This window comes from Pseudomonas matsuisoli, assembly GCF_014647635.1.
GTDB classification, from domain to species: Bacteria; Pseudomonadota; Gammaproteobacteria; order Pseudomonadales; family Pseudomonadaceae; genus Pseudomonas_P; species Pseudomonas_P matsuisoli.
The window spans coordinates 284,071-512,112 of sequence record NZ_BMPO01000003.1 but is presented as its reverse complement, the minus strand read 5'-3'; the positions used below and the strand labels follow the sequence as shown (position 1 = coordinate 512,112).

The following is a 228,042-nucleotide window of genomic DNA, read 5'->3' as shown; positions in this document are numbered from 1 at the left end:
TGCGGATGAGCCCGTACCTGATGTTGCTGCTGCTGGCGATGGGGGCGGGTATCTTCAACATGCTGCCCTGGGCCGGGCCGCTGGGGCGTGCGTCCGCGGTGACCGGGATCGATCTCACCGAACTCTGGCGCGGGTTGATTCCCGTCCAGGTGGTAGGCGCAGCGCTGCTCATCCTTCTGGCAATCGTGCTCGGTCTGCGTGAGCGCCGCCGTATCGATAGCGGAACGAACACACCCACCGCCGAAGCGAGTCAATCAGTGAAGGCGGGCATCGAGGAGTTGAGCGAGGAGGCCCGCGCGCTACAGCGACCGGGCCTGATGTGGTTCAACGGCCTACTGTTTCTTGCCGTGCTGGTATCGCTGTTCAGCGGCGCACTGCCCGCCGGCTATATCTTCATGATCGCGCTGTGCATTGTGCTGATCGTGAACTATCCCGGTGGCAAGCAGCAGATGAGCCGCGTTACGGCGCACGCAGGCGCAGCGCTCAACATGGGCATGATTATCTTGGCCGCGGGCACGATGCTGGGCGTGCTCGCTGGCACGAAGATGCTCACGTCCATCGCCCAGGATCTGGTCACCGTCCTGCCGGAGGCGTCCATTCCGCTGCTGCATATTATCCTTGGCGTATTCGGTCTGCCGATGGAGTTGCTGCTCAGCACGGATGCGTATTACTTCGGGCTGATGCCCATCGTGCTCGAGGTCGCCGGTACCCATGGCGTCGATCCTGCGAGCGTCGTGTACGCGTTGATGGTAGGCAACATCATCGGCACATTCATCAGCCCGTTTTCGCCAGCATTGTGGCTGGCTCTGGGACTTGCCAACCTCGATCTCGGGCGCCATATCCGCTACTCGCTCTTCTGGATGTGGGGCTTCTCGCTCGTGCTCCTGGCGTTTTGCTGGTCGTGGGGCTTGCTCTAACGCAGCGTCGACCAAAGAGACCGCCACGAGTAACGCGCGCGAACGGTGCTGCGACGCAAGTGGCGGATCAAGCTACGAAACGGTTAATCCGCCCTTCAGCGGACCGGCCTGCGGTTTATGCCGCAGGCCGGTGACGGTGTCCCCTTCGTCGTTCGCCTATTTGCAACAATGACTATCGGCCTCGTCTATTCCGGCCATTTCAGTGAACTCACTTGTAACCAGACGTGTCCCCTTTAGGTTGGCTTCGAGTCCGCCCGGACTTATCCGTATGTCTAACCAATAACAATCAGGACATGTTATGGAGTCTGTATCTCGTTCCGCTACGACAGTTGCACCCACTCGTAAAAGCCTGGCTGCGTGGATCGCTCTAATCGCTGCGCTGGGCGGCCTGCTGTTCGGCTACGACACCGGCATCATGGGCGTCGCCCTGTTAGGGCTCGGCCGTCAGTTCGCGATGGACGACACGACCAAGCAGCTGGTGACCGGCGCCATCATCTTTGGTGCATTGTTCGGTTGCCTGCTGACAGGCCCGCTTTCCGACCATCTCGGGCGGCGGCGGACGATCATCGGGGTCGGTCTGGTGTTCGCAGTCGGCTCCATCCTGTGCGCGATGGCCCCGAGTGTTGGCTTCCTGATTGGCTCCCGCTTTTTGCTCGGCCTTTCCGCTGGCAGCGCCACGCAGATCATTCCGGTGTATATCGCTGAAGTCGCGCCGCCTCAGCACCGCGGCAAGCTGGTGGTGCTCTTTCAAGTCATGGTGATGACGGGAATCACCGTCGCGTATTTCACTGGATTCGTTCTCGGTGAGGAATGGCGCTGGATGTTCGGGCTTGGGGTGGTGCCGGCCATGGTGCTATTGATCGGGATGTTGATCCTGCCGGAAAGCCCCCGGTGGTTGCTCGTGCAAGAGCGGGAGGCCGATGCACTGGCTGTCTTGGAGCGGGTGCGGGGCGACACAGACTGGGCCCACAGGGAGCTTGCGGAAATCAAGACGGTCAGTCAGCAGCACGAGGGCTCCTGGCGCGATCTGGCTCAGTCTTGGGTACGCCCGGCAATAGTCGTCGGCGGGGCCATTTCCATGTTTTCGCAGATCACCGGTGTTAACGCGATGATCTACTACGCGCCGACCATTCTCGTGCAATCCGGCTTTACTGAGCAGGTCGCTGTACTGGCTACCGGCAGCAGCACGATACTTGTTGTCTTGATGACGCTTTACGGTAGCTACCTGGTGGACCGTATTGGCCGGCGACGCTATCTGCTGGCGATGATCCCCGGATCGGTCGTCGCACTGGCCGTCATGGGCTATCTCTTGCTGGGCGATGGACCCAGCGGGCCCACTGAACAATGGTTGGTTGTGCTTTGCCTGGCGGCCTACCTGGTATTGAACTGCGGCGGGTTTGGCGTGTGTATCTGGCTCATCAACTCCGAGGTCTATCCGCTATTCGTACGTGGCAAGGGGGCGAGCCTGGGAGCGTTCAGTCACTGGTTCTTCGATTTGCTCGTGACCTTGTGCACCTTGAGCCTAGTGGCGGCCTTGGGCGTTTCCCAGACGTTTTGGCTTTATGCCGCCATTTCAGCGCTCGCGGTGTTTTTCATCTGGCGCTACGTGCCGGAAACCCAGGGTAAGAGCCTGGAGCAAATCGAACACGAACTACGCGCGCAGCGCTTTTTTCCCTTCCAGAAAAAGGCTTGAGGTGCCGCCCACAGGCGAAAGGGCCGTCAGAGGAGAAGGGCTGCGTGCCCAATGAAAAACGCCCGGGCGATCACTCGCTCCGGGCGTTCCTGTTCTTGACGACTGTCAGGCCATCACTCGAAGCCGTACCAGGCGTCGAACAGCTCGCTGATTTCGACGTTGGTGACTTCTGAGCGCGCGTTCAACCAGCTCTCTAGCGCCTTGCGATCATCTTCGCTTGGAGACGCGTAGCGCTTGTTCGCCATGACCGTACCTTCGAGCCATTTGGGATCGAAGCCGCCGATGTAATCCAGTTCACGTGCTTCGACATAGTCGATGAAGGCATCGAGGAAAGTGTCCAGGGCGTCCTCGTCCAATGCTTCCTTGAAGGACACCTTCAATTCGAACGCGTGTTCCTGGAATTCACCGAGGTAGAGCTTCTTGCGCAGGCGACGCTTCATCTTGCGCAGGCGTTCTTCGTTGAGCGTTGGGTTGACCATGGTTCTGCCTTCATCTGGGGAATCAATGTGCCGGCGCGGTGCCGGACGGGGCACATTATTCCCGTCCAGCCCTGCGCTTGCTACCTCGACATCAGGATTTCAGGTCGGAAAGGCCTTTGAGCAACGCTTCATGGAACTCAGCCGGGGCCTGAATCTGCGGGGCGTGGCCTAGCTTCTCGAATTCGACGAGGGTGCTGTTTGGGATCGCTTTGGCGGTGCGCTTGCCCAATTCAGGATAGTTACCGAGTTTAGCCTGGATGTCCTTCGGCGCCTTGGCTTTGCCGATCGCCGTGTTGTCCTGCAAGCCGATCAGCAGCAGCGTCGGCGCCTTCAGCTGGCCGAACTCGTAGACGACGGGCTGGCTGTAGATCATGTCGTAGAGCAGTGCGGAGTTCCAAGCCACGAGGTTCTTGCCGGGGCCGTTGAAGAGGCCTGCGAGCATGTTCACCCAGCGGTCGTATTCCGGTTTCCAGTCGCCGGCGTAGTAGGTCTTACGCTCATACTCGCGGATGCCCTCGGCCGTGGTTTGCGCTTCGTTCGCATACCACTGATCCACGGTCTGATAGGGCACGCCCTCGACCTTCCAATCTTCCAGGCCGATAGGGTTCACCATCACGAGTTGCTCGACTTGGTCGGGGTAGAGCAGTGCGTAGCGGGTGGCGAGCATGCCGCCGGTGGAGTGGCCGAGAATGGTGGCCTTGTCGATCTTCAGGTGGTCGAGCAAGTCATGCGTGTTATGGGCCAGTTGATGAAAGCTGTACTGGTAGCGCAGCGGTTTGGTGGATTTGCAAAACCCGATCTGATCCGGTGCGATGACGCGATACCCAGCATCACTCAACGCCTTGATGCTGCCTTCCCAGGTGCCCGCGCAGAAGTTCTTGCCGTGCATGAGCACAACGGTACGACCATTGGCGTTTTCCGGCTTGACATCGATGTACGCCATTTGCAGCTTTTCGCCTTGGGACTGGAATTCGAAGCGCTCGACGGGACGGTCGTAGTCGAACTCTTCGAGCATGGCGCCGTAACTCGGGGTTTCGGCAGCCATGACGGGTGTGGCGGAGGCGAGGAAAAGGGCAGGCAACAAACGTCGCATCGGAACAGCTCCTTGTTGGCTATGGAAGAAGAGGCGCGTCATTAACGCAGAGCGTTTCCTCGGCGGCGACGAACCTTATGTAACCGGATCTTTGGTCACCTCGATGACGTCGGGGTTCGCGATGTTTTGCGGAACGTTGTTGAAGAACGCTGTGACGTTGTCGAAGGCGTCGCCGAAGTAGAGCTCATAGCCTTCTTTTTCGACATACCCCAGGTGTGGTGTACACAGGGCGCGCGGGTGCTTGAGCAGCGGGTTATCCGACTGTAGTACCGGTTCCTGCTCGTATACGTCGACGGCTGCCTGACCGGGGCGTCCGGCATCAAGCGCCTTGAGCAGGGCGCCGGGCGCGATCAGTTCGGCGCGGCTGATGTTCACCAGCAGGGAATCAGGCTTCATGCGCGCGAGATCGTCGGGCGTAACGAGGTGGCGGGTCCGTTCGCTCAGCCGCAGGTTCAGGCTGACGATATCGGCTTGCTCGAAGAAGGTTTCGCGGCTTTCCGTTGCCGTGTGCCCGTCGGTGATCGCCTGTTGCCGGGAGGTATCGCTACCACAGACGAGAACCGTCATGTCGAAGGCAGCGGCATAGCGCGCCAGGCGCTGCCCGATCTTGCCGTAACCCCAGATGCCGAGCGTCTGTCCGGCGAGTCGCTGGCCTACATTGATCTGCCAGGCGCCATCGCGGAAGGCACCTACTGCGGGCAGGAGCTGACGCCGAGCGGTCATGATCAACCACCAGGCGAGCTCGGCCGGCGCGATCGGAGAGCCACGGCCTTCTGCCACGGCCACGCCATGGCGTGTACAGGCCGCGAGATCGAGGTGTGCGGAAACCTTGCCAGTTTGGCTGATGAGCTTGAGGTTTGGCAGGCGGGCGAGGAGGGCGTCGTCGATACGTGTTCGTTCGCGGGTGAGGACGAGTGCATCGGCGTTGGCGAAGCGCTCGGCCAGTGTATCGATGTCATCGACACTGTCATGGAACACCTCGACGTCGTGACCATCGAGTTTGGAGAAGCAGTCCAGCGAGCGGATGGCGTGCTGGTAGTCGTCGGGGATGATGACTTTCATGATGGCTCCGAGGCGGTTTTTGTTGGTATCGGGTGATCGGAGAGTAGCAAAGGAAGGCGCGTCGTCATCAGACGGTAGTGGTGTCCCGAATTTTGTAGGGGCAGCGATAGGCACAAAGCGGCGACCGTCATGGCGTATTTGTTGAATTTGAAATCGCTTTCGCAACACCGTCTTCGAACCTGCGGCCACTATTACCAGCCGTTCACCCATCTCTTAGCCCAACTTGCAAATGCCCGCTTTCTACAGCCGGGCCTCCTGGGTATAATGCCGCGCTTCCTTTTTCCCGACTGGGAGCCCCCGCCATGCTGCGCATCAGCCAAGAAGCCCTGACTTTCGACGACGTTCTCCTCGTGCCCGGTTATTCCGAGGTGTTGCCGAAGGATGTCAGTTTGAAGACCAAACTGACCCGCGGAATCGAGCTGAATATCCCGCTGATTTCTGCCGCGATGGATACGGTGACTGAAGCCCGTCTGGCCATCACCATGGCGCAGGAAGGGGGCATCGGCATCATTCACAAGAACATGACCATCGATCAGCAAGCCGCCGAAGTGCGCAAGGTCAAGCGCTTCGAAGCCGGTGTCGTCAAGGACCCGATCACCATCGAGGCCGACGCCACCATCCGTGATCTGCTGGATCTGACCCGCCTGCACAACATTTCCGGCGTACCTGTCCTGTCCAATGGCGATCTGGTCGGGATCGTCACCTCGCGCGACATTCGCTTCGAAAACCGTCTGGAAGCCACCGTTCGCGAAGTCATGACGCCAAAAGAGCGTCTAGTGACCGTGAAAGAAGGCGCTGCCAAGGACACCGTTCGCGAACTGTTGCACAAGCATCGCATCGAGAAAGTCCTCATCGTCGACGATGCCTTCACGCTCAAGGGCATGATGACCGTCAAGGACATTGAGAAAGCCAAAGCCTACCCATTCGCCAGCAAGGACGAGCAAGGCAGCTTGCGCGTCGGTGCGGCGGTCGGAACGGGTGCGGAGACGGGCGACCGCATTGCGGCATTGGTCGCGGCGGGTGTGGACGTGATTATCGTTGACACGGCGCATGGTCATTCCAAAGGCGTGATCGACCGCGTGCGTTGGGCCAAGCAGAACTTCCCGCAAGTCCAGGTCATCGGCGGCAACATCGCCACCGCCGAGGCTGCGCTGGCGTTGGTTGAAGCCGGTGCGGATGGTGTGAAGGTCGGTATCGGCCCTGGCTCGATCTGCACCACGCGTATTGTCGCGGGTGTGGGCGTGCCGCAGATTTCCGCCGTGGCCAACGTCGCCGAAGCCTTGAAAGGCAGCGGCGTGCCATTGATCGCTGACGGTGGTATCCGTTTCTCTGGCGACCTGTCCAAAGCCATCGTTGCGGGTGCCTACTGCGTCATGATGGGGTCGATGTTCGCCGGTACCGAAGAAGCGCCAGGCGAAATCGAACTGTTCCAAGGCCGTTCCTACAAGGCATACCGCGGCATGGGCTCGCTGGGCGCGATGGCTCAGTCCCAGGGCTCTTCCGACCGTTACTTCCAAGATTCATCGGCGGGCGCTGAAAAGCTCGTCCCTGAAGGAATTGAAGGGCGTGTTCCGTACAAGGGCACCCTGTCAGCCATCATTCACCAGCTGATGGGCGGGCTGCGGTCCTCGATGGGCTATACCGGTTGCGCCGATATCGAACAGATGCGCACCAAGCCTGAGTTCGTGCGGATCACCGGTGCCGGCATGGCCGAATCTCACGTCCACGACGTGCAGATCACCAAGGAAGCCCCGAACTACCGCGTAAGCTGATTCGGGCAGGGTGGATAAGGCGTTACCGTCATCCGCCCTGCGGTCCCGATGGGCAGGGTGGAAACGCGCAAGGCGCTTTTCCACCGCTGCCAGGCCACCTGATACATGCTGGAGCTGGACACGGTGCAGGAAGACCCGGCAACCGTCTCCAGCTTCTGGCTCTTAGATTCAGTACTTTCCTAAGGAAAGCCCTATGTCCCTTCCTGACATTCACGCCCACCGCATCCTGATTCTCGATTTCGGCTCCCAGTACACCCAGCTCATCGCACGCCGCGTGCGAGAACTCGGTGTCTACTGCGAACTGCACCCGTTCGACATGACCGACGAAGACATCCGTGCCTTCGCCCCGCGCGGCATCATCCTGGCCGGCGGCCCGGAGTCCGTTCACGCCGCCGACAGCCCGCGGGCACCGCAAGCGGTCTTCGATCTGGGCGTGCCTTTGTTCGGTATCTGCTACGGCATGCAGACCATGGCCGAGCAGCTGGGCGGCAAGGTGCAGGGCTCGCAAATCCGCGAATTCGGTTACGCCAAGGTCGATGTTGTCGGCAAGAGCCGACTGCTCGACGGCATCGAGGATCACGTCGACGAAGACGGCGTGCTGGGGCTCGACGTCTGGATGAGCCATGGCGACAAGGTTTCGCAGTTGCCCGAAGGCTTCCATGTACTGGCCAGCACGCCGAGCTGCGCGCTGGCCGCGATGGCGGACGACACCCGTGGCTGGTATGGCGTGCAATTTCACCCGGAAGTGACCCACACCAAGCAAGGTGGTCGCATCCTGTCGCGTTTCCTGCTGGACATCTGTGGCTGTGAAGCGCTGTGGACGCCGTCCAACATCGTCGAAGATGCCGTTCGCCAAGTGCGCGAGCAGGTTGGCGACGCCAACGTACTGCTCGGTCTGTCCGGTGGTGTCGATTCGTCCGTGGTCGCGGCGCTCTTGCACAAAGCCATCGGCGAGCAGCTGACCTGCGTCTTCGTCGACAACGGTCTGCTGCGGCATAAGGAAGGCGATCAGGTCATGGCCATGTTCGCCGAGAACATGGGTGTGAAGGTCATCCGTGCCGACGCCGAAGCGCAGTTCCTCGGTAATCTCGAAGGCGAAGCCGACCCGGAGAAGAAGCGCAAGATCATCGGCCGTACCTTCATCGACGTGTTCGATGCCGAATCCAGCAAGCTGCACAACATCAAATTCCTCGCCCAGGGCACGATCTACCCCGACGTGATCGAGTCCGCCGGTGCCAAAACCGGCAAGGCGCACGTCATCAAGTCGCACCACAACGTGGGCGGTCTGCCGGAAGAGATGAACCTGGAACTGGTCGAGCCCCTGCGTGAACTGTTCAAGGATGAAGTCCGCAAGATCGGCCTCGAACTGGGCCTGCCGCATGACATGGTCTACCGCCACCCGTTCCCGGGCCCAGGCCTGGGCGTGCGTATCCTGGGTGAAGTGAAGAAGGAATACGCCGACCTGCTGCGTCTGGCCGACCACATCTTCATCACCGAACTGCGTAATGCCGGTTGGTACGACAAGGTCAGCCAAGCGTTCGTGGTGTTCCAGCCAGTCAAGTCAGTGGGCGTGGTCGGTGATGGTCGCCGCTACGCATGGGTCGTCGCACTCCGCGCGGTCGAGACCATCGACTTCATGACCGCACGCTGGGCGCACCTGCCGTACGAGCTGCTGGAAAAGGTCTCCAACCGCATCATCAACGAGATCGAAGGCATCTCCCGCGTCACCTATGACGTGTCCAGCAAGCCGCCAGCGACGATCGAGTGGGAATGATCCCGCGTAGGCTGCCGATCGGCAGTGACCGCTAGGGTCGACAAGAAGCCCGCGTGAATGCGGGCTTCTTGCTTTCTGAATGTCGCACCCTTCGGTCAATCCGGTTTTCTTCCGATCGCCATGAAGGCCCTGGTGGGCAGGTGGATGGTGCCATCCGCTGCGCTATAACCGTCGAACGCCGCTTCCAGCGATGCCCTGAGCGTCTCCGCCTCGCGCGTATCCAGCGCCGCGTAGCCAGGAAAACTTCGGAACAGCGGATCGCATTCACTCACCACGTCGGTGGACGACAAAGGGGTCCAATCGGCCTCCACCACCTCTACCTCGATGTCGACGCAGCCCGCGTCGGCCAAGCTCTGCCGCAATGTTTTCGCTGAGAAGCTCGGGAACAAGCCTGCGGGCCAAAGTTCTCGGGTCGGGTATAGCGCATTGAACACGCGCCGCAAGAGATGCGCAGGTGAGCAGTCGTCGTGGTGCGTCCACATTGTCAGGGCGATTCGGCCGCCCGCGCGAGTGACGCGCAGCATCTCGCTGAGCCCCGTTCGCCACGTGGCAAAAGCGAGAACGCCAAAATGGGAGACCGCGATGTCGTAGGTTTCATCGTCGATGGCCAAGTTGTGTAGATCCAGCACCTGGGCCGAGGACGAAGGGAATTCACGCAAGCGGTCCGTGGCGCGCGCCACCATCGCCGGATTGATATCCGCTGCCAATACAATGGCGCCGCGTTCCGCCGCGGCCCTGGCCAGGCCGCCGGTACCTGCAGCGATATCGATTAAGGTGCACTCATCGAGCGGCATCAATCGGTCCAGCAGCTGAAGCGCGAAGGGCTGGGTGGTGCGCTCGCCCATCCGCTCGTAAAGGCCAATGTAGTCGGCAATGGTCAACATCATACGTTTGTTCATTCCGCGTAGATCCTGTCTTGGCCCTCATCAGGTCAGGCCTCGATAGGCTCTTGTCGATGAACGACCAAACGGTTCCACGTGGGCGATTGCTCGTGCGCCCCCGCCTGCCGGTGTGTCCAGCGGAAAAGGGCAATCTTGTGCGGGCTTATTGGCGCCGACTTTCGAGGCGGAACGTGTTTAAATGGCGGTGTTTGTTGAACGACCTGCTGTTTTCCGCACGACCAGCCTATGCGTCCCCTCTTTTTTTGCCAGTAGCGAACCCGTCGTCCCGTCACCTGTTTCGGGAAAACTGTCCGGGTTCTCCATGGCTATTTCGCCTGCTGCCGCTTGAATCGGACGATCCGTCCCCCTCATATCGAAGTGATTTTGCAACATGACTCAAAGACACAGCCTTCCATTCGTGGTGTACCTGCTAGGACTCACCATCTTTACGTTGACCACCGCTGAATTCATGGTGGCGGGCATGATGCCCGCTCTTTCCGAGGCATTTGGTAAAAGCGTAGGGGAGATTGGCTATCTAATTTCCTGGTACGCGCTGGGCATGGCGATCGGTGGACCGATCCTGACCGCGACGCTGTTGGCGCTACGCATCCCTGATAAGCGCGCACTGGTCTGGTTGCTGGGCCTGTACGTGGTCGCGAGCCTGCTCGCTGCGCTGTCGACGGATTATGCGATGTTGGCCTTCACACGCATCCTGATGGGGGTCGCCAGCTCTGCGTGTATCGGTGTTTCGTTGACGATCTGTGCGGAACTGGTGCCGGCGAATGAGCGGGGCCGCGCAGCCTCGATCGTGCTGGGTGGTTTGATGCTCGCACCCGTGTTTGGGGTGCCTGGTACGGCGTTGATCGAGCAGTTTTTTGGCTGGCGCGTGAGCTTCGCCGCCATTACCGTGCTCGCCTGCTTTTGCACGGCCATCGTCATGGCTCGGGTACCCGCCTCCGCAGGGCCGGAAGAGGTCAGCCTGGCGGATGAATTCAGCTTGCTGTTCAACCGGCGGCTATGGGCCGCGTACGCCACGAGCGGGTTGATCATTGGTGCGGCAATTACCGCAGTCAGCTACTTCGCGCCCGTCTTTACGGAATTGGCGGGTGTCTCGCCGCGCATCGTGCCGATGCTCTTGATCGCGTACGGGATGGCGAATGTGGTCGGTAATCTGGTCGTCGGACGCTTCGCCGACCGCTACATAATGCCGATTCTTGCCTTCGGTCTGTTGGTATTGGCACTCGCGCTGGCGAGTTTTGCGCTGTTCGCCCACCACCTCGTTCCTAGCCTGATCGCGTTCTTTATCGTCGGGCTGACAGGTGTCTCGCTCAATCCTGCGATGGCGGCAAGGGTGATGGGAACCGCCTCGCCGCGCCCCTTGGTGAACACCATGCATACGTCGGTGATCACCAGTGGCATCGCGTTTGGTAGCTGGATCGGGGGCGCGGGTATCGACGCAGGATACGGCCTGACGTCGCCACTGTGGATCGGCTGCATCATGGCTTCGATCGGCTTACTAAGCGTATTGCCGTTCCTGTCTCGCCGTGAGCGGACCTGCACGGCGGCCCCCTGTTCTAACGTCACAGGCTGAGTGCCGACGGGGGGAGTTTATCGTTGCAGCGCGGACGCCGGGTTTGCGGCTACGCCGGTCTAGAGGTATACCTGCAAGCCGGGGTGCGTGCACCCTCGAACGGCAGTACCTCTCGTAAACCGGATTCTGCGTATTCGCGCGTGCAACCACGAGGAGAAACGGATGGCCCGCCTGACCGCCAAGGATTTCCACCCCGAACTGCTCGAACTCTACGACTTCTATGTGCATGGACGAATTTCCCGGCGTGATTTCCTCGACCGTGCCGCGAAGTATGCGGTTGGGGGGATGACCGCCTTAGCGCTGCTGTCTTCTCTGAGCCCGAATTACGCGATGGCTCGGCAGATCGAGTTCACCGATCCCGACATCGTCGCGGAATACATCCGCTACCCCTCACCGAATGGGCATGGCGAAGTCCGAGGTTACCTCGTTCGCCCGGCCAAAGCCGAGGGCAAGGTGCCTGGGATCGTGGTCGTACACGAGAACCGTGGGCTTAACCCCTATATCGAGGACGTCGCGCGTCGGGTTGCAAAAGAAGGATTTATCGCACTGGCGCCGGACGGTCTCAGTTCGGTGGGTGGCTATCCCGGTAACGACGACAAAGGCCGTGAGCTTCAGCAGAAAGTCGATCCGGAGAAGCTCATGAACGATTTCTTTGCCGCCATCGAATACCTCCAGCAAAGCGACCTGACGACCGACAAGATCGGCATCACCGGCTTCTGCTATGGCGGTGGGGTATCGCATGCGGCTGCCGTGGCGTACCCCGAGCTTGCGGCGGCGGTACCGTTCTACGGGCGTCAAGCGAAGCCGGAGGATGTGTCGAAGATCAAGGCGCCACTGCTGATTCATTTCGCTGAGACTGACCCGAACGTCAACGCGACGTGGCCGGCGTACGAAGCGGCGCTGAAAAGCGCAGGCACGACATATGAGGCGCATATCTATCCCGGCACCAACCATGGTTTCCACAACGACTCGACTCCGCGTTACGACGAAGCAGCAGCGAAACTGGCCTGGGAGCGAACCGTTGCCTGGTTCAAGCGCTATCTTGCGTAAATGAATCCGCGGGGTCCTGCGTCGGTTCTGCGCAGTAGACGAGATCCAGCGCACGCTCGGTGCCGCAGCCAATCTCGGCGCATAGCGCCGGGGACCGTAGTGGCACCGCTTTCCACGGTAGACTGCTGGCAGTCAGTGCACGCACGCCAAGCTGCGTGCACTGACTGCATCAGAGGATGGGCTTGCCGCCGGTGACCGCAATACGTGCGCCAGACGTGTAACTGGATTCATCCGACGCGAGCATGACATAGGTCGAGGCGAGCTCGACGGGTTGCCCAGGGCGACCCAGTGGCGTTTGCCCGCCGAAGTTTTCCACGGCGTCTTCGGGCATTGTCGAAGGAATCAGTGGGGTCCAGATGGGGCCCGGCGCGACACTGTTCGCGCGGATGCCCTTCTCACCAAGCAACTGCGCCAAGCCTGCGGTGAAATTGGCGATAGCACCCTTGGTGGTCGCGTACGGCAGCAGGGTAGGGCGGGGCATGTCCGAATTGACCGACGTGGTATTGATGATCGAGCCACCTCTGGGCATGTGCTTCACGGCGGCCTGCGTGATGCGAAACATCGCAGTGATGTTGATATCGAACGTGCGTACCCATTCCTCATCCGGAATGTCATCCAGCGTGAAGTGGGTCATCTGGAACGCGGCATTGTTCACTAACACATCGATACGGCCGTAGCGTGCGACGGTCTGTTCGACAATATCCAGGCATTTCTCGCGCGCTGCGATATCGCCGGGGAGTAACAGGCAACCACGACCGGCCTGTTCTACGTACTTAGCGGTGTCTTCGGCATCTTCGTGTTCATCGAGGTAGGAGATAGCGACGTCCGCGCCCTCACGCGCAAACGCAATTGCGACGGCGCGACCGATGCCACTGTCACCCCCGGTGATCAAGGCGACCTTGCCTTTGAGTTTCCCGGATCCTTTGTAGCTCTCTTCGCCACAGTCGGGCCGAGGATTCATTTTCATCTGGCTTCCCGGCACTTGCTGCTGCTGTCGGGGGAGCGGCGTGCTTGGGTAATCGGACATTTAATGTCTCCTTAATCGGGCGAGAAAATCAGTGCGTCACTTGGGTGTCGTGACGATGGGTATCTTCGTCGGCCAGTCGTTTGACGCTGATTTCGCGGATCCCCAGTCGATCGGCCTCATCGAGCGCTACGCGCTCATCCTCTAACAACTCCGAGTTCTGCAGGGCGGCTGCCTCGAACGAGGCGTCGCCTCCGTGTACATGCATCAGATGGCGCGCGGCGCTGCCTTCCTGAAAGCGTGCAGTCTGCGCCTCGACAACGACCATGCGGGGCGCATCGAGATAGCGATAATTGATTTCGTAGGTATAGCGTTGGGCGATCATGTGGCCTCCAGCAAGCCGACGTTACTTCTATCTCGACAGGCAGGCTTTTTGCGATGTTCCCGACGCGTTCACCAGCGGTCGCTGGGCGCAATGCAATCCGTCGCCCACGGTGTAGAGCGATGCTTTGGACGTTGTTATGAAGCCTGGCGGATTCTCATGTACGTGCCGGAGCGCGGGAGGCAGCTACTTTGCGAGGGAAGCGGCGAAGGAGACGGAAGGCGGCGGATTACGCCACCGCGCGGCTAATCCACCCTCCGTAGTAAATGGGCGTCTCAGTGCAAGGCAAGGTCGTGAATCGTAGGGTGGAATCCCGAGGGGCTTCCACCGCTCACCGCGGATCGTTGTTTCGTGGTTTACGCCACAGCATGCCAATCCACTGCGTTTCTTAACCGAGTAAACCTGCGCGCTCCCAGCCAGCGCCAATGCCGGAATCTGCGGCCAGTCGTTGACGAATTTCCAGGACCAATTGCGCGGTCGTCCGCAGGCTGTCCAGTTGCTGCATAGGGTGGCGAGCGTCGTACAGCAGGACTTCCCCTTGGCTATGGGGCTGGCTGATGCGGATCTGGTAATAGGTGCCGTCGGGTTGGCAGGAGCACTGCAGCGGTGCGAAGGCAGTTTCGACGATCGAGACTTTATCGATGAGGGCGGACATGGGGCGTACCTCTTGTAATTATCGAGGAATGACATTCATCGGCTGTCGAAAAAGTTGCCACCTTGCCCGGCTGTCCATGCGACCAGCGTGGGAGTTTGGTTCGTTTATTTACAGGCCGCGATAGTTGGGCAGCGACGCCGAACTACTGGTTCAGGAGCGTAAAGACAAAAATGGGTTGCCGCTTGGTTTGTCAGACGGAATGCATGTTCATTAGCGTGCTTATTTAGCGCGGGCTGAGGTCGACATTGCGCTGAAACGATTAAGACGGGGATAAGTTAAACGTGGCTGTAAGATGCGTTGAAATGTCCTGTAAATCGTTGTGCCGTAGCTTCTGTCGCCTGTAGAGGTGTCTCCGGCCAGGTAGTTTTATGCATGGCGGTCACCTCTATACCACTGAGCGCGTTTTTGCCGGTCAATGAGGTAAAAGAAGAGTTCGAAAGCAGGTCATACGCTCGTCGGCGTATTTAGCGCTTAAGCACGATGACGCTTCATATTTATCGTTGCATTGCTATCAATGCATATTAGTTACACAGCACAGTGCTATTAGAAAATGGCCAGAGGTTTTGTGGGAGTAGGTCGGGCGGCGATCCGCCCGACCTACTCCCACATTCGAACTGCGAGCGCGTTAGCGCGCGGCTTCGAAAGTTATTGAAAGGGTGGCGTAATTGGCAGCGATCGCTTGTGTGCAGTCGCCTGGTAGATACGCAAGATCGTTGTCCGCGCATCGTCGGGAATGGTTTTGCCTTCGAGGAAATCGTCGATGTCTTCGTAGCGCACGCCTAGTGCTGTCTCGTCGGCATGGCCCGGGCGGAGGCTTTCCAAGTCTGCCGTCGGTACTTTGTCCACCATCGTCTGTTCCGCACCCAGCCATCGGCCTACTGCGCGCACCCTGCGCTTGTTCAGGCCGTAGAGGGGAGCGACGTCGCACGCGCCGTCGCCATGTTTGGTGAAAAAGCCCATAAGCGCCTCGGCAGCGTGGTCGGTGCCGATGACCAATCCGTCCCGCGCACCGGCGATGGCGTATTGAACGATCATGCGTTGGCGCGCTTTGATGTTGCCGAGCACGAAATCCTGATGGGCGTCGTCGCGGAAGGCCAGTTTGGCCGCGGTTAACTGCTCCAGGGTCGCATCGGCCGCCTGTTTGATATTCACCGTCAGGGTCTCATCCGGTTTGATGAACGCCAGGGCTGCCTGTGCATCCGCCTCATCGTGCTGTTCGCCGTAGGGGAGGCGAACGGCAATGAAACGCGCATCACCACCTTGTTCGCGGAAGCGTTCGACCGCACGCTGCGCTAAGCGACCGGCAACCGTAGAGTCCACGCCACCACTTATGCCCAATACCAATGCATTACGGTTAGCGGCACGTAGTTGATTGCAGAGGAATGTGATGCGCTTTTCGGCCTCGCGCTCGGCATCGAATGCTTGAACCACCTCAAGGGCCTGGATGATCGCGTTTTGTTCGATATCGCTCATCGATTTTGCTCTCCTTCGATAATGTTCAGGTGAAGCGTGGGGATACGGCCGAGCGCGTAATGTGCCGCATCGTTGAGAACATCGTTACGCTCGCCGTCGAAATGACGGGTTTCGCTGTGCAGATGGACCGCGCCGTCGATGCGAAAGCCCCATGCGATACACACGGTACCGGGTGGGATGTCGTCCATGGGTTCCGGCCCGGCCACGCCCGTGGTTGCCACCGCGATATCCGCTGGGCTGTCCTTCAGCGCGCCTTCGGCCATGGCGCGCGAAACGGCTTCGCTGGTGAGGCCGTGTTGTTCGATCGTGTCGGGCGAGACACCGAGCAGTCGAGTTTTCGCAGCGGGGGAATACACGACATAGCCCGCGTCGAGGTAGCTGCCAATCCCTGGGTAGCACGCCAGCAGCTCGATCATCTTTCCCGCCGTGCAGGACTCGGCGGTGGTGAGTTGTACGTCGTGGTTCTGAAGGTGCTCGATGAGGTGTTCGACGTCGTTCATGGGAAGACCTTGCTCAAACCGGGGCAGCGGATCGAGTGGCCCGCTACCTAATGTCTTTCAAACGTTTTGTGTGAGTGCCCGCTTTACGGGCGTTGCCGCGTTCAGCACGGCGATATTTGATAGAACCGCACGGCAACCTCGGGGTTCAGTCCCGTAGCCGGGGTGCAGCTTGGGACAGGATTTGTCCTGCGATAGGGTTTGGTCGAGGTGGTTATTGCACGATCGCTCGCGACTAAAGCGGATGGCCGCCCCGTCGCCCCACGAGGTAGCGCCGACGGGTTGCCCTTAGTCGCTTATCATCCAGCGTTTGCGGATCCAGCGGCGCTGGCGTGGTGTGGTGAACTGTTTGGTTTGGTGATCTTCAGCATGAAGGCCGCAAATGCCCTCACAGCCAGTCAGTTCATAGCCGCGCATGACACCGATCGCGTCGGGCTCCGAGCTGTAGTAGGCGATGACGCGGATTTCAATGGAGTGAAAGGTTAGCCCGTCGCTGGGAAACAGGTGCTCGTCCACGTCCAGGGCATGCTTCTTCGCGGTGCGGCGAATCAGGGCGGCGAAGCTGCCGATATGGGTGAAATCGCCTTGGCGCAAAGGGCCCTGGTGCGTTGCCTGGCTGAGCACGATTTCGCGCGGGTTATCCTCGTCGCCTCCTTCACGCACATCCGTGACATCGCAGGCGTAAACGCCTTTAGAGGTATGCAGCAGAAAGAAGATCTGGTTGATGAAGACCGGCTCTGCGCTCATGTTCGAAATTAGGCAGAGCGAATTGAGGTCACGCCCGGCACCGCGATTGATGATGAGCTTGGGACGGCGCTGCCGCCGGTGGCTCAAGAGCAGCAGGTGTGCGTAGAAGATCCAGACGCAGAGGGTGGCAGTCGAGATGCCAAGGGTAAAAATGAATTGGTTTTCGCGTATCCAGTGGTAGAGAAACATGACGGCCTTGAAAGCAGGGAAGGGTACGCATCAACACTCGTAATGCGCGATACCCACAGAAGACCACTGCGCTAAAGCCGTCGTTTCCGCCTTTCGTCATCGAACGTTCGCCAATGAAGTCGAAGTACTTCAATCAACGCCCGATCAGTTCGCCGACCCGAGCGAGTAATATGTCGAAGGCGATGGGCTTGTCGACATGGCCATTGAAGCCTGCCTGCAGGGTCTCACTGATGTCCCGATCGCTGCCGTAACCCGTAAGCGCCAACGTCGGTGTTAGCGCATGGCGCGGTGTCTGCCGTAGGGCCCGCATGAACATCAGCCCGTCCATTTCAGGCATCCCGATGTCCGAAAGGATCACATCGAAATCATTGTCCTTGCAGCGTTCCAGAGCATCCACGCCATCACTGGCCAGGGTCACGTGGGCGCCTTCGATTTCCAGCAAGGCTTGCATGATGTCGCGGATATCGGGCGAGTCATCCACCACCAGGACTTGTATGTCAGCGAAGCGCCCTTGGGCCGTCGCCTCGGTAGCGGATGGCGCAGGGGTGGTTTCCTCGCTTGCAGGCAGCCAGATGCTGAAAGTCGCACCTTTGCCACTGCCCTCGGACTGTACTTCGACACGCCCGCCGTGCTCTTCCGACAATTGCTTGACCAGTGCCAACCCGATGCCAAGGCCGCCGCTCGCGTTCTTGGATTGGCGGCTCTGCACCTGCCCGAACATGTCGAAGACCTTGTTCAGGTCGCTATTGGCAATACCGTGGCCGGTATCCTGCACGTCGATACGGATATCGGCATTTTCGCGACCAAGGCGCAAGGTGATGGCGCCGCCATCGGGGGTGAATTTCAGCGCATTGTTGAGCAGGTTCCAGATGACCTGCTCGACTCGAATCGGGTCCGCGTTGACCACTAGGGGGTCGACCTCGACGCGGGGTGTTTCGAACGAGATCGCAATGTCACGGGCGGTGCTTTCGGCATAGAGCACGTCGACGATATCCGCGACCAGAACTTGCAATGTCACCGGTTCGAGGTTGAGCTTGAACTTGCCGGTGTTGATACGCGACAGGTCGAGCAAGTCGTCGATGATACGAGCCTGGCTCCGCACCGAGGTCAGGATGGTATCGACCGCGCGCTTGGCGATTGCCTGTGTCTTGACGATGGAAAGGCGCGAGACCAGTTCCGCGTTGAGCTGGATGAGGTTGAGCGGATGTTTCAGCTCATGGGACATGACCGCGAAGAATTCGTCCTTGAGCTTGGCCAAGTCCTGACTCTGAGCAAGCTCATCGTCCTGCGCGCTTACCGAATGCTTGTTGCTGGTGACATCGCGTCCGATCTTCGCGTAGCCCTGCCATCCGCGCTCATGCAAGGGCGTGGTGATGCCGCTGCAAAAGAAGGTGGAGCCGTCTTTGCGCAGGTGCCAGCGTTCATCTTCCGCCCGGCCCTCACGACGTGCCGTTTCCAATTCAGTGGCGGGCACGCCCGCGGCGCGATCTTCCGGGGTGAAGATCAGATCGAACGGCTGCCCCAGTACGTCCTTCTCGCTATACCCGAACACACGCTCGGCGCCGTGGTTCCAGCTACGAATGCGTGCCCCGTCATCCATGGTGATGATGATGTAGTCACGGGTGCTTTCCGCGACGAGGCGCATGCGCTCTTCGCCTTCGCGCAGCTTGTTTTCCGCTTCTCGGCGTTGGGTTACGTCGATGAACGTCAATACCGCGCCATCAATGCGGTTCTCCGTGGTGCGGTAGGGCAGTACTCGCGCGATGTACCAGCGTCCGTCCTTGCCGCGGACTTCACGCTCGATGGTTCTCAGTGCGTTGAACGCCGCATCAGCGTCGTTGGCCATTCCGGGATACATCAGGCGGTTGGTGATATCGAGCAGCGAGCGGCCTATATCGGTCGCGATGATGCTGAACACTGACGTAGCTTTCGGGGTGTACCACTTGATGCGCATGAGGCGATCGACGAATACCGTGGCGATGTCACTGGAGGCAATGAGGTTTTGCAGGTCATCGTTGACCTTGTCGGTTTCCTCGACCTTGGACCTCAGCTCCTGGTTAACGGTGATCAACTCTTCGTTGATCGACTGCAGTTCTTCCTTGCTCGTCTCCAACTCTTCGGTGGTCGAGCGCAGTTCTTCGTTGATCGCTTGCAGCTCTTCGTTCGATGCCTTGAGTTCTTCGTTTGAGGTTTCGGAGTGCTCGACCGTCGTCTGCAATTGCTCCTTGGTGCTCTGCAATTCCCGTTCGAGCTGGGCAAGCACTGAGTCTGGATCGACGTCCTGACGCGCGTTCGTCTCCCGGCTCAGCGCATCTTCGACCTGGTCGAAGATCACCAGAACGTAATCCTTGCCGGCGTCGCTGTAGGGCCGGGCGACCATGTTGACGTAGACGGTGCGGCTGCCTCGGTTGAGCTGAACCCGACGGGCTTCGACGCTCTTGCCGCGTTGGATCGCCTGGAACAGCGCGGTACGCAACTCCAGCCGCAGCTCGGGATGAACGAGCGTCAGTAGGTTGTGCGACGGCTCACCACCGGCATAGTGGAGAAACTGTCCGGCGCTGTCGGACATGTGCACGATCTCGGAACGTAGATTCACCAGCACGCTCGGCGGGGCGTAATGTTCTAGCGCTTGCTGATGTACTTGTGCGAACGGCACTTTCTGATTGCTTACCGAGCGTGTTGGATGGGGAGTGAGCGAAACACGCGACGACGCGATCGGAAGCTCTGAAACCGGGCGGCTGACGCTGGAAACCGCCTTGGCTCGGTAAATTCGGTTGCTCTTGTCCACCGGTGTGAAGAGTTCGCTGCACGCGTCCGCGGATTCCGAGCTACCCAGGAAAAGGTAACCACCGGGTACGAGGGCGAAGTGAAACATGCGCAGGATTTCAGCCTGCACGTTGCGGTCTAGGTAAATCAGCAGATTGCGGCAAATGACCAGATGCAGCCGGGAAAACGGTGGGTCACGCAACAAGTTGTGCGCGGCGAACAGCACGCGCTCACGGATTTCCTTGCGGATGCGATAGGCGGCGGGTTCCTTGACGAAGTGCTGGCGCAGCCGTTCCGCGGAAACGTCGGCCACGATGGCTTCGGGATATAAGCCCGCGCGCCCATGTTGAATCCCGTGTTCGTCAATATCGGTTGCAAACACCTGGTAAAGGTAGGGCTCCGTGCTCTGGTCCATTTTCTCGGCCAGCAGCATGGCAACCGAATAGGCTTCCTCACCCGATGCACTGCCCGCGGACCAGACGCGCACACTGTTTTCGCTCGCTGGCAGGAGATCGAACAGCTTGGGGAGCACCTCTTGTTCGAGTGCGTCGAACGCGTCGCGATCCCGGAAGAAATTGGTGACGCCAATGAGCATGTCATCCAGCAACAGGTGGGTTTCGTCTGGCGTGTTCTGTAGGTAGGTGAAGTACTCACCCAGTTCGCTGATGCGATTGACCTGCATGCGCCGCCCGATGCGTCGCATGACCGTGGCGCGCTTGTAGTGTTTGAAGTCGTGACCGGTACGGGTACGCAGCGTGATCAAGATGTCACGTAGGGCAGCCTCAGCCGTGTGCCCCATGTCGGCCGCCTCGGTCCCGAGCATCGGCGTATCGGTCGTCATGAGCTCGGGCTGGTCGATTCGTTTGACGTTTTCCCAGAGCTCCACGAGCTTTCGCGGCATGGCCGCTGCCGGCAGCACGAAATCCACGGCGCCGGTAGCAATGGCACTACGTGGCATGCTGTCGTATTCCGCGTCTTCGGGCTGCTGGGCGAAGGTCACTCCGCCCTGTTCCTTGACCCGGACGAGGCCGGTGCTGCCATCGCTGCCGGTGCCCGACAACACGATGCCGAACGCGTGTTCGCGGTGGGCGTCGCCCAAGGTCCGTAGAAAGATATCGACCGCGATATGCCGTGGACGACCTGCTTTCTGCGGGCTTAAGCGTAGATAGCCATCGTTCATCGACAACTGCATGCCGGGCGGGATGACGAAGACATGATTGGCCTCGATGGGCGTCGGCTCGTTGACTTGCACGACGCGCATCTGCGTGACTTTTTGCAGAATGTGGTGCGCATTGCTTTCGTAGTCCGGCGACAGGTGCATGACGACGACGAACGCCATCTCCGGTTTGGCGGGCGTGTTTTCGAAGAACTGCAAGAGCGCCGGCAGGCCACCTGCTGAAGCGCCAAGCCCCACCACTGGAAACCGCAGGTTGCTTCTTGCGACGCTATTGAGCTCGGTCGCAGGCGCCTCGGGTTTGGCCTTCGTCATCGTTGTCCTTTTTCATCACGTCCAGAATGCGGACCGCTGCTGTCCGCGCGAACGGTGCAATCTATAGGACGCATGCGGTGCATGTCATGCGCATTGCTACGCCGTTCGTTAATAGGATCGTCGTATCGAGCCTACGTTCTATTGATGCGCTCTAATTTTCCATGTGCCGCTTACCGAATACCGATTAGTAAAACCACAGCTTGTCGAGTATTCAAAATCGTGAAAAGTTATACGCCGAAGACATTTTGTATATGCATTGCATTAGTTTATTCCACCTTCTCAATAGCTATCTAATCAATACGCGAAGTTTCGATTCGGTTAAGTGGCAGCCGAGCTAGCCTTGTTTTCTCTGGTAGCTGTTTGTCAAATGCGCCTGTATTGATGAGGCAGTGTGATCCGGGTTCTTCTACAGCCCTCGTCGATCCACTTTATTTCCGAACGTACCGCTTGCTGTAGAAAAAACGCAGGCTCGCGATCTTTTTGTCGGATTGGCGGGAATCTCGTTACGTCGTAAGAGGCTGCCCCGTAGATTCAAAATAATTAGAAGAAATCGATTCAAGAGGAGGTGTGTAGTTCCGTCTCGACGACGGAATAATAGTGCGTAAACCCGCTCATCGGTAAGTTGGGTGTCTTGGCAGCGCCGTTGAACTCCATGCAATTCGAAACATTCAATCGCTATGCGTGACGGTATTTGAGTCCGCCGCAATGGGATGACGATTTCAAGTTCGAGGGAATGTTTTCATTAAACCGTGGAGACTATTCATGTTCGTACACAACAAGCGCCTGCAATATACCGTGCGTGTCGGGGCACCGAACCCTGGCCTGGCAAACTTGATGTTGGAGTAATTCGGCGGCGCGCAAGGCGAACTTGCCGCTGCGATGCGCTATTTCACCCAAGGACTGGCCGAGACCGATCCAGGCCGTAAAGACCTCTTGATGGACATCGCGACGGAGGAGCTCAGCCACCTTGAAGTGATCGGTACCATCATCGGGATGCTAAACCGGGGAGCGAAAGGGCAGGTGTCGGAAGGGGTCGAGGAAGAGGCCGCGCTCTACCGTTCGTTGACCGGCGCGGGTAATGATTCCCACATCACGTCGCTGCTCTATGGCGGTGGCCCCGCGCTCATCAACTCGGGGGGTGTGCCCTGGACTGCCGCCTATGTCGACAGTATCGGTGAGCCAACGGCCGACATGCGCTCAAACATCGCCGCCGAGGCGCGGGCAAAAATAGTTTATGAGCGCTTGATCAACGTGACCGACGACCCAGGTGTCAAGGATGCGCTGCAGTTCCTGATGACCCGTGAGCTTGCCCATCAGAAGTCGTTCGAGAAAGCGCTGCATTCGATGCAGCCAAACTTTCCGCAGGGCAAGCTGCCGGGCCTCCCCGAGTTCACGAACGTCTATTACAACCTGTCGCAGGGCGAAGGCGACGCACGTGGCCCTTGGAATCAGGGTGAGGAATGGACGTTCGTAGACAACCCGCAACCCGCAACCCGCAGTAGACGGTGGCGACGGGATGGCAAGCGTGGAGTTGCCAGAGAAAGATGCAAAGGTGCTGACGCAACTTGCCACGCGCACGAAGTCTGATCCCACGACCGATCCGCTGACTGGCGCCGATTTGGGGCAAGGCGCTGCGCTAAAGAACGTGAAGTAAGCCTCGTTGTTCCTGACGACTGCCTTCGGTGGTCGTCAGATGACCTCTCGATATTCGCTCAGGTCGATCTCGACCGAACTCCAACTCATGTTCTTGTAGACCGGATCGTCCCGTAGTTTCGCCTCAGGCGAGGGCTTGGGAATGGGCAGGCGTTCGCGTGCGCGTTCGGCCAGTTGCATATGCGCGGATTCAATTACCGCCTTATAGACTTCGTCGATTGCAGAGCCGGAGGCTTTGGCACCTGGAATGTCTGGGATGATGATGTCGATACTGCCGTCCCAGAGGATCGCAATCGGATATCGCATACCTGTGCCTGTCAGAGGTGCCTTCTGATAGGAGTGGCGCAACGCTACTTCGTTCGCCAGCACCTGAACGAGTGCTGTGACGATTGGTTTTTAGCTGAGACGAAGAGCCTATGCGTAGGTAGAAATGCGTTACCGATAACAACGAAGCAGCGCTAAGAACGGAAATTACGCTGTACAGGCGCATGGGGAGGCTATCTCCACACACGACACGCGTCATGTCAGGGATGGAGGAGGATGATTAGGGGGAAATAGGGTCGCTGGCGGGGAAGGTTTCTTCCAACGCTTCGTCTACCTGATGCTCATTGGCATCATCGGGCTGGCGCTCGGTGTCAGGCAGCTGATCGGCGAGGTCGTGATCGTTGTCAGTAACCTGTTCGATATTTTCGTTGTGCTTGGGCTCACTCATAAGAACTCCGTCTGTGCAGAAAAACGCCGCGGCCGAAGCTCGACCGCGGACCTTGTCACGAATGCAGGTTGGGTGACGCCGCAGCGCCGAGTGGGTCTGGGCGGGGATTATCTGGCTGCCGGGGCGGCGCGCCATGCGAACTCATGCGCTCGTTCAATTCATGCGCGGCATCGGTGCCTTTCTCCGCTACCCTCTCGTAACCCTCCTGGGCCTTGTGCTTGGCGCGGTCTTTCAACTGATCGCTCGCTTTACCCATCAACTGATCTTCTTGCCGGGTTCCAGGAACGCCTGCGCCGAGCATGGCACCGATGGCCATCCCTAACGCACCCAATACAAGGGGCTGCTCCTGAAGCAAATGTTGAAACCCGGCACGGGCACGATCGCTTTGCTGACGCAGCGCATCGCTCGCCTGGTGCCCGGCGTTCCCCATACGGTGTCGCGCGTCGCTGGCTTTGTGCTTGAGGTGATCCGACGCTTGCGCCACCTTGTCACGCGCGTCATGTGCGCTCGCACGCACGCCGTCGGCTTTTTCGTCGAGGTGCATGCCCTCACCGGGCGCCGGCTGACGCTGGCCCATCATCATCCACGCTAGGCCGACGGTGGTCAGCAAGGTCGGCACGGGGTTCGCCTTGACGGTCTGGCCCAGATTCGAGGCGAATTCGCCACCATGGCCCTTGGTATAACTCAGCGCCTGATCCAGTAACTGACCAGGCGATAGCTTGTTTTCCAAGGCGTTAACCAAGTTGGTGATCGAATCGCGCTGTTGATCGATTTCGCGCTCGAGGGTCGCGGGGTCCTTGTGGGACTCGGCTTCTATTCGGCTCTGCGTGCTCATAGCGTCTTACCTCGAATCGCGTTCTTGTCTTTGTTCAAGCTGTCCACGGTGCGTTCGGGCTTGAATGAACTTGCTTCGAATTTCTTCTTGCCCCCCTGCAGCATGATCAGGCCGACAACGACCACGACACCGCCCACGATCAGTGCGGATAGCCAGGGTTCGAGCACTGTGCTCAAGCCATAAACGGCGGCTTGCAGTAGGATCACGAGGCCCGCGAGCATGACCGCGCCACCGAGGCCCATGCTGACGGCGCCTGCCTTGGTTGCGCGTACGGATTCGGTAATTTCCGCTTTGGCCAGCGCCAGTTCCTTGATGAGGAGGTCAGGCACTTCACGGGTCAGTTGCTTGACCAGTCCGCCTACCGAGCTGTCGTTAGCACTCGATTGCGGATGTGGCGGCGTGCGCGTATCCGGCGTGTCCGGCATCGTGTAGCTCGGTTCCGATTTGCGGTTTGGATGGCTCATGAATGCATTCCTCCGTCGCGGTTCTTGTCGGCACCATAGGCGGTACTGGGCACACCCTTCGCGTCTCGCTCGGCCTGGCTTGCAGGGTTGAATTGAGGCAGTTCGGTCCGTTTTGAGGGACCGGAAAGCGGCCGGCTGGGGCTGTCCAGATCATCGAACGGCCGCTTCGGCGGAGCGAATGAAGCGTCGGTATCGACTTCCGGTTCTTCGTCGAAGCCTGCTTGCGGAGCATCGTTTTTCCCAAGAGACGAGCCTGTGGAGCCATGGGACGTCGATGCGCGCATGAAACGCGTGAGACCGAAACCAAGCGCCACGCTGCCGGTAATGAAGAGGGCCGGGTTTTCTCGCGCCAGGCGGTTGGCCTCGTGGAGCATGTCCTCGGCGCTCTTGCCGCGAAGGGATTCCGCGAATTGCCCAAGGTTGTTGGCAATATCTGCCACGTAATGCGACAGCCCAGCTGGGTCATCCTGGTCCTGCATCGCGTCTGCGGCGGCGTCCGCGCTACGCGCCACCTTGTCCACTTCGTCTGCAGCGCTGTCGCGATAATGTGCGAACTGTGCTTCGCCTTTGTGCGTAAGGTGTTCCTTGGCTTGTCGCGCTTCGTCTTGCAAGCGGCTGCCGGTTCCGCTGTGCGGGTTCGGGCTCGCTTGTGACCGGTCGCTGTCATAGGGGATAGCCATATCTGTCTCCGTCTCGAATCAGCATGTGGATGCAGGTGCATGCCTCTCGATGAAATGCACGATCACGTCGAGTTAATGCCTACATAAGAGCTGACTTATGCCTGATCGGCGGAGTTCTAGCGAAGCGGCGGACCGTTGGTCGGTCGTTCGCAGGTGCGATGGTGCGTACGGCTTGCACGTCCCAGACGCAGTTGTACATACATATACAGCCGTAGGCCGGCTGCGTAGACTTCCCCGCACCGCTTTATCAGGAACAGCTCATGCCGCGCGCGTCCCATCTTTCGTCTCCTTCCCACGCTTCCAGCGCTGCTGCGGGGCCCGCGCCGCTCTACGAGCGTGTCAAGCAGATGATCCTGCACCATGTGCGTTCTGGCGAATGGCCGACGCATCACCGTGTGCCGTCCGAGAGTGAATTGGTGGGCCAGCTGGGCTTTAGCCGCATGACCATCAACCGGGCCCTGCGAGAGCTGACGGCGGATGGTGTACTCGTACGAATGCAGGGCGTGGGTACCTTCGTAGCGGAACAGAAGGGTCAGGCGGCGTTGGTGGAGGTACACAACATTGCGGAGGAAATTGCCTCGCGCGGGCATGTGCATCGGTTGGACATCATCACCTTGGGCGAAGAAATCGCCAGCAGCGAAAGGGCTGCAGCGCTGGACGTCAAACCTGGCCAGCGGGTGTTTCATTCCTTGATCGTGCACTACGAGAATGACGTTGCCGTGCAGATCGAGGATCGCTTCGTTAATCCGCTGCTGGCGCCTGACTATCTCGCGCAGGATTTCCATGCGGAAACCCCGTTCGTGTACCTCAATCGCGTGGCGCCGCTGAGCGCCGGCGAGCATGGCGTCGAGGCCGTGTTGCCCAGCGTGGCGGAAGCGCGCTTATTGCAGATCAAACGACAAGAGCCGTGCTTGTTGATTCGCCGGCGGACGTGGTCCGGCCCGCGGCTAGTGACGAGTGCGCGGCTGTTATACCCCGGCAGCCGCTATCGACTGGAAGGGCGTTTCGGCGGCTAGCGAGGCGCCGCGGCGCATCCCTTTCTTTACGGATGCGCCTTCAAGGGTCCTATCAGCCGAGCTCGGCCAGGCTGTCTTTCAAGGCGGCGAGGAAGAGATCGTTGTCTTCCATGCTGCCGATGGAAACACGCAGATAGGTGGTGTAGCCCGGCTCGCGCCAGGGTTTGACGATCGCACCGCGCGACAGCAAGGCTTCATTCAACGCCTCGGCCTCGAACGGAGTGGCAAAGAACAGGAAATTGCCGAGCGAGGGAGCGGGCGCAAGGCCCATTTCACGCAAGGCCTGGTCGACGCGCGTACGTTCGGCAGCGACATGGTCGAGGCCGCTTTGCAGGTGCGCGTCATCGGCCAGCGCGGCAACGGCGGCGGCCTGGGCGCAGCGGTTGACGTTGAACGGAGTGCGCAAGCGGTCGATCAGGTCCGCCAGGAGCAGGTCGCTGACAATGCCGTAACCGACCCGTAGCCCCGCCAGCGAGTAGGCCTTGGACAGGGTCCGTAGCAGCACGTAAGGCTTGCCGCAGGCATCGAGCATTGCCATGCAGTCGGGATAATCCGGCGCATCCTTCGCGTACTCGTAGTACGCCTCGTCGAAGATCAACAACGTGTGGGCGGGAATGGCGTCGAGGATGCGTTGCAGTTCGGCCGCGGTCAGGGCGCTGCCCACCGGATTCGAAGGGCAGGCGAACATCAGCAGTCGTGTGCGTGGCGTAATGGCTGCGATCAGCCCGTCTACGTCGATACGTAGATCCGAGCCCATAGGCACGCCGACGACTTCGGCGCCAGCGGCCTGCGGATAGAGAATGTGCAGGCCGAAGGAGGGCAGAACGGTGACGACCTGATCGCCGTGATCGAGGAACACGCGGCTGATGATGCCCAGCAGGTCTTCCGAGCCGTTTCCGAAGACGAAGCGGCGCGGATCGACGGCAAACTTAGCGGCCAACGCTGCGCGTAGCTCGCCGCAGTTGGGGTCGGGATAAAGGCCAGCGTTCTTGGCTTCGCGCGTGATCGCATCGATAACGGCCGGCGAGGGTCCGAACGGGTTCTCATTACTGCCGAGCTTGGCGATGCGGTCCAGCGCATAGCGCTGGCGTACGGCTTCGCTGGATAGCCCAGCGTTGTAGCTCGACAGGCCGCGGACTTCGCGGCGCGCCAGGGTCAGCAGAATGTTTGCGTCAGTCATGCGGGGGTTTCCTTCAAGTCCTGCCAGAACGCATTGCGATCGAGGTAGTTCTGCAAAAATTGCTGCAGGCGCGGGTGTTCGGTGTCGTGAAAAATATCGCGTGGGGCGCCTTTGGCAACGATGTGGCCTCCGTCGAGGAAGGCGACGGTATCGGCGACCTGCGCAGCGAAGCCCATCTCATGGGTGACGACTACCATGGTCATGCCATCGGCCGCGAGTTGTTTCATAACCTGCAGCACTTCACCGACAAGTTCAGGGTCGAGCGCGGACGTGGGTTCGTCGAACAGCATGAGGCTTGGCTCCATGGCCAATGCACGCGCGATCGCCACGCGCTGCTGCTGGCCGCCGGAAAGCTGCGCGGGAAACGCATCGGCCTTTTCCGCGAGGCCGACCTTGTCGAGCATCGCTCGACCTTTACGCTCGGCATCGCTCCGCGTCAGACCCTTCACCCGAACGAGGGCTTCGCACACATTGCCCAGCGCGCTCATGTGCGGCCAGAGGTTGAACTGCTGGAACACCATGCCCAGGCTGCTACGCACCTGGTTCAGGCGGCTGCGGCTCGCCCTGCGGCGCGGCGATATCGACTGCCAGCCTAATAGCTGACCGTTGATATGGATCTCGCCTTCATCGTATTCCTCCAAAAACGCCATGCTGCGCAGCAGCGTGCTTTTTCCGGAACCCGAAGGGCCGATCAGGCAGACGACTTCGGAGCGTTGCACGTCGAGGTCGACGCCCTTGAGTACCTGATTGGTGCCAAAGCGTTTGCCAACGTTGCGCAAGGTGAGGATGGGGGTGGTCACGTCATTCATAGGAGTACTCCTCAGCTGCGAACCAGAAAGCGGCCGACGCGCCGTTCCAGCCAAAGGCCGAGACGCGAGCTGAGTTCGATCAGGATCAGGTAACCGATGCAGAGCACCAGCAACGTTTCGACGAAGGCGAAGGTTTCCGAGCCAATGCCGGTCAGCACCATCGTTAGTTCGGGAATGGTAATGATGGAGAGCACCGCCGTTTCCTTGCAGAGGATGGTGATCATATTCACCAGTGCCGGCAGGATGATCACCAGCATCTGCGGCAATTGCACTCGCCAGATGCACTGCCAACGCCCCATCCCGAGGCACTCGGCGGCTTCCACGTGCCCTTTCGGTACGGATTGGAACCCGCCGCGGAATATTTCCGCGAAGTAAACGCTGCCATACACCCCCATACCCAAAATGCCGGCGGTGATGGGCTCCAGCGACAATCCGAATTCCGGGCCGCCGTAGTAGAGCAGAAACAGCAATACGAGGAAGGGCGTGGCGCGGATGACTTCGATGAACATCCGCAGCGGGATGCGCAGCCAGCGGCCGCCGAACAGCTGCAGCACCGCGATACCGAGGCCGAGTACCAGGCCGATCAGCACGCCCGCGAACCAGGTTTGGAAGGTTACCAGCAGGCCATGGAGGATCGGCTCGACGCGGTCGGTAATGATCGATACATCGAACATCATGCAGACCTCCCGAGCCGGCGCTCCAAGAGGCTGCCGAGACCGGCTAGAGGGATGTTGATCAGGCAATAGAACAGGGCCAGTACCAGATACGTTTGCAGGAACAGGTAATTGCTCGCGGCCAGGTTCTGCGCCACCCGGGTCAGGTCAGCCAGGCCCACCACCGATACCAGTGAGGAGGCCTTGATCAGCAGAATCATCTCGTTCACGAGGGCCGGTAATGTCAGGCGAATGGCCTGCGGCACCTTGATGCGTGTCAGGGTCTGCCAGGGCGAAAGGCCTAGCAGGTTGGCCGCCTCGAGCTGGCCGTGGGGAATCGCCAGGAAGCCACCCCGAAAGATTTCCGCGATGTAGGCGCCGGACGCCAGCGCCAAACCGATGATGGCCGCGCCTATGGGGGGAATGTTCGGCAGCCCGATACGGGGCAACAGGTAGTAGATGAACAACAGCTGTACCAGAAGTGGTACGCCGCGAAACACGAAAATGTAAGCCCCGCCCAGGCGACGCAGCAGTGGCGTTGGCGAAAGTCGCATGCTTGCCACAGCGATCCCGATCACGAAGCCGAAGGCTAGCCCGACCAGCGAGGTCTGCAGCGTAACCACCAGCGCTTGCGCCATGAGTGGGAGGCTTTCCAGAAAGGTGGGCCAATCGAACATCAGGTGAATCAAACCTCGAATGGAAGTGGCTCGAGCAGGGGTGTGCACCACGGCCTACGCGCGTGGCGCGGCATTCTCCCATGACTGCGGGGGAATGTGCCGAAAGGACAGGGCTTTTTCCGCATCGGTACCCGTGGACGATGCAAGAAGCGCTCCGCGCCCGACGGTTGCACCCGTCTTTGGCGGGATGCAGGCGGAGGCGGTTAGCAGCGGGTGAACCACTGACAGAGTCGGGGCCACTCATCGAGTCGAAAGGGGTATTGCGTGCGCCCCGGTATGCTCCGGGAGAGTTCGCTGCCTGGCGCTCTCTCGTCACGTGCGCTGGAGAACATAGGAACCGGACGATGACCGAACCCACTCGAAGAGATCGCTCTGCCCATCCGCAGCCATGGCTTCCAGGGGCCTACGCGTGCGCGGAGCACTCCCACATGACACTTGCCTTTGCGCAAGCCTACGAGAAAGTGGCAACTCGTATCACTGCGCCAATTTCGGTTGCGGCGCTCGCGCGCGTCGGAACCGTCGATCGAAGCACTCGGCTGCTGGACATCGCGGCAGGCTCAGGCGCGTTCAGCGTGCCCGCCGCGCATGCCGGTGCGGCGGTGACCGCCATCGATATCGCGCCGGGGATGGTCGACCTCTTGACCGAACGGCTGGCGCCCTTCCCAAAGGCAGAGGTATGGCATATGGACGGCCAAAAACTGGCCTTCGAGGATCAGAGCTTCGATGCCGCGGTATCGATCCTCGGCACGCTCTTCTTCGACGACTGGCAGCGCGGGTTGTCGGAGCAAGCGCGCATCTTGAAATCCGGCGGCACGGCTGTGGTCGCCACATGGCGCACGCCGCCGGGTGGTGGACCGTTCGTCATCATGGCCGAAGCATTGCGCAGGGCATTCCCGGATCGTCCTTCGCCGATGCCGCCCGCGGGCTTCACCGCTTTGGCAGATCCCGAGCGACTGGCGGGTGCCATGCACGAAGCGGGATTGGTCAGCGTAGCCGTCGAAACCTTGGGGTTCGTGTGGGAAGGCCCTGCGGGCGACGCTTATTTGGATGAACTCAGCGAGCTCCATCCTTTCATGGGACCGTATGCCGCGGCGGACGTGGCAACCCGCGCGCGTCTGGACAGTGCGATCCTGGCCATTGTGGATGAGATTGCCGTCGACGGGCGGGTCGAGTTGACGGCTCCCGTCTTACTGGCCACAGGGGTGAAACCTTGAACGATTGGGTGTGACAGCTAAGACGTTCTTCCTGTGGGAGCGGGCCATGCCCGCGAATCGCGGGCATGGCCCGCTCCCACAAATTTAAAGCTTAAGCGCTCTGGCCGAACAGGCAGCCATAGGGCGGATCACCTGACGCGCAGCCCGCCGTTTTCCCCTTACCAGCTGGGCTCGAAGTCTCCAGTAGGAACATCCATTTCCGCACCCAGCCATTTCTTCTGGAGTTCGGCAAGACGGCCGCTGTCCTTGATCTTCTTCATGGCACCGTCAATTGCCTGGATCAGGCTGGCGGCATCGTCGTCCTTGCGGCCGAGGTAAGCGAAGTAAGCCTTCTTGCCAAAGGGCGGCTGCACCACCTTGAAGACCGCCGAACGCTGTGCGGCAACGTAGGAAATGTTCGGTAGCGAGTTAGCGACGGCCTGAACGCGGCCCGCGGCGAGGTCGGCATAAGCCTGGTTGTTATCCACGTATTCGCGGATTGTCACCTTCTCCGGAAGCGTTGCGGCGAACGCCTTGAGTTCCTCGAGCTGCGCCGAGCCCTTGCCCGCGCCAACGGTCTTGCCCGCGATGTCTTCGGGCTTGGCGACGTCGTCCTTGCGGGCGCTTGTCAGCAACGCGACGGTCGCTTCGGCGATGGGCGTGGTGAACTGGTAACGCGCCTTGCGCGCCTGGGTCACGATGATAGGGCCGGCGACCATATCGAAATTCTTCGCTTCCAGCCCAGGCAGCACGCTGGGCCAGGGCAGATCGATGAAGCGTACCTTTACCCCGAGTTCCTTGCCGATCTCGGCGAACAAGTCCTTGTTCAGGCCGGTCTGCTTACCCCCTTCGAGAAAATCGAACGGGGCGAATTGCAGTTCGGTGCCGACGACCAGTTCGCCTGCCTTCTTTACATCGGCGAGTTGGTCAGCATGCGCTGCCACGGATGAAAACGAGAGTAGGGTGGCGGCGCACAGGCCGCTAAGGGTCTTGGCCAGCAGGCTTCGGCGGATCATGGGTAGCTCCTTTTATTCGGTTATTTGCTGCCTGGCACGAAGCAGTTAGCGTGCCATGCCGGTTTATGGGCTCAGCCCAGCACTTTGCCAGGGTTGAGAATGCCTTTTGGATCGAAAGCGGCTTTGAGCGCGGCCATCGCGTCCAGCGCGTCTGCCGTCACAGAGTGGTGCAGGTAAGGCTTTTTCAATACGCCGATTCCGTGTTCAGCGGAGACTGAACCGGACAATTCGCCGACCACGGCGAACACCGTTTCCTCGATCTCGTGAGGATCGGCATCCGGTACGGAGTTTAAGTCCACGCTCAGGTGCAGGTTGCTGTCGCCGATATGCCCGAAGTAAACACTTCGGTTGCCGGGCCAGCGCGCGTCGATACGCGCACGGCAGCGCTCGACGCAGGTGCCGATGTCGGCAATAGGGACGCTGACGTCGAAGTTCAGGGGTTTGAGCCGTGTGGGAAACTCGCCCGTCGCCTCGCGGATTTTCCATAGCGCCCGCGCTTGGGCGTGCGAACTTGCCTGCACGGCATCCAGCGCTTCCCCGGCTTCGAATGCCTGCTCCATGACCGCTTCTAGCGCCTGCGCCGGTGCATCGAGGTCGCACAGCACGAAGAGCGGATGGCTGTCGTCCAATGGCGCAATCGGCTTCTCTAGCCAGGAAACACCCGTGCGATAGAAATCCTGCCACATCACTTCGTAGGCTTGAGGGGTGCCCAGCTCGCGCTGGATACGGCGCAACAAGGCGACCGCGCTGGCGTAGTCGGGCAGGGCGCAGAGCATCGTGGCGACCGGCCCTGGCGGTGGGACGAGCTTGAGGACCGCACGGGTAATCACCCCAAGGGTGCCCTCCGAGCCGATGAAGCACTGTTTCAGGTCATAGCCGGTGTTGTTCTTCTGCATTTTGTTCAGCAGGTTGAGCACGCGACCATCCGCGAGGACCACTTCCAATCCGAGTACCAGATCACGCGTCATGCCGTAGCGAATGACCGCGTTTCCCCCCGCATTCGTCGCGATGTTGCCACCGATTTGGCAGGAGCCGCGCGCACCCAGGTCGAGTGGAAACAGCAAACCTGCGTCCGCCGCCGCGAGCTGGATGTTTTCCAGCGTGGTGCCGGCGCGCACGGTCAGGGTCATGGCCGCTGGGTCGATGTCTTCGATCCCGGTCAGGCGCTGTAGCGAGAGTGCGATATCCGTTGCACGCGGCGTGCTCCCTCCGGCTAACCCTGTCATGCCGCCCTGGGGCACGACGCTCTGCCCACGCTCATTACAGATGCGTAGCGCCGCTGCGACCCCTGCGGTATCGCGCGGCAGCAATAATGCAGCGGGGCAGGCAGGCTGGTGATAAGTCCAATCACTGTGGTGGCGTGGATTGATCGTGTCCCCAGTTAAGACAGCGTCATCGCCCAAGGCAATGCGCAGCGCTCCGAGGGTCTCGTGCAGATCGGTCATGGTTCAGGGTCCATCGGATAGGGGGATTGGCCTTGGCGGTACAGCCAGGATGCATCCAGGGAAGCAAGGTCGGGGCAGCCAAGCAGGTTCATGGCCAGGCGTAGTTCCTGAATGAGCAGATCAAGTGCGTGACCGGCGCCGGCTTCACCGCCGACCGCGAGCCCGTAAAGTGTGGCGCGGCCCAGTAACACGGCATCGGCACCCAAGGCGCGTGCTTTGAGAATGTCGGTGCCGCGACGGATGCCACCGTCCAGTAGCACTGTCATCCGACCGCTCACGGCGGCGGCAATGGCCGGCAGGACATCGATACTGGCGGGTGCGCCGTCGAGCTGGCGTCCGCCGTGGTTGGTGACGACGATGCCGTCGAGGCCCAACGCGTTGGCGCGTTCGGCGTCCGCCGGGTGCAGGACGCCTTTGAGGAGCAGATTGCCGTTCCAGCGGTCGCGCAGCCGGGCGACGTTATCCCAGCTCAATGCGGTGTCCATTTGCGCACCGATAAAGTGCGCAGCGCCGGCGGCATTGCGGGCGTCGGGCGGCAAGTATGGGTTGAGGTTGCCCATGCTCGGCATACCCTGGGGCCATAGCGCCTGGCGTACCCAACGGGGGTGGCGAAGCACATCGAGCTTGTTGCGCAGGGTCAGCTTTTGGGGACGTTCGAAGTTGCGCTTATCCCATTCGCGGTTGCCGAGCAGGACGGCATCGGAGGTGAGCATCAGCGTGCGAACCCCGACCGCCTCGGCGCGGGCGAGCAGCGCTTCCTGGATCGTTGCATCCCGCAGGCAATACAGCTGAAACCAGAGGTCACCGTCCGGAGCGGCGCGCGAAACACTTTCCAGCGAGCCGGTCGCCACCGTACTGAGCCCGAAGGGCAGTCCGCGCGCGTGCGCTGCGCGCGCCAGATGCTCGTCCGCATCTCGCCAGAGCATGGCGTTGTAGCCCGTCGGGCCGATCATCAGCGGCGCCGACAGAGGCGTGCCGAAGAGCGTCGTTTGGGTATCCGGTGTCGTGCAGGGCACCAGTGTGCGCGGTTTCAAACCAATCTCGGCGAAGCCCTCCCGGTTACGGCGCAGGGTGATCTCTTCCTCCGCGCCACCGGCGACGTATTCCCAGGCGAAATGCGGCAAACGTCGACGTGCGAGTTCAGCCAGCTCTGGAATGCTGCGGGTGCGGCGGAAGTCGGTTCCGGTGTAGTAGCGGCGCATGGCGAATCCGTGCAGGTGCAGGGGTCGTTCGCATACCCGGCGTAGGCCCTCAACCGAAGGCGGCTGCCTTCTCGACCCCATTGCCCTGTATGCGCCGACCGAAAGGCGCGAAGCTTATCACTCGTACAGCGATTCGGCAGGCAGCCATTGGAGAAACGCGCCGTCCTCAACCCAGCGCCGTGCGGCCGCGATATCGGGTGCGAAATAACGATCCTGATCGTAGTGCGGCACTTCTGCTCGAATCATTGCGATGGCGGCCTTCAACGGTGGCGTGGTTTGCAGCGGTAGATGCAGGTCGACGCCTTGCGCAGCGCCCAGTAGTTCGATCGCGACCACGGCGGAGCTGTTGCCAGCCATGTCGAGCAGTCGGCGGGCGGCGAAGGTTGCCATCGATACGTGATCTTCCTGATTGGCCGACGTGGGCAGGCTGTCGATGGAGGCGGGGTGGGCGAGGGTCTTGTTCTCGGAGGCCAGGGCCGCGCTGGTGACCTGGGCAATCATGAAGCCGGAATTGAGCCCGCCCTCCTTGACCAGGAACGCGGGCAGTCCTGAGAGCGCCGGGTCGACCAGTTGCGCAATGCGCCGCTCCGATAACGCACCGATCTCGGCGATGGCCAGCGCCAGGACGTCGGACGCCATGGCGACGGGCTCTGCATGGAAGTTGCCGCCCGAGAGCACATCGCCGTCTGCGGAAAACACCAGGGGGTTGTCTGAAACGGCATTGGCTTCACGTAGGAAAACGCCCGCCGCGAAGCGCAGGTGATCCAGGCAGGCGCCCATGACTTGCGGCTGGCAACGCAGGGAGTAGGGGTCTTGCACCCGTTTGCAGTCAATGTGCGAGAGATGGATTTCACTCTCTTCCAGCAAGTCTCGATAGAACGCCGCAACGGCAATCTGGCCCGGCTGGCCACGAACGGCCTGGATGCGTGAATCGAACGGCGTATACGACCCTTTGAGTGCCTCTACCGTGAGGCTGCCCGCGACAACGGCGGCGCTGAACAGACGTTCGCTGGCGAACAGGCCGCGCAGCGCGAGGGCGGTGGAGACCTGGGTGCCATTGATCAGGGCAAGGCCTTCCTTCGGCCCCAGCGTGATGGGCGCAAGGCCCGCGATGGTCAGGCCATCCACGGCGCTGATCTCTCGACCGTCATGGCGAACGGTGCCCACGCCCAAGAGGACGGATGACATGTGCGCAAGGGGCGCGAGATCGCCGGATGCGCCCACGGAACCCTGCGAGGGGATGCAGGGAAACACCCGCGCATTGTAGAGGCGGGTGAGTGCCTCGATGATCTCGTATCGGACCCCGGAAAACCCCCGTGCAAGCGAGGTGACCTTCAGCGCCATGATCAAGCCGACCGATGCGTCATCCAGCAGCGGACCCGTGCCGGTGCAATGCGACAGGATCAGGTTGCGTTGCAGCGTGGCCAGCGATTCGTGGGGGATGGAGGTGCGCGCAAGCAGACCGAACCCGGTGTTGATGCCATAAACCGTGCGGTCGCCCTCCAGAATCCGGCTCACCGTCTGCGCACTGGCGTAGATGTCCGCATGACAAGCCGGATCGAGCGTGATCGACGGCTGTTCGTAAAAAACGCGGCGTAGTTGTGCCAGAGATAGGTGGCCCGGTTGCAGGATGAGTTCGGTCGTCATGGCGGAGTTCCCGGTTCGGATGTTTGTGCCTGTATATACAGGCTAGGCAAATAATGCGCCAAGAGAAAAGGCCCTGAAAAGCGCCGTGCATTACCCAGAAGGGTTACTGAAATGCGCAAATCAGCACCCGGCGCGACTACCGGCGTGCACCGAAAGAAACGCGGGCGGGTTACCTTGGTGCGCTTTACGCGTTGGTCCCATCGCGTCGCGGGCGCAGTACTTGGCGCCGTTTGCCGCTCTCCGGCTCGATGCCGGTCGTCATGCGTAAGGGCAGGCACCGGAAGTCTGCCGTTGCCTTGGATGAGCCCATACGGAATCATCTACGGCAGTTTCAGTGCGCGGCATAGAACGTGCTTACTTGTATATACCTGTTCATCTTTACTAGGGCTACGTTCGTCGATGCGATACGTCCGCCTGCTGAGGAGCTGACATGAGCCTTTCCATCCCACTCATCGATATGGCCGGTGTGCGCGAGCGCGACGAAGCGAGCGTGCGCCGGGCCGGCGCTGCCATTCGCGAGGCCTGCGAGACGATCGGTTTTTTCTACATCGTCAATCACGGGACACCGCAAACGGTCATTGATCGAGCGATGGAAGCAGCGCGCACCTTCTTTGCGTATCCCGTCGAGACCAAACGAGAAGTCGCGGTGAACAAACGGCACCGTGGGTTCCATATGCTTGGCGGTGCCTTGATGTACGAAGCGACCAAGCCCGACCACAAAGAATTCTTCAGCATTGGCCTCGAGTTGCCGGAAGACGATCCAGCGGTGCTCGCAGGCGAGGCGTTGCGTGGCCCCAACCAGTGGCCGGCGTTCATGCCCGAGTTGCAGGATGTGCTCTACCGTTACTACGAGGAAATGGGCCGTACCGGTGCGGATCTGCTGCGAGCGGTCGCTGTGGGTCTGGGCATCGACGAAGACTTCTTTGTCGATAAGTACACCAAACGCCTGCAGCGTACGCAGATGGTCTATTACCCCCCTCATCCGGCCCAGGCCGAAGCCGATCAGTTCGGCGTCGCGCCGCATACCGACTACGGTTGCATCACCTTGCTCCATCAGGATGACAGCGGTGGTTTGCAGGTGCGCGAGCTCGGCACGAATCAATGGATCGACGCGACGCCGGTACCGGGGAGCCTTGTGATCAATGTGGGCGACCTGCTGGGGCGCTGGTCGAATGATCGGTTCCGTTCGACCCTGCACCGCGTCGTCAATCGTTCTGGCCATGAGCGCTACTCCATTGCGACCTTCTTCGATCCCACCTATGGCGCGTTGGTCGACCCGCGCGATCTGGGCGTGGCCGAAGCCGACTGCATCTATCCGCCCGTTTCGGCCGGCGACTACATCCTCGGCCGGATCGATGCCTCGATGTCCTATCGCAAGCAGAACGCTTCATGACCCACAGGGCCGGCGGAATGAGTACACTTCGCCGCCCGAGATCGCGCGAAACTCGACATAGAGGGCACCTCTAAAAACGTAGCCGAGGCAATCAGCGCAAGGCAAAAACACGCGAAAAAGCGCAGTTTACGAGTGGTAAATGAGCATTTGAGTGGGTTTTTAACGCAGCGCTGATAACGCAGGTAGTTTTTAGAGGTGCCCTCGAACGAGCCGCACCTAATGGAACACCCCCTCCATCACGCTATGAGGAGCACCATGAGCCAGATGCTGAAGAACGGAATTCGCAACCTGATGGGCGCGTGCGCGCTGGTGGCCGCAGGCGCCGCAATGGCCGCTGCGCCGACGGCGGACAGCAAGCCCGAAGCCGGAACATTCAAGATGGGCATCGAGCCCTGGCTGGGTTATGGCCTGTGGCATGTCGCTGCGGAGAAGGGACTGTTCGAGAAACAGGGCTTGGAAAAGGTCGAGGTCATCAACTTCAACGAAGACAAGGACATCAATGCCGCGTTGGCTAGCGGCCAGATCGATGCCGCGAACATCGCCACGCACACGGCCATGGGCATGGTCGCGGCAGGCCTGCCGGTGAAGATTGTCCTGGTACTAGATCAGAGCAATACCGCCGATGCCATCATCGCCTCGCCCGACATCAAGTCGGTGAAGGATCTCAAAGGCAAGCAGGTCGCGTTCGAAGAAGGCACCACGAGTGACATCCTGCTGCACAGCGCACTGACCGCCAACGGCATGAGCATGAGCGATATCCAGCCCGTGCCGATGCCGGCGAGCAACGCTGGGGCGGCGCTGATCGCGGGCCAGGTGCCGGTCGCCATTACCTACGAGCCGTACCTGACCATGGCCAAGCAGCAGAATGCGGACGTCAACATGGTCTACACCGGCAAGGACGATCCGGGCATCGTCAGCGACGTGTTCGTTGTTCGCGACGAGGTATTGGAGCAGAAGCCCGGTCAAATCCTGGCGTTGATCAAGACCTGGCAGGCGTCCGTGGACCACTACAACGCGAATACGGCCGAATCCCGCGGGATCATCGCCAAGGCGGTGGGCGCGTCCCTGGAGGAACTCGAAGCCGCATTCGATGGCGTGCAGTACTACACGCTCGAGGACAACCAGCAGCACCTGAGTGGCAGCTTCTCCAAGGAAACGTTTGCGCACGTGCTCAAGGCCGGTACCGAAGCCGGACTCGTGCAACAAGCCGTGACCCCCGAACAAATGATCGATGCGCGCTTCGTCGAAGCCACCCGTTGATTTTCGATCCTCTTGCGTAAACGTTCCGGGGCCTCAGGGCTCCGGAATTGCCTCACCCGAACACTTCTGGAGTACCGATGAGTTCCGTGCAGAACGCGCCGGCTCGTAACACGCCTTCCGTCTCGCCGCCACGCAAGCGCGGCAACCTTTTCGTCATCGGCCGGCAGCCGGGGCGTCGCGGCTATCTCTGCATCGCTATCGGCGTTTTCGTCATATTGGCGCTGGTCTGGTGGGTTGCCACGGCCAGCGGTGCGATACCGAAGATTTTCATGCCAACACCTGATGCCGTTTGGGCGCGGCTGATGAAGCTGGCGGCCGATGGCACGCTCTGGGCCGATCTGCAAGTAAGCCTCTATCGCATCAGTGTGGCCTTCCTGGTGTCGTCGGCCATGTCCATCGTCATCGGTGTGCTGGCCGGCTGTTATGGCTTTTGGAAAGCGTCGGTCGAACCGCTTGTGGATTTCATCCGCTACATGCCGGTGGTGGCGTTCGTACCGCTGACCATTCTCTGGAGCGGTACCGGCGACTTCCAGAAATTCCTGATTATCTGGATCGGCACCTTTTTCCAGCAGGTGCTGATGGTGATGGACGCGGTCAAACGCGTGCCGGGCGACTTCATTGGCCTGGGGCGTACGCTCGGCATGCCAGACCGCAAGATTCTGGTGAAGATCGTTCTGCCCAGCGCATTCCCGGGTATCTGGGACGCCTTGCGCATCAGCCTCGGTTGGGCATGGACCTGGTTGGTGCTCGCCGAACTCGTCGCCGCGACCTCCGGCCTTGGCTATCGCATCACCGTGTCGCAGCGTTTCTTCCAGACCGACACGATCATCGCCTACATCCTGTTGCTCGGCGTGCTGGGGCTGGTGAGCGACCAAGCCATGCGGGCCGCTGAAAAAGTGCTGTTCCGCTATAACCGGAGACGCCCATGAGTACCTTGGAAATCACCGGTCTGGACAAGAGCTTCGCCACGGGTAAGCAACGCAAACAGGTACTTCGGAAGATCGACCTGACCTTGGCGGATAACGAATTCGTGTCCGTTGTCGGCACCTCGGGCTGCGGCAAGAGCACGCTGCTGTCCATCGCTGCGGGCCTCGAGGACTATGACGCCGGCCTTGTGGCCGTCGACGGCGAGCCGATTACCGGTGCCGGGCGTGACCGTGGTGTGGTGTTCCAGTCCTACACCTTGCTGCCCTGGCTCACCGCCCGACAGAACATCGAATTCGCGCTCAAAGCTGCGGGCAAAAGTGGCGCCGAGTGCCGCGCCATTGCCGACGAGCACCTTGCCCTAGTCAACCTCAGCGATGCGGCCGATGCCTATCCGAACGAATTGTCCGGCGGCATGAAGCAGCGCGTCGCCATTGCCCGGGCGCTGTCGTATCGACCGAAGATCCTGCTGATGGACGAGCCTTTCGGTGCGCTCGACGCCATGACTAGGCGGCAAATGCAGGAGCTGCTGACTCAGGTCTGGGAAGCCCACCGACTGACGGTGATGTTCGTGACCCATGACGTCGAGGAAGCTGTCTACCTGTCTGACCGCATCGTGGTGATGGGCATGGGCCATATCAAACGCACCTACGACGTGCCGCTGCCAAGGCCGCGCCACGAAGACATTACTGGCACCCCCGAATTCATCGACCTGCAGCGTCGCGTGCTGCGTTCGATTCGAGAGCAGACTCAGGAGACACCTGTATGAGCCAGCCTACCTTTCACGACCTGAGCAATGTTGATGCGCTGCCCGAAGCGCTGTTCCAGCGCACCGAGGCGGACCTGTCCTTTTTCGTCGAGAAGGTGAAGCCCATCATCGAGGCGGTGCGTACCGAAGGCGATGCGGCGCTGCAACGATTTGCCCGTGATTTCGACAGGGTCGATGCCGCGCATATGGCGATTCGTGCTGAAGAGAGCGAGTTCGAAGCGGCTTTCGCCCGGCTCGATCCGGACGTCATCGAGTCCATTCGCTTCGCCGCTGAGAACATCCGCGTATTCCACGAGGCGCAAAAGCCTGAGGAAATGTGGATGAAGGAAGTGCGCCCGGGCGCGTTCGCCGGGGACCGCCATGTGCCGATCGATTCCGTCGCCTGCTACGTGCCGCGTGGCAAGGGTTCGTTCCCCAGCGTGTTCCTGATGACCACCATTCCCGCGATCGTGGCCGGTGTGCCACGCCCGGTGGTGATCACGCCACCTGGCCCGGATGGAAAAGTAGACGACGCCACGCTGGTGGCCGCACGGATTGTCGGCATCAAGGAAATCTACAAATGTGGCGGCGCACAGGGCGTGGCAGCCGTGGCCTATGGCACCGAAACCGTGCCCAAGTGCCTGAAGATCGTCGGCCCCGGCAGCCCTTGGGTCGTCGCTGCGAAGCGCCAGCTCTCCGGTTTGATCGACCCCGGCGTACCGGCAGGTCCGAGCGAAGTCATCATTCTTGCGGACGAAACCGTCGACGGTGCATTGGCGGCGCTGGACTTGATCATCGAGTCCGAACATGGCCCCGATTCCTCGGCGTATCTCGTTACCAACAGCCGCAAGGTTGCGGAAGCGGCCATCGCGGCGCTGCCGGAGCATTGGAAGGGGCTGGAACCCAAGCGCATCGAGTTTTCCCAGGCGGTACTGTGCGGCAAGCACGGCGGCATCGTTTTGACGAAGGACTTCGACACCGCCATCGAGTTCGTCAACGAATACGCACCGGAGCACCTGGAGATTTTGGCCGAGGAGCCGATGGCGGTACTGCCGCGTATCCGTAACGCGGGTGAAATCCTGCTGGGCAACTACACGCCGGTCACGCTGGGCAACTTCGTCCTTGGCCCCAATGCCGTGCTGCCTACCGGGGGTGCTGCGAAAACCGCAGGCCCGCTGTCGGTCTTCGACTACATGAAGCGGATCTCTGTCGGTTACGTGACCCGTTCGGGCTACCAGGCGCTGGCGGACAAGGCACACGGCTTTGCCTTGTACGAAGGCTTCAGCGGCCATGCACAGGCGGTGTCGTCGAAACGGCATGAGATCCTGAACAAGAACAAACCCTGAGGGGAGGAGAGCCGCATGCGTGCCATCCGCTTCCATGGTGTCGGCGACCTGCGCTGCGAAAATATCGATGCGCCCGGCAATCCGCCGCCGGGCTTCGCGCTGCTCGGCGTCCGGGCGGCCGGTATTTGTGGGTCCGATCTGCACAATTTCCACACGGGCCAATGGATCGCCGAGTTGCCGGTGACACCAGGCCATGAATTCTGCGGCGAGATCATCGCGTTGGGCGAGGGCGTCAGCGGGTTCGCCGTGGGCGACCAGGTGGTTGTGGATTCGCGCGCTAATTGCGGCGAGTGTGATCATTGCCGGGGCGGCGAAGGCAATCTGTGCCGGCGCATGGGATTCGTTGGTGAAGTCTGCGATGGTGGCTTCGCTGAGCAATCGTTGCAGCCAATGCACCGGCTCCTCAAGGTGCCGGCATCGGTGCCGGCCGAAGTCGCTGCGCTTGCCGAGCCCTTGGGCGTGGCCTTGCGCGTCCTCAATCGCCTGGCTGCGGCGCCCGGCGAACCGGTATTGATCGCGGGCGGCGGCCCCATTGGCGGCCTGGCGGCGTTGTTGTTGCGAGAGCTGGATGGCCGCCCGGTGTTTCTCATTGAGCGCAACGAAACGCGAGCGGCGCTACTGCGTGATGTAGCGGGCGTCGAACCTGTAGCGCTCGACCGTGACGTGATCCGTGAAGCCTGTGGCGGTATCGAGCCACGTTTCTGCATCGAGGCGACCGGATCCGGTGCCGTGTTGGCGCAACTGATCGATGCGGTTGGGGCAGGTGGCCGGATTGCTCTGGTGGGGCTCTTCCATGGCAGCCCGACCGTGAATACCAATGCGTTGGTGGAGCGGGAGATCGATCTGGTGGGCTGCAGCGTATTCCGCGACGAACAGCGCCAGGCCGTCGAGCTGCTGCCGCGCTTGGCGGAGAAACTGGCACGGCTGATTTCTGATCCGATCACGCTGGAGGATGTTCCAGCGGCGTATCAGATTCTTTCCCGCGGTGAGGCCGGGACTCTGAAAACCATCATCAAGCCCTGAATGCCCGGAGGTGACATGAACGACGTACTGTCCACGTTTTCCCTACAGGGCCGCGTCGCGTTGGTGACGGGCGCCTCGCGGGGCATCGGTCGCGCATTGGCCGAAGCGCTCGCGGGCGCGGGTGCTCGGGTGTTGTTAGCAGGGCGAGATACCTCCGCCTTGACCGAGGTTCATGCAGCTATCGCCGGTGCGGGTGGCCATTGCGCGGTCATCCCTATGGACGTGGCCGATTCCGCGTCCCGCGCGGCAGCGTTCGCAGCCATCGAAGCGCAGGAAGGGCAGCTGGATATCCTGATCAACAATGCAGGCATCGAACAGGTGAAGCCGTCGGCCGAACTGGACGAAGCCACCTGGGACCGTATCGTCGATACCAATCTCAAGGGCGCGTTCTTTTGCGCTCAGGCAGCGATGAAGCTCATGCCGAACGGCGGCAGTATCGTCAATCTCTGTTCGCTCACCAGCGAAGTGGGCGTGCCTGGCGCGGTGCCGTACGGGGCGTCGAAATCCGGCCTGGCCGGTATGACCCGAGCGCTCGCGACGGAATGGGCGCCATTGGGTGTGCGCGTCAACGGCATCGGCCCAGGCTATTTCCACACGGACTTGACCGACGTCTTTTATCAGGACGCCGACTGGTGCGAGCGGATGCGCGGCAAGATTCCCCTGGGTCGCTTCGGTGACCTGCGCGATCTGGCTGGCAGCGTCGTTTTTCTCTGCTCGCCCGCGGCGGCTTACATCACTGGGCAGGTGCTCTACGTCGATGGTGGCTACCTCGCCAGCATCTGACCCTCGAACTTTTTTAGAGTGAATGTCATGACACGATCGTCCGAACCCTTGGCTGCCCAGGCGCGAACATTGGCCCGCGCGGGTGACTGGGACGGCGCCCGCGCAAAATTGATGCAACTGGTTGGCGAAGTGGTGGGAGGCGAGGCGACGGACCTTGCCATCAATCGCGACCAGTACAGCCTCAACTCCCTCAACGGCCGGGTCAGCCTGACTGATGGCCGTACGCTGTTCTTCAAGTATCACAACGAAGAAGGCGAGGATAAGACCATCGAGGAGTATTACAACGCCGAGCTGCTGCGCGAAGCGGGTTACCGCGTGGATGTGCCGCTGTTCGCCTGTGGCGAGCCAGGGCGGCAGATCCTCCTGTATGCCCTTCGCGCCGATAGCCGCCTGGCGGACGTGTGCCGCGATATCGAAGCGCGCGCAGCCTGGAGCGAAATGGCGCCCGTGGTCGAGGCGCAGCAGCATTTCGACGAAGAGGGCGTCGCCGGTGCCTTGCGTTCACTGGTGCCGGCGGAAGTTGAGAAGGTTTGCCGCGAGCCGGTCCACCAGCTGTTCCATCATCGATTGGTATCGGAAGGGGCAACCCCAGGTTTTGGCGGTCGTGTCGCTCGGTTCTATGTGGGGCAGCACTTCCGTTTTCCAGGTGTCGAGGTGGAATGGGAGCGGCTGGCATCGTTGCAGTGGGTCGTCAATGGCGTTCCCTACGCGTCCACGCTCGGCGAGCTGTTCGCTGAAGCCGGAATACGTCTGCTTCCGGCAGCGCTTGCGGATCACGGGGCGGTGACAGCCCACGGTGACGCCCACAACGCGAATGTCTGGTACGAGGCGGATGGCGAAACGCCGCAATTGGTCAGCTTCGACCCCGCGTTCGCGGGGCGGCAGATTCCCGCGCTTCTCGCGGAAATCAAAGCGACGTTCCACAACATCTTTGCGCACCCGCTGTGGCTGTACGAACCACATCGGGTAGAGACGCACTATCAAGTAAATGTCCGCCTCGATGAGGGCCGCATTCATGTGGATCACGACTGGGCGCTCACACCACTACGCGCCGCGTTTCTCGACGACAAGACCGAACACTACTGGCGACCACTGTTGACCGAATTGCGCGCCCGCGGCTGGTTGCCGACAGACTGGGAGCGCGTGATGCGCCTGGCGGTCTTCTGCTGCCCAACGCTGGTGCTCGACCTGCGGGCCGACGGCGGTAGTGGCCATACTCCGCATAGTTCGGCATTGGGATTGGCAATAGCCGTGATGGCAGGGTGTTGCCCGGTAGAAGGCGAAGACGCGTTCAGCCGCTTCTTCGCTCGGCTATGTGAAGCTTGAGCTCCCGCAGGGCGGGTGCAACCCGCGCGGGTGTCATCCGCAGCTGGTCAGGTGTCTCCGGTGGACAGCTAAAGCCGCGGGTTACACCCGCCCTACGGATCGGTGAGCGCCGGTACGTGAAGGACGATCTGCATAAAGCACTTGCTCTTGTAGGGCGGGTGCAACCCGCGCAGGCGTCCACAGCGGTCGGCTAGCCATACCGCCACAAGGCGCACGTTACACATGACTACACGCGTCACCCCCGCGACCGGCCCTATCCAGGCGGAGCTATCTCTGCTTAACTTGTACATACAAGTTCGTACAGGATCGCCTTCAGGAGATTGCTCATGTCATCACCGACTCGTTTCCGCGACATTGTCATCCGTGCACCGCGAGGTTCGGAGCTAACAGCCAAGAGCTGGCTGACTGAAGCACCGCTGCGAATGTTGATGAATAACCTCGATCCTGAGGTCGCAGAAAATCCCAACGAGTTGGTGGTGTATGGCGGCATTGGCCGAGCGGCACGCAACTGGGAATGCTTCGATGCCATTGTGGCGTCGCTCAAATCTCTGGAGGCGGACGAAACGCTGCTGGTGCAATCCGGCAAGCCCGTAGGAATATTCAAGACGCACGCCAACGCGCCTCGTGTCCTTATCGCCAACTCCAATCTCGTACCGCACTGGGCCACCTGGGAGCATTTCAACGAACTTGATGCCAAGGGCCTGATGATGTACGGCCAGATGACAGCGGGTTCGTGGATCTACATTGGCAGCCAAGGCATCGTGCAGGGCACTTACGAAACCTTCGTCGAAGCTGGCCGCCAGCACTATGGCGGTAACCTCAAAGGCCGTTGGGTGCTCACGGCCGGATTGGGTGGCATGGGCGGCGCGCAGCCACTGGCGGCGAGCTTGGCGGGGGCGAGTTCGTTGAACATCGAATGTCAGCAGAGTCGTATCGACTTCCGCTTGAAGACCGGCTACGTCGACGAACAGGCCGCAGACCTGGACGACGCGCTCGCCCGCCTTGCGCGCTATACCGCCGAAGGCAGGGCGGTTTCCATCGCACTGCACGGCAATGCCGCGGACCTCCTGCCGGAATTGGTCGAACGCGGCGTCCGCCCAGACATGGTGACCGACCAGACCAGTGCGCATGATCCGCTCAACGGCTATTTGCCGAGTGGCTGGACCTGGGACGACTACCGCGCCCGCAGCAAATCCGAACCCGCTGCAGTGGTCAAGGCAGCCAAACAATCCATGGCGCGCCATGTGGAAGCCATGCTTGCTTTCACACGCATGGGCGTGCCGACCTTCGACTACGGCAACAACATCCGGCAGATGGCGAAAGAAGAGGGCGTCACGGACGCGTTCGACTTTCCCGGCTTCGTACCTGCCTACATCCGCCCCCTGTTCTGCCGGGGAATCGGCCCGTTCCGCTGGGCGGCCCTGTCAGGTGATCCCGAAGACATCTACCGAACCGACGCCAAGGTCAAGGCACTCATCCCTGACGACGCCCATCTGCACAACTGGTTAGATATGGCTCGCGAACGTATTCGCTTCCAGGGGCTGCCCGCGCGCATCTGTTGGGTTGGCCTGGGTCAGCGGGCGAAGCTTGGGCTGGCCTTCAACGAGATGGTGCGCAGTGGCGAGCTGAAGGCACCGGTCGTGATTGGCCGCGATCATCTCGATTCCGGCTCGGTGGCCAGCCCCAACCGGGAAACCGAAGGCATGCGGGATGGTTCGGACGCCGTGTCTGACTGGGCATTGCTGAATGCGCTGCTCAATACCGCCAGTGGGGCGACCTGGGTGTCGCTGCACCATGGCGGCGGCGTCGGTATGGGCTTCTCGCAGCACGCCGGCATGGTGATCGTCTGCGATGGTACCGATGAGGCGGCCGAACGGATCGCGCGGGTGCTGCACAACGATCCCGGGACCGGCGTCATGCGGCACGCCGATGCGGGGTATGACATCGCGATCGACTGCGCCAAGGCGCAAGGTCTCAAGCTGCCGATGATCACGGATTAGGCTCACGCACGCGTCTGCCCGGTTCAGCGGGCAGGTGGCCGGTGACCGAGTCTGTTGCAAAAAGAGGATTCTGCATGAAACGTTTATGGCACCACTGCCATGCGGCCACCATGGTAGGCGGCCGCTACGCCATCATCGAAGACGCGGCAATCATCACCGAGGGCGCGCGCATCGCGTGGATCGGACCGCGCGCGGAGCGACCGGACCTTGCTATCGACGAAGCCCACGACCTTGCCGGCGCCTGGGTTACACCGGGCCTCATCGATTGCCACACCCACGCCGTGTTTGGCGGCGATCGCAGCAGAGAGTTCGAGCAACGCTTGCAAGGTGTCAGCTACAGCGACATTGCCAAAGCCGGTGGCGGCATCGCCAGCACCGTCCGCGCCACCCGCGACGCGAGTGAGGAATGCTTGTTCGAAGGTGCGCGAAAGCGCCTTATCAACCTCCTTCGTGAAGGCGTGACCACACTGGAAATCAAGTCGGGCTACGGTCTGGATACGCTAAGTGAAGCAAAGATGCTGCGCGTGGCGCGGCGCCTTGGCGACGCCTTGCCGGTCACGGTACGCACGACGTGCCTTGCCGCGCATGCGGTCCCACCAGAATACGCTGGCCGCCCGGATGACTACATCGACGTGGTGTGCCGAGACATCTTGCCTGCGCTCGCCGCTGAAGGGCTGGTGGATGCAGTCGATGCGTTTTGCGAGAACATCGCGTTTTCCACCGGGCAGGTCGCACGGGTGTTCGACTCCGCGAAAGCATTGGGGTTGCCGGTAAAACTGCATGCCGAGCAGTTGTCCGCCCAGGGTGGGGCGAGCTTGTCTGCTCGGTATGGCGCGCTTTCCGCCGACCACTTGGAATACCTCACCGAAGCGGACGTGGTCGCAATGGCGAGGGCAGGAACGGTGGCGGTGCTGCTGCCCGGCGCGTTCTACCTGCTGCGGGAAACGCAAGTGCCGCCCGTTGCGTTATTGCGGGTGCATGGCGTGCCGATGGCCGTGGCGAGCGATCTCAATCCCGGGACGTCGCCTGTGCTTTCCCTGCGCCTGATGCTCAACATGGCCTGCACCTTGTTTCGCTTGACGCCAGAGGAAGCCCTCGCAGGCGTTACCGTCAATGCAGCTCGCGCCCTCGGTCTGCAAGAGAGTCACGGGACCTTGGAGGCAGGGAAAGTGGCCGATTTCGTCGCGTGGGACATTGCCCGTCCAGCGGAGTTGGCGTACTGGCTGGGCGGCGACGTGCCCAAGCGTATCGTTCGTCACGGAGAGGAGATGACACATGAATAGGTCGATCGCTCGACACTTTTTTCAGGTCATCTGACTGGGCATGCGGGTTGTCACCCGCGCTACGGAGTCCTGCGTGGTTTGGGAATTGCCTGGTAGGGCGGGTGGAACCCGCGGCTTTTGTGCAGGAGTTACTGGCCGGGCATGCGGGTTGTCACCCGCGCTACGGAATCCTGCGTGGTTTGGGAATTGCTTGGTAGGGCGGGTGGAACCCGCGGCTATTGTGCAAGGTTTACAGGCCGGGCATGTGGGTTGTCACCCGCACTACGAGTCACGTGTCGTATGCAAGTTAACTGCCCTTACGGTAGACGCTCGCATGCCAGTAGTCCCGCAGGATCAACATACGCGGTCCTTTCCAGCCACGCTTGCGCAAATGCCAGGCGATCAAGATGTTCATGATGCCGTGGCCCATCAGCAGTACCGAGCCATTCGCCCGGGCCATTTCGATCAATTTGTCCGCCGCCGCCTTCGCTCGGACATTGGAGCGCGCGATGGATTCGGTGTTGGCAGAAAAACCAAGGAACCAGGCGCTGCGAAAAAGAATCCGCCATGCCTTTGGCGGTAGCTTGGGCCAACGCCATTCGACGTAGGGCAAATGCGCTTCGGCAAAAACCTTGTCGCTTCCGCACGCCTGTATGCCGGGCAAGCATTCCGCCGACTGAATACAGCGCGATAGCGAGCTGGTAATGACCACCGCGGCTCCGGCGCTAGCTTCAGCCAGCTCCTGACCGATCTCACAGGGCAAAACGTCTGCCTTGTTGTAGCGCTCGACGAAGGTTTTCATATCCAGGGGCGTGCACCAGGTCTTGGCGTCGTGCTCTGGTTTGCCGTGGCGGACAAGCGTGATTTGCATGGTTTAGGTCTTCTGGGGCGATGAGCATCAGAGCGGAGCGGAGTGAGTAAAGTGCCCGTAGGCGCTCGTTGAAGACCGGGGTAACCGTATAGGCGGATTCCGCGCGTGCAATCGAGCGTGCCCTGCTATGCGCAAGGCACGCAGTGCTCCCTACGCGCCCATATCCATGGTCGCAGGATCCGGACCGAGGCGGCCGCTGTTAGGAATTTCGGCGATGCCTTTCAGATCCAGCTTGTCGAGTTCAAAGCCGAACACGTCGATGTTGGTCGCGATGCGCTCTGGATTCTTCGAACGTGGAATCACGATGTGACCCTGCTGGAGATGCCAGCGGATGATGATCTGGGCTGGCGTCTTGTCGTATTTGGCTGCGATCTGCTTCAGCGTCGGATCGTCCAGCAGCTTGCCGCCTTGGCCTAGTGGACTCCAGGATTCGATGGCAATTTTCTTGTCATTGCAGAACGCGACCAGCTCGTTCTGCGGAAAGTCTGGATGCAGTTCGATCTGGTTCACCGACGGCGTTACACCGGTCTCGGCGATGATGCGTTCCAGGTGATCGGCGTTGAAGTTGGACACGCCTATGGAGCGAATGCGGCCTTCCTCCTTCAGCTGCACGAACGCCTTCCAGGTCTCTACGTACGCGTTTTTCTTTGGTAACGCCCAGTGGATGAGGTAAAGATCGAGGGTTTCAAGGCCCAGCTTTTTCATGCTTTCGTCGAAAGCGCGCAGGGTGGAATCGTAGCCTTGGTCGGCGTTCCACAATTTGGTCGTGATGAAAATTTCATCGCGCGACAAGCCGCTATCCGCGATCGCGCGGCCAACGCCTTTTTCGTTCTCGTAGATCATCGCCGTATCGATGTGCCGATAGCCGGCGTCGAACGCGGCTCTGACAGACGTGTAGGCTTGCTCGTCCGAGAGCTGCCAGACGCCAAGGCCGAGCTGAGGAATGCGGACGCCGTCGTTGAGCGTGAGAAGGGGTGCTTGCGGCATGGAAGACTCCACTGAGTGAACAAGTAGATCTTGACCATACCGTCAAGTGAATCGTTTCTTCTTACCTGTTGGGCGCGCTGCTCTTGCCCTGAGCAAGCCCGGAGAAGAGCGGCAGAACCCCGTGAGGGATTCCGCCGTTCACCGCGTCTACCTTCCGATAAAGGTTTAAGCGACGGCCGCGGTGGAATCCGTTGCGGGATTCCACCCTATGGATATCAAGGCATCATCGGCGGGATGTAGGCCAGCGTCGTGCCGAGTGCCCATAGCAGGAACAACACGATCGGCGCATGCACGATCAGCTGTACGAAGGTGAAGCCGATCAGGTCGCGTGCCTTCAAACCCAGCACGCCTAAGAGCGGCAGCATGTAGAAGGGGTTGATCAGGTTTGGCAATGCTTCAGCGGCGTTATAGATCTGCACCGACCAACCCAGGTGGTACTGCAAGTCATTGGCGACTTGCATGACGTACGGCGCCTCGATGATCCATTTGCCGCCGCCCGACGGGATGAAGAAGCCGAGTACCGCTGAATAGACGCCCATCAGGACGGCGTACGTGTCATGTGAGGCGAGGCTGGTGAAGAACTGCGAGATGACATGCGCGAGGGTTTCACCATTGCCGCCATTCACTTGTGTCATCAGCGCCGCGATCGAGCCATACAGGGGAAATTGTATGAGCACGCCAGTGGTGGTCGGTACCGCGCGCGCAACGGCATCGAGAAAGTAGCGTGGGCGCCAGTGGAGCAGGGCGCCGACCATGAGGAACAGGAAGTTGTAGGTATTCAGGCCGGAGATCGCGAGGATGGCCGGCTTGGTGCTGAACTCGTGGATGAGCCAGCCCGCAGCGAGGAGCGCCAACAGGATGATCAGGATAGGGCTGTATTCGAGCCATTCGCCGGGGCGGCTTTGCTTCGGGCGCTCAGGGGCGATGAAGCTGACGTCCACTTGGCAATCCTTCGCCGTGCGCGCACTGTCGGCGCTCGGTGCGGTGAGATAGGCCACGACCACGGAAATGACCAGCAGCACCAGCAGCATGACGCCGGACTGCCAAAGGAAGATCGTCTCGGTAAACGGGATGACGCCGGTAATTTCCAAGATCGATGACGGCAGGCTGCCTGGGTTGGCTTGCAGCTGCGCGGCAGACGAGGAGATACCCAGCGCCCAAACAGCGCCCAGGCCGAGATACGCGGCGGCGCCGGCCGCGCGATAGTCCATGGTGATGTCGGTACGGCGGGCGAGGGCGCGGACGAGTAAGCCGCCGAAGACCAGTGATAGGCCCCAATTGAGCAGGGACGCGAGCATCGAAATCGTGGCAACCCAGGCCACGGCGGAGCGGCCATTCTTCGGCACCTTGGCCAGCAGATCGATCAACCTGGCTGCGGGTCCGGAGCTCGCCACGACGTAGCCGCCAATGACCACGAACGCCATCTGCATGGTGAAGGGGATCAGGCTCCAGAAGCCATCACCGAAGGCCTTGGCGGCATCGGTGGGCGCGGCGCCCATGGAAAGGACCGCCAGCGTGACGATCATCACGGCGGCCACGGCGAAGACCCAGGAATCGGGGAACCATCGTTCTGCCCAATTCGAGCAGCGCAGAGCGAAGCGGGCGTACCCGGTTTCGGTGGATGAACTCATGGTGAAGCTCCTGATTTATTGTTGTTAGCGGCCTTGTGGGCCGAAGTGTCTTGATGTCGTTTAGGGCGGTGTAGGTGTTACGGTTTTTCGGGTTTCCAGTACGACGAATGCCCGGATGGAGTCCGGGCAGATCGATTCAATATGAATTCAAGTCCAGTGTCAGAGCCGTTTTTCTATATCGCCTTTTCCACCGCATCCGCTTACCCGCGAATGCGATATCGGTATCACCGGCGTATTTCTTGTCGACGGCACCTCATGCCATCGTCCTACGCCACCAGCAAACAGACCCCTCCGGGTCGTGGTCCTTCGGGGTCCGTTTGCCAATGAACACGGTTACCTGCGGATCAATCCCGCTCGATCGCCAGGGCGACGCCTTGGCCGCCGCCAATGCACAGGGTCGCCAGGCCCTTGTGCACATCGCGGCGGATCATCTCGTGCAACAGCGTCACCAGCACACGGCAACCGGAGGCGCCGATCGGGTGCCCGAGGGCGATGGCGCCGCCGTTGACGTTGACCTTCTCGGGATTCCAACCCAACTCCTTGCCGACCGAAAGCGCCTGGGCGGCAAAGGCCTCGTTGGCTTCGATCAGGTCCAGTTCATCCAGCGTCCACACCGCTTTTTCCAGGCATCGGCGGGTTGCGGAGACCGGACCAATACCCATGATGGCCGGGTCAACGCCCGCATTGGCGTACGCCTTGATGCGGGCAAGGGGTTTGATGCCCAGCGATTGCGCTTTATCGGCGCTCATGAGAATGACCGCTGCCGCACCGTCGTTGAGGCTGGAGGCATTGCCGGCGGTGACGCTGCCCTCTTTCTTGAAAGCAGGCTTGAGCTTCGCCAGGCCGTCGGCCGTGGTGCCGGGCCGCGGGCCTTCATCGGTGTCGAAGGTCAGGGGATCGCCCTTGCGCTGGGGAATTTGAATCGGCGTGATTTCAGCTTTGAAGCGGCCGCTTTCGGTTGCGGCAGCCGCTTTCTGCTGGGAGGCGGCGGCGAAGGCGTCCTGATCCTCGCGGCTGATGCCGTACTTCTCGACCAGGTTTTCGGCCGTCGAGCCCATGTGGTAATCGTTGAAAGCGTCCCATAGGCCGTCGGTGATCATGCTGTCCTGCAGCTCGGCGTGCCCCATGCGAAGGCCGGTGCGGGCCTTGGGCAGGACGTAAGGGGCCAGGCTCATGTTTTCCTGGCCGCCGGCAACGATGATGTCGGCGTCGCCGCAGCGAATGGCCTGGGTCGCAAGGTGCAGCGCCTTGAGGCCCGAGCCGCACACTTTGTTCAGGGTTAGCGCGGGGACGGTTGGAGGCAGTCCTGCCTTGATCGAAGTCTGGCGCGCAGGGTTTTGTCCGGAGCCGGCGGTGAGGACCTGGCCCAGAATGACTTCGTCGATGTGCTCCGGGGCAATGCCGGTTTGTTCGAGAAGGCGTTTGATAACGGCTGCACCAAGGTCGGGAGCCGGGACATTGGCCAAGGCACCCTGGAAGCTGCCGATGGCAGTGCGGGTGGCGGCTACGATGACGACGTCTTTCATTGTGGTTCTCCGTCTGACTACAGCTACGTCTGATGTGCGATTCAGCAGTGGTTAGGCACGGGCTGGTTTAGCGCCCGCTCCTACACGCCGATAGCGGATTGGCACTCATACCGCTTCTCTGTGGGAGCAGACCATGTCCGCGATCGCGCGCATGGCGCGCTCCCACAAAGGGGCGCGAGCCCACCGGCATCAGGCAAACACCATCTCCGGTACATGCTCGGGCACGATGAGTTTGCCCTCGGTCTTGGCGACGATCTCTTCCACGCTGACGCCGGGGGCACGTTCTTTCAGCACGAACGCGCCGTTTTCGATTTCGAGGTACGCAAGGTCAGTGAGCACGCGCTTGATGCAACCTGCGCCCGTCAGCGGCAGCGAGCATTTGGTCAGTAGCTTCGAGGCACCGTCTTTCGAGGCGTGGGTCATGATGACGATGATGTTTTCGGCGCCCGCCACGAGGTCCATGGCGCCGCCCATGCCTTTGACGAGTTTGCCGGGGATCATCCAGCTGGCGATGTTGCCGTCGATGTCCACCTCGAACGCGCCGAGTACCGTGAGATCGACATGACCGCCGCGGATCATCGCGAAAGAGTCCGCGGAGTTGAAGATCGACGCGCCTTTACGCGCGGTGACTGTCTGTTTGCCCGCGTTGATCATGTCCGCATCGAGTTCAGCTTCGGTTGGGAAGGCGCCCATGCCGAGCAGGCCATTCTCCGATTGCAGCATCACGTCCATGCCGTCCGGGACGTAGTTGGCGACCAGGGTTGGAATGCCGATGCCGAGATTTACGTAAAAACCGTCTTGCAGTTCGCGCGCCACGCGCTGAGCCATTTGTTCGCGGGTGAGTGCCATGCCTGTTGCCTCTTGTTATGGACCTCGATACATCGAGGTCGATTCGATCCGCGCGCGTGTCTTCACGCGCTGCCTAAGGGTCTTAGCAATGCGATCACTCGCGTAGCGTGCGTTTCTCGATGCGCTTCTCGAAAGTGCCCTTGATGATGCGGTCAACGTAGATGCCGGGCGTATGGATGTGTGCAGGGTCCAGCTCACCGGGTTCGACAATCTCTTCCACTTCAACGACGGTGATCTTTCCGGCCATGGCAGCCAGTGGATTGAAGTTCTGGGCGGTGTGGCGGTAGACGACGTTGCCGTAGCGGTCGGCCTTCCAGCCTTTCACGATGGCGAAGTCGCCAATGATCGAATGCTCGAGGATGTAGTCGCGACCGTCGAACTGGCGTGCTTCCTTTCCCTCAGCGACAGGCGTACCGAAACCGGTAGCGGTGTAGAAGGCGGGGATGCCCGCACCGCCCGCGCGCATCTTTTCGGCCAGCGTACCTTGAGGAGTGAGTTCGACCTCGAGCTCGCCGTCGAGCAACTGACGCTCGAACAGGGCGTTCTCACCGACGTAGGACGCGATCATCTTGCGGATCTGCCGGTCTTCCAACAGCACGCCAAGACCGAAACCATCGACGCCGCAGTTATTGGAAACGACCGTCAGGTCGCGGGTGCCTTTGCGTTTGATCTCGGCGATGAGGTTCTCGGGAATGCCGCACAGGCCAAAACCACCCGCCAAGACGGTCATGCCATCTTCCAGGCCAGCCATGGCTTCTTCATAGGAGTTCACGCGTTTGTCGAAACCTGACATGTCTCGTCCTCGTTATTGTTGTCTGGCAGTGATGACAGGGTTGCCCACTGCAAGCGAGTGTCTACTCCGCAAATTCATTTGTTAATTTTATTTTTGAAATGGATTAATTTGCTTGGCAAATCATTCGAAGGGGTCAGCATGACGCTCAAGCAAGTCCGCGCGTTTCTTGCCGTGGCGCAGAGCCTTAGTTTTGCGCAGGCTTGCGAACGTTTGCACCTTTCTCAACCCGCGTTGAGCTTGACGATCAAGACGCTGGAAGAGTCCCTGGGAGGCCGGCTGTTCAGTCGTAGCACGCGCGCGGTTGCGCTGACGCCTGAAGGCGAAGCATTGCTGCCGCTGGCAAGACGACTCGTGGCCGATTGGGAAAACACCGAGGATCAAATGCGCCAGCGGTTCACGCTGCAGCAGGGACGAGTCTCACTCGCTGCGATGCCATCCTTCGCGTGTAATCCGCTGCCCGACATCCTCACTGCGTTTCGCGAGCGCTACCCTCAGATCAACATCACCGTGCATGACGTGATCAACGAACAAGTGGGCGAAATGGTGCGCGATCGCCGTGTCGAACTGGGAGTAGGTTTTGAGCCCGAGCCCAGCTCCGGCCTCGCGTTCACCCCGCTGTATGTCGATCGGTTCGTTGCAGCCGTGCCGAGCGACTCCCCGCTTAGGGACGAAGCGGTGGTGACTTGGGATCAGTTGATGGCGTACCCCTTCATCACGCTACAGCGGCCATCTGCCGTACGTTTCCTGCTGGAAGAGTCCTATCGCATATCGGTTGCGTTCGAGTGCCATCAACTGGTCACGGTGGGGCGTATGGTTGCCAGCGGCCTGGGCGTGAGTGCGGTGCCATCGCTGTGCATCGGGCAAATGCAGTCGCTGGGGGCCCACTGTATTCCTCTTCGCCAGCCCGTTGTCGAGAAACCTATCGGGCTGCTGACGCAGCCACACCACGAGCTGTCGGTGGCGGCGCAGGCATTGTTCGATACGCTGATTTCCGTCGCCTGCGACCTGGATGAAGGTTCCTGAAAAGGCACTAGACTGAAGGCAGATCACTGCGCCGATCTGCTACGCGGATAAAACACCATAAGTAACGGGTCGACTTTTTATCCACGTTAGCCACATAACAAGCGGCAGCGCAGCGCAACTCAGGGAAGCGCGATGGGCTACGGCGTTCGCCGCATCGTTCCCCAACGCTCCTAGCCAGATTGATCGACACATGGATAGCCGATGCCTTTTCGCCACCGCCTGATACAGCAGTACGTCAGCACTCGAGTCGAACGGCTGGCCATCGTGTTCACCCTGTCGGTCATGCTCATCTTCGTTCTGGCTGTGGCTTGGCAGTTGGAACGTTCCTACCGGCAGGGGTACGACGACGCCCGCGTCAATACGGCAAACCTGGCATTGGCGGTCGATCAGCATGTCCAGGATGTCGTGAAACAGGCCGACCAGATCCTGTATGCGATGGTGGAGCGCGTGGAGTGGGATGGCGCCTCGCCGCAGCAGTTGGACCGCATGCACAAGATGCTTTTCCAGCAGGTTCAAGTGATGCCCCAGCTGCATGGTTTGTTCATCTATGGGCCGGATGGCCAGTGGTTGGCGAGCTCGCTTGGCGAACGTCAGACTCGTTCCAATGCAGACCGTGAGTATTTTCGCTATCACCGTGCCAGTCGCGACAAAGCGGTTCATGTGGGCCCCGTGATCAACAGTCGTACGACGGGTGATCTGATCATTCCTATTTCACGGCGTATCGAAGATGAAGATGGCCACTTCGCTGGCGTGGCGCTGGTGACGTTCAAGGTCCAGTATTTTCTCGACTTCTATGACGACTTCGACCTGGGTACCGACGGGCTGATCCTGCTCGCCTTGCGCGACGGTACGGTCCTTGTGCGGCGGCCGTTCGACGCCAGCGTGATCGGAACGAGCCTTGCGAATGGTCGGGTGTTTGCCGACTTGTTGCCGCGCGCGCCCATCGGCAGCGACGTCTTCTCATCGAAAGTCGATCATATCGAGCGGGTGTTTGCGTATCGCGCGTTGGGGCAGGACATTCCCCTCGTTGTCGAGGCGGCCATTGCCACGGACGACATTCATGCCCGTTGGTTACGCAGTGCCTGGGCGTCGGCAGTTGTCGTCGCCATCGTCATCGGAGGAATGGGACTATTCGGTTGGGCGCTGGTGCGGCAGATCCGCGGTACGCTGCGCTCGGAGGAAGAGCTGCGGCAGGCGCGTGATGTACTGGAGAAACTCGCCATGCAAGATGGCTTGACCGGCCTTGCGAATCGTCGGCATTTCGACCTGACCATCGCGTCGGAAATCAACCGTGCGCGGCGTGCCGAAACATGTGTGGCGTTGTTGCTCATCGATATAGACCACTTCAAGCGGTTCAATGACCTCTATGGCCATCCTGCAGGCGATGCGTGCATCCGTGCAGTCGCTGACGCGATCGCCGGCTCTGCCAGCCGCGCCGGAGAGCTGGCAGCACGCTATGGAGGTGAAGAGCTTGCTGTATTGCTGCCAGGCGCGAATCTGTCCACTGCACGAACCTTGGCCGAGCGGATGCGGATGGCGGTACGAAACCTGGGCGTCGCCCACGAGGGGAACGCCCTTGGCGTCGTGACGGTGAGCATTGGCGTTCATGCCATGATGCCAGGGGAGGCCGAGCACACGGCCGTCGAGACGCTGATCCAGGCAGCCGATCAAGCGCTTTATCGAGCCAAGGAGGAGGGCCGCGACTGCGTGAGGCCCCTCTAGCGTCTCGACAGAGGGGGCGTCGGCCCTCGCGGCGTACTGCGGGATATGGGCTTTGGCAGCGGTCCGAGTGAACAGTGGATTACGCCACGACGTGGCTAATCCACCCTATGTTTGGCGTCCGCGACCGTTGGCCGCTGACTTATGCGGAAGGTATCAACCGCCAACGAGCGTTTGCGTAAAGGTGATCAAACCGTCATCACGCTGCTCGACGGTCAGTGTACCGCCGTGTGCTACCGCGATGGCGTGGCAGATGTACAAGCCGATCCCAAGGCCGCCCCGGTTTTGCGCATTCGGTGGGGAGAACTGCTTGAACGGGACGAACATGTTTTGCAGCGTGCTTGCAGGCAGTAGCGGGGCGTAATTGCACACCCGCAAGGCTATTTCGCCCGCCGTCGCGTGCAAATGTAGATGCGTTGCGTGGCCGGCGAGCCCGTGTTGACGCGCATTGCTCAGGAGATTGGCGATCAGTTGCGCGTACCGATCCGGGTCGATGTTTGCGCGGACATCCGGTTGGATGGTGCATTCGAGGGGCGTGCCGCGAAAGGCCATGTCCGATTCGGCTGCAATGGCACTGACCAATTCGGAAAGATCCGTCGGCACCTTGTTGACGGTGATACCCAAGCCCGCCTGCAGGCGGCTCATGTCCAGGATCTGCATGATCAGCCGTTCCATACGGCCGCTGGAATGCGTGATGTGTTTGCGCAACTCCGTCGTTCTTGCGTCGTCGGCGGACAGCATCGATGCCGCCATCGAAATGGATTGCAGTGGGTTACGCAAATCATGGCCGAGCACCGCGATGAGCCTGCGGCGCATCTCATCGACCTCACTGGCACGATGCAGCGAGTACTCGATCAGCTCCCGGCGCAACGCGTTGGCGATTTGGATGTCGACCTCCGTCCACGGGCGCGAGCGCCCGCGAACCACTTCTTCCCAGGCTTCGAACGAACCGCGGGGCGTCAGGCGCGGCCCCAGCGGGCCGACCTTCATGTTCTTTTCCGGCTTGCCGCCCCAGCGAATGGTGCGGATATTTTCGCGGCGGAACCAGACGATCCAGCCGTTCTCGGGCTTGTGGAAACGAATGGCCATGACGCCGGGATAAATTTCGATCCCTTGCTCCGCATCGGCTGTCGGCCACGCATCGGTCTGGTACGCCTCAAGGTCGTCACGGTCCTTCAGGAAGTCGACAACGGCGTAGGCCTGTTCTGTACATTCCCCGCCAATGCTGACCAAGCGCCCACCGAGCATGGCCACCGCCGCATCGCAGTCGAGCAGCTTGGCCATGTTGGTCTCGCCCTGGCCAAGGGCCTGGAGCAGGTCATCCGACTCCAGTGCCGTCAGCATGAGCCCATTACGGCGTTCAGCGGCGGCATGCAGTTGTGCGTTGTGCTGAGTCGCTTCGAGGCGTTGCACGATCGCACTGCTGGCCTGGGAGATGATCTGGAAGAACATCCGGATCGGATGAGACAGATGTTTAGGCGTCATGTGATGGCAGGAGAAGAGTCCCCACAACTGCCCGTCGACCACCAGGGAAATGCTCATGGACGCATGCACGCCCATGTTCGTCAGGTATTCGCAATGGATTGGCGAGACGCTACGCAGCGCGCAGAGGCTCATGTCGAATTCCTGCTGTGTGTCCGGATGACATGAGGGCTCCATACGCGATGGCTCGTAGGCAACGTCCACGATCATGCGAATGGGGTTCTGGATGTACAGGCGGCGGGCTTGTGCGGGGATGTCAGACGCCGGGTACCGTTGGCCGAGGTAACTGACCAAATCGTCGCGACGGGCTTCAGCGACGACCTCGCCAGACAGGTCACTGTTGAAACGGTACGCCATGATGCGATCGAAACCGGTCATTCGCCGGACTTCGGTGACGACATTCGTCAGCAACGTGTGCAGGTCGTCGTGCAATTGCATCTGGCGAATGATGCGCTGGGCACTAAGGGCGAACTCAGTGAACGAAGCGGTACCGGACTCGCGTGGCTCAAATTCCAAATAAATTAAGCCCAGGTACTTGTGGCCCACGACATCGAAGAGCTGGTCACCTATCCAGACCTCCGCGCTGTTTTCCCAGCGCGTGGGCGCACGGATCGCCTCTTCAATCAATGCATGGATATCGGCGTCGAGCATGTTTTGGAGCAGCGTCGCGCCAGTCTGCAGCGACAAGGTCGTGACGTTTAGAAAGTTGGCACTTTTGGAGAGCAATCTACGCTGCTCATCCACGATCAGCAGCGCGCCATGGGGCTGGATCGACCTCGGTGTATGAATAGGTTCGTCCTCACAGTTGGTGAGGTTTACGGAAAGCTGATTCATCGAGGAGAGAAGTTACCCGTCAAATGAGCCCACGCGCAGCACGGCGTAGGCATGGCAAAAATTGAAATGCATCACTGCGGCCACGGATCGGGCGTTAGGCACAGGGCCATCATCTTGCCAGATATGGGCGGACGCCGGTCGCAGAATTACACCGCATGTAATAAAGGACTCGGAATGTCGTGATCTGTTCGCGTTCCTTCCACTTGTCCGTTCATGGGCACCTCCAAGTGCGCGGTGCTGCCGAACCTTATGAACACGTGAGAAAGGAGTGTGGACATGTCCGATAAAGACGAACGCGAACAGAACCGTAATGCCGAGCGCAAAGACGCCGATTTGGCGAAGAAGGGCGGCAATCCCGGCCCCAGTGGGTATGGCGGCATGGAAGACCAAGACCAGACCCGCCAGCAGCGCCCGGAGAAGCAAGACCGCAGTTGATCGGTTCGCGCTGGCTCCCTGGCGGGTCAGCGCGTTTTTATGGATGGACTTCGATGCGCCTGGATTTACACAGCGACCTACCCCCGACACTCGCTCCGGGCGCTGGCCACTCTCGCCTCAAGATAGGCGTGCTGACCCACATCAAACACCCGGTACGCCAGCCTTTTGCGGGTGGGCTCGAAGCGTTCGTATACGACGTGGTTAAAGGTCTGCAGCGCCGCGGCCACGACGTCACGCTGTTCGCCAGCGAGCTGAGCGATCCTGCGTTGAACCTTGTTTCGGTCTACGACGACGGCAACTATGATCTCGAGCGCGGCCAGCGTGCCTGGCCTGACGTCTCCACCGAATACATCACTGAACACAATGCCTACCTGAAGCTGATGCAAGGTCTGGACGCCTATGGGTTCGATGTCATCTTCAATAACAGCCTGCATTACGTGCCTGTCACCATGGCGTCTCTGTTGCGCACGCCGATGCTCACCGTGTTGCACACGCCGCCGTTCTTCGAGCTGATCAACGCCTACAGCGCTGCGCCTTGCCCGGCACACTGCTGTACGCCGTCCCACGCGAACGCGGCGAGTTGGTCGGCTTACGTGCCGGGGTGCGACGTCATTCCCAATGGCATCGATCTCGATTTCTGGTCGCCGGGTGGCACCCCCGGTGAGCACGCTATCTGGTTCGGTCGCCTGGTCCCTGAGAAGGGGGCACATTTTGCTATCGATGCGGCGCGCCAGGCAGGCGTCGAGTTGCACGTTGCGGGGCCGACCATCGACAAGGCGTATTTCGACGAGTACATCCAGCCACGACTCGGACCCGGTGTGAATTACCTGGGGCACCTGTCGCGAGCGCAACTCGTCACGCGGATCGCCGAGGCCTCGGCTGCGCTGATCACGCCCTGCTGGGACGAACCGTTCGGGCTGGTCGTCGCAGAAGCATTAGCGTGCGGAACACCGGTGGCCGCTTTCTCACGGGGCGCGCTCCCTGAACTCGTCACGCTGGAAACCGGCGCGCTTGCCAAGGCGAATGACGTCGATGCGCTGGCCGGCGCATTGCTGGCTGCCCGGCAGAAGTCGCGCGCTGCATGCCGTGCTCGAGCGGAATCGCTATGGGGCTACGAGAGCATGCTGGCGCAATACGACGCCTTGCTGCAGCAGGTAGCGGCGACGCGCCATGCGTGAGTGCCAGATCGGTTACTACGTCCATCACCAGGGTGCCGGGCACTTGACGCGCGCGCTGGCCATTGCGCCGCATCTCCAGCGCCAGGTGACCTTGATTGGTTCGTCCGTGCCTGACGTACTACCGCATTCGTCGGCCAGCTTTTTACGGTTGCCGATGGACGTTGCCCCCGACATGCACGTCGAAAGCTTCGAGACCTTGCACTACGCGCCCCTTGCTGTCGACGGGTTGCGCGAACGGATGGGCATGCTGGGCACGTGGTTTCAGCAGAACTGGCCGTGCGTCCTGGTGGTCGATGTGTCCGTCGAAGTTGCGACGTTCGCGCGATTGTTCGGTGTCCCCACGATATATATCCGGCAGCACGGTAGGCGCGACGACGGCCCGCACCGACAAGCCTATGCCATGGCTACCCGTTTGCTGGCGCCTTACCCACGAGCGATGGAAGGCGAGACGACGCCGGACGATGTGATCGCGAAGACCGATCATGTCGGATGGGTGTCGCGTTATTCGCCAGAGGTGGCGAACGCGAGCCAGCGGGGGCGAGTGCTCGTGATTAATGGTCGGGGCGGTACGGCATTCGATTACCAAGGCATAGCCGCATTGGCGGAAGCGTGCCCAGAGTGGACAATCCGCGTGGCTGGTGAATTGGGTGGTGTGTCAGCCCGCGATTTACCGCCCAACCTGCATTGCCTGGGGCGTCTGCATGAACCGCTCGAGGAAATGCGGAAGGCGGAAATCATCATCGGCAGCACGGGCGACAGTTTGGTGTCCGAGTGCGCGGCGTTGGGCAGGCGTTTCATTGGCGTGGCTGAGGATCGGCCCTACGAGGAACAACGCCTACAGGCTCGACGCTTGAACACCCTGGGTGTCGCCATTGGCCTGCAGTCCTGGCCTGCAGCGAACGAGTGGCCCGCATTGTTGGATAAAGCACGGGCGCTGCCCATCGAGCCTTGGCAGGCACTGGTCGATGTGGACGCCCCCAAGCGTGCCGCTGCCGCTATCGAGGCCGTGGCGGATTCGCTATTCGGCGCGCCGCCTCCGCTGCCGGTCTTCAAAAGCCTTTGAGGGCTTGATCGAAACAGTCCCTAACTTCGGTTTCCGTCGGTTGCCGAATGACCTCGAGGCGGTCCGCCTGCCAATGCACGAGCCCGCGATCCGCGAATTCCCGCAACCAGCCTTCCATCGGCCAGGTCTGCCAGCGAGTATGGAACGTTTGGGCATTGGCGATAATGGACGCGAAGTGATTCAACGGCGGGCGGTAGGTAGAGTGATACTGGTGATAAGCCAACGCGCTGGCGCATAGCAGCGGAACATTACGAGCACGGGCGCGAAACGCGAAGTCTGTGTCTTCGGCGCCGTAGCCCTCGTAAGCCTCATCGAACCCGCCTATGCAATCGAATACGTCGCTCGAACAGGCGAAATTCAACGACCAGAAGAGCTCGTGCGCCATCGATGCGCCGGGTGCGGGGCGCAAGTCGCTCAGTGGGTGACGGGCCGCGCATGCCGAGAAGGTTGCTTCTGTCCAGCCGTAATCAGCCGCGCCTTTTGGCAGATAGCGGACTTCGCCAAGGTGCAGCGCCTCTGGTCGCGCGGAAAGCGCGGTGGCGTAATCGCGCAGTAAGTGAACAGAGGGGATGCAATCGACGTCGAGGAATACCCACGCTGGCGCCGGAATCTGCCTCACGCAGTTGCGCGCGCGCGCAAGCGGCAGTTCCCCGGTTCCCATCACCGAAACGGCATCGATGGGAAATGCATCGCTGTAGAGCGAATCGGCAGCCTCGTCCATAAACACGATCAGCAGACGAGCAGGCGGATGGGACGATTGCTCCAAGCCGGTGATGAGGTTCGCCAACTGCGCGCGGCGTCCCTTTACCACGGTGATCACAGGTAACCCGCCAAGGGTTTGTGTCATGCCGTAACGCCGAGCGAGCGCAGGTAATCGCCAAACCCCTCCCGGGCGCGGCAATCCAGGCGCGAACTCGTTTGCACCCGAACGGCACGGCTCCAGGCAATACGCGCATCCAGTGCTTCGAGCCGGCGCACCAGGTGAACGTCTTCATGGGCCGTAAGGGCCGGGAATCCGCCAGCCCGTAAATAGGCGTGGCTAGCGATGCCCAAGTTTGCGCCGTGGATATGGCGATGACCGTCGCAATCGGTGTAGGCGGCTTCGTAGCGGCTGCGGACCTCGAGCGAATGCAGGCTCCAGTCATCCACTTCGACGACGCCGCACACTGCGTCGGCATCGCAGGACAGCTGTGCCGCGAGCCAATCGGCGGGCACTCGGGTGTCGGCATCGGTGCAGGCAATCCAGCGTGCGCCGCTCTCGATCAGCAGGTTCGCACCCGTGGCTCGGGCTGTGCCGACGTTGCGTGCACCAATCTCGATGCACTCGACAATTGGAAAGCGCTCCACGACCGCGCGCGAGCGGTCCGTGCAGGCGTCGAGCACGACCATGACCCTTACCGGCTCGGCCCGCAGCCCTGGGTGATCCGCAGCGGCCAGGACGGTTCGGAGGCAACTGTCGAGACAGGCTTCTTCGTTATGCGCAGGTATTACGACACCAATCATAGAAAACCCTCGCGTGACGCCACGGATGAGGCGTCCGATGACCAGACGCTGATGAGAAAATCCTGCTCTTCGTGCTGCGAAAGCTGAGACATGCCCAGCGCGCGTGACAGATGCTGATGCACTTCGTCGCCGTTCAGCGCACAGCCCTCGATCGGGTGGCGCCAGTGGCAGGCGATTAGCACGCCGCCCGGCAGTAGCGATTGCTGCATACGACTCGCAAGCACCGTGAGCGCATCGGGGGAGAAGTAGTACCCCAGCTCACTGAACACGATGAGATCGAATTGTTCGTCTGGCCATGCGTCGGGCAACAGGCGTTTTTCGATACGAACATGGGGCTCGCTGGCGAGCCGCGACCGAGCATGGGCGATGGCTGTGTCGTTGCCATCGCTGATCAGCAGGGCGTCGCAGCGAGTAGCGAGATTTGCGCTGAGTTCGCCGATCGAGCAACCGGGCTCGAATGCGCTCGAATAGCGCGGATGCGGCAGGGCGGCCAGCGTGAGATCGCGTTTACGGGATTCGTACCAGCGTTGGCGGTATTCCCATGGGTCGGCCGATTGTGCGTAGAGCTCTTCGAAATAGCGCATCGGCATATTCATACGAAGTAAATCTCCCATGGGCGAAAGAGGCGTTCGAGCGCATCCGGCGACAGTATCGGTTCCGCCCCGGTGGAGGGGTCTGGATGGATCTGGCTTTCGAACGCGGTCATGGCGTGACGCTTGCGCTCGAGGGCTTTGTCATCAAGATCGAGTCGGCGTGCGTGTTGCCATGGCACCCGCGGGTCGCCGGGGCGCGCCCAATGCCAGGTCCATACCGGAACCTGTACGCAGCGTGTCCCGGTCAATTCACAGGCGCGCCGGGCGGCGCGTCCGGTTGCTTCGTGATCAGGGTGGCCGTCGAACTCCCAGGTGGCGAAGACGGTGTCGCCGGGTTCGATGAGCGCTAGCAGCTTCTTTATGAGTTCGCTTTCGCCCTGGGCCACGCCACCATCGGGTATGCCCAGCCGGTGTACGGCCGGGAGATCGATGTCGAGCCGGCTCAAGGCGTCCAGCGTTTCCGTCGGCCGATTTTCCAATAGCTTTTCCTGCGGCCATTGCTTGGAGCCCGGATGGCTGCCGCCTCCGTCAGTAACCGCCACTAGTAGCGTTTGCCGCTTCAATGCTGCGAGTGCTTGCATCAAGCCGCCGCAGCCGAGCACTTCATCGTCGGGGTGAGGTGCCACGATGATGGCGCGCGACCCCGGCTCGATCAGGTTCGCAACGTCAAGTCGGAGCATCGTGTCGAAGCCGTTCCACGATGCCCAGTCCCGGTAAGACGTTCCTTCGCCGACGATTTGCCGGGACCCTACAGACGCCATGGTGCGCTCTCCTCGATGATGAGTTCGGCCAGCCCCGCGAGATCCCGTTCGGCATGGCTCTGCCGGACAAACACGGGAAGATCCGCGGCCAGGCGGGCGAAGTGGGCGTTCAGGCAGAAGGGGCTTGCGCCCAGGGCACGCCCGACGTGGTGTTGAACGGTTTCGACTGCGCTTTCAACGACGGCGCGGGTGCGTCCTGCGGCTAATTGAGCGTGCTCGCTTGGGTTCGCATCGATCCAGGCTGCGGTGGCGTGAAGATGGGTTCGCGCTGATCCGAGCGCGGCGTCGACGTGGCCGAGATGCGCGCGTGCGTGGGGTTCGTCCCGACGGCGGCAATGCGCATGTAGGTAATCCGCCAGCGCGACGGCCGCGCCGTACCAACATGCCGCGATACCAGCGCCGCCTTGCCAGAAGCCTGGGCGGGTCAAATACGCGCCGCTTTCCCCAACCAAATGGCCGCTCGCACCGGAAAATACGACTTCGACGCTGGCGGTCGCGGCCATGCCAACGGCCTGCCAGCCTTCGCCAGTCACATCGACCTCAGGCTGGTCGAGCATGACGGCCACCAGTTGCGGTCGCTCGTCTTGATCCCACGCCGTGACCAGCGCATGGCTCAAGCGTGCAGCGCCCGAGCACCACGCTTTGCGCCCTGTCAGCGATACATTGCCATTTGGCTCGAGGCGACAGCGCAGGCGTGCGTGAGGCGGTTCGGCGGCCCAAACGCCCCATCGTGTGCCCATCGCCGGCGGTTCGCCACCAAGCTCGGTGATGATGGCTAAGGCGTCAGTATGCCCTTCGTAAAGTTTCACCAGGCCCAGGTCATGCCCGGCAACCGCGGCTAATGCCTGCCACCGAAACAGCGTCGAGCCCTGGCCGGGCTTGGGAAGGTCTGCCAACCGCGCATCGACCAGCGTTTGGAATTTTTCCTGCAAATGGATGGGCGTAGCAGAGCGTTTCCAGGTTTCCAGTAATTGCTGCAGCTGGGATAGGTCTATCGGCATCTTTCGATTCTCGGCCAGGAGATGGTCGCGTGTAGCTAGATGGACAGGGGCCAATAGCGAAAGGTTTTAAGGGCAGGACGAGAGGATGCTCGCAGGCCGTACGCTGTGCTACTGAGTTGGGGCTCTGGCACGTGCAGTGCTTACATATTTTTCATTTAACCCTCGGTATGCTGCGCGCTCTTAAGGGTGCCCGCCTGCGCTTGCGCCAGGTTGGCAGTAGTCACTCAAGGTGAAACGACATGCGAATGGAAAGGGAAGAGCCGCTCGATGGCCAGGCTCTAAAAGGCAGGACTGGAATCAGCCGTTTGATCTATGCGGTCAGTCATTCGTTAGACGGCATCAAGGCCGCGCTGATGGGCGAGGCGGCGTTTCGGCAGCTTGTCTGCCTGAGCCTGGTGCTGATCCCCGCCGCATTCCTTGCGCCAGTCACCAAGGTGGAGCGCGCGGTCATGATTGCCGTCGTAATGGTCGCGCTGATCGTGGAGCTGCTGAATTCGGCGATCGAGGCGGCCATCGACCGTATCTCCTACGATATCCACCCTCTTTCCAAGCGGGCGAAGGACATGGGTAGCGCGGCGCAGTTCGTGGCATTGGCCATGGTGGCGCTGGTGTGGCTGATGATTCTGCTCTAGCACGAGGCTTGCGAAGCGATGGACAGTAGCCCCACGAATGCAGCGCGAGCGCTCAAACATCGTACAAAGCCTCGCAGCGACGGCGAACGAACTCTCTGACCCGCTGCACGACTGGCGTCAACGACGTCCGATGGGCACACACCAGATTCAACGGTGCGGGTTGTCCATAGTTTTCCGGGAACACTTCCACGAGCCGTCCGGCTTTCAGGTCGGGCAGTACGTCCAAGCGCGATTTGTAGACGATGCCGTGTCCCGCGACGGCCCATCGGCGTGCGAGGTCAGCGTCGTCGCAAAGCCGATCGCCGCTGACGGACACCGTGCGCTCGCCTTCCGGCGTGTGAAAGGTCCAGCGCTCGAACGTCTGTTCGCCCCATACGTAGCGCAAGCAATTGTGCTCGCGTAGATCGTCCGGCGTGCTCGGTCGCGGGTGGCGCGCTAGGTAACTTGGTGCAGCGCAGAGTACGCGGCGGTTCTTAGGCGCCACGGGCAAGGCGACCAGGCTCGAATCCATGGGCGTACCGTAGCGAAATGCGGCATCCAGGGGTTGACGTACGAGATCAGCCGGACGATCGCTGATACGCAGATGGAGGGTAAGCGCGGGGTGCTGCTCACGGAAGTCGTCCAGCCAGGGCAGCAGGAGATTCCGGCCAAAATCAGAAGGTACGGACAGCCGAAGACTTCCGCCAATTTGATCATGTGCATCGGCAATCGCGTGCTGGCCGCTGTTTAGTGCGGCGAGTGCCGCTTGCGCATGAGGCAGGTAGCGCTCGCCGTCGTCCGACAGTCGCAAACTGCGCGTGGTACGGATGAACAGGCGCACACCCAGCGCGCGTTCGAGTCTTTGCAACGCATGGCTGGCGTAGGCAGACGACTGGTCGAGTTGCCGGGCCGCTTCGGAAAGGCTTCCGGCATCGGCCGTTTGCACGAATACCTGAACGTCGTCGAATCGGATCATTTTCAAAGATTCACTGAAAGTGTTCCGCTATTTAGCCTGTTTTTTTGTGGGTCTGCATACGCCAGGATGCACGCACACTTATTGCTGGAGAGCTCATATGAAAGCGGTTGGATTCCACACTTCGTTGCCGATCACCGACACCAACGCGCTGGTCGACCTCGATCTTCCTGAGCCCGTACTTGGCGAGCATGACCTGCTGGTGGAGGTGAAGGCTGTTTCGGTGAACCCGGTCGATACCAAGGTGCGCCGCAACATGTCGCCTACCAACGGCGAGGCACGAGTACTGGGTTGGGATGCTGCGGGCATCGTGCGGCGTGTCGGCGCGAAGGCCACCTTATTCAAGGAAGGCGATGAAGTCTGGTATGCGGGCGACCTGACGCGGCCGGGCAGCAACGCGCAATTGCACGCGGTCGATGAGCGTATCGTCGGACCTAAGCCGAAGCAGCTCGACTTCGCCGAAGCTGCGGCGCTGCCGTTGACGGCCATTACCGCGTGGGAATTGTTGTTCGATCGACTCAAGGTTCAGCACGCCGATCCTACCCAGCGGAACGTGCTTCTGGTGGTCGGCGCTGCCGGTGGTGTGGGCTCGGTATTGCTCCAGCTGGCCCGCCGACTTACCGGCCTGACCGTGATCGGTACCGCGTCGCGCCCGGAAACGCAGCAATGGGCCTTGGAGAAGGGCGCCCATCATGTCATTGATCACAGCAAGCCCTGGGCGGCGCAGTTGAGTGAGCTTGGTTTCTCCGAGGTCAGTCATGTCATCAGCCTGACGCACACGGACAGTTATCTGGACCAGATCGTGGAGGTGCTACAGCCGGAAGGGCAGATGGCGTTGATCGACGATCCGAAAGCGCTCGATATCATGCCGTTCAAGCGCAAATCGCTGTCGGTTCATTGGGAGCTCATGTTCACCCGCCCAATCTTCAAGACGCCGACCCTAGCCCGCCAGCACGCGCTGCTGACGCGTGTATCCGAGCTGGTGGACGAGGGCATCGTCAGTACCACCCTCACGCAGCGCATCGCGGGGATCAATGCAGAAAACCTGCGAAAAGCCCACGCCCAGATCGAAAGCGCAACCACGCGCGGCAAGATTGTGCTGGAAGGGTTCTAACTCACGCGTTTGCCTAGCCCTGTAGGGGCGACGGGGCGGCCACCCGCTTCAGTCGCCAAGGCGAGCACCGCTCGCCCCACTGAACGGGCGATTGAAATCGCCCTACAGTCTTATCGCTGGCGCACTTAAACGTTTTGCCGCAGCGGGTATGGCGTGCTGTGCTGCAGGGGCTATCGAAGCCATGCCACTCGTCACTCGTCCGACCGTTGGCGAACTATTTCCCGCTTTTCTTCGCGAACTAGCGATACGTGAACCAGACTCTCCCTATACCACTCCTTGCATTGGGTAAGCCGTCATGGACATGTGCCGATTCGCGTTGCCTGGGTGTGTCTTGATCGTACTGGTGGCGGGCTGTTCGAGCATGCGCGATCAGCTGTCGGCAACGGGTTATCCGCCGGCGTACATCGATGGATTCGAAGCGGGCTGCAGCAGTGGGCGTCACTCAGCAGGTGCGGCAGGCGGATTTTCGAAAGATGTGCCGCGTTTCATGAACGACAAGCTCTATGCCAATGGCTGGACGGACGGACTTAGCCAGTGTCAGCGGCAAGCGGCGTCGGCCAACGATCGCGAAGATCGGTGGGATCTCATATGGCAGGAGCGAAACCAAGACCGCGAGCATCGGGTCGACCAGGAGCGTGGTAAGGCGTTTCGCTAGCACTCCGGCTCGTCGCGCTGTGGCGGCAACATGCGCTCCAGTGTTCCGTCGCGCCGGATGGCGACATGCCAGGTGGTGGCCGCGACATGCAGGATGATCAGCCCGTACAGAGCGAACTGCCCCCACACGTGAATCGTATTGGCGAGCGTGCCCAATGCGCCGTTTTGAGTGAAACCCGGTAGCGAAATCAGCCCGAAGAACGGTACCGCTTGGCCATTGCCTGCCATCATGTATCCGGTCACAGGCATCACCAGCAGTACTGCATACAACAGCCCATGGTTCAGACCCGCCATCCAGCGCATCGCACGAGTCGTATGCCCTGGGTACGGGGGTGTTCCATGGCGCCAGCGCCAGGTTAGGCGGATCAGCACCAACAGGAATACGGAGATTCCCATGGATTCGTGCAACATGTACCACAGCGTGCGCACTGGGCCCGGAGGGAAGTTTTCAGCAACCCATACGAACGGCAGCAAAAAGCACAGTGCAGCCACGGTGATCCAGTGCAGTGCCTGTGCTAGCGCTGTGTAACGGGCTCTCATCAGCAGATGTCCTCGGCGAACGTTCAGTGTGTGACCCGCTTCAGCTTGCAGGGTGCCGCACTAGATGCCTACGGCCTGTTACAAGAGGCAACCCTTATGACGGTCAACGATTGAGGGCACGGATTCGCCAGACACACGTGTTGCATAACCGAATATTCGATCGCATCCAGCGAAATCTCTGACTCGACCTGGTCGGCCAATCCGCTACCATGTTCGCGCCTCGGCTGTGTGCTACAGATGGCCGGGCGTCCCGTCATCGTTGGAGTCGTTAGATGTCGTCATCCGTATCCTCGCGTCCTACTTATACCCAGAGTGGCCTGCTGGTCATCCTTGGGTTGGTTTGCATTGCATTGGTAGTAGGCGCGGTCACTATCCAGGTGTTCGGTGGGCAGGACCCGTGCCCACTCTGCATCGTCCTTCGTTACCTCTTCCTGATGATTGCTGTCGCCGCTTTTTTGGGTGCGGCGTTTCGGCGTCAGTGCGCGCGCATTGGCGCCGCTGTGTTCATCCTGCTGGCCGGGGTTGCGGGTGCAGCGGTATCAGGGCGGTTGGTGTACTTGGAGTTCAATCCGTTCGCCAGCTGTGGGCGAGACGTCATGCAGTTGTGGACCGACGCGATTCCGCTGGTTCAATGGTGGCCTACCGTGTTTCAGGCGACCGGCATGTGCGGCGCGGCCTATCCGCCGATACTGGGATTGTCGCTGGCGGAGTGGTCGCTGCTGAGCTTCGTCTTGATCGTACTGGGCATCGCGTTCGGGCTTTGGAAGGCTCGGCGCTGAAAAAGATGGGTCGGAGCGAGCGTTGATCGCTCCGACCCATCGAAGCCTCTGTTGGAACACCGGGCTACTGGTCGTGGCCGCAGGCCATGCAGGATGCCTGGTGACCTCTATCCTTAAAGTACTTTGTCCCGAAGCTTTTCCGCCGCTTGCGTCAACGCTTCGATAACGCGTTGCTTGTCGTAGGTCTGGATGCTGTTGGTATCGAGGTACATCGAGAAACCCTGTACTTCGTGCTCGACATAGCTGGACGACGCACCCAGATCCCGACGGAAGTCCACTACCTGGTAGATCTGGACGGGCCTGCTAAAGCCCTTCACCGTGATCTGGCCCTTGTCGCGGCACATGATCACGTCTTTCACCAGTGAATAAGTTTCGTGAGAAATCAGGATCTCGCCTGCCTCGGCCGCATTTTCCAGGCGGCTGGCCAGATTCACTTCGCGACCGATAATGGTGTAGTCCATCCGGGTCGCGGCGCCGAAGTTACCAACGGTGCAATAGCCGGTGTTGATACCCATCCGAATTTCCAGCGGACGGTTAATCCCCTGGGCGCGCCACTGCTGCCACAGCACTTTCATGTGCTTGCGCATATCGATCGCCATCGCCACGGCAGCCTGCGCATCGTTTTTTGAACCCTGGGTCGCTGGGTCGCCGAAAAACACCATGACGCTGTCGCCCACGAACTTATCGATCGTGCCGCCATGCTTGAGCGCGATCTTCGACATTTCGTCGAGGTAGGTGTTGAGCAAATCGGTGAGCGCTTCGGCTTCCAGCTCTTCGGACAGTTCGGTAAAGCCTTTGATGTCGGAAAAGAACACCGTGAGCTTCTTGCGTTGGGTTTCGAGACGCACATTACGGCGCCCGTCGAAGATCAGTTTCCAGACCTGCGGCGACAGGTATTTGGCGAGATCCTGAGACAGCCTTCCCGCTTTTTCCTTTTCTTCTCGAACCTGATTGCGGAACGCCGTGACATGTTGCACGAGCAAGTGAATCGCATACGCCGTCAGCAGTAAGTTCAGCGCCGTGAAGAAAATGCTCACCACGGCAACGCCGGGCAGTGTTGTCAAATGTACGGGCGGCTTGAGCAGCGCACTGGTGAAAATACAGGTGCTCGCGGCCGTGAGCAGGGTCAGCCCCATGCAGCGCATGCCGCCGTTCACCAGGCTTGCGAACGCCAGCGTAAGCAACAGCATCGACGAAGGCACGAGGGTCAACCCGATCGACATGATGCCGATACCGACATTGACCCCATCCAGAAGCAGGAGGATCGAGCGCACGTCGGCAATCGGCCGAGCAGTGCGATAGGCAAGATGTTGGACGATATGCGGATACAGGAGCGCGTAAGGGATCGTCCACAACAACGCATAGGTGTATTGACCGAGATAGGCGCCCACTGCAACGTTCGCGGCAAAGGTCAGGTACGCCAAGATGCGGCTGTGATATTCACGACGCCCACTTGAAAGAAAGCCGCTTTCCAATACAGGAGGAAGGGTTTTCATGATGTGTAGGGTGCTTCCTTGCCAGCGGTCTGGCGAGTGTATTGTGTACGCCATGCCCTTTACGGCTGCGGCGCTGGGACAGTATTTACCGACTGCATCCCAGAATGCCTAGGGGGATGCGGACATAATGCGCAAACCGACAGATGAAAAGCCGGTCCGAATCGTCACTAACGAGGCGGTGGTCCGTCTAGGAAATGGCCGATCGCCATCATAAACAAATATGAAGACAAAATGCCATCACGCGGTAATTCGTCAATGCTATGCACATTGCCACTAGGGCCCCGGACTGCGCGTTGTGGATTGATTTCCAGACACAATGTTCCTGACCGAGACGCCTCAGTCGCGAATTTGTGAGCGCGATCACAGGTGGGTGGAGTGGCGGGCGCGGTGTGGCGCTAATGGCGCCAGAAGGTCGGCGTCAACAGCACGATGACGGTGATGATTTCCAGGCGACCCAGCAGCATGCCGGCGGCCAGCAGCCACTTTGCGGCGTCCGGTAGGCTGGAGAAGTTTCCTGCAGGACCAATCACCGTACCCAGTCCAGGCCCAACGTTACAGACCGCCGTGGCGGCGCCGGTGAGCGCGGTGATCGGATCCAGGCCCAGCATCGTCAGCGCGAGTGCAAGTACGCCGATGGTGATGGTGAAGAAGAATGAGAACGTCAGAATCGAGCGGACGATCTCTTCATCCAGATGGCGGCCGTTGTATTGCTGTTTGAACACCGCTCGTGGATGAACAAGTTGCTTGAGCCCGCCACGCAGCAGGGTGAAGGCGACTTGAAACCGGAAGACCTTGAGTCCGCCCGTCGTTGAGCCCGAGCAGCCGCCCATGAACGTCAGGTAGAAGAACAGCATGAAGGCGAACCCACCCCATTGGCTGTAGTCGCCCACGGCAAAGCCGGTGGTGGTGATGACCGAGACGATGTTCACGGTGGTCAGGCGCAGCGCGTCGAGAAACGCATAGTCGCTGTTCAGCCACAACCATATCGACGCGATCAGGCTGATGCCCAAGGTGGCGAACAGAAAACCACGGACCTGTTCATCTTTGAACATGGCGCGAACGTTACCGCGCAGAAAGGCGACATAGAGTACGAAGGGCAGTGCGCCAAGCAGCATGAAGACCGTCGCGACCCAATGGCTCGCATTGCTGAAGGCGCCAAGCGAGGCGTCGGCCGTCGAGAAGCCCGCTGTCGAGACCGTGCTCAGCGCGTGGTTCACCGCGTCGAACACGCTCATGCCAGCCAGCCAGTAGGCGAACGTGCACGCGCTGGTGAGGGACAGGTAAACGACGGTGATGTACTTGGCGGCAATATGCGAGCGAGGGATGACCTTTTCGCCCCAGTCCGATGACTCCGTTTGGAACAGGCGCATGCCCCCTACCCGGAGCATGGGCAATATCGCGACGCCCATGGCGACGAAACCGATACCGCCCATCCACTGCAGCAATGACCGCCACATGAGAATGCCCGCCGACGTGTTGCCCAGGTCCGTGAGCACCGTCGAGCCTGTCGTCGTGATGCCCGACATCGTCTCGAAGAACGCATCGGTATAGCTCAGGTGTTGCAGAAACATCATTGGTAGCGCGGCAAATACGCAAACAGCCAACCAGATAGAGGTGGTCAGCAGGTACATGTCACGCGGTCGCAGGTGGCTGTTGGCGGGGCGCCCAGGAGCGATCATCGCCACGCCTACCAGCGAGGTGATGACACTGCCCCAAACGAATGCGCTTAGATGCTCCTGTTCGTTCATCAGCACGAGTGTGATCATCGGCACCAGCATGCTGGCAGCCAGGATGAGCAGAAAGACACCGATAATGAAGCTGATGACGCGCAGGGTCGAAAAGGCCATATGAAACGGGTGCTCAAAAAGCCGACATTCTAGGCGTGGCGGCCGCAGTGGTCGATCTCGTAGTCGTCTGGCGCTACGTCAAGCTGGATCATCTCGGACAAAAGGCATTCGGCCCACTTCCCAAATGCAGGCCAATGCATAGAATAGCCGGCGCTGCACACGATGATCTTTCCGTGTGCAGGGGTCGGGCCGCTTGGCGGGTCGCATCTCTGGACGAGCCTGTTCTCGAGGGTAGTTCTACCTCAGGCCGTCATCGGGGCGAACACGAAAGGCGGCTCCTGCGCCGGAGCGTTCCGGGGTTTGCCGCCAATACAGCTTCCATCCATGTCCAGTTCGAATCCTTGTTTGACCTGTGGCGCCTGCTGCGCGCATTTTCGTGTGTCGTTTTTCTGGGGCGAATGCCAGTCCGCTGGCGGTACGGTGCCCGATGATTTGGTGGTGCAAATCACGCCTCAGCGTGTCGCTATGCGTGGAACGGAAACGAAGCCATCGCGCTGTGTCAGCCTATTAGGCGAAGTAGGCTGCGGGACGCGTTGCACAATCTACGAAGATCGTTCGACACCCTGTCGGGAGTTTTCCGCCGCGTGGGAAGATGGCGCGCCGAACGACCGTTGCGATGCGGCCCGCGCAGCCTATGGACTACCGCCATTGACGCCGCCTATCGAACCTGATGTCGCGCCGCGGGTGGCGTGATTCCCAGGAGTCGTCTTTCGAGCGAGGGGAAGGTTCTCGGCGTTCCCGTTGTCCAGGCGTATGTGTTTACGGTAGACCTTGAAGTGTCCGCGATCCACGGCGAGCCCTCGCGAGATTTGATCGAGCACTTATAGAATGACGATCGAATCCCAGCCTGGAGGTATCCATGGATGCTCTCGAACTTTTGACCCAACGTGTTTCTATCGCGAAGCTAACCGATCCGGCGCCGGATGCGGGGCAGCGCGAGACTTTCTTTCGTGCTGCGCTCAGGGCGCCCGATCACGGGCTGCTCCGGCCCTGGCGTTTCCTGACTGTGGAAGGGAGCGCGCGCGATGCGTTGGGCGATCTGTTCGCCAAGGCGCTGGAAGCCGGTGAAGAGCCTCCAAAACCTGAAGCGGTGGAAAAGGCAAGGCGCAATCCGTTGCGCGCCCCCTTGATCGTGGTCGTGATCGCCCGCGTGCTGAAGCATCCAAAGGTGCCGGCGCTCGAGCAGCGTCTGGCCGCGGGCTGTGCGGCCCACGGTATTCTGCAAGCCGCTTATGCGATGGGCATCGGGGCCATCTGGCGAAGTGGTCCGCTGGCCTACGACCCCATCGTTGCCGAAGGCTTGGGGTTGGCCGAATACGAGGAGTGCCTGGGCTTCCTATACATGGGCACGCCCGACAAGGAACCGCGCACTGCGCCACAGTTGAGCATCGCTGACTTTGTCAGCGGGTGGCGCGGGTAAGCGCAGGGGCCTGGCGCCGTGATACCGGTCGACGGGGTCAGCGCTCAGGCGTCCTAGGCAGTATCAGGTTCGCCACGAAACCGCCGTCCGGATGATTGCTGAAGTCCAGGCGCCCACCGTGACGCTGGGCGGCGCGACGGGCGATAGCGAGCCCGAGGCCATAGCCTGGCGCCGTTTGGTCCGGAGCGCGGAAGAACGGCTCGCCAAGCTGAGTCAGATGGTCTTCGGCAACGCCCGGGCCGTGGTCCCGTACGCTGATGTTGACCTGATCCTCGGACGTATCGACGGTTATCTCGATGGGTTTTTCCACGGGATTGAACCGCAGGGCGTTGCGTAGCAGGTTGTCCAGCGCGCGTTCCAGCATGTCCGGCCACGCTTCGATCGTCACGGTCGCATCGATGTTGATCTGCACCTGCTGCTCGGGCGCCGCAAGGCTGCTGTCCTCGCGTAATTTTTCGAGTAGCGCGTCGAGTTTCACCTGTTGCGTAGCGCCGGGCTCCGCATCGAGACGAGCGAGTACCAGAATTTCGCTGATCAACGATTCCAGGCGATCGCACTCGCGCGTCAGGCGTGGCCAGAGCTTCTCCCGTTCATCGCCGGACGCGCGTTCTGCCAGGGCGAGGGCGACTCGCAAGCGTGCCAGAGGCGAGCGCAACTCGTGCGAGACGTCGCGTAGCAATTGCCGCTGACTGCCGATGAGTCCTTGCAGCCGGGCACCCATGCGGTTGAAGTCGCGGGCTAGCACGCCAAGTTCGTCGCGGCGCCCCGCCAGGCGTGCAAGGCTGTTTTGCTGGTAGGCGGTTTGCCCGAGATCATGCACTGCGCCACGTAGCCGGTTGAGGGGGCGGGTGATCGACAGCGTCAGCCAGAGGCTGAGAAGCGTCAGTACGATCAGTGCGATAGCCAGAATACTGAGACCGAGGCTGCCGCCTTGATTCCAGGCAGCCAGTTCAGGGAACGGGATGCGGTAGATAAAGAGGTAGGTTTCGCCTGTCCGCGGGCTGACGTAGTCGTCCGTTAGGCGTCGCCAGGGTAGACGGCGATCGTCGTTCTGACGTGCTTCGAAGGCCGCTGCGCGCGGCGGGAACGTGCCGCGAATACGCGGCTGGCCGTTTTCCCCTAGCACTTGAACGTCGACATGAAACTTCTGTTTGTGAAACTCCAGCAGCATCTGCGCGGCGACCGGGCCCTGGTTCTCGTAGACCCGCACCCATCGCTCCGCAAGATTCTGAAAGGCGGGGTGGCGATTGATGATCCAGCTGTCTTGATTCAGCGCTCGGCCAGCCAGTACCGATAGCCCTGCGACGAGGGCAATTGCCAACCAGAAGCTGGCGAAGATGCGCCAGAACAATGACCGCACGGATCGACTCCTCGTCTGTCGTGATTATGCAACGGAGCCGCGGGCATGCGCCCGGCACCGTATGTTCTTAGGTCAATCTCGAGCCGAACGGCCGTCCTATGAACGGGGCAACGGCGGCATGAGCCCCAGCGTGTGGGGCTCGTGCATCCAAACGTTATTGCGTTTTGGTTTTATCGCGCTCGGCTTTCCAAGCTTTGAATTCGGCCATCTCAGCCTGGCGCGCCTGGCGCTTCTTCTTGGCTTCGTCGAACGTCTTCTGTTGCTCGGGCGTAAGCAATGCGCGCAGGGCGCCCTGGTTCTTCTCCCGAGCCGCGACCAGTTCTTTTTCCATGGCGTCTTTTTCTGCCGTCGGAAGTTTCTCTAAATAGCGTTTCGTGATGTCGCGGCGAGCTTGCATCTCGTCACGCATCAGCTTGCCAACTTCACGGCGTTGTTCCTTGCTCAGATCGAGGTCTTGGAAAATCGGTGGTTTATGGTGTTCGCGCGGGCCATCGGGCATGGCCATAGCGAATGTTGGAAGGGTGGCGGCCAACAGAGCGGCGATCATTGTCTTGCGCATGGAAGTCTCCTTGTTTTCGATCTCCGGTGGATACCGGTGAGCACAGTCTAGGGAGATCAAGGTCAAGCGCGGTCAGCCATGCGTAAGCGATGGGTAAAGGGTCGTGCTCACACGTTGTAGTAGTAGCCGCGGCTTCGCAACGCAACGATTCGGGGCCGCCCGTCGGCATGGGGCCCAAGCTTCTTGCGCAGATTGCTCACATGCATGTCCAGGCTGCGGTCATACAGCGTCAGCTTGCGGCCCAGGGCGAGTTGCGCCAGCGCCTGTTTGTCGAGTGGCTCGCCCGGCTGGCGTAGCAGCGCCTCCAGCAGGCGACCTTCGGAGACCGTTAGGCTGACATCTTGATCGCCAACGCTGGCGATTCCTCTCACGGCACTGTAGCGAATGTCGCCCAATTCCAGCCCGCTACCTGACGGGGCAGGCTGCGCACGACGTAGCACAGCGCGCAGCCTCGCGGTCAGTTCCCGTGGGTCGCAAGGTTTGGCCAGATAATCGTCGGCACCCAGTTCGAGCCCAAGGATGCGGTCGAACGGTTCGCCCCGTGCAGACAACATGACGACCGGCAGGTCCGGGTGATCGCCCCGCATTTGCTTGAGCAGTTCGAGGCCGCTACCGTCTGGCAGCATTACGTCGAGCACCACGGCGGCCGGATTCGTTTCGGCAAGTGCCCTACGGGCAGACCCTCCGTCGTGGCAGGCGGTTACACGAAAGCCCTCCTGGGCCAACCAGCTCGACAACAACTCACACAGTTCGCGGTCATCGTCGATCAGCAGCAGTTCACTCATCATGTGTGCTCGGCAAAGGCTCGGCGCGCAAGGTGGTTTAGGGCGCGCGCTTCTTGAAAGGGCTGACATGCAGCGTTCGACCAGGGAAGCACTCCGCGGCCCAGCGTTCTGCGGCGGGACGGTCGGGCCACTCCGCTACGATGAGTTCGCCATCGAGGCCGGCGCTGCCGGGATCGCTGCTATCGACGGCGGGCAATGCCCCTGCGAGTACCAAGCGGCCTTGCTCGCGCAAAGCGGCGATGGCGGATGCCGCCTGTTCGTCAATGGCGGCGACGCCCTGGAGCTCGATCCTGATGACGTAGAGCATGGTTCAGTCCTTCTCGTCCGGTTTTGGCTGCTGCATATGGCGCGCAAGGTAGATGCCTTGACCAATGAGGAACAGCAACGTCAGGCCGAGGCTGCCGAATACCTTGAAATCGACCCATATGGATTGGTAGGTAAAGGCGACGTACAGATTGGCGAAACCGCAGACCAGAAAAAACACGATCCAAGCCACGTTCAGCTTTACCCAGATGGGCTGTGGCAAGGACAACGCATGGCCCATCACTCGTTGAATGAGTGGCTTGTCGCCAATGAAGTGGCTACCTGCGAAGGCCAGCGCAAACAACCAGTTGACCACCGGCGCCTTCCATTTCAGGAAGGTTTCGCTATGAAACGCCAAGGTCATGCCACCGAAGACAAGGCAGGCGATGAGCGTCAGCCACTGGCCTTTTTCAAGCTTGCGTTGGCTGGCAAACAGTGCGCCGTAGACAACGATGGAACTGGCGATCAGCACTGCCGTCGCGCTGAAGATGCCGCCCAGTTCAAATGCATGGCCGGCGAATTCTACGGTGCGGGGGTCCATCTTGTAGACGATGAAGAACAGCAGGAGCGGGATGAAGTCGATGAATTGTTTCACAGCAGCAGCCAGGAGCGGGATGTGGCGGCATAATACCAAACCCGCTCTTTCCGGTGACGCCGGTCTCATCAAAGGTCGGTGACGGCTTGTTTCATCCCGCGTCGTTATGGTCCCTAAGCTACCGACGCCGGGCGCTCGACGGACGATCCCGCAGAAGCTGTTGGAGTCGTACCCATCCATCCTATCGTTGAAACGGTAACTTTCATGTACGTCGATCTGCATTGCCATAGCACCGCTTCGGACGGGGTCCTTTCCCCAACCGCCCTTGTGGAGCGAGCGCACGGTCGTGGCGTGCAGACACTCGCGCTCACCGACCACGACACGCTGGAGGGGATCGACGAGGCGAGACGCGCCGCGGACCGGTTGGGTATGACATTAGTCAATGGCGTCGAGTTGTCCTGCCTTTATGGCGGGGCGACGATTCATGTACTCGGTTACGGCTTCGATATGAACGCGCCGGCTTTGCGAGAGGCGCTAGATGGCTTGCATACGGCGCGTTGGCAGCGCGCAGAGGAGATCGGTCGGCGCCTGGAAAGCAAAGGCATGCCAGGTGCGTTCGAGGGGGCACGGCAGATCCAGCAGTCACGCGGCGACAGCGACAACGCGCCGGCACGTCCGCATTTTGCGGACTATCTGGTTGAAAAAGGTTACGTCAAGGATCGCGGTGAAGCGTTCCGTAAATGGCTTGGGGCCGGCAAGCTGGGTGACGTCAAGCAGCATTGGCCGACGCTCGAGGAAACCGTCGCGACGCTCAAAGCAGCGCAGGCCTGGATCAGTCTGGCCCATCCATGGCATTACGATTTTACGCGCAGCAAACGGCGACGGCTGGTAACGGCATTTTGCGCCGCTGGCGGGCATTCGCTGGAAGTGGTCAACGGTATGCAATCCGCCGATCAGGTGGGTTCGCTTGCAATTCTCACGCGTGAGTTCGGTCTATTGGCAAGCGCCGGAAGCGACTTTCACGGGCCGGGCGACTGGTCTGAGATTGGCATGTATCGTCCTTTGCCGGAAGATCTTCCTCCCTTGTGGGACCGCTTCGGCATAACGCCATCCGCCACAGTCTGAGGTCGTCGCCGTGAGCCAATTCTTTCAGGTCCACCCCGAGAATCCACAACCCCGCTTGATCAAGCAGGCGGTCGAAATCGTCAAGCGTGGCGGCGTTATCGTGTATCCGACCGACTCGTCCTATGCCATTGGCTGCCAGATCGGCGAGAAGAACGCGGTCGAACGTATCCGCCGGTTACGCCGCCTGGACGACAAACATAATTTCACGTTGGTCTGCAGCGACCTGTCCCAGCTCGGTGCCTTCGCGAAGGTCGACACGCATGCGTTTCGCTTACTCAAGGCGCATACGCCGGGCCCGTACACCTTCATTCTCAATGCCACCCGCGAAGTGCCGCGCATGCTTATGCATCCCAAACGTCGCACCATCGGCCTGCGCGTGCCAGGGCATCCAATCGCGCAGGCGCTGCTGGCCGAGCTGGGCGAACCGTTGATGAGCGCGTCGCTCATCATGCCCGGTGAGACGCTGCCGATGAGTGATCCTTACGACATGCGCGCGGTGCTCGAGCATGAGGTCGATCTGATCATCGATGGCGGTTTCGGCGGGCTCGAGGCATCCACTGTCATCAGCTTGGCGGATGGCGAGACGGAAGTGATCCGCGCGGGTTGTGGCGATCCTTCGTTGTTTGGCGAGGTCGCGCATTGAGCGAAACTGAAGAAGCGGTGCAAGAGCGTCCGCTGGAACAGCAGCTGCCGCTCGCGTTGGTGTACGGCGAAGCCGTCACCGAACTGCCGGTGGACCTCTATATTCCGCCGGATGCGCTGGAGATATTTCTCGAGGCCTTCGAAGGCCCGTTGGATCTGCTGCTTTATCTGATTCGCAAACAGAATATCGATGTGCTCGACATCCCTGTTGCGGAGATTACGCGTCAGTACATGGCCTATGTCGAGCTGATGAAATCGGTCCGGCTTGAGTTGGCGGCCGAGTATTTGGTCATGGCCGCCATGCTTGCCGAGATCAAGTCCCGGATGTTGCTACCACGCAGCAGCGAAGCCGATGATGAAGAGGAAGACCCGCGCGCCGAACTGATTCGGCGTTTGCAGGAGTACGAACGCTTCAAGACCGCAGCGGAGGATCTCGATACGCTGCCGCGCGTGGGTAGGGACACCTTGGTGCCTCGGGTGGATGCACCAGAGGCACGGGCGCGCAAGCTGTTGCCGGACGTCAATCTCGAAGAATTGATGGTCGCCATGGCCGAGGTGCTGCGTCGGGCCGACATGTTCGAAAGCCATCAGGTCGCAAGGGAAGTGCTGTCTACACGCGAGCGCATGAGCGAGGTGCTTGAACGCCTCAAGGGCGGTGGTTTTGTGGCATTTGGCGCACTCTTCACGATAGAGGAGGGCCGTTTGGGTGTCGTCGTCACGTTCATGGCGGTGCTCGAATTGATCAAGGAGTCGCTGGTTGAATTGGTCCAGAACGAGCCATTTGCCCCTATTCATGTGCGGGCGCGTGCTGAATGAATCTTGCTGATCCCAAGGAATTGGCGTCGCTCATCGAGGCGTTCTTGCTCGCTGCGGGCAAGCCTTTGTCGATAGAGCGCATTGGTGAGTTGTTCGAAGAGGCGGAGCGGCCCGAGCCTGCACAGATCAGAGATGCCCTCGCCATACTGGGTCGTTCGTGCAAGGGCCGCGCGTTCGAGTTGAAGGAGGTTGCGTCGGGGTATCGATTGCAGGTTCGCGAGCGTTTTGCTCCCTGGGTCGGACGGCTTTGGGAAGAACGCCCCCAGCGGTACTCGCGCGCGACCCTGGAGACGTTGGCGTTGATCGCGTACCGGCAGCCCATAACCCGGGGCGAGATCGAAGACGTCCGAGGTGTCGCCGTCAACAGCCAGATCGTGAAGACGCTGTTGGAGCGAGAGTGGATTCGCGTCGTGGGGCACCGAGATGTACCGGGTCGACCGGCCATGTTCGCGACCACACGAGCCTTTCTGGATCATTTCAACTTGAAGAGCTTGGCCGATTTGCCGCCCTTAGCTGTCCTGCGGGAAATGGAGCCGGAGCCTGTCGCGCCCGATGACGAAGACCCGCCACCGCCGGCCGGGTTGCAGGCTCGCGCCGACCTGGCGCTGGCAGAAGACGAGGAAGAGCGGCCGAAGGACGGAAAAGATCAGGCGAGCTTCCGATCGTTGCTCGTGGAACTCGACCGGATGGAGCAGGGCCTCAAGACAGACTTCGACGATATGTTGGAGCATGCTGATCTTCCGACCGACACGCAACACGACCAGGAGGATGCGGTGGATGAGTCGCCGCCCAAACCATGAAAAGCCCCTGCATTGGCATCTGTAAATTCGACGATGAGGTATGCCGCGGTTGTGGTCGCACGCGCAAGGAAATCCGCGGCTGGAAATCCATGAACGGTGACGAACAACGACTGGTCGCAGCCGAGTCCGCGATGCGGCTGATCGTCTTGCAGGCCAAGGGCCGCCGCAAGCGTAAACGCTGAACGGTCCAGGTATTGGAAGTCTGCCCGATATGAAAGCGGGCATATGAGTGTCATACAGTAAAAGCGTCATAACCGTGATTCCCGCCGTTCGGCGGGCCTATTCGCCGCCGTCCCAATCGGACGTGGCCGCTAGCAGGAGGCCGACATGCATCCCCGCGTGAAAGAAGTCACTCAACGCCTGATCGAGCGGAGTCATGCCACCCGTTCGCGATACTTGGCGCAAATGGGCGCCGCAGCCAGTGAGGGCCCCCACCGTAGCGCATTGCAGTGCGCGAACTTCGCCCACGGGGTCGCAGGTTGCGCGTCGGGCGATGACAAGCAGCGGCTGCGCCTGATGAACGAAGCCAACGTGGCGATCGTTTCGGCCTATAACGACATGTTGTCTGCGCATCAGCCTTATGAGCATTTCCCAGACATCATCAAGCAGGCGCTACGTGAAGTCGGATCGGTCGGCCAATTTGCTGGCGGCGTCCCTGCGATGTGCGATGGCGTGACCCAGGGTGAGCCGGGTATGGAAATGAGCTTGGCTAGCCGGGAAGTCATCGCGCTATCCACCGCCGTCGCGCTTTCGCACAACATGTTCGACGCTGCGCTCTGCCTGGGTATCTGCGACAAGATCGTGCCAGGCCTCATTCTCGGTGCGTTGCGCTTTGGCCATTTGCCGATGATTTTCGTACCTGGCGGACCGATGCCGTCCGGTATCTCCAACAAGGAGAAGGCGCACGTCCGGCAGCTCTTCGCCGAGGGCAAGGCGACACGCGATGAGCTGCTGCAGTCGGAAATGGCGTCTTACCACAGCCCGGGTACCTGCACGTTCTACGGCACGGCTAACACCAACCAGGTGGTAATGGAGATCATGGGCCTGCATCTGCCCGGTTCGTCATTCGTGAACCCTTACACGGCGCTGCGCGATGAGCTGACGCGCGAGGCTGCCCGGCAGGTGACGCGTTTGACGCGCCAAGGGGGCCATTACTTGCCCCTGTGCGAAATCGTGGACGAGAAGGCTATCGTGAACTCGGTTGTTGCCCTGCATGCCACCGGGGGCTCGACAAACCACACCTTGCACATCCCGGCTTTCGCCCAGGCTGCCGGCATTCAGCTGACCTGGCAGGACATGGCCGACCTATCGGCAGTCGTGCCGACGCTGGCCAAGGTGTACCCGAATGGGCAGGCCGACGTGAACCACTTCCACGCCAGCGGCGGCGTCGGTTACATGGTGCGTACCTTGCTCGACGCGGGCCTGCTGCACGAAGACGTGAACACCGTGATGGGGCACGGCTTGTCGCGCTACACGCGTGAACCGTTCATCGAAGAGGGTAAGTTGGTCTGGCGTGAGGGGCCCACGGAAAGTCTGGATTCTTCGATCCTGCGTTCGGCCTCCGACCCGTTTTCGAAAGAAGGCGGGCTCCGTGTACTGGAAGGCAACCTGGGCCGAGGCGTTATCAAAGTTTCTGCTGTCGCGCCCGAGCATCAGGTCGTCGAGGCACCCGCGGTCGTGTTCAATGATCAGGCTGAATTGGCCGCCGCATTCAAGAACGGCGAGCTGGAGCGCGATTTCATCGCTGTCGTGCGCTTCCAGGGGCCCAAGGCCAATGGCATGCCTGAGTTGCACAAGCTCACGCCGTTCCTCGGTGTCCTGCAGGATCGTGGCCACCATGTCGCGCTGGTGACGGACGGGCGCATGTCCGGTGCCTCGGGTAAGGTGCCGGCAGCGATTCATTTGAGTCCGGAAGCGGTAGACGGTGGTCCGCTGGCCAAGGTGCGCACGGGTGACGTGATTCGCCTCGATGCTGAAGCTGGAACATTGCAGATCATGGTGGACCTAGCCGAATGGGATGCGCGCAAGCTCGCCCGGCAGCCGGATGATTTAGGGATTGGCTGCGGTCGGGAGTTGTTCGCGTTCATGCGCAGTGCCTTCAGCCCGGCGGAAAAAGGCGCAAGTGTGTTCACCAAGGAATTGGAGTCGTTGCGATGACGTTGTCGCTGATCGCCGATATCGGCGGCACGAATGCGCGTTTCGCGCTGTGGGACGGTCATTCGCCGAGCTCGGTTCTGGTATTGGCGCCAGCAGATTTTCAGCAACCTGCCGATGCGGTTCGGGCCTATCTTGCGCGTGTTGGCAAGACCGTCGATGCGTTGCAGTCGGTCTGCCTGGCGTGCGCTGGCCCGGTTCAAGGCGATCATTTCCAGTTCACCAACAATGCGTGGTCGATGAGCCGCAGTGCGTTTTGTCAGGAGCTAGGTCTGAAAGAACTGGTCCTGATCAACGACTTTGCTGCACAAGCCATGGGCATGAGTCGGGTGGAAGCCCACGAACTGCTCGAGATACGGCCTGGGGTCGCCCAAAAGAGCGAGCCGCGGTTGATCATCGGCCCCGGTACGGGGCTTGGTGTGGGCACATTGCTTTGCCTTCCAGACGGTCGCTGGAAAGCGTTGCCCGGCGAAGGTGGCCATGTCGATCTGCCGGTCAACACGCTGCAGGAGTCACGCCTTTGGGCCACCATGCATGCGCGATTCGGCCATGTCAGCGCAGAGCATGTGCTCAGCGGAAGCGGCATGCTGAAGCTGTATCAGGCGTTCTGTGAAGTCGAAGGCTGGACGCCTGTATTCTCGGATCCTTCGCATATCACGGATGCGGCACTCGACGGTGACGAGCAGGCGTTGAGCGTCGTGGAACAGTTCTGCATTTGGCTCGGTCGTGTTGCCGGCAACAATGTGCTGACGTTGGGCGCCAGAGGTGGCGTGTATATCACGGGCGGGATCGCGCCGCGGATCGTCGAGTTGCTGCGCAAGAGCGGATTCACCAGGGCCTTTGCCGATAAAGGCCAGATGAGTGACTACTTCGACACCATTCCGGTGTGGCTCGTCACCGCAAAGCAGCCTGGGCTCGTCGGTGCAGGCGTCGCCCTGCAGCAGCGCCTGGATGAGGTGAACAGGTAAAGCGCTTGCAGGCGCAATGAGTAGACCGCGCGTTGCATCTGACCAAACGCGGTCTAGTCCTTAAAGAAGTGGGCTATTGCCGCTGGCCCCCGTAATAAGCGCAACCCCGCTGTACTTCGCCGTCGATGCGCAGTTCAGCGCTCAGGTGGTAGAGGTTGCCGCTCATGCTGTCGACGCATCGTTGGGGCGCTAGCCAGAGTTCGATGTGCTTGCCATTGGCTTCACTGGTCAGGCTCTGACCGCCGTCTGGTAAACGCTCTTCGAGAAACGGCAGCACCATCGACTGTTGCTTTCCGGGGCGATCGATGATCATTCCTTTTGGATTGACCTCCGCGCTCCAGAACGGCTCGTTGCCTGCGGCTCTGGCTTGCAAGCGTCGGAAAACCGGATCGCCGCAGGCATTACCTTCGTACTGCACGCGATAGGCGCGCGATACTTCATAGCGCCCCTCGCTACTGCGCGCACCACCCAGGTCGGCAAATAGCGGACCGCCGCCCGCCTGGAGCATTCGCGCATCCTGAAGGACGGAGAAGCCCTCGGCTTCGGTCACCTGCAGGCGCTCGCTTGCGCCGCACGGCGTAAGCCACCAAACGCCGGCTTCCTCCGTGAGTTCGCCTTGAAGGCGCTCAACCGGGCGGTGAGTCGTCTCATCCTGCGTGCTGAACATCTGGCAACCGGCGCTCAATGAGAGCGCGCCAGCAAGGGCTAGATAGCGGATGGGGGGCATGGCGTTCTCCTTGGAAGGCTGCCACGTTAACCACGCCTGACGCTGATCTCAAGCCGTGCTTCCGACGAACCGCGCACAACTGGCTGAACCCTACTGACTCGGCTATGGCCTCAATTAGGAACGCCTCGATTGGAGAATGAAACATGAGCATCTTCTGGACTATCGTCGGAATTTGCGTCGTCGCCCTCGATCTGTGGGCCATCGCCAGCATCTTCCAAAGCACCAAATCGGGAGGCACGAAAATCGGCTGGACGGTGCTGATCGTCTTGTTCCCAGTGCTGGGCTTGATCATATGGGGCGTCGCGGGCCCGCGTGGCATGGCGCATCCGCCAACCTCACGAGAAAGCGGGCAGGGGTAACGGGCACTTGCGCCGCGCGAAACCGTAGGAATAATGCCGGCGAATAGTCACTTTGCCGGAGTTCATTTGCCAGCCCCTGATGCGTCCACCGCCCTGCATGGTGCGAGTACTGTTTGCCTTCCCTCCGGTCCGTGGCAGACGGTACTCGATTGCCTAGCGGATCGCTTTCCGGCGATTCCACGCAACGTCTGGGCGGACCGCATGCGTCGCGGTCGCGTATTGGATGCGGACGGTCGGGCGCTCGCCGTAGATCATGCGTACCAGGCAGGATTGCGCGTGCGCTATTTCCGCGAAGTCGCAGAAGAAACGCCGATCCCTTTTGAGGCGTCCGTCATTTACCAGGACGACCAACTGATCGTTGCGGACAAACCGCATTTCCTGCCGGTAGTACCGTCTGGGCCCTACGTCGAGGAGACGCTCGTCGCGCGGCTCATTAAGCAGTTCGACAATCCGCACCTCGTCCCCCTGCATCGAATCGATCGATTGACTGCGGGATTGGTGATGTTTTCGGTCCGGCCTGAGTCACGTAACGCCTACCTGTCACTTTTTCGTGAGCGCCGTATCTATAAGGGCTACGAAGCAATCGCGCCTGCTCTGGCGCCATTGTCATTCCCCCTGACTCACCGCAGTCGTCTGGTGACGGGCGATCCCTTCATTCTTACGGCAGAAGCAGAGGGCGCCCCCAACAGTGAAACGCACATCGACGTGTTGGAGCGCCGTCGCGAAGAATGGCGGTACGCGCTAAAGCCGGTGACTGGGCGCAAACATCAGTTGCGGGTGCATATGTCCGCATTGGGAGCGCCCATCAAAGGCGATCCGTTCTACCCGACGTTAGCGCCACAGGGGGCGCCGGATGACTACGCGCAGCCGCTGCGTTTATTAGCGCGCACTTTACGTTTCGTCGATCCGGTGACCGGCGAAGACCGTCTATTCGAAAGCCGCCGTACGCTGGATTGGTAGGCGGGGGCGGTATCGGAGACCGCTTTGCGATCATTGCTTGCGGACGGTCTAGACGGGAGTCAAGGGACGTTTGGGTCGGTCTCTATCTGGTCCGGTTCGGCAATGATGTCATTTAGAGTTTCATCGTCTACCGTCTGACTTGGCGTCTCGGACTCGTGCTCTGCCTCATCCAAATCATTCAGCGGCGCTTGATCGCCACCGCTGGCCAATAGTCGTTCGTTTGCATGAATATCGGGCATATCGAGCACTCCTCCGTTGTGTTCATCCGATTCCTCGGTGGCTATTCACGTTCCCTTCACCTGTACCGGGGTGGCATGACAAACACCGATAGCGCCGGTAAGATGCCTGCCGTCGCCGTCCTGGCGAACGGTTCGTCCCCTTAGTTCAACGGATAGAACAAGCCCCTCCTAAGGGCTAGATGCTGGTTCGATTCCAGCAGGGGACGCCATCTCTTCGTTCATCCGAACGTCATGATTTCGTCACTCATTGATTGCATGGTCGGTGTATTCGAACCCGACGTGAGCGTGCACGATGGACGACTACCTCGAAGAATTGCTGGAAGCCGGCGAGCTCGACGAACCCATTGCGACGGACGACGCGACGGAGCTTTAGCGTTCGCTGCGAGCGGCGCGGCGATAATCGCCGGGTGTGCTGTCGCACCAGCGTTTGAACGCCCGCTGGAACGCTTCCGCGGATGAAAATCCGAGCAAGTACGCGATCTCACCGAAGCTCAGTTCGGTATCGCGGATATACGCCACTGCCAGATCGCGCCGAGTATCGGCCAGTAGCTGCCGAAAGCCGGTTCCTTCTTCTGCCAGTTTGCGGCGCAGGGTCCAGGCTGGCAGGTTCAGTTCGCGGGCGACGTCGTCGAGCTCGGGCTCGCTTCCGTGTAGCAGCGGCCCCAGCAGTTGCACGACGCGTTCGCGCAAGGTGTAGGTTCGCGTTCGGGACTGCAATTCCCTTTCACAAACCGCCAGTAATTGCGCGTAGGTGGTCGGGCAATGGTCCGCGCCGGGGAGGGCCACGGTCGCTTCGCTCAAACGAATCTGGTTGTGGGGCGCTTCGAATTCGACCTTGCAGCCGAACGTAGTGGAGTAGCAGTCGGCATACGCCGGTGCCGCAAATTCGATCTGCACACGGTCGGGTACGATGGAGCATCCGGCCACTTCGCTAAGCTGCCGGCACCAGCCGGCGAGCTGGGTGTCGACGGCGAAGCAGTTGTACGCGTTGTACGGGCTGATGGAATAGAAACGCAGCCACAGGCCGTTGCCGTCCGCATGCACGCTGGACTGGCCTCGGTAGTTCTGGAGGAACAGCGGCTCTAAGCGTGTGAGAACGTTCATTGCGCTACCAATGTCTGGCGCGTGGCGGGCAGCGGCGCCCGCTAATCCAAGGGACGAAAGTCGGCTGTAGCGTGCCGCTTTCAGGCCTATGGCGGGATCGCCAGACAGCTGCCTCAAGGTATGCCCAAAGTGCATGTAACGCGCGATGGATAGTCGCGCATCGGCTTGCGCGAGACGATGCGCGTCCATCCCGTAGCGAGCCAGCAATGCGGTCGTATCCAGTCCCGCGTTATCGGCGAATTCGGCAAGGCACGAAATTAGCCCAACGGAAAGATCACCGAGCCTAATCCGGGCGGCGCTCATGGGCGTTCGCCTCTGCGATCAAGTGGCTACCGGGCGGGCCACTTTGTACCTCGGCTGGTGCTGAAAGCGTGATCCTTCTCGGCAAGCCGCCGATGGGCCAGTCCAACGTGCCCCGCAAGAAGACCGGGGTGCTGCGGTCGGAGGTATCCATCCGCAGCAGGCGCGAGCGCGGATAGCCTTCTTCCAGATCACGCTCGACGCGGTAGTCCGTGCCATCGACGGAGACCTGTTGCTGCTCCGTGCTCCGCTCGGGTGGCCATGCCTCGGTGTATATCGGACCGATGATCTGGCCGTCAGGCGCGAAGGTGAGACTCGTGTTACGCAAAGGGCCGTCGCCGGCATGCAGCTCACCGTCTTGCAGGGCCGGGGAGGGAAGAAGGATCGAGCCTGCAACCAGCGTGACCCGGTAGCGCTGGGCAAGGTCGGCGAACAGCCGTTGGTAGGTCTGCGCCATTTCTTCCGCTTTCATGCGTAGCAGTGCTTCGTCCAGACGATGAGCGTCCAGGTTGCTCACCAGGGCCTTGAACGCTAATACCGGATTGCCGAGGAGCAGCCAGTCGCGGATTTCGTAGCGATCGCGCGATTGGTAGAACTCGACCTTTTCGCCCGTTGCGATCAGCCAAGTGCCGATATGGTCCGGTAGCAGCACGAGTGTGTGTTCGTGAAGCAGGCCAGCGTCGCGCGCACGATTCAACAAGGTGTCGAGCTTCAGACGCAGATGGTCGACCGATTGGTAGTCAACTGGCGTCAGCTGAGCCTGGACCAGCAACAATGGCGCAGTGCGCGACCCAGCAACCACATGAGTACGAAGATCGGACAGATAGTGCGCATGCGTACGTTGTTCCGCCCAGCGCAGAAACAGGGCAAGCCCGATCCCCACCAAGGCAATCAACGCTGCAAGTTTGAATAGGCGAATCATCGTTCGGAGGGTAGAGAGCACGCGGCCGTTTGCCAAGCCGTTTTGTTCGTTACGATCAGGAATATGTCGTTTTGGGTCATTGTCGCATCCCGGTGGAGGGCATAGCTTCTGACTAAAAAAGCGCAGGGCCCGTTAGAACGGCCTGCGCGCCGTGAAATAGCCTCGGAGTTGTAATGACCCATTCCCTATATCCCCACCTATTCAGCCCGCTGCGTATGGGGTCTGTCACGTTGCCCAATCGTGTGTTGATGGGCTCCATGCACACGGGGCTGGAAGAACGCCCCAATGGCTTCGAACGGCTGGCTGTCTATTTCGCCGAGCGCGCTCGCGGCGCTGTTGGGCTCATGGTGACGGGAGGGATTGCGCCTAACGTGGAAGGAACGTCGCTTCCAGGGTCGGCCAAGTTGTCGACGCGCGAGGAGGCTGGCCAACACCGCGTCATTACGGATGCGGTCCATCATGAAGGCGCCCGAATCTGCCTGCAGATCCTGCATGCCGGACGTTATGCCTACCACGCCGAGCTGGTCGCGCCGAGCGCCATCAAGGCGGCGATCAATCCGCTCACTCCTCGCGCACTAAGCATCGCAGAGGTGCAGGCGCAGATCGACGATTTCGTCCGCTGTGCTTGCCTGGCCCAGGAGGCGGGTTACGACGGCGTGGAGGTGATGGGATCCGAGGGCTACTTCATCAACCAGTTCCTGGCCGTGCGCACCAACCAACGCGAAGATGAGTGGGGCGGCACCTACGCGAACCGAATGCGCTTTCCCGTTGAGATCGTTCGTCGCATCCGCGAAGCGACAGGTGACGATTTCATCGTCATTTATCGCCTGTCGATGTTAGACCTGGTGGAGGGCGGTAGCGACTGGAGCGAAATCGTCGAGCTCGCGAAAGCGGTCGAGCGGGCCGGTGCCAGTGCGATCAATACGGGAATCGGCTGGCACGAGGCGCGTATCCCAACCATTGCCACGAAGGTGCCGCGCGCCGCGTTCACCTCGGTGACCCGACGGTTGCGTGGAGAGGTCGGCATACCGCTCATCACGACCAATCGTATCAACACGCCGGAAGTGGCCGAGCAGGTGCTGGCTGCCGGGGATGCCGACATGGTTTCCATGGCGCGTCCCTTCCTCGCCGACCCATCGTTCATCGCCAAGGCCGCTACGGGGCGAAGCGATGAGATCAATACGTGCATTGCCTGTAACCAGGCGTGCCTCGACCGCTCGTTCGTCGGCAAGCTTGGCAGCTGCCTGGTCAATCCGCGGGCATGTCACGAAACGGAGTTGGTATATGCGCCTGTAGCCTTGCGTAAATCCATTGCGGTGATCGGCGCCGGCCCCGCTGGGCTCGCGGTTGCGACCGTTGCCGCGGAGCGCGGTCACCGGGTGACCCTGTTCGACGCCGCGAACGAAATCGGCGGGCAGTTCAATATCGCCAAGCGCATCCCGGGCAAGGAAGAATTCCATGAGACGTTGCGCTATTTCCGCCGTCGTCTGGAGGTAACTGGCGTTGAACTGAAGCTGGGGACCGTCGCAACGTCCGCCGCCTTGCAGGCCGCCGGATACGACGAGGTCATCCTGGCGACCGGCGTGGTTCCACGTGTGCCAGACATTCCCGGCATCGATCATTCAAGCGTGCTGACGTATACCGATACCGTCCTGCAACGTCGTCCAGTGGGGCCACGTGTTGCGGTGATCGGTGCAGGCGGTATCGGCTTTGACGTTGCAGAGTTCATCACCCGACCTGGAGCGATCACTAGCCTCGATCGCGAGGCGTTCTGGCGCGAATGGGGAATCGATGCATCGCTCGAGGCGCGCGGCGGTATCGCGCCTGCGGTGCACGAACATGCGCGACGGGAGGTGTATCTGCTGCAGCGCAAGGCCGGCAAGGTCGGCGCGAATCTCGGCAGGACCACGGGCTGGATACATCGGCTTGGTTTGCAACACCGCGGGGTGCGCATGCTGAATGCAGTCGAGTACCTGAAAATCGACGATGCGGGCCTGCATATCCGTGTCGGCGATGGTGAGCCACAGTGCTTGCAGGTGGACTCGATCATCGTCTGTGCGGGCCAGGAGCCGTTGCGTGAACTGCAAGCGGATCTTGAGCGATCGGGTATGTCAGTCCACCTCGTCGGCGGTGCCGATGTCGCCGCTGAATTGGATGCGCGGCGTGCGATCGATCAGGGCTCGCGTCTAGCCGCGAGCCTTTGAGAACATCGTCTGGCTGCGCGCTCGTTCCATTTGTCCCCTGTACCGAACGTGCGTTGGCTCGATCATTCTTTATAAGAACAGGGGCTGCGCAAGGCAGAGGTTCGCTATGAGTGGGCGGGTAAGCGCGAAGGATCTTGATATCGATATCAAAGGGGGCGAAGGCGAGTTATTCAAATGGTTCGTTGCCAGTTTTTTGTTTGGCAAACGGATCCAGCAAGACATCGCCGCCGACGCCTATCGTGTCATCGTGGAAAAACATAAACGAGATACACCCAGAAAGCTGGCAAATTGTACCTGGCAGAACATCGTGGACATGCTGGGCGAAGGACATTACGTGCGTTACGACGAGTCGACGGCTGATCGTCTGTTAAAACTGTGTCACAAGCTGATCGAAGAATATGGCGGCAAGGTCTCACGTATTTGGGAGGCCAGCGAAGATCGGAGGGACTTCGAGAAGCGACTAGCAGCGTTCGAAGGGGTTGGCCCGAAGACGGTTGAAATTTTCATGCGGGAAGCGTCGCACGTCCTGCATTAAGTCTTCAGGCCAATCGCTATGAAGGTCAGAGGCCAGGCGCGTGATCGTCCAGCGCAGCGGCGGTCTCTCTGTCGCTGAAACGGCGGTAGAACGTCGCCAGCAACGCGCCCGACAGGTTGTGCCAGACGCTGAACAGCGCGCTGGGCACGGCGGCCAGGGGCGAAAAATGCGCCGTCGCGAGCGCCGCGCCAAGTCCCGAGTTCTGCATACCTACCTCGATGGACAGCGTTTTGCACTGGGCGAGGGGCAGCTTGAACAGCTTGCCGATGACGAAGCCGAGCGTCAGTCCTAGGCTGTTGTGCAGCACCACGACGGCCATGATCAACAAACCGGATTCGGCGATCTTGCCCTGGCTTGCCGCAACGACAGCGCTGACGATCGTGACGATGCTGATCACCGAGATCAGCGGCAGCACATCCACCAGATAACGGGTGCGCGCGCCAAGCAGCCGCTGCACCACGAGCCCCAGGATGATAGGCAAGACCACCATCTGAATGATCGACGAGAACATGGCTCCAAAATTGACAGGCAGCCATGCCGAAGCCAAGAGCCAAATCAACGTTGGCGTCACGATCGGAGCCATCAACGTGGTTACGGAGGTAATGGCGACGGACAACGCGAGGTCGCCTCGGGCCAGCCATGTCATGACATTGGATGCGGTACCGCCGGGGCAGCAGCCAACCAAAATGACCCCAACCGCGATTTCAGGGGGGAGCTGCAAGGCTCGGCAGAGCAGCCAGGCAAGACCCGGCATGATGATGAATTGTGCGAGAACGCCAATCAGCACCTTGACCGGATGGCGGAAGACATCTTTGAAGTCCTCGGCTTTGAGCGTCAGGCCCATACCGAACATGATGACGCCCAGAAGGGTTACGACCCACGTCACCGCAGGCAGGAACAGGGTGGGCTGATAGAAAGCCCAAATGGCGAAGACCAGAACCCACAACGCGAAGGTGTTGCCGGCAAAGCGGCTGAGGGCAGCGATGGCACGCATGAGTGATTTCTCTTGTTGTCGTATCAGGGGCGGGGAATAGCGCGAGCGGGGAGCGTGGACGTTTCGTCCGCGGCGCGAACGAAACGTAGCACAGGGCCAAGTGGCTGTGTTTGTACTTAGATGCCTTGCGGAATTTCTTCGCCGCCAAGGGCTTCGAAGAGCTGCGGCAGGAATTCAACGAACGTCAGCATCATCAAGGTGAAGCTGGCGTCCATCTGGCTCAGGGCATCGTCACCACCGTCCTGTTCGGCTTTTTCCTGAAGCATGTCTTCGAAGCGCAGGCGTTTGACCGTCAATTTGTCATCGAGGATGAACGACAGCTTGTCCTGCCAAGCCAGCGAAAGCTGGGTCACCAGCTTGCCAGCGCTCAGGTGCTGCTGGATTTCCTCGCTCGTCAGGTCTTGGCGCTTGCAGCGAATGACGCCGCCATCTTCATCGGTATCGCGAAGTTCGCACTCGTCCAGCACGTAGAAGTGTTCGGCGGCTTCCTGCGCTTTGACCCAGTCGGTCAGCGTCGCGGTCGGGGCTATCTTCACCGAAAGCGGACGAACGGGGAGGGAGCCCAGCGCTTCGCGCAGGGTGGACAATAGGTCTTCAGCTTTCTTCGGACTAGATGCATCTACCAGGATCAGCCCCTGCTCAGGGGCGATAGCGGCAAAGGTCCCGGATTTACGAATGAAGGCGCGCGGCAGGAAGGCCTGCACGATCTCATCCTTGATCTGGTCGCGCTCCTTCTTATAGACCTTGCGCATCTGCTCGGCTTCGATCTCATCGACCTTTTCCTTCACGGCGTCCTTCACGACGCTGCCAGGCAGGATGCGCTCTTCTTTGCGCGTGGAGATCAGCAGGAATCCCTGGCTGGCATGTACGAGCGGGGCATCCGGACCTTTGCCGAAGGGCGCCACGAATCCGTAGGTAGACAGCTCTTGGCTCGCGCATGGGCGCGCCGGTTTGGTCGCAAGAGCGGTTTCCACGGTTTCGGCGTCGAGTGGGACGTTTTGGGTAAGACGATAAACAAGAAGGTTACGAAACCACATGGCGAGGCGCATCTCCGGAGGCAAAGTCGCGCATTATTCCGTTCCGGATGACTTAAACCAAGCGGTGGCGTTTTATCTTCTGCCGACGTTATTGCAGCCAGCCACCGCCGTTCGCGGCTTGTAGGCGTAGTCACCCCATGCATGTGGAGGCAAAAAAATAGCCCGCTGCTAAGTCATTGGAATGGCTATAAAAAAAAATTAAAAAAAGAGTTGCCAAGCCGAAAGTCGGTCTCTAGAATGCGCACCACTTCGAGAGCGAAGGGTGATTAGCTCAGCTGGGAGAGCATCTGCCTTACAAGCAGAGGGTCGGCGGTTCGATCCCGTCATCACCCACCACTCGAGGAAATGCGCAGCGGTAGTTCAGTCGGTTAGAATACCGGCCTGTCACGCCGGGGGTCGCGGGTTCGAGTCCCGTCCGCTGCGCCATATAGAGCTTCCAGGGCCCACTGAACACCCGGAAGCAAAGAGAAAGCGACCTTAGGGTCGCTTTTTTCGTTTTGGCCTTTCCTATGGCAGCGCATCACTGCCATGCGTTGACCGGGCTTCTGTTCGGCTCACCTGCTTTCTTATCCGGTTGCCCCCTAATCCCACTCGTCCGCGTCGAACCACTTTGTCGATGAACGCGTTGCGTGCGATGTCCCGTTCTGCGATTCGTCCATCGTTTCGATGCTCCGGCGAAAAGCGGGGTCCGTCAAATAGGCGACATTGAGCCGCGTCCAAGGCGTTGGAACGGTGCGGTCGACGGCGAAGATCGATCCGGGCGCGAGCATGACACCCTGCGTCAAGCAGTGCCGGGTCAGCTGATTGGCATCCGATGCCTGCGGAAATCGTGCCCACAGATAAAGGCTCTGTTGCGGACGACAGAAGACGTCCGCGCCTAGCGAATCCAGTACGTCCAGGCCTTGGGTGGTAGCGGCCCTTAGCCTGTCCTGGAGGCGTAATAGATGTCGAACGAAGTGCCCCTCACTCAGCATCACCTCCACGGTGCGCTCACTGTATTCGGCACTGCTGTTATGTAGCAGCATCTTGAGATCCGCGAGCTCGTCGATGCGCTGCTTGCTACCGGCGATGAAGCCCACGCGCAGTGCGGCGGAAATCGATTTCGAAAAGCTGCCCAGGTACAGCGTGCGATCGAATGCATCCAAGGTGGAAAGCTTGATGGCCGAGCTGGGTTTGAAGTCGGCCATGGCATCGTTTTCCACCAGTAGCAGGTCATGCGTCTTCGCGATCTGCAGGAGACGGTGAGCTTTGGCGGGGGAGAGGTCCGAGCCCGTCGGGTTGTGCCCGACGGACTGTAGAAAGAATAGCTTCGGGCGCTCGCTGGCGAGTACGCGCTCCAGCGCGTCGAGGTCCGGGCCGTCCGCTTGGCGCGGGATACCCAGCATTCGTGCGCCTTGCAGTTGCAGTTTGCCAAACAGCGGGTAATAGCCAGGATTTTCAACCAGTACCGGATCTCCCGGCTGAAGATAGCGGCGAATGATCAGGTCCATGCCGTGATTGGCACCCAGCGTGGTGACGATCTGGCGGGGAGAAACGGCGATATTGTAGTCCGCCAGTTTTTGTGTGAGCCGCTGCCGTAACGCTGGATTACCGAGCCGCGTTCCATAGCGGAACAACGTCGTGACGCCGCCGCGAACGACTTGCCGATGGAATTTATCCATGCGCATGTCCATCAGCCAGTCCACCGGCGGGAAGCCTTCACCCAGGTGCGAGTGGCCTGGATCGCGCACGAACTGTTGTCGCATCATCCATATGGTATCCAGCGCTCGGCTATAGGCCGGTGGCTCCTCGTCCTCTTGGGAAGGCGCCGGCTTTTGGCACACGAAATAGCCTTGCCCATGACGCGCTTCGATGAGCCCCCGCCCGGCGAGATGCTCGTAAGCCGTGATCACCGTGTTTTTCGAATAACCGTGCAAACGCATGTAGGCGCGAAGCGAAGGGAGCTTGTCGCCAGCATTCAAGGCGCCATTGGTGATTTGCTGGGCGATGGCCCCGGCGACACGTTGGGCAAGCGTCAAACGAACCATGCAGACCCTCCTGGGTACAGGGAAGAACTGTCTGGCAAAACTGTACCTTCTTTCAGGGATACAGTGGCGATACCGTTCCCGCCATCCAATAACAAACGACTCCTCGAGGAGCGCCCATGCCTTTCGATTCCCGCCTACCCAATTTTCGTAGTTTCTCCCCTGTGCAGCGTCTGGAGCATGTGCAGCAATTGCTTGGCCTCTCTTCAGAGGACGCCACGCTGCTGCGCGACGCCGGGGCGCTGCCGCTGGAAATCGCCGACGGCATGATCGAGAACGTGATCGGCAAGTTCGAATTGCCGTACGCGTTGGCCAGCAACTTCCGCGTCAATGGCCGGGACATGCTGGTCCCAATGGTGGTGGAAGAGCCGTCGGTGGTCGCGGCCGCCTCATTCATGGCAAAACTCACGCGTCCCGCGGGCGGGTTCATGACGTCCAGTAGCGCCCCCTTGATGCGGGCGCAGGTACAGATCGTCGGAGTGCGCGACCCCCATAACGCTCGCTTGAGCCTGTTGGGCAATAAAGACGAAATCATCACGCTCGCCAACAGCAAGGATCAATTGCTGAACAAGCTGGGCGGGGGCTGCCGCGATTTGGAAGTGCATACCTTCGTGGACAGCCCACGCGGGCCGATGCTGGTGGCGCACCTGATCGTCGATGTGCGCGATGCGATGGGCGCGAATACCGTCAACACCATGGCCGAAGCCGTAGCGCCGTTGATGGAGCGGCTAACCGGTGGGAAGGTGCGCTTGCGCATCCTGTCGAACCTGGCTGATTTGCGGCTGGCGCGGGCGCAATTGCGTATTGCTCCAGAGCATCTCGATACGCCCGAGTTCAAAGGCACCGATGTCATCGAAGGCGTCATCGATGCATACACCTTTGCCGCCATCGACCCTTACAGAGCGGCAACGCACAACAAAGGAATCATGAATGGCATCGACCCACTGGTCGTCGCCACGGGTAACGATTGGCGGGCGGTGGAAGCGGGCGCGCATGCCTACGCATGCCGCAGCGGGCACTATGGGTCGCTGACGACCTGGGAGAAAGACGATCAAGGCCACCTCGTCGGTACGATCGAGATGCCGATGCCGTTGGGCCTGGTGGGCGGCGCGACCAAAACCCACCCACTTGCACAGCTTTCTTTGCGCATTCTGGGCGTGAACAGTGCGCAGGAGTTGGCTGAGATCGCAGTGGCCGTGGGGCTCGCGCAAAACCTAGGCGCCTTGCGTGCGCTAGCAACCGAAGGCATCCAGCGCGGCCATATGGCTTTGCACGCGCGCAACGTGGCGCTTGCCGCAGGCGCGCGCGGGGATGAAGTGGATTGGCTGGTCAAGGAAATGGTTGCCGCGAAAGATGTGCGTTCTGATCGCGCCGAGGCGTTGCTGCACGAAAAGCGCGGCCAATAACCGTGGACGCGGTAAGGCTGGTAGAGGTCGGCCCGCGGGACGGCCTGCAAAACGAACCGCAGGCGCTGCCGGTCGAGGTGCGGGTGGAGCTCATCGCGCGTTTGGTCGATGCGGGGTTGCGGACCCTCGAAGCCGGTGCGTTCGTGTCGCCCCGGTGGGTACCTCAGATGCAGGGCTCGGACGAGGTGATACGTCAGCTCGAGACGCATCCCGGGGTGACCTACACCGCGCTCGTACCCAATCTCCAGGGGTTGGAACGGGCGCTGGCGGTCGGTTGTCGGGAAGTCGCAGTGTTCGCCGCGGCATCGGAGGCGTTCTCGCAGCGCAATATCAACTGTTCCATCGCCGAAAGCATGGCGCGCTTCGAGCCGCTGCTTGCCAAGGCCAAAGAGGAAGGCGTGGCCGTGCGTGGCTACGTGTCCTGCGTGCTCGGTTGTCCCTTTTCGAGCGAGGTGCCGCGGGCGGATGTCGTCAAAGTCGCCCGCGATCTCTATGCGATGGGCTGCTATGAAATCAGTCTCGGCGATACCGTGGGTTTGGGCACGCCTGGCAAGACACGCGAGCTGATCCGCGCATGCGCGGCCGAGGTGCCAGTAGCGGCCTTAGCCGGTCATTTTCATGACACGTACGGCATGGCGGTCGCCAATGTGATGGCCGCGCTGGAAGAAGGGGTGCGAACATTCGATAGCTCGGTATCCGGGTTGGGGGGATGCCCATATTTGCCAGGTGCAACGGGTAACGTCGCCACTGAGGAGCTGGTTTACCTGTTCGATGGGTTGGGTATGTCCACGGGTGTGAACCTTCCAGCGCTTCTGCAGGCCGGCGCGTTCGTGGACGCGGCGCTGTCGCGACTATCAGCTTCGCGCGTTGCAATTGCACTGAGAAACAAGGCGCAACGGTCTCTGCGTCCGAATGACTAGAACAATAAATCCGGCACATTGCGGGTGCGTTCAGCCGTCCTGCGCGCCTATCCCGTCGTTGTCCGGCCACTCACTGTTTCACCGGTAATCATCGTCGGTCCTTCGCTTCTACGAATGGGCGTGGCGCACCGATCCAGGAGCACGTATGAACCCGCTTTCCGAGACGTTTGCCACTTTTGCCAAAGCCGCCGGTCCGCTCAAGGGCGTCACCATCCTCGACCTGACGCGCGTCGTCGCCGGACCTTATTGCGCGATGCTGTTGGCCGATATGGGCGCGACCGTCATCAAGATCGAAAACCCCAGCGATCCTGACCTCACCCGGGAATTTCCACCGCTCAGCCGCACTTCTGCCGAGCCTTTGAGCGGTTTTTTCGCGCAATTCAACCGCAACAAGATGGCGATCTGTCTGGACTTGAAGAAGCCCGAAGGCAAGGCGACGTTCTTGGAGATGGTGCGCAAGGCCGACATCGTCATCGAGAACTTCCGTCCCGGCACGATGGACAAGCTGGGTCTTGGCTATTCCGTGCTGCGGGAGGTCAACCCCGCGATCATCTTTACCGCCATCAGCGGATTCGGACAGCACGGCCCTAACTCGTCACGGCCTGCGTTCGATAGCAGCGCTCAGGCGTCGGGTGGTTTGTGGTCCATGAACGGTACGGTCGAGGAGCCCATGCGTGTAGGCACGGTCCTGGGTGATCTTTCGGCTGCACTGTATGCCGCCATTGGAACGCTGGGTGCCCTACGTGAAGCCGAACGCAGCGGGCAGGGACAGATGGTCGATGTGTCGCAGCAGGACGCCATCGTCTCGCTCACCGAGAACGCGTTGGTGACTTACACCGAAACCGGCAAGGTGACCGTGCCCGAGGGCAACGGCCATCCCTTCGTGCGCCCGTATGGCCGCTACGCCTGCAAGGACGGTTTCGTGTTTTTCGGCGCCTATACCGACAAGTTCTGGCGTGAGGCGTGCCGGGTGTTCGGTGATGACGCCATGGCCAGTGATCCTGAGGTCAGCACCATGGCCCAGCGTTTCGATGCCGAGGTGTATCAGCGCAAGGTAAAACCTGCCGTCGAACGGTGGTTGAGCGCCTATACCAAAGCCGAGTTGGAAGCGATGACAGGCGATCGCTTCCCGCTTTCGCCCATCAAGAGCATCGACGAGGTCGTGGCTGACCCGCATCTGCGCGAGCGAGACATGGTGATTCCGGTGGACTATCAAGGCGCGCGTTTCGACGTGTTCGGAAATCCCGTCAAGCTGTCCGGCGGTACCCTGGAACGCGACGCATACGCGCCAGGGGTGGGCGAGCACAATGCGTCGGTCTACCGCGAATGGCTCGGACTGAGCGCCGCCCAATACGACGAGCTGGTTCGTTTGGGAGTGGTCTGATGGCGCTGATTACCGAGTCCATCAAGCGCTGCATTGGTACCTCGCTGCCGCCGTTTCGCTTCGAGGTGAATCGCAATGACATTCGCAAGTACGCGGTCGCGACGGGGCAACGTTCGTCCCGTTACCTGGAGGGCGATGAAGCGCCGCTGTTGTTTCTGTTCAGCGCAATGATGCCGGTCTTGCCATTGGACCAATTGCTGGACGACGGCCATAAGCCAGACGACGCGCTGCTACCCGAGCTGCCCTTGAAGCGAATCATGGCCGGCGGCAGTGAATTCGACGTTCATCGCCGTATCTATGCCGGGGATGTGTTGTTCTGCCGGCAAACGATTATCGACATCTACGAAAAGCAGGGTGCGCAAGGGCCGCTGATTTTCCTGATATTCGAGAACCGCTTCGAAACCGAAGCCGGCGAGGCGGTCGTGACCGAGCGCCTGACCCGGATAGCGAGGTGAACATGCCCCGGCACACGACGGTTGAAATTGGCGAGCAACTGCCCAGGCGAGCGTACACGCCGGGTACGGTGCAGCTGTTCTTGTACAACGCAGCGATCTGGAATGCGCACCGCATTCATTACGACTTGCCCTACGCGCAGCAGACCGAAGGACATCCCGGGCTTCTGGTGGACGGCCCGTTACAAGGCGACTGGTTGACTCAGCTGGTGTACGACTGGATGGACGACGGCGATGAGCTGGTCGGGTTCAGTTACAGCAACCGCCGTGCGGCCTATCTCGGCGACACGCTAACTGCCAGCGGTGAGGTGTCCGCGCAGGAAAACGGTCGCCTCACGCTGATATTGCAACTGACCAATCAATCAGGAGAAGTCACCACGCAGGGGATCGCGACGGTGCTGCTCGGGTAGCAGGGTAGGCCGGGCCGCCACCTCGAAAGTGTGCAAGAAACATCCTGTTTTTCCTCGATAACAACAAGAGCCCGGAATGGGCGGAGGACACCATGAGCCACCCGCTTGATAAACCTGTTTCGACCACACGCGCGGTAAGGCAGTACGACTTGTATGAGGTGTGGGGCGACACCATCGATGCGCGGCATCTCATCTTGGCCATCGTCGTCGGTGCGGTCGTAAGTCTCGGCGCGTACACGATTGGACTATGGGTATTAAGTCACCTTGTCGAATCGGCCCAAATGGCCAAAGCCTACGCGATGCTCTTCGGGATTCTCGGTTGCCTGGGGGGCGGGGCCATCAGTGCTCTGCTGTTCAAGCCCAAGCGCAATGTCGTCGAGCATGTGGCCGATCCTGCGTTTCGTCAGCAGGTGGTGAACGACCTGCTGAAGGAGTACGGCAGCCTTGGGCGTTTGGAAGACACGTCGCCCGAAGTCGCGGCGGAATTGCACGAGCTGGAGCTCTACGAGCTTTTCCGGGAAGCGCAAGCAAAGGAAGAGCGTGATAACGGCGTCCGTGCCGAGACTGATTCGTCGGCGTCACCGAATCTTGCGCTGAATGGAGGGCGGCCATGATGGAAGGCCTTGTCTACGACATCTTGATCGCGTTGAGCTTGGGTGTCTTTGGTGCAGTGTTGTTTGCGGCCATCGGCCTCGTCTCGGGTACGGATGAAACGACGACGCTGGCGCCATTGACCATGCTGGTCGTACTGCTCGGCGCACCACCAGCAGGCATTCTTACGTTCTTCCTGGCAGGAGCGGTCGCCAAGCACATGACCCATGCGGTGCCAACCGCATTGTTGGGCATTCCAGGTGATACCTCAGCGACGGCGCTGATTGGCGACGCGAATCACCTGCGTAAGCTCGGCGTACCGCATGTGGCTCTGCGCAAGATGATTTCCGGCGGTGCGGTAGCCGCACTTATCGCGGTGCCGCTGGCTGTCCTATTCGCGGTCCTGCTCGCGCCCTTCGGCGACATCATCAAGCAGTTCGCACCCTGGGTGTTCCTCTGCGCCGCCATCACCATCGCGTATTTTTCTGCCGGTCGCTGGGCGGCAGTTCTGGCGTTGATCCCATTCGTATTGATCATCGTCGCCCTGCAAACGTTGACCGCACAGTACGGTGTGAAGCTTGCGGTGAGCTATTTCCTCGGCATCGCGGTGGCGCCGTTGATCACCTCGTTGTTTTCACTGTTAGCGCCGCAGGAGCGCGAGCGGATGCGGCGCAGCGAATTCCGGACCTTTTCCCTGGCACCGGACATGAAGGGCTGGAGCGGCTACTTCCCTAATCCGTTCAAGGTGATCAATAGGCGTCAGACCCGGATGACAGCAATGGCCGCGAGCGTGACGAGTGCGACCTTCGTCTTCAGTCCCGTGGCCATGACGGTAATCATGGGTGAGCTCATCGGCGCGCGAATCAAGCAGGCATATGACCGGTTGACCACGGTGATCACGGCAAGAAACGGCGTGACAGAGTCGACCTACATCGCTGAGGCACTGATCCCTCTGATCGCGTTTGGCCTGCCTCTAAGCCCTGTGGCGGCGGGGCCGGCAGCGCCGTTGTTCAACGCGCCGCCTCGCTTCAGCGTGGACAGCGCCACGGGTGAGGTCAACAACCTACATAACTTTCTGAACAATTGGGAATTCCTCGGCTACGGCATGCTGGCCGTGATCGTCGCGGTCCTCATCGCTTATCCGTTCACGATGAATTTCGCCCATCAGGCGGCGTCATTCGTCTCGCGCAAGATCAGCCATGAAGCGGTCATCGCAACCTTCATCGGACTCGTACTCGTCGTAGGTATCTGGGAGGGCGGTTTGCTGGGGCTGCTGGTCATCGTCACCGTCGGGCTGCTCGGCGGATTCCTGGGCCGCTTCCTCGGCTTCAATATCGGGGTGCAATTCATGGGGTACTACACGGCTGTACTGTCCGTGCCCGCCATCGTGGCGCTGTCGAGCTAGGCGGCATTCGTAAATTTCGACGGATTCAGGTTCATGGCTGTACGTGCGCGTACAGCCTTCGAATTAGCCGGTTACACAACGCCTAGCGCGCGTCATGCGGTTCGCAAGTGAGCCCAGGATTCTCGGTTCCTTTTTGCGACTTCTTCTCGATGAGCTTAACGCTGCAAAGTCGCATGCGTTTCAGCACAATGTGTTTTGCTTGATGGCACATTGCTTGATCTTGCAATTTGCATTGTGTGATGCAGTTCAAGTTTTTATAAGTATTTGATTTATATGTAATTTTTTTTATTCGAAAGCTGGCATGCCCGCTGCAACTACAAGGTGTGAAGAAAAAACCTGCCTTGGAGAATCTACATGTCCATGCTCAACGAAGTGATCAGCTCCTTTCCCGAGTACACCGTCAATTCCACTCAACGTCCCGACGGTTATCTGCTCGAGTTCGAAAATGCCGGTCAGATCCAGATACGCCGCGTGCTGCCTAAGCGTTACGAGGGCGAGCCAGGCATGGACGTGTTCATCCATGAAATGCATCGCGATCTTGCGCTGCTGAACGGCCAGACACCTCCTAAGCAGTCGCTACGCCGCTTGCGCACGCTCGGCCTGCCAAGCTACGCCGGGCTCTAAGACCGCATGCAAGTTTCCGTGTGAAAGCTCTTTGGCAGTAGAGCTTTCACACGAGGCGACGGAAAAACGCGCTTCGACGTCCGTCGACGGCCGTTGAGTCACATGACTCGCCAAATAATTTGCAAAAAGAGGGTGCCGAGGGCATAGTCCGCCGATCTTAAATTTTTGATCGACACGGTCGTGCCCATGCTGGATCGCTTAGCACCCCTCGTGCCCCTTACTTTTCTGGCTTTTTTGGCGGGTTGCGCCGGTTCTGTTTCCCAAACTGCGGAAATTGCAGAGCCATATACGCCGCCGGCATGGGTCACCCAATCCCCCTTCCATTCGTTCGATGACAGCGCCGTTGGTCCGGAAGAAGATGTTCGCGCAGCATCCGCGCTTGGGCGTCAGATCGCGGTCCAGCGACGTGCGGGTCGTGTCGAAACGATGACGCAAAGCTACTCGATGCCGGGCTTGGCCGATGGTCTTCTCGAGCGTGGCTTCGAGTTGGTTGGCACTCGGTACCGTTTTGGCGGCCTGAACGCCGAGACGGGTTTCGACTGCAGTGGTTTCGTCGGCTTCCTGTTCCGCGAAGAGGCAGGCATCGAGCTACCGCGTTCCACACGCGAAATGATCAATGTGCAAGCGCCGGTCGTTGCGCGCAGTGCGCTCAAGCCGGGCGACGTCATCTTTTTCAATAACCGCGGGCGTGGGCGTGTAAGCCATGCGGGTATCTACATCGGCGACGACAAGTTCATTCATTCGGCGAGTCGCCGCAGTGGCGGTGTCCGGGTCGATAGCCTAGACGACAGCTACTGGAAGCGAAGCTTCATGGAAGCTAAACGCGTACTGGCAATGGCGCCTGCCGAGAGTCAGATAGCGCGATATTGAAGCGCGTATTGGCTTGAAAAGCGGACCTTGGTGTCCGCTTTTTTTGTTATGCCGGCTTGGCCATGAAGCTGTTCGTATCCATCTGCCCTTCGACACTAGTGGCGTTTGGCTTGCATCCGTCTCCGGGCGCAGGCAGATTAAGCCGCAATTATTCGTCACAGCCTGCGACTGGACAGCTCTCGCCAGCGGTCTAAGGTGAAGGCATTACTTTTCATACGTTTAGCACGGATTCCTGCACCTATGTCTGCAATGGATCGCGCCATTTTTATGACCTTCGCAACGCTGCTGTTGGTCGGTTGCGCGGGTTCGCCGCCGCCCAAGCAACCTGAAATCGTCTATCAGACCCCGGTTATCCCACAGGCCCAGCGTTCGACGGACGACATCCTTTTTCGTGCGCTGGGATTGGTCGGTACACCTTATCGCTATGGTGGTAACACGCCAGACAGTGGCTTCGATTGCAGTGGCCTCATCGGTTACGTCTACCGCGATGTGATGGGCATCGTCCTGCCACGTTCAACGGGGGACATGATTAATCTTCGAGCGCCCTCCGTATCGCAGTCCGCCTTGCAGACGGGAGATCTGGTGTTCTTCGCGACGGGTGGCGGACGACGAGTAAGCCATGCCGGTATCTACGTGGGTGAGGGGCGCTTCGTGCATGCGCCCTCGAGTGGCGGGACTGTCCGCCTCGATTACCTGAGCAATACCTACTGGCAGAAGAGTTACTTGGCCGCCAAGCGGGTAGTGGACGATCGTTCGCTCGCCCGCAGCCCATAAACGCACGCTCCTAATGTTGCAAGGCCGTGCGAACGCGGCCGAACCTGCGAACTCTCAATACCGTATGGTTCGAAGGAAAACAGCTCATGACGACGCGATCCCTGTCGCTGGACGACGATCTTTACCGCTACCTGGTCGATGTCTCCTTGCGCGATTCACCACTGCTGAAACGCCTTCGAGACGAAACCGCAGCATTGCCGAAAGGGAATTGGCAGATCGCGCCCGAGCAGGGGCAATTCATGAGCTTGCTGATCCAACTGACCGGCGCGCGGCACCTGTTGGAAATCGGGACGTTCACTGGATACAGTGCGTTGTGCATGGCCAAGATGCTGCCGACCAACGGTTACCTGATCTGCTGCGACATGCCGGGGGATTATCACGATATCGCCCGTCGCTATTGGCGGGAGGCGGACGTCGACACCCGTATCGACCTACGTACCGGGCCGGCAATCGACACGCTGCAACAGTTGCTGGACGCGGGCCATGAAGAGCGCTTCGACTTGATGTTCATCGACGCCGACAAGGCTAACTACGCGGCCTATTACGAGATGGGGCTGCGTCTGGTTCGTCCAGGCGGTTTGCTTCTCTTCGACAACATGCTCTGGAGCGGCCGCGTGCTCGAGGCGGATTCGACCAGTGCTGATACCCAAGCCATTCGTGCCTTGAACCTGGCGTTGAAGCAGGACGAGCGGATCGACCTGTCGCTATTACCAATCGGCGATGGGCTCAGCCTGTGCCGTAAGCGGTGAGCAGCGCGCCTTGGTCGATGCCATTCGTCTTCCGCCCGTTCCGGATGCCTGCGAGCTATGCGCGCGCAAAGCGCCCCTGACCCGACATCATCTAATTCCCCGCGCGCTGCATGACAAAGGCTATGTGCAGCGGCGTTTCGACCATCGTGAGCGCATCACGGCTACGCTGTGGGTCTGCCGTCCCTGTCACGACAAGATTCACCGGCTGTTCAGCGAGAAGGAACTGGCATTGACCTATAACAGCCGCGAAGCCTTGCTGCTCGACGAGCGCCTCAGGACCTTCGTCGAATGGTTGGCGCGCAAGCCCGCCGGGTTCAACCCCAAACACTGAGGCATGGCATGAAGGACGACTTGGATACCGCGCTCGCGCACCTGACGGCGGCGCGTAACGTCGTGGTGTTAACCGGGGCGGGCGTCTCTGCGGAGAGCGGCATTCCAACGTTCCGCGAGGCGCTCACCGGCCTGTGGGCGCGCTATCGCCCAGAAGAACTTGCCAGTCCCGAGGCTTTTCAGGAAAACCCTCAGCGGGTTTGGGACTGGTACGCGTGGCGTCGGCAGCTTTGCCTGGACGTGGCGCCCAACGCAGCGCACCACGCGATCACGGCGCTGCAGGATCTTGTGCCGGAGCTGGTGCTCATCTCACAAAACGTCGACGGCCTGCATCAGCGGGCCGGCAGTGCGAACGTGCTGGAGCTGCACGGCAGTATCCATCGCATCCGCTGTTTTGCATGCGATCGACCGGGCGGTGATTGGCCTGATCCTGTAGGCGAGGTGCCGGTCTGCCGCTGTGGTGGACTTATGCGGCCCACGATCGTCTGGTTTGGCGAGTTGCTACCCGCGGACGTGCTCGCGCAGGCTGAGCAAGCGGCACTCGGCGCGGATGTCATGCTCAGCGTCGGTACATCGAGCCTGGTCTATCCAGCGGCCGACTTGCCTTACACTGCCAAACGCCAAGGAGCTTTTCTTATCGAGGTCAATCCGCAGCCTACACCCCTCAGTCCGATCGCCGACGTCTGCTTGCAAGGACTCGCCGGTACTTGGTTGCCGCGTATCGTCGAGGCGCTCTCGGCTCGGCGCGAGGCCTGAGCCGATCGGTGTCAGCCCGCGACCTCGGTCATCCACTTGGGTTTTGGATAGCGTCGATCTGACTTGCCGGCTTTGAGAATGGCGCTTGGCACATCATGGCCGATGAGCGCTGGGAGCAGACCGGACGCGTCGAGTAGGGCATCCAGGTCGACACCCGTTTCGAGCCCCATGCGCTGGAACATGTGCACGAGGTCTTCCGTACAGATATTGCCACTGGCGCCCGGCGCATAAGGGCATCCGCCGAGCCCCCCGAGCGAAGCGTCGAAGCGATCGATACCGGCATGCAGTGCGGCCACCGCATTAGCCAGGCCCATGCCGCGGGTGTTATGAAAGTGCGCCGTGAATACCGTGTCGGGCCAGCGTGAAAGCGCACCGGTGCTGATGCGGGCGACTTGCGCCGGGTCCGCCATGCCAGTGGTGTCGCACAAGGTGACACCCTGGACGCCGATGTCGATCAATCGCTGGATCAGTTGGTAGACCCGGTCTTCCGGGACCACGCCCTCGAAGGGGCAGCCGAAGGTCGTAGACAGCGACGCATTGATGAACACGTCGGTGCCCTGGGTCGCTGCGATGATCGTCTTGAACTGCTCAAGCGACGCGTCCGGCGTCATGCGCAGATTCGCCAAGCCGTGGGTATCGCTGGCGGACATGACCAGATTGATTTCGTCGACGCCACAGCCCAGCGCGCGCTCGCAGCCTTTGACGTTGGGTACCAACACCGTGTACTCGACGCCGGGCACGCGGCGGATGCCACGCATCACGTCTTCGGCGTCGCGCAAATTGGGAATGGCCTTGGGCGAGGTGAACGACGTCACTTCGATCTTCGCCAGCCCACTGGTGGACAGCCGGTCGATCAGCGCGATCTTGTCCTCGGTGGGAACAAAGGTTGATTCGATCTGGAAGCCGTCACGAGTCGCGACATCCTGAATATAAACGCGCTTTTCCATCAGATGATTCCTCGTTCGCGAAGGCCGTCGACTTGCTCAGGCGTCAAGCCCAAGCCGGACAGTACGTCCTCAGTGTGTTCGCCCAGTACCGGCCCGCCGGTGCCGATCCGCCCCGGCGTGCGGCTCAGTTTGGGAAGGACGCCAGGTACTTTCATCGCGCCGGCTTGCGTGGTGACCTGCTGGATCATCTCGCGGGCCAGATAGTGTGGGTCCTCCACGATATCAGCGGCGGTGTAGGGATATCCCGCAGGCACGCGGGCGCCCTTGAGGGCTTCGATGACCTCGTCGCGGCTGCGTTTCGAGGTCCATTCCGCGATGGCTGCGTCGATGAAATCCGCGTGCGCGGCGCGCCCGTCGTTGTGGGCGAAGCGCGGGTCTTCGCCGAGATCGTTGCGGTCGATCAGGTTCATCAGCCGTTTGTAGATACTGTCCCCGTTACCCGCGATCAACACGTAGGTGCCGTCGTTGCAGGGGTACGAATTGGACGGCGTGATGCCGGGCAGGGCGCTGCCCGCGGGCTCCCGAACGTGGCCGAACACGTCGTATTCGGGAATCAGGCTTTCCATCATCCCGAACACCGACTCATATAACGCGACGTCGATGACCTGGCCTTTTTCGCTCCGGCGGCGCTCTTCCAGCGCCAGCAGGATGCCAATCACCCCGTACAGCGACGATAGTGAATCACCGATGCTGATGCCGACGCGTACCGGCGGTTGTCCGGGATAACCAGACAGATGGCGAAGCCCGCCCATCGCTTCACCGATGACGCCGAACCCCGGGAGGTCGCGATAAGGGCCTGTCTGGCCATAGCCCGAAATGCGCAACATGATCAGCTTGGGATTGAGCACGGCCAGGGTCTCAGGGCTCATGCCCCAGCTCTCCAAGGTGCCGGGCCGGAAGTTCTCTACCAGGATGTCCGCTTCGGCAATCAGCGAACGCGCCAAGTCCTGGCCTTCGGAGGATTTGAGGTCGAGCGTGACCGAGCGTTTGTTGCGTGACTGGACGTGCCACCACAGCGAGGTGCCGTCCTTGATCTTGCGCCATTTGCGCAGCGGATCGCCGACGCCTGGTGGCTCGATCTTGATCACATCGGCGCCGAATTCGCCCAGCAACTTGCTGGCGAACGGCCCCGCGATCAATTGCCCCATTTCCACGACCTTCAGGCCTTGAAGGGGCAGCGATGCAGTGTCGTGAGTCATGTTCGGTCTCCGCATTCAGATGCCGGAAAGCATGGCTTAGCCCCCGGCGCCTGCCAATCTCTCAATCGTCAAGCGTGCCTTCGCCGCTCGCGAAGGCATGGGCCGGGTGATAGGCTGCACGGCCAAGTGATGGCAGGAGAACGTCCGGTGAAGCGCGTCGACTTCGTAACGTTAAGAGTATTCGTGGCCGTGGCGGACGAACTCAGCCTGACACGCGCTGCGGAGCGGGAGCACCTGGCGTTGGCCGCAGTGAGCAAGCGCATCAGCGATCTGGAGGCGCAAATCGGCAGTGCATTGTTGTACCGCCAACACAAAGGCGTGTCGCTGACACCCGCCGGACATGCACTGCTTCACCATTCACGAAACGTACTCGACAACCTCCAACAAATGCAGGCGGACCTCAGCGAGTTCAGTGAAGGCGTTAAGGGGCACGTACGCATTCATGCGAATACGTCGGCCATCATCGAATTTCTTCCTGAAGACCTTAGTGCCTTTTCGCAGATGCATCCGGAAATCAAGATCGATCTTGAGGAACGGGTCAGCAGCGAAATCATCCGCGCGGTGCGCGAAGGGCTGACCGACATTGGCGTGTACGCGGGGCATGTCACGACAGATGGCGTGCAAACGTTTCCCTACCGCTGGGACCGCCTGGTGTTGGTGACGCCGCGCGGGCACGCGTTGGCCCAGCATGGGCAGGTCAGGCTGCGGGACGCGATGGGCTACGACTTTATCGGCTTGCAGCAGGACGCATCGCTGCACAGCCTGATCCAGCATTCCGCGCACAACCTGGGCGTTTCGCTCAGGCTGCGCATTCAAGTCCGAAGCTTCGAGGCGATTTGCCGGATGATCCATACCGGGATGGGGTTGGGCATTCTTCCCGATCGCGCCGTGCGGACCTATCTGCCCACCATGGATGTGGTGGCGATTCCTATCGACGAGCCTTGGGCCGAACGCGAGTTGCGCTTGTGCGTGCGCAGTTACGAGACGCTGCCGGTGATTGCGCGGCAAATGGTCGACCATCTCGTACAGCGTTAAGCGGCTCGAGTGCGCCGGGATGCGCCGGCTGGATGCTTCGTGATCCGCGAAGACCGGATTGGTGAATGAAGAATGTCCGTTCCAAACGGGCAGGAGTAGGGTGCCGGGTCATAACAACAAGCACGGAGTATTTCCATGGCCCGTTCAACCTTGAGCGTTCTTTCGCGCCTGGCGGTCGCCACTGCGCTTTCCATTGGCATGGCCCAGGCCTTTGCCGATCCCATCCTCATCAAGTTCTCGCACATCACCGCTGACAGCACGCCCAAGGGGCAGGGCGCATTGATGTTCAAACGTCTGGCAGAAGAGCGTTTACCGGGCAAGGTCGAGGTTCAGGTGTTCTCCAACTCGTCGCTTTTCGGCGACGGCAAGGAGATGGAAGCATTGCTGATGAACGAGGTGCAAATGCTCGCGCCAGCACCGTCCAAGCTGGAGCAGTACACCAAGCAGCTGCAACTGTTCGATCTGATGTTCCTGTTCGACGATGTCGCAGCCGCGCAGCGTTTCCAGAACTCGGAAAAGGGTAAATCGCTGCTGAAGTCGATGGAGCCGAAGGGCATCACGGGTCTGGCGTATTGGCTCAATGGCATGCGTCAGCTGACAGCGAACAAGGCCCTGGTCGAGCCGAAGGACGCGCGCGGTCTCAAGTTCCGTGTGCAGCCATCCGACTTGCAAGCGGCGCAGTACAGCGAATTGCGTGCAGTCCCGCGTAAAATGGCGTTCGCCGAGATCTATCAAGGGCTGCAGACCGGAGTGGTCAATGCGCAAGACAACCCTTGGTCCAACATCTATAGCCAGAAATACTTTGAAGTGCAGAAGTACATGATCGAGTCCAATCATGGCATTGGTAACTATGTGCTGATCACCAACACTAAGTTCTGGAATGGTCTGCCGACTGACGTACGCAGCGAGCTGGAGAAGGTCGTCGACGAGGTTACCGTCGAGGTCAATCGTCAGGCCGAGGCCCTCAACGAGGAAGCGCGTAAGCACATCGTCGAAAGCGGCCGGAATGAATTTGTTACCTTGACGCCTGAGCAGCGGGAGGCCTGGCGAGAAGCCGTTCGCCCTGCGTGGAAAGCCTTCGAAAAAGATATCGGCCCGGAGCTGATCGAGGCAGCGCAGGCCGCAAACAGCGGGCGTTGATCGACGAGTCAGCGGCGATGGGCCCCGATACGGATACGTGTCCGGGGCCCTTAGCGTTGCTTATGCGATGCTCAGTTTCCGTCGGCACGAAGATGGCGTTTGCCATTTACGAATGCCCGTCCGATGGCGGTCTGGGTTAGGGTCTCGACCGTCGCCGGTATGCCGCTTGCCGGTTCGCGCCGGACGATCTGCTCGCCCGGCCTGATCGCATTCGAGTCCTTCTCGATCTCGAGATTGAACAACAATAAGTACTCATCGGAGATCCGCCCATGAACGCTCTTCGGCGCTTCTGGGACTGCTTCGAGGAAGCGTTTATCGCATTCCTCCTGGCGGCCATGACCCTCATCACGTTCGTCTACGTGATGCTTAACAACCTCTACACCGTGTTCTATTCGCTGGGTGATTCATTCGAAGGCGCCAGTGATTTCTTCTATGCGATCGGCGATTTCATCCTCGATCACGCCCAGGCCATGACCTGGAGCAGCGCGATGACCAAGGCGCTGTTTGCCTGGCTCATTTTTTTCGGGATTTCCTACGGCGTGCGCACCGGCGGGCACATTGGCGTGGATGCGCTGGTGAAGCTTGCGCCGCGCCATGTGCAGAAGATCATTTCGGTGCTCGCCGTGCTCTGCTGCCTCGGTTACGCCGGGCTGCTCAGTGTGGCCAGCTTCGACTGGATGAAAGTGCTGTTCAATGCCGGCATCGGCGCCGAAGACCTCGGCCATTTCGGTATCCAGCAATGGCACATCGGGATGATCGTGCCGATCGGTTTCGCGTTGGCATTCATTCGCTTCTTCGAAATCCTCGTACGCATCCTGCGTGACCAGCAAACGGGACTCGGCCTGGCCGACGAAGCCGCTGATGCCCTGAAACTTGCGGACGAGGACAAGTGACATGACCATTGCCTTCCTCTTTGCGGTGCTTTTCGCGCTGATGCTGATCGGTGTGCCCATTGCCGTATCCCTCGGGTTGGCGGGCTCGCTGACCATCATGTTGTTCAGCCAGGACTCGGTCCGTTCGCTGGCCATCAAGCTGTTCGAAACGTCCGAGCACTACACGCTATTGGCGATTCCGTTCTTCCTCGTGGCCGGGGCGTTCATGACCACCGGGGGTGTGGCCCGTCGCTTGATCGACTTCGCCAATGCCACGGTCGGCCACATTCGCGGTGGTTTGGCCATTGGTGCGGTGCTGGCGTGCATGCTGTTCGCGGCCCTGTCGGGTTCGTCGCCTGCCACGGTAGCCGCCGTGGGTTCGATCGCCATTGCCGGGATGGTCCGTTCGGGCTATCCGCAAGCCTTCGGCGCTGGCATCGTCTGTAACGCCGGCACGCTGGGCATCCTCATTCCGCCGTCGATCGTGATGGTGGTCTACGCTGCGGCCACCGAGCAGTCGGTGGGCAAGCTGTTCATGGCCGGCGTAGTCCCAGGCATCCTGCTTGGCGTGGTGCTGATGGTCGCGATCTATATCGTCGCCGTGAAAAAGAACCTGCCCGCACTGCCTCGCGCAACGGTGCGTGAATGGCTGACCGCTGCACGCAAGGCCGTCTGGGGTCTGCTGCTGATGGTAATCATCCTCGGCGGCATCTACTCCGGGATGTTCACCCCGACCGAGGCGGCTGCCGTGGCGGCGGTGTATTCGGCCTTCATCGCCCTGTTTGTCTACAAGGACATGCGCATCCGGGATTGCCCGAAAGTGCTGATCGAGTCAGGCAAGCTGTCGATCATGCTGATGTTCATCATCGCCAACGCGATGCTGTTCGCTCACGTGCTGACCACCGAGCAGCTGCCGCAACAGATCACAGCCATGGTGCTCGAAGCGGGCCTGCAACCCTGGATGTTCCTCTTGGTGGTGAACATCGTGCTGCTGATCGCGGGTGCGTTCATGGAGCCGTCTGCGGTGATCCTGATCCTCGCGCCGATCCTGTTCCCGATCGCCATGGAGCTGGGCATCGATCCGATCCACCTGGGCATCATCATGGTGGTGAACATGGAGATCGGCCTGATCACGCCACCGGTGGGGTTGAACCTGTTCGTGACCTCGGCGGTGACGGGCATGCCGGTGACGTCGGTCATCCGCGCAGCCATGCCGTGGTTGATGCTGCTGCTGTCGTTCCTGGTGCTCATCACCTACGTGCCATGGATTTCGATGGCGCTGCCGAATTGGTTGGGCATGCCGTAACGGCGGTTCGTTTTGAAAGAACCCGGCCTCGCGCCGGGTTTTTTCTTCCATGCGCGGAAATGCGCCCTGCCTACGTGCGGCTTCGAATCGCGTTTTATCCCTGACGCGGGTGTGACTGGTGCATCACAGGCGGCTAAAGCCGCCCCTACATTGATGCGAGGTTGCCGTTGCCGCTCAAGCGTGGCTCAAACCCTGTAGGGGCGACTTTAGTCGCCCGCGGTTTCAGGGGCGCTGGCCCAGCTAGCCTGCCTATCGTTTTTGCCTGTTCTGTTGTTATCGCCCACAAGCTGATCCAGTCCGGTGGCTCCTGCACGAGCCCTACGCCTTTTAGGAGCCCATTTATAGGCGATCAGCTTTTTGGGCAATTGTCCTATCTTCTGCCCACCGCTACGACAATGGTCGTATGGTCCTCGATTGTCGCGAAGGGCTAAAAACACCGCATACAAAAACAACTATGACGAGGTGTTAGCCATGAGCGCTGCTTCCCTGTATCCGGTCAGCCCTGAGACGTCCGCGAATACGCTGACCGACGAAGCGACCTACAAGGCGATGTACCAGCAATCGGTGATCAACCCCGACGGCTTCTGGCGCGAGCAAGCGCAACGCCTCGACTGGATCAAGCCGTTCACCAAGGTGAAGCAGACCTCGTTCGACGACCATCACGTCGATATCAAATGGTTCGCTGACGGTACCCTCAACGTTTCCTCTAACTGCCTGGACCGCCACCTCGAAGAGCGTGGCGATCAGGTTGCGATCATTTGGGAAGGCGACGACCCAGCCGATAGCAGGAACATCACCTACCGCGAACTACATGAGCAGGTGTGCAAATTCGCCAATGCCTTGCGCGGGCAGGATGTACATCGTGGCGACGTGGTGACCATCTACATGCCGATGATCCCGGAAGCGGTGGTCGCCATGCTGGCCTGCGCACGCATTGGCGCGATTCATTCCGTGGTCTTCGGCGGGTTTTCCCCCGAGGCGTTGGCTGGGCGCATCATCGATTGCCAGTCCAAGGTCGTCATCACGGCGGACGAAGGCTTACGCGGCGGCAAGAAGATTCCGCTCAAGGCGAACGTCGACGACGCCCTGACCAACCCCGAGACGCGTAGCATCCAGAAAGTCATCGTGGTCAAACGCACGGGATCGGACATCAAATGGAACCAGCATCGCGATATCTGGTTTGAGGAATTGATGCGTGTCGCCGGTAGCGTGTGCGCGCCGAAGGAAATGGGCGCGGAAGAAGCGCTCTTCATCTTGTATACCTCGGGCTCGACCGGTAAACCGAAAGGCGTATTGCACACCACGGGCGGGTATTTGCTGTACGCCGCGTTGACGCACGAACGTGCGTTCGACTACAAGCCGGGCGAGGTCTATTGGTGCACGGCGGATGTCGGCTGGGTGACGGGTCACAGTTACATCGTCTACGGGCCACTCGCCAACGGTGCGACAACGCTGCTGTTCGAAGGCGTACCGAACTACCCGGATGTCACTCGGGTGTCGAAGATCGTGGACAAGCACAAGGTCAACATCCTCTATACAGCGCCGACAGCGATCCGCGCGATGATGGCGCAGGGCACTGCCGCGGTCGACGGTGCCGATGGCTCGAGCCTGCGGCTGCTGGGATCGGTCGGCGAGCCGATCAATCCTGAAGCGTGGAGTTGGTACTACGAGAAGGTTGGACAATCTCGTTGCCCGGTCATCGACACCTGGTGGCAGACGGAGACGGGTGGATTCATGATCACGCCGCTGCCCGGCGCCACTGCGCTCAAACCGGGTTCGGCCACCCGGCCGTTCTTCGGCGTGCAACCTGCGTTGGTCGACAACCTGGGCAACATCATCGATGGTGCTGCCGAAGGCAACTTGGTCATCGTCGATTCCTGGCCGGGACAGGCGCGAACCCTGTTCGGGGACCATGATCGCTTCGTCGATACCTACTTCAAAACGTTCCGTGGCATGTACTTCACGGGTGACGGCGCGCGCCGGGATGAAGACGGCTACTACTGGATCACCGGACGTGTGGACGACGTGCTGAACGTCTCCGGCCACCGCATGGGCACCGCCGAGATCGAAAGCGCCATGGTCGCCCATAGCAAGGTCGCGGAAGCCGCGGTGGTGGGCATACCGCACGATTTGAAAGGGCAGGGCATCTACGTCTACGTGACACTCAACAGTGGTGAAGAGCCGAGCGAACAACTTCGCCAGGAGTTGAAAGCGTGGGTGCGCCGCGAGATCGGTCCGATCGCGGTGCCCGATGTGATTCAGTGGGCACCTGGCCTTCCCAAGACGCGCTCTGGAAAAATTATGCGGCGCATCCTGCGCAAGATCGCGACGGCCGAATACGACTCGCTCGGTGACATCTCCACACTGGCCGATCCCGGTGTTGTGCAGCACTTGATCGATACCCATCGAGGAATACAGGCCGCCTGACCGCAGGCCGCCTGACCGGTAGACCCTCTTTCAGAGGCAGGAGCGGACCGCCGCCTCGGTTCGTTCCTGCGTTTGGAAGCCCGCACACGGTGGCGCAATCCTTGCCGCGTAGTCGCCGCAGCGGTGTTTCGTGCCGATCAGCCGTCACACCTCGAGCCGTATTCTTCCCAATCGCGCATTCATTTGCATTTGAACAGTAGAATGCCGACCGCTTTCTCGCAGTACCTCGCCTTATTGCAGAGACTGTGAGCTTCTCGATATCCAGACCCCGATGCAGTATCTTCTGCGGCCCTTCGCCGGATCGTGCATCATGGCCTCGTTCACGTTCCATTGACGCATGTCTCTACCGATAAGAGTCTTCCCGCAGGCATGACCGCCCACCGAATTGGATTTCTTCTTTGGCCTTGTGTCCGGCCGACCACCCTGGCTCTGGCGCATGAGGTGTTGGCCACCGCATCCCGGTCTCACCCCGAGGCCGCTTACGAGCCGGTATTCATGCACGTGGATGCCGAAGCCGCGACCCATGGCTGGCAATTTCCGGGACGCTCATGGACTGCGGATTTCGCGAGCGTTCAACGTTTGTTCGTCTTGGCGGACAGTCCAGGCGCCTCGGTGTCGCCCGCGCTGGCATCGGCGCTGCGTAATTTTTCCCGAAACGGCGTGCTGGCCGGTATCTCTGCAGGGGTGTATCCACTCGCCCAGTTGGGCCTTCTCGATGGTTATCGGGCTGCCGTGCACTGGCGCTGGCAGGACGACTTCAGCGAACGCTTTCCACGGGTCATCGGCACGAGTCACCTGTTCGAATGGGACCGAGATCGACTGAGCAGCAGCGGTGGGCTTGCGGTGGTCGATCTGATGCTGGCGTTGCTGACCCGTGACCACGGCACGGATGTAGCGGGTGCGGTGAGTGAAGAGCTCGTGGTGGAGCGCATCCGCGAGGGTAGCGAGCGCCAGCGCATTCCACTGCAAAATCGGTTGGGTTCCAGTCATCCGAAACTGACCCAGGCTGTCGTCCTTATGGAGGCGAACATCGAGGAGCCGCTGACGACTGATGAGATCGCGCAACATGTCTGCGTGTCGCGAAGGCAGTTGGAGCGCATCTTCAAGCAGTTCCTAAATCGGGTTCCCAGCCAGTACTACCTGGAATTGCGGTTGAACAAGGCGCGGCAGCTGTTGATCCAGACCAGCAAGTCCATCATCCAGATTGGCCTGTCCTGCGGGTTTTCGTCAGGCCCTCACTTTTCCAGCGCGTATCGAAACTTCTTCGGTGTAACGCCCCGCGAGGATCGCAACCTGCGGCGCGCCGGAGCGTTACAGGACGCGCCGGTGGCACCTGTTGAGCGCTGAAGTATCGCTTTGCGCGAGAATTTTCCACGGAGGCTGCTCGCACCGCGTGACAATGTTTAAACTGCGCGCTCGCCCGCTTTGCGGCGCGCAGTGGTGGATCGATGTGCAGCACGCCGCCGTTCCGGGCCGACCCAGGGCGATGCCGTAAATAACCGCAGATCGCTGAATCCAATAGAGACCCTTTAACCGGCAGGAGACAATTCGATGTCCGCTCCCCATGCGCAGGTGCAACGCGCTGATTTCGATCAGGTCATGTTCCCGAACTACGCCCCCGCGACCTTCATTCCGGTCCGCGCCGAGGGTGCACGCGTTTGGGATCAGGCAGGGCGAGAATTCATCGACCTGACCAGCGGCATCGCCGTGAATTCGTTGGGGCACTGCCACCCAGCCCTCGTCGAAGCGCTCACTGAGCAGGCCGGCAAGCTTTGGCACGTATCGAACGTGTTCACCAACGAGCCGGCCCTGCGCCTGGCGAAGCAGTTGGTGGACGCCACGTTCGCCGAGCGAGCGTTTTTCTGTAATTCCGGGGCAGAAGCCAACGAAGCTGCGCTGAAGCTGGCGCGCCGGGTAGCGCACGACCGTTTCGGTCCAGAAAAATACGAGATCGTCGCTGCCTTCAATAGCTTCCACGGGCGAACACTGTTCACGGTCAACGTGGGCGGGCAGGCAAAATATTCGGACGGATTCGGTCCGAAGATCGAGGGCATTACCCACGTCCCGTACAACGATCTTGCCGCGCTGGAGGCCGTTGTCAATGAGCGCACCTGTGCCGTGATTCTGGAGCCCATTCAAGGCGAGGGCGGCATTCTTCCTGCCGCCAAGGCTTATCTCGAAGGTGCGCGCGCACTGTGCGATCGCCATGATGCGCTGTTGATCTTCGACGAGGTACAGAGCGGCATGGGGCGCACTGGCGAGCTCTTCGCCTACATGAATTACGGCGTGGTGCCGGATGTGCTTTCGAGCGCGAAAGGGTTAGGCGGCGGCTTCCCCATTGGCGCCATTCTCACGACCGAAGCCCTCGCCAAGCATTTTTCTGTCGGCGTGCATGGCACCACCTTCGGTGGCAACCCATTGGCGTGCGCGGTCGCAAGCGCGGTGCTGGATGTCGTGACGTCGCCTGAAACGCTCTCTGGCGTTCGGGAGCGGCACGCGCGCCTGAAGGAGCGGCTTGAAGCGCTGGGCGCGAAATATGGGCTGTTCAGCCAGGTCCGCGGTATGGGGCTGTTGCTCGGGGCGGTGTTGAACGATGAGTGGAAAGGCAAGGCACGCGATGTGCTGCTGGCCGCTGAAGCCCATGGACTGATGGTGCTACAAGCGGGGCCAGACGTCGTACGCTTCGCGCCGAGCCTCGTCATCCATGGCGCCGATCTAGACGAAGGACTGGACCGTTTCGAGCGCGCCCTGGCGAGTCTTGTCCAGGCATGACTGAGCACGAGGCACCGCGCGGCGCCTCGACGTAATTTTCCTAACGGCGCGTCGTCCGCGCGCCGAATGCCATCGAGGAATCCGACCGATGCTGCTCCTGCGTCCCGCCCGAATGTCCGACTTGGCCGAAGTCCAGCGTCTGGCATCCGAAAGCCCGCTTGGCGTGACGTCGCTGCCGAACGACGCGGGGCGTTTGCGGGACAAGATCGTGGCATCTGAGGCCTCTTTTGGCGCCGAGGTCAGCTTCAATGGCGAGGAAAGCTACTTCTTCGTGCTGGAAGAGACGGACAGCGGTCAACTGGCTGGCTGTTCCGGCATCATCGCGTCGGCGGGCTATTCCGAGCCGTTCTACAGTTTTCGTAACGAGACCTTCGTCCACAATTCCCGTCAGCTGAACATTCAGAACAAGATCCACGTCCTGTCGCTTTGCCACGATCTGACAGGCAATAGCCTGCTCACCAGCTTTCACGTAGATCACGGGCTGGCCGGCGCTGCAGGCGCGGAGCTCAATTCCCGTGGCCGCCTGCTGTTCATGGCTGACCACCCCGAGCGCTTCGCCGATGCGGTGGTCGTGGAGATCATCGGACAAAGCGATGAGCAGGGGCAGTCGCCGTTCTGGAACGCCGTGGGCCGGAATTTCTTCGACATGAGCTATGCCGAAGCCGAGCGACTGGGTGGAATGCGTAGCCGCGCCTATCTCGCCGAGCTCATGCCGCACTATCCCATCTATGTACCGCTTCTGTCGGACGAGGCACAGGATGCGATGGGGCTCGTGCACCCGCGAGCGCAAGTGAGCTTCGATATCCTCATGCGCGAGGGCTTCGAGACCGACCATTACATCGACATTTTCGACGGTGGGCCCACTGTGCATGCGCGGGTCTCGGGTATTCGGTCGATAGCCCATAGCCATGAGGTTGCCTTCGCCGTGGGCAAGACGAGTGGCGAACGCGCTTTCTTGATCGCGAACGGTCGGTTGCAGGATTTTCGCGCAACGATTGCGACCCTCGATTGGATGCCGGGCGCGCCGCTGGTCATGCCCGCCGATGTGGCCGAGCTGCTCGAGTTGCGCACGGGCGAGTCGGTCCGTCTGGTCAGCGTATGAGCCGATTACCGATGAACAATGAGGGGCCTCTGCTGTGGCCTCCATTCGAGATGTCCTGGAGAAAGCTATGATCGTTCGCCCCGTCACGGCTGCGGATCTTCCTGCGTTGATCGATCTTGCCTGTAGCACCGGTGCTGGCCTGACGACCTTACCCGCCAACGAGGCACGCCTGGCGCAACGGGTGGAATGGGCGGAGAAAAGCTTTCGGGGCGAAGCCGAACAGGGCGATGCAGACTATCTGTTCGTCATGGAGGACGACCATGAAAGTGTGGTCGGTATCTCCGCAATCGCCGCGGCTGTCGGTCTCAGAGAGCCCTGGTACAACTACCGGATGGGCCTGACGGTCAGCGGTTCGCGCGAGCTGAACATTCACAAGCGTATTCCGACGCTTTTTCTGGCCAACGACCTGACGGGCAACAGCGAGCTGTGCTCATTGTTCTTGCACGCCGATCACCGGACGGGATGGAACGGGCGGTTACTGTCGAAAGCGCGAATGCTGTTCATGGCGGAATTCCGTGAACTGTTTGCCAGCAAGGTCATTGCGGAAATGCGAGGTGTCTCGGACGCGGAAGGGCAATCTCCGTTCTGGGATTGCCTTGGGCGGCACTTCTTCAAGATGGCATTCACTCAGGCGGACTATCTGACTGGGGTCGGCAACAAGGCCATCGTCGCCGAGCTGATGCCCAAATTCCCGCTGTACACGTGCTTTCTTTCCGAGGCGGCGCGGGAGGTGATCGGCAAAGTCCATCCAGACACCGAGCCGGCATTGGCCATGCTGAAGTCTGAAGGGTTCACCTATCAGGGGTATGTGGATATTTTCGACGCGGGCCCGGCCATCGAATGCGAGACCGCGAAGGTTCGTGCGGTCGCTGCGAGCCAGCGGCTGGTGCTTGCGATCGGCACACCCGGTGACGATGCGCCGCCGTTCCTCATTCACAACCGCAAGCGTAGTACGTGTCGGATCACGTCAGCTCCTGCTCGACTGGCCGCCGGTACGTTGGTGGTCGATCCCGCCACGGCCCGCCGTTTGCGCCTGAGTGCCGGTGCGCTGGTGCGCGCCGTCCCGGTTTTCGCCGAACCCTCGCCAGGCTGAGGTCCGTTCGATGTGGCTGCGTCCGAATGTGCATCAATACCTGGAAGTGGTCGAGCACCTAGCCGCGGTGGCCCTCTCGCGATGAGCGCTTACGAAGTGAATTTCGACGGATTGGTCGGGCCGACCCACAACTACGGCGGGCTTTCGCTGGGGAACGTCGCGTCGCAAAGCAATGGCCAAGTAGCGTCGAACCCACGCGAAGCGGCGAAACAAGGCCTGGCGAAGATGAAAGCGCTGATGGACCGGGGGTTTTGCCAGGGTGTCATTCCGCCGCAGGAGCGTCCGGATATCCGCGCGTTGAAGGGTTTGGGGTTTTCTGGCAGCGATGCCCAGGTGCTCGACAGTGCTGCGCGTACGTCGATGCCGCTACTCGTGGCGTGTAGTTCCGCGTCAAGCATGTGGACGGCAAATGCCTGCACGGTCAGTCCCAGCGCTGATACCCGTGATGGACGGGTGCATTTCACGGTCGCCAACCTGAACAGCAAATTCCACCGTTCCATTGAGCCGCCGGCGACCAGCGCCTTACTGAAGGCGATGTTTCCCGACGAACGCTACTTTGCCCACCACGGCGCCTTGCCTGCGGTGCCGCACTTCGGCGACGAGGGGGCGGCGAATCATAGCCGCCTGCATGCCGGGGTAGGGTCGCGCGGAATCGAGTTTTTTGTCTTTGGCAAAAGCGCGTTCGATACCCGCTATCGGCAGCCAGCACTGTATCCAGCGCGGCAGACGTTGGAAGCATCGCGTGCTGTCATGCGCTTGCATGGGCTGGATCCGCGCTATGTCGTGTTCGCCCAGCAAAATCCGGACGTCGTCGACCATGGGGTCTTTCACAATGATGTGATTGCAGTGGCCAATGGTGAGGTGCTGTTCTTCCACGAGGACGCGTATATCGCGCCGGAACGCGTGCTGGACGAACTGGCGGAGAAGCTGAGACATGTGGGCGGCACACTGCGCCCGATCATGGTCAGGCGTAGTGACGTTTGCATCGACGACGCGGTCCAGTCTTATCTGTTCAACAGCCAATTGCTCACGCACGCGGACGGCACCATGCTGTTGGTCGTGCCCGAAGAGTGCCGGCAGAACACTGCGGTATGGCGCTATCTTCAAAAACTGGCGCAGTCGGGAGGGCCGATCCGCGAACTCTTGGTGCTCGACCTCAAGCAAAGCATGCGCAATGGTGGCGGGCCCGCGTGTTTGCGACTACGCGTCGAATTGACCGATGTAGAGCGACAGGCGGTGAATTCGGGGGTGCTGCTGACCCCCACACTGCATGAGCGGTTGCTTCGCTGGGTCGACACGCATTATCGCGATCGACTGGTCGATACCGACTTGGCCGATCCCTCGTTGCTCGATGAATGCCGCACGGCCCTGGATGAACTTACCGGACTGCTGGGGCTGGGTTGTCCATACCCCTTTCAACAAGGCTGAAGCGTCGATGCAGGCTTCAGTCCATCTCTCACGATAGGAATGACTGACATGAGTACACCGCTACGCTTGATTCTCGAAGACACCGATGGCACTCAGCTGGAAACCTCGTGCACCCGTCTTGCCGTGGTGTGGCAGGGCAAGGAAGTTTGGATTCAGCCAGTAGGCGATCAGTTGCTCATCGGCGTGGACGTGGAGGAGGGTGACACCGAGTACGCGAATCTGCTGTTGAGGCCGCAGGCCACTAATTTGGTGGGGCTACAGCTCGAGATGGAACCGATGGAGACCGAAACGGAAGACGGCCACGTTCACGGCCCTGATTGCCAGCATTGATCGAAGTGCACGCATCCCGTTTTCTCTGATCCAGGAGCGCAAATGTCTTACATTGATTTACGCAGCGATACCGTAACGCGCCCTACGCCTGGGATGCTGGACGCTATGACGCGTGCCGAGGTGGGCGACGACGTCTATGGGGAAGACCCGACCGTTGCTCGTCTCGAAGCCAAGCTCGCCGATCTGCTCGGCTTGCAAGCTGGACTCTTCGTCCCGACCGGCACGATGAGCAACTTGCTGGGGTTGATGGCGCATTGCGAACGCGGTGACGAATACATCGTCGGTCAGCAATCGCATACGTACAAGTATGAAGGCGGCGGCGCGGCGGTGCTGGGCTCCATTCAGCCCCAGCCCGTGGAAATGGAAGCGGACGGCTCGCTGGACCTGGCGCGCGTCGAGGCGGCGATCAAACCTCACGATTTCCATTTCGCGCGTACTCGCTTGTTGGCACTCGAGAACACGATGCATGGGAAAGTGTTGCCGCTGGATTACCTGGCTTCCGCACGCGCATTCACATCGGCCCGTGGGCTTGGTCTGCACCTCGATGGCGCGCGCCTGTTTAACGCCGTAGTGAAGTTGGGCGTAACGCCATACGAGATCACGCGGCACTTCGATTCCGTGTCCGTGTGCCTCTCGAAAGGGCTTGGCGCGCCAATTGGCTCCGTTCTATGCGGAAGCGAAGCGTTCATCGACAATGCGCGGCGCTGGCGAAAAGTGGTCGGCGGCGGCATGCGTCAGGCGGGTATTCTCGCCGCCGCAGGAATCTACGCGCTCGACCATCACGTGCACCGGCTTGCCGACGACCATGCATTGGCGAAGCGTCTGGGCGATGGCTTGCGCGACCTTGGGTACGCGGTAGAGCCGGTGCAGACCAATATGGTCTATTTGCAGGTCGGCGAGTGTGCCGAGGCGTTGCGTGATGCTGCAGCCAAGCAGGGCATCACAGTGTCGGCTGCTGCCCGCATGCGCCTGGTCACGCACCTGGACATCGACGGGGCCGATGTCGAGCGTGTACTCGCGTTTTTCGCGTCCCAACGCTGAACGCTCTACAGTGTACCTACGCGGCGGTATGTGGCAGGCGCATGTCAGCCGCTTGCTGCGTACCGCCTGCACGCTCTATCGTAGGACCTGTTTCATCGCTTTATGAGGCTGGAAACCAGTAGCCTCGGATCGCAGTGAAGAAGCGTATGGGCCCATATGGCGTTCATGCGCTGTCAATACGCTTCCTGACGAGCCGCTTGACGCCGTTCGGCCCAAATGCGTCGGTCGCGAGCAGGTTCGTAGAAACCCCTGTTTCCGCGGCGTCAGCCCGATATAATGCCGGCCCTCCGCCGGCTTTGCCGTCGCCGCCGTTTTGCCTGGAATATCCGAATGAAAAGCGCAGAAATCCGCGAAGCCTTCCTCAGCTTCTTCGAAGAGAAGGGGCATACACGTGTCGCCTCCAGTTCGCTGATCCCGGCGAACGATCCGACGCTTCTTTTCACCAATGCCGGTATGAACCAGTTCAAGGACTGTTTCCTCGGGCATGAAAAGCGTGCCTATACCCGAGCTGCATCGAGCCAGAAATGCGTTCGCGCCGGCGGCAAGCACAACGATCTTGAGAACGTGGGCTATACAGCCCGCCATCACACCTTCTTTGAAATGCTGGGCAATTTCAGCTTTGGCGATTATTTCAAACGCGACGCTATCAGCTACGCGTGGGAGTTTCTGACGTCCGAGAAATGGCTGGGACTGCCTAAGGACAAGCTATGGGTGACCGTCTACGCCAGCGACGATGAGGCCTACGACCTGTGGACCAAGGAGATCGGCATTCCCGCCGAGCGGATGGTTCGAATCGGCGACAATAAGGGCGCACCTTACGCTTCGGACAATTTCTGGACGATGGGCGATACCGGTCCCTGCGGCCCGTGTACCGAAATCTTCTACGACCATGGTGCTGATATCTGGGGTGGCCCGCCTGGCTCCCCGGAAGAAGATGGCGATCGCTACATCGAGATCTGGAACAACGTCTTCATGCAGTTCAACCGCACGGCTGACGGGGTGCTGCATCCACTCCCTGCGCCGAGTGTGGATACCGGCATGGGGTTGGAGCGTATTTCCGCGGTGCTACAGCATGTGCACTCGAACTACGAGATCGATCTGTTTCAGAAGCTGTTGAAGGCTTCGGCGGATGCGATCGGTTGCGCAAATGATGAAAACCCATCGTTGAAAGTGGTCGCGGATCACATTCGCTCCTGCAGTTTCCTGATCGCGGACGGTGTACTGCCGTCGAACGAAGGCCGCGGTTATGTACTGCGCCGCATCGTCCGACGCGCCTGCCGACACGGTAACAAGCTGGGTGCGCAGGGTGCGTTCTTCTACCGCATCGTCGCGGCGCTGGCTGCTGAGATGGGCGAGGCGTTTCCCGAGCTCAAGCAACAACAGGCGCAGATCGAGCGCGTGCTGAAAACGGAAGAAGAGCAGTTCGCCAAGACGCTGGATCAGGGCCTGAAGATTCTGGAGCAGGATCTCGCGGATCTGTCCGGTACGGTCATCCCCGGCGGCGTCGTATTCAAGCTCTACGACACCTTCGGATTCCCCGTTGATCTCACCAACGATATCGCGCGCGAGCGCGGGTTGACGCTGGATGAAGAAGGTTTCGAACGTGAGATGGATGCGCAGCGTGAGCGTGCTCGCTCCGCCAGCGCGTTCGGGATGGACTACAACGCCGTCGTGCAGGTGGAGGGCGAGACGCGCTTTTTGGGCTACGACGCCACCAGTGGAAGTGGTCGAATCATTGCGTTGTTCAAGCAGGGCGTTTCGGTCGAAGCCTTGCAAGAAGGCGAAGAGGGCGTGGTTGTCCTCGATCAGACGCCGTTCTATGCCGAATCCGGTGGCCAGGTAGGCGACTGGGGTTTCCTGGAAGCCCCCGGCGTTCGCTTCGATGTCCGTGATACCACCAAGGTTCGTGGGGCGTTCCTTCACCATGGTGTCGTAGACAAGGGTGGATTGAGCGTCGGCTCCGACGTGAGGGCCGAGGTCGACAACAGTGTTCGTCAGAATACGGCGCTCAATCACTCCGCGACGCACTTGTTGCATGCTGCGCTACGGCAGGTCCTGGGTGACCACGTGCAGCAAAAGGGCTCGTTGGTCGACAGTCAGCGTCTGCGCTTCGACTTCAGTCATTTCGAAGCGATCAAAGCTGAGCAGTTGAAGACGATCGAAGACATCGTCAACACCGAAGTGCGCAAGAATACGCCGGTCGAAATCGAGGAAACCGACATCGAGACCGCGAAGCAGAAGGGCGCAATGGCGCTTTTTGGTGAAAAGTACGGCGAGCGCGTGCGTGTGTTGACCATGGGGGCGGGCTTTTCGGTGGAGTTGTGCGGGGGCACTCATGTCTCTCGTACGGGTGACATCGGCCTGTTCAAGATCATCAGCGAAAGCGGCACGGCTTCGGGTATCCGTCGCGTGGAAGCGATCACAGGGGCCGCGGCGTTGGCGTATCTGAATGGTGCGGAAGAGCAGCTTAAGGAAGTGGCGTCGCTGGTCAAAGGCAGTCGTGAAAACGTCCTGGATAAGGTCGGTTCGCTGGTCGAGCGTAACCGTCTACTGGAAAAGGAAATGCAGCAGCTCAAGGCCAAGGCGGCGAGCAGTGCGGGCGACGACCTTGCCGGCTCGGCGGTGGATGTCGGCGGCGTGAAGGTGCTCGCGCAGCGGTTGGATGGACTGGACGGCGATGCTCTGCTAGCGCTGGTGGATCAGCTTAAGAATAAGCTGGGTTCTGCAGTGATTCTCTTGGGAGGCGCGATCGATGGGAAGGTCACGTTGATTGCAGGTGTCACGCAGGACCTGACGGCAACGCTCAAGGCTGGCGATTTGATGAAACAGGCCGCCGCCGCCGTGGGCGGTAAAGGCGGCGGTCGTCCAGATATGGCGCGCGGGGGTGGCAGCGATGTCGGGTCCCTCGATGCGGCATTGGCATTGGCTGTGCCTTTCGTCCAAGGGTCGAAGTAGGCATCGATATAGGCAGGCCCTGACCGCGTCCGGCGGGGCCTATTCGGGTTAGGAAGCGGGCGCTTTGACGGGATTAGGCGGTTTTTTCAGATGGCATTGATCGTACAAAAATTCGGGGGCACTTCCGTCGGCACGGTTGAGCGGATTCAGCAGGTCGCCGAGAAGGTGAAGAAGTTTCGTGAGAACGGTGACGATATCGTGGTCGTCGTGTCCGCCATGAGTGGCGAAACCAACCGTCTTATCGACCTGGCCAAGCAGATCACCGATAACCAGCCCGTGGCACGTGAGCTCGACGTCATGATTTCCACCGGCGAGCAGGTCACCATCGCGTTGCTGGCAATGGCGCTCATCAAGCGTGGTGTGGAAGCCGTTTCCTATACCGGTAACCAGGTCCGCATCCTGACTGACAACGCGCATACGAAGGCGCGCATCCTGCAGATCGATGACACGCGTATCCGCGCCGATCTTGCTGCCGGCAAAGTCGTGGTCGTTGCGGGCTTTCAAGGTGTCGATGAGCAAGGCAACATCACCACGCTGGGGCGTGGCGGATCGGACACGACGGGCGTTGCCTTGGCGGCCGCGCTGAAAGCCGACGAGTGCCAGATCTATACCGATGTAGACGGTGTTTACACGACGGACCCACGCGTAGTGCCGCGGGCGCAGCGCCTTGAGAAAATCACGTTCGAAGAAATGCTCGAAATGGCGAGCCTTGGCTCGAAGGTGCTGCAAATTCGTTCCGTAGAATTCGCGGGTAAATACAACGTTCCGTTGCGCGTTTTACATAGTTTTCAAGAGGGGCCAGGTACCCTCATAACACTTGATGAAGAGGAATCCATGGAACAGCCGATCATTTCCGGCATTGCATTCAACCGCGATGAGGCAAAGCTGACCATCCGTGGTGTGCCGGATGTTCCGGGTATCGCGTTTAAGATTCTGGGGCCGGTGAGCGGAGCCAATATCGAAGTGGATATGATCGTGCAGAATGTAGCGCACGATAACACCACCGATTTCACCTTTACGGTTCATCGCAACGACTACCAGAACGCGCTGCAGGTGTTGGAGAAGACGGCTAGCGAGCTTGGCGCTCGTGAAGTGATCGGTGACACAAATATCGCAAAGGTATCGATCGTTGGCGTTGGCATGCGGTCACATGCGGGCGTCGCGAGCCGGATGTTCGAAGCACTTGCGAAGGAGACGATCAACATCCAGATGATATCGACCTCTGAGATCAAGGTATCTGTCGTGATCGAGGAGAAGTATCTGGAACTCGCCGTAAGAGCGTTACACACGGCTTTTGAACTCGATGCGCCGGCAAAGCGTACCGAGTAGATAACAAGGAGGCGCGCCAACGGCGCGCCTTTTATCATCTTTGACCTGAGTCGAGGAACTTTGGCTTCTTTGACACAGGTCAATATTCTGGTGGGACCACCGCTGATTTTCGGGTGTTCCGACTTTTTGCAGACTGTCCTGATAGTTACATCCGAAGGAGAAAGGAATGCTGATTCTGACTCGCCGGGTCGGAGAGACCCTAATGGTGGGCGATGACGTCACCGTCACCGTGTTGGGCGTGAAAGGCAACCAGGTTCGTATCGGTGTTAACGCACCGAAAGAAGTGGCTGTGCACCGCGAAGAGATCTACCAACGTATCCAGAAAGAGAAGGTCGACGAACCAAGCCACTAATTTTCCTTAATTTTTGGCTTTGCAAGCGGGGTAAAACATGAGTATCATGCGCCCCGTTGCGGAGAGGTGGCCGAGTGGCCGAAGGCGCTCCCCTGCTAAGGGAGTACATCTCAAAAGGGTGTCGGGGGTTCGAATCCCCCCCTCTCCGCCATTGCATTACTAGGGTTTGATCGCTCGCATTTCGATGCGAGACGCTTTGAGAAAAAAGCTCCAACGAGCCACTTGCACAAGCGAACTTAATCCCTATAATGCGCAGCCCACGCACTCATAGCTCAGCTGGATAGAGTACCCGGCTACGAACCGGGCGGTCGGAGGTTCGAATCCTCCTGAGTGCGCCATATAAGGCATGCAGCAATGCGGCCTCATCCTTCAAGCTTCTTGAACGGTGTTTGAAGGCTACGCACTCGTAGCTCAGCTGGATAGAGTACCCGGCTACGAACCGGGCGGTCGGAGGTTCGAATCCTCCCGAGTGCGCCATATATGAAAAAGCCCGCTTTTAGCGGGCTTTTTCATTTCAGAACGCAATTGTTCTCGTCGAACGTGACCTGCCATTTATTACCCTGCCTATCTTGATAGTCATACCGTGTTTTACCGTTGCGTGCGGTGATTCGGTTGGGTCGGCCGAGCATGCTTTCAATGTCCCTTTGCGTCATTCCGGCGCGAATGTCTTTTCTGATGAGCGCTTCTCGCCGTTCGCGGCCTGTGACCGTGTTGCCGCAGCCGTCATCCCGGCCGCCAACGACAGTCAATGTGTTGATTGCTGAGATGTCGTGCGAGGCAGCAGGCGGCATAAGTGGCCCCTGATAGCCACCAGGGCTCGGATTGTGCGCGGTGATCGTTGATACGCCCGCGGAAGATGAGCATCCATGTGTCGTGAAGGTCGCATGACCATTCGAATCGACGCATCGGTAAATCGCTGTGGCGTGAGTGGGCGCGCTCAGGATTGCTGCGCAGCAACAGGCAAGTGGAATCAAAACGTTCATCTAACGTCCTCCTTGACGTCATGGAAGCGTACCTAACTTGCTATACAAAGATACGCTTGGATGGCCATTTTGCGTGCGGGTGCGCACCGTGGTCCCATTTAAGCAACTCTTCGCAACTGATTGGTTTCTCATCAATATTTTATGCGGTGGCCTCGCAGCTGTGTATCATGTCGCCCGTCAGTCCCGCCGGGACTTGTGGACCCTTCCATGGACTTACCCAGTAGTTACTCAACTCTTTTCTTTCAGCGATCATTTATCGATTGAGCCCTGATGGCATACCGCTGCTGGGGCGGAGCTTGCCATGACCGAAGTACAAGCCAAGAAGCCGCAGGAAAGTCTGCAGGACCGCCTCGCACAGGTAGTCGATCTCCTTAACCGTCATCATCTCGTCGAAGAACTCGCTCATCGCCAGGAAGGGCCGAATCAGGCGCGGGTCGAGAATCTGGTTCACCGCCAGAACCTCGTAAAGCTACAGCGTCGCCTCGACGAACTGCATCCGGCAGACATCGCGTACATTCTCGAAGCACTGCCGCTCGACGACCGTCTGATGGTCTGGCAGCTGGTCAAAGCGGATCGCGACGGTGAAATCCTGCTGGAAGTATCGGATGCCGTGCGTGAGACGCTTCTAGCGGACATGGACGACCACGAGATCCTTGCAGCAGCCAAGGAGCTCGATGCGGATGAGCTGGCGGATCTTGCAGCCGAGCTGCCTCGGGACGTCGTTCATGAGCTCATGGAAAGTCTCGACGCGCAGCAGCGTGAGCGCGTTCGTTCGGTGCTTTCGTATGAAGACGACCGAGTCGGTGCGCTCATGGACTTCGAGATGGTAACCATCCGTGAGGATGTCGCGCTCGAAGTCGTACTGCGCTATTTGCGTCGTCTTAAGGAGCTGCCGGGCCATACCGACAAGCTATTCGTGGTCGATTACGATGGGGTGCTCAAGGGTGTCCTGCCGATCAAGCGGCTACTCGTCAACGATCCCGAAAAGCAGGTTGCCGAGGTCATGGCAGCCGACCCGGTCAGCTTTCATCCCGATGGTGATGCTTACGAGGCCGCGCAAGCGTTCGAGCGGTACGACCTCGTTTCATCTCCGGTGGTCGACAAGAACGGGAAGTTGATCGGGCGTCTGACGATCGATCAGATGGTCGACCTGATTCGTGAGGAGGGTGAAGCCGAAGTTCTCAACATGGCAGGTCTTCGCGAGGAGGAAGATATCTTCGCCTCGGTCTGGAAGTCGGTTGGCAACCGCTGGGCGTGGCTGGCGGTGAACCTTGTGACGGCTTTCCTGGCTTCCCGGGTTATTGGGCTTTTCGAAGACTCCATTGAAAAGCTGGTCGCGCTGGCAGCGCTCATGCCTATCGTGGCGGGCATTGGTGGAAACTCCGGTAATCAGACCATCACGATGATCGTGCGAGCAATGGCGCTCGATCAGGTCAATACCGCCAACACCTCCAGGCTTCTGCGTAAAGAGCTCGGTGTGTCCCTCGTCAATGGGGTGGTCTGGGGAGGGGTTATCGGTGCTGTCGCCTATCTGCTCTATGGCAGCTGGTCATTGGGCGTGGTGATGACAGTCGCAATGACCTTGAATCTATTGCTTGCGGCCCTGATGGGGGTGCTGATCCCAATGACGCTGGTGAAGATGGGTCGCGATCCGGCCATGGGGGCGAGCGTTATGATCACCGCCATGACCGATAGCGGTGGCTTCTTTATCTTCCTGGGCCTTGCGTCCTTGTTCTTGCTGTAAGGCGTTTAAGGGCGACCTTGGCGACAGTAGTCGTGCAGGTCGCCACTGCCTAATTCCTAGCGATTCGCACTTCGTCATGCGGAATCAAAAAGACCGGCAAATGCCGGTCTTTTTGATTGAACAGGATGTCGCGATCAGGCGTCTTCGTTAGCCGCCATCTCGACGTCGTGCGCGATTAGAGAAACAAGAGCATTTTGCTGGCGACGGGACAGCTGACGGAAGCGCTGAAGCAGTTCACGCTCATGTAGGCTCAGCTCGGGGCTGTCCATGCGCATGCTGGGTTCGTCACCGATGGCGCCCTCTTGAATGAGGCTCTGCTCGAGGCGCGCGATGATTTCTGAGTTCATGCTGCGGTGATGGTTGCGCGCTACGTCAGCGATTCGTTCGCGCATGCCTTCCGGTAGCCGAACAACGAATTTGTCAGCCGTACGGCTGGAGTAGATAGCCTGCTTCATAGGGCGCATACATATACCAGTTAGTCTGTGGGAATGATGCTGGCATTCCGCTATATAGGAAAATTGTCCCTGTTCGACCTGTGCAAAAGAGAAACGTTCCCCTGACCAGCATCTTGTACCTAATCCAGGCATCTGAATTTTGACGCCAAAATATGGGCGAATTGTGCCGTGTGTGAAGGCTATTGGCCAGTTCTATTTGGCATTTGCGCCCAAGCCGGGGCTACTTTTTCACCAGCGGTTACGCGCCGCTTTCCGCGGAAAAAAATAGGCGTATGATCGCCACCTTCTATACGAGCAAATATCTCGGTGTGTTCATCACCGGTTCTGGAAGGTTCAATGACGGGAAAACTGATTTACCTGATGGGGCCGTCTGGCTCAGGTAAGGACAGTTTGCTGCGAGCCGCGCGTGAGCAGCTCGAAAGCATGAATTGCCGAATCGCACAGCGCGTCATAACGCGGTCCGCCGAAGCTACCGGGGAAGATGCTGTCGCCGTCACGCCGGTAGAGTTCGAAGAAATGCGCGAGCGCGGAGCGTTTGCGCTTCACTGGCGTGCGAACGGCCTGGGCTATGGGATACCGAGCGAGATAAACGCGTGGCTGGAATCGGGCCAGCATGTCCTCGTTAATGGTTCCCGCGAATTCCTGCCGAAGGCCTTGGAGCTGTACCCAGGGCTCGAGGCGGTACTGCTATCTGTGAATTCCGGCGTTCTAAGCCGCCGCCTTTTGGCGCGAGGACGCGAGTCGCTCGGTGAGATCGAAGCACGCATGGCCCGTAATTCGACATTTCGTCACGCTGAACACGGCACGCAGCGTGCTCTACAACTGGACAATTCCGGAACGCTCGACGAGTCGGTCAAAGCATTCGTTTCCCTGGTTGGCGACGCCATAGGCTCCAGCGAGGGCTGAAGCCTTCGGCTGGACGCTTATCCTCGGTAGTAGCGCTGCGGCACGAATGGCGTCTTCGTAACGCGCATCAGCACCTGCTTGCCCCTCACCATCGCCCATACCTCGCGACCAATCTCTGCGTTCGCGCCATCGATATAGCCCATGGCGACAGGCGCATTGAGCGTCGGGCCAAACCCGCCGCTGCAAACACGACCTACCACTTCACCGCTGGCGTCGACAATTTCTGCGCCTTCTCGCACCGGTATGCGTTCCTGCGGCAAAAGGCCGACGCGTTTGCGCCCTACGCCATCGCGCTGTTGCGCAAATACGCGGGCTGCGCCAGGAAATCCGCCCGCTCGGCTGCCGCCATCGCGACGTGCTTTAGATATCGCCCAGAGTAAGCTTGCTTCGACCGGCGTGATGTCGATGTCCATGTCGTGCCCGTACAGACACAAGCCCGCTTCGAGTCGCAGCGAGTCGCGGGCGCCCAGCCCAATCGGCTCCACTTCCGTTTCTGCAAGCAGGCTGCGCGCGAGCGTTTCCGCATGCCCGTTGGGCACCGAGATCTCGAAGCCATCTTCGCCGGTGTAGCCCGAGCGGCTGACAAAACACTCCGCACCCAGCAGGCGGACCGCCCTGAACTGCATGAAAGTCATCGCGCGCACTTCTGGTGCCAGCCTTGCCAGCACATCAGCGGCTTTTGGGCCCTGTAAGGCAAGCAGAGCGCGCGAGTCAAATAGGCTTTCAATTTCACAGCGATCGGCAAGATGCCGCGCCAGATGTGCGAGGTCCTGCTCCTTGCACGCTGCGTTCACCACGAGAAAATAGATTCCATCCCCGAGGTTGGCGATCATCAAGTCATCGAGAATGCCGCCTTGTTCATTGGTGAACATCGCGTAGCGCTGCATACCGACCGGTAAATCGACGATGTCGACTGGAACCAGAGACTCCAACGCGAGCGAGGCATCGGCACCGCGTACGATGATTTGGCCCATGTGAGACACATCGAACAGACCTGCGCTCGCACGTGTATGCAGGTGTTCCTTGAGCACGCCCAGCGGGTATTGGACGGGCATTTCGTAACCCGCGAACGGCACCATCCGGGCGCCGAGTTCGAGATGAAGATCGTGAAGCGGGGTCTTGGCAAGAGGGACGGTCATTAAACTTCCTTTGCTTAAGCTGAGAAGCGCCGTGCAGTGCGGCGCGTTGTTCAGGATCGGCGAGCAGAGCGCTTAGAACCTGTTCACAATCTGCTGCGCGTCGGCTAAACGGCGTTGAAAACGGCTTCGGCATGCTCATTTACAACACGTAAACTGCGCTGCCTCAGCCGTTTTCGCCACCGTTTATCTCTAGTTCGCGAGATCGTGAACAGGTTCTTAGGCGTCCTGATAGGCCTCGATAGACGGGCAGGCGCAGACCAGATTGCGGTCGCCGTACACGTTGTCCACTCTTCCCACGGGTGGCCAGTACTTGCCGTCGACCAGAGAACGAACCGGATAAACCGCCTGCTCGCGGCTATAAGGGTGCGTCCATTCGCCCACCAGTTCGGCCGCAGTGTGAGGTGCATTCTTCAGCGGATTGTCTTGCGGGTCTGATTCGCCACGCTCGAGGGTGCGAATCTCTTCTCGGATAGCGATCATGGCTTCGCAGAAGCGATCCAGTTCCTCCAAGGACTCACTTTCCGTAGGCTCGATCATCAGCGTGCCGGGAACCGGGAACGACATCGTGGGGGCGTGGAAACCGAAGTCGATCAGGCGCTTGGCTACATCATCCACCGTGACCCCACTGCTGTCTTTCAAAGGACGAAGATCAAGGATGCATTCGTGAGCGACCAGGCCGTTGCTGCCGGTATAGAGCACGGGATAATGCTCTTCTAGCCGGCGGGCAATGTAGTTGGCACCGAGAATGGCCATCTGTGATGCACGGGTAAGGCCGTCGCCTCCCATCATCTTCATGTACATCCAAGAAATAGGCAGGATGCTGGCGCTGCCAAATGGCGCAGCGCTTACCGGGCCCGCCTTGTGCTCCCAATGGCCGTGACCGGGTAGGAACGGCGCCAGGTGCGACTTCACACCGATCGGCCCTACGCCCGGACCACCGCCCCCGTGCGGAATGCAGAATGTCTTATGCAGGTTGAGGTGCGATACGTCGCCACCGAATTTACCTGGCGCGCAGAGTCCCACCATGGCGTTCATGTTCGCCCCATCGATATACACCTGCCCGCCGTTGTCGTGAACGATCTGGCAGATTTCCCGGATGCCTTCTTCGAACACGCCGTGGGTGGATGGGTAGGTGATCATCAGCGCAGCGAGACGGTCTTTGTGCTCGACGGCCTTCGCGCGCAAATCCTCGATGTCGACGTTGCCGCGGCTATCGCATGCCGTCACGACCACGCGCATGCCGACCATGCTTGCCGTGGCGGGGTTGGTGCCATGGGCTGAAGAAGGGATCAGGCAGATGTCCCGCTGCTCATCGCCGCGGCTCAGGTGATAAGCACGAATGGCCAAAAGGCCTGCGTACTCACCTTGCGAGCCCGCGTTTGGCTGGAGAGAAACGGCGTCGTAGCCGGTCGCCGCACAGAGCATTTCTTCCAGCTCGTGGGTGAGCTGCTGGTAACCCTGGGCTTGCTCCGCTGGCGCGAACGGGTGCAGGTTGCCGAATTCCGACCAGGTGATCGGGATCATCTCGCTGGCTGCGTTGAGCTTCATCGTGCATGAGCCCAGGGGGATCATGGTGCGATCGAGGGCGAGGTCCTTGTCGGCGAGTTTGCGCAAATAACGCATCAATTCGGTTTCCGAGTGATGCTTATTGAAAACGTCATGCTGCAGGATCGCCGACTGGCGAAGCGACGCCTCCGGTAGCGCCCAGCTGTCGGAGGCCCCTTCGAGTTCGGGTGCTGATTTGGTGCCGGCAAACAAGGAAAGGAGCTCGCTGACATCGTCCAACGTCGTACTTTCGTCCAGCGAAACACCGATGTGCGTCGTGTCGATGACACGCAGGTTAATGCCCCGGTCATGGGCCGTTGCGTGGAGGGGCGCCGCATCGGCCACCGCGACGGTGACGGTATCGAAGAACACTGTTTGCTCGACAGTGAGGCCCAATGTACGCAGTCCCTGCGCGAAGCTCGCGGTTAGTTTGTGAACCCGCGTGGCAATTCGCTTCAGGCCTTCGGGTCCGTGGTAAACGGCGTACATGCTGGCGATGTTGGCCAAGAGCACCTGTGCGGTGCAGATGTTGCTCGTCGCCTTCTCCCGGCGAATATGTTGTTCGCGCGTTTGCATTGCCAGACGCAGGGCAGGATTGCCATGGCGGTCGATGGATAAGCCGACCAGTCGGCCGGGCATGTCGCGTTTGAAGGTGTCCCGGGTGGCGAAGTAAGCCGCGTGGGGGCCGCCGAACCCGAGCGGTACGCCAAAGCGTTGGGCCGTGCCTATGGCGACATCCGCACCGAATTCACCGGGCGGCGTTAGCAACGTAAGCGCTAGCAGATCGGCGGCGACAGCGACGAGTGCGTTGGCCGAATGGAAGCGATCGATGACGGCCGTGTAGTCGAAGATGTCGCCGTCGGCCGCCGGGTACTGCAACAGTGCGCCGAAGAAAGGGCTCGCGTCCTCGATCTCGAATTCATCGCCCACGACGACTTCGATTCCCAAGGGCTCAGCACGTGTTTTCAGCACGTCGATCGTCTGCGGTAAACAGTGCTTCGACGCGAAAAAGCGCTCGCTGGATTTATTCTTCGACAGACGTTTGCAGAAGGTCATGGCTTCGGCGGCAGCGGTTGCCTCATCGAGCAATGACGCATTGGCGATAGGCAGGCCGGTCAGATCGATGACGAGCGTTTGAAAATTGAGCAGTGCTTCCAGGCGCCCCTGAGAGATCTCGGGCTGATAGGGTGTATACGCCGTATACCAAGCCGGGTTTTCCAGCAGGTTGCGCAATATCGGGGCGGGCGTCAGTGTGCCGTAGTAGCCCTGGCCGATATACGTCTTGAATTCCTGATTGCGCAGAGCAATGGCCTTGATCGCGGCGAGGGCCTCTGCTTCGCCCAATCCCTCGAACGCCGGAAGTACGCTGCTCCCTTTGATGCCCGATGGGATCACGCTGGCGGTGAGCGCACCCAGGCTATCGTAGCCCACTCGTTCCAACATAGTGCGCTCTTCCGCGGCACTGGGGCCGATATGGCGAGCGATAAATTCATTTCGGGTACTGAGTTCGTGCGACATTCAACGGATTCCTCGAGCGTTCACGGCATTCGATGCATCTTAGGCGGCCAGTTCCCGCAGGTCGGCGACAGCCGTCGGATGACGGTCGGAAAATGAAAGTCTGTAGCAATAGCGGTGCCACCGAGGTGAGCCCGCGGCGTGAGTACGATCCAGCGAGTCAATATGATTGGCAAGGCGGCTCACCCTGTAACGATTTGCTTACGCTTGACTCGATCGTTGCATCAGAGCGGCGGTGTTAAGCATTGCAAGCGGCGGAGAAGATACGTGTGTAACGAAAATATTACGGGTTTCGAATTCGTTACAGTCACGGGAGTGGTCTGCAGCCGCGCCAGTTTGCGACAATAGCCCGCGTTCTATCTTCGAGGCCTTGTGAATGTCGACTTGTCAAACACCCATCATCGTCGCTTTGGATTTCCCGTCACGTGAAGCGGCGTTGGCGATCGCGGATACACTCGATCCTGCGTATTGCCGAGTGAAAGTAGGCAAGGAGCTGTTCACCAGTTGCAGCGCGAGTGTCATTGAAGCGTTGCACAAGCGCGGTTTCGAAGTGTTCCTTGATCTCAAATTCCACGACATCCCAAATACGACGGCAATGGCGGTAAAAGCGGCAGCTGAAATGGGCGTGTGGATGGTCAACGTGCATTGCTCGGGCGGCTTCAGAATGATGTCCGCTTGCCGGGAGACGCTGGATGCGTTCAATGGGCCTAAGCCTTTGCTGATCGGTGTGACCGTGTTGACCAGTATGGAGCGCGAGGACCTTGCCGGTATCGGGTTGGATGTCGAACCGCAGGAACAAGTGTTGCGGCTCGCCGCCTTAGCGCATAAGGCCGGTATGGATGGCTTGGTCTGCTCGGCGCAAGAGGCCAAGGCGCTGAAAACAGTGCAGCCGCGTTTGCAGTTGGTCACGCCGGGCATTCGCCCTGCCGGCAGTGCGCAGGATGATCAGCGTCGAATCCTTACACCGCGTCAGGCGCTGGACGAAGGCTCGGACTACCTCGTCATCGGGCGACCGATCGCACGCGCGGAGGATCCCCATGCGGCGCTCATGAACGTGGTCGCTGAGTTGGGCTAAGCGCGCTTTGTGCGACCGTTTAATATGAGCAGCGTGGCCATTCCCGCGACGATTCCCCAAAACGCCGAGCCAATGCCGAACAGGCTCATCCCGGAGGCTGTGACCAGAAAGGTGATGAGTGCAGCTTCTCGCTCTTTGGATTCACTCATGGCCTGGGTTAGGCCGCCGATGATCGACGCAAACAGCGCCAGCGCGGCGATGGACAGGATAAGTGCGGTCGGCAGCGCGGCGAACAACGCCGCGAGCGTTGCGCCGAACATGCCGGCTATGCCATAGAAAGCGCCGCACCAAATGGCAGCCGTATAGCGTCGACGAGGATCGACATGGGCTTCCGGGCCTGCACATATGGCGGCGCTGATCGCTGCCATATGGATGCCGTGGGAGCCGAAAGGCGCCAGCAAAATCGACGTGATGCCCGTCACGTTGAGCAATGGCGAGGCGGGAACATCGTAGCCATTTGCACGCAGTACGGCCATGCCAGGGAGATTCTGTGAGGCCATTGCCACGATGAAGAGTGGTATCGCAATGCTTATCGCCGCTGAGAGCGAAAACGTGGGCGTGGTCCAGGTGGGCGTCGTCACGCGCAATTGGAAATGGCTGAAGTCAAAAAGGCCGAGCACCGCGCTGATGCCACATCCGGTCAGCAGCGCCGCGAGTACGGCGTAGCGGGGCAGAAGGCGCTTGCCCAGCAGGTAGGCTAGCAACATTGCGGTTACCAGAAGCGTCTGTTGCTCGGCGGCATTACAGATTTCCAGTCCTATTTTGAACAACACGCCCGCCAGCAGCGCCGCGGCTATGGAGCCAGGAATGCGCCGCATGATCGTATCGAAACTACGCGTGACCCCGCACAGTACGATCAACCCCGAGGCAAGCATGTACGCGCCGATCGCGTCACTGTAGGCGACGCTGGGTAGGCTGGTGATCAACAAGGCCGCACCTGGTGTGGACCACGCGATCATGATCGGGGCGCCGTAGCGCAGCGATAGGCCAATGCAGGTCAGTGCCATGCCGATGGAAAGCGCCCAGATCCACGATGACACCTGGGCATCGCTCAAACCCGCCGCTTGCCCGGCCTGGAACATCAGGACCAGTGAGCTCGTATAACCGGTCAGCATCGCGATGAAGCCGGCGATCACGGTCGAGAGCGAGCTGTCTGCGAGGACCCTGCGGTGATATCCCGACATCATGAGTGGGTCAGCCCCATTTCGCTCACGATAGGATAGAGCGATGCGACCAATAGCAAAGCCATGCCGATGTTGAAGGTCCGCCGCGCGCGTGGATGTTCCAGCCAATGCCGAAGCAGGCTACCCGTAATGGTCCAGAGGCCGATCGATGGTGCATTGACCAAGCCGAACACCAGGGCGATGAGCATCACGTTGAGGGTGAAGTTGCCCTGTGGGGTGTAAGTGGCAATTGCGCCGATGGCCATGACCCAGGCTTTCGGATTGACCCATTGAAAACCCGCGGCCTGCAAAAAGGTCAGCGGACGGGTGCCGCCCTGCCCATCGCCCGCAGGTGATGTGGCGTAGGCGATCTTCCAGGCCAGGTAAAGCAGGTAAGCCGCACCCACATAGCGGAGCACGAGATGCAGCACGGGCATCCGTTCGAAGACCTGACTCAGGCCTAACCCGACAACGGCCACCATGACCGTGAATCCGATACAAACGCCGGCCATATGCGGCATGCTGCGGCGCACGCCGAAGTTGACGCCGGACGCAAGAAGCATGAGGTTGTTTGGGCCTGGTGTGATCGAAGTAACGAAAGCGAAGGCAACGAAGGCAAACAGCAATTCCAGGCTCATGACACGAATCCTTATCCGGGCAGGCAAGCCTATCGGCAGTCCGAATATGCGTCGCGATACAGCCATCGTATGGCTTGACGGTACAGTTAATCGCTATTGAAAGGCGCTACCCATACAGTATGGGCAGCAGCAGGAACGAGTCGAAAGGAGGATATGCAATGAGGCTATACGGTGATGCGTCGTCGGGTAACTGCTACAAGGTTCAGCTGCTGCTAAGCCTTCTGGATCGTCCGTACGAGTGGGTACCTGTCGATATTCTCCATGGCGATACGCGGGCGGAATCCTTCCGAGCCAAGAATCCGAACGGTAAGATTCCGGTCTTGGAGCTCGACGACGGTCGAACGCTCTGGGAGTCGAATGCCATCCTAAATTTTCTCGCCAAGGGCACCGCGCTATTGCCGAGTGATCCGTGGCTGCACTCAAAAATTCTGCAATGGCAGTTCTTCGAGCAATACAGCCACGAGCCGTATATCGCCGTCGCGCGCTTCATCAATGTCTACTTGGGGATGCCGCCGGAACGACGCGACGAGTTCGAACAAAAGCGCGCGGGCGGCTACCGGGCGCTCGACGTGATGGAGCGACAACTCTCACAAACGCCTTATCTGGTCGGAGACACGTATTCGATTGCCGACATCAGCCTCTATGCCTACACACATGTGGCTGAGGAAGGAGGCTTCGAGCTCTCGGGGTATCCGGCGATTCAGGACTGGATGGCGCGCGTGGCGGATCAGCCCCGGCATGTGCCGATGCCATCGAGAGGTTGAGATCAGTAGGAGGGCGCGGCGATCGCCGCGCCTGGGAAGGTTTTAGCGTACGAGGCTCAGAAATTCGGTGCGGGTTGCCACGTTCTCGCGGAATTGCCCCAGCATGACCGATGTCACCATCGACGAATTTTGTTTCTCCACGCCACGCATCATCATGCACATGTGCTGCGCCTCGATGACTACGCCAACACCCGCAGCATCCGTGACTTCTTCGATCGCTTCGGCAATCTGACGCGTAAGGTTTTCCTGGATCTGCAGCCGACGGGCGAACATGTCGACGATGCGGGCGATTTTGGATAGGCCAAGCACCTTCCCGCTGGGCAGGTACGCGACGTGCGCCTTACCGATGAAAGGCAGCATGTGGTGTTCACAGAGCGAATAAAGCTCGATGTTCTTCACCAGCACCATTTCGCTGTTATCCGAGGAGAAGAGTGCGCCATTGGTCACTTCCTCGAGCGTCTGGTTGTAGCCTTTGCAAAGGTACTGCATGGCCTTGGCGGCGCGCTTGGGCGTATCGAGCAAGCCTTCGCGGGAAATGTCCTCACCAAGCTGGCCGAGGATCGCCGAATATTGCTGTTCCAGGGACATGGAATATCCTGAAGCGGTTCGAAAAAGGGGAACGCAGATTAGGCGCGCACCGCCCGGCTGGCAAGTGGTTTGGTCTGCGCTATTCGTCGCGGCCATCCATCATCTGGCGACGTAGCAATACGTAGACCGCCCCCGTACCTCCGTGCTTTGGCGCGCAAGAAGTGAATCCCAACACCTGCTGATGCTGGCGCAGCCACGTATTGACGTGGCTCTTGATCAATGGACGGCGGCCGTCCTTGCGCGCTGCCTTGCCATGCGTCACCCGTACGCAACGGACTTCCAGGCGGGCGGCCTCGTCGAAAAACTCCCACAAGTACTGACGGGCTTTTTCGACCGTCATCCCATGCAGGTCGATGCTGCCCTCGAAAGAAATCTGGCCTGCCTTGAGTTTGCGCATCTGCGCCTCTTGCACACCATCTCTTGCCCAATAGAGCGCGTCTTCCGCCGCCACGTCGATGACGAACTGATCAGACAGGCCGTCGACCTTGACTGTGGCAGGCAGAATCGCTGCGTGTTGGCGACGACTCGCAATCTGCTGGCGATCGTCACGTTGCTTGCCGGTGTCGGCGCGGTCGGTATGAATGCGCTTCACGCCGCGCATTTCATTCAGAAATACCGAGTTGTCATCGTCTTGCATAACAGCTCCATAAACGTGACGATCTGGCCCTGTGGGCAGCTGACGTCGTGGAGCGCGCAGTTTACCGAAGGGCAACGCTGTCAGTCGCGGCGTTTCATCAAGTGGGGCGAGAGGGCCAGACCGTCCGGCCTGCGGCGTCGGCGCCCGCGTCGCCACAACATTATGCCGATCGCCAACATGAACAGGCCCACGAGCAGCAGCGCAGCCGCGGCGTCCTCAGGGGTTTCCACCAGCGGTCTACCCAAAAGGGCAGCGGCGCCTACAAGCGCCAGTAGAGCGCCTGCGATATTCAGTACCAGCATTACCATCAAACCCAGGCGCGAGCGCCAGGGCGAATGCCCCCTCGTACGAAGACGACGGGCATCGAACCCTCCAGATAGCTTCATTCGACCTCCTTCGGTAACGGGAGTCGGCCTGGTACATACCAGCGCATCGGGGATTGACAGTTTGCTTGAAGCTCGCAACGTGAGCGCCGCAAGAAGAAGACGGGACTGCCGAGCGGCACTGGTAAATGCCTAGGCAGTCCGTTTGCCAGGAATTGTTGTTTTCGGCACCGTTCGTGTCGATGCCTGATCTTGTGGCCGCCGAGCCTTGGCTACGGTTAGAGCAAGGATTGCGCGTTGGGAACGACTACCGCGAAATTGTCGGCCAATGCCGACAGTACGACAAATTGCACCTGCGCTGCACTGAGCACTGAACCGTCGATGCCTGGAAGATCACGGGATGCGCACGCACTGGTCACGACCGTGCAGCGGTAGCCGTAGTCCTTGGCCGCGCGGACTGTCGTGCTCACGCTGGAATGGCTCATGAAACCACAGACAATGAGATCCAGATGGCCGAGCCCGAGTAGCCGCTCGTGGAGATCCGTATTGGCGAATGCATTGGGCAAGCGTTTTTCGACGATGACCTCTGCATCGGTTGGAGTGACTTCGGGCAGGAAGTTGCCGCGCGGTCCTTGGGGGTCGAACAGCCCGCCTGGGATGCCCAAGTGCTTGACGTGAACGACGGGAGTACCGTTGTCGCGCGCCGCCTGGAGCAGTGCGGCTATTTGCGCGACCGCTTCATCGAGGCCCGGAAGTGGTAGCGCGCCGCTGCGATACTCTTCCTGGGCGTCGATGATCAATAACGTAGCGTTCTTCAGGGTGGCCGCCGCGTAGCCGCGGCCGCTCAATTGAAAAAAGGTTTGCGGCTGACTCATTACAGCAGTCCTCACATTTTGCGTAGGGGCGATTGTGGCCTTATGGATCGCGGATGGGAACAGTTAATCCGTAACGGCCAATGGTTCACGAGCGCCTGAATCGTTTCGCCTGGCGTCGCTTTGCATTGCACTAAGGCGGCAAGCATTCACTCGGCATGACAAACCCTCTTTCGATGCAGCCCGTTGACCCAGATCAATGGCACCTCGGCAGCGCTGCGTTAACGTTTGCCCATCGGATCGAGCAAACACCGAAAGGCTTAGGCCAAGGCATGACGGCGGACATGTTCAGCCGCAAGCGGTACACGGGTTTGCTTGTGTTCCATTCAAGTTTTATCCGCAGCGGACTTCCAGATCGGACGCTGCGGGGTCATGAGCACGCAAGGCACTTCGGGCGACTTCGGTCGCCTTTTTTTTTGCGCCATTGACGGCGCACTCGCTTCAATCTCGCGCGTCTATACCTCACCGATCGAGGAAACGTACGAATGCCTTCCAATGCTCATTTCTACCAGCCTGCCCAGGGGCACGGCCTGGCGCATGATCCATTCAACGCCATCGTCGGGCCACGGCCCATTGGCTGGATCTCGTCCCGCGACCGCGCCGGCGTCCTGAACTTGGCCCCCTATAGCTTTTTCAACGCGTTCAACTACGTTCCGCCAATCATTGGGTTCGCCAGTGTCGGGTATAAGGACAGCGTCCGGAACATTGAGCAGACCGGGATGTTCTGCTGGAATCTGGCGACGCGCGCGTTGGCCGAACAGATGAACGCCAGCTGCGCTGCAGTGGATCCCGATGTCGACGAGTTCCGGTTAGCCGGGCTGACGCCGGCCGAATCCCAGGTGGTGGATGTTCCCCACGTCGCAGAAGCGCAAGTCGCCTTCGAATGCAAGTTGACGCAGCTGATCAGGCTGGAGACCGCCGGGGGCGATGCTGTCGACACTTGGTTGACCTTGGGCGAAGTCGTCGCGGTGCATATCGATCAGGCGTTGCTGGTCGATGGCGTATATCAAACCGCTGCCGCGAAACCGATTCTTCGCGGCGGCGGGCCGGCGGACTATTTTCAGATCGACGCGGCGAATGCCTTCAAGATGTTCAGGCCAGGCGCTTGATCCGGGCGTCGATCACGTACGTTCGACGCGGGCAGGGGTCCGCTGCATCAGCACCTTGCCGTGCCGAATCGAGGTCAGGGCATGGCCCTGGCTGCGTACCATTTCGTAATCGCTGGGTGCCGACAGGATCAGAAGATTCGCTGGACGGCCTTCTTCGACGCCGTAGCGATCGCCGAGATAAAGGGTGCGCGCGCTGTTGTCGGTGATGAAATCGAGACAGCGCTGTAGGTCGTCGTATCCGAGCATATGGCAGATGTGCAGTCCGGCTTCCAGGATCCTGACGATGTTGCCGTTCCCCAGCGGATACCAGGGGTCGACGATGGAGTCCTGCGCCAGGCAGACATTCATCCCGGCACGATCAAGTTCGGCGACGCGCGTTACGCCCCGTCGTTTTGGGAACGTATCGAAGCGCCCCTGCAAGTGGATGCTTTCGGTTGGGCAGGAGATGAAGTTGATGCCGGACATCTTCAGCAACCGGAACAGTTTGGAACAATAGGCGTTGTCGTAAGAACCCATGGCGACGGTATGGCTGGCGGTGACGCGCGCGCCCATGCCCCTGACGCGTGCTTCTTCGGCCAATACTTCCAGGAAGCGAGAATGAGGGTCGTCGGTTTCGTCGCAATGGACATCCACCAGGCAGCCCGTTCGTTCAGCGAGGTCCATCAGAAACTTGATCGAGCTCACGCCTTGATCCCGAGTGTTCTCGAAATGCGGGATGCCGCCGACAACATCAGCGCCGATTGCGATGGATTCTTCCATCAGATGCCGACCGTTCTCGAACGACTCGATACCCTCCTGCGGGAAGGCAACGATCTGAAGGTCGATCAGGTGACGGGTTTCGTCGCGCACCTCGACCATGGCTTTCAACGCAGCCAATGAGGGATCGGTAACGTCCACATGCGTTCGCACGTGCTGGATGCCGTGGTCTACCAACATGTCAATCGTGCGCTTGGCGCGCGTTTTCGTATCCTCATGCGTCACCAGCGCCTTGCGTTCCGCCCAGCGCTCGATCCCTTCGAACAGCGTACCGCTCATGTTCCAAGCGGGCTCGCCTGCGGTCAGCGTCGCATCCAGGTGGATGTGCGGTTCGATGAAGGGCGCGGTCACGAGATTGCCAGCGGCATCGAGCACGTCGGCGGTCGCCGGCAGGGTTGCAGATTGTAGAGAGATAGAGGCGATGCGCTCTCCGGCGATGGCAAGGCGATACAAACCGTCGCGATGGCGGAGGCGGGCGTTGATGATATTCATGAAAGTATTCCTCGCGGATCGACACACACACGTCGATCCCAATGCAGGCAGAGAAAGGTCGCCTCAGGCGGCGACCAGTGACGCGCACTCTTGATGTGGCGTGAAAGCGTTCATGCTAACGCGGCGCGATTTTGTATGGTGCTCAGGGCGACGTCAGGATTGCGATCCCACGGCCGCGTTCGTTATCACGACTTTCTGCACGTGTGCAAATGCAACGTATGCCGCCCCCGTCACGATGATGCCGGTAACGGGTGCGATCCACGGTGAGAAATACGCGCAAATCGCCCCCATCGCATACGCGCCGAGCCCGACCCAATTGAAATTAGGTAGACGGGCGCTAGCCAGCGGTGGGTAACGCCGGCGATGCGTGTACAGGTAGTCCGCCACGATGACGCCGCCGATGGGCGGAATGATCGCGCCGAGAAGCAACAGGAACGGGATCAGCAGGTCGGACATCCCGGCGATGGCGAGTAGAGTGCCGATGCCCGCGCCCATCAGGGTCACGGTCTTGCGTCGATCCGTGCGCAGCAGGTTGCAGCCGGCAGCAGAGAAGTTGTAGATGGTGTTGTCCTGCGTCGTCCAAAGGTTCAGGAGCAGCATTACGGTCGCCGCAATGGACAGGCCTTGGAGAACGAGCACCTCGACGATGTCCGGCTGCTGGTAGACGATCGCGCCGTACGCGCCCGCGATGATCATCAGGCCATTGCCGATGAAGAAACCAATGAAGCTCGAGAAGATTGCAACGCGCGGGCTGCTGGCGAAGCGAGTCCAATTCGTGGCCTGGGTTGCCCCGCTCACGAACGTGCCAAAGATCAGGGTGATCGCCATGTTGAATGTCATGCTTTCTTGCGGTTGGTTGGCGACGAGGGCGGCAAAGCCTCCGGCATCCTTCGTGGCGATCCATAATGACACGGCCAAAAGCAGACACATCGCTGGAACCGCGACGCGAGACAGCAAGTCCAGCCCGCGATAACCGATATAGGCCGTTACACAGAAGCCCACGCCAAAACACACCATCAGCGGAAGTGTCAGGCTCTCTGGCAGGCCGAGCAGTTTAACCAGCACGATCGCCATGGTGGCTGTGCCCCAAGCGTACCAACCGATCTGCGTGAAACCGAGGATGAGGTCGGACAGTTTGCTGCCCCGCTCGCCGAAGCAAAAACGCCCCATCAAGACCGAGTTCAATCCACTGCGGGCTGCAATGGCGCTCAGCACGGCGGCATAGGCGCCTAATAACAAGTTGCCGATGAGTGTCGCCCAGAGCAGTGCCTTGAGGTCGAGCGCCATGCCGATTTTCCCACCTGCGAACATGGTCGCGGTGAAAAAGGTGAAACCGAATAGCAAGATGGACGTGGAAAAGAGTCCACGTCGTGCGTTCTGAGGTACTTCGGAAAGTGGGAAGTCAGCGTCTGTATTGCGTGTCATGGTGCATTCGCTCGGCAGATTTCTGCCGAGGAATTGCACAGTGCATGCCATACCAGTTCGCCGTTCGCGTCGCCCTATGTGCGCGGCGGCTTAATGATCGAATGCAAGCGAGGCACGCACCTTTATGTGGCCCGATCTTCGCTCGGTGCGCTGTTTAGGCGCCTGCGATCGTCACCTCGGGCAGAGTAGGCATCTCCAGCGTCTGCTCCTTGCGCGGCGCAAGCACTTCCGCTTCCCCATCGACGACAAGGTCGCCTCGCTGGTTGAACACTTGGGTGGAGAGGTGCACGCGGTTTTTCGGTAGCTTTTCCAGCACCGTGATCTGGACGGACAGGGTATCGCCGAGTTTGACCGGTTTAGCGAAGTTAAGATGTTGGCCAAGGTAGATACTGCCCGGTCCAGGAAGGCGGCACGCGATCGCTGCGCTGATCAGAGCGCCCGCGAACATGCCGTGGGCAACGCGCTCACGGAACACGGTTGTCGCGGCGAACGTTTCATCGAGGTGAACAGGGTTGTTGTCGCCCGACACGGCTGCGAAAAGCAGCACATCGCGCTCTTCGACTTTCTTCTCCACGATAGCGTGTTGCCCTACTTCGAGCGCTTCGTAGGGGATGTTGGTGACCTGGGGCATGGATTGTCCTGCTTGAGTAAAAGATATGGGCGTACCGGCCGGCCTGGGCGCGCGATACGCAATGGAAGACGCGGGACGGCGCGTATGGAGCGCCTTGCGGCTTTTCACGAATACGGTTTGGCGGCCGGTGCGTTAAAGCGGCTCATAAGCTGCACATTGGCGGAATGCCGAATGTCCGGTAAAACGTAGTCACAACCGGTTGTGCGAAACGCCTACGAGGGCGCTATTTTAACCAGGAATCAGCCGCTCCGGCGGTGACGACAACAAAGTAGTAAGGAGCTGGCCTTAATGATCGATGGCTTCTGGCGAGATAAGTATCCACCGGGCGTACCCGCCGAGATCGACGCAGACCAATTTCCCAACGTGCAGGCGGTGCTCAAGTATGCCTGCGAGCGTTTTGCGGACAAACCCGCGTTCACCAATTTCGGCAAGACCATAACTTACAGCGATTTGTACCGGCTCTCCGGACACTTTGCCGCGTACCTGCAGCAACACACCAGCTTGCGTCCCGGCGACCGGATCGCGGTGCAGATGCCGAACCTACTGCAGTTTCCGGTTGCTGTCTTCGGTGCGATGCGCGCTGGGCTGATCGTCGTCAATACCAATCCGCTGTACACCGCCCGGGAGCTGGAGCATCAGTTCAAGGATTCCGGAGTGAAGGCGGTGGTTTGCCTGGCCAATATGGCGCACTTGGTGGAAAAGGTGCTGCCGAACACGGCCATTCGTCATGTGATCGTCACGCAAGTCGGCGACTTGCTGCCGCCAGTCCAGCGGCTGATGGTGAATACCGTCGTCCGCTATGTGAAGAAAATGGTGCCTGCCTATCACCTGCCGCAGGCGGTGTCCTTCAACGCTGCCTTGAAGCAAGGGCGCAGCTCTACGGCTGCGGATGTTTCGCCTGCCGCTGAGGACGTCGCAATCCTGCAGTATACGGGCGGGACGACAGGCGTCGCGAAAGGCGCGATGCTCACCCACCGCAATCTGATCGCCAATATGCTGCAATGCCGGGTGTTGATGGCTGCGGAATTGAATGAAGGCGAGGAGACCATCGTCGCGCCATTGCCGCTCTACCACATCTACGCCTTCACCTTTCATTGCATGGCGATGATGCTGATCGGCAACCACAATCTGTTGATCACCAATCCCCGAGACCTCAAGACCACGATCGTGGACATGGCCGCCTGGCGTTTCAACGGCTTTATTGGGCTCAACACGCTCTTCGCGGCACTGTGCAATGACGAGCGCTTCCAAAAGCTGGATTTTTCAGGCCTGAAGATCACGATCTCTGGCGGCATGGCATTGCAACAAACCGTCGCTCGCCGCTGGGAAGAGGTGACGGGTTGCCAGGTCTGCGAAGGCTATGGAATGACTGAAACGAGCCCGATCGTCTGTGTGAACGCACTGGATAACGTGCAGCTCGGCACGATTGGTATTCCATTGCCATCAACGCTGTGCAAAGTGCTCGACGAGCAAGGTAATGAATTGCCGCTCGGAAGCCCCGGTGAGCTTTGCATTAAAGGCCCACAGGTGATGAAGGGGTATTGGCAGCGGGAAGAAGCCACCGCCGAAATTCTCGATGCTGACGGTTGGTTGAAGAGCGGTGACATCGCCGTGATCCAGGAGGATGGATTCATCCGCATCGTAGATCGCAAGAAAGACTTGATTCTTGTCTCGGGCTTCAATGTTTACCCCAACGAGCTCGAAGAGGTCGCGATGACACTACCGGGTGTTGCGCAGTGTGCCGCAATCGGGGTGCCCAATGAAAAGTCCGGCGAAACCATCAAACTCTTCATTGTCGCCAAGCCAGGCGTGACGCTGAACGAGGCGCAGGTGTTGGAGCACATGCGCGAAAATGTGACGGCGTACAAACGCCCCCGCGCGGTCGAGTTTCGCGATTCCTTGCCGATGACCAATGTTGGCAAGATCCTGCGTCGCGAGCTGCGCGACGAAGAGGTGAAGAAGGCATCCACGTCTGCGAAGCATAAGGCGCCGGTCGACAGCTCGTCGGTTTAGATTGGAAATCAGCCCCTTACCTCTACCGCTTATCGTCTAGGTGAGCCGGTAGGGATTGCCATTGGAACTTTTTCGAATATAACCCGCTGAAGCGTCGCCTCGGGCAACACGCAACGGGCGCTGCGCTGTACTCCAATTCCAGTCGAGCGACCCTTATGAAAAAAATGCGTCTTGCGCTTTTGGGTGTGTTGCTAGGTGCGGTGGCTCTGCCTGCCGCAGCTGTCGAGCCGTTGCGTGTGCTTTTTGTGGGAAACAGCTACACCTTCTACAACCGCTTGCCAGAGCTCGTGAAGCAGATGTCCATCGATGCGGAGCAAGCGCGTCCGCTCGAAGTGGCCGATGTCACCTTTGGCGGTGCGAGCCTCGAGCAGCACTGGCAATTGGGCGACGTTCAGGCCGCGCTGGCCAAGGCAGATTGGGACTATGTGGTGATTCAGGATCACAGCCTGATGCCCATCAATGACCCAGAAAAGACCCGTAAGTACATCAAGCTCGTCGCTGACGCGGCTCGTGCGGACGGCGCGCAGCCGATCCTGTATCTGACGTGGGCGCGGCAGAACAATCCTGCCATGCAGGCCCGTCTGGACGAGGTCTACACCACGTTGGCCGAGGAAACCCGGTCGCTTCTTGCGCCCGTTGGCCAGGCCTGGCAGCGTGCGCTCGCGGATCTGCCGCAGCCAACACTGTTTACCGCGGATGGCAGTCATCCGTCGTACACCGGGTCCTACCTTGCGGCGTCGGTTTTCTATTCGCTCATTTACGGTACGCGGCCGCCGGTGCCCGCAGGCATTGTTCGGCAGTTGGATCAAGCATCGGCTAGCGAGCTCCAGGCCGACGCGTGGGCGTCTATCCAGTCGCTCAATGTCGCGTTACGGACCGTTCCAGATGCATTGAACGTTGCTACGGCCGGCATTCCAGCGGTGCAGGCGTCGGTGCAGGCGTCACGCTGAAGGCGGGGAAAGCACGCTTTTGTAGGAGCTAGCTTGATGGCGATCGAGATCGAGTTGGGAAAAACTGTCCTGCCTGATCAAATTCGATCGCCAGCAAGCTGGCTCCTATGGGAAGCGATAAGCACCGCTCCCCCGTTACGGCAGTGCTGTCGCGCTGAAAAAAGCCCCCAACACCGTCACCAGATAAGCAAGGTCACGGCTGCCCGCTAGCTCGCGAATCGAGTGCATGGCAAAGGTTGGCAAACCAATATCCACCGTTCTGATGCCCAATTGGCTAGCCGTAATCGGGCCGATGGTCGAACCGCAGCCCATATCGCTCCGCGTGACGAAGCTCTGCACAGGTACTTCGTTTTCCAGGCACAGGTTGCGGAAAAATCCTGCCGTCTCACTGTTGGTGGCGTAGCGCTGATTGCTGTTGATCTTGATGACTGGTCCCGCGTTCAAGCGAGGCCCATGGTTGCCGTCGTGCTTTTCTGCGTAGTTGGGATGAATGCCATGCGCATTGTCGACAGACACCATCAACGAACGCTGAATCCCGCGCACGAAACCGTCGCCTGGCGGTAGAAGCCGCTGCAGCACTTGCTCCAGGAACGGGCCATCCGCCCCACACGCGGACGCCGAGCCTATTTCCTCGTGATCCGTACAAACCAGCACACAGGTCTCATCAGTGTCCGTGTCCAGCAGTGTCTGGAGTCCTGCGTAACAGGAGAGGAGGTTGTCCAGGCGCGCACCGGCGAAAAACTCGCCATCGATACCCAGGACCGCTGCGGACTGCGTGTCATAGAAACTCAGCTCGTAGTCCAACACAAGGTCAGCGGACACCCCATGTTCTTCTAGCAATTGCTGCGTCAGCAATGCCCGGAAATCGGACTGCTTGCCCGCAGAAACTTGCCCCAGTATCGGTGGCAGCTCGTTCTGTGCGTTGATCGCCCAGCCCTGATTCGCCTCGCGGTTGAGATGGATCGCAAGGTTGGGAATGGTTGCGATCGGCCGGCGGAAATCGATCAGCCGGCTTTGCAGGCGCCCATCGGTTTTAAACGTCACGCGGCCTGCGAGCGACAAATCCCGGTCGAACCATGGGGCGAGAAGGGCGCCGCCGTAGACTTCTACGCCCAATTGAAAGAACCCTTGGCGATGGAGTTCGGGATTCGGCTTCACCTTCAAGCAAGGGCTATCGGTATGTGCCCCGACTAGGCGAATACCGCGGGCAATGTCGTGTCCCATACGAACCGCAATGACGGATGAGTCGTTTCGCGTGATGACGTAGCGGCCACCGGCCTGGACATCCCATACATCGCGCTCATCGAGTGCTTCATAACCGGCCGTTTCGAGGGCGCGGACGATGCTGCGGGTGGCATGAAAGGGGGTAGGGGAGGCCTGCAGAAATTCCACGAGGCCTTGGTTCAGATCTTCGCGCATAGACACTCCTGACAATGATGCAGGGGAGTGTATCGAATTCTTCGAGATTGTTTTTGGGTGGAGGACCTAAGCCCCCCTATACAGGCGTGTTCACGCGCACGGAAAAGTCAGAACGGCGCGTCGCTCGTGAATCGCAGTCGTTCGCCCGTTTGTGGGTGAGTGAAGGTGAGCATGCTCGAATGCAGGCAGAGGCGGTCACTGGCCGCAAGGGCATCAGGATGTGCGTAGAGGCGGTCGCCTAATAGTGGGTGGCCGATGGAGAGCATGTGTACCCGCAACTGATGAGAGCGGCCGGTGATAGGGGTGAGTTCGACCCGGCTATGGTTTCCACAACGTTCGACGATACGCCAGAAGGTCAGCGCCTGCTTGCCATGCTCGTGGCAGACGACGTGACGTGGCTTGGTCGGCGGATCGTAGCGAAGCGGAAGATCGATGCGGCCGCTGGTTTGTTCGGGTTCGCCCCAGCAGAGCGCGGTATAGGCTTTCTCTGTCTCACGGTCATGGAACTGGCGTGAGAGTTCACGATGTGTGTCGGCGTCGCGGGCCAGCACGATAAGGCCGGACGTTTCCCAATCCAATCGATGCACGATACGGGCCTCGGGATAGCCGTTTTCCTGAAGACGGGTCACCAGGCAGTCGCGGTTGTCCTCAGCTCGGCCTGGCACTGAAAGCAGCAAGGTGGGCTTGTTTACCACCAACAGTGCGGGGTCTTCATAAATGAACGTGATCTGGCTTAAGGGCATGTTCGTACGGCAGCGATAGGTGAAAGGACGCAAACGAAATGGCGGCCCTATGGCCGCCATCTGTGCGTGGTTTTGTCCGCTTCGGCGAGTTACCGGTCGGGCAGTGTCACGTTCAATTCCAGGATGGAGTAGCCGCCCTGGTCATCCAGCGCGACCTGTACTTGGTCCTGATCGATGTTGACGTACTTGCGGATGACTTCGACGAGCTCTTTTTGCAGCGCGGGCAGGTAATCCGGCTGGGTGCGCTGACCGCGCTCGTGGGCGACGATGATCTGGAGCCGCTCTTTCGCTATGGACGCGGTGTCTTTCTTGCGCTCGCGGAAGAAATCGAAAATGTTCATTCGCGGCCTCCGAACAGACGCTGCAGGAAGCCCTTCTTCTGCACATCGAGGAAGCGATGCGGCATTTCCTTGCCGAGCAGGCGGTCGACCGCGTCGCTATAGGCTTGGCCTGCATCGCTTTGATCGTCGAGGATCACAGGAACGCCCTGGTTCGAGGCTTTCAGCACTGCTTGCGACTCTGGAATCACGCCGAGCAGGTTGATCGCGAGAATCTCTTCCACGTCTTCCACGCCCAGCATTTCACCCTTGGTGACGCGCTCGGGATTGTAGCGGGTGAGCAGCAAACGCTCCTTGATCGGGTCCTTGCCTTGTTCGGCGCGACGGGATTTGCTCGCCAGCAGGCCGAGCATGCGGTCCGAGTCACGAACCGAAGAAACCTCGGGGTTGGTCACGACGATGGCTTCGTCAGCGAAATACATCGCCAGGTGGGCACCTTTCTCGATACCGGCCGGGGAGTCGCACACCACGTACTCGAAGGTCTGCGCGAGTTCGTCGATGACTTTGCCCACGCCTTCCTGGGTGAGGGCATCCTTGTCACGCGTCTGGCTGGCGGCGAGGACGTAAAGATTCTCGAGCCGCTTGTCCTTGATCAAAGCTTGGGTCAGCGTCGCTTCGCCGTTGATGACGTTGACGAAGTCGTACACGACGCGCCGTTCGCAACCCATGATGAGGTCGAGGTTACGCAAACCTACGTCGAAATCGACGATGACGGTCTTGTGGCCGCGCAATGCGAGACCCGTGCCGAGAGCGGCGCTGGTTGTTGTTTTGCCGACGCCGCCTTTGCCGGAAGTGACTACGAGAACTTTAGCCAAGGTGATTCACCCCAAAAAAGAAGAAATGCGGCCGGAGCTAGACACCGTGACGATCAATGCGGGAGATCGGCGGACTTCAGTTGGGCTTGCCGGCAGCTATGTATGCCCTGAATTTCGCGGAAGTATCCGTTAAAGGCGAGTGATGTTCAACAAATCGCCCGTCAGGCTTATATGTACGGGTTGACCCCAAGAAGGATCACGTCTGAGATCTTCAGACACTTTGTAATGCCCTGCGACCGACACCAGTTCGGCGACGAGTTGCCGGCAGAATATTCGAGTATTCGTGTCGCCCTTGATGCCTGCCAGTGCTCTTCCACGCATGGGACCGTAGACATGGATATTGCCGTCGGCAAGAAGTTCCGCGCCCGCACTGACGGGGGCCAATACGATGAGGTCACCGCCTTGGGCGTAGACCTGCTGGCCGCTCCGAATGGGTACGGTAATGACTTTGGTGGGCCTATAAGCGGGTTCCGGAGGCGGTTCAGGTTTCTCTTTCTTGATGCTTGCAACAGGTTCGAGGATGCGTTCGCGTGCGCCGGAGGGTGGCAGTACGGGTAGCTCCAGCGCTTCCGCCGCAAGCGAGTCCGCTGTGCGGCTGGTCCGAATAGCCAGAGGCCGCAAGCCATGACGCTTGCACACGTTGATAAGGTCGGCGAGGTCCGGGGCGCCTTCGTGCGCAGGCAGTTTGTCCAGGGCAAGAACGACCGGCGTGTTGTGAAAGAACTTGGGTGCCTGGGCGACCTTGACGGTCAGTTGCTCGTCGAGGCGGGTTAGATCGTTGTGTACCAGCTCCAATACCGTGATCGCGAGCATGCTGCCCTTGAGCTGAAATACGGGGTCTTGGTCAGGTAGGTCGGTTTGGCTCATGCTCTGCCTAGGGTCCGTTGACGTTTCTGCAAGGCGCTCTGCTCTGAGATTATGAGGCCTTCATAAAGATTGGATGTCCTGCAACGGCATAACGCTTCGCCCTGTGGGCGTATCCCGCCAGCCATTCGAAGGCCGTTGCGCGAGCGCAAGTCGGCGATGCTTCGGGAAGACGATCGTCAATACACCGAGACTGTCCACCGCTGAAACCACCGCTGAAAATCGCGCATCTGAAACAGGCTCGGTTTATAGCGATAAACGCGTCAGCTGACCATAGTGGCCTCTAGACTTCACTGGCTTTTTTGCCGGCACGACAGGCCGATTTCCATCTCGACGGCACCGCTGCTCGCGAACCGCCGGCATTAACGCCTAGAATGCGGTGGTTCTCGTCTTACAGGTTCTCCATGCAGCGCCCTCGCTTTCAATCCGCGTTTCTACACCCTCGTCATTGGCCATTATGGGTCGGGCTCGGCGCGCTTTGGCTGGTCGTGCAACTGCCGTACCGGGCGTTGATGACACTTGGCAGTGGGCTAGGCGCCCTGATGTATCGCTTCGCACGAAAACGACGGCACATTGCGCGTCGCAATCTCGAGCTGTGTTTTCCAGCACTAACGACGGCTGAGCGTGAGCACCTGCTTCGTGAGAATTTCGCATCGACTGGCAAGGCTTTCTTCGAGATGCCCATCAGTTGGTGGTGGCCGCGCGCACGCCTCGCACGATTGGCTCATATCGAGGGGCTGGAGCATTTGCAGGATGCCCAGCGTGATGGGCAGGGTGCGATCCTGATGTCGCTACATTTCACGACGTTGGAGATCGGTGCGGCGCTGTTGGGGCAACGGCATACAATTGATGGCATGTACCGTGAGCACGACAACCCGGTGTTCGATTACATCCAGCGCCGTGGTCGCGAGCGTCATAACGCCGATGCAACCGCCATCGAGCGAGAAGATGTACGTGCAATGCTGAAAGTGCTGCGCGCCGGAAGAGCCATCTGGTATGCGCCCGATCAGGATTATGGCCGTAAGCAAAGTCTGTTCGTGCCTTTCTTTGGAATCCCGGCAGCAACGGTGACGGCCACCACCAAATTTGCCCGGTTAGGGCGCGCTCGCGTCATCCCGATGACCCAGCGGCGTCTGCCTGGTGGGAAGGGCTATGTACTGTGCATTCATCCACCGCTTGAGGATTTCCCGGGCGACAGCGAAGAGGCAGATTGCCTGCGCATCAATCAGTGGGTGGAGCGGCACGTGCGGGCGTGTCCGGAGCAGTATCTGTGGGCGCATCGGCGCTTCAAGACGCGTCCGGAAGGTGAGCCGCGGATCTACTAAGTGGCAGCCTGAGGGCGCGTCTGGCCTATCCGAGTTAGTGCGAAAACGGTAGCAGGAAGAGGCTGAGCGCCGTCCCGACAGGGGCAAGATACAGCGGCCACTTGGGTTTGTAGGGCAGCATTAGGACCAGTCCCAGGCCCGTAATCGTCAACATCCCAAGGTACATGACGCTGCCCACCGGTGCGCCTCGCGCGACGATGCAGGCGCCGAGTGCTAGCACTTGTGCCGCCCAGCCAAGCACTCGTAGCACCTGCCGTTCACGTAGTTGTGGGGCGCGACAGATGAGCTCCTGGAAATGCTTGGGCATCGCGAGGCACAGGCTGCACAGGCCCGCGTAGGTTAGACAGAGCGCCAGGAAGATCATGGGCTAGGCTCCAGGTCCAGCCGATGTTCATCGTCTTGAGGGGGCAGCTTCTGCGGTCGGGCCGCGCGCTCGGGGCGCTGTCTTGGCTGATGTTTTGCGATCTTCCAGGACAACCAGAACAACGCAGCGCCGGTCGCGACCGATGTCAGTTGGAAGCCGGTAAGTATCCAGTCCGAATACCGGCCGCCAGTGGGCAGGTGAAAGTTGCCTGTGGCGAGATCGAGCAGGGGGATTGCCGTGAGCAGTAACGCCGCCAGTGCGAACTGCTCCACCCAGGCTTGTCGATGCGTTCTGAAGATCGAGTGCAGGAGCGCTGCGCCCCAGGCGGCGAAGAATACGTGGATCTCCCATTCATCGCGATTCGGCAGCGCGCCCGGAATAAGCCTGTTGGCCCAGAGGAAAGACGCCATCGCAATGACGAGACCGGCAACGGCGCCCACATTCAGCACTCTGACCAAGCGCAGCCCATAGCCGGGCTTCTCGCCTGCTTGTGCTGTCCGCTTGACGACCCAGAGTACGAGTCCGCTGGCGACCATGATGGTGCCGCCGATGCCACTGAGGAAATAAAGCCAGCGAAGAAGCGGATCGGCAAAATGCCCCAGGTGCAGGCCGACTAATACACGCGAAAAAAACGCAACCGGTCTGAGCTCGCCGTATTCTTCAAGCAGCTCACCGTTTGCCGCGTCATAGATCAGGTGAGGCGCATCGCCTGAAACGCGGCTGTCACGGCCGGTGCCCAGCTCTATCCTGGCGTTCCGGTCACCCGGGTTGTGCACGGTAATGCTTTCGACCGGCTCACCACCCCAGCGCACCTGCGCCTTGTCGACGAATGCCTGAAGCGATGGGACGGGCATAGGCGTGTCGGCGCGGGGTGGGGCTTCTAGTCGCGGAAATACCTGCGCGAAAAACGCCATACGATCATCGCCATACTGCGCGACCATGCCCCATGGCATGTACATCCAGAGAAAGATGACCAGCCCCGTGAAGGTGATCATCAGGTGAAACGGCAGTGCCAGAACCGCTGTTGCGTTATGGCCATCCAACCAGGAGCGTTGTCCTTTACTAGGGCGGAAGGTGAAGAAGTCCTTGAAGATCTTCTTGTGGGTAATGATGCCGCTGATGAGTGCAACGAACATGAACATCGTCGCGATGCCAATGAGATAACGCGCGGTCAACACGTCCATGTGCCAGAGCTGGAAATGAAAGCGATAGAAAAAGTTGCCTCCTTCGCTTGGGCGTTCTACCAGCTCACGTCCTGTTGCCGGATCGAACACCGCATGTTCGAAGCGCCGTGCGCCCTCGCCACGCCAATAGGTCGTGATAACCGGGTCGCGGGCGGAGGGAAGGCCTATTTGCCAGCTGGGTGCATTCGGTGCCCGTTCGGTGAGGGCCGCAGTCAAGGCATCGAGATCGACCGAGCGCGCGTCCGCAAGATGGCGCTCGGGATGCATCCAGTGAGTGATCTCGTCCTGAAAATAGCTCACCGTGCCGGTGATGAAGATCGCGAACAACAGCCAGCCAAGAACGACGCCGCTCCAGGTATGGAGCCACGCCTGGGATTGCCTGAATCCTTGTTTCATAGGTTGCCACCTGCGCCCAATAACCAGGCGATCGCTGCGAGCACGAACGTAGGTACTAGCACGCCGACCCATGCACGAAAGGCAGTACGGGTGGCGAACACCCAAACCACGGCCGCGCAATAAACCAAGAAGGACGGAATCGCGCCTGCGAGTACGGCCTCGGAGCGCTCCAGCGGTAAGGCACGTGCCATGCACACGGCGAATGCGGCAGCGAGTGCGTAGCCGCCGAAAATTGCCGCCAATGCCCGGGACAGCACCGCACCGCGATAACGCCAGCTCAGTGTTTTGGTTTTCATGACTGGCGTACCTGTGTATCGCCGCAGGTCATGGGCGGGCACGAAGAAACCGGAAACACTTCAAGCGAAACGGCGGTCATGAACGGGTCCGAGCCATGCAAAGGGCCGCCAGTTTATTCCTTGTGAGAAGCGTTCTCAATATCGTTTCTGCGCCGTTCGTATCGATCTGAACGCTTATCGGTCGAACGGATGGCTTGCGCAGCTTGAACGACCCCGCCTCGCGCGTGGCATTACGGAAAGAGGGGAAGACGTGCCGGTCGGTAATTAGTTCGTGCTACCCGCGGCTGGGAATGGCACGACCGCGCCGCGCCCATTAGCTGGGCGGGCGCGCACCGCTATTCTGCAATCTGCAAATCACGAGACTTGGTGTACACGTAGCGAATCTTCTCGTACTCGAACGGTGAGTTGAGTTGCCCGTACCGTAATGAGGTGTTGTAGCGCGTGTCGATGCCTCGGACGAGAATGATTTCCGGGTGATTCCCGGTCGCCGTCGCGACGTTCAGGAAATCGATCTGGCTTTCAGCGAAGAAGTCGCTCGTGATCCCCGCAGTGTCTCGCAGGTTGGATGGGCCGAAAATGGGCAACATCACGTAAGGTCCGCTCGGTAGCCCCCAGTAACCTAACGTTTGGCCGAAATCTTCCGACTGCCGAGGCAGGCCCATCAGGGTGGCAGGATCCCAAAGTCCAAACACGCCGAATGTCGTGTTGAAGATCAGCCGCGCGGTGGTGTTCATGGAGCGCCGGACTTTCAACTGCAACAAGCTGTTGGTCAGGTTGGTGACGTCGCCAAGGTTACGGAAGAAATTGGTGACGCCACTTCGTACGAAACGTGGGGTTACGCGCTCATAGCCTCTTACCGTTGGCAACAATACCCATTCGTCGAGGCGGTAGTTGAAATGATAGATGCGGCGGTTGACCGGCTCCCAAGGGTCATAGACGTCGAGCGCCTTGAACGTCGCGCGTTCGAACTCATGCTGATCGAGCCCTGGGTTGAAGTGAAGATACTGGATCGGGTTCTTGAAACCGTCCTCGTCCAGCAGGCGTTGTTCGGCGTGGGCGGCGCCGGTGACCAGAAAAAGCGTGAGCAGCAGGTGTCGAATCGTCATTTGAAGAACTCCACCATCGCTTCGCTGTTTACGGTGTAGTTGAGGTTGCCGCAGTGGCCGCCGTACGGATAAACCGTGAGGCGTTCACCGAAGGTGCGGCGCAGAAAACCAAGGTCGCCCGGCCCCAGGATGACATCGTCGGCATTGTGCATAGCGGCGATCTTGTCGCTGGACCTCAAATAGTCTTCTAGCGCGTAAAGGCTGGTCTGCTGGATCAATTGGTTGAGGCTCGATCCTTTGAAGCGTTGGCGCCACATCGGGATCAGTTGATTGGTCATGTAGCAATCGAAATCACATTGCAGTGCCCGTTCGAAGAAAGGGGTGAGGCTAGTCCCTTCGGTAATGGGCTGGCCGGGCGGCGTGATGAGCCCGCGGCGATTGAGCAGGTCCGAGGTAAATGCGATGTCGGCCGAAGAAAAGCGGAACGAGGTGCCGATCAGCATGGCCATCTCGTCATTGGTGAGATGTTGGCGGGAACGCTGGAAGTCGTACAGCATCGCGTCATTGATATCGACATAGCCACGCTGCTGGAAATAGCGCGTGAGTTTGCCGAGTACGACTTCGTAGAAGGTCGTATGGTCGTTGATGCCTTTTACGGTCGTCTCTACCAGCCGGTCCAGGTTACTGATGGACGTATAGAGATTCACCGGTGGGTTGAGTAGCAGGACCCGTTCGAAATTGAATGCGCGGCGTGTTTCGTCCAGATGGCTGACGAATGCAGCGTTTAGTGCACCCAGGCTATAACCCGTGAGGTAGAACTTGCTGATCGGCAGGTCCGGATGTTGGGCCTTGACCGCCTGCATGACGCGGTATAGGTCATCGGCGTCCTCCGTCGAGAATCCAGGGGTTGCGAGGCGCGATGCGGATACCATGAAGTCATAGCTTGTCGGCGAGGACAACTGCACGACGTGAAACCCTGCCTGGTAGTAGAGCTTCTTCAGGTATTCGGACGTGCTGCTCGAATACCGAGCGCCGGTGCCGGCGATGATGAAGATCAGTGGGGCGTTGCCGTCCTGGCGTGCCAGCCGATAACGCAGCGTCTTCACCGACCAAAAATTGTCCGGGAGCGTGAATTCGCGTTCGGGACGCAGCGTGATGCTGTAATCCTGCTGGTCAATGTCTTCATCCAGCAACAATTTTGGGCGAAGGTCGGGTGGTGTCGACGTGATCGTCGCTTCGAACGGGTTCACGAGCGGATACCCGTATGTTGCAGGGTCGATATCCTTCGCTTGCGCCACAACAGAACAGACCAGTACGCCAACCAGTCCGGCAAGACGCATCAATGGAGACATGCTTGAATCCCTTCGAAAAATGACCGGCGGGGAAATGTGCAGCTTACGACAATCGAAGCGGCATATAAGTGCCCTGATTAAAAGGCGTATTCGAGGAGCTAATAGAAACATCTCCTTTCATCTAAGGGGTGCAAAAGACGTGCGGTGTCTGCTTGGATAGCTGGCCACGCAAGCGCAGCGAACTTCCGCACAAGCGAAGCGGTCACTGTACAGGCGTCTATCGTGTTTTGTTCTTGTAAGCGCACTGGCCCTTCCAAAGGCTTGGCTTACGCGAACAGGCGCAGGTATCGGCTAACGAGAAAGGTGGTAAATGATGCACAGCACGAATGATCTGCTGGTTGAAGCGCTGACACCTTACGAGGTGGTACTCGGTCCGGCCCAGGACAACGGCTCCATGGCTCTTACACTTTACGGCGAGCAAGGGCAGCTGCTGCTCGAAACGACGCTTTGCCGCGCACAACTCGAAGACCGGCGGTTGTTAACCGATGTGGTCGACGGCATTCGTCACGATCTCCGACTGATCCAGCAGCCTCCCGTTTGGATGTCGGGTAAGCCTCTGTTTGGCAATGACATGCGAGCACGAGCTGCCTGAGTACCTCGATTCTCGTGCGGGACAGCGCCACCTAGCGGAGTTACTGCTCGATGGCGCAGGTTTCACCTAACACGCAAATAGCGCATGCTGGGACTGGCTGCTTTTCTTTCGCCATCTGGACATTCGCTTTCTTCGCGCTATGCGCGTCTCCACTCGTGTTTCGATGGAAAACTTGTAGGCGCTTTTAGAGTAGACTTGTCGGCCGCCCGCAACCGACGTCTATCTCCTCATGGCACTGCAAGCCACGCCCTACAAGGTCGAGTTGAACTTGACCGACCTGGACCGCAACGTATATCAAAATCTCCGCTTCACCGTGGCCCGGCACCCCTCCGAAACCGAGGAGCGCCTTGCGGTCCGTTTGATCGCGTACGTGCTTTGGTACGGCGAGCAGCTTGCCTTTGGGCGCGGACTGTCCGATGTCGATGAGCCGGCGCTTTGGGAGAAAAGCCTCGACGATCGCGTATTGCATTGGATCGAAGTCGGGCAGCCCGATGCTGAACGCATCACTTGGTGTTCCCGGCGAGCAGAGCGCTTCAGTCTGGTGGCATACGGTAATTTGCGCGTGTGGCAAAGCAAGGTGCTGGATAGCGTACGTCAGCTGCGAAACGTAAATGTGGTAGCGGTAGAGCCGGAGGCGCTGGCGTCGCTGGCCGAGAACCTGCCCCGGAGCATTAGCTGGAGCGCGATGATCAGCGATGGTTCGCTGTTCATTACCGATGACAAAGGCCAGCATGAAGTGGTCCTCGAATGGTTGATGGGCTCGCGTGGCGAGTAGGGCGCCGTTCTTTCGTCCGCTCATTCCGATTGTTTTGCCGACCTAAATGCCATGCGGCGCCGGCTGGACGTCCGCAATAGGCGCGTGTGGCTCTACGGCTTAACCGCCCCATAGTTGCGTGAATGTTCTGTGTCACCCCGATTCTCTCGGGCGCCACCCGACGTACAGGTTTTTGCTATGCGTATCGACCTTCGAAGCATTCCTGATGAACTTCCAGATCTCGGCTTGCCGCCGCTGTTGACGCGTCTGTACGCCGCACGCGGTGTTCGCTCGGTGGTCGAGTTGGATAAGGGCCTGGCGCGTTTGATTCCGTATGCCCAGCTGAAAGGGGTCGAAGCGGCCGCGCGGCTTCTGGCGGATGCCATCGAGCGCAGGCAACGCGTGTTGTTCGTTGGGGATTTCGACGCGGATGGGGCTACGGCCAGCACCGTTGGCGTGCTTGGTTTGCGCCAACTGGGTGCGGCACACGTCGATTATCTGGTGCCGAATCGCTTCGAATACGGCTATGGCCTGACGCCCGAAATCGTTGCCGTTGCCCTGCAGCGATCGCCCGACTTGCTGATTACGGTCGACAACGGCATTTCGAGCCTGGAAGGTGTCGCCGCAGCAAAAGCAGCGGGATTGACTGTGGTCGTCACTGATCATCATTTGCCAGGTTCTGAGTTACCGGCAGCTGATGCCATCGTGAATCCCAATCAGCCTGAATGTACATTTCCCAGCAAATGCATTGCCGGTGTGGGCGTTATTTTCTACGTACTGCTGGCGTTGCGTGCGCACTTGCGCTCGAGCCAATGGTTTGCCCGATCTGGCACCCCAGAGCCCAATTTGGCGGAACTGCTGGATCTCGTGGCGCTGGGCAGTGTTGCAGACGTCGTCCCGCTGGACGCTAACAATCGCATTCTTGTTCATCAAGGGTTGGCTAGGATTCGAGCGGGGCGCGCGCGACCGGGTTTGCGGGCCATTCTCGAAGTGGCCGGACGTGACCCTTCGCGTATCACCTCGACTGACCTGGGCTTCATTCTAGGGCCACGTCTCAATGCCGCTGGCCGGCTAGATGACATGTCGCTCGGCATCGAATGCCTATTGTGTGACGACGCGTCGCTGGCGCGTGATTTTGCGGTGCAATTGGATCAATTGAATCAGGATCGCAAAGCCATCGAGCAGGGCATGCAACGTGAAGCATTGGCCCAACTCAAGGACCTACCCATCGAAAACATGCCGTTCGGTCTTTGCTTGTTCGATCCCGATTGGCATCAGGGCGTGATCGGTATTTTGGCGTCACGTCTGAAAGAGCGTTATCACCGGCCGACGGTTGCGTTCGCCGATGCAGGTGAGGGCATGCTCAAAGGCTCCGCGCGCTCTGTGCCAGGGCTGCACATCCGTGACGCGCTGGATGCAGTGGCGGCACGCCATTCCGGCTTGATCAGCAAGTTTGGTGGACACGCCATGGCGGCGGGCTTGTCTCTTCCGCAGGAAAATTTCGGTGCGTTTTCCATGGCGTTCGACGAAGAGGTCCGACGGCAATTAACCGAAGAAGACCTTACCGGCCGCCTGCTCTCCGATGGTCGATTGAGTGCCGAAGAATTTCACCTCGAACTTGCGCGTGCCCTGCGTCACGCTGGGCCTTGGGGTCAGCACTTTCCCGAGCCGTCGTTTCACGGTGTGTTTCAGTTGGTTCAGCAGCGGCTCGTAGGTGAGCGTCACCTCAAGCTGGTGCTGAAAACCGAGTGCGGCGCGTTGCAGATCGACGCTATCGCATTCAATATCGATCGCGAAAAATGGCCTAATGCCTCGGTGCGATGGGCTGAGGTCGCGTACAAGCTCGACCTGAACCAGTTTCGTGGGCAGGAAAGCGTGCAGTTACTCGTGCAGCACATCGAGCCACGATAGGAAATGCTGTGCTGGCGCGAGCGCCGTGTGGCGGCGCCTTGAATGGAGGTCAGGCCGACCGCTGCACGCCTGTCGCAGGTTCGGCGGGGAATACGACCAAATGATCTGCAGCGACCCGGATGCCTACGTGACTGCCAACGGAATGATCGGCATGGCTCGGAAACAGCGATTCGAGGTGTTCGCCGGTAGGCAAGGTCAGGCGGTAGAGCGTCGAAGCACCGAAGAACGTCTTGTGGGTAACCAGTGCCCTGAGTGCGCTGTCAGGTGCAGGAACGATGTCATCCGGTCGTAGTAAGACGTCCACGTGGCTCCCTGGCGCGAACGGATAAGCGCGGTTGCCCGTCAGCTGCCCGAGGCCCGTTTCCACCGTGTCGGGCGCGCGAAGCGTGCCGCGAATGAAATAGCCCTGGCCGACGAAGCTGGCCACGAAGGGTGTCGCAGGTTCGTGATACAGGTTGAACGGGGTGTCCCACTGCTGCAGGTAACCCTGGTTGAAGACGCCGACCTGGTCACTGACCGCGAATGCTTCTTCTTGGTCATGCGTCACCAAGATCGCGCTCGTGCCGCGGGCCTTCAAGATGTCCCGGACTTCCTGGCTGAGTGCGCGGCGCAGTTCCACATCAAGGTTCGAGAATGGCTCATCCAGCAGGAGCAATTGCGGTGAGGGCGCCAGCGCGCGCGCAAGCGCCACGCGTTGCTGTTGCCCGCCCGACAGTTCGTGCGGATAACGTTGGGCGAGGCGTTCAAGCTTGACCAAGGCCAGCAGCTCCGCTGCAATGCGCCCTTTTTCCGGCAGCTTTCGGATCCCAAACGCCACGTTCTCTTCAACGGTGAGGTGAGGAAACAGTGCATAGTCTTGAAAGACCATACCTATCCGGCGCCGCTCGGGAGCCAGGGTAAAGCCGGGTCGTGAAATCACTTCGCCCGCGAGTTCGATTTCCCCGGATAGCAGCGGCTCGAATCCGGCTATTGCGCGCAACGTTGTCGTTTTGCCGCAGCCCGATGGACCTAGCAAGCAGCCGATATCGCCAGCCCTGAGGTGAAGGCCCAGTTCCTGCACGATGCGCTGGTTGCCGTATCCACAGGATAGGGAGCGCAGCGTTAGTAGGGTTGCCGCGCTCATGCGGTGTGCGTAGGTGCTACGAGCATTTCGAGCAGGGCCTTCTGGGCGTGCAGGCGATTTTCGGCTTGATCCCACGCCACGGAGCGCGAGTCGTCCAGCAGGTCCTCACTGATCTCCTCGCCGCGGTGAGCCGGCAGGCAATGCATGAAGATCACGTCCGACGCTGCAGCGTCGAGTAAGGCGCGATTCACTTGGTAAGGCTTAAACAGTGCCAGACGCTCAGACGCTTCCTTTTCTTGGCCCATCGATGCCCACACATCGGTGGTCACCAAGTGCGCGCCGGCAACCGCATCTCGTGGGTCGTGCGTTACGCGGACGCAGTCGCCAGCGCGCGCCATCAGGCGTTCATCCGGTTCATAGCCGGGCGGGCAAGCGACATTCAAGTGGAAGCCGAACTGAATGGCAGCTTCTATATAGCTATTGCACATATTGTTGCCATCACCGATCCAGGCGGCTGTTTTGCCAGCGATCGACCCGCGGTGTTCAGCAAAAGTCTGCATGTCGGCCAGCAGCTGGCAGGGATGCAGGTCATCGGACAGCCCGTTGATAACCGGTACGCGCGAGTGCGCAGCGAAATCCAGCAGGGTTTGATGCGCAAATGTGCGAATCATGACCGCGTCCAGCATGCTGGACAGCACGCGCGCGCTATCGCCAATAGGCTCTCCGCGCCCGAGTTGCGTGTCACGTGGCGAAAGAAAGATGGCTTGGCCTCCGAGCTGAATCATTCCTGCCTCGAAAGAGACACGCGTCCGCGTCGACGCTTTTTCGAAGATCATGCCGAGAATGCGGCCTTTCAAAGGCTGGACAAGTTCGCCACGTCGACGCAGGTCTTTCAGCTCCATGCCTCGCCGAACCAAGCCCTTCAGCTCGTCAGGGGTGTAATCCATCATGGAGAGAAAGTGGCGGATGCTCATGGAGAGTTACCTGTATTCACTGCTGCAGGCCCTGGTCCATAGGCCTGGATTCGCGAGATTAAAAGGGCGGGGACCAACTGTGCCGGCTCGACTTGTCGATAGATCGCGCCGCAGGGAGCCGAACGATTTCATGAGGGGCCGAGGGCGGCGAATCGAGCAAAGGCGGGATCTTATAGGGAAGTCTGACGTCTGCGCAATTCTCAGCGCTCTGAGCCGACGACGCATGCAGCTTGCACGGCGGGGTTCCAGATGCCCGAGCGGGAACGTCGGCTTTTACGTTACACTCCAACGGTCACGCCGGCCCGTCCGGGAAGTATCAGATTTGAGGTGCCTTCATGGAAATCATCGAAACCATCAAAGACCAGATCGCCAGCAACTCAGTCCTGCTCTATATGAAGGGCTCGCCGAATGCACCCCAATGTGGATTTTCTGCGCGCGCTTCGCAGGTGTTGATGGCTTGTGGCGAAAAGTTCGCCTACGTCGACATTCTTCAGCATCCGGAAATTCGGGCCAATCTGCCTAAATACGCCAACTGGCCGACGTTCCCCCAGTTGTGGGTTGGCGGCGAACTCGTTGGCGGTAGCGACATCGTTATCGAGATGTTTGAAAAGGGCGAACTTCAGCCGCTTATAAAGGAAGCGGTCGCCAAGACCGAATAAGCGCTTTTAAAAGGCCTTGCACTGCAAGGCCTTTTTTATAGAGCCGGAGCCCTAAAGCTCCACGTCCACAGATTTCGCTGCGCGTATCGCTTTGGCTTTCGCTGCCTCGACCGAGATATCGCGAGCGAGCGCCACGCCCATGCGGCGCTGCCCCGCAACCTCGGGTTTACCAAAAAGGCGCAGCGCGGTATCGGGTTCGCAAAGGGCCTCCGACAAATTGCCAAACGCGGTTTGGGTGGATTCGCCCTGAACCAAGATCACTGCCGAAGCCGAAGGTCCGTGTTGGCGTACGGTGGGGATGGGCAGTCCGAGAATGGCGCGGGCATGCAGCGCAAACTCGGAGAGATCCTGTGAAATCAGTGTGACCAGGCCTGTGTCGTGCGGGCGTGGCGATACCTCACTGAACCAGACTTGATCACCCTTAATGAACAGCTCAACGCCGAACAGTCCACGCCCGCCCAAGGCTTCGGTGACCGCCTTGGCGACACGTTCGGATTCGGCCAGGGCTTCTGGTGTCATGGCTTGAGGCTGCCACGACTCGTGATAGTCGCCTTTCACCTGGCGGTGTCCGATGGGTGCGCAAAAGGTCACCCCGCCGGCATGTCGCACGGTTAGCAGCGTGATTTCGTATTCGAAATCGATGAAGCCCTCGACGATCACGCGACCTTTACCTGCGCGACCGCCTTCTTGAGCATAATCCCACGCTTGCTGAACGTCATCTGAGCTTTTGAGCAGGCTTTGCCCCTTACCTGACGAGCTCATGATGGGCTTGACCACGCAAGGAAAGCCAAGCGCTTTCACTGCAGCCTGATAGTCATCGAACGTGTCAGCGAAGTGGTAGGGCGAGGTAGGCAGGCCCAGTTCTTCAGCGGCCAATCGGCGGATGCCTTCGCGGTTCATCGTCAGTTGGGCTGCGCGCGCAGTAGGGATCACGGTGTATCCCTCCTGCTCGAGTTCGACGAGCGTGGCGGTGGCGATCGCTTCGATCTCCGGCACGATGTAATGAGGCTTCTCTCGCTCGATCACTTCACGCAAGGCGGCGCCGTCGAGCATGTTGATGACGTGGCTGCGGTGCGCGACCTGCATTGCAGGAGCATTGGCGTAACGGTCCACGGCGATAACCTCGACACCGAAGCGCTGCAGCTCGATAGCGACTTCTTTACCAAGCTCGCCAGAGCCGCACAGCAGGACGCGGGTCGCGCTCGGCGACAAGGGGGTACCGATACGGGGCATGGGCAAATTCCTCGATTCGTTGTTTCATTATCGCCAAGCTGTGCGTGGCATAAGTGGTTTCCGACAGGCAGCGTTATGCTGCGGGGAAATGAAGGCGGGGGCGTTTTTCTGCTTAGATGTGAAGGATGAATTCACGCACGAGCTTGCTTCCGAAGTAGGCAAGCATCAGTAGGCAGAAACCTACCAGGGTCCAGCGCACGGCCTTGTGGCCCCGCCAGCCCATACGCATCCGACCGAGCAGTAGTCCGCCGAACACGATCCAGGCGAAGCAGGACAGGAACGTTTTGTGTACCAAGTGCTGGGCGAACATGTTTTCCAGGAAAATAGCGCCTGACGCCAATGACAGCGTCAAAAGGCCCCAGCCCGCCCATAGAAAGCTGAACAGCAGGCTTTCCATCGTTTGCAGAGGCGGGAAGCTACGGATGAGGCCCGACGGGTGTTTGTGTTTGAGCTGGTGATCCTGAACCAGCAGGAACAGCGCTTGAAATGCTGCAATCGTCAGCACCCCGTACGCGAGTATCGATAGCAGCACGTGCGCCATGAGTCCCGGCTCCTGCTGCACGGGATGCACGGTTCCTGAAGGAAGGAGCTGCGCAAGAAGTACGGTGAGGGCGCCGATCAAAAGAGGTGGCAGCAACAGGATCTCCACCGGCATGCGTAAAGATGCGAGCAGGGTGATGATAATGATCGCGTAGGCGATGAGGCTCGCGGCATTGAAGAATTCGAGATCGAGCCCGGCGGTCTCTCTCAGTTCCAGAAAGAGTGCCCCGCCGTGAAACAGGATGGCGATCAATACGATCAGTGCAAGGATCGGCTTATTCGGCTTCGTGCGCTGCAGTAAGCATTTGCCTTGATAGGCGGCGGCGCCTGCATAGAAAGCAGCGGCGATAAGGCTGGGGAAAAGAGGGTACATAGGGCGGTTGAATGCAGCTGACCAGAGGGGCGAGAGTGTGGCACATAACCGCCGGGCGCAAAAGAATCGGGCCAGGCTGACGTGCAGCGCGGTCGAGTGTCGCCGAAACCGCGGATGCGTGTGTCGGCGTCTGGCGCTCTTCGTTATACTTTCGGCCCGCTGTCCGCCGTTAAGCGCTTACGAATCCTGGGAACGTGTATGTTCGAAAATCTAACCGATCGCCTGTCTCATACCCTTCGCTCCGTCACGGGCAAGGCGAAACTGACCGAAGACAACGTCAAGGACACGCTACGCGAGGTCCGTATGGCGTTGCTCGAAGCGGACGTCGCGTTGCCGGTGGTCAAGGAGTTCGTCGGGCGCGTCAAGGATCGCGCGGTCGGTACCGAGGTATCCAAAAGCCTGACGCCGGGGCAGGCGTTCGTGAAGATCGTGCGCGCCGAGCTCGAATCGCTCATGGGTGCGGCCAACGAAGATCTGTCGCTCAGCGTGGCGCCTCCAGCGGTCGTCATGATGGCGGGCTTGCAAGGGGCCGGTAAGACGACAACGGTCGGCAAGCTGGCGCGCTTTCTGAAAGAGCGTAAGAAAAAGTCGGTGATGGTGGTGTCGGCTGACGTTTATCGTCCGGCAGCGATCAAGCAGCTCGAGACGTTGGCGGCTGAGGTGGGTGTCACGTTCTTCCCCTCCGATGCGAGCCAGAAGCCGGTCGATATCGCGAATGCCGCAATTCGGGAAGCGAAACTGAAATACATCGATGTCGTGTTGCTCGATACCGCAGGTCGCCTGCACGTCGATGCGGACATGATGGCCGAGATCCAGGCGCTGCACGGCGCAGTGAAGCCTGCGGAAACGTTGTTCGTCGTCGATGCGATGACGGGCCAGGACGCTGCAAATACCGCGAAGGCTTTCGGCGAGGCGCTGCCGCTCACGGGTGTGATCCTAACCAAAGTCGATGGCGACGCCCGCGGCGGTGCGGCGCTCTCTGTACGTCACATCACCGGCAAGCCGATCAAGTTCCTTGGTATGGGGGAGCGTAGCGATGCGCTCGAGCCGTTCCATCCGGATCGTGTGGCGTCTCGTATCCTCGGCATGGGCGATGTGCTCAGCCTCATCGAGCAGGCCGAGCAAACCCTTGATCGCGACAAGGCCGACAAGCTCACCAAGAAACTGAAGAAAGGAAAGGGCTTCGACCTCGAAGACTTCCGCGATCAGTTGCAGCAGATGAAGAACATGGGCGGGCTCGGTGGGTTGATGGACAAGCTGCCTGCGATTGGTGGCGTCAACCTGTCGAAGATGGGCGATGCCCAGGGCGTTGCAGAGAAGCAGTTCAAGCAGATGGAAGCGATCATCAACTCGATGACGCCCGCCGAGCGACGTGACCCTGACATCATCAGCGGCTCGCGTAAGCGTCGAATTGCAATGGGTTCCGGTACGCAGGTTCAGGACATTGGCCGGCTCATCAAGCAACACAAACAGATGCAGAAGATGATGAAGAAGGTCACCGCTAAAGGTGGCATGGCGAAGATGATGCGCGGTATGGGCAGCATGTTCCCCGGCGGCGGTGGGATGCCGAAGTTTTAAGTTCTGGCAGGCGTGTTTGGCTGCTTTGAAAGCGGTTATTCATCGCTTGCTGCGTCATCTCGCGGCTCGCTCGTCAAAAGCATTTGCATTCGCCGCATTTACCCTTAGAATATGCGGCCTTTCGGGCCTAGGCCCGGTGTGCAATCCGGTTTTAAGCACCGACTATAGGAACAATTTTCACATGGTAACCATCCGTCTTGCCCGTGGCGGCTCCAAGAAGCGCCCCTTCTACCACCTGACCGTGACCAACAGCCGCAATGCGCGCGATGGTCGTTTCGTCGAGCGTATCGGTTTCTTCAATCCGGTTGCTGCGGGTGCTGAAGTGAAGCTTTCTGTCGACCAGGAACGCGCCAACTACTGGCTGAGCCAGGGTGCGCAGCCGTCTGAGCGCGTTGCTCAGCTGCTGAAGGAAGCTGCCAAGGCAACTGCCTGAGCACTATGAGTGTGCCGCTGCCGGCCGATGACTTGATCGTTATCGGCAAAATCGTTTCGGTACACGGTGTGCGAGGTGAGGTAAAGGTTTATTCGTTTACCGATCCGTTGGACAACCTGTTGGATTACCGCCGCTGGACGCTTACTCGCGACAGTGAGATCAAGCAGGTGGAGCTGGTCAGAGGACGTTTGCAGAACAACGTGCTCGTCGCCAAGCTCCGAGGGCTGGATGATCGCGAGGTCGCGCGTACGTACGCCGGGTTCGAAATCAGAGTCCCTCGCAGCGAACTACCCGAATTGAATGATGGCGAGTTCTACTGGCATCAGTTGATCGGGCTTCGTGTGATTGACCAGGCCGGACAGTTCCTCGGTCGTCTGGATCATTTGCTCGAGACAGGTGCCAACGACGTTATCGTCGTCAAGCCAGTTGAGGGAAGTCTGGATGATAGGGAGCGTTTGTTGCCGTACACCGAGCAGTGTGTGCAGGCGATAGACCTGGCGTCTGGCGAAATGCGTGTGGATTGGGATGCGGATTTTTGATGAAGATCGAAGTCATCACGATCTTCCCGGAAATGTTTTCCGCCATACGTGAGCACGGCATAACCAGCCGTGCGATGAAGCAAGGGTTGGTCGAGCTGAATTGCCGCAACCCGCGCGACTATACCGAGGACCGGCACCAGACGGTCGATGATCGTCCCTTCGGGGGTGGCCCCGGTATGGTGATGAAGATTCAGCCGCTCGAGCGTGCGTTGGCAGATGCCAAGCAAGTGTTGGGCGGTGCGGTCAGAGTGATCTATCTCTCGCCTCAGGGGCGCCCGCTTGAACAGCGAGGTGTTCAGGAGCTTGCGAAGGTCGAGTCGCTCATCCTGATCGCAGGCCGTTACGAAGGTATTGACGAGCGTTTCATAGAGACGCATGTCGATGAAGAATGGTCGATTGGTGACTATGTCCTGTCCGGCGGTGAGCTGCCGGCCATGGTGCTGATCGATGCAGTTACGCGGTTACTGCCTGGCGCTTTGGGCCATGCGGGTTCCGCCGAGGAGGATTCGTTTACTGACGGCCTGCTCGATTGCCCCCATTACACGCGTCCTGAGGTGTATGAGGGCAAACGTGTTCCTGAAGTGCTGCTTAGCGGCAATCACGAGCACATCCGGCGTTGGCGATTGATGCAGTCCCTCGGTAGGACTGCCGAGCGTCGCGCCGATCTTCTGGATTGCCGCTCGCTTTCTGGAGAAGAGCAAGAGCTGCTGGCGGAATATCTTCGCCAGCGGGACGATAGTTAACGTATCGATGGCATATCCGTGTATGCCTGTGGAGCACTTCGCAATGACCAACAAGATTATCCAGCAGCTCGAAGCCGAGCAGATGAGCAAAGAGATTCCGGCCTTCGCCCCAGGCGACACCGTTATCGTTCAAGTGAAGGTGAAGGAAGGCGACCGTCAGCGTCTGCAGGCTTTCGAAGGCGTGGTCATTGGCAAGCGTAACCGCGGCCTGAACAGCGCGTTCACCGTGCGTAAGATCTCCAGCGGTGTTGGCGTCGAGCGTACGTTCCAGACCTACAGCCCTCTGGTTGATAGCGTTTCCGTCAAGCGTCGCGGTGACGTACGTAAGGCGAAGCTGTACTACCTCCGTGAACTGTCCGGTAAGGCAGCGCGCATCAAGGAAAAGCTGGTTTAAAAGACCGGCCGACCTTGCAAAAAAGCAGCCTACGGGCTGCTTTTTTTATGGTTGCTCGTTGGCGTTTCTGGCCTGCGTTGTTCCTCAATGATCGATAGCGCCTCATCTTGAGCTGCACAGCTGGAATGGCGGCGGGTTTAAATTAGACCTCTCGGTCTCGTTCTACTTCGAGCCATCGCCGAAGCGCAGATCATCCTGCGCGGTCTGGATTGGAATTCTCGTCTATGCATCCCGTTCACCATCCCCTGATCGATCGCTTTCTGGACGCACTTTGGCTGGAGCGTGGGCTTGCGGATAACACACGCATGGCTTACGCCTCGGACCTTGCTCATTTCAATGGCTGGCTTGTCTCGCGCCACTTGGAGTTGCCGAACGCAGGGCGGGATGCGGTGCTCGATTATCTGGCCTGGCGGGTCGAAAATGGCTACAAGGCGCGCTCTACCGCTCGCTTCATTTCGGGGTTGCGGGGGTTCTATCAGTTCCTGCTGAGGGAAAACATCGTCCTTCAAGACCCTACACTAGACGTCGATCTTCCGCGGCTGGGCAAGCCCCTACCGAAATCGCTGTCGGAATCCGATGTCGAGGCACTGCTCGCCGCGCCCGACATTGATACGCCGATCGGTATGCGTGACCGAGCGATGCTCGAAGTACTGTACGCGTGCGGCCTGCGGGTTAGCGAGCTCGTGGCATTGACCATTGAGCAGGTGAACCTGCGGCAGGGGCTAGTGCGGGTGTTCGGCAAGGGCAGCAAAGAGCGACTCGTTCCGCTCGGGCTTGAGGCCATGGACTGGATCGATCGCTATTGCCGTGACGCGAGGCCGATTTTGCTCAACGGCCAGCCGAGTGATGTGTTGTTTCCCAGCTTGCGGGGCGAACAGATGACGCGCCAGACGTTCTGGCATCGGATCAAGGTCCAGGCGCAGGTGGCCGGTATTGGCAAGGCGCTTTCCCCTCACACGCTCCGCCATGCGTTTGCGACCCATCTGCTCAATCATGGAGCGGATCTACGAGTCGTGCAGATGCTGCTGGGTCATAGCGATCTATCGACGACGCAAATCTATACCCACATTGCGCGCGCGCGCTTGCAAGAACTACATGCTCAGCACCATCCGCGAGGTTGATGGCGGTCGCAGGGCATAGCACACCTTTATGCTACGCTGCCGCGCATAAATTGCCTTCTGGAGCCACCATGCGTTCGATCCTTCCTGCTGTAGTCGCCGGCCTGATGTTCACAAGCGGTGCAGCTCTGGGCGCCGATCCCGATCAGACGATTCGCCAAACGTTGCAGGCGCTGCAGCCAAATATGCCGATCGAAGCCGTTGCCGAAAGCCCACTGTCCGGCATCTATCAGGTGCAACTGAAGGGAGGGCGGCAGATCTATGCGAGCGCTGACGGACAGTACCTTTTGCAGGGGTACCTGTTTCAGGTCAAGGATGGGCAGGCCGTCAATCTGACTGAGCAAGCCGAGCAGCGCGCGGTTGCGCAACAGATCAACGCCATTCCGCCATCCGAGATGGTCGTATTTCCGGCGAAGAATACCAAGGCGCACATCACGGTATTCACGGATACCGATTGTGGTTACTGCCAAAAGCTCCACAGCGAAATGGCCGAGCTGAACAAGCAAGGTATCGAGGTGCGCTATCTGGCGTTCCCGCGACAAGGCGTCGGTTCGCAGGGGTATGACACCTTGGTCGATGTCTGGTGCGCGGATGACCGCCAGGCCGCAATGAACGCGGCCAAGGCCCGAAAGTCCGTGGCCAGTGCCAGCTGCACTAACCCCGTCGCGAAGCAGTTCGAACTCGGGCAAATGGTGGGTGTGCAGGGTACACCGTCCGTCGTGCTCGAAGACGGCCGCATGATTCCTGGGTATCAGCCGGCTGCACAGCTCGCCAAGGCCGCGATTGCGGCATCGAAGGCGGCGGCGTCCCAAGCGCCGGCAGGGGCTGGTAGCTGACGCTCGCCGTGCTTGTCATCCAGAATGCTAAACCCCGCTAGTGATACTTGGTCCCACGTTGAACAGGGTGATGTCCCACCCGTTCGACCTGGAGGCTTGTATGAAACTGGAAGGCTCATGTCATTGTGGATCAGTCCGCTTCACGCTGGAGTCGGGCCAATACTATCCGTTCATGCGTTGCTACTGCTCGATCTGCCGTAAGACGGCGGGAGGTGGTGGCTACGCCATCAACCTTGGTGGTGACAACGCATCGCTTCATGTGCAGGGGCGTGAACATCTCACCGTGTACCGCGCCAAGATGCCGGACGGTGAAGTCAGTACGGGCGAGCGCCATTTCTGTAAGCACTGCGGTAGCGCGCTTTGGCTGTATGACCCTAGCTATCCAGACCTTGTCCATCCCCATGCGTCGGCTATCGACACGGAGCTCCCGACTCCGCCGGAGCACACGCATCTGCTACTGAATTCCAAAGCCTCTTGGGTAGAGGTGCAGCGCGGCTCGAAAGACAAATACTTTGATGAGTATCCTGACGAATCCTTGGCTCAGTGGCATGAACGTGTGGTGGGGCACTAGAAATCGTCAGCTTGGCTATTGGCGCGCAGAAGAATGCGATCTGAAAAGTAGCGCCGACAGCTCTTGGCGGCTTATGAGCGCCGCTAAGTCCTCCCGGGCTTTATCAGCGTCTGCTATTGCACTATCAGACGCGCCTAATGACGCTGTCGTATTTGACTAAAGCCCCCGTGCTTCGTAATGTGCGGCTCTTTCTGCGTCCGCCATATGGGCGTGCAGTGCGGTAGCGATGGGAGTCGAACGTGAAACCGGTCAAAGTGGGAATCTGTGGGTTGGGTACCGTCGGAGGCGGTACCTTCAATGTGCTCAAACGCAACGCTGAGGAAATTGCCCGCCGTGCCGGGCGTGGTATTGAAGTTGCGCAGATTGCTGCTCGTCGCCCGAATCCGAAGTGCGACACGGGCGCCACTCCGGTAACAAACGATATTTTCGACATCGCGGCCAACCCCGAAATTGATATCGTCATCGAGTTGATCGGCGGCTACACGCTGGCTCGAGACCTTGTGCTGAAGGCGATCGACAACGGCAAGCACGTGGTTACCGCTAATAAGGCGCTGATTGCCGTGCACGGGAATGAAATCTTTGCCAAGGCCCAGGAAAAGGGCGTCATCGTCGCTTTCGAGGCGGCGGTAGCGGGCGGCATTCCGATCATCAAAGCCATTCGTGAGGGGCTGGCAGGTAACCAGATCAACTGGCTCGCTGGCATCATCAATGGGACAGGCAACTTCATCTTGAGTGAAATGCGTGAAAAGGGCCGCGCCTTTGACGACGTGCTCAAGGAAGCGCAGGCGCTTGGTTATGCGGAAGCTGATCCAACGTTCGATGTCGAAGGCATCGACGCCGCACACAAGCTGACGATCTTGGCCTCTATCGCATTCGGCATCCCGTTGCAGTTCGACAAGGCCTACACCGAAGGCATCACTGCACTCACCACGGCAGATGTTGGCTATGCGGAAGCGCTGGGATATCGGATCAAACACCTCGGTATCGCGCGGCAGACTGCCGAAGGGATCGAATTGCGCGTGCATCCCACGCTCATTCCGGCTGACCGTCTTATCGCTAACGTCAACGGTGTGATGAACGCCGTTATGGTCAACGGAGATGCGGTCGGTTCGACGCTTTACTACGGCGCCGGCGCAGGTATGGAGCCGACCGCTTCGGCGGTGGTCGCCGATGTCGTCGACGTCGTCCGTGCACTCACCACCGATCCGGGCAATCGCGTGCCTCATCTGGCGTTCCAGGCAGACGCTTTGTCGGATCATCCGATCATGCCCATCGCCAAATGCGAAAGTGCTTACTACCTGCGTATCCAGGCGAAGGATCACCCTGGCGTGTTGGCTCAAGTCGCCAGCATCCTGTCCGATCGCGGAATCAACATCGAATCGATCATGCAGAAGGAAGCCGAAGAGCACGACGGGCTTGTGCCGCTCATTCTGCTAACCCATCGTGTCGTCGAGACCAGTATCAACGATGCCATCAAGGCGCTGGAGGCGTTGGAAGGCGTCGCAGGGCCGGTGGTTAGAATCCGCGTCGAACAGCTCAATTAACTTGTGGCCCGGACGGCGTCGATAAAACGGCGCCTCTAAGACCTACCGAAGGCATCGAATCCAATGCGCTATATCAGTACCCGCGGCCAGGCCCCGGCCCTCAATTTCGAAGATGTTCTGCTGACCGGCCTTGCCAGCGATGGCGGGCTCTACGTCCCGGAAAATTTGCCCCGTTTCACCCAGGAGGAAATTGCCTCTTGGGCGGGCTTGCCGTATCACGAGCTGGCTTTTCGGGTCATGCGGCCATTTGTGGAAGGCAGCATCGCCGACGCTGACTTCAAACAGATTCTTGCAGATACCTATGGCGTGTTCGCGCACGCTTCGATTGCGCCATTGCGTCAACTGAAGGGAAACGAGTGGGTCATGGAGTTGTTCCATGGACCGACATTGGCCTTCAAGGACTTCGCGTTGCAGCTACTGGGGCGGTTGTTGGACCACCTGCTGGCCAAGCGAGGCGAGCGCGTTGTCATCATGGGCGCAACCTCCGGCGATACGGGCTCGGCCGCCATTGAAGGCTGCAAGAGCTGCGACAACGTCGATATCTTCATCATGCATCCGCACAAGCGCGTGTCCGAGGTGCAGCGCCGCCAGATGACGACCATCCTGGGCGACAACATTCATAACATCGCGATCGAAGGCAACTTCGATGACTGCCAGGAAATGGTCAAGGCGAGCTTCGCCGACCAGAGCTTCCTGAAAGGCACTCGCCTGGTGGCAGTCAACTCCATCAACTGGGCCCGGATCATGGCCCAGATCGTCTACTACTTCCACGCAGCGCTGCAGCTTGGCGGCCCTGCGCGTTCGGTGGCGTTTTCGGTGCCGACCGGAAACTTCGGCGACATCTTTGCCGGCTACCTCGCGCGCAATATGGGGCTGCCTGTCAGTCAGCTCATCGTCGCGACCAATCGCAACGACATCCTGCATCGGTTCATGAGCGGTAACCGCTATGACAAGGAAACGTTGCACCCGACGCTTTCTCCCTCAATGGATATCATGGTCTCGTCCAATTTCGAACGCCTGCTGTTCGATCTGCATGGTCGCAACGGGATGGCGATCGCAGACTTGATGGATACCTTCAAGTCAGGTGGTGGTTTCAGCGTCGAAGAGGATCGCTGGATCGAAGCGCGCAAGTTGTTCGATTCTCTTGCTGTCGATGACGAACAGACCTGCAAGACTATCGCCGACGTTTTCTATGAGACGGGCGAAGTGCTCGATCCACACACCGCCATCGGTGTACACGCCGCGCGTGAATGTCGTCGCAGCCTGGCAACGCCAATGGTCACTCTCGGGACGGCGCATCCGGTCAAATTCCCGGACGCGGTCGAAAAGGCCGGCGTAGGTCGCGAATTGGCCTTGCCAGAACATCTGGCTGATCTCTTCGAGCGCGAAGAGCGCTGCACAGTGCTAGCGAACGATCTGGCGACCGTTCAGGCATTCGTTGCCGAGCATGGCAATCGCGGGAAGCCTATCCAGGCTATTTGAAAGTCCGAAGCCTCGTTTACTTAAATGAGGCTTTTCTTTGTGGGAGCGGGCCCTGCCCGCGAATCGCAGGCATGGCCTGCTCCCACGTTTTAAACGCCCGATAACCGAAGCCACTCTGTAGGGGCAGCGAGCCCGGCTCGCTCCTACAGGGGACTGGCTGGTTTTGCCAGGATTTCAGCTTCTGTAGGAGCGGGCCGGGCGGCGAACCGCTTGCCCGCGAAGGTCATTTTTGTCGCGAAAAATGAAGCGGGTCATCCCATTGAATTCGCGGGCGAGCCCGCTCCTACACCGTCATACCGATCGTGCCCGAATCTAACCGATGATCAACGCTTCTCCCGCACCAGCATAACGGGCTCGCCTAAGCTTGATGAAAGCTTGATCTTGCCGTCCTTGACGGACCATCTTGCGTTTCGTGCGAGCCGGTCAAGAAACGCACGCTCCTGTTGCATGACACTCTCGTCGCACAGGCGCCGCGTACTGGCGAGCTGGTTGAATCTCAGCGCTTTTTCTTCGAGGGTGTAATTGCCAAAGAAGTGATTGCAGCCCGCGTTCCCATACACCCGGTTGTCGCTGTCCAGCGTCAAGGAAAGGTGGGTGCCTGAGATCAAAGGCTGGCCAGTGATGCTTTCCACTTGATAGCCATGCTGCCGTTCGAGAACAGGGCTCGAACAGCCTGTGAGTGCTAGTGCAAGTAACAGTAGGGAATGCTTTTTCATCTTTACCCCGCAGCGCATTCGGGGCAGATGTGCTTGCCGTTTTGAGTGGTCCATTTCAGCTCGCGTAGACGATCCTCGGCCGCCTTTTCGCGGGCGCCGGTGCCCAGGGCGGCATCGACTGCGAATTCGAAATCGACCTGCTTGCCGCAATCGTCGCAATTGAGCTGCCATTGATGGATGGCGAGCTCTTTGAACGCCGGCCCATTGGCCACCGCCACCCATTGCCCCGGTGGATTGATCAGGTGACGCACTTTTTCGACGTTGAGCCGCATGAACAATTCGCGGCTTCCACGCAGGGTCACCAGCAATGTGTCGCCGGCCTTGATCGAGCCGCCGATACCCGTGACCTGGTAGCGCCCAGGTACTAGCGCGCGGCACTCGTTTAACGTGTGTTGGGGGGAAAGCAGGGTGTAGCGAAAATCGTGTTCGGCCATAGATCCTCCAGCGTGGGCGAATGCTATCACCCCACGCCTAGGTGCACTTTCCGGCAGCAATAAAAAACGGGACCTTTCGATCCCGTTTCTTGTTGCGAAGGTTATTCGCCCGGTGTGCTTTTGCGCAGTTTGACCGGGTCTTCCTCGCGGCCCTTGCTACGCATCCGGATGTTCAAGGCTTCGACCGCTAGCGAGAACGCCATGGCGAAGTAGACGTAGCCTTTCGGCACATGGACATCGAACGCTTCGGCGATGAGCACCGTGCCCACGACGATCAAGAAGGAGAGGGCAAGGATCTTCAGTGATGGGTGGCGATCGATGAATGCGCTAATGGTGCCTGCGCACAGCATCATCACGATTACGGCAACCACGATGGCAGCAACCATGACCGGCACGTGGTCGACCATGCCGACAGCGGTAATGACCGAGTCCAGCGAGAAGACGATATCAATGATCGCAATCTGAATGATGGTTGCGATGAAGTTCTTCGCAGCACCACCCGCTTGGCCTTGCTCGTCTTCACCTTCCATCCCGTGGTAGATCTCGGTACTGCTCTTCCACAGCAGGAAGAGGCCACCGAAGAACAGGATCAGGTCGCGACCTGAGATGCCCTGGCCGAAGACGTGAAAGAGATCAGTCGTGAGTCGCATGATCCAGCTGATGGACAGCAGCAGGGCGATACGCGTCACCATGGCTAATGCCAAGCCGAAGAAGCGGGTACGCGCCTGCATGTGAGGCGGCATGCGACTGACGAGAATGGCGATCATGATGATGTTGTCGATGCCCAGGACGATTTCCAAGGCAGTCAATGTCAGAAAGGCAACCCATATTTCCGGGCTGGTCAACCATTCCATTTCGAATCCTTAAGTGGCGCTTTAAGCGGCTCGGGGAGCCGGGGTCGCGATTGTATATCCAAACAAATGAAAAATTATCGCAACCTCCCCATTGTCCGGAAGGTTGCGACAACCGGCTTATTGGCCTGACAGTGGGAAGGCACCGATCAACAAGGCCGAAGCCATGATGATAAGGCAGATAGCGCTCGCCCATTTCAAGGCGAATTTCTGCAGATCGCCAATTTCGATCTTGGCCAACCCCACGAGCAAGTAGGTGGACGGTACCAGCGGGCTCAGCAGGTGCACGGGCTGTCCCACAATAGAAGCGCGGGCCATTTGTACGGGCTCGATGCCGTAGTGGCTCGCGGCTTCTGATAGCACCGGCAGGATGCCGAAATAGAAGGCGTCGTTGGACATAAAGAACGTGAACGGCAGACTGACCAGTGCCGTGATAACGGAAAGGTAAGGTCCCATCGAATCCGGAATGATGCTCAGCAGGCTCTTGGACATGGCCTCCACCATGCCGGTGCCCGAGAGAATTCCGGTAAAGATGCCTGCGGCGAAGATAAGGCCAACAACGGCCAGTACGTTACCTGCGTGCGCCGCAATGCGTTCTTTCTGCTGTTCGAGGCAAGGATAGTTGATGATCATCGCGATGCTGAACGCGATCATGAACAGCACTGGTAGCGGAAGGACGCCTGCGATCAACGTCACCATCAGCGCGGCGGTTAGCGCGGCGTTCACCCAGAGCAGGCGTGGGCGGCGCGCTTCGGGTGTTTGCGAAACACTGATTTCGGACGTCTCTTCGGTGTGTTCATCCGGGAGCTTCAAGACGCCGAGGCGGCTACGCTCGCGAATGCCATACATCCAGGCAATGGTGAACAACAGCACGGCGCCGATGGCCATTGCCGGGATCATGGGAACGAACACGTCGAACGGATCCACACCCAGCGCGCTTGCTGCGCGTGCGGTCGGGCCGCCCCAGGGCGTCATGTTCATGATGCCGCCTGCCATGATGATCAAGCCGGCCATGATCACCGGTTTCATTCCTATGCGGCTGTAGAGCGGTAGCAACGCAGCGACGCAGATCATGTAGGTGGTCGCGCCGTCACCATCGAGTGAAACGATGAGCGCGAGCGCGGCGGTACCGACGGCGACTTTAACCGGATCGCCTTTGACCATGCGCAAGATCATCCGTACAGGCGGATCGAACAGGCCTGCATCGATCATCAGGGAAAAATACAGAATGGCGAACATCAGCATCACACCGGTAGGTGCGAGCTTGGTGATGCCTTCCAGCATCATCGGACCGATACCGGCAGCAAAGCCGCCAATTAGTGCGAACAGGATTGGGATGATGATGAGGGCGATAAGGGCTGATAGGCGTTTGGTCATGATCAAGAACATGAACGTCATGACCATGGCGAAGCCGAGGAACGTCAACATAGGAATTCTCCGAACAAAATGCGGCCGGTAGGGCTGGGATCAGCGAAAGGCGGTCTTGGTCGGATAGGGCGGGGCGAGCGGATGAGCGCTAAAGCGAAGCATGACTGTCTACCTGTTTTGTTTTTGTCGAGTCCGGATCGGCAGGCTTTCGGCTGCTCGATCAGGCTGTACTTGAAAGCACGGCTGGACTCGATGCTAGGCAGGCAAGCTTTCTCGCACCTTTCATGAAACGTTTAGGCTGCAGTTGGCAGAACGCATGGTTTGCGCGAGGCGTTGAAGGCGGTCACGCCAACAGCGACATGACCAATAGCAAGGAGGCCGCGGCGAGCAGCGTTTGCAGCGTAATGATCCCCGCCATCAGCTGGCCGTCGCCGCCGAGTTGACGCGTCAATACATAGGACGTTGGCGCAGTGGGTAAGGCGAAGAACAAGACGAGAACACCGGTTTCTATAGGTGGTAGCTGGAATGAAACTGCCACCACGTACCCCATCGCGGGCATCAGTAACAGGCGTGCCAGGCTGTTCCATGTCATTGCACCCACTTCGTGCCCGAGTTGGTCCGGTTTAAGCGCTGCGCCGACGCACAGGAGGCCCAGGGGCAAACTGGCCGCGGCCAGCATGCTCATCAACGTGTGCGTTCCGCCGGGGAGGCCTAGGCCGGTCACGTTCACCAGGGCGCCTGCGGCACACGCGACGATCAGCGGATTCTTCAGCATGGACAGGGCGAGTGAACGAGGGCTGACACCTTTTTCGCTGCTTAATGCCCAGACAGAAAGGATGTTCACGGTGGGCACCATTAGCGCAAGCATCAAGGCGGCGATGGTCAGCCCTTCCTTCCCATAGAGGCTGCCGGTTGCCGCAAGGCCCAGATAGGTATTGAAGCGCAAGATGCCTTGGGTGATGGCACCGAACCGTGCCGCGGGCCAGCTTGCGAATCGGCGCGCGACCAGTAGCGCTATCCAGCCAATGACGAGGCCAGTCAGGGCAGCGCCTGCCAGTCGGCCAAGCGAAGGGTTGTTCAGCGGCGCAGTCGCCAGGCTGCTGAACAGGAGTGCGGGAAAAAGGATGAAGTAATTGAGGCGTTCAGCGCCGGGCCAGAATGCTTCACTTGGAAATGTCCGCACGCGTAACACGTAGCCGGCCACGATCAAGGCAAACAAAGGCCATAGGGCCAGTAATAATTCCACCACGAACGCTCCGCATTTATTGTTTGCGGCTATCTTGAACAGGCCTTAAGCGAGCCGCAAGCCGGCAGATTACGTCAAGGGTGCGGATGGGTAGATAGAGGCGCCGAGAGATGACGAGGGGCGGGCAGTATCGCGATGGGATGGACGTAAAAGCGGTCTTGAAATGGGGAGAGAGCGGACGGTCCGTTTGCCGGCAGAGGCAAACGGACCTACGGCTCAGCTTTCCAGCGTCGCGTTCAATGTAATCTTGGCGTTCAGCACTTTGGATACCGGGCAGCCCACTTTCGCCTGATTGGCGAGATCTTGGAACTGCGCATCGTTCGTGCCAGGGATTTTGGCATTGAGCGTAAGCTCAATAGCCGTGATGGCAAAGCCGTCACCTTCTTTGTCCAGCGTCACCACGGCTTTGGTTTCGATACGGTCAGCGGTCAGGCCTGCACCACCGAGAATGTTCGAGAGCGCCATCGAAAAGCAGCCCGCGTGAGCGGCGCCGATCAGCTCTTCAGGATTCGTGCCCGGCTGATCCTCGAAGCGGGTATTAAAACCGTATGGATTCTCCTTGAGGGCGCCGCTCTGGGTGCTGATCGTTCCCTTGCCTTCTTTGAGCGTGCCTTGCCATACGGCGGATGCTGTCTTCTTCATGGAGTCCTCCAATTGAGAGAAATGCCGAGTGATTCGGCTTTCAAGCGCCTTAGTTCAGAGGCGTTCTCCCATCGAGGAGTTCCGGTCAGGGCAGCGAGAGACCACCGTTGGCTTTGTGCAGCGCACGCAGGTGATTGCCGATGTGCTCTACGTTAGCCTGTGCGGCATCGAGCTCCGCACGCCGTTCCGGTAGGAGCAGCCGACGCAGCTCGCCATCGAGCTCGGTGTTGAGTCTAACGAGTTGCTGTTGACGTTCGCCGGTAATGCTTTCCAGTCGTTGCCACTCGCGTGCTTGGGGCAATCCGTAGCCTTCGTCCAATAGTTCGGCGGGCCGGCTGAGAAAGCCGCTGTTCGCAAGAATCCCCTCGAGCACTTTACCGGCCTTGGCCAGTTCGTCATTTTGCGCTTTGCTCAGGTACCGCTGTTTCAATTCATCCTGGGCGAGCAACAATTGGCGCCGCATCGATGCTTGTTCAAGCAGGAGCATCGCGGCACTCGCCCTAAGGTCGGATTTCTCGATCCATGGCGCGCGCGATTCGGCTGTTTGTCCGAGCCACTCTTCGACGGTTTTTTGCGGTACCGGTAGCCGTTCCTTCAGCACTTCGAACATCGACTGATAGCGATCGCGATAGGAGTCGAAACGATAGCCAAGCCGTAACGCTTCCTTGGTGTTCTTCAGAGGCCCGTCATCGGCAATTCCGCGGGCGATCAGCAGCTCGAGCAGGCCGTTGGGCATGATGCTGTCCAGGGCGCCCAGATCATCGCGGGCGAGACCTCCACGCAGCAGTTTCAAGGTCTCCACTGCGCAGTTGTTCGAGAGGAAGTAGTAGTCGCCGTCGTAGCCCCAGTGAATCTCGGCGGAGCGTTCCACCAGTGCGGCGATTTCTTGCCGGTCCAGGCGCAATGGCACTGACGCGAGACTACGCATTTCCACTTTGGTGTACTCGTCGATGACCTGTGCCAGAGGCAGAAAAAAGAGACGGGACGGGTAATTGCCGGTCAGGCCGTCCCAGCTCGAGATCTGGACGTCATTCACAAACGCGCGATACGAAAGCACGAGGTGTTGATCGAGATCGAGACGGCAATCCGGACCGCGTGGCCGATCCGGTGCGCAGATCACCAGGCGCAGCATGCTATGGCCCCAGCGACTGGCCCAGGCTGTATTGGATTCCGCGAATAGGTAATCGATCTCGTAGACGCGTTCTGGATCAATCCTACCCAGGGGCGCTTTGCCGAAATCCCGGCCCGCATTGAGGAAGGCATAACCCGAAGGGCACGTATCGCGCTTGGTCGGCTGCCAGCCAAAATGGTTGGCAAGAAAGCGATGGAGCGAAGGCCGGCGGCACGCGTAGCTCGGGTCGAGCAGAAAATATTCCATGTTGACGGCAAGGTATTCCCGCGGGTTCGCCAACTCATAGACGTCAGGGCTGCGAACGTCCTGGCCATTTCGATGTTCACGCTCACCACGGGTACCCACTTGCTGTTGCCAGCCCGCAAGGTCCAGAAAGCGCGGATCGTCACTGAGCGTGAAGCGGCGTGAGGTTTGACCTCGACATGCCTCCGGCAGTCCGATAGGGCCGCTGGTGCTTTGCTGGCGCCGACACTGCTGTTCGCGCCGACGCTCATCAGGCGTCCATAGCCGCGAACGATCGTACAGGTGAGTCAGTTCGTGAAGTACGGTAGCCAACAACTCTTGGCGCACGGTGCCGTGAGGGCGGTCAGTGGCGGTCGTCGCCGCACCGCCATCCGCCAGTGACGGCAGCAAGCGCGCATTGAGCGCGAGTGCATCCAGCCGCGTGATCTGTCCGTATGCGTCTTCTGGAAGATTGGCCGTCCACTCGATGGTAACGGCGCGATCCAGGCGTTCGATGAACGCGGGAGGTAACGCTGCGGCTGCTTCGTCGAGAAGCGCTTGCGAAGCGGCACGCTGCGCCGACGTCAAGCCGTCCGTGCTTAGTTCCAGACGCAGGCCGGCCAGCGATTGGCTACAAAAGAGCGCGGCCGCTAGCCAAAGAAATAAACGTTGCAAAGGACGGCTTCTTATCAGATTGCCAGGATCGCTTCCGCGAGCGTCTGATCGTCAACTTCATTGGCATCAGGCAGCTTTGCCCGTAGCGCGACGAAAGCGGCTTCAAGGCGGGCCCCGCGAATATTGCCTTGCGAGGCAACGAAGCTCGCTGCGTCATCCCGCGCTTCCACGACCACCTTCATGTCGCGTATGGATGTCGTCGTATCGGAAGTGAAGTTGATACTACGATCCAGCGCGCGAACGATGATATTGCTGGTCGCTACCAGCGTTTGCGCGTGGGCAGAAAGGGGAAGCGCGGCAACGATCAGGGCTGCAGCGTACAGCGAAGGGCGCATAGGGGAGGTACTCCTGAACAGGAAGCGACCCAGGCATAGGTCGCACCGGTTTCACGTTCGGTCAAAGATCACAGGGTAAGAATGGCTTGAGCGAGTTGCAGGTCGTTAGCGTGAAGCGAAGGCTGCAGCGCGCGGATGTGCGCCATGGCTGATTCCAGTCTCACACCACGAACTTCTCCGTTGGAGGCAACGAAGCTTGCGGCATCTTCTCGTGCTGCCAATACGCGCTTGTCATCGCGAAACGAGGAGCTCACATCCGTAGTCGCCTGAAGCGATTCACCGAGGCCGTGAACGAGTGTGTCGGTCGTTGCGATGAAGCTGCTGGCGAACGCGAAGGGGGTGGTGGTCAGTAACGCTGCGGCAGCGAATGCGCGGAGGGTTTTCATATCCGATGTCCTATCCAGAAAACAGATGCGCCTTACGGCAACCATCGGACGGATTTTGCCATGAAACGTTCACACGGAAAGGGCGATCGATCGCACGTTGCCCAGATAGCAAAAGCCCCGCTTTGCATTGCGGGGCTTGCTACAGCACATCACCTGAATTGCCGGTGATCGAACTCATCGCCAGAATGGCTTGCGAAGTTCAGCATTGCGCTGGGCTTCAGTGATTCCAGCGTCTGCAAGGAGGCGGGCATCGAGGCGCGCGAGCTGATGGCGGCTGATGACGCGACGCTGCCATACGGAAAGAGTGGAGAGGATACCTTGAGCTTTAGGCGACGCTTCAAGGCTGCCGGCGAAGAACGAAGTATCAACGGTGCGTTGCATGGTGCTTTCCTTCCGCTGCTGCGGAGCAAGTGGTCTTTGGCTGAGGTAATGATCCGCCTTTGTTACCTTTGCGCGTAGCCACAGCTGGGAAGAATTGTAGCGTTTTGCTTAAGTGTTACCGGTGACTGTACTGTTACCGATTGAAGCAACTGTATTGTTAGTGATCTTATATGGTGCATGAACGGGCGCTCAGAAGAGGTTTCGGCCCATTTATGTTGCACGTTACCAATACAGTTTCGACGTAGTAACAAGGTACAGTACTGATCAGATCCCGTTTTGCAGAAGATATTTCTGTGTAGACGGATTCAGACGAGAAAATAACCTGAAAAGCCGATACACGCCGCATCGATGTAATGAAGAGGACCAGCTGCACCAGAAAATTGTGTGTTGGAAGAAGACTATTCCCGCAACCTATCAGGTCATTCGTACCGAGGTCCGCCCGTGAGGACGGCTCGCTACGAACATCAACATCTACGTTCAACGGCATCGACTGTAGAGCTGATCGATCAGCTATAGGGAGGCGTACTTAGCTGTCTAGCTTCCGTTGCCAGGGTGTAGATAGCGGCGTCCAGCTTGTCCAACGCTTGCTCCGCGCCAGGGTCATTTTGTTTCAGCAGCGTCTCGCATTGCTGGCAGGCGTGACGCAGTTGAGGCGTTCCGCAATAGCGCGTTGCACCGTGCAAGCGGTGCACGCGCTCTATCAGGGCTTCCCGATCCTGCTTATCCCGAGCCTGGCGTATGGCCTGCCGGTCTGTATCGAGCGAGGCGAGCAACATGTCAAGCATATCGGCGGCAAGATCGGCTTTTCCGGCAGCTAAACGCAGGCCTTCTTCGGGATCCAGAACAAGTATCTCGCTGCGTTCTGGTGACGCGAGCTCAATAGTGCGCTTGTCGAGGGACTGCAAAGACAGGCCTGTCCATTTCAAAACGACTTGCCCGAGTTGCCGCTCGTTGATCGGCTTCGTCAGGTAATCGTCCATCCCCCCCTGAAGCAACTGTCGACGTTCGTTAGCCAGCGCATGCGCCGTGAGCGCGACGATAGGTGTTGCACGAGTCCCGTTCAGCGCCTCCCGTCGGCGGATTTCATCGGTGGTCTGGCGTCCATCCATTCCCGGCATCTGTACATCCATGAACACGAGGTCGTATTCCTCGTCCTCCATGGCTTCGAGCGCCGCTAGACCACTTTCGACCGCCTTTACCTGCGCGCCCATGTCGCCCAACAAAGTATGTACGAGCAATAGGTTGGCGGGGTTGTCATCGACACACAGTATGCGGGGTGCGCGACCCTGGGTTACTTGTCGGGAGCGGTAGGTGACATCTGTGGACAACAGGGCAGAGAGCCCCTTTTGCAACTTCATCGTGCAGGCGGGTTTAGCCTGAAGTTGCAATCCTGCATCCGGCACGCAGCCGTGGAAGAGCGACTGCTCGGTGGTCGGGCAGAGGAGCATGGTCCGGCAGCCCATGTGCTCCAACATCTCGACGTGGCCGCGCGATTGTTCCGGATTCAGTGATGGCGTGCTTACGCATAAGAGCGCCAGATCCGGTGCTCGCCCGCCGTTACGGAGTTGCTTCGCCATGTCGGCAAGTGCGTCGATCGAGTCGAACCCCTGCACGTGGAGGCCGAACTCTTCCAACTGATGCTGAATAGCCTGGCGGGCCAATTCATGTGGTTCGAACAAGAGGATACGGCGGTCGTTGAGCGCGGACCGCACGACCTCGTCGCCGTGCTCCTGGGCTTTCGGCAGGGTGAGGCTGATCCAGAATTCCGAGCCCTCGTCAGGACTGCTCTCTACACCGATTTCGCCCCCCATCTGCTCGATCAGGCGTTTGGAGATGACCAGGCCCAGTCCAGTGCCACCAGCCTGACGCGACATGGAGTTGTCAGCCTGGCTGAAGGCTTGGAAGAGGGCGTGCAAGTCATCCTCGGAAAGGCCGATACCTGTGTCCTGGACACTGATGCGAAGCTGGGCGTGATCTTCGGCATCTTCTTCAACCATGGCGCGCACGACGATGGACCCGTCGTAGGTAAACTTGATTGCATTGTTGACGAGGTTGGTAAGGACCTGCTTCAGGCGCAATGGATCGCCGATGAGGTGGAGCGGGGTATCGCGGTAAACGAGGCTAACCAGTTCCAGCTGTTTCGCGTGGGCCGAGGGCGCCAGGATGGTCAGCACATCTTCCAACAGGTCGCGCAAATTGAAGGGGATGTGCTCGAGCATCAGCTTGCCCGCCTCGATTTTCGAGAAGTCGAGGATCTCGTTGATGATGCTGAGAAGGCTATCTGCCGACTTCTCGATCGTATTGAGGTAATCCTGCTGACGCGAGGTCAGCTCGCTCTTCTGTAGCAGATTGGTGAAGCCGAGGATGCCGTTCAATGGCGTGCGAATCTCGTGGCTCATGTTAGCCAGGAATTCCGACTTGATGCGGCTGGCCTCGAGGGCCTCCTTGCGGGCCAGATCGAGTTCGATATTTTGGATCTCGATCGTTTCCAGGGTTTGGCGCAGGTCTTCGGTCGCTTGGTCTACATTGTGCTGCAGTTCTTCCTGCGCGTTTTGAAGCGCTTCCGCCATGCGGTTGATGCCCGCCGCGAGTTCATCCAGTTCGTGGCTCCCGAGAGGGGGCAGCCTGGTCTCGAGACGTCCCTCCTTAAGTTGCGCGACGCCTTGCTTGATACGCCACAGCGGCTCATTGATCGCACGGCTCATGCGCAAGGCCGTCAAAGCGGTGACGATGAGGCCCGTAACGATCAGCAGCAGACTCGCGCACAGGCTGCGGTAACCACGAATCAACGTGCCGTGGTGCGAGACCTCCAGCTCTACCCAGCCAATCAACTCGTCGCTGTCCGCAGGCGCGGCGTCATCAGCCAGCATGCGGTGGCTTTGTAAAACAGGGAGCAGGAAGCGGCTGGCATCACTGCCGCTCAATAACGACAGGTGCAGGCCGTCGCTGGCGGGCGCTTCCGTCATCATGCTTGGGCCGGCATGGGCCAGGCGTTTGCGTTCCGGCTGCAGAAAACTCACGGCGCGGACGTCCGGTTGCTCGAGCGCGGTACTCGCTATGCGCTGCAGTAACGCCGCGTCGCCTTTTTGCAGTGCGGGTGCTGCGAGTGGTGCGAGTTGCTCGGCGATCATCTGGCCGCGTTGCAGCAGCTGACGCTGCATATCCGACAGCTGCATCCAGATGAAATACCCACCCAGCACTAAGGCCAGCATGCTGGTTGGCAGCAGGGTAAGCATCAACACCCGACCCTTTATGCCGAGATCCTTGAACATCTAATGGACTCCACGCGTTTTGGGCAGTGTAACGGCTTGTGTGGAGCTAAGCTGCAATGGTTTTCGAAGTTCGCTGTGCGAGCGTAGAATCATTCTCATTTTTTGCGAGTGCATCATGCTTTCAGCGAACCGCTCTAGTGCGCGCATCCTGGCGATTGAGGATGACCCTGTCCTGGCCGCTCACCTTGTCGAACATCTGTCCGAGCGGGGGTTCCAGGTCGCCCTTGGCAAGAACGGTGAGCAGGGTTTGGCGCTGGCAAATGCGGGTGCATACGACCTCATTCTCATGGACATCTTGATGCCCGGCGCAAGCGGGCTCGAGGTATTGGCTTCGCTACGGGAAGCGAAGGGGACGCCCGTCATCCTCATGTCGGCGCTCGGTGCTGAGCAGGATCGCATCGCCGGATTCAGTCAGGGGGCGGACGACTACTTACCGAAGCCGTTCAGCATGAGCGAACTCGACGTTCGCATCGAAGCCGTTCTACGACGCGTGGCTTACGAGCGGGGTGAGAACGAGCGCCAGCCCCATGATCCTGACCTCAACTTCGATGACAGCCGGAGCGACGTACGCTACGCGGGCGCCTGGGCAAAGTTGACGCCAACCGAGTTTCGTTTGTTGGAGCTGTTCTCTCGTCATGCGGAAGAAGTCCTGAGCAAGGCGTTCCTTTACCAGCAGGTCCTGCATCGCGGGTATGCGCAACATGACCGCAGTTTGGACATGCATGTCAGCAACATTCGCCGCAAGCTGCAAAAGCTCGGCTATGGCGGACGTCGTTTGGAGTCGGTTTGGGGCCGAGGATACGTATTGACTCGTCCGGAAAGCTGACATGCTCAATCGTCACTCGCTGTTCTGGAAATTGGTGGGTGTGCTTGCGCTGTTCTGCCTATTGGTCGTCAGCTTTAACGTCGATATCGAACGGCGGCTGAACGAGGCGACGTCGCGCTTGCCGCGCTCTGTACAGGATGTTCTGCACAGTTACGCCGATGAGGCCGATGCGATCCTACGGCTACAGGGACCTGACGCGTTGGCCCAGTATCTGCGCGAGCTTCGCTCCCGGGAGGGCGTCTGGGCGGCCGTGGTGGACGCAGAGCAACGCTCGTTGTCATCCGAGCCATTAACGGAAGAAGAGTGGGAGCGGCTGAGTTTTGTCCGTCCGCTCGACGGTTTGATGGGGCGTCCGGGCTCCCAGCCGACGTTCTTCGTTCCCTTCGACAGCGGCAAGTCGCGGCTGGTGATGGAATTGCCCGACCGGCTCAACCCGCGCGCGAATCTTGCGCTCTGGAAAACGTCGCTGACGCGCGTCTTGCCGACAGGCCTCGCAGTCGTACTTGGCATTCTGCTGTACCGACTGTTCATCGCGCCGCTAGTTGCCCTGCGACGTCAGGCCAACGCCCTAAGCGAAAACGACCTCACGGCGAGAGCCGGCGCGCGGATGACGCGCCGCAAGGACGAATTGGGTGAGCTGGCGCGCGCCTTCGACCATATGGCCGATCGGCTCGAAGCAACGGTTAGTTACCAACGCCGGCTGCTCCGAGACCTTTCCCACGAGTTGAGAACGCCATTGAGTCGGCTGCGTGCGGCGAGCGAGCGCGCAGAGGACGGCGATGCGTTGCGCGTCCGCCTCGACCGTGAGGTCGAAATCATGCAGCGCCTGGTGGAAAACTCGTTGGAGCTGGCGTGGATGGATTCCGAGCGCCCTCGTCTGGAAGTCGAGCCCATCCGAATCTCGCAGCTATGGGAAATGCTGGCTGAAGACGCAGCGTTCGAAACCGGCATTGTGCGTAGCCGCTTGAAGTGCGAGGTCGACGATGACTGCATCGTCTCCGCCAACCTGTCGAGCCTAGCTCAGGCATTGGAAAATCTGCTCCGAAATGCAATACGCCATTCGCCCGAAGAGGGATGTATCGCGCTGCGCGGTGTTCGGAAGGCCGAAGCTTGGCACCTGATGTTGGTCGATCAGGGCCCTGGAGTGGATGAAGAACGTCTCGAATTCATGTTCGAGCCCTTCGCCCGCCTGGACAGTGCCCGCCCCGGCGATGGTGGTTTCGGTCTGGGACTGAGCATTGCTCGGCGTGCGATCGAGCTACAAGGCGGGCAGCTATGGGCGACGAATAGGGAGCCTGGGGGGCTGGCCATGCACATCCAGTTACCCGCAGCTGGCCGATGAATTATTCCGATCAGTGTAAATGATCTTTACTAGCAACTGACAATGAATATCATTCGCCTCCGATTTGGCGTCGTCTAGCCCTTTGGAAAGGGCCACTACGCCTTTTTTCGCGGTAGCCATCGGAGGGAACACATTGAAGATCAGGAATCGTAAGCACACCTTGGCAATGGCTGTAGCGATGGCTATTGGCGCGCCAGGTACGGTGGCCGCGCAGGCGTTGGACATTGGCGGCACCGAACGCGCTGAAGCGCTAGAGCTCGGTACGACCACCGTCCGCAGCGCGTCAGGTTTCGAACAGAACATTGCAGATGCACCGGCCAGCATTTCGGTGGTTTCGCGTAAAGAGCTGGAAAAGCAGTCCTACAGCGACATTACCGACGCGATGAAAAACATCCCTGGAGTCTATGTCACTGGCGGGGGCGGCATGCAGGACATCAGCATCCGCGGAATGACGGCGGCCTATACGCTCTACCTTATCGACGGCAGGCCCATATCCGCAGGGCGCTCGGTCAATACGAATGGGTCCGACGGCGGCAAGCAAATTGCGCTTCCGCCGCTGTCGATGATCGAACGCATCGAAGTCATCCGTGGGCCCATGTCATCGTTGTATGGGTCCGAGGCGATGGGTGGCGTGGTGAACATCATCACCCGTAAGTCCGGGAACGCATGGCACGGCAGCCTCAATACCGAATACACGCGCTCGCTTAACGATCTCAGCAACGACGGTAAGCAGGTGGACCTGTTCGCTGGCGGCGCGCTGGTGCCCGATTTGCTCGGGCTGCAACTCAACGGCTCGTACGTGAATACCGTGGAAAGCGACTACTCAGGTGGCGGCGACTCTGCAGAGAGCACCCCGGACAGTACCAACAAGAAGGGCGGCGCGCGGCTGTATTTCACGCCGAACGATCAAAACGAATTCGGCTTCAGCTACGACTCGGCGACGCGCCGCTACACGCACACGCCCGGCAGGAGTGTCGCCGAGGATGCAACGCGTTCCACGACGCGCTACGACAAGGACGTCTACGTCATTTCGCACGACGGCAACTATGGCGATGTTCTGCTCAATACCTATCTTCAGCACGACATATCGGACCGCGTACAGACATCGACCAAACGCGAGCGGGTGAGCATCCTCAATTCCCAGGGCACCTGGTTCCTGGGGCGCCACACCCTGACGTTCGGCGGGCAGTACAAGAACGAAAGTTTCGTTGACGAGACCAATGGGCTGCTGACGTCGAATGTCGACGGCGCGGTCAAGAAGGTGGACCGCTGGCTGGCGGCCCTGTACAGCGAAATCGAATGGGGCATCCTCGATAACTTCTCGGTCACCACGGGCCTGCGCTACAACGACGACGAATTGTTCGGCGGACACCTGTCGCCACGTGTTTACGGCGTCCATCACGCGACGCCCGAATTGACGTTCAAAGGCGGCGTGTCGACCGGCTATCTCCAGCCCAGCCTTACCTCCGCTACCGAAGGGTTTGGGCGCGGCACGGGCGGTGGTGGATCGCCTGTACCGCATCCGCGCGCACTCATCATTGGTAATTCCGAGCTCGAACCCGAAACCAGTACGAGCTATGAATTCGGTTACGTCTACGACGACAAGGCGCTCGGTTTGAATACCAGCCTCATGTTGTTCCATACCGAATACAAGGACAAAATCGCCGAATTCCGCACCTGTGAAACGCCGAATTCAACGGCGGTCAGAAACGACCCCTCGGCGTGGAGCTGCCCGTTCGGTGGCAACAACTATCTGTTCTTGAGCACGCAGCGAAACATCAGCGAGGCGATGATGCAGGGGGTGGAGTTCACCCTGGATTACGCCCTGCGCGACGATTTGGATTTCCGTACCAGCTACACCTTCACCGACTCTGAGCAGAAGAGCGGCGACTTCAAGGGCGATCCACTGAACAAGGTGCCTCGGCACATGTTCAACGCGGGGTTGGACTGGGATGTGACGGAAAAATTGGGCAGCTGGGTCCAGTACAACTACCGCGGGAAAACCAGTGACTACTTAAGCCGCGTCAGCATGTCGGACGGTACCCCGGGGTATGGTTTCGTGGACGTCGGGCTCGTTTATCAGCTGACGCGGAATATCGATCTCAAAGGCGGGCTGTACAACGTCGCGAACAAAGAGGTCAGCAACGACGAATACGGCGTCGTGCTCGATGGGCGCCGACTCACGGTGGGTTTGACTGTTGATTTCTGACCTTGCGGCGATCAGCAGGGGCGTGGCCGGGCGTGCATTGCTATGAGATTTACAGGCCGTTCGGCAGGCGCCGCATTGTTGCGTAGGACCGATCGGCTAGACGCCAATCCAAAGCTATTCCTGATTCCTGTAGGAGCCCGCTTGCGGGCGATCTGGCGCGATGCCGGTCCACCCGGCCAGTCATCTCCATGCAGGAGCAGACGGGCCTGCGATGGAGGTGTGCACCTTACTGGAGGGTGTTGCTTGCGATTGGCAATGGCTCCAGTACCCAATTGGCAGATTTGTATAGTATGTAAATGATGTTTACTACTATTTGATAATGAATATCATCCAGGCCCGGTGAATCTTAGCGTCTACGCAGAAAGTTCCATTTGAAGGGCAAAGGGAACGCTCGCGCTCGGCGATTACGAAGTCGTTCATGGGGGAACGGAATGGAACCTAAATTCAAGCCGAGTTTGTTGGCTACTGCAGTTTTTCTGGCGTTTGGTGCGCCTGCTATGGCTCAGGGCCAGACTCTGGAGCTGGGGATCGACGATGTGACCGTGGGCGAGGATCGCACGGATAGTGTGTTACCCGCTGATGGATCGAGCGAGGCGCTTCAAGTTGAGGAAACGCGTGTTATCGGCACTGCCGAACAAGAGCTGAAGCAAGCGCCTGGCGTTTCACTCATCACCGCCGAAGACATCAAGAAGCGTCCGCCGGTAAACGACCTTTCAGACATCATCCGCAAGATGCCAGGTGTCAATCTCACCGGTAACAGTGCCACCGGTCAGTACGGCAACAATCGCCAAATCGACCTGCGCGGTATGGGACCGGAGAACACGCTCATCCTCATTGATGGAAAGCCCGTGAGCTCGCGAAACTCCGTGCGTATGGGACGTAGTGGCGAACGCAACACTCGCGGCGACACCAACTGGGTGCCGGTCGATGCGGTCGAGCGTATCGAGGTTCTGCGTGGCCCGGCTGCGGCTCGTTACGGTTCCGGTGCAGCCGGTGGTGTGGTGAACATCATCACCAAAGCTCCAACTGACAAGCACAGCGGCTCGGTCACGGCATACACCAATATTCCTGAAGACAGTGCCGAGGGAGATACCCGGCGCATTGGCTTCAGCCTTACCGGCCCCATCGTCGACTCGCTGTCGTATCGCCTGTACGGCAACGTGAACAAGACCGATGCAGACGACTTGTCTCTGAACGAAGAGTATTCCGCAGGCGTTACTCCGCCCGCGGGTCGGGAGGGCGTCCGTAACAAGGATGTCAACGGGCTGTTGCGTTGGGATCTTGACCCCCAGCAGACCCTCGAATTCGAGGGCGGCTTCAGCCGCCAGGGGAACATCTACGCAGGTGATCGAGGTGTCAGCAGTGGTGGCTCCGAGCTTTTGAACGAGCTGGCCAATAGTGGCAAGGAAACGAACACCATGTACCGTCAAAGTGCGTCCATCACGCACCGAGGTGATTGGGATTTCGGAACTTCCCAGGTCGTTGCTTCCTACGAAAACACGCGCAATCGCCGCGTCAACGAGGGCCTGGCAGGAAGTTCGGAAGGAAGCCCGAATACCGGGGAATCGGTTTCTGAGCTCAAAGCCTATCGCCTGGCTGGCGAAGTAAACCTCCCATTGCAGTTTGCTTTCGAGCAGGTTTTGACGGTGGGCGCGGAAGCGACACGAGACGAACTGGATGATCCTTATTCGATGAGTCAGAACGCCAGTAACGGCGTCGTTGTGCCTGGTGCCGATACGGGTGTTCGCTCCGGCGAGACCGATGCGGATAACTATGCCGTATTCGTCGAGGACAACATCGAGCTGACCTCTCGCTGGATTCTTACCCCAGGTGTGCGCTTCGACCAGCACAGCGAGTTCGGCAGCAACTGGAGCCCGAGTCTTAACAGTTCCTACAAAGTTACGGACACCGTAACGCTGAAGGGCGGTGTCGCGCGTGCGTTCAAAGCACCGAACCTGTACCAGTCGAACCCCAATTACCTGTATTTCTCCATGGGTAACGGATGCCCGATCAACACGGGGAATCTGGGTGCAGGTTGCTACGTACAAGGCAATGACAATCTGGATGCCGAGACAAGCCTGAACAAAGAGTTGGGTATCGCTTATGACAATGCCGGGTGGAGCGCCGGGTTGACGTATTTCCACAACGACTACAAGAACAAGATCGTCGCCGGCATGGGCAACGGCTCCGATCCTGTCGCTGTAGTGCCGGGGAATCCGACGGCGACGAACCCGAATCCACTCGGGCAAGTATTCCAGTGGGAAAACGCATCCAAGGCCGTCGTTTCGGGCTGGGAAGGCAATATCAACGTCCCATTGCTGGGTGTCGAGGGAGAGATCCTGAGCTGGAACAACAACTTCACGTACATGATCCAGAACATCAACAAAGAGACGAGAGAGCCGCTTTCGGTCATTCCGAAGTACACGGTTAACTCGATGCTGGATTGGGCGGTAACTCAGTCGCTGGATCTTTCTTTCAGCATGACCCACTACGGTAAGCAGGAGCCGCGCAGGCTGAACTCCCAAGGCGGGCAGGCGACTGACGCGGAGCTGGGCGAGCGCGAGCGCTATACCATCTTCGGCATTACCGCCAACTACGAGTTGGATGAAACATGGCGCTTCACCACAGGTATCAGCAACATGTTCGACAAGCGTCTTTACCGTGAAGCGAACTCGAGCGGAGCCGGAGCGAATACGTATAACGAGCCCGGTCGTGCGTACTTCGCCTCTGTGACGGCGTCGTTCTGATACCGATCGCTTACCCATCGAGACAGCTCCGCCAGGTTATGCCTGGTGGAGCTTTGTTGTGAGTTGACATGTCACTTTGGACTGACGGCTACTTAGCCGATTACCCCTATCCGCACCATGTCCAGCCCGAGCTATCGCCGAGCTGGATCGTTTCCGTTATGGGTGCGCTTGGCCAGCACGCGCCTGACATTGCCAAGGCTTTTCGGTATTGCGAGTTGGGTTGTGGCCAAGGCCTCAACAGCCTTGTTCTCGCTGCTTCGAACCCATCGGGGCAGTTTTTGGCCGTCGATTTCAACAGCCGGCACATTGAACACGGCCAACGCCAGGCTTCAGCCGCCGGATTGACCAATCTGGAATTTAGCCAGGCGAGCTTTTCGACGCTTGCAGACAGCTATGACGGGGAGGGCTTCGACTTCATCGTCCTGCATGGCGTGTATTCCTGGATATCGCCAGACAACCGCAGCGCGATCCGCCAGTTCATCGCGCAGCATCTCAAACCGGGCGGCGTCGTCTACCTCGCGTATATGACGCATCCGGGAATGTCGGCGATGATCGCCGCTCAGCGAGCGCTTTGGCAGATCGCACAGCAATCATCCGGCGATCCAGCGGATCGCTTGCGTGCAGGATTATCGGCGATCCGCCAGTGGCAGGATGCCGGTGCTGGTTATTTCGTCGATCATCCTGACGTTGCACGCAGGCTGGAGCGCGCTGACAGCGAAGATATGGCGTTTTTGGCCCACGAACTGCTTTGTGAGCATTGGACGCCGTTTCATGTCGGAGAAGTGATCACCGAGTTCGCCGGGTTGGGATGCAGGCTGGTCGGCAGTGCGACGCCGCTGGAAAACATCGATAGCCTGTCTTTACCGGGCAATTGCATACCGGTGCTCGAAGGCTTATCAGATACCCCTAAGCGTGAAGCGTTCAAGGACATCGCACGTAACCAATCCCAGCGGCGTGACCTGTACACGCGTAATCCAGATGCGATGGCTTCGGACGAGCACCGTGATGTACTGCTGAACAGTTGTTGGGTCGGGCTGCCAAGCGCTTCAACCAACGACACGTTGGAATTCGAAACACGTATTGGTCCGATACCCGCTGATCCGCAGCTGTTCACTCCACTGCTGGCCGCGTTGAGGCAGAGCGCCTGGAGCTTTGCCGAGCTGGCGCGGCTTCCAGCACTCCAAGGCCGGATATCCGGGATTAGCCCTGCGTTGCAGATGCTTGCCTGGGCGGGCCATGTGCACCCGCTACGGCATGGCGCAGTCGATGTAGATCGATGTCACGCGTTGAATCGGATCATTAGCGAGGGCGTTTTGTGCGGAGAGCATTACACGCATCTAGCGGCACCTAGCTTAGGTGCTGGTATCGCGGCTGACACCATTGAAATGGCAGCCGCTCGTGTTCTGCTGGATCACCCTCAACTACGCGGCAGGGCCTTATGCGAAACGACGGCGGCCTTGCTTCGGCGTTTGGGTTGGCGAGCGGTCGAGAGCCCGGGTGAACAGCTGGAGGCGAGACTGCAACGTTTTGAACGGGATACGCTGCCGGTCTGGCAGCAGCTTGGAGTGGTGGGAGCGTGATGTTCTGGATAAGGGTTTTCTTTGTATTGCTAAGCACGGTGAGTACCGCAATGGCCCGACCTGACCTGTCCAAGCCTGTCGGCCCAACGATCGCTGATCAGGGCTCAGCTCATTATCGCTTCTCCCATTTCGATCTGGACTCGGTGGATGGCGAGCGCCACTACCGTATTTGGGTGGCTGAGCCAAAACGCGATGCGCCGCCCAGCGGCTATCCGGTGATCTATCTGCTCGATGGTAATGCTGCGCTCGCGACGCTGGATGAGGCGCTGCTAAGCGAAATGAGCCGTGCCGAGCCGCCGGTGATCGTGGCGATCGGCTACGCCACCGATCTACGGTTCGACACGACAGCGCGTGCGTATGACTACACGCCGCAGTTGCCGGGTGGTCAGCCCGTCGTCGACGACATCGTTCGGGAACGTAAAGGCGGCGGGGCAGATACCTTTCTCGATCTGATCGAAGGCCAGATCAAGCCGCGGGTGTCGTCGATTGCGCCCGTGGACCTGAAACGGCAGACGCTCTGGGGGCATTCCTACGGTGGGCTGTTCACGTTACACGCATTGTTCACGCGACCTCAGTCGTTTCAGTCCTATGTCGCTGCTGATCCCTCGATCTGGTGGCAAGAGGGCTACATCCTGAACGAGGAAAAAGGTTTCGCGCCGCCGCCGTCACCGATTCGGGTGACATTGATGAGGGGTATGGCGGAGCGCGTACGGGACAACGATAGCGACGCGGTTTCCGCCGTCGTGAAAGCCCGGCGCAAGGCCACCGAGTCGGTACCGCCAGATGCGGCGGCGCGGCTGGCCGAAAGGCTGGCGCGTTATTCGGGTGTCTCGGTGAGTTATAGAGCGTTCCCCGAACTAAGCCATGGCCCGATGTTGCCTGTATCGCTTGGGGAAACCCTGCGCTCGGTGGCGAGGGTATCGCCCGCAGGTAAATAAGGACATCGAGCTGCATCCGCAAACTGAACTTGCTTTTGATGCGCAGGGCTCGAAACTGTGTGTGGCTCGTTCGAATAATTGCCCTCAACCATGAAAATGCGTTGGGGGATTGTGCAAAATTCGGTCTTTTTCTCTGCCCCGGGAGCAGGGCGAAAGCATCGAGTCTGCCATTGTCGGCGAGGAAGTCGGCGTATCACCCATCTGTAGAGAAGGACTCCGCGTGAATTTCACAGTTTTCAAATACGCTCGTCGTCTAACAGGTCGCTTGGCCTTGGTCGGCTTGATCGGAATGGCGTCGTTGGGTGCAGCGGCCGAGGGTCGCTCGGTCGATACGGCTTTTGGCAAGGTGACCCTGGAGGGGACGCCGACACGTGTCGTCGCGTTGAGCGAGAATGCGCTGGATGTCGCCGTTTCCGTTGGCGCCAAACCGGTTGGAAGCGTTGCCACCCGGGGCGGTAACGATATTTCCGCCTACCTGAAGGATAAGGTCGGTGACATCAAGATCGTGGGAACGGCTCGCCAAACGAACCTGGAGTCGGTGTTTGCACTCAAGCCCGATTTGATTCTGGCACCGCCGGATCTCGCTAAGAACGAATACGAAAAACTCAGCATGATCGCGCCGACCATTGTGCCGAAAGCGACATCCTTTCAGGATTGGCGCATCAATGTAGAACTCTATGGCGCTGCGCTTGGCAAAGAAGCCGAAACCGGTGCGTCGATCAACCGAATCGACAACCGTATCGAGGCGCTGAAAGCGCATATCACGCCGGGCCAGGTGGCTTCCGTCGTGCGCTGGAATCCTCAAGGTCCCGGCATCATGTCCGCCCACCTTTTTGTGGGCCAGTTGCTCAAGCAGCTGGGTTTCAAGCCCACCGCAATGGCGGAGGAATTGCAGAGCAAGCCTCACAGCGACCCGTTGAGCCTGGAAAACCTGTCCCGCATCGATGGCGATTGGCTGTTTCTGTCCACGCTCAACGCCGACGGCGAGCAAGCACTGCAGACCGCGCGCCAGCAACCGGCGTTCTCGCGGCTACGTGCGGTCAGCGAAGAGCGTGCGGTCAGCGTCGACGGCCAGATCTGGTCGAGCGGTGCAAGCGGCCCGTTGGCGGTGAATGTTATTCTCGATGACGTCGAGAAGGCGGTCTCCGCGCAATGATTCAAGCGGGTAAAGGCGCTCGCTTCTCGCTGTCCGGAGCGCTGTTCTGCTGCGTGGTGGTATTGCTGGTGCTGTGTTTCGTCAGCCTTCTGGTCGGGGCGGGTGAGGTGGGGCCCGTTCGAAGCTTGCATGCTTTGCTTTCCTCGGGCGACGGCGAAGCCCGCTTCGTCATCTCCGAATTGCGCCTGCCACGCACGCTGTTGGGCCTCGTTGTCGGCGTGGCTTTGGGGGGCGCGGGCGTCGTGCTGCAGTCAGCCACACGTAACCCGCTCGCCGAGCCTGGGCTTCTGGGGGTCAGTGCCGGTGCGTCTTTCGCCGTCGTGTTGGCGATCGGTTTGGGCGCCAGTGCTGCCACTCTTAATCTGGGCGTCGCTGTTCTGGGGGCGTTGGCGGGGTGCCTGCTGGTTTTACTGGTCAGCCAGGTACGTGGCGTCGGCGATGACCCTGTGCGACTGGTGCTCGCGGGGGCCGCGTTCTCTGGCATCCTGACTGCGATCAGCTCGTTGATCCTTCTAAACGATCAACGCAGTGCCGACGAAATCAGGTTCTGGATCATTGGCGCGCTTGCCGGGCGGCCGCAGGATGCCTTGATCTGGAGTACGCCAGGTGCGCTGTTGGGGTTGTTGATCCTGATGCCATTGATTCAGCCGCTTTCGGCGTTGGCACTGGGTGAGAAGATGGCGACGGGACTGGGACATCATCCTGCATTGACGCGGTTCGGTGCTCTGACCGGGGTAGCTGTCCTCGTGGGGACAGCTACCGCCGCCGCCGGCCCGATTGCGTTCATTGGTCTGGTGGTGCCCTTCGTTGCACGCCGGCTTGTCGGCCCCGACATTCGCCGCACGATTGGCGTGTCGTTGCTGCTCGGGCCGAGCATCATCCTGTTCGCCGATATCCTTTCGCGGCTGATCGTTCGTCCCTACGAGCTACCGATCGGTGTCATTACCGCCTTGATCGGCGCACCCGTATTGATTGCTGTCGTCCGCAGCCACAGGATTCCGACGTTATGAGTGTGTTTCGAGCGGCGACTCTGGTGGCACCGCCAGGACACTGGCTGTTGTCGTTGGGGGCTTGGCGCGTGCTGCTGCACCGGCGCGGCGTGATGGCGGGGCTGGGCTTGATCGCGGCCATCGCACTGCTCGCCGGCTTGAGTCTTGCGTCCGGCGCTGCGGGGCTCGACCCGTTGACGGCATTATTGGCGGCGTTCGGGTACGGTGAGCCGATGCACGTCTTCCTGGTTCAAGAGTTGCGCCTGCAACGCCTGGTCGCCGGGCTCCTCACTGGCGCGGCATTTGGCATCGGGGGTTGCCTGTTGCAGACCCTTGCACGCAATCGCCTGGCCACACCTGGGGTCATTGGCATCGATGACGGCGCCACCGCCTTTGCGGTGGCGTCCATCGTGGCGGTGCCGACGAGCCTTGCACCTTCAGCCTTGGCGCTCACGGGGGCCGCCACGGCTGCCGTTCTAGCGTTCGGCTTGAGCGCCGGTGCTGGCGCGCGAGGCTACCGCTTCATCATCGTCGGCATTGCCGTGGGTGCCGTGTTCGGTGCGTTGACCAACCTGATGCTTGCGCGCGCCGATATCGACGCCGCCAATGAGGCCTACCCGTGGACGGTAGGCAGTCTGAGTGCGCGGCCCGCGCTTTCCGTCTGGCTGCTGGGCGTGGGGTTGCTGCTCTGCTTGCCCCTGGTGAAATACCTCGGTGGGGTGCTGAACACCATGCGCTTTTCCGATAGCGTCGCTATCGGCCTCGGCGTGCGTTTGACCGCGATGCGGGTGATCACACTGATTACGACTGTATTGCTCACCGCCCTTGCCGTTGCGGTCGTCGGACCGGTCGGTTTGATCGCATTGGCCGCGCCGGAGGTTGCACGTTATCTCACGGGCCATCGGGGTGTGCCGGTCCTGTGTGCGGCCCTTGCGGGTGGTGCGCTCATGGTCGCTGCGGACTGGGCCGGACGTACGCTGCTCGCGCCGATCGAAATACCGGTCGGCGTGATCACTGCCATCGTGGGTGGGCCTTATCTCCTGTGGATACTGCTGCGTCAGCCCTCACGCCGACTGACATGAATTACGCCGTTCCGGGTCGAACTCAATGAACACCTCCAAGCTGTTTGTCTCCCACTCCAGCGTCGATGTCACGTTACATGCTGATCACTTGAGCTTGGGCTACCCTGGCGCGGCGATCATCGAAGACTTGTCGCTACGTATCCCCAAATGCCAGGTGACGGCCATCGTCGGGCCCAATGGCTGCGGTAAATCGACCTTGCTCGCCGGCCTTTCCCGGCTGCACAAACCCACCAGCGGCGCCGTGTTGCTCAATGAGCGGGTGATTACCGACATTCCCTCCAAGCAGGTGGCGCGTCAATTGGCGCTGCTGCCGCAGGAGGCCAGCGCGCCGGATGGGTTGACGGTGTCCGAGCTCATTCGCTTCGGTCGGCAGCCGCATCAAAGTTTGTTGCGGCAATGGTCGGAGGAAGACCAACTGATCGTGGATGAGGCCATGCGCGTCGCCGATCTAGTGGAGCTGGCCAATCGGCCCCTGGAGTCGATGTCCGGCGGACAACGGCAACGCGCATGGATCGCCATGGCCGTTGCCCAGCAAACGCCGTTATTGCTGCTTGATGAGCCCACCTCGGCGTTGGATCTGGGGCATCAGATCGAGGTCTTCGAACTCATCCGAGACTTGGCGGACGCAGGCAAGACCGTGGTGATGGTGGTGCACGACCTCTCCAGCGCCTGTCGGTATGCGGACTATCTGGTGGCCATGAAAGCAGGGCAGATCGTGGCCGAAGGGTCGCCGCTGGAGATCATTACGCCCGATCTGGTTGAGGCTCTGTACGACGTGCGCTGTACGTTGATCAGCGATCCCGTTAGCGGAACGCCGGTCATCGCTGGCGTAACGCGCAGATAAGCCGGCTTCGTTTCAATCGCTGCCGGCAGCGTTCCTGCGGTCGTCCCGGAGTAGGGCGAGCGCCGATTTGCCGGTATCATGACTGCCCTTTTTCAGCCGCCAGGACTCGATCGACGTCATGACCGCGCATTACCCTACGATCGCCGAATGCATTGGCAACACACCCCTGGTCCGTCTTCAGCGCTTGCCTGGCGAGACGAGCAATACGCTGCTGGTCAAGCTCGAGGGCAATAACCCCGCGGGCTCGGTCAAGGATCGACCGGCGTTGTCGATGATCGAGCGCGCTGAACTCAGCGGGGCCATCGAACCCGGTGACACGCTGATCGAAGCAACTTCCGGCAACACGGGTATTGCCCTGGCGATGGTGGCTGCGATCAAAGGCTATCGCATGAAACTGATCATGCCCGACAACATGAGTGCGGAGCGTAAAGCTGCCATGAGTGCGTACGGCGCCGAATTGATTCTTGTCACGCGTGAAGAAGGCATGGAAGGTGCGCGCGACCTCGCCTTGCGCATGCAAAACGAGGGACAGGGCAAGGTGCTTGACCAGTTCGGCAACGCCGATAATCCGGTCGCGCATTACACGGGCACTGGCCCTGAGCTGTGGCGGCAAACCGGCGGGGCGATCACGCACTTCATCAGCTCGATGGGCACCACCGGAACCATCATGGGTACCTCGCGTTACCTGAAGGAACAGAATCCGGCGGTTCAAATCGTGGGCCTGCAGCCGCAAGAGGGCGCCTCCATTCCAGGGATTCGTCGTTGGCCGGAAGCCTACCTTCCGAAGATCTACGACGCATCTCGTGTAGACCGGGTCGTGGACATGGGACAGGTCGAGGCGGAAACCACAATGAGACGTCTGGCACAGGAAGAGGGCATCTTCTGTGGCGTCTCGTCGGGCGGCGCTGTCGCTGCAATGCTGCGGCTTTCCAAGGAAGTCGAGAATGCCGTCATGGTCGCGATCATTTGCGATCGCGGTGATCGTTATCTATCCACAGGCGTGTATGACCCGCGTTGAAATGAGCAGGATGGGCTATGGCCAGGCGTAGTGGTGGGTTGCGGTTTCAGCCGAGCGGCGGCACTCGCAAAGTGGCGGTGCCGACGGGCAAGAAGCAGCTGCTGAACATTGAGCGCATGGCTGATGACGGCCGTGGGATCGGTTTTTTTGAAGGGCGGACGTGGTTCGTCAGCGGGGCACTGCCTGGCGAAGAGGTGCAGGCGCGCGTGCTGGCCGCGCGTGGTCAGATCGTCGAAGCCCGCACTGAGCGGGTCACCGCGGCCAGCACCTTGCGCCAGGACGAACCGTGTCCCTGGGCGCGCCGTTGTGGCGGTTGCACGCTGCAACATCTGGGCGCCGAAGAGCAATTGCTGCTCAAACAGCGCACGCTGGCCGACCAGCTATTGCGTCAGGGACAACTCGTGCCGCAGCGATGGGCAGAGCCATTGACGGGGCCTGCGTTTGGCTATCGGCGCCGGGCACGCATCGCGGTTCGTTGGAACGAAGCATTGGAACGTCTCGAGGTGGGCTTCCGAGAGTCCTCCAGTCAGGCGATCGTTGGGATAGACGACTGCATCGTGCTGGCCCCGGTGTTACGTCCGCTGCTGAATGCGCTCTCGGGTGTGCTGGGCGGGTTGGAGCGTCCGCGGGCCATCGGGCATGTCGAGCTGTTCCACGGAGATGCGGTTGCGGTGCTGATTCGTCATACCCAACCCCTTTCGCCCCCCGATCTTGTCCGGCTGCAAGCATTTTGCGCCGCGCATGCCGCGCAACTCTGGTTGCAGGGCAGTGGGGCTCCCGTTGCTTATGAGCCGGGGGCGTTGCTGACCTATTCGTTGCCATCCTGGGCGCTGACGTTGGAATACCGGCCAGGCGACTTCATTCAGGTCAATGCGGCGGTCAACGACACGATGGTCCGGCAGGCGCTCGACTGGCTCGGCCCACTCGGCGGCAAGCGGGTGCTCGACTTGTTTAGTGGGCTCGGTAACTTTTCCTTGCCGATGGCGCGCGAGGCCGCGCAGGTCGTTGGCGTCGAAGGTGCGGAGGACATGGTGGCGCGTGCCAATTGGAATGCCCGGCGTAACGGCATCGATAACGCGCACTTTTTCCAGGCGGACCTGTCGAAGCCGCTGGTCGATGCCCCGTGGGGGCAACAGGCTTACGACATCATTGTGCTCGATCCGCCACGGGAGGGCGCGTTGGAAATCGTTCGCCAGGCAGCGTCCTGGACGGCCGAGCGGGTGCTGTACGTTTCCTGTAACCCTGCGACGTTGGCGCGTGATGCAGCTGAACTGATTGCCCATGACTACAGGATGGTGCGCGCAGGGGTGATGGATATGTTCCCGCAGACGGCTCATGTCGAAGCGATGGCATTGTTTGAAAGACGCTGACCCCGACTGGCACGCGGCTTGATAGCAAAATGAAACGAGTCGATGAATGCTACGAAAGGCTGCGGTGGTATCGTTCTTTGAAGTTGAGGTGACCGGCGAGTGACTGCCGGTATTCCGGTTCACCCCACGGTGAGCCCTGAGCGAAGGTAAGCGAGATGGTACAGGTTAGAGCGCATCAGCCGATCAACACGGATGGCAGCATCAACCTCGAGGCGTGGCTCGATCATGTTGTCAGCCTCGACCCCTTGCTGGATCGGGCGTCGCTTGGCGCTGCCTGTGAGTTCGCGCGCGGTGTCGAGCAACAGGCCAACGCCGCACAGAATCTCTGGGTTGAGGGGACGTCGAGTTTTCAGACCGGGTTGGAGATTGCAGAAATACTGGCCGATCTTCGCCTCGATCAGGATTCGCTCGTCGCCGCCGTGATCTATCGGGCGGTCCGAGAAGGCAAGACCGACCTTGTCGAGGTGCATAAGCGCTTCGGCGACACCGTCGCGAAACTGGTCGAAGGCGTGTTGCGCATGGCTGCCATCAGCGCCAGCCTCAATCCAAGGCAATCGTTGGTGCTCGGGACTCAAGCGCAGGTCGAGAACTTGCGCAAGATGCTGGTGGCGATGGTCGACGACGTACGCGTCGCGCTGATCAAGCTCGCGGAGCGCACCTGTGCCATACGGGCGGTAAAGACGGCCGACGACGAAAAGCGCAACCGCGTCGCGCGTGAGGTGTTCGATATCTATGCCCCCCTAGCGCATCGTCTGGGCATTGGCCATATCAAATGGGAACTCGAGGATCTGTCCTTTCGTTATCTCGAGCCCGAGCAATACAAGCAGATCGCCAAGCTGCTCCATGAGCGTCGGCTCGATCGCGAGCAGTACATCAACAGCGTCATGCAGCAGCTCAAAGATGAGCTGACGGCGACCGGGATTAAGTCCGACATCAGCGGTCGGGCCAAGCACATCTATTCCATCTGGCGGAAGATGCGCCGAAAAGGCCTCGAGTTCAGCCAGATCTACGATGTTCGCGCGGTGCGTGTGCTGGTGCCGGAAATGCGCGACTGCTACACCGCCCTGGGTATCGTGCACACCCTGTGGCGCCACATTCCGAAGGAATTCGACGACTACATCGCCAACCCCAAGGAAAACGGCTATCGCTCGCTGCATACCGCGGTGATCGGGCCCGAGGGCAAGGTGTTGGAGGTGCAGATCCGCACCCACGCCATGCATGAGGAGGCCGAGCTCGGTGTATGCGCGCACTGGCGCTATAAAGGCACGGATGTCAAATCGGGCTCGTCTCACTATGAAGAGAAGATTTCCTGGCTCCGGCAAGTGCTCGAGTGGCATGAGGAGCTAGGTGATATTGGCGGATTGGCGGATCAGCTGCGGGTCGATATCGAGCCGGATCGCGTCTATGTATTTACCCCTGATGGCCATGCGATCGATCTGCCCAAAGGCGCGACACCATTGGATTTCGCCTACCGAGTGCATACCGAGGTAGGGCACAACTGCCGTGGCGCGAAGATCAACGGACGGATCGTGCCGTTGAACTACACGCTGCAGACCGGTGAGCAGGTAGAGATCATCACCGGCAAGCACAGCGGACCCAGCCGTGATTGGCTCAACCCGAACCTGGGCTACGTCAGCACCTCCCGCGCACGGGCCAAGATCGTTCATTGGTTCAAGCTGCAAGCACGCGACCAGAACGTCGCAGCTGGCAAGACGTTGCTCGAGCGGGAGCTCTCGCGCCTGGCCTTGCCTCCAGTGGACTACGAGAAGCTGGCAGAAAAAGCCAACCTGCGCACCGGCGAAGACATGTTCGCTGCATTGGGGGCGGGTGATCTTCGACTTGCCCAGTTGGTCAATCAGGCGCAGCAATTGGTCGAGCCGGATCGTGCCGACGAGCAGATCGAGCTCATTCCCAAACGGCCGAGCTCCAAACCAGGCGGGCGTCGTGGCGATGTACAGATACAAGGTGTCGGTAATCTACTAACGCAGATCGCAGGGTGCTGCCAGCCGCTGCCTGGAGATCCCATCGTTGGCTACATCACTTTGGGAAGGGGCGTTACGATCCATCGCCAGGATTGCGCGACTGTATTGCAACTGTCCGGACGTGAGCCCGAGCGCATGATCCAGGTAAGTTGGGGGCCGGTACCCGTGTCGACCTATCCGGTCGACATATTGATCAAGGCGTACGACCGATCGGGACTGCTGCGCGATGTGTCCCAGGTCTTATTGAATGAGCGGATCAACGTGCTTGCGGTCAATACGCGCTCCAACAAAGACGACAATACCGCGTCCATGTCCCTGACAATCGAGATTCCAGGTCTGGATGCCTTGGGCCGACTGCTCGCTAGGGTCTCCCAATTACCGAACATCATCGAAGCTCGGCGCAATCGCACTGCGTAGACCGGGCATTTCGCGGGTTTTGCGCGGCAACGGGCGATGGCTCGGTGCAGCGCAGCTAGTTTGGGGAGCGACAGACGCCTATGTATAGGCTCGACGATCTATTGCACCTCATGGCGCGTCTGCGTGATCCGCAGCATGGTTGCCCATGGGATCTCGAACAGACGTATCGCACGATCGTGCCCCATACGTTGGAAGAAGCCTACGAGGTGGCCGACGCGATCGAGCGGGAAGATTTCGATCACCTGCCTGGCGAGCTCGGCGACCTTCTGTTTCAAGTGGTCTATTACAGCCAATTAGGTCGAGAAGACGGTCGCTTCGATTTTGCGACGGTGGTAAATGAGATCACCCGAAAGCTCGTTCGTCGTCATCCGCATGTATTTCCCGATGGCGATCTCTATGGCGCGTTGGACTTACCTCGCTTGGACCAGGCGGCAATCAAGCAGCGCTGGGAAGCCATAAAAGCCGAAGAGCGCGCGGAGAAAGCAGCGGCTCCGGAGCAGTTGTCACTGCTGGACGATGTCCCAGCGACCCTGCCTGCGGTTTCCCGTGCGGCCAAACTTCAGAAACGTGCCGCAACCGTCGGTTTCGACTGGTCAGATGCGCCACCTGTTGTTGAGAAAGTTCGCGAAGAACTCGACGAAGTGGTAGAGGCCATGTCCCGCCAGGATCATGCCGCGCAGGTCGAAGAGGTGGGCGACTTGATGTTTGCGGTGGTGAACCTTGCGCGCCATCTCAGCGTTGATCCAGAGGGCGCACTGCGGGATGCCAATTCGAAGTTCGAGCGGCGTTTCCGGCACATTGAAATGACCGTAAAAGCTGGCGGGAATACGCTTGAAGGGACGGGACTCGATGAGATGGAGCGATTATGGGTCGATGCCAAGAACTTGGAGGCAGGGCCTCGCCAGACGTAGAAAAGGATGACTGCGTTTGCGCGTCGACTATTGCAGTGAAAAGATTGCTTCAAGTTCAATGCGGTACAGACGCGCCACCACGGTAATCCTGATTTCGTCGGAGCGCGTCAGGCCGGCAACTTTTAAGTGCGGCGGATCCTAAAGCCCGCCCCACTAAAAACGTTCGATTAGGTAAGCATTCCATTTGAACCCTTGGATCATATTTGTAGCTTATCCAGTGGAGTGGCAAAACACTGTTCATGCGTTGGACGATAACGCCAGCGCCTCAGATTCACCCGTGTCGAAGCAAGAGAGTTCGATCAGATGAGCATGTCACTGCGGGACCAGCTGTTGAAAGCCGGTTTGGTTAACGAAAAGCAGGCTAAACAAGCCGGGCGCCAGAAGCAGAAGCAACAGCGACTGGAGAAGAAAGGGCAAGTTGAAGTCGACGACAGTCAGCGTAAGGCAGCATTGCAGGCACAGGCTGAAAAGCTGGCCCGCGATCAGGAGCTGAACCGTCAGCAACAGGAAAAAGCGGAGCAGAAAGCGCGCACCGCGCAAATTAAACAACTCATCGAAACGAGCCGTTTGCCCAAGCTTACGACCGACGATTATTACAATTTCGTCGATGACAAAAAGGTCAAGCGGATCTCGGTCAATGCGCTTATGCGCACCAAGCTGAGCGCGGGTTCGCTGGGAATCGTCCGCCACGGCGGTGGCTATGAAGTGGTCACCCGCGAGGTGGCGGTTAAGATCCAGGAGCGCGATCCACGACGTGTGGTTTCACTCAACGATGCCACTGAAGAGATCGACGAAAACGACCCGTACGCGGCCTACAAAATTCCGGATGATCTCATGTGGTAAAACGCAGGCGTTTTCTCGATGGCCTGCGGCCTCCCGGATGAACCCTGCTGGGCCGCGGTCGTTTTGGCGGAATCGAGCTAAGCACGCGAGTGTGAAGTTCTAAGCGCGTTTGATAATGCGGCCTGCAACGAAAAAGGGATGCCAATTGGCATCCCTTTTTTTCATCATCAAGCCTATGGCTTGTGATTCTGCGGCGTACTGTCCTTGAGCTTATCGCTCTCGTTTCGTACGTCACGGTCGTCAGACGCTTCCGTCGGCTCGGCCGGCTCCGTCGTAGAAGCGGGCTCAACTACTTCGGAACGAATTTCGGGCTCGATAGAGGCAGGCGTTTGTTGCTCCGCTTCCACTGTATCGCTGGCAAGGTCGGCAACCTGCTGAATTTCAGCATGCGCCGCCCGATCACTGCTCACAGGTTCCACCACGACGTCTGCCGGCGTTGTCACTACGGCCTCGCGTGGGTCCGCATCGACGACAGGCTCAATGGCCGCGACGGGTGCGATTACGGGCTCTTCTGCAGGTGCTGCTTCACGAGCAAGGCGTTCCGCTTCTTTCTGGCGACGGCGCACTTCACGTGGGTCATTGGACGCGCGTCCACCCGAGCTAGGGGCCTGCGGGATCGCCGGCGCCGCGACCGCTTCTACCGTAGCATCCGCTGCTGGCGCGGCCGCTGCCGGCTTCTCGTCAGACACCTGTGGCTGTGCTTCGGGCTGAGCGATTTCCGGTTCTGCCACCGCAGGAGCCGTCGCCTCGACAGCGGCTATCTCTTCGGTTGCATCGGCGGCGGCTTCACGTGGACGATCCTCGATAGCCGGCTCGACGGGTACAACTGGCTTCGCCGGCTCGAACGACAGCGATTGCTGGCTGCGCGACGCTTCTGGCTCGCTCAATGCGACATCGATCTTCTCGCCAACGGTGGAGACGGACTCGGCTTTCGGCTCGGAAGTCTGCGCCTCGGCAGTGGACGCGACAGCGGCGACGGAGGCGGCTACAGCAACGGCTTTGTCGGCAACCGGATGCTCAGATGGGTTAGCAGCAGCGTCCGCTTCAGCAGGGCTTCCAGCGTTCTCGGACGCATCACCTGTTTCGTTGACATCGCGCTGGCGATCCCGACGGTTGCTGCGGCGACGCTGGCCACGTGAACGGCGGCGCGGGCGATCGCCGTCATTGTCCTGGCTATCGTCGTTGAGCGCTTCTTCTTGTACTACTTGTACTACCGATTCTTCGGTCGTTTCTGTAAGCGGCTCGCGCAGTTCACGCTGACGCTCGCCACGTGGGCGGCGACCTCCCTCAGGGCGTTCGCTGGTTTCGCGAGCGGGGCGATCTTCACGGGCCGGGCGCTCATCTTTGGTCACACGATCTTCGCGAGGGGTACGCGCTTCGGTTTGACGCGTGTCGTCACGAGGTTCGCGAGGCTCACGGGCCGGACGCTCACTGCGCGGTTTGCGGCCTTCGTTTTCTTTCGCATCGCGAGGTTCACGAGGTTCGCGGGGTTCACGCACCTGACGCTCTTCACGCGGTTTGCGTTCCTCGTCACGACGCCCATCGCGGCGGCGGTTTTGCTGGCGACCGTTGCGACGCTCACCGTTGCGGGCGGGACGTTCGCTTGCAGGTTGCGACTGCTCGGCCTTGACGGGCTCTGCATCCTTGCCTGCGAACAGGCTGACCAGCGATTTCACCAAGCCTTTGAAGATGCTTGGCTCGGAAGCAGGCGTTGCCGGTGCCAAAGGCGCGGGCTCCGTTGCGGCCGAAGCCGGTGCTGGCGTCGTGCGCTCGGGTGCTGTCTTGACTGCTGCTTCTTGGCGTACCAGCGTACGCGTCGAGCTGATGGGCTGAACTTCTTCGGGTTCGGACGGCGCCATTTCGTAGCTGGACTGGCCGGAAATGATGTCCGGGTTGTCGTCGCGCAAACGCTGCACTTCGAAGTTAGGCGTTTCGAGGTGATCGTCAGGCAGGATGAAGATGCGCGCGCGCGTGCGCAGCTCGATCTTGGTAATGGCGTTGCGCTTTTCGTTAAGCAGGAACGCGGCGACCTGGAACGGGACTCGAGCGCGGACTTCAGCGGTCCGGTCCTTGAGAGCCTCTTCTTCGATCAGGCGCAGGATGGCCAGCGATAGGGATTCGACGTCGCGAATGATGCCCTGGCCGTTACAGCGTGGGCAGACGATGCCGCTGGTTTCACGCAGGGAAGGGCGCAGGCGTTGGCGGGACATTTCCAGCAGGCCGAAGCGCGAGATGCGCCCAATCTGCACGCGAGCGCGGTCGGCTTCGAGCGCTTCGCGCATCTTGTCTTCGACGGCACGCTGGTTTTTGGTCGGCGTCATGTCGATGAAATCGATGACGATCAAGCCGCCGATGTCACGCAGGCGCAGCTGGCGAGCAATTTCTTCAGCCGCTTCCAGGTTCGTCTGCAGTGCAGTTTCTTCAATGTCCCCGCCTTTGGTGGCGCGTGCGGAGTTGATATCGATGGAAACCAGTGCTTCGGTCGGATCGATCACGATCGAACCGCCGGAGGGTAGTTTCACTTCGCGCTGGAAGGCGGTTTCGATCTGGCTTTCGATCTGGAAGCGATTGAACAGCGGCACGCTGTCCTGATAGAGCTTGATCTTGTTCTGGTACTGGGGCATCACCTGGCGAATGAAGCTCAGCGCTTCTTCTTGCGCGTCGACGCTGTCGACCAACACTTCGCCGATGTCCTGACGGAGATAGTCACGGATCGCGCGGATGATGACATTGGATTCTTGATAAATCAGGAAAGGAGCGGCGCGGTCTTTTGACGCTTCATTGATCGCGTTCCACAGCTGGAGCAGGTAATCCAAATCCCACTGCAGTTCCTCGCTGCTACGGCCGAGACCTGCGGTGCGCACGATTAGACCCATGTCCGCGGGGGCGTCGAGACCGTTCAGTGCTTCGCGAAGCTCGTTACGCTCTTCACCTTCGATGCGGCGAGAAATTCCGCCTGCACGTGGGTTGTTGGGCATTAGAACGAGGTAGCGGCCGGCCAAGCTGATGAAGGTAGTCAGCGCAGCGCCTTTGTTGCCACGCTCTTCTTTCTCGACCTGGACGATAACTTCCTGACCTTCGGACAGAACATCCTTAATGTTCACACGTCCTTCAGGGGATTTCTTGAAGTATTCGCGGGAGATTTCTTTTAGTGGAAGGAAGCCGTGACGCTCTGCGCCGAAGTCTACGAAAGCCGCTTCGAGGCTAGGTTCGACACGGGTAATACGGCCTTTGTAGATGTTGGCTTTCTTCTGTTCGCGAGCGCCAGACTCTATGTCGAGGTCATACAGGCGCTGGCCATCTACGAGGGCAACACGCAACTCTTCGGGCTGAGTTGCGTTAATCAACATTCTTTTCATGTGTTACCAACGGTTTCCGAGCTCCCGGAAACAACGATCGGCACACACGACTCTCGCGGTCGTGTCAGGTGTGCGTCAGAAGTGACAACGCGTCACTTCAGTGTCCAGCCAATCCAACCAACACGTGGTGGATCGCGACGACGTCTCCTGCTTGCTGTTGCACTACGCAAGCACAGGATCAGGAGGAGGAATCGAACATCGGTTGCGGACGGCATAGGGCACGTCTCGAACGACTTATCGCTCACGCAATCGACATCGTGCATCTCCACCTGCACGTAACCCTTGAAAATCGGGTGCCGCTCAGTGAATCCGGAGCAGGTTTCATTTAATTCGCAGCTTTCGAAAAGGCCGCGCGTCGTGTTTAAGGCTTTGGTTTCTCGAGCTCCTCTCCGCATTTCTCTGCGAGAGCATCGACGGGACGGCCTGGCGTCCGAGGTGTGTACTTTGCATCCGCTCGGGGCGGTATAAACCGGACTTCCGAGCTGGCCGCGTCAAGCGGCGTTCGCGACTATAACAGTAATATTTAAGTGCTTCAAATAAGCGAAATTGCTATGCTCGCGGCCTTTGAAACGCGAAGTTCAGCGCCCCTCAATTTGGCAGTGAGAGGTGCTGGCTTGGCCGTTCGTACGAGGGGAATGTTCGTTGGTTCAAGCACGAGTAAAAGCACTTCGAGGTGAATGCCTGCTGGATGGCCTGGGGCGCACGCGTGACCGATAGTCAAACCCTGCAAAGCGTTCGGATGATCGAAGTAGGCCCGGAATACGCTGGGCAGCGAATCGACAATTTCCTGCGGACCCAGCTCAAGGGCGCGCCAAAGACCTTGGTTTACCGAATCCTGCGTAAGGGAGAGGTGCGCGTCAACAAGGGGCGAATTAAGCCGGAATACAAGCTTCAGGCGGGCGATATCGTTCGGGTTCCGCCTATTCGCCTGGCCGAAGAGGGCGAGCCGGTACCGGTCGCTCGCTCCGTTCTGGAGCGATTGGAAGCGTCCATCGTGTACGAAGACAAGGCATTGATCGTATTGAACAAGCCCGCGGGCATTGCCGTGCACGGAGGAAGCGGACTGAATTTCGGGGTGATCGAGGCATTCAGGCAGTTGCGCGCCGAGTGCCGCGAGCTGGAGTTGGTGCATCGCCTGGATCGAGACACCTCAGGTTTGCTCATGATCGCCAAGAAACGCAGCATGCTCAGGCATCTGCACGAGGCGCTACGTGGGGATGGCGTGGATAAGCGTTATTTCGCTCTGGTCCGCGGCAATTGGCCGTCATCCCGCAAGCAGGTGAGCGCGCCGCTGCAAAAGAGCAACCTGCGCTCCGGTGAGCGGATGGTAGAGGTCAATGCCGAGGGGAAGGAGGCGTTAACGACATTTAAGGTCGTGCGTCGCTTCGGCGAGTTCGCCACATTAGTAGAGGCGAGCCCTATCACCGGGCGTACTCACCAAATTCGGGTGCATGCCAAGTACGCAGGGCACCCTATCGCGGGTGATCCCAAATACGGCGATGACGACTTTACGAAAGAGATTCGTGAGCTCGGGGGGAAGCGGCTATTTCTTCATTCCCACGCATTGAAAGTGTCATTGCCTGATGGCCGGGTCCTCGAATTGGAGGCGCCGGTCGACGACATGTGGGCGTCAGCGGTGAAGTCTCTTGGTGCGTGATTTCGACCTGCTGATCTTTGATTGGGACGGCACGCTCTGCGATTCGATTTCCCGCATCGTGACCTCTATGCAGGAGGCCGCTTTGGATTGTGGGGTGGTGCCGCAGTCTTCCGATGCGATTAAGTCAATTATTGGATTGTCGTTGCACGAGGCCATCCGAATTTTGCATCCCGAACTCCGTCCAGATATCTCCGTCGAAGCATTTGGTGAAGCGTACAGCGCTCGCTATGTGGCCGCTGATGCAGTGCCATCTCGCTTATTCGAAGGTGTCCCGTCTGCGTTGAAGCGCTTTGCGGATAGCGGCTATCAGCTGGCTGTCGCGACTGGAAAGAGTCGGCGAGGATTGAATCGTATGTTGCGCCAGCACGGTCTGGACGATTTTTTCGACATCACGCGCTGCGCGGACGAGACGGCGGGTAAGCCTGACCCACAGATGTTGTACGAAATATTGGAGCATTGCTGCGTCAGCGCATCTCGAGCGCTGATGGTTGGTGACGCGCTGTTTGATTTGCGGATGGCTTCGAACGCAGGCATGCGCTCCGCAGCCGCCTCCTATGGTGCGATGTCCCGGGATCTACTGGCCGCGGCACGTCCCCATATGATCTTCGATCGATTCCAAGAATTGGAGTCACTCTTGTTGCGCGAGCCGCAGTCTATTGGAATGAACGAATATGTCTGATGAATGGAAAGCGCCATCGGCAAGTGGCGATGCCAAGAGCTGGAAGTTGCTGGAAAAGACCTTGCTCGCAAGCGTTCAGGAGCAGCGTAGGGCTCGGCGGTGGGGTATTTTCTTCAAGCTGTTGACCTTCATCTACCTGTTTGGCGCGATCTTTCTTTTTTCGCCGTTGCTTAGTTTTTCGGGTAAGGGATCGGCAACGGATGATCCGCATACCGCGCTGATCGAAGTGAAAGGCATGATTGCCGACGACACCGAGGCGAGCGCGGATAATCTAGTGAGTAGTCTTCGTAAGGCGTTCGATGATCCTGGGGTAAAGGGGATCATCCTGCGTATCAATAGTCCAGGTGGCAGCCCGGTGCAGTCGGGTTATGTGTACGACGAGATCAAGCGCCTTCGTGACTCGCATCCGGATATCAAGGTGTATGCCGTTATTACTGATCTCGGTGCTTCCGGCGCATATTACATTGCAAGCGCCGCGGATGAGATTTATGCCGATAAGGCAAGTCTTGTAGGTTCGATAGGTGTCACGGCAGCTGGATTCGGGTTTACCGGCGCCATGGAAAAGCTTGGTGTGGACCGTCGACTGTACACGTCGGGCGAGCACAAGGCATTTCTTGATCCTTTCCAGCCGCCGAAGGAGGAAGAAGCTCGTTTTTGGCAGCAGGTGCTGAACACGACGCATCGTCAGTTCATCGACAGTGTTAAGAAAGGTCGGGGCGATAGGCTGAAGGACGCTGAGCATCCGGAGTTATTTTCTGGCTTGGTCTGGTCGGGCGAACAAGCGATTGACCTAGGTTTGGTGGATCACCTTGGGAGCTCCAGCTATGTGGCGCGCGATGTCATAGGTGCGCAGGATATCGTCGACTATACGATTGAGGAGTCACCGTTCGATCGTTTCGCTAAGCGGCTCGGCGCTAGCGTGGCTGAGCATATTGCCATCTGGGCGGGATTTTCCGGACCCGCCCTGCGGTGACGCGTGGTGCCAGAGCCTGTTCACGATCTTGCGAGCTAAAGCTAAACGGTGGTGAGCGGGTTCCTAGGGAAGCTCGATGCCCTCGCTGCGCAGCATGTTGGCGAGGCTGATTAGCGGAAGGCCTATCAGGCTTGTAGGGTCATCACCTTCCATTTTGGCGAACAGGCTTATACCGAGGCCTTCTACTTTAAAGCTGCCGGCGCAATCGTAGGGTTGCTCAATACGCAGGTAACGCTCGATGGATTCCGGGGTCAGGTCGCGGAAATGAACGGTGTACGTCACCACTTCCAGTTGCAGTCGCGTGGTCGTAGCGTTCAGTAGCGCCAGGCCTGTATGGAATGTCACGGTCCTGCCGCTGGAGTGCATGAGTTGTTCAACGGCGCGCTCATGAGAGAGCGGTTTATTCAGAATCGTATTGCCAACGCATGCCACTTGATCCGATCCGATGATGAGGTGAGTGCTGAACGATGCCTGTAGGGCTTTTGCTTTCTGAGTGGCCAGTCGAGCGGCCAGCGTCCGGGCATCCTCCTTTGGTGCTGGTCGTTCATCTATATCAGGTGATTGGTGTTCGAAGGGTAAGCGTAGTCGGGCAAGAAGCTCGCGCCGATAGCGCGAGCTCGAGGCGAGCAAGATGGGTTGCATGAGTTTTCTCTTCACAGTTTGATGATGTGGCTCGCATGAGCCGCCGGACGGGAAGCCATATTATGGCCTCGAATTTCTTTGACAGTGCCAGGAGGCATCCCTAGAATGTCGCGCCTATGTTGAACGGGCCTATTCCTCCTTATGTTGATCCGCGCAAGCTGGCGGACCGCGGTGCCACCCTTGAAGGGGTGTCGGCGGTGTCTGCGTTTGAGCGGTTCAGTGCGCAGCTGGTAGAAAATACCGGTGATGTTCATGCGCGCATCGAGTTCGAACGCGATGAGCTTGGTGCAGTTGTTATGCGCAGCGTGCTGGATACTGAGGTCAGGATGATATGCCAGCGCTGTCTTGAAGTAGCCGAATTGCCTGTCCACGCCGAAAATGTGTACGTCGTGGTTAGAGAAGGGGCGAACACGCAGTCTGTGCCTAAGGCCTATGATGCACTTGAATTGGGCGAAGAGCCCTTGGATCTGCTGACGTTGGTCGAAGACGAGTTATTGCTCGCCTTGCCAATCGTGCCGGTCCATGATCCGGAAGTTTGCCAGCAGCCGGCAGGTCTCGATGAGCCTGAGCCGAGCGAGGGAGAGGTGTCGAAGCCCAACCCGTTCAGCGTACTGGCGCAGTTGAAGCGTGACCCCAACGGTTAGGAGTTAATGAATTATGGCTGTTCAGCAGAACAAAAAGTCGCGCTCCGCGCGTGACATGCGTCGTTCGCACGATGCGCTTGAGTCCAATGCGCTCTCGGTAGAGAAGAGCACTGGTGAAGTTCACCTGCGTCATCACGTCTCTCCCGACGGTTTCTACCGCGGTCGTAAAGTGATCGACAAGGGCGCTGACGAGTAATTTGTCAGTTCCAGTCATCGCTATCGATGCAATGGGTGGGGACTTCGGTCCCCACTGCGTTGTTCCGGCCTGTGTTGCATGCTTGGCCGAAATCCCCTCGTTGCACCTGATCCTTGTGGGTCATTCCCGTCTCTTGGAAGAACTCATCGCCCACCATCCGGAGGTCGATCGTTCGCGGCTGGAAATCGTCCACGCAGGTGAGGTCATCGGAATGGCGGATCGCCCTTCGGCGGCATTACGCGCTAAGCCTGACGCGTCGATGCGCGTTGCATTGGAGCTCGTGCAGCAGTCGCGAGCACGCGCATGCGTCAGTGCTGGCAATACCGGTGCTTTGATGGTGCTCTCCAAGCATCTGCTGAGCACGCTGCCCGGTATAGATCGTCCTGCCATGATGGCGGCGTTGCCGACAATGGGCGCGCCTTGTCATGTGCTGGACCTTGGGGCAAACCTCGATTGCACTGGCGAGCAGTTATACCAATTTGCGGTAATGGGTTCGGTGGCTGTAGAGGCCATGGGCTGCGAGCGGCCTAGGGTGGCATTGCTCAATGTCGGTTCCGAGCCAGGTAAGGGAAACGCGCAGGTGCGGGACGCGGCCGAGGCGCTGTCCAGAAGTCACGTTTTGAACTACGTAGGGTTCATTGAGGGTGATGACCTTTTTCTCGGTAAGGCGGACGTAGTGGTCTGCGATGGATTCGTGGGCAACGTGCTCCTCAAGTCGAGCGAAGGACTGGCACGGATGATCACCGGGCGTATCCGTTCGTTGTTCGATCAGTCTCTCGGGGCGCGTCTAATGGCTTCCATGGTGCTGCCGTTGAAGCGACTGGAGAGCGAGCTGGCGCCCTCGGTTCATAATGGTGCCAGTTTGCTCGGCTTGCGGGGCATCGTCGTCAAGAGCCATGGCTCTGCCGGCAAGGACGATTTTCAGAGCGCAGTCAGACGTGCAGCGCGAGAAATTGAAGAGGATTTGCCGCGTCGTTTGCACGGTAAGCTTCAAAGGTTGCTCGACGGCCAGTAATAGCGTCTTGCATTAATCGACACGACAGCTGAAGAGAAGATCGATGACCACATCAGTCGCTTTTGTTTTCCCGGGGCAAGGCTCGCAAGCGGTAGGTATGTTGGCCGAGCAGGGCACACAATGTGCTTCGGTCAAAAGTACCTTTGCCGAGGCCTCCGAGGCGCTGGGCTACGACCTATGGGACCTGGCTCAGAATGGTCCTGCAGAGTCGCTCAACCGGACCGACAGAACACAGCCTGCCATTTTGACAGCTTCGATTGCGCTTTGGCGCCTGTGGCTGGAAGAGGGTGGCGCTAAGCCCGCCTACGTAGCTGGGCATAGCCTTGGCGAATACTCCGCTTTGGTCGCTGCCGGAAGCGTTGGTTTTACTGATGCGGTCAAGTTGGTTGAGTTGCGTGGTCAGCTGATGCAGGCGGCCGTTCCTGATGGAAAAGGCGCCATGGCCGCAATACTCGGCCTTGAAGATGCCGATGTCGTCGCAGCGTGTGCTGAGGCGGCTCAAGGTGAAGTCGTTAGCGCGGTGAACTTCAATGCGCCAGGTCAGGTTGTCGTTGCGGGAGCGACTGCGGCAGTAGATCGTGCTATCGAAATATGCAAGGCGAAAGGCGCCAAGCGAGCCTTGCCGTTACCGGTTAGCGTGCCTTCGCATTGCGAGCTGATGCGTCCTGCTGCCGAGCGTTTTGCCGATGCAGTCAAGACGCTTGAATGGCGGATGCCTGAAATCGAACTTGTGCAGAACGTAGATGCCAAGGTCGTTGGTGATATCGATACGCTGAAGAACAACTTGCTCGCGCAGCTATACAGCCCCGTGCGTTGGGTTGAGTCGATGGTGTGTCTACAGCAGCAGGGCGTGACAGCCCTGGTGGAATGTGGCCCTGGACGTGTGCTGTCGGGGCTCAACAAGCGCTGCGTTAAGGGTGTCGATACGTTTGCCCTGGACACGCCCGATGCTTTCGCGGCCGCGCTAACGAACAGGTAAGGAATCGTTATGGAACTGCAAGGTAAGGTTGCACTGGTTACCGGTGCAAGCCGTGGTATCGGCCAGGCAATTGCACTCGAACTCGGTCGCCGTGGGGCGATCGTCGTCGGCACCGCGACGTCCGACGCTGGTGCTGAGAAAATTACTGGCACGTTGACGCAGAATGGTATCAAAGGCGTTGGCATGACGCTCGATGTCAGTGACACCGCTTCCGTCTCGTCGGTCCTGGATGCCATTCAACAGCAGTTCGGGGCGCCGCTGATCCTGGTCAATAACGCCGGCATCACGCGTGATAACCTCATGCTTCGCATGAAAGACGACGAATGGTTTGGCGTGATCGACACGAACCTCAATAGCATGTATCGCATGACCAAGGCCGTCTTGCGCGGCATGACCAAGGCGCGTTGGGGGCGGATCGTCAACGTCGGTTCGGTCGTAGGTGCAATGGGTAACGTGGGTCAGGCAAACTACGCGGCGGCGAAGGCGGGCGTGGAAGGCTTTAGCCGTGCATTGGCGCGCGAACTGGGATCGCGTGCTGTGACGGTTAACACCGTCGCGCCAGGCTTTATCGATACGGACATGACGCGAGAACTAGGCGAGGAGCAGCGTACCCAGCTATTGGCGGGTATTCCACTTGACCGCCTCGGTCAACCGGAGGAAATTGCGAAGGCGGTAGCCTTCCTGGCTTCGGATGATGCAGCTTACATCACAGGTGCTACCATTCCGGTGAACGGTGGTTTGTATATGTGAATCTGCTTCCCCGCTTAGCGGGGGACGATTGGTGTAGCCGATTACGCGTGTGGTTGGGCAGGGTCCAGCTTGAAAGTTGGAAAACCCTTTCTATACACTGCGTGCCCCGGCCGCACGGATTTTTCCATTAGGAGTGAAAACAAGGTATGAGCACCATCGAAGAACGTGTCAAGAAGATCGTCGCCGAGCAATTGGGCGTCAAGGAAGAGGAAGTGACCAACAGCGCTTCCTTCGTTGAGGACCTGGGTGCCGATTCCCTTGATACCGTTGAGCTCGTGATGGCTCTGGAAGAGGAATTCGAGACCGAGATTCCGGACGAACAAGCCGAGAAGATCACTACTGTTCAGGAAGCCATCGACTACATCAACGCCCACGCGCAGTGATGTAATCGTCGGAATCCCGACCAGAGAAAACCGCACAGCCTTGTGTTAGCAAGGCGTGCGGTTTTTTGTTTATTTAGCGAATGCTTAAACGAGCGGGTACGTGCGCGTCGACTCGCCTTTAGAATAAGCAGGAAATGAGCGTACGCCGATTGGTACAATCAGCCTTCGTGCGTAGCTTGTGACCGTGAATGAGCTGATGTGTTTCATCGTGAAGCGTCGATGACCTTCGAAACACGAAGCAGCCGCTGATTGAGGAGAGTGTCTGTGTCGCGTAGACGCGTCGTGGTTACTGGAATGGGGATGGTTTCCCCATTGGGAGCCGATGTCGCCAGCAGTTGGGCTGGCGTTCTGGAAGGTCGTAGTGGTATTGCTCCCATCGAGCACATGGACGTTTCCGCGTTCGCTACGCGCTTCGGTGGGTCAGTGAAGGATTTCGATGTCGAGCGGTATCTCTCGGCAAAGGAAGCGCGGAAGCTCGACCTGTTCATTCAGTACGGCTTGGCGGCCAGTTTTCAGGCGGTAAGCGATTCCGGCCTGGAAATTACCGATGCGAACCGTGAGCGTATCGGTATCGCGATCGGCTCAGGCATCGGTGGCCTGACCAATATCGAGAACAACTGCAAATCGTTGATGGAACAGGGGCCCCGGCGTATCTCGCCGTTCTTCGTGCCGGGCTCGATCATCAACATGGTTTCAGGATTCCTCTCCATCCATCTCGGTCTTCAAGGGCCTAACTACTCGGTGGCGACGGCCTGTACTACCGGTACGCATAGCATTGGCATGGCGGCGCGTAACATCGCATACGACGAAGCCGACGTAATGATTGCAGGCGGCTCGGAAATGGCCTCCTGTGGGCTGGGTATTGGTGGATTCGCGGCTGCACGCGCCATGTCTACTCGAAACGACGACCCAGCGCGCGCCAGCCGCCCGTGGGACAAGGATCGAGATGGTTTTGTGCTCGGCGACGGCGCTGGGATCCTTGTACTTGAAGAGCTGGAACACGCCAAAGCCCGCGGAGCGAACATCCTTGCGGAGCTGGTGGGGTTCGGCATGAGCGGTGATGCGTTTCACATGACCGCACCGCCGGAAGACGGCGCGGGTGCCGCACGCTGCATTGCAAATGCACTCAAGGATGCGAAGTTATCGCCTGACGCCGTGCAATACATCAATGCCCACGGCACTTCGACTCCTGCGGGCGACGTTGCGGAAGCGCGCGCGATCAAAACGGTATTCGGTGCCCACGCGTACGATTTGGCCGTGAGTTCGACGAAGTCCATGACTGGGCATCTCCTAGGTGCGGCGGGTGCGGTCGAAGCGATATTCAGCGTCCTTGCCCTGCGGGACCAGGTTGCTCCGCCGACAATCAATCTCGATGAACCTGGGGAAGACTGTGACCTCGATTTCGTGCCGCACCGCGCGCGCGAAATGAAAATCGAGACCGTACTTTCCAATTCATTTGGATTTGGCGGCACCAATGGAAGCCTGATCTTCAAGCGTTTCGCTGGCTGATGCTGCTTTGGATCGATGGCCAGTGCGGCACGCAGGTGCCGGCTGGTGATCGTGGCTTGGCCTATGGCGATGGTTTGTTCGAGACGATCGCAGTACTCGACGGGAATCCGAGTCTTCTCCCTTTCCGTATCGCAAGGCTGCAGAGTGGTTGCCGCCGGCTAAGCATCCCGCTTGACGTGGACGCTTTAGTCCGCGAGTTGCACCGGTTTGGTAATGAACTCGGCACAGGCGTCGCGAAACTGATCATCACGCGCGGCGACGGCGTGCGTGGCTATGCACCGCCGGCGGAAGCGTCATCTCGACGTGTGCTCATTGGCTCGCCTTTGCCTGCCTATCCTTCGGAGTATGCCGATGAAGGCATCGCTGTTTATGCCTGCCGTACCCGATTGGCGGAGCAACCTTTGCTGGCGGGAATGAAGCATTTGAACCGCCTCGAGCAAGTGCTGGCCCGCGCGGAATGGACCGATAGGCGTTATGCAGAAGGGCTGATGTGCGATACCGGAGGACGGGCCGTCGAAGGGGTGTTCAGTAACCTGTTCATCGTTGAAGACTCTCGATTGGTAACGCCGTCGCTACATCGATGTGGTGTCGCCGGCGTTATGCGAGAAGCCTTGATGTCGACCGGGCCATGCGATGTCGAAGACATCACGATCGAGCGCTTGCAGGCCGCGGACGAAGTGTTCATGTGCAACAGCCTCTACGGGATATGGCCGGTTACGGAATTCCGCGAGCATCGGTGGTTGGTAGGCGCCGTCACACGTAAAATGCAGCGCATTTGTCGCCAGCTGTTGGAAGAAAGCGCGTGATTCGTAAGCTGTTCAAATGTTTACTCGGGGTTTGCCTACTGGCACTGATCGCCCTCGGTTTTGCCTGGTGGAAGCAGAACGCAATTCTTGCTCAGCCACTGAAAGTTACTGAAGAACGGCTGATCGACGTGCCACAAGGAACAACGCCGGGTGGTTTGTTGCGTCAGCTCGAAGCCGATGGCGTTCTCGAGGATGCCTTTTTACTGAGGATATATTGGCGATTCAAGCTCTCCGAGCATGCGTTGCACAGTGGCGAGTACCGACTGATGCCTGGCGAGACCGTGCAGGACCTGCTATCAGCTTGGATACGCGGTGACGTCGTGCAATACGCGGTGACGCTCGTGGAAGGCTGGAATTTTCGTCAAGTGCGGGCAGCCCTGGCAGCCAATCCGAAGCTGAATCAGACGTTGGCAGAGGCCAGTGACGAAGACGTGATGGCAACCCTTGGCGAAGAGGGAATGCACCCGGAAGGGCGTTTCTTCCCAGATACCTACCGCTATGTAAAGGGTATGAGCGACCTCGATATATTGCGCCAAGCCCATCAACGGCTGACCCGAATTCTCGCCGAGGAGTGGGCCAAGCGGGCTGAGAATTTGCCTTATGACGATTCCTACCAGGCGTTGATCATGGCATCGCTCGTGGAAAAGGAGACCGGCGTTCCACAGGAGCGCGGGCAGATCGCAGGCGTATTTGTCAGGCGCCTGGAAGAAGGCATGCTGCTACAAACCGACCCAACCGTCATCTACGGAATGGGGGAACAGTACAAAGGCCGCATCACGCGTGACGACTTGCGGCGGCCGACGCCTTACAACACCTATACCAACGCGGGCCTTCCGCCTACGCCCATCGCCATCGTTGGCCGGGAATCGATACATGCGGCCTTGAACCCCGAGTCGGGAAAGAGCCTTTATTTCGTGGCGCGGGGCGATGGAAGTCATGTGTTCTCCAATACGCTGGATGAGCACAATCGCGCAGTCCGCGAATACCAGATCAAGCGTCGGGCCGATTATCGGTCGAGCCCTGCGCCCGCGGCGCCTGCCGAAAAGGAAGCACCATGAGTGGATTGTTCTTGACCCTCGAAGGGCCGGAAGGCGCAGGCAAAAGCACCAACCGCGATTATCTGGCCCGCCAGCTCGAAGCGGCTGGACTTACGGTTTGTCTCACGCGCGAGCCGGGTGGCACGCCATTGGCCGAACGCATCCGCGAGCTGCTGCTGAACCCGTCCGCCGAGCCGATGGCTGTCGATACTGAATTGCTCCTCGTCTTTGCCGCACGGGCGCAACACTTGGCGAGCGTCATCAAGCCTGCGCTTGCGCGCGGGGAAATCGTACTCTGCGACCGTTTCACCGATGCGACCTATGCCTATCAAGGCGCAGGCCGTGGTCTTTCGCAGGAGCGAATCGCCACGCTCGAACAGTTCGTGCAAGGCACACTGCGACCGGACATCACGCTGATTTTTGACCTGCCCATCGAAATCGGGCTGGCCCGTGCGGCCGCGCGTGGACGGCTGGACCGCTTCGAGCAGGAAGGCCACGCCTTCTTCGAAGCCGTTCGACAGTGCTATCTCGCCCGCGCCCGCGCGGACACCGCCCGCTACTGCGTGATCGACGCGGCGCGTCCGCTGTCTGACGTGCAGCAGCACATCGATACATTGGTGCCGAGCCTCCTGGAGCGCCTCCGTGGTTGAGTGCCTGCCCTGGCACCGCGATACCTGGGCGCGCATCGCCGGCAGGGAGCAGCATGCCCACGCGTACCTCCTGCATGGCCCCGCGGGTATCGGCAAGCGTCAGTTCGCCGAGCGATTGGTGGCGCTGTTGCTGTGTCATTCCCCCATGTCAGGAGAGCCTTGCGGACACTGTAAGTCCTGCAGCCTGTTGGCTGCCGGTACGCATCCTGATCACTACATCGTTCAGCCAGAAGAGGTCGACAAGGCCATTCGGGTCGATCAGATACGAGCCTTGGTCGAATTCGTCGTACAGACCTCTCAGCTTGGGCGGCGCAAGGTGATTCTGTTGGAGCCTGCCGAGGCGATGAACCTCAACGCGGCCAATGCGCTGTTGAAAAGTCTTGAAGAGCCATCAGGTGACACGGTAATCCTGATGATTACTCATCAGTTGAGCCGCCTGCTGCCAACGATCAAGAGCCGTTGTGTGCAGCAGCGTTGCCCGACACCAAATACGGATGACGCCATTGCCTGGCTAGACGCACAACTTCCTGATTGTTCGTTTGAACAATGCCGGGCGCTGCTTGCACTGGTGGGAGGCTCGCCGCTACGGGCCGCTACACTGTTTCAACAAGGCGGGCTGGAGCAGCGCAGCGCAGTCGTTGAAGGGCTGAAGAAATTGCTCAAGCAGCAAGCATCGCCGAGTCAGCTGGCTGAAAGTTGGAATGCGATCGGGCTCGGTCTGATCTTCGATTGGTGTTACGACTGGATGCAAGCCGTGCTCCGCTATCAGATGACCCATGACGAAACCGAGCTTGGCGCCGACGACATGGCCAAGGTCGTGCAATACCTGGCCGACAAGTCTTCGACGAGTAAAGTGCTCGCGCTACAGGACTGGCTGTTGTCTAACCGGCAGAAGATTCTTGCCAAAGCGAATCTCAACCGTGCGCTGCTGCTCGAAGCGCTACTCGTGCAATGGGCAATGCTTCCAAGAGCACGCTAGAATTTCTTCGTAATCCACCTGTCGGAACGCTTTATGAACCTGCCGCCAAACTTGGGTCCTCGCAACGGCATATTGTCGCTTACGATCAAGGACAAGTCCGTGCTGTATGCGGCCTACATGCCTTTCGTCAAAGGCGGAGGTCTGTTCATTCCAACGAGCAAGAACTACCGCTTGGGCGACGAAGTGTTCCTGCTTTTGAATCTTATGGACGAGCCCGACAAGATTCCTGTCGCGGCGAAGGTGATCTGGGTGACGCCAAAGGGTGCTCAGGGCAACCGCGCTGCGGGCATCGGTGTCCAGTTCAGTGACAACGACACCAACGCGCGCGACAAGATCGAGACCTATCTCGCTGGCGCGCTGCGTTCGGATCGTCCGACTCACACGATGTAAGGACGCTCTGCTTTATGTTGGTTGACTCACATTGCCACCTCGATCGGCTCGATCTTTCCATCCATGACGGTTCATTGGATCGTGCACTGGACGCAGCGCGCGCGCGGGGCGTAGAGCGATTTCTCTGCATCGGCGTCAGTTCCAGTAATGCCGAAGCCGTGAAGGACATCGCGTCGCGTTACGACGATGTTTATTGTTCGGTGGGCATTCACCCACTGGATCTGGACGAGAGCATCTTCAGCCGCGAATGGCTGGTGGATGCGGTCGCTTCTCCGCGCGTTGTCGCGATTGGCGAAACCGGTCTGGATTATCACTACGAGCCCGATTCTGCCGCGCGCCAGCAAGACGCGTTCTCATTGCATCTTGATGTGGCCAAGACGACAGGTAAGCCGGTTATCGTACATACCCGTGAAGCGCGCGCCG

At 59.6% G+C, this 228,042-nt stretch carries 216 protein-coding genes, 6 tRNA genes and 1 pseudogene (2 of these 223 cut by a window edge); 128 read left to right on the top strand and 95 right to left on the bottom strand.

The features are described 5' to 3' along the window. Positions 1-917, top strand: partial view of a CitMHS family transporter gene (locus IEY47_RS08720; RefSeq protein WP_188982809.1) — the 3' portion only. It extends 397 nt beyond the left edge of the window; 917 of the gene's 1,314 nt are visible here — the last part of the coding sequence; its start codon lies beyond the left edge, outside the window; it ends in the stop codon at positions 915-917. Positions 918-1,215: 298 nt separating this feature from the next. Next, positions 1,216-2,610, top strand: coding sequence for a sugar porter family MFS transporter (locus IEY47_RS08715; protein ID WP_188982808.1), 1,395 nt, complete (start codon positions 1,216-1,218; stop codon positions 2,608-2,610). Between the two features lie 113 nt (positions 2,611-2,723). Here the strand turns inward: IEY47_RS08715 and IEY47_RS08710 are convergent, their stop codons facing one another. The 3 genes from IEY47_RS08710 to IEY47_RS08700 form a co-directional block, all read right to left on the bottom strand. After that, positions 2,724-3,089 carry a YggL 50S ribosome-binding family protein gene (locus tag IEY47_RS08710; protein WP_188982807.1) on the bottom strand — a complete coding sequence of 122 codons (366 nt, stop codon included), beginning with the start codon at positions 3,087-3,089 and terminating at the stop codon, positions 2,724-2,726. A gap of 91 nt (positions 3,090-3,180) precedes the next feature. Beyond that, a complete protein-coding gene (locus IEY47_RS08705) occupies positions 3,181-4,182 on the bottom strand; it encodes an alpha/beta fold hydrolase (RefSeq protein WP_188982806.1) in 1,002 nt (333 codons plus the stop codon). Between the two features lie 75 nt (positions 4,183-4,257). Then, positions 4,258-5,244, bottom strand: coding sequence for a D-2-hydroxyacid dehydrogenase family protein (locus tag IEY47_RS08700; protein WP_188982805.1), 987 nt, complete (start codon positions 5,242-5,244; stop codon positions 4,258-4,260). Positions 5,245-5,546: 302 nt separating this feature from the next. On the opposite strand from IEY47_RS08700, the gene guaB reads away from it, so the two are divergent. Together guaB and guaA are read left to right on the top strand one after the other, a co-directional pair. Then, entirely contained in the window at positions 5,547-7,016 is a 1,470-nt protein-coding gene (guaB, locus tag IEY47_RS08695; protein ID WP_188982804.1) for an IMP dehydrogenase, read from the top strand. Positions 7,017-7,209: 193 nt separating this feature from the next. Then, positions 7,210-8,790, top strand: a complete 1,581-nt coding sequence (guaA, locus tag IEY47_RS08690; protein WP_188982803.1) for a glutamine-hydrolyzing GMP synthase — start codon at positions 7,210-7,212, stop codon at positions 8,788-8,790. Positions 8,791-8,885: 95 nt separating this feature from the next. On the opposite strand, the gene IEY47_RS08685 is transcribed toward guaA, so the two are convergent. Beyond that, a complete protein-coding gene (locus IEY47_RS08685) occupies positions 8,886-9,689 on the bottom strand; it encodes a class I SAM-dependent methyltransferase (protein WP_188982802.1) in 804 nt (267 codons plus the stop codon). Between the two features lie 373 nt (positions 9,690-10,062). On the opposite strand from IEY47_RS08685, the gene IEY47_RS08680 reads away from it, so the two are divergent. Together IEY47_RS08680 and yghX are read left to right on the top strand one after the other, a co-directional pair. Further along, positions 10,063-11,262 (top strand): MFS transporter, encoded by a 1,200-nt coding sequence (locus IEY47_RS08680; protein WP_188982801.1) that lies wholly within the window; start codon positions 10,063-10,065, stop codon positions 11,260-11,262. A 162-nt stretch (positions 11,263-11,424) separates the two neighbouring features. Beyond that, complete coding sequence (gene yghX, locus IEY47_RS08675) at positions 11,425-12,312, top strand: YghX family hydrolase (RefSeq protein ID WP_188982800.1); 888 nt, start codon at positions 11,425-11,427, stop codon at positions 12,310-12,312. A gap of 169 nt (positions 12,313-12,481) precedes the next feature. Here yghX and IEY47_RS08670 read toward each other — a convergent pair whose 3' ends face one another. The 7 genes from IEY47_RS08670 to IEY47_RS08640 all read right to left on the bottom strand — a co-directional run bounded on the left by IEY47_RS08670 (position 12,482) and on the right by IEY47_RS08640 (position 21,474). Continuing rightward, positions 12,482-13,339: an SDR family oxidoreductase gene (locus tag IEY47_RS08670; protein ID WP_188982799.1), complete on the bottom strand. Its 858-nt coding sequence runs from the start codon at positions 13,337-13,339 to the stop codon at positions 12,482-12,484. A 28-nt stretch (positions 13,340-13,367) separates the two neighbouring features. Further along, positions 13,368-13,661 carry a hypothetical protein gene (locus IEY47_RS08665; protein ID WP_188982798.1) on the bottom strand — a complete coding sequence of 98 codons (294 nt, stop codon included), beginning with the start codon at positions 13,659-13,661 and terminating at the stop codon, positions 13,368-13,370. 385 nt (positions 13,662-14,046) lie between these two features. Next, positions 14,047-14,313 carry a DUF1652 domain-containing protein gene (locus IEY47_RS08660; RefSeq protein ID WP_188982797.1) on the bottom strand — a complete coding sequence of 89 codons (267 nt, stop codon included), beginning with the start codon at positions 14,311-14,313 and terminating at the stop codon, positions 14,047-14,049. A gap of 645 nt (positions 14,314-14,958) precedes the next feature. Then, a complete protein-coding gene (nadE, locus tag IEY47_RS08655; protein WP_188982796.1) occupies positions 14,959-15,786 on the bottom strand; it encodes an NAD(+) synthase in 828 nt (275 codons plus the stop codon). Further along, on the bottom strand, positions 15,783-16,286 hold the full coding sequence (locus IEY47_RS08650) for a CinA family protein (protein ID WP_188982795.1): 504 nt from the start codon (positions 16,284-16,286) through the stop codon (positions 15,783-15,785). The genes nadE and IEY47_RS08650 overlap by 4 nt, the downstream gene beginning before the upstream one ends. A gap of 285 nt (positions 16,287-16,571) precedes the next feature. After that, the gene (locus IEY47_RS08645; RefSeq protein ID WP_188982794.1) at positions 16,572-17,219 is read right to left on the bottom strand and encodes a hypothetical protein; all 648 of its coding nucleotides are present in this window, start codon (positions 17,217-17,219) and stop codon (positions 16,572-16,574) included. 133 nt (positions 17,220-17,352) lie between these two features. Continuing rightward, entirely contained in the window at positions 17,353-21,474 is a 4,122-nt protein-coding gene (locus tag IEY47_RS08640; protein ID WP_188982793.1) for a CheR family methyltransferase, read from the bottom strand. A 762-nt stretch (positions 21,475-22,236) separates the two neighbouring features. On the opposite strand from IEY47_RS08640, the pseudogene IEY47_RS08635 reads away from it, so the two are divergent. Then, positions 22,237-23,128, top strand: a pseudogene (locus IEY47_RS08635) (manganese catalase family protein). 35 nt (positions 23,129-23,163) lie between these two features. Here the strand turns inward: IEY47_RS08635 and IEY47_RS08630 are convergent. From IEY47_RS08630 to IEY47_RS08610, 5 genes are all read right to left on the bottom strand, one after another. Continuing rightward, entirely contained in the window at positions 23,164-23,433 is a 270-nt protein-coding gene (locus IEY47_RS08630; RefSeq protein WP_188982792.1) for a type II toxin-antitoxin system HicB family antitoxin, read from the bottom strand. Between the two features lie 238 nt (positions 23,434-23,671). Continuing rightward, positions 23,672-23,839: a hypothetical protein gene (locus IEY47_RS08625; protein WP_188982966.1), complete on the bottom strand. Its 168-nt coding sequence runs from the start codon at positions 23,837-23,839 to the stop codon at positions 23,672-23,674. A gap of 55 nt (positions 23,840-23,894) precedes the next feature. Beyond that, positions 23,895-24,674 carry a DUF3618 domain-containing protein gene (locus IEY47_RS08620; RefSeq protein WP_188982791.1) on the bottom strand — a complete coding sequence of 260 codons (780 nt, stop codon included), beginning with the start codon at positions 24,672-24,674 and terminating at the stop codon, positions 23,895-23,897. Further along, complete coding sequence (locus tag IEY47_RS08615; protein ID WP_229779333.1) at positions 24,671-25,099, bottom strand: phage holin family protein; 429 nt, start codon at positions 25,097-25,099, stop codon at positions 24,671-24,673. Before IEY47_RS08615 ends, IEY47_RS08620 begins: the two co-directional genes overlap by 4 nt. A 35-nt stretch (positions 25,100-25,134) precedes the next feature. After that, on the bottom strand, positions 25,135-25,818 hold the full coding sequence (locus IEY47_RS08610) for a hypothetical protein (protein WP_188982789.1): 684 nt from the start codon (positions 25,816-25,818) through the stop codon (positions 25,135-25,137). Positions 25,819-26,078: 260 nt separating this feature from the next. On the opposite strand from IEY47_RS08610, the gene hutC reads away from it, so the two are divergent. Beyond that, a complete protein-coding gene (gene hutC, locus IEY47_RS08605; RefSeq protein WP_188982788.1) occupies positions 26,079-26,834 on the top strand; it encodes a histidine utilization transcriptional repressor HutC in 756 nt (251 codons plus the stop codon). Between the two features lie 52 nt (positions 26,835-26,886). On the opposite strand, the gene hisC is transcribed toward hutC, so the two are convergent. The 4 genes from hisC to IEY47_RS08585 are packed head-to-tail and all read right to left on the bottom strand — an operon-like array spanning position 26,887 to position 30,153. After that, the gene (gene hisC, locus IEY47_RS08600; protein WP_188982787.1) at positions 26,887-28,014 is read right to left on the bottom strand and encodes a histidinol-phosphate transaminase; all 1,128 of its coding nucleotides are present in this window, start codon (positions 28,012-28,014) and stop codon (positions 26,887-26,889) included. Beyond that, the gene (locus tag IEY47_RS08595; protein WP_229779316.1) at positions 28,011-28,823 is read right to left on the bottom strand and encodes an amino acid ABC transporter ATP-binding protein; all 813 of its coding nucleotides are present in this window, start codon (positions 28,821-28,823) and stop codon (positions 28,011-28,013) included. The genes hisC and IEY47_RS08595 overlap by 4 nt, the downstream gene beginning before the upstream one ends. 11 nt (positions 28,824-28,834) lie before the next feature. Then, the gene (locus IEY47_RS08590) at positions 28,835-29,500 is read right to left on the bottom strand and encodes an amino acid ABC transporter permease (RefSeq protein WP_188982786.1); all 666 of its coding nucleotides are present in this window, start codon (positions 29,498-29,500) and stop codon (positions 28,835-28,837) included. Beyond that, the gene (locus IEY47_RS08585) at positions 29,497-30,153 is read right to left on the bottom strand and encodes an amino acid ABC transporter permease (protein ID WP_188982785.1); all 657 of its coding nucleotides are present in this window, start codon (positions 30,151-30,153) and stop codon (positions 29,497-29,499) included. Before IEY47_RS08585 ends, IEY47_RS08590 begins: the two co-directional genes overlap by 4 nt. A 428-nt stretch (positions 30,154-30,581) precedes the next feature. Between IEY47_RS08585 and IEY47_RS08580 the strand changes: the two genes are divergently transcribed. Beyond that, the gene (locus IEY47_RS08580; RefSeq protein WP_188982784.1) at positions 30,582-31,367 is read left to right on the top strand and encodes a class I SAM-dependent methyltransferase; all 786 of its coding nucleotides are present in this window, start codon (positions 30,582-30,584) and stop codon (positions 31,365-31,367) included. A gap of 158 nt (positions 31,368-31,525) precedes the next feature. On the opposite strand, the gene IEY47_RS08575 is transcribed toward IEY47_RS08580, so the two are convergent. The 4 genes from IEY47_RS08575 to hutH all read right to left on the bottom strand — a co-directional run bounded on the left by IEY47_RS08575 (position 31,526) and on the right by hutH (position 36,656). Beyond that, complete coding sequence (locus tag IEY47_RS08575; protein WP_188982783.1) at positions 31,526-32,362, bottom strand: transporter substrate-binding domain-containing protein; 837 nt, start codon at positions 32,360-32,362, stop codon at positions 31,526-31,528. 71 nt (positions 32,363-32,433) lie between these two features. Further along, complete coding sequence (locus IEY47_RS08570) at positions 32,434-33,807, bottom strand: FAD-binding oxidoreductase (RefSeq protein ID WP_188982782.1); 1,374 nt, start codon at positions 33,805-33,807, stop codon at positions 32,434-32,436. Then, positions 33,804-35,009, bottom strand: coding sequence for an alpha-hydroxy acid oxidase (locus IEY47_RS08565; RefSeq protein WP_188982781.1), 1,206 nt, complete (start codon positions 35,007-35,009; stop codon positions 33,804-33,806). Before IEY47_RS08565 ends, IEY47_RS08570 begins: the two co-directional genes overlap by 4 nt. A 117-nt stretch (positions 35,010-35,126) precedes the next feature. Further along, positions 35,127-36,656, bottom strand: coding sequence for a histidine ammonia-lyase (hutH, locus tag IEY47_RS08560; RefSeq protein WP_188982780.1), 1,530 nt, complete (start codon positions 36,654-36,656; stop codon positions 35,127-35,129). A gap of 430 nt (positions 36,657-37,086) precedes the next feature. On the opposite strand from hutH, the gene IEY47_RS08555 reads away from it, so the two are divergent. From IEY47_RS08555 to hutI, 10 genes are all read left to right on the top strand, one after another. Further along, the gene (locus IEY47_RS08555) at positions 37,087-38,049 is read left to right on the top strand and encodes an isopenicillin N synthase family dioxygenase (RefSeq protein ID WP_188982779.1); all 963 of its coding nucleotides are present in this window, start codon (positions 37,087-37,089) and stop codon (positions 38,047-38,049) included. 255 nt (positions 38,050-38,304) lie between these two features. Beyond that, a complete protein-coding gene (locus tag IEY47_RS08550) occupies positions 38,305-39,309 on the top strand; it encodes an ABC transporter substrate-binding protein (protein ID WP_188982778.1) in 1,005 nt (334 codons plus the stop codon). Between the two features lie 77 nt (positions 39,310-39,386). Further along, positions 39,387-40,238 carry an ABC transporter permease gene (locus IEY47_RS08545; RefSeq protein ID WP_188982777.1) on the top strand — a complete coding sequence of 284 codons (852 nt, stop codon included), beginning with the start codon at positions 39,387-39,389 and terminating at the stop codon, positions 40,236-40,238. Beyond that, entirely contained in the window at positions 40,235-41,002 is a 768-nt protein-coding gene (locus IEY47_RS08540) for an ABC transporter ATP-binding protein (protein WP_188982776.1), read from the top strand. Before IEY47_RS08545 ends, IEY47_RS08540 begins: the two co-directional genes overlap by 4 nt. Further along, positions 40,999-42,327 carry a histidinol dehydrogenase gene (hisD, locus tag IEY47_RS08535; RefSeq protein WP_188982775.1) on the top strand — a complete coding sequence of 443 codons (1,329 nt, stop codon included), beginning with the start codon at positions 40,999-41,001 and terminating at the stop codon, positions 42,325-42,327. Before IEY47_RS08540 ends, hisD begins: the two co-directional genes overlap by 4 nt. Before the next feature lie 15 nt (positions 42,328-42,342). Further along, positions 42,343-43,350: a zinc-dependent alcohol dehydrogenase gene (locus IEY47_RS08530; RefSeq protein ID WP_188982774.1), complete on the top strand. Its 1,008-nt coding sequence runs from the start codon at positions 42,343-42,345 to the stop codon at positions 43,348-43,350. A 15-nt stretch (positions 43,351-43,365) separates the two neighbouring features. Beyond that, positions 43,366-44,133, top strand: coding sequence for an SDR family NAD(P)-dependent oxidoreductase (locus IEY47_RS08525; RefSeq protein ID WP_188982773.1), 768 nt, complete (start codon positions 43,366-43,368; stop codon positions 44,131-44,133). 27 nt (positions 44,134-44,160) lie between these two features. Beyond that, positions 44,161-45,459, top strand: coding sequence for a hypothetical protein (locus tag IEY47_RS08520; RefSeq protein ID WP_188982772.1), 1,299 nt, complete (start codon positions 44,161-44,163; stop codon positions 45,457-45,459). A 326-nt stretch (positions 45,460-45,785) separates the two neighbouring features. Continuing rightward, a complete protein-coding gene (gene hutU, locus IEY47_RS08515; RefSeq protein ID WP_188982771.1) occupies positions 45,786-47,459 on the top strand; it encodes a urocanate hydratase in 1,674 nt (557 codons plus the stop codon). Positions 47,460-47,533: 74 nt separating this feature from the next. Continuing rightward, on the top strand, positions 47,534-48,742 hold the full coding sequence (gene hutI / locus IEY47_RS08510; RefSeq protein WP_188982770.1) for an imidazolonepropionase: 1,209 nt from the start codon (positions 47,534-47,536) through the stop codon (positions 48,740-48,742). Positions 48,743-49,028: 286 nt separating this feature from the next. Here hutI and IEY47_RS08505 read toward each other — a convergent pair whose 3' ends face one another. From IEY47_RS08505 to IEY47_RS08480, 6 genes are all read right to left on the bottom strand, one after another. Further along, positions 49,029-49,592, bottom strand: coding sequence for a histidine phosphatase family protein (locus tag IEY47_RS08505; protein ID WP_188982769.1), 564 nt, complete (start codon positions 49,590-49,592; stop codon positions 49,029-49,031). A 150-nt stretch (positions 49,593-49,742) separates the two neighbouring features. Continuing rightward, positions 49,743-50,579: an aldo/keto reductase gene (locus tag IEY47_RS08500; RefSeq protein ID WP_188982768.1), complete on the bottom strand. Its 837-nt coding sequence runs from the start codon at positions 50,577-50,579 to the stop codon at positions 49,743-49,745. 215 nt (positions 50,580-50,794) lie between these two features. Beyond that, positions 50,795-52,210, bottom strand: coding sequence for a short-chain fatty acid transporter (locus IEY47_RS08495; protein WP_188982767.1), 1,416 nt, complete (start codon positions 52,208-52,210; stop codon positions 50,795-50,797). A gap of 344 nt (positions 52,211-52,554) precedes the next feature. Continuing rightward, complete coding sequence (locus tag IEY47_RS08490; protein ID WP_188982766.1) at positions 52,555-53,736, bottom strand: acetyl-CoA C-acetyltransferase; 1,182 nt, start codon at positions 53,734-53,736, stop codon at positions 52,555-52,557. Positions 53,737-53,925: 189 nt separating this feature from the next. Beyond that, complete coding sequence (locus IEY47_RS08485) at positions 53,926-54,585, bottom strand: CoA transferase subunit B (protein ID WP_188982765.1); 660 nt, start codon at positions 54,583-54,585, stop codon at positions 53,926-53,928. A gap of 94 nt (positions 54,586-54,679) precedes the next feature. Further along, positions 54,680-55,378, bottom strand: coding sequence for a CoA transferase subunit A (locus tag IEY47_RS08480; protein WP_188982764.1), 699 nt, complete (start codon positions 55,376-55,378; stop codon positions 54,680-54,682). Positions 55,379-55,516: 138 nt separating this feature from the next. Here IEY47_RS08480 and IEY47_RS08475 point away from each other — a divergent pair, with 138 nt between their 5' ends. Together IEY47_RS08475 and IEY47_RS08470 are read left to right on the top strand one after the other, a co-directional pair. Continuing rightward, positions 55,517-56,401, top strand: coding sequence for a LysR family transcriptional regulator (locus tag IEY47_RS08475; protein WP_188982763.1), 885 nt, complete (start codon positions 55,517-55,519; stop codon positions 56,399-56,401). Between the two features lie 201 nt (positions 56,402-56,602). Next, positions 56,603-58,123, top strand: a complete 1,521-nt coding sequence (locus IEY47_RS08470; RefSeq protein WP_188982762.1) for a GGDEF domain-containing protein — start codon at positions 56,603-56,605, stop codon at positions 58,121-58,123. A 153-nt stretch (positions 58,124-58,276) separates the two neighbouring features. Here IEY47_RS08470 and IEY47_RS08465 read toward each other — a convergent pair whose 3' ends face one another. Next, positions 58,277-60,436 (bottom strand): GAF domain-containing protein, encoded by a 2,160-nt coding sequence (locus IEY47_RS08465; protein ID WP_188982761.1) that lies wholly within the window; start codon positions 60,434-60,436, stop codon positions 58,277-58,279. Positions 60,437-60,712: 276 nt separating this feature from the next. Between IEY47_RS08465 and IEY47_RS08460 the strand changes: the two genes are divergently transcribed. The 3 genes from IEY47_RS08460 to IEY47_RS08450 are packed head-to-tail and all read left to right on the top strand — an operon-like array spanning position 60,713 to position 63,112. Then, on the top strand, positions 60,713-60,871 hold the full coding sequence (locus tag IEY47_RS08460) for a hypothetical protein (protein ID WP_188982760.1): 159 nt from the start codon (positions 60,713-60,715) through the stop codon (positions 60,869-60,871). Positions 60,872-60,924: 53 nt separating this feature from the next. Further along, positions 60,925-62,049 (top strand): glycosyltransferase family 4 protein, encoded by a 1,125-nt coding sequence (locus IEY47_RS08455; RefSeq protein WP_188982759.1) that lies wholly within the window; start codon positions 60,925-60,927, stop codon positions 62,047-62,049. Continuing rightward, positions 62,042-63,112, top strand: coding sequence for a hypothetical protein (locus IEY47_RS08450; protein ID WP_188982758.1), 1,071 nt, complete (start codon positions 62,042-62,044; stop codon positions 63,110-63,112). The genes IEY47_RS08455 and IEY47_RS08450 overlap by 8 nt, the downstream gene beginning before the upstream one ends. Here IEY47_RS08450 and IEY47_RS08445 read toward each other — a convergent pair. The 5 genes from IEY47_RS08445 to IEY47_RS08425 are packed head-to-tail and all read right to left on the bottom strand — an operon-like array spanning position 63,099 to position 66,970. Continuing rightward, a complete protein-coding gene (locus tag IEY47_RS08445; RefSeq protein ID WP_188982757.1) occupies positions 63,099-63,959 on the bottom strand; it encodes a glycosyltransferase family 2 protein in 861 nt (286 codons plus the stop codon). The genes IEY47_RS08450 and IEY47_RS08445 overlap by 14 nt on opposite strands. Beyond that, positions 63,956-64,615 carry a glycosyltransferase family 2 protein gene (locus tag IEY47_RS08440; protein WP_188982756.1) on the bottom strand — a complete coding sequence of 220 codons (660 nt, stop codon included), beginning with the start codon at positions 64,613-64,615 and terminating at the stop codon, positions 63,956-63,958. The genes IEY47_RS08445 and IEY47_RS08440 overlap by 4 nt, the downstream gene beginning before the upstream one ends. Beyond that, positions 64,612-65,211, bottom strand: coding sequence for an SAM-dependent methyltransferase (locus IEY47_RS08435; RefSeq protein WP_188982755.1), 600 nt, complete (start codon positions 65,209-65,211; stop codon positions 64,612-64,614). The genes IEY47_RS08440 and IEY47_RS08435 overlap by 4 nt, the downstream gene beginning before the upstream one ends. Continuing rightward, the gene (locus IEY47_RS08430) at positions 65,208-65,969 is read right to left on the bottom strand and encodes a PIG-L deacetylase family protein (RefSeq protein ID WP_188982754.1); all 762 of its coding nucleotides are present in this window, start codon (positions 65,967-65,969) and stop codon (positions 65,208-65,210) included. Before IEY47_RS08430 ends, IEY47_RS08435 begins: the two co-directional genes overlap by 4 nt. Next, complete coding sequence (locus IEY47_RS08425) at positions 65,957-66,970, bottom strand: acyl-CoA dehydrogenase family protein (protein WP_188982753.1); 1,014 nt, start codon at positions 66,968-66,970, stop codon at positions 65,957-65,959. The genes IEY47_RS08430 and IEY47_RS08425 overlap by 13 nt, the downstream gene beginning before the upstream one ends. A 245-nt stretch (positions 66,971-67,215) precedes the next feature. Here IEY47_RS08425 and IEY47_RS08420 point away from each other — a divergent pair, with 245 nt between their 5' ends. Then, entirely contained in the window at positions 67,216-67,602 is a 387-nt protein-coding gene (locus IEY47_RS08420; protein ID WP_188982953.1) for a diacylglycerol kinase, read from the top strand. Between the two features lie 52 nt (positions 67,603-67,654). Here IEY47_RS08420 and IEY47_RS08415 read toward each other — a convergent pair whose 3' ends face one another. Further along, the gene (locus tag IEY47_RS08415; RefSeq protein ID WP_188982752.1) at positions 67,655-68,557 is read right to left on the bottom strand and encodes a LysR family transcriptional regulator; all 903 of its coding nucleotides are present in this window, start codon (positions 68,555-68,557) and stop codon (positions 67,655-67,657) included. Between the two features lie 97 nt (positions 68,558-68,654). Between IEY47_RS08415 and IEY47_RS08410 the strand changes: the two genes are divergently transcribed. Together IEY47_RS08410 and IEY47_RS08405 are read left to right on the top strand one after the other, a co-directional pair. After that, positions 68,655-69,668, top strand: a complete 1,014-nt coding sequence (locus IEY47_RS08410; protein WP_188982751.1) for a zinc-binding alcohol dehydrogenase family protein — start codon at positions 68,655-68,657, stop codon at positions 69,666-69,668. Between the two features lie 295 nt (positions 69,669-69,963). Next, on the top strand, positions 69,964-70,323 hold the full coding sequence (locus tag IEY47_RS08405; protein WP_229779314.1) for a hypothetical protein: 360 nt from the start codon (positions 69,964-69,966) through the stop codon (positions 70,321-70,323). Here IEY47_RS08405 and IEY47_RS08400 read toward each other — a convergent pair. Continuing rightward, positions 70,320-70,862 carry a cytochrome b gene (locus IEY47_RS08400; protein ID WP_188982750.1) on the bottom strand — a complete coding sequence of 181 codons (543 nt, stop codon included), beginning with the start codon at positions 70,860-70,862 and terminating at the stop codon, positions 70,320-70,322. The two genes, IEY47_RS08405 and IEY47_RS08400, sit on opposite strands and share 4 nt — an antisense overlap. A gap of 272 nt (positions 70,863-71,134) precedes the next feature. Here IEY47_RS08400 and IEY47_RS08395 point away from each other — a divergent pair, with 272 nt between their 5' ends. After that, the gene (locus IEY47_RS08395) at positions 71,135-71,641 is read left to right on the top strand and encodes a disulfide bond formation protein B (RefSeq protein ID WP_188982749.1); all 507 of its coding nucleotides are present in this window, start codon (positions 71,135-71,137) and stop codon (positions 71,639-71,641) included. A 113-nt stretch (positions 71,642-71,754) separates the two neighbouring features. Here the strand turns inward: IEY47_RS08395 and IEY47_RS08390 are convergent, their stop codons facing one another. Both IEY47_RS08390 and IEY47_RS08385 read right to left on the bottom strand, forming a co-directional pair. Continuing rightward, on the bottom strand, positions 71,755-73,137 hold the full coding sequence (locus IEY47_RS08390; protein WP_188982748.1) for an adenylate/guanylate cyclase domain-containing protein: 1,383 nt from the start codon (positions 73,135-73,137) through the stop codon (positions 71,755-71,757). Between the two features lie 395 nt (positions 73,138-73,532). After that, the gene (locus IEY47_RS08385) at positions 73,533-74,984 is read right to left on the bottom strand and encodes a TrkH family potassium uptake protein (RefSeq protein ID WP_188982747.1); all 1,452 of its coding nucleotides are present in this window, start codon (positions 74,982-74,984) and stop codon (positions 73,533-73,535) included. Between the two features lie 324 nt (positions 74,985-75,308). Between IEY47_RS08385 and IEY47_RS08380 the strand changes: the two genes are divergently transcribed. Together IEY47_RS08380 and IEY47_RS08375 are read left to right on the top strand one after the other, a co-directional pair. Continuing rightward, positions 75,309-75,677, top strand: coding sequence for a YkgJ family cysteine cluster protein (locus IEY47_RS08380; RefSeq protein WP_188982746.1), 369 nt, complete (start codon positions 75,309-75,311; stop codon positions 75,675-75,677). A gap of 166 nt (positions 75,678-75,843) precedes the next feature. Then, positions 75,844-76,404, top strand: coding sequence for a nitroreductase family protein (locus IEY47_RS08375; RefSeq protein ID WP_188982745.1), 561 nt, complete (start codon positions 75,844-75,846; stop codon positions 76,402-76,404). Positions 76,405-76,441: 37 nt separating this feature from the next. On the opposite strand, the gene IEY47_RS08370 is transcribed toward IEY47_RS08375, so the two are convergent. The 5 genes from IEY47_RS08370 to IEY47_RS08350 form a co-directional block, all read right to left on the bottom strand. Continuing rightward, positions 76,442-77,764: a sensor histidine kinase gene (locus IEY47_RS08370; RefSeq protein ID WP_188982744.1), complete on the bottom strand. Its 1,323-nt coding sequence runs from the start codon at positions 77,762-77,764 to the stop codon at positions 76,442-76,444. A gap of 154 nt (positions 77,765-77,918) precedes the next feature. Further along, entirely contained in the window at positions 77,919-78,323 is a 405-nt protein-coding gene (locus tag IEY47_RS08365; protein ID WP_188982951.1) for a Spy/CpxP family protein refolding chaperone, read from the bottom strand. Between the two features lie 107 nt (positions 78,324-78,430). Continuing rightward, on the bottom strand, positions 78,431-79,108 hold the full coding sequence (locus IEY47_RS08360) for a response regulator transcription factor (RefSeq protein ID WP_188982950.1): 678 nt from the start codon (positions 79,106-79,108) through the stop codon (positions 78,431-78,433). Positions 79,109-79,145: 37 nt separating this feature from the next. After that, complete coding sequence (locus IEY47_RS08355; RefSeq protein ID WP_188982743.1) at positions 79,146-79,415, bottom strand: YciI family protein; 270 nt, start codon at positions 79,413-79,415, stop codon at positions 79,146-79,148. Positions 79,416-79,418: 3 nt separating this feature from the next. Then, a complete protein-coding gene (locus tag IEY47_RS08350; protein WP_188982949.1) occupies positions 79,419-80,006 on the bottom strand; it encodes a septation protein A in 588 nt (195 codons plus the stop codon). Between the two features lie 204 nt (positions 80,007-80,210). Between IEY47_RS08350 and IEY47_RS08345 the strand changes: the two genes are divergently transcribed. The 7 genes from IEY47_RS08345 (at position 80,211) to IEY47_RS08315 (ending at position 86,451) form a co-directional block, all read left to right on the top strand. Next, complete coding sequence (locus IEY47_RS08345) at positions 80,211-81,071, top strand: PHP domain-containing protein (protein WP_188982742.1); 861 nt, start codon at positions 80,211-80,213, stop codon at positions 81,069-81,071. A gap of 10 nt (positions 81,072-81,081) precedes the next feature. Continuing rightward, the gene (locus IEY47_RS08340; protein ID WP_188982741.1) at positions 81,082-81,714 is read left to right on the top strand and encodes an L-threonylcarbamoyladenylate synthase; all 633 of its coding nucleotides are present in this window, start codon (positions 81,082-81,084) and stop codon (positions 81,712-81,714) included. Further along, on the top strand, positions 81,711-82,529 hold the full coding sequence (locus IEY47_RS08335) for a segregation and condensation protein A (RefSeq protein WP_505909239.1): 819 nt from the start codon (positions 81,711-81,713) through the stop codon (positions 82,527-82,529). Before IEY47_RS08340 ends, IEY47_RS08335 begins: the two co-directional genes overlap by 4 nt. Then, a complete protein-coding gene (gene scpB, locus IEY47_RS08330) occupies positions 82,526-83,329 on the top strand; it encodes an SMC-Scp complex subunit ScpB (protein ID WP_188982740.1) in 804 nt (267 codons plus the stop codon). Before IEY47_RS08335 ends, scpB begins: the two co-directional genes overlap by 4 nt. After that, complete coding sequence (locus tag IEY47_RS08325) at positions 83,326-83,511, top strand: DUF1289 domain-containing protein (protein WP_188982739.1); 186 nt, start codon at positions 83,326-83,328, stop codon at positions 83,509-83,511. The genes scpB and IEY47_RS08325 overlap by 4 nt, the downstream gene beginning before the upstream one ends. Before the next feature lie 145 nt (positions 83,512-83,656). Further along, positions 83,657-85,486 (top strand): phosphogluconate dehydratase, encoded by a 1,830-nt coding sequence (gene edd / locus IEY47_RS08320; protein WP_188982738.1) that lies wholly within the window; start codon positions 83,657-83,659, stop codon positions 85,484-85,486. After that, the gene (locus IEY47_RS08315; RefSeq protein ID WP_188982737.1) at positions 85,483-86,451 is read left to right on the top strand and encodes a glucokinase; all 969 of its coding nucleotides are present in this window, start codon (positions 85,483-85,485) and stop codon (positions 86,449-86,451) included. The genes edd and IEY47_RS08315 overlap by 4 nt, the downstream gene beginning before the upstream one ends. A gap of 73 nt (positions 86,452-86,524) precedes the next feature. On the opposite strand, the gene IEY47_RS08310 is transcribed toward IEY47_RS08315, so the two are convergent. Next, positions 86,525-87,178: a COG3650 family protein gene (locus tag IEY47_RS08310; protein ID WP_188982736.1), complete on the bottom strand. Its 654-nt coding sequence runs from the start codon at positions 87,176-87,178 to the stop codon at positions 86,525-86,527. Positions 87,179-87,321: 143 nt separating this feature from the next. Between IEY47_RS08310 and IEY47_RS08305 the strand changes: the two genes are divergently transcribed. Continuing rightward, positions 87,322-87,537 (top strand): PLD nuclease N-terminal domain-containing protein, encoded by a 216-nt coding sequence (locus tag IEY47_RS08305; protein WP_188982735.1) that lies wholly within the window; start codon positions 87,322-87,324, stop codon positions 87,535-87,537. A gap of 33 nt (positions 87,538-87,570) precedes the next feature. Continuing rightward, positions 87,571-88,497 carry a pseudouridine synthase gene (locus IEY47_RS08300; RefSeq protein WP_188982734.1) on the top strand — a complete coding sequence of 309 codons (927 nt, stop codon included), beginning with the start codon at positions 87,571-87,573 and terminating at the stop codon, positions 88,495-88,497. 59 nt (positions 88,498-88,556) lie between these two features. Here IEY47_RS08300 and IEY47_RS08295 read toward each other — a convergent pair whose 3' ends face one another. Continuing rightward, entirely contained in the window at positions 88,557-88,736 is a 180-nt protein-coding gene (locus IEY47_RS08295; protein ID WP_188982733.1) for a hypothetical protein, read from the bottom strand. A 134-nt stretch (positions 88,737-88,870) separates the two neighbouring features. Between IEY47_RS08295 and IEY47_RS08290 the strand changes: the two genes are divergently transcribed. Beyond that, positions 88,871-88,945 (top strand) — tRNA-Arg (locus IEY47_RS08290). A 160-nt stretch (positions 88,946-89,105) separates the two neighbouring features. Here IEY47_RS08290 and IEY47_RS08285 read toward each other — a convergent pair. Both IEY47_RS08285 and IEY47_RS08280 read right to left on the bottom strand, forming a co-directional pair. Beyond that, entirely contained in the window at positions 89,106-90,143 is a 1,038-nt protein-coding gene (locus IEY47_RS08285; protein ID WP_188982732.1) for an AraC family transcriptional regulator, read from the bottom strand. Further along, the gene (locus IEY47_RS08280; RefSeq protein WP_188982731.1) at positions 90,124-91,062 is read right to left on the bottom strand and encodes a carbon-nitrogen hydrolase family protein; all 939 of its coding nucleotides are present in this window, start codon (positions 91,060-91,062) and stop codon (positions 90,124-90,126) included. The genes IEY47_RS08285 and IEY47_RS08280 overlap by 20 nt, the downstream gene beginning before the upstream one ends. A gap of 173 nt (positions 91,063-91,235) precedes the next feature. On the opposite strand from IEY47_RS08280, the gene IEY47_RS08275 reads away from it, so the two are divergent. Continuing rightward, entirely contained in the window at positions 91,236-93,266 is a 2,031-nt protein-coding gene (locus tag IEY47_RS08275; RefSeq protein WP_188982730.1) for an oxidoreductase, read from the top strand. 106 nt (positions 93,267-93,372) lie between these two features. Next, positions 93,373-93,801 (top strand): DNA methylase, encoded by a 429-nt coding sequence (locus tag IEY47_RS08270; protein WP_188982729.1) that lies wholly within the window; start codon positions 93,373-93,375, stop codon positions 93,799-93,801. A 25-nt stretch (positions 93,802-93,826) separates the two neighbouring features. Here the strand turns inward: IEY47_RS08270 and IEY47_RS08265 are convergent, their stop codons facing one another. Then, the gene (locus IEY47_RS08265) at positions 93,827-94,795 is read right to left on the bottom strand and encodes a bile acid:sodium symporter family protein (protein WP_188982728.1); all 969 of its coding nucleotides are present in this window, start codon (positions 94,793-94,795) and stop codon (positions 93,827-93,829) included. Between the two features lie 116 nt (positions 94,796-94,911). Continuing rightward, complete coding sequence (gene rdgC / locus IEY47_RS08260) at positions 94,912-95,832, bottom strand: recombination-associated protein RdgC (RefSeq protein WP_188982727.1); 921 nt, start codon at positions 95,830-95,832, stop codon at positions 94,912-94,914. A gap of 260 nt (positions 95,833-96,092) precedes the next feature. Here rdgC and IEY47_RS08255 point away from each other — a divergent pair. Then, positions 96,093-96,168, top strand: a tRNA-Val gene (locus tag IEY47_RS08255). 13 nt (positions 96,169-96,181) lie between these two features. Beyond that, positions 96,182-96,258: transfer RNA gene (locus tag IEY47_RS08250), tRNA-Asp, on the top strand. Between the two features lie 155 nt (positions 96,259-96,413). Here IEY47_RS08250 and IEY47_RS08245 read toward each other — a convergent pair. Next, positions 96,414-97,859: an aminotransferase-like domain-containing protein gene (locus tag IEY47_RS08245; protein ID WP_188982726.1), complete on the bottom strand. Its 1,446-nt coding sequence runs from the start codon at positions 97,857-97,859 to the stop codon at positions 96,414-96,416. Between the two features lie 116 nt (positions 97,860-97,975). Between IEY47_RS08245 and IEY47_RS08240 the strand changes: the two genes are divergently transcribed. The 13 genes from IEY47_RS08240 (at position 97,976) to IEY47_RS08180 (ending at position 108,527) form a co-directional block, all read left to right on the top strand. Then, a complete protein-coding gene (locus IEY47_RS08240; RefSeq protein ID WP_188982725.1) occupies positions 97,976-99,262 on the top strand; it encodes a hydroxymethylglutaryl-CoA reductase, degradative in 1,287 nt (428 codons plus the stop codon). Further along, positions 99,259-100,182, top strand: coding sequence for a hydroxymethylglutaryl-CoA lyase (locus tag IEY47_RS08235; protein WP_188982947.1), 924 nt, complete (start codon positions 99,259-99,261; stop codon positions 100,180-100,182). Before IEY47_RS08240 ends, IEY47_RS08235 begins: the two co-directional genes overlap by 4 nt. Positions 100,183-100,327: 145 nt before the next feature. Continuing rightward, positions 100,328-101,566 (top strand): CaiB/BaiF CoA transferase family protein, encoded by a 1,239-nt coding sequence (locus IEY47_RS08230; protein WP_188982724.1) that lies wholly within the window; start codon positions 100,328-100,330, stop codon positions 101,564-101,566. Beyond that, positions 101,566-102,021 (top strand): FAS1-like dehydratase domain-containing protein, encoded by a 456-nt coding sequence (locus IEY47_RS08225; protein WP_188982723.1) that lies wholly within the window; start codon positions 101,566-101,568, stop codon positions 102,019-102,021. Before IEY47_RS08230 ends, IEY47_RS08225 begins: the two co-directional genes overlap by 1 nt. A gap of 2 nt (positions 102,022-102,023) precedes the next feature. After that, on the top strand, positions 102,024-102,428 hold the full coding sequence (locus IEY47_RS08220; protein WP_188982722.1) for a hotdog family protein: 405 nt from the start codon (positions 102,024-102,026) through the stop codon (positions 102,426-102,428). A 92-nt stretch (positions 102,429-102,520) separates the two neighbouring features. Beyond that, complete coding sequence (locus IEY47_RS08215; protein WP_188982721.1) at positions 102,521-103,042, top strand: hypothetical protein; 522 nt, start codon at positions 102,521-102,523, stop codon at positions 103,040-103,042. Then, positions 103,042-104,424: a tripartite tricarboxylate transporter permease gene (locus IEY47_RS08210; protein WP_373293552.1), complete on the top strand. Its 1,383-nt coding sequence runs from the start codon at positions 103,042-103,044 to the stop codon at positions 104,422-104,424. The genes IEY47_RS08215 and IEY47_RS08210 overlap by 1 nt, the downstream gene beginning before the upstream one ends. A 354-nt stretch (positions 104,425-104,778) precedes the next feature. Beyond that, entirely contained in the window at positions 104,779-105,048 is a 270-nt protein-coding gene (locus IEY47_RS08205; RefSeq protein WP_188982719.1) for a DUF3509 domain-containing protein, read from the top strand. A 186-nt stretch (positions 105,049-105,234) separates the two neighbouring features. Next, complete coding sequence (locus tag IEY47_RS08200) at positions 105,235-105,918, top strand: C40 family peptidase (RefSeq protein ID WP_188982718.1); 684 nt, start codon at positions 105,235-105,237, stop codon at positions 105,916-105,918. A gap of 240 nt (positions 105,919-106,158) precedes the next feature. Next, positions 106,159-106,692 carry a C40 family peptidase gene (locus tag IEY47_RS08195; protein WP_188982717.1) on the top strand — a complete coding sequence of 178 codons (534 nt, stop codon included), beginning with the start codon at positions 106,159-106,161 and terminating at the stop codon, positions 106,690-106,692. An 86-nt stretch (positions 106,693-106,778) separates the two neighbouring features. Then, positions 106,779-107,441, top strand: a complete 663-nt coding sequence (locus tag IEY47_RS08190) for an O-methyltransferase (protein ID WP_188982716.1) — start codon at positions 106,779-106,781, stop codon at positions 107,439-107,441. Positions 107,442-107,451: 10 nt separating this feature from the next. After that, positions 107,452-107,772 carry a hypothetical protein gene (locus IEY47_RS08185; RefSeq protein ID WP_188982715.1) on the top strand — a complete coding sequence of 107 codons (321 nt, stop codon included), beginning with the start codon at positions 107,452-107,454 and terminating at the stop codon, positions 107,770-107,772. Positions 107,773-107,780: 8 nt separating this feature from the next. Next, positions 107,781-108,527, top strand: a complete 747-nt coding sequence (locus tag IEY47_RS08180; RefSeq protein WP_188982714.1) for an SIR2 family NAD-dependent protein deacylase — start codon at positions 107,781-107,783, stop codon at positions 108,525-108,527. An 11-nt stretch (positions 108,528-108,538) separates the two neighbouring features. Here IEY47_RS08180 and IEY47_RS08175 read toward each other — a convergent pair whose 3' ends face one another. Together IEY47_RS08175 and IEY47_RS08170 are read right to left on the bottom strand one after the other, a co-directional pair. Beyond that, on the bottom strand, positions 108,539-109,474 hold the full coding sequence (locus IEY47_RS08175) for a hydroxymethylglutaryl-CoA lyase (protein ID WP_188982713.1): 936 nt from the start codon (positions 109,472-109,474) through the stop codon (positions 108,539-108,541). After that, positions 109,474-110,673, bottom strand: a complete 1,200-nt coding sequence (locus tag IEY47_RS08170) for a CaiB/BaiF CoA transferase family protein (protein WP_188982712.1) — start codon at positions 110,671-110,673, stop codon at positions 109,474-109,476. Before IEY47_RS08170 ends, IEY47_RS08175 begins: the two co-directional genes overlap by 1 nt. A 147-nt stretch (positions 110,674-110,820) precedes the next feature. Here IEY47_RS08170 and IEY47_RS08165 point away from each other — a divergent pair, with 147 nt between their 5' ends. Both IEY47_RS08165 and IEY47_RS08160 read left to right on the top strand, forming a co-directional pair. Then, positions 110,821-111,708 (top strand): LysR family transcriptional regulator, encoded by an 888-nt coding sequence (locus tag IEY47_RS08165; protein WP_188982711.1) that lies wholly within the window; start codon positions 110,821-110,823, stop codon positions 111,706-111,708. Positions 111,709-111,843: 135 nt separating this feature from the next. Then, complete coding sequence (locus IEY47_RS08160) at positions 111,844-112,848, top strand: DctP family TRAP transporter solute-binding subunit (RefSeq protein WP_188982710.1); 1,005 nt, start codon at positions 111,844-111,846, stop codon at positions 112,846-112,848. A 71-nt stretch (positions 112,849-112,919) separates the two neighbouring features. Here IEY47_RS08160 and IEY47_RS08155 read toward each other — a convergent pair whose 3' ends face one another. Further along, the gene (locus IEY47_RS08155; protein ID WP_188982709.1) at positions 112,920-113,090 is read right to left on the bottom strand and encodes a hypothetical protein; all 171 of its coding nucleotides are present in this window, start codon (positions 113,088-113,090) and stop codon (positions 112,920-112,922) included. Positions 113,091-113,117: 27 nt separating this feature from the next. Between IEY47_RS08155 and IEY47_RS08150 the strand changes: the two genes are divergently transcribed. The 16 genes from IEY47_RS08150 (at position 113,118) to IEY47_RS08075 (ending at position 130,332) form a co-directional block, all read left to right on the top strand. After that, a complete protein-coding gene (locus tag IEY47_RS08150; protein WP_188982708.1) occupies positions 113,118-113,741 on the top strand; it encodes a TRAP transporter small permease in 624 nt (207 codons plus the stop codon). A 1-nt stretch (position 113,742) separates the two neighbouring features. After that, entirely contained in the window at positions 113,743-115,026 is a 1,284-nt protein-coding gene (gene dctM, locus IEY47_RS08145) for a C4-dicarboxylate TRAP transporter large permease protein DctM (protein ID WP_188982707.1), read from the top strand. Between the two features lie 471 nt (positions 115,027-115,497). Further along, positions 115,498-117,453 carry an acetate--CoA ligase gene (acs, locus tag IEY47_RS08140; RefSeq protein ID WP_188982706.1) on the top strand — a complete coding sequence of 652 codons (1,956 nt, stop codon included), beginning with the start codon at positions 115,498-115,500 and terminating at the stop codon, positions 117,451-117,453. A gap of 369 nt (positions 117,454-117,822) precedes the next feature. Then, on the top strand, positions 117,823-118,800 hold the full coding sequence (locus IEY47_RS08135; RefSeq protein ID WP_188982705.1) for a GlxA family transcriptional regulator: 978 nt from the start codon (positions 117,823-117,825) through the stop codon (positions 118,798-118,800). Between the two features lie 204 nt (positions 118,801-119,004). After that, positions 119,005-120,225, top strand: coding sequence for an aspartate aminotransferase family protein (locus tag IEY47_RS08130; RefSeq protein ID WP_188982704.1), 1,221 nt, complete (start codon positions 119,005-119,007; stop codon positions 120,223-120,225). 88 nt (positions 120,226-120,313) lie between these two features. Continuing rightward, positions 120,314-121,327 carry an arginine/ornithine succinyltransferase subunit alpha gene (gene aruF / locus IEY47_RS08125; RefSeq protein WP_188982703.1) on the top strand — a complete coding sequence of 338 codons (1,014 nt, stop codon included), beginning with the start codon at positions 120,314-120,316 and terminating at the stop codon, positions 121,325-121,327. A gap of 67 nt (positions 121,328-121,394) precedes the next feature. Beyond that, positions 121,395-122,420 carry an arginine N-succinyltransferase gene (aruG, locus tag IEY47_RS08120; protein ID WP_188982702.1) on the top strand — a complete coding sequence of 342 codons (1,026 nt, stop codon included), beginning with the start codon at positions 121,395-121,397 and terminating at the stop codon, positions 122,418-122,420. Between the two features lie 81 nt (positions 122,421-122,501). Then, positions 122,502-123,848: an N-succinylarginine dihydrolase gene (gene astB / locus IEY47_RS08115; RefSeq protein WP_188982701.1), complete on the top strand. Its 1,347-nt coding sequence runs from the start codon at positions 122,502-122,504 to the stop codon at positions 123,846-123,848. A gap of 48 nt (positions 123,849-123,896) precedes the next feature. Continuing rightward, positions 123,897-124,178, top strand: a complete 282-nt coding sequence (locus tag IEY47_RS08110; protein WP_188982700.1) for a topoisomerase II — start codon at positions 123,897-123,899, stop codon at positions 124,176-124,178. 42 nt (positions 124,179-124,220) lie between these two features. Beyond that, positions 124,221-125,219, top strand: coding sequence for a low-specificity L-threonine aldolase (gene ltaE, locus IEY47_RS08105; RefSeq protein ID WP_188982699.1), 999 nt, complete (start codon positions 124,221-124,223; stop codon positions 125,217-125,219). 330 nt (positions 125,220-125,549) lie between these two features. Next, positions 125,550-128,174: an alanine--tRNA ligase gene (gene alaS / locus IEY47_RS08100; RefSeq protein WP_188982698.1), complete on the top strand. Its 2,625-nt coding sequence runs from the start codon at positions 125,550-125,552 to the stop codon at positions 128,172-128,174. A gap of 90 nt (positions 128,175-128,264) precedes the next feature. Next, on the top strand, positions 128,265-129,503 hold the full coding sequence (locus tag IEY47_RS08095; RefSeq protein ID WP_188982697.1) for an aspartate kinase: 1,239 nt from the start codon (positions 128,265-128,267) through the stop codon (positions 129,501-129,503). A gap of 166 nt (positions 129,504-129,669) precedes the next feature. Next, the gene (gene csrA / locus IEY47_RS08090; protein WP_188982696.1) at positions 129,670-129,855 is read left to right on the top strand and encodes a carbon storage regulator CsrA; all 186 of its coding nucleotides are present in this window, start codon (positions 129,670-129,672) and stop codon (positions 129,853-129,855) included. A gap of 60 nt (positions 129,856-129,915) precedes the next feature. Further along, a tRNA-Ser gene (locus tag IEY47_RS08085) sits at positions 129,916-130,006 on the top strand. Positions 130,007-130,116: 110 nt separating this feature from the next. Continuing rightward, positions 130,117-130,193 (top strand) — tRNA-Arg (locus tag IEY47_RS08080). Positions 130,194-130,255: 62 nt separating this feature from the next. After that, positions 130,256-130,332: transfer RNA gene (locus IEY47_RS08075), tRNA-Arg, on the top strand. Between the two features lie 32 nt (positions 130,333-130,364). Here the strand turns inward: IEY47_RS08075 and IEY47_RS08070 are convergent. After that, complete coding sequence (locus IEY47_RS08070; RefSeq protein WP_188982695.1) at positions 130,365-130,838, bottom strand: DUF4124 domain-containing protein; 474 nt, start codon at positions 130,836-130,838, stop codon at positions 130,365-130,367. A gap of 301 nt (positions 130,839-131,139) precedes the next feature. On the opposite strand from IEY47_RS08070, the gene mgtE reads away from it, so the two are divergent. After that, the gene (gene mgtE / locus IEY47_RS08065; RefSeq protein ID WP_188982694.1) at positions 131,140-132,582 is read left to right on the top strand and encodes a magnesium transporter; all 1,443 of its coding nucleotides are present in this window, start codon (positions 131,140-131,142) and stop codon (positions 132,580-132,582) included. A 134-nt stretch (positions 132,583-132,716) separates the two neighbouring features. Here mgtE and IEY47_RS08060 read toward each other — a convergent pair whose 3' ends face one another. Further along, positions 132,717-133,046 (bottom strand): Arc family DNA-binding protein, encoded by a 330-nt coding sequence (locus IEY47_RS08060; RefSeq protein WP_188982693.1) that lies wholly within the window; start codon positions 133,044-133,046, stop codon positions 132,717-132,719. A gap of 327 nt (positions 133,047-133,373) precedes the next feature. On the opposite strand from IEY47_RS08060, the gene phnN reads away from it, so the two are divergent. Beyond that, entirely contained in the window at positions 133,374-133,943 is a 570-nt protein-coding gene (gene phnN / locus IEY47_RS08055; protein WP_188982692.1) for a phosphonate metabolism protein/1,5-bisphosphokinase (PRPP-forming) PhnN, read from the top strand. Positions 133,944-133,960: 17 nt separating this feature from the next. Here phnN and gcvT read toward each other — a convergent pair whose 3' ends face one another. After that, the gene (gene gcvT / locus IEY47_RS08050; RefSeq protein WP_188982691.1) at positions 133,961-135,082 is read right to left on the bottom strand and encodes a glycine cleavage system aminomethyltransferase GcvT; all 1,122 of its coding nucleotides are present in this window, start codon (positions 135,080-135,082) and stop codon (positions 133,961-133,963) included. 216 nt (positions 135,083-135,298) lie between these two features. Further along, entirely contained in the window at positions 135,299-138,145 is a 2,847-nt protein-coding gene (gene gcvP, locus IEY47_RS08045; RefSeq protein WP_188982690.1) for an aminomethyl-transferring glycine dehydrogenase, read from the bottom strand. 373 nt (positions 138,146-138,518) lie between these two features. Here gcvP and pyrF point away from each other — a divergent pair, with 373 nt between their 5' ends. Next, positions 138,519-139,217 (top strand): orotidine-5'-phosphate decarboxylase, encoded by a 699-nt coding sequence (gene pyrF / locus IEY47_RS08040; RefSeq protein ID WP_188982689.1) that lies wholly within the window; start codon positions 138,519-138,521, stop codon positions 139,215-139,217. Here pyrF and IEY47_RS08035 read toward each other — a convergent pair. Both IEY47_RS08035 and IEY47_RS08030 read right to left on the bottom strand, forming a co-directional pair. Beyond that, entirely contained in the window at positions 139,214-140,404 is a 1,191-nt protein-coding gene (locus tag IEY47_RS08035) for a benzoate/H(+) symporter BenE family transporter (RefSeq protein ID WP_188982688.1), read from the bottom strand. The genes pyrF and IEY47_RS08035 overlap by 4 nt on opposite strands. Next, a complete protein-coding gene (locus tag IEY47_RS08030) occupies positions 140,401-141,018 on the bottom strand; it encodes a LysE family translocator (protein ID WP_188982687.1) in 618 nt (205 codons plus the stop codon). The genes IEY47_RS08035 and IEY47_RS08030 overlap by 4 nt, the downstream gene beginning before the upstream one ends. A gap of 158 nt (positions 141,019-141,176) precedes the next feature. Here IEY47_RS08030 and IEY47_RS08025 point away from each other — a divergent pair, with 158 nt between their 5' ends. Then, positions 141,177-141,782, top strand: a complete 606-nt coding sequence (locus tag IEY47_RS08025; RefSeq protein WP_188982686.1) for a glutathione S-transferase family protein — start codon at positions 141,177-141,179, stop codon at positions 141,780-141,782. Positions 141,783-141,824: 42 nt separating this feature from the next. Here IEY47_RS08025 and folE read toward each other — a convergent pair whose 3' ends face one another. The 4 genes from folE to IEY47_RS08005 form a co-directional block, all read right to left on the bottom strand. Then, positions 141,825-142,370 carry a GTP cyclohydrolase I FolE gene (gene folE / locus IEY47_RS08020; protein WP_188982685.1) on the bottom strand — a complete coding sequence of 182 codons (546 nt, stop codon included), beginning with the start codon at positions 142,368-142,370 and terminating at the stop codon, positions 141,825-141,827. 79 nt (positions 142,371-142,449) lie between these two features. Further along, positions 142,450-143,007 carry a Smr/MutS family protein gene (locus IEY47_RS08015; RefSeq protein ID WP_188982684.1) on the bottom strand — a complete coding sequence of 186 codons (558 nt, stop codon included), beginning with the start codon at positions 143,005-143,007 and terminating at the stop codon, positions 142,450-142,452. Positions 143,008-143,087: 80 nt separating this feature from the next. Continuing rightward, the gene (locus tag IEY47_RS08010) at positions 143,088-143,393 is read right to left on the bottom strand and encodes a hypothetical protein (RefSeq protein WP_188982683.1); all 306 of its coding nucleotides are present in this window, start codon (positions 143,391-143,393) and stop codon (positions 143,088-143,090) included. A gap of 215 nt (positions 143,394-143,608) precedes the next feature. After that, positions 143,609-144,205 carry a cysteine hydrolase family protein gene (locus IEY47_RS08005; protein ID WP_188982682.1) on the bottom strand — a complete coding sequence of 199 codons (597 nt, stop codon included), beginning with the start codon at positions 144,203-144,205 and terminating at the stop codon, positions 143,609-143,611. 482 nt (positions 144,206-144,687) lie between these two features. On the opposite strand from IEY47_RS08005, the gene IEY47_RS08000 reads away from it, so the two are divergent. Continuing rightward, entirely contained in the window at positions 144,688-145,311 is a 624-nt protein-coding gene (locus tag IEY47_RS08000; protein WP_188982681.1) for a flavin reductase family protein, read from the top strand. A 12-nt stretch (positions 145,312-145,323) separates the two neighbouring features. On the opposite strand, the gene codA is transcribed toward IEY47_RS08000, so the two are convergent. The 3 genes from codA to IEY47_RS07985 form a co-directional block, all read right to left on the bottom strand. Further along, positions 145,324-146,559, bottom strand: a complete 1,236-nt coding sequence (gene codA, locus IEY47_RS07995; RefSeq protein WP_188982680.1) for a cytosine deaminase — start codon at positions 146,557-146,559, stop codon at positions 145,324-145,326. A 153-nt stretch (positions 146,560-146,712) separates the two neighbouring features. Then, positions 146,713-147,984 carry a cytosine permease gene (codB, locus tag IEY47_RS07990; RefSeq protein ID WP_188982679.1) on the bottom strand — a complete coding sequence of 424 codons (1,272 nt, stop codon included), beginning with the start codon at positions 147,982-147,984 and terminating at the stop codon, positions 146,713-146,715. Positions 147,985-148,138: 154 nt separating this feature from the next. Next, positions 148,139-148,615 (bottom strand): MaoC family dehydratase, encoded by a 477-nt coding sequence (locus IEY47_RS07985; protein WP_188982678.1) that lies wholly within the window; start codon positions 148,613-148,615, stop codon positions 148,139-148,141. A 288-nt stretch (positions 148,616-148,903) separates the two neighbouring features. On the opposite strand from IEY47_RS07985, the gene IEY47_RS07980 reads away from it, so the two are divergent. Then, the gene (locus IEY47_RS07980) at positions 148,904-150,628 is read left to right on the top strand and encodes a long-chain fatty acid--CoA ligase (RefSeq protein WP_188982677.1); all 1,725 of its coding nucleotides are present in this window, start codon (positions 148,904-148,906) and stop codon (positions 150,626-150,628) included. Positions 150,629-150,783: 155 nt separating this feature from the next. Continuing rightward, positions 150,784-151,578 (top strand): SGNH/GDSL hydrolase family protein, encoded by a 795-nt coding sequence (locus tag IEY47_RS07975; RefSeq protein WP_188982676.1) that lies wholly within the window; start codon positions 150,784-150,786, stop codon positions 151,576-151,578. Positions 151,579-151,713: 135 nt separating this feature from the next. Here the strand turns inward: IEY47_RS07975 and IEY47_RS07970 are convergent, their stop codons facing one another. The 5 genes from IEY47_RS07970 to minC form a co-directional block, all read right to left on the bottom strand. Beyond that, positions 151,714-152,997: a M18 family aminopeptidase gene (locus IEY47_RS07970; RefSeq protein ID WP_188982675.1), complete on the bottom strand. Its 1,284-nt coding sequence runs from the start codon at positions 152,995-152,997 to the stop codon at positions 151,714-151,716. Positions 152,998-153,104: 107 nt separating this feature from the next. Then, positions 153,105-153,740 carry an RluA family pseudouridine synthase gene (locus tag IEY47_RS07965; protein ID WP_188982674.1) on the bottom strand — a complete coding sequence of 212 codons (636 nt, stop codon included), beginning with the start codon at positions 153,738-153,740 and terminating at the stop codon, positions 153,105-153,107. A gap of 89 nt (positions 153,741-153,829) precedes the next feature. Next, positions 153,830-154,081, bottom strand: a complete 252-nt coding sequence (gene minE, locus IEY47_RS07960; protein ID WP_188982673.1) for a cell division topological specificity factor MinE — start codon at positions 154,079-154,081, stop codon at positions 153,830-153,832. Further along, a complete protein-coding gene (gene minD / locus IEY47_RS07955) occupies positions 154,078-154,893 on the bottom strand; it encodes a septum site-determining protein MinD (protein ID WP_188982672.1) in 816 nt (271 codons plus the stop codon). The genes minE and minD overlap by 4 nt, the downstream gene beginning before the upstream one ends. Before the next feature lie 129 nt (positions 154,894-155,022). Further along, a complete protein-coding gene (gene minC, locus IEY47_RS07950) occupies positions 155,023-155,760 on the bottom strand; it encodes a septum site-determining protein MinC (RefSeq protein WP_188982671.1) in 738 nt (245 codons plus the stop codon). A 401-nt stretch (positions 155,761-156,161) separates the two neighbouring features. Between minC and IEY47_RS07945 the strand changes: the two genes are divergently transcribed. Next, positions 156,162-157,082, top strand: a complete 921-nt coding sequence (locus IEY47_RS07945; protein ID WP_188982670.1) for a lipid A biosynthesis lauroyl acyltransferase — start codon at positions 156,162-156,164, stop codon at positions 157,080-157,082. Between the two features lie 34 nt (positions 157,083-157,116). Here IEY47_RS07945 and IEY47_RS07940 read toward each other — a convergent pair whose 3' ends face one another. The 5 genes from IEY47_RS07940 to mlaY all read right to left on the bottom strand — a co-directional run bounded on the left by IEY47_RS07940 (position 157,117) and on the right by mlaY (position 161,720). After that, positions 157,117-157,446, bottom strand: a complete 330-nt coding sequence (locus tag IEY47_RS07940; protein WP_188982669.1) for a DUF3325 domain-containing protein — start codon at positions 157,444-157,446, stop codon at positions 157,117-157,119. Beyond that, on the bottom strand, positions 157,443-159,026 hold the full coding sequence (locus IEY47_RS07935) for a PepSY-associated TM helix domain-containing protein (RefSeq protein ID WP_188982668.1): 1,584 nt from the start codon (positions 159,024-159,026) through the stop codon (positions 157,443-157,445). Before IEY47_RS07935 ends, IEY47_RS07940 begins: the two co-directional genes overlap by 4 nt. Further along, the gene (locus IEY47_RS07930; RefSeq protein ID WP_188982667.1) at positions 159,023-159,322 is read right to left on the bottom strand and encodes a DUF3649 domain-containing protein; all 300 of its coding nucleotides are present in this window, start codon (positions 159,320-159,322) and stop codon (positions 159,023-159,025) included. The genes IEY47_RS07935 and IEY47_RS07930 overlap by 4 nt, the downstream gene beginning before the upstream one ends. Positions 159,323-159,657: 335 nt before the next feature. Next, positions 159,658-160,428: an MlaA family lipoprotein gene (locus IEY47_RS07925; protein ID WP_188982666.1), complete on the bottom strand. Its 771-nt coding sequence runs from the start codon at positions 160,426-160,428 to the stop codon at positions 159,658-159,660. Beyond that, on the bottom strand, positions 160,425-161,720 hold the full coding sequence (mlaY, locus tag IEY47_RS07920) for a lipid asymmetry maintenance lipase MlaY (protein WP_188982665.1): 1,296 nt from the start codon (positions 161,718-161,720) through the stop codon (positions 160,425-160,427). The genes IEY47_RS07925 and mlaY overlap by 4 nt, the downstream gene beginning before the upstream one ends. 310 nt (positions 161,721-162,030) lie before the next feature. Between mlaY and IEY47_RS07915 the strand changes: the two genes are divergently transcribed. The 3 genes from IEY47_RS07915 (at position 162,031) to recJ (ending at position 164,977) form a co-directional block, all read left to right on the top strand. Further along, the gene (locus IEY47_RS07915) at positions 162,031-162,312 is read left to right on the top strand and encodes a DUF3509 domain-containing protein (protein ID WP_188982664.1); all 282 of its coding nucleotides are present in this window, start codon (positions 162,031-162,033) and stop codon (positions 162,310-162,312) included. Between the two features lie 229 nt (positions 162,313-162,541). Beyond that, complete coding sequence (locus tag IEY47_RS07910) at positions 162,542-163,087, top strand: YaeQ family protein (protein WP_188982663.1); 546 nt, start codon at positions 162,542-162,544, stop codon at positions 163,085-163,087. Between the two features lie 177 nt (positions 163,088-163,264). Further along, on the top strand, positions 163,265-164,977 hold the full coding sequence (gene recJ / locus IEY47_RS07905) for a single-stranded-DNA-specific exonuclease RecJ (RefSeq protein WP_188982662.1): 1,713 nt from the start codon (positions 163,265-163,267) through the stop codon (positions 164,975-164,977). A gap of 49 nt (positions 164,978-165,026) precedes the next feature. Here recJ and IEY47_RS07900 read toward each other — a convergent pair whose 3' ends face one another. Continuing rightward, positions 165,027-166,100 (bottom strand): ABC transporter ATP-binding protein, encoded by a 1,074-nt coding sequence (locus IEY47_RS07900; RefSeq protein ID WP_188982661.1) that lies wholly within the window; start codon positions 166,098-166,100, stop codon positions 165,027-165,029. Continuing rightward, positions 166,097-167,014 carry an ornithine carbamoyltransferase gene (gene argF, locus IEY47_RS07895; RefSeq protein WP_188982660.1) on the bottom strand — a complete coding sequence of 306 codons (918 nt, stop codon included), beginning with the start codon at positions 167,012-167,014 and terminating at the stop codon, positions 166,097-166,099. Before argF ends, IEY47_RS07900 begins: the two co-directional genes overlap by 4 nt. A gap of 335 nt (positions 167,015-167,349) precedes the next feature. Between argF and grxD the strand changes: the two genes are divergently transcribed. Continuing rightward, positions 167,350-167,673, top strand: a complete 324-nt coding sequence (gene grxD, locus IEY47_RS07890; RefSeq protein ID WP_188982659.1) for a Grx4 family monothiol glutaredoxin — start codon at positions 167,350-167,352, stop codon at positions 167,671-167,673. Positions 167,674-167,724: 51 nt separating this feature from the next. Here grxD and purT read toward each other — a convergent pair whose 3' ends face one another. Both purT and IEY47_RS07880 read right to left on the bottom strand, forming a co-directional pair. After that, positions 167,725-168,906 carry a formate-dependent phosphoribosylglycinamide formyltransferase gene (gene purT, locus IEY47_RS07885; RefSeq protein ID WP_188982657.1) on the bottom strand — a complete coding sequence of 394 codons (1,182 nt, stop codon included), beginning with the start codon at positions 168,904-168,906 and terminating at the stop codon, positions 167,725-167,727. A gap of 112 nt (positions 168,907-169,018) precedes the next feature. Beyond that, a complete protein-coding gene (locus IEY47_RS07880) occupies positions 169,019-169,819 on the bottom strand; it encodes a cytochrome C assembly family protein (RefSeq protein ID WP_188982655.1) in 801 nt (266 codons plus the stop codon). Positions 169,820-170,017: 198 nt separating this feature from the next. Here IEY47_RS07880 and ffh point away from each other — a divergent pair, with 198 nt between their 5' ends. The 10 genes from ffh (at position 170,018) to thrC (ending at position 179,057) form a co-directional block, all read left to right on the top strand. Continuing rightward, entirely contained in the window at positions 170,018-171,397 is a 1,380-nt protein-coding gene (ffh, locus tag IEY47_RS07875; RefSeq protein ID WP_188982650.1) for a signal recognition particle protein, read from the top strand. Between the two features lie 181 nt (positions 171,398-171,578). After that, positions 171,579-171,830 carry a 30S ribosomal protein S16 gene (rpsP, locus tag IEY47_RS07870; RefSeq protein ID WP_188982648.1) on the top strand — a complete coding sequence of 84 codons (252 nt, stop codon included), beginning with the start codon at positions 171,579-171,581 and terminating at the stop codon, positions 171,828-171,830. 11 nt (positions 171,831-171,841) lie between these two features. Next, the gene (gene rimM / locus IEY47_RS07865) at positions 171,842-172,369 is read left to right on the top strand and encodes a ribosome maturation factor RimM (RefSeq protein WP_188982946.1); all 528 of its coding nucleotides are present in this window, start codon (positions 171,842-171,844) and stop codon (positions 172,367-172,369) included. Beyond that, complete coding sequence (gene trmD, locus IEY47_RS07860) at positions 172,369-173,112, top strand: tRNA (guanosine(37)-N1)-methyltransferase TrmD (protein WP_188982646.1); 744 nt, start codon at positions 172,369-172,371, stop codon at positions 173,110-173,112. The genes rimM and trmD overlap by 1 nt, the downstream gene beginning before the upstream one ends. 43 nt (positions 173,113-173,155) lie before the next feature. Beyond that, positions 173,156-173,506, top strand: a complete 351-nt coding sequence (gene rplS / locus IEY47_RS07855; protein WP_188982645.1) for a 50S ribosomal protein L19 — start codon at positions 173,156-173,158, stop codon at positions 173,504-173,506. Between the two features lie 224 nt (positions 173,507-173,730). After that, positions 173,731-174,627 carry a site-specific tyrosine recombinase XerD gene (gene xerD / locus IEY47_RS07850; RefSeq protein ID WP_188982643.1) on the top strand — a complete coding sequence of 299 codons (897 nt, stop codon included), beginning with the start codon at positions 173,731-173,733 and terminating at the stop codon, positions 174,625-174,627. Between the two features lie 68 nt (positions 174,628-174,695). Beyond that, the gene (locus IEY47_RS07845) at positions 174,696-175,460 is read left to right on the top strand and encodes a DsbC family protein (protein ID WP_188982641.1); all 765 of its coding nucleotides are present in this window, start codon (positions 174,696-174,698) and stop codon (positions 175,458-175,460) included. A gap of 100 nt (positions 175,461-175,560) precedes the next feature. Beyond that, entirely contained in the window at positions 175,561-176,031 is a 471-nt protein-coding gene (locus IEY47_RS07840) for a GFA family protein (protein WP_188982640.1), read from the top strand. Between the two features lie 239 nt (positions 176,032-176,270). Further along, the gene (locus IEY47_RS07835) at positions 176,271-177,575 is read left to right on the top strand and encodes a homoserine dehydrogenase (protein ID WP_188982639.1); all 1,305 of its coding nucleotides are present in this window, start codon (positions 176,271-176,273) and stop codon (positions 177,573-177,575) included. Between the two features lie 63 nt (positions 177,576-177,638). Then, on the top strand, positions 177,639-179,057 hold the full coding sequence (thrC, locus tag IEY47_RS07830; protein ID WP_188982637.1) for a threonine synthase: 1,419 nt from the start codon (positions 177,639-177,641) through the stop codon (positions 179,055-179,057). 323 nt (positions 179,058-179,380) lie between these two features. Here the strand turns inward: thrC and IEY47_RS07825 are convergent, their stop codons facing one another. From IEY47_RS07825 to IEY47_RS07775, 11 genes are all read right to left on the bottom strand, one after another. Continuing rightward, positions 179,381-179,773 (bottom strand): META domain-containing protein, encoded by a 393-nt coding sequence (locus IEY47_RS07825; protein WP_188982635.1) that lies wholly within the window; start codon positions 179,771-179,773, stop codon positions 179,381-179,383. Positions 179,774-179,775: 2 nt separating this feature from the next. Then, positions 179,776-180,207, bottom strand: coding sequence for a hypothetical protein (locus IEY47_RS07820; RefSeq protein WP_188982633.1), 432 nt, complete (start codon positions 180,205-180,207; stop codon positions 179,776-179,778). A 101-nt stretch (positions 180,208-180,308) separates the two neighbouring features. Further along, positions 180,309-181,061: a TerC family protein gene (locus tag IEY47_RS07815; protein ID WP_188982631.1), complete on the bottom strand. Its 753-nt coding sequence runs from the start codon at positions 181,059-181,061 to the stop codon at positions 180,309-180,311. 117 nt (positions 181,062-181,178) lie between these two features. Next, entirely contained in the window at positions 181,179-182,486 is a 1,308-nt protein-coding gene (locus IEY47_RS07810) for a CitMHS family transporter (RefSeq protein WP_188982629.1), read from the bottom strand. 283 nt (positions 182,487-182,769) lie between these two features. Then, positions 182,770-183,675 (bottom strand): AEC family transporter, encoded by a 906-nt coding sequence (locus IEY47_RS07805; protein ID WP_188982627.1) that lies wholly within the window; start codon positions 183,673-183,675, stop codon positions 182,770-182,772. A 213-nt stretch (positions 183,676-183,888) separates the two neighbouring features. Further along, a complete protein-coding gene (locus tag IEY47_RS07800; RefSeq protein WP_188982626.1) occupies positions 183,889-184,314 on the bottom strand; it encodes an OsmC family protein in 426 nt (141 codons plus the stop codon). Between the two features lie 85 nt (positions 184,315-184,399). Then, entirely contained in the window at positions 184,400-186,343 is a 1,944-nt protein-coding gene (locus IEY47_RS07795) for a DUF7844 domain-containing protein (RefSeq protein ID WP_188982624.1), read from the bottom strand. A 14-nt stretch (positions 186,344-186,357) separates the two neighbouring features. Next, on the bottom strand, positions 186,358-186,678 hold the full coding sequence (locus IEY47_RS07790) for a DUF2388 domain-containing protein (protein WP_188982622.1): 321 nt from the start codon (positions 186,676-186,678) through the stop codon (positions 186,358-186,360). A 68-nt stretch (positions 186,679-186,746) separates the two neighbouring features. Further along, on the bottom strand, positions 186,747-187,064 hold the full coding sequence (locus IEY47_RS07785) for a DUF2388 domain-containing protein (protein ID WP_188982621.1): 318 nt from the start codon (positions 187,062-187,064) through the stop codon (positions 186,747-186,749). 174 nt (positions 187,065-187,238) lie between these two features. Beyond that, entirely contained in the window at positions 187,239-187,445 is a 207-nt protein-coding gene (locus tag IEY47_RS07780; RefSeq protein WP_188982620.1) for a DUF1127 domain-containing protein, read from the bottom strand. Positions 187,446-187,951: 506 nt separating this feature from the next. After that, complete coding sequence (locus IEY47_RS07775) at positions 187,952-190,717, bottom strand: response regulator (RefSeq protein WP_188982619.1); 2,766 nt, start codon at positions 190,715-190,717, stop codon at positions 187,952-187,954. Positions 190,718-190,832: 115 nt separating this feature from the next. Here IEY47_RS07775 and IEY47_RS07770 point away from each other — a divergent pair, with 115 nt between their 5' ends. From IEY47_RS07770 to IEY47_RS07700, 15 genes are all read left to right on the top strand, one after another. Next, positions 190,833-191,543, top strand: a complete 711-nt coding sequence (locus IEY47_RS07770; protein WP_188982618.1) for a response regulator transcription factor — start codon at positions 190,833-190,835, stop codon at positions 191,541-191,543. Between the two features lies 1 nt (position 191,544). Further along, positions 191,545-192,885, top strand: a complete 1,341-nt coding sequence (locus IEY47_RS07765) for a sensor histidine kinase (protein WP_188982617.1) — start codon at positions 191,545-191,547, stop codon at positions 192,883-192,885. Between the two features lie 133 nt (positions 192,886-193,018). Then, on the top strand, positions 193,019-195,094 hold the full coding sequence (locus tag IEY47_RS07760; RefSeq protein WP_229779309.1) for a TonB-dependent receptor domain-containing protein: 2,076 nt from the start codon (positions 193,019-193,021) through the stop codon (positions 195,092-195,094). A 431-nt stretch (positions 195,095-195,525) separates the two neighbouring features. Beyond that, positions 195,526-197,841: a TonB-dependent siderophore receptor gene (locus IEY47_RS07755; protein WP_188982616.1), complete on the top strand. Its 2,316-nt coding sequence runs from the start codon at positions 195,526-195,528 to the stop codon at positions 197,839-197,841. Positions 197,842-197,909: 68 nt separating this feature from the next. Then, a complete protein-coding gene (locus IEY47_RS07750) occupies positions 197,910-199,421 on the top strand; it encodes a class I SAM-dependent methyltransferase (RefSeq protein WP_188982614.1) in 1,512 nt (503 codons plus the stop codon). 50 nt (positions 199,422-199,471) lie between these two features. Then, entirely contained in the window at positions 199,472-200,359 is an 888-nt protein-coding gene (locus IEY47_RS07745) for an alpha/beta hydrolase (protein ID WP_229779307.1), read from the top strand. Positions 200,360-200,579: 220 nt separating this feature from the next. Beyond that, positions 200,580-201,515 carry an ABC transporter substrate-binding protein gene (locus IEY47_RS07740; protein WP_229779305.1) on the top strand — a complete coding sequence of 312 codons (936 nt, stop codon included), beginning with the start codon at positions 200,580-200,582 and terminating at the stop codon, positions 201,513-201,515. After that, a complete protein-coding gene (locus IEY47_RS07735) occupies positions 201,512-202,525 on the top strand; it encodes a FecCD family ABC transporter permease (RefSeq protein ID WP_188982612.1) in 1,014 nt (337 codons plus the stop codon). The genes IEY47_RS07740 and IEY47_RS07735 overlap by 4 nt, the downstream gene beginning before the upstream one ends. Then, positions 202,522-203,586 carry a FecCD family ABC transporter permease gene (locus IEY47_RS07730; protein WP_188982610.1) on the top strand — a complete coding sequence of 355 codons (1,065 nt, stop codon included), beginning with the start codon at positions 202,522-202,524 and terminating at the stop codon, positions 203,584-203,586. The genes IEY47_RS07735 and IEY47_RS07730 overlap by 4 nt, the downstream gene beginning before the upstream one ends. Before the next feature lie 25 nt (positions 203,587-203,611). Then, positions 203,612-204,430 carry an ABC transporter ATP-binding protein gene (locus IEY47_RS07725; protein WP_188982608.1) on the top strand — a complete coding sequence of 273 codons (819 nt, stop codon included), beginning with the start codon at positions 203,612-203,614 and terminating at the stop codon, positions 204,428-204,430. Between the two features lie 118 nt (positions 204,431-204,548). Further along, positions 204,549-205,448, top strand: a complete 900-nt coding sequence (gene cysM / locus IEY47_RS07720; RefSeq protein ID WP_188982606.1) for a cysteine synthase CysM — start codon at positions 204,549-204,551, stop codon at positions 205,446-205,448. A 17-nt stretch (positions 205,449-205,465) separates the two neighbouring features. Then, positions 205,466-206,818, top strand: a complete 1,353-nt coding sequence (gene rlmD / locus IEY47_RS07715; RefSeq protein WP_188982605.1) for a 23S rRNA (uracil(1939)-C(5))-methyltransferase RlmD — start codon at positions 205,466-205,468, stop codon at positions 206,816-206,818. A 155-nt stretch (positions 206,819-206,973) separates the two neighbouring features. After that, positions 206,974-209,217: a GTP diphosphokinase gene (relA, locus tag IEY47_RS07710; protein WP_188982602.1), complete on the top strand. Its 2,244-nt coding sequence runs from the start codon at positions 206,974-206,976 to the stop codon at positions 209,215-209,217. 80 nt (positions 209,218-209,297) lie between these two features. Next, positions 209,298-210,128 (top strand): nucleoside triphosphate pyrophosphohydrolase, encoded by an 831-nt coding sequence (mazG, locus tag IEY47_RS07705; protein ID WP_188982600.1) that lies wholly within the window; start codon positions 209,298-209,300, stop codon positions 210,126-210,128. 303 nt (positions 210,129-210,431) lie between these two features. Then, positions 210,432-210,971, top strand: coding sequence for a DUF2058 domain-containing protein (locus IEY47_RS07700; protein ID WP_188982598.1), 540 nt, complete (start codon positions 210,432-210,434; stop codon positions 210,969-210,971). A 173-nt stretch (positions 210,972-211,144) separates the two neighbouring features. Here the strand turns inward: IEY47_RS07700 and rne are convergent, their stop codons facing one another. After that, positions 211,145-214,330: a ribonuclease E gene (gene rne, locus IEY47_RS07695; RefSeq protein WP_188982596.1), complete on the bottom strand. Its 3,186-nt coding sequence runs from the start codon at positions 214,328-214,330 to the stop codon at positions 211,145-211,147. 706 nt (positions 214,331-215,036) lie between these two features. Here rne and rluC point away from each other — a divergent pair. Genes rluC through sppA form a run of 3 tightly spaced genes read left to right on the top strand, consistent with a single transcriptional unit; the run spans position 215,037 to position 217,639 of the window. Beyond that, the gene (gene rluC, locus IEY47_RS07690) at positions 215,037-215,987 is read left to right on the top strand and encodes a 23S rRNA pseudouridine(955/2504/2580) synthase RluC (protein WP_373293539.1); all 951 of its coding nucleotides are present in this window, start codon (positions 215,037-215,039) and stop codon (positions 215,985-215,987) included. Continuing rightward, on the top strand, positions 215,980-216,666 hold the full coding sequence (locus IEY47_RS07685; protein WP_373293537.1) for an HAD-IIIA family hydrolase: 687 nt from the start codon (positions 215,980-215,982) through the stop codon (positions 216,664-216,666). Before rluC ends, IEY47_RS07685 begins: the two co-directional genes overlap by 8 nt. Then, the gene (gene sppA / locus IEY47_RS07680) at positions 216,659-217,639 is read left to right on the top strand and encodes a signal peptide peptidase SppA (RefSeq protein WP_188982593.1); all 981 of its coding nucleotides are present in this window, start codon (positions 216,659-216,661) and stop codon (positions 217,637-217,639) included. Before IEY47_RS07685 ends, sppA begins: the two co-directional genes overlap by 8 nt. 63 nt (positions 217,640-217,702) lie before the next feature. On the opposite strand, the gene IEY47_RS07675 is transcribed toward sppA, so the two are convergent. Next, on the bottom strand, positions 217,703-218,281 hold the full coding sequence (locus tag IEY47_RS07675) for a Maf family protein (protein ID WP_188982591.1): 579 nt from the start codon (positions 218,279-218,281) through the stop codon (positions 217,703-217,705). 116 nt (positions 218,282-218,397) lie between these two features. Between IEY47_RS07675 and IEY47_RS07670 the strand changes: the two genes are divergently transcribed. From IEY47_RS07670 to IEY47_RS07610, 13 genes are all read left to right on the top strand, one after another. Further along, positions 218,398-218,925, top strand: a complete 528-nt coding sequence (locus IEY47_RS07670; protein ID WP_188982589.1) for a YceD family protein — start codon at positions 218,398-218,400, stop codon at positions 218,923-218,925. 13 nt (positions 218,926-218,938) lie between these two features. Continuing rightward, positions 218,939-219,121, top strand: coding sequence for a 50S ribosomal protein L32 (gene rpmF / locus IEY47_RS07665; protein WP_084334003.1), 183 nt, complete (start codon positions 218,939-218,941; stop codon positions 219,119-219,121). A 1-nt stretch (position 219,122) separates the two neighbouring features. Continuing rightward, positions 219,123-220,136: a phosphate acyltransferase PlsX gene (gene plsX, locus IEY47_RS07660; protein WP_188982587.1), complete on the top strand. Its 1,014-nt coding sequence runs from the start codon at positions 219,123-219,125 to the stop codon at positions 220,134-220,136. 43 nt (positions 220,137-220,179) lie between these two features. Beyond that, on the top strand, positions 220,180-221,115 hold the full coding sequence (gene fabD / locus IEY47_RS07655) for an ACP S-malonyltransferase (RefSeq protein WP_188982585.1): 936 nt from the start codon (positions 220,180-220,182) through the stop codon (positions 221,113-221,115). Between the two features lie 9 nt (positions 221,116-221,124). Then, the gene (gene fabG / locus IEY47_RS07650) at positions 221,125-221,865 is read left to right on the top strand and encodes a 3-oxoacyl-ACP reductase FabG (protein WP_188982583.1); all 741 of its coding nucleotides are present in this window, start codon (positions 221,125-221,127) and stop codon (positions 221,863-221,865) included. 146 nt (positions 221,866-222,011) lie between these two features. Next, positions 222,012-222,248 (top strand): acyl carrier protein, encoded by a 237-nt coding sequence (gene acpP / locus IEY47_RS07645; RefSeq protein ID WP_003283670.1) that lies wholly within the window; start codon positions 222,012-222,014, stop codon positions 222,246-222,248. Between the two features lie 264 nt (positions 222,249-222,512). Further along, positions 222,513-223,757, top strand: coding sequence for a beta-ketoacyl-ACP synthase II (gene fabF, locus IEY47_RS07640; RefSeq protein WP_188982581.1), 1,245 nt, complete (start codon positions 222,513-222,515; stop codon positions 223,755-223,757). Beyond that, positions 223,757-224,563 carry an aminodeoxychorismate lyase gene (pabC, locus tag IEY47_RS07635; RefSeq protein WP_188982580.1) on the top strand — a complete coding sequence of 269 codons (807 nt, stop codon included), beginning with the start codon at positions 223,757-223,759 and terminating at the stop codon, positions 224,561-224,563. Before fabF ends, pabC begins: the two co-directional genes overlap by 1 nt. After that, positions 224,560-225,621: an endolytic transglycosylase MltG gene (gene mltG, locus IEY47_RS07630; RefSeq protein ID WP_188982578.1), complete on the top strand. Its 1,062-nt coding sequence runs from the start codon at positions 224,560-224,562 to the stop codon at positions 225,619-225,621. Before pabC ends, mltG begins: the two co-directional genes overlap by 4 nt. After that, positions 225,618-226,250, top strand: coding sequence for a dTMP kinase (gene tmk / locus IEY47_RS07625; protein WP_188982576.1), 633 nt, complete (start codon positions 225,618-225,620; stop codon positions 226,248-226,250). Before mltG ends, tmk begins: the two co-directional genes overlap by 4 nt. Beyond that, positions 226,243-227,229: a DNA polymerase III subunit delta' gene (locus IEY47_RS07620; RefSeq protein WP_188982574.1), complete on the top strand. Its 987-nt coding sequence runs from the start codon at positions 226,243-226,245 to the stop codon at positions 227,227-227,229. The genes tmk and IEY47_RS07620 overlap by 8 nt, the downstream gene beginning before the upstream one ends. 33 nt (positions 227,230-227,262) lie before the next feature. Continuing rightward, entirely contained in the window at positions 227,263-227,619 is a 357-nt protein-coding gene (locus IEY47_RS07615) for a PilZ domain-containing protein (RefSeq protein WP_188982572.1), read from the top strand. Positions 227,620-227,633: 14 nt separating this feature from the next. Next, on the top strand, positions 227,634-228,042 hold the 5' portion of the coding sequence (locus IEY47_RS07610) for a TatD family hydrolase (RefSeq protein ID WP_188982570.1). It continues 365 nt past the right edge of the window; the window shows 409 of its 774 coding nt (coding positions 1-409); its start codon is at positions 227,634-227,636; its stop codon lies beyond the right edge, outside the window.

Bases quoted from the DNA above. Each gene is read 5' to 3' on its own strand.
- rpsP (WP_188982648.1), top strand. From the start codon at position 171,579: ATGGTAACCATCCGTCTTGCCCGTGGCGGCTCCAAGAAGCGCCCCTTC.
- IEY47_RS08400 (WP_188982750.1), bottom strand. From the start codon at position 70,862: ATGAGAGCCCGTTACACAGCGCTAGCACAGGCACTGCACTGGATCACC.
- guaA (WP_188982803.1), top strand. From the start codon at position 7,210: ATGTCCCTTCCTGACATTCACGCCCACCGCATCCTGATTCTCGATTTC.
- IEY47_RS07745 (WP_229779307.1), top strand. From the start codon at position 199,472: ATGGCCCGACCTGACCTGTCCAAGCCTGTCGGCCCAACGATCGCTGAT.
- IEY47_RS08435 (WP_188982755.1), bottom strand. From the start codon at position 65,211: ATGAATATGCCGATGCGCTATTTCGAAGAGCTCTACGCACAATCGGCC.
- IEY47_RS08310 (WP_188982736.1), bottom strand. From the start codon at position 87,178: ATGCCCCCCATCCGCTATCTAGCCCTTGCTGGCGCGCTCTCATTGAGC.
- dctM (WP_188982707.1), top strand. From the start codon at position 113,743: ATGACCATTGCCTTCCTCTTTGCGGTGCTTTTCGCGCTGATGCTGATC.
- minE (WP_188982673.1), bottom strand. From the start codon at position 154,081: ATGAACATTTTCGATTTCTTCCGCGAGCGCAAGAAAGACACCGCGTCC.
- IEY47_RS07780 (WP_188982620.1), bottom strand. From the start codon at position 187,445: ATGCAACGCACCGTTGATACTTCGTTCTTCGCCGGCAGCCTTGAAGCG.
- IEY47_RS08315 (WP_188982737.1), top strand. From the start codon at position 85,483: ATGACGTTGTCGCTGATCGCCGATATCGGCGGCACGAATGCGCGTTTC.
- IEY47_RS08525 (WP_188982773.1), top strand. From the start codon at position 43,366: ATGAACGACGTACTGTCCACGTTTTCCCTACAGGGCCGCGTCGCGTTG.
- IEY47_RS08210 (WP_373293552.1), top strand. From the start codon at position 103,042: ATGGAAGGCCTTGTCTACGACATCTTGATCGCGTTGAGCTTGGGTGTC.
- IEY47_RS08230 (WP_188982724.1), top strand. From the start codon at position 100,328: ATGAACCCGCTTTCCGAGACGTTTGCCACTTTTGCCAAAGCCGCCGGT.
- mlaY (WP_188982665.1), bottom strand. From the start codon at position 161,720: ATGTCTCCATTGATGCGTCTTGCCGGACTGGTTGGCGTACTGGTCTGT.
- IEY47_RS08405 (WP_229779314.1), top strand. From the start codon at position 69,964: ATGGACATGTGCCGATTCGCGTTGCCTGGGTGTGTCTTGATCGTACTG.
- IEY47_RS08640 (WP_188982793.1), bottom strand. From the start codon at position 21,474: ATGACGAAGGCCAAACCCGAGGCGCCTGCGACCGAGCTCAATAGCGTC.
- IEY47_RS08610 (WP_188982789.1), bottom strand. From the start codon at position 25,818: ATGGCTATCCCCTATGACAGCGACCGGTCACAAGCGAGCCCGAACCCG.
- IEY47_RS08500 (WP_188982768.1), bottom strand. From the start codon at position 50,579: ATGCCGCAAGCACCCCTTCTCACGCTCAACGACGGCGTCCGCATTCCT.
- IEY47_RS07770 (WP_188982618.1), top strand. From the start codon at position 190,833: ATGCTTTCAGCGAACCGCTCTAGTGCGCGCATCCTGGCGATTGAGGAT.
- IEY47_RS08430 (WP_188982754.1), bottom strand. From the start codon at position 65,969: ATGGCGTCTGTAGGGTCCCGGCAAATCGTCGGCGAAGGAACGTCTTAC.
- IEY47_RS08270 (WP_188982729.1), top strand. From the start codon at position 93,373: ATGAGTGGGCGGGTAAGCGCGAAGGATCTTGATATCGATATCAAAGGG.
- IEY47_RS07925 (WP_188982666.1), bottom strand. From the start codon at position 160,428: ATGACGATTCGACACCTGCTGCTCACGCTTTTTCTGGTCACCGGCGCC.
- rpmF (WP_084334003.1), top strand. From the start codon at position 218,939: ATGGCTGTTCAGCAGAACAAAAAGTCGCGCTCCGCGCGTGACATGCGT.
- IEY47_RS08205 (WP_188982719.1), top strand. From the start codon at position 104,779: ATGTCCATGCTCAACGAAGTGATCAGCTCCTTTCCCGAGTACACCGTC.
- sppA (WP_188982593.1), top strand. From the start codon at position 216,659: ATGTCTGATGAATGGAAAGCGCCATCGGCAAGTGGCGATGCCAAGAGC.
- mgtE (WP_188982694.1), top strand. From the start codon at position 131,140: ATGACCGAAGTACAAGCCAAGAAGCCGCAGGAAAGTCTGCAGGACCGC.
- csrA (WP_188982696.1), top strand. From the start codon at position 129,670: ATGCTGATTCTGACTCGCCGGGTCGGAGAGACCCTAATGGTGGGCGAT.
- hisD (WP_188982775.1), top strand. From the start codon at position 40,999: ATGAGCCAGCCTACCTTTCACGACCTGAGCAATGTTGATGCGCTGCCC.
- IEY47_RS08540 (WP_188982776.1), top strand. From the start codon at position 40,235: ATGAGTACCTTGGAAATCACCGGTCTGGACAAGAGCTTCGCCACGGGT.
- IEY47_RS08030 (WP_188982687.1), bottom strand. From the start codon at position 141,018: ATGAGCCTGGAATTGCTGTTTGCCTTCGTTGCCTTCGCTTTCGTTACT.
- IEY47_RS08530 (WP_188982774.1), top strand. From the start codon at position 42,343: ATGCGTGCCATCCGCTTCCATGGTGTCGGCGACCTGCGCTGCGAAAAT.
- IEY47_RS08160 (WP_188982710.1), top strand. From the start codon at position 111,844: ATGGCCCGTTCAACCTTGAGCGTTCTTTCGCGCCTGGCGGTCGCCACT.
- IEY47_RS08715 (WP_188982808.1), top strand. From the start codon at position 1,216: ATGGAGTCTGTATCTCGTTCCGCTACGACAGTTGCACCCACTCGTAAA.
- IEY47_RS07615 (WP_188982572.1), top strand. From the start codon at position 227,263: ATGAACCTGCCGCCAAACTTGGGTCCTCGCAACGGCATATTGTCGCTT.
- IEY47_RS08300 (WP_188982734.1), top strand. From the start codon at position 87,571: ATGCCGGCGAATAGTCACTTTGCCGGAGTTCATTTGCCAGCCCCTGAT.
- IEY47_RS08590 (WP_188982786.1), bottom strand. From the start codon at position 29,500: ATGATGTTCGATGTATCGATCATTACCGACCGCGTCGAGCCGATCCTC.
- IEY47_RS08035 (WP_188982688.1), bottom strand. From the start codon at position 140,404: ATGATGTCGGGATATCACCGCAGGGTCCTCGCAGACAGCTCGCTCTCG.
- IEY47_RS08025 (WP_188982686.1), top strand. From the start codon at position 141,177: ATGAGGCTATACGGTGATGCGTCGTCGGGTAACTGCTACAAGGTTCAG.
- recJ (WP_188982662.1), top strand. From the start codon at position 163,265: ATGCGTATCGACCTTCGAAGCATTCCTGATGAACTTCCAGATCTCGGC.
- rdgC (WP_188982727.1), bottom strand. From the start codon at position 95,832: ATGTGGTTTCGTAACCTTCTTGTTTATCGTCTTACCCAAAACGTCCCA.
- aruG (WP_188982702.1), top strand. From the start codon at position 121,395: ATGATCGTTCGCCCCGTCACGGCTGCGGATCTTCCTGCGTTGATCGAT.
- nadE (WP_188982796.1), bottom strand. From the start codon at position 15,786: ATGAGCGATATCGAACAAAACGCGATCATCCAGGCCCTTGAGGTGGTT.
- IEY47_RS08645 (WP_188982794.1), bottom strand. From the start codon at position 17,219: ATGTTTCTCTACCACTGGATACGCGAAAACCAATTCATTTTTACCCTT.
- IEY47_RS08410 (WP_188982751.1), top strand. From the start codon at position 68,655: ATGAAAGCGGTTGGATTCCACACTTCGTTGCCGATCACCGACACCAAC.
- IEY47_RS07970 (WP_188982675.1), bottom strand. From the start codon at position 152,997: ATGCGCGAAGATCTGAACCAAGGCCTCGTGGAATTTCTGCAGGCCTCC.
- guaB (WP_188982804.1), top strand. From the start codon at position 5,547: ATGCTGCGCATCAGCCAAGAAGCCCTGACTTTCGACGACGTTCTCCTC.
- IEY47_RS08360 (WP_188982950.1), bottom strand. From the start codon at position 79,108: ATGAGTGAACTGCTGCTGATCGACGATGACCGCGAACTGTGTGAGTTG.
- IEY47_RS08390 (WP_188982748.1), bottom strand. From the start codon at position 73,137: ATGAAAACCCTTCCTCCTGTATTGGAAAGCGGCTTTCTTTCAAGTGGG.
- IEY47_RS07785 (WP_188982621.1), bottom strand. From the start codon at position 187,064: ATGAAAACCCTCCGCGCATTCGCTGCCGCAGCGTTACTGACCACCACC.
- IEY47_RS08445 (WP_188982757.1), bottom strand. From the start codon at position 63,959: ATGACACAAACCCTTGGCGGGTTACCTGTGATCACCGTGGTAAAGGGA.
- purT (WP_188982657.1), bottom strand. From the start codon at position 168,906: ATGCCCCGTATCGGTACCCCCTTGTCGCCGAGCGCGACCCGCGTCCTG.
- IEY47_RS08620 (WP_188982791.1), bottom strand. From the start codon at position 24,674: ATGAGCACGCAGAGCCGAATAGAAGCCGAGTCCCACAAGGACCCCGCG.
- IEY47_RS08685 (WP_188982802.1), bottom strand. From the start codon at position 9,689: ATGAACAAACGTATGATGTTGACCATTGCCGACTACATTGGCCTTTAC.
- IEY47_RS08615 (WP_229779333.1), bottom strand. From the start codon at position 25,099: ATGCCGGACACGCCGGATACGCGCACGCCGCCACATCCGCAATCGAGT.
- IEY47_RS08490 (WP_188982766.1), bottom strand. From the start codon at position 53,736: ATGAAAGACGTCGTCATCGTAGCCGCCACCCGCACTGCCATCGGCAGC.
- IEY47_RS08215 (WP_188982721.1), top strand. From the start codon at position 102,521: ATGAGCCACCCGCTTGATAAACCTGTTTCGACCACACGCGCGGTAAGG.
- folE (WP_188982685.1), bottom strand. From the start codon at position 142,370: ATGTCCCTGGAACAGCAATATTCGGCGATCCTCGGCCAGCTTGGTGAG.
- mazG (WP_188982600.1), top strand. From the start codon at position 209,298: ATGTATAGGCTCGACGATCTATTGCACCTCATGGCGCGTCTGCGTGAT.
- tmk (WP_188982576.1), top strand. From the start codon at position 225,618: ATGAGTGGATTGTTCTTGACCCTCGAAGGGCCGGAAGGCGCAGGCAAA.
- IEY47_RS08460 (WP_188982760.1), top strand. From the start codon at position 60,713: ATGTCCGATAAAGACGAACGCGAACAGAACCGTAATGCCGAGCGCAAA.
- IEY47_RS08665 (WP_188982798.1), bottom strand. From the start codon at position 13,661: ATGATCGCCCAACGCTATACCTACGAAATCAATTATCGCTATCTCGAT.
- IEY47_RS07980 (WP_188982677.1), top strand. From the start codon at position 148,904: ATGATCGATGGCTTCTGGCGAGATAAGTATCCACCGGGCGTACCCGCC.
- IEY47_RS08110 (WP_188982700.1), top strand. From the start codon at position 123,897: ATGAGTACACCGCTACGCTTGATTCTCGAAGACACCGATGGCACTCAG.
- IEY47_RS07900 (WP_188982661.1), bottom strand. From the start codon at position 166,100: ATGAGCGCGGCAACCCTACTAACGCTGCGCTCCCTATCCTGTGGATAC.
- acs (WP_188982706.1), top strand. From the start codon at position 115,498: ATGAGCGCTGCTTCCCTGTATCCGGTCAGCCCTGAGACGTCCGCGAAT.
- IEY47_RS08625 (WP_188982966.1), bottom strand. From the start codon at position 23,839: ATGAGTGAGCCCAAGCACAACGAAAATATCGAACAGGTTACTGACAAC.
- cysM (WP_188982606.1), top strand. From the start codon at position 204,549: ATGACCGCGCATTACCCTACGATCGCCGAATGCATTGGCAACACACCC.
- IEY47_RS08355 (WP_188982743.1), bottom strand. From the start codon at position 79,415: ATGCTCTACGTCATCAGGATCGAGCTCCAGGGCGTCGCCGCCATTGAC.
- IEY47_RS08575 (WP_188982783.1), bottom strand. From the start codon at position 32,362: ATGATCCGCCGAAGCCTGCTGGCCAAGACCCTTAGCGGCCTGTGCGCC.
- IEY47_RS08245 (WP_188982726.1), bottom strand. From the start codon at position 97,859: ATGGTTCGTTTGACGCTTGCCCAACGTGTCGCCGGGGCCATCGCCCAG.
- rlmD (WP_188982605.1), top strand. From the start codon at position 205,466: ATGGCCAGGCGTAGTGGTGGGTTGCGGTTTCAGCCGAGCGGCGGCACT.
- IEY47_RS08475 (WP_188982763.1), top strand. From the start codon at position 55,517: ATGACGCTCAAGCAAGTCCGCGCGTTTCTTGCCGTGGCGCAGAGCCTT.
- IEY47_RS08280 (WP_188982731.1), bottom strand. From the start codon at position 91,062: ATGATTCGCCTATTCAAACTTGCAGCGTTGATTGCCTTGGTGGGGATC.
- IEY47_RS07915 (WP_188982664.1), top strand. From the start codon at position 162,031: ATGATGCACAGCACGAATGATCTGCTGGTTGAAGCGCTGACACCTTAC.
- fabD (WP_188982585.1), top strand. From the start codon at position 220,180: ATGACCACATCAGTCGCTTTTGTTTTCCCGGGGCAAGGCTCGCAAGCG.
- IEY47_RS08660 (WP_188982797.1), bottom strand. From the start codon at position 14,313: ATGTCCGCCCTCATCGATAAAGTCTCGATCGTCGAAACTGCCTTCGCA.
- IEY47_RS07730 (WP_188982610.1), top strand. From the start codon at position 202,522: ATGAGTGTGTTTCGAGCGGCGACTCTGGTGGCACCGCCAGGACACTGG.
- IEY47_RS07940 (WP_188982669.1), bottom strand. From the start codon at position 157,446: ATGATCTTCCTGGCGCTCTGTCTAACCTACGCGGGCCTGTGCAGCCTG.
- rne (WP_188982596.1), bottom strand. From the start codon at position 214,330: ATGAAAAGAATGTTGATTAACGCAACTCAGCCCGAAGAGTTGCGTGTT.
- IEY47_RS08555 (WP_188982779.1), top strand. From the start codon at position 37,087: ATGAGCCTTTCCATCCCACTCATCGATATGGCCGGTGTGCGCGAGCGC.
- fabG (WP_188982583.1), top strand. From the start codon at position 221,125: ATGGAACTGCAAGGTAAGGTTGCACTGGTTACCGGTGCAAGCCGTGGT.
- IEY47_RS08285 (WP_188982732.1), bottom strand. From the start codon at position 90,143: ATGAGCGCCGCCCGGATTAGGCTCGGTGATCTTTCCGTTGGGCTAATT.
- grxD (WP_188982659.1), top strand. From the start codon at position 167,350: ATGGAAATCATCGAAACCATCAAAGACCAGATCGCCAGCAACTCAGTC.
- IEY47_RS07700 (WP_188982598.1), top strand. From the start codon at position 210,432: ATGAGCATGTCACTGCGGGACCAGCTGTTGAAAGCCGGTTTGGTTAAC.
- IEY47_RS07735 (WP_188982612.1), top strand. From the start codon at position 201,512: ATGATTCAAGCGGGTAAAGGCGCTCGCTTCTCGCTGTCCGGAGCGCTG.
- IEY47_RS08415 (WP_188982752.1), bottom strand. From the start codon at position 68,557: ATGATCCGATTCGACGACGTTCAGGTATTCGTGCAAACGGCCGATGCC.
- IEY47_RS08495 (WP_188982767.1), bottom strand. From the start codon at position 52,210: ATGAGTTCATCCACCGAAACCGGGTACGCCCGCTTCGCTCTGCGCTGC.
- IEY47_RS07945 (WP_188982670.1), top strand. From the start codon at position 156,162: ATGCAGCGCCCTCGCTTTCAATCCGCGTTTCTACACCCTCGTCATTGG.
- IEY47_RS08680 (WP_188982801.1), top strand. From the start codon at position 10,063: ATGACTCAAAGACACAGCCTTCCATTCGTGGTGTACCTGCTAGGACTC.
- IEY47_RS08130 (WP_188982704.1), top strand. From the start codon at position 119,005: ATGTCCGCTCCCCATGCGCAGGTGCAACGCGCTGATTTCGATCAGGTC.
- IEY47_RS08015 (WP_188982684.1), bottom strand. From the start codon at position 143,007: ATGCAAGACGATGACAACTCGGTATTTCTGAATGAAATGCGCGGCGTG.
- IEY47_RS08480 (WP_188982764.1), bottom strand. From the start codon at position 55,378: ATGTCAGGTTTCGACAAACGCGTGAACTCCTATGAAGAAGCCATGGCT.
- IEY47_RS08455 (WP_188982759.1), top strand. From the start codon at position 60,925: ATGCGCCTGGATTTACACAGCGACCTACCCCCGACACTCGCTCCGGGC.
- yghX (WP_188982800.1), top strand. From the start codon at position 11,425: ATGGCCCGCCTGACCGCCAAGGATTTCCACCCCGAACTGCTCGAACTC.
- IEY47_RS08305 (WP_188982735.1), top strand. From the start codon at position 87,322: ATGAGCATCTTCTGGACTATCGTCGGAATTTGCGTCGTCGCCCTCGAT.
- IEY47_RS08465 (WP_188982761.1), bottom strand. From the start codon at position 60,436: ATGAATCAGCTTTCCGTAAACCTCACCAACTGTGAGGACGAACCTATT.
- codB (WP_188982679.1), bottom strand. From the start codon at position 147,984: ATGACACGCAATACAGACGCTGACTTCCCACTTTCCGAAGTACCTCAG.
- IEY47_RS07775 (WP_188982619.1), bottom strand. From the start codon at position 190,717: ATGTTCAAGGATCTCGGCATAAAGGGTCGGGTGTTGATGCTTACCCTG.
- IEY47_RS07800 (WP_188982626.1), bottom strand. From the start codon at position 184,314: ATGAAGAAGACAGCATCCGCCGTATGGCAAGGCACGCTCAAAGAAGGC.
- thrC (WP_188982637.1), top strand. From the start codon at position 177,639: ATGCGCTATATCAGTACCCGCGGCCAGGCCCCGGCCCTCAATTTCGAA.
- IEY47_RS08570 (WP_188982782.1), bottom strand. From the start codon at position 33,807: ATGACCGATCTGCACGAGACCCTCGGAGCGCTGCGCATTGCCTTGGGC.
- IEY47_RS08450 (WP_188982758.1), top strand. From the start codon at position 62,042: ATGCGTGAGTGCCAGATCGGTTACTACGTCCATCACCAGGGTGCCGGG.
- IEY47_RS08135 (WP_188982705.1), top strand. From the start codon at position 117,823: ATGACCGCCCACCGAATTGGATTTCTTCTTTGGCCTTGTGTCCGGCCG.
- IEY47_RS07670 (WP_188982589.1), top strand. From the start codon at position 218,398: ATGTTGAACGGGCCTATTCCTCCTTATGTTGATCCGCGCAAGCTGGCG.
- IEY47_RS08195 (WP_188982717.1), top strand. From the start codon at position 106,159: ATGTCTGCAATGGATCGCGCCATTTTTATGACCTTCGCAACGCTGCTG.
- IEY47_RS07985 (WP_188982678.1), bottom strand. From the start codon at position 148,615: ATGCCCCAGGTCACCAACATCCCCTACGAAGCGCTCGAAGTAGGGCAA.
- ffh (WP_188982650.1), top strand. From the start codon at position 170,018: ATGTTCGAAAATCTAACCGATCGCCTGTCTCATACCCTTCGCTCCGTC.
- astB (WP_188982701.1), top strand. From the start codon at position 122,502: ATGAGCGCTTACGAAGTGAATTTCGACGGATTGGTCGGGCCGACCCAC.
- IEY47_RS07820 (WP_188982633.1), bottom strand. From the start codon at position 180,207: ATGGCCGAACACGATTTTCGCTACACCCTGCTTTCCCCCCAACACACG.
- IEY47_RS07965 (WP_188982674.1), bottom strand. From the start codon at position 153,740: ATGCCCTTAAGCCAGATCACGTTCATTTATGAAGACCCCGCACTGTTG.
- IEY47_RS07810 (WP_188982629.1), bottom strand. From the start codon at position 182,486: ATGTTGACGTTCCTCGGCTTCGCCATGGTCATGACGTTCATGTTCTTG.
- IEY47_RS08705 (WP_188982806.1), bottom strand. From the start codon at position 4,182: ATGCGACGTTTGTTGCCTGCCCTTTTCCTCGCCTCCGCCACACCCGTC.
- minC (WP_188982671.1), bottom strand. From the start codon at position 155,760: ATGAGCCAAACCGACCTACCTGACCAAGACCCCGTATTTCAGCTCAAG.
- IEY47_RS08265 (WP_188982728.1), bottom strand. From the start codon at position 94,795: ATGCGTGCCATCGCTGCCCTCAGCCGCTTTGCCGGCAACACCTTCGCG.
- IEY47_RS08565 (WP_188982781.1), bottom strand. From the start codon at position 35,009: ATGCGCCGCTACTACACCGGAACCGACTTCCGCCGCACCCGCAGCATT.
- IEY47_RS07845 (WP_188982641.1), top strand. From the start codon at position 174,696: ATGCGTTCGATCCTTCCTGCTGTAGTCGCCGGCCTGATGTTCACAAGC.
- IEY47_RS08595 (WP_229779316.1), bottom strand. From the start codon at position 28,823: ATGAATGACGTGACCACCCCCATCCTCACCTTGCGCAACGTTGGCAAA.
- IEY47_RS08190 (WP_188982716.1), top strand. From the start codon at position 106,779: ATGACGACGCGATCCCTGTCGCTGGACGACGATCTTTACCGCTACCTG.
- hutH (WP_188982780.1), bottom strand. From the start codon at position 36,656: ATGACGACCGAACTCATCCTGCAACCGGGCCACCTATCTCTGGCACAA.
- IEY47_RS08550 (WP_188982778.1), top strand. From the start codon at position 38,305: ATGAGCCAGATGCTGAAGAACGGAATTCGCAACCTGATGGGCGCGTGC.
- IEY47_RS07675 (WP_188982591.1), bottom strand. From the start codon at position 218,281: ATGCAACCCATCTTGCTCGCCTCGAGCTCGCGCTATCGGCGCGAGCTT.
- rplS (WP_188982645.1), top strand. From the start codon at position 173,156: ATGACCAACAAGATTATCCAGCAGCTCGAAGCCGAGCAGATGAGCAAA.
- IEY47_RS08385 (WP_188982747.1), bottom strand. From the start codon at position 74,984: ATGGCCTTTTCGACCCTGCGCGTCATCAGCTTCATTATCGGTGTCTTT.
- IEY47_RS07975 (WP_188982676.1), top strand. From the start codon at position 150,784: ATGAAAAAAATGCGTCTTGCGCTTTTGGGTGTGTTGCTAGGTGCGGTG.
- IEY47_RS08485 (WP_188982765.1), bottom strand. From the start codon at position 54,585: ATGGCACTCACCCGCGAACAAATGGCTCAGCGCGTGGCGCGCGAACTG.
- IEY47_RS08380 (WP_188982746.1), top strand. From the start codon at position 75,309: ATGTCCAGTTCGAATCCTTGTTTGACCTGTGGCGCCTGCTGCGCGCAT.
- IEY47_RS08505 (WP_188982769.1), bottom strand. From the start codon at position 49,592: ATGCAAATCACGCTTGTCCGCCACGGCAAACCAGAGCACGACGCCAAG.
- IEY47_RS08345 (WP_188982742.1), top strand. From the start codon at position 80,211: ATGTACGTCGATCTGCATTGCCATAGCACCGCTTCGGACGGGGTCCTT.
- hisC (WP_188982787.1), bottom strand. From the start codon at position 28,014: ATGACTGACGCAAACATTCTGCTGACCCTGGCGCGCCGCGAAGTCCGC.
- IEY47_RS08520 (WP_188982772.1), top strand. From the start codon at position 44,161: ATGACACGATCGTCCGAACCCTTGGCTGCCCAGGCGCGAACATTGGCC.
- IEY47_RS07755 (WP_188982616.1), top strand. From the start codon at position 195,526: ATGGAACCTAAATTCAAGCCGAGTTTGTTGGCTACTGCAGTTTTTCTG.
- acpP (WP_003283670.1), top strand. From the start codon at position 222,012: ATGAGCACCATCGAAGAACGTGTCAAGAAGATCGTCGCCGAGCAATTG.
- IEY47_RS07840 (WP_188982640.1), top strand. From the start codon at position 175,561: ATGAAACTGGAAGGCTCATGTCATTGTGGATCAGTCCGCTTCACGCTG.
- IEY47_RS08710 (WP_188982807.1), bottom strand. From the start codon at position 3,089: ATGGTCAACCCAACGCTCAACGAAGAACGCCTGCGCAAGATGAAGCGT.
- IEY47_RS08420 (WP_188982953.1), top strand. From the start codon at position 67,216: ATGGAAAGGGAAGAGCCGCTCGATGGCCAGGCTCTAAAAGGCAGGACT.
- IEY47_RS08295 (WP_188982733.1), bottom strand. From the start codon at position 88,736: ATGCCCGATATTCATGCAAACGAACGACTATTGGCCAGCGGTGGCGAT.
- phnN (WP_188982692.1), top strand. From the start codon at position 133,374: ATGACGGGAAAACTGATTTACCTGATGGGGCCGTCTGGCTCAGGTAAG.
- IEY47_RS08170 (WP_188982712.1), bottom strand. From the start codon at position 110,673: ATGACTCACGACACTGCATCGCTGCCCCTTCAAGGCCTGAAGGTCGTG.
- edd (WP_188982738.1), top strand. From the start codon at position 83,657: ATGCATCCCCGCGTGAAAGAAGTCACTCAACGCCTGATCGAGCGGAGT.
- IEY47_RS08060 (WP_188982693.1), bottom strand. From the start codon at position 133,046: ATGCGCCCTATGAAGCAGGCTATCTACTCCAGCCGTACGGCTGACAAA.
- IEY47_RS08365 (WP_188982951.1), bottom strand. From the start codon at position 78,323: ATGCGCAAGACAATGATCGCCGCTCTGTTGGCCGCCACCCTTCCAACA.
- IEY47_RS08470 (WP_188982762.1), top strand. From the start codon at position 56,603: ATGCCTTTTCGCCACCGCCTGATACAGCAGTACGTCAGCACTCGAGTC.
- IEY47_RS07910 (WP_188982663.1), top strand. From the start codon at position 162,542: ATGGCACTGCAAGCCACGCCCTACAAGGTCGAGTTGAACTTGACCGAC.
- IEY47_RS08440 (WP_188982756.1), bottom strand. From the start codon at position 64,615: ATGATTGGTGTCGTAATACCTGCGCATAACGAAGAAGCCTGTCTCGAC.
- alaS (WP_188982698.1), top strand. From the start codon at position 125,550: ATGAAAAGCGCAGAAATCCGCGAAGCCTTCCTCAGCTTCTTCGAAGAG.
- IEY47_RS07880 (WP_188982655.1), bottom strand. From the start codon at position 169,819: ATGTACCCTCTTTTCCCCAGCCTTATCGCCGCTGCTTTCTATGCAGGC.
- ltaE (WP_188982699.1), top strand. From the start codon at position 124,221: ATGTCTTACATTGATTTACGCAGCGATACCGTAACGCGCCCTACGCCT.
- codA (WP_188982680.1), bottom strand. From the start codon at position 146,559: ATGAATATCATCAACGCCCGCCTCCGCCATCGCGACGGTTTGTATCGC.
- IEY47_RS08580 (WP_188982784.1), top strand. From the start codon at position 30,582: ATGACACTTGCCTTTGCGCAAGCCTACGAGAAAGTGGCAACTCGTATC.
- IEY47_RS08010 (WP_188982683.1), bottom strand. From the start codon at position 143,393: ATGAAGCTATCTGGAGGGTTCGATGCCCGTCGTCTTCGTACGAGGGGG.
- xerD (WP_188982643.1), top strand. From the start codon at position 173,731: ATGCATCCCGTTCACCATCCCCTGATCGATCGCTTTCTGGACGCACTT.
- hutU (WP_188982771.1), top strand. From the start codon at position 45,786: ATGTCATCACCGACTCGTTTCCGCGACATTGTCATCCGTGCACCGCGA.
- hutI (WP_188982770.1), top strand. From the start codon at position 47,534: ATGAAACGTTTATGGCACCACTGCCATGCGGCCACCATGGTAGGCGGC.
- IEY47_RS08630 (WP_188982792.1), bottom strand. From the start codon at position 23,433: ATGCGATATCCGATTGCGATCCTCTGGGACGGCAGTATCGACATCATC.
- IEY47_RS08070 (WP_188982695.1), bottom strand. From the start codon at position 130,838: ATGAACGTTTTGATTCCACTTGCCTGTTGCTGCGCAGCAATCCTGAGC.
- IEY47_RS07930 (WP_188982667.1), bottom strand. From the start codon at position 159,322: ATGAAAACCAAAACACTGAGCTGGCGTTATCGCGGTGCGGTGCTGTCC.
- IEY47_RS07725 (WP_188982608.1), top strand. From the start codon at position 203,612: ATGAACACCTCCAAGCTGTTTGTCTCCCACTCCAGCGTCGATGTCACG.
- IEY47_RS08545 (WP_188982777.1), top strand. From the start codon at position 39,387: ATGAGTTCCGTGCAGAACGCGCCGGCTCGTAACACGCCTTCCGTCTCG.
- IEY47_RS08200 (WP_188982718.1), top strand. From the start codon at position 105,235: ATGCTGGATCGCTTAGCACCCCTCGTGCCCCTTACTTTTCTGGCTTTT.
- gcvP (WP_188982690.1), bottom strand. From the start codon at position 138,145: ATGTCGCACGAACTCAGTACCCGAAATGAATTTATCGCTCGCCATATC.
- IEY47_RS08700 (WP_188982805.1), bottom strand. From the start codon at position 5,244: ATGAAAGTCATCATCCCCGACGACTACCAGCACGCCATCCGCTCGCTG.
- hutC (WP_188982788.1), top strand. From the start codon at position 26,079: ATGCCGCGCGCGTCCCATCTTTCGTCTCCTTCCCACGCTTCCAGCGCT.
- pyrF (WP_188982689.1), top strand. From the start codon at position 138,519: ATGTCGACTTGTCAAACACCCATCATCGTCGCTTTGGATTTCCCGTCA.
- relA (WP_188982602.1), top strand. From the start codon at position 206,974: ATGGTACAGGTTAGAGCGCATCAGCCGATCAACACGGATGGCAGCATC.
- IEY47_RS08395 (WP_188982749.1), top strand. From the start codon at position 71,135: ATGTCGTCATCCGTATCCTCGCGTCCTACTTATACCCAGAGTGGCCTG.
- IEY47_RS08220 (WP_188982722.1), top strand. From the start codon at position 102,024: ATGCCCCGGCACACGACGGTTGAAATTGGCGAGCAACTGCCCAGGCGA.
- IEY47_RS07825 (WP_188982635.1), bottom strand. From the start codon at position 179,773: ATGAAAAAGCATTCCCTACTGTTACTTGCACTAGCACTCACAGGCTGT.
- IEY47_RS08585 (WP_188982785.1), bottom strand. From the start codon at position 30,153: ATGTTCGATTGGCCCACCTTTCTGGAAAGCCTCCCACTCATGGCGCAA.
- IEY47_RS08375 (WP_188982745.1), top strand. From the start codon at position 75,844: ATGGATGCTCTCGAACTTTTGACCCAACGTGTTTCTATCGCGAAGCTA.
- IEY47_RS07765 (WP_188982617.1), top strand. From the start codon at position 191,545: ATGCTCAATCGTCACTCGCTGTTCTGGAAATTGGTGGGTGTGCTTGCG.
- IEY47_RS08275 (WP_188982730.1), top strand. From the start codon at position 91,236: ATGACCCATTCCCTATATCCCCACCTATTCAGCCCGCTGCGTATGGGG.
- IEY47_RS08650 (WP_188982795.1), bottom strand. From the start codon at position 16,286: ATGAACGACGTCGAACACCTCATCGAGCACCTTCAGAACCACGACGTA.
- aruF (WP_188982703.1), top strand. From the start codon at position 120,314: ATGCTGCTCCTGCGTCCCGCCCGAATGTCCGACTTGGCCGAAGTCCAG.
- IEY47_RS08000 (WP_188982681.1), top strand. From the start codon at position 144,688: ATGCCTTCCAATGCTCATTTCTACCAGCCTGCCCAGGGGCACGGCCTG.
- scpB (WP_188982740.1), top strand. From the start codon at position 82,526: ATGAATCTTGCTGATCCCAAGGAATTGGCGTCGCTCATCGAGGCGTTC.
- IEY47_RS08095 (WP_188982697.1), top strand. From the start codon at position 128,265: ATGGCATTGATCGTACAAAAATTCGGGGGCACTTCCGTCGGCACGGTT.
- IEY47_RS08180 (WP_188982714.1), top strand. From the start codon at position 107,781: ATGAAGGACGACTTGGATACCGCGCTCGCGCACCTGACGGCGGCGCGT.
- trmD (WP_188982646.1), top strand. From the start codon at position 172,369: ATGAAGATCGAAGTCATCACGATCTTCCCGGAAATGTTTTCCGCCATA.
- IEY47_RS08225 (WP_188982723.1), top strand. From the start codon at position 101,566: ATGGCGCTGATTACCGAGTCCATCAAGCGCTGCATTGGTACCTCGCTG.
- IEY47_RS08005 (WP_188982682.1), bottom strand. From the start codon at position 144,205: ATGAGTCAGCCGCAAACCTTTTTTCAATTGAGCGGCCGCGGCTACGCG.
- IEY47_RS08150 (WP_188982708.1), top strand. From the start codon at position 113,118: ATGAACGCTCTTCGGCGCTTCTGGGACTGCTTCGAGGAAGCGTTTATC.
- IEY47_RS07935 (WP_188982668.1), bottom strand. From the start codon at position 159,026: ATGAAACAAGGATTCAGGCAATCCCAGGCGTGGCTCCATACCTGGAGC.
- IEY47_RS08325 (WP_188982739.1), top strand. From the start codon at position 83,326: ATGAAAAGCCCCTGCATTGGCATCTGTAAATTCGACGATGAGGTATGC.
- IEY47_RS08240 (WP_188982725.1), top strand. From the start codon at position 97,976: ATGCCTTTCGATTCCCGCCTACCCAATTTTCGTAGTTTCTCCCCTGTG.
- IEY47_RS07750 (WP_188982614.1), top strand. From the start codon at position 197,910: ATGTCACTTTGGACTGACGGCTACTTAGCCGATTACCCCTATCCGCAC.
- IEY47_RS07790 (WP_188982622.1), bottom strand. From the start codon at position 186,678: ATGCGCCCTTCGCTGTACGCTGCAGCCCTGATCGTTGCCGCGCTTCCC.
- gcvT (WP_188982691.1), bottom strand. From the start codon at position 135,082: ATGACCGTCCCTCTTGCCAAGACCCCGCTTCACGATCTTCATCTCGAA.
- argF (WP_188982660.1), bottom strand. From the start codon at position 167,014: ATGAGCATCCGCCACTTTCTCTCCATGATGGATTACACCCCTGACGAG.
- pabC (WP_188982580.1), top strand. From the start codon at position 223,757: ATGCTGCTTTGGATCGATGGCCAGTGCGGCACGCAGGTGCCGGCTGGT.
- IEY47_RS08425 (WP_188982753.1), bottom strand. From the start codon at position 66,970: ATGCCGATAGACCTATCCCAGCTGCAGCAATTACTGGAAACCTGGAAA.
- IEY47_RS08175 (WP_188982713.1), bottom strand. From the start codon at position 109,474: ATGGAAAAGCGCGTTTATATTCAGGATGTCGCGACTCGTGACGGCTTC.
- IEY47_RS08670 (WP_188982799.1), bottom strand. From the start codon at position 13,339: ATGTCCGATTACCCAAGCACGCCGCTCCCCCGACAGCAGCAGCAAGTG.
- IEY47_RS07815 (WP_188982631.1), bottom strand. From the start codon at position 181,061: ATGGAATGGTTGACCAGCCCGGAAATATGGGTTGCCTTTCTGACATTG.